This is a genomic window from Draconibacterium sp. IB214405, from assembly GCF_033963885.1.
Lineage (GTDB): Bacteria > Bacteroidota > Bacteroidia > Bacteroidales > Prolixibacteraceae > Draconibacterium.
In genome coordinates this window covers 403,701-634,386 of the sequence record NZ_JAXBMA010000003.1, presented here as the reverse complement: position 1 = coordinate 634,386, position 230,686 = coordinate 403,701, and the positions used below count along the sequence as shown (strand labels likewise).

The 230,686-nt window shown below is 40.1% G+C and carries 192 protein-coding genes (1 of these 192 running past the window's edge); 99 read left to right on the top strand and 93 right to left on the bottom strand.

What is annotated here, in order from left to right; all coding sequences use genetic code 11:
* The first annotated feature begins 734 nt into the window (after positions 1-734).
* The 9 genes from SLH46_RS12590 to ppgK all read left to right on the top strand — a co-directional run bounded on the left by SLH46_RS12590 (position 735) and on the right by ppgK (position 9,347).
* Entirely contained in the window at positions 735-2,024 is a 1,290-nt protein-coding gene (locus SLH46_RS12590) for a hypothetical protein (protein WP_320281547.1), read from the top strand.
* A gap of 3 nt (positions 2,025-2,027) precedes the next feature.
* Positions 2,028-3,347 carry a phenylacetate--CoA ligase family protein gene (locus SLH46_RS12585; protein WP_320281546.1) on the top strand — a complete coding sequence of 440 codons (1,320 nt, stop codon included), beginning with the start codon at positions 2,028-2,030 and terminating at the stop codon, positions 3,345-3,347.
* A 40-nt stretch (positions 3,348-3,387) separates the two neighbouring features.
* A complete protein-coding gene (locus SLH46_RS12580; RefSeq protein WP_320281545.1) occupies positions 3,388-3,822 on the top strand; it encodes a hypothetical protein in 435 nt (144 codons plus the stop codon).
* A 48-nt stretch (positions 3,823-3,870) separates the two neighbouring features.
* Complete coding sequence (locus SLH46_RS12575; protein WP_320281544.1) at positions 3,871-4,050, top strand: symporter small accessory protein; 180 nt, start codon at positions 3,871-3,873, stop codon at positions 4,048-4,050.
* A 10-nt stretch (positions 4,051-4,060) separates the two neighbouring features.
* A complete protein-coding gene (locus SLH46_RS12570) occupies positions 4,061-5,647 on the top strand; it encodes a sodium:solute symporter family protein (RefSeq protein WP_320281543.1) in 1,587 nt (528 codons plus the stop codon).
* A 107-nt stretch (positions 5,648-5,754) separates the two neighbouring features.
* On the top strand, positions 5,755-6,186 hold the full coding sequence (locus tag SLH46_RS12565; RefSeq protein WP_320281542.1) for a hypothetical protein: 432 nt from the start codon (positions 5,755-5,757) through the stop codon (positions 6,184-6,186).
* 62 nt (positions 6,187-6,248) lie between these two features.
* Positions 6,249-7,547 carry a phenylacetate--CoA ligase family protein gene (locus tag SLH46_RS12560; RefSeq protein ID WP_320281541.1) on the top strand — a complete coding sequence of 433 codons (1,299 nt, stop codon included), beginning with the start codon at positions 6,249-6,251 and terminating at the stop codon, positions 7,545-7,547.
* Between the two features lie 4 nt (positions 7,548-7,551).
* Positions 7,552-7,980, top strand: coding sequence for an ACT domain-containing protein (locus tag SLH46_RS12555; RefSeq protein WP_320281540.1), 429 nt, complete (start codon positions 7,552-7,554; stop codon positions 7,978-7,980).
* 632 nt (positions 7,981-8,612) lie between these two features.
* Entirely contained in the window at positions 8,613-9,347 is a 735-nt protein-coding gene (gene ppgK / locus SLH46_RS12550; RefSeq protein WP_320281539.1) for a polyphosphate--glucose phosphotransferase, read from the top strand.
* A 17-nt stretch (positions 9,348-9,364) separates the two neighbouring features.
* Here ppgK and SLH46_RS12545 read toward each other — a convergent pair whose 3' ends face one another.
* The 4 genes from SLH46_RS12545 to SLH46_RS12530 all read right to left on the bottom strand — a co-directional run bounded on the left by SLH46_RS12545 (position 9,365) and on the right by SLH46_RS12530 (position 12,931).
* Complete coding sequence (locus SLH46_RS12545) at positions 9,365-10,387, bottom strand: serine hydrolase domain-containing protein (RefSeq protein WP_320281538.1); 1,023 nt, start codon at positions 10,385-10,387, stop codon at positions 9,365-9,367.
* A gap of 115 nt (positions 10,388-10,502) precedes the next feature.
* Complete coding sequence (locus tag SLH46_RS12540) at positions 10,503-11,042, bottom strand: WD40 repeat domain-containing protein (RefSeq protein ID WP_320281537.1); 540 nt, start codon at positions 11,040-11,042, stop codon at positions 10,503-10,505.
* Entirely contained in the window at positions 11,039-12,130 is a 1,092-nt protein-coding gene (locus SLH46_RS12535) for an acyltransferase family protein (RefSeq protein WP_320281536.1), read from the bottom strand. The genes SLH46_RS12540 and SLH46_RS12535 overlap by 4 nt, the downstream gene beginning before the upstream one ends.
* Positions 12,131-12,331: 201 nt before the next feature.
* Positions 12,332-12,931 (bottom strand): ankyrin repeat domain-containing protein, encoded by a 600-nt coding sequence (locus tag SLH46_RS12530; RefSeq protein ID WP_320281535.1) that lies wholly within the window; start codon positions 12,929-12,931, stop codon positions 12,332-12,334.
* 212 nt (positions 12,932-13,143) lie between these two features.
* Here SLH46_RS12530 and SLH46_RS12525 point away from each other — a divergent pair, with 212 nt between their 5' ends.
* Both SLH46_RS12525 and SLH46_RS12520 read left to right on the top strand, forming a co-directional pair.
* Positions 13,144-15,198 (top strand): helix-turn-helix domain-containing protein, encoded by a 2,055-nt coding sequence (locus SLH46_RS12525; RefSeq protein WP_320281534.1) that lies wholly within the window; start codon positions 13,144-13,146, stop codon positions 15,196-15,198.
* Positions 15,199-15,242: 44 nt separating this feature from the next.
* On the top strand, positions 15,243-15,713 hold the full coding sequence (locus SLH46_RS12520) for a hypothetical protein (protein ID WP_320281533.1): 471 nt from the start codon (positions 15,243-15,245) through the stop codon (positions 15,711-15,713).
* Here the strand turns inward: SLH46_RS12520 and SLH46_RS12515 are convergent.
* From SLH46_RS12515 to SLH46_RS12495, 5 genes are all read right to left on the bottom strand, one after another.
* Positions 15,710-18,046: a glycoside hydrolase family 3 N-terminal domain-containing protein gene (locus tag SLH46_RS12515; protein WP_320281532.1), complete on the bottom strand. Its 2,337-nt coding sequence runs from the start codon at positions 18,044-18,046 to the stop codon at positions 15,710-15,712. The genes SLH46_RS12520 and SLH46_RS12515 overlap by 4 nt on opposite strands.
* A 123-nt stretch (positions 18,047-18,169) precedes the next feature.
* Positions 18,170-18,871 (bottom strand): 16S rRNA (uracil(1498)-N(3))-methyltransferase, encoded by a 702-nt coding sequence (locus tag SLH46_RS12510; RefSeq protein ID WP_320281531.1) that lies wholly within the window; start codon positions 18,869-18,871, stop codon positions 18,170-18,172.
* Between the two features lie 91 nt (positions 18,872-18,962).
* Complete coding sequence (locus SLH46_RS12505) at positions 18,963-19,967, bottom strand: cytochrome d ubiquinol oxidase subunit II (RefSeq protein ID WP_320281530.1); 1,005 nt, start codon at positions 19,965-19,967, stop codon at positions 18,963-18,965.
* The gene (locus tag SLH46_RS12500; RefSeq protein WP_320281529.1) at positions 19,960-21,270 is read right to left on the bottom strand and encodes a cytochrome ubiquinol oxidase subunit I; all 1,311 of its coding nucleotides are present in this window, start codon (positions 21,268-21,270) and stop codon (positions 19,960-19,962) included. Before SLH46_RS12500 ends, SLH46_RS12505 begins: the two co-directional genes overlap by 8 nt.
* A 244-nt stretch (positions 21,271-21,514) precedes the next feature.
* Complete coding sequence (locus SLH46_RS12495) at positions 21,515-22,009, bottom strand: SixA phosphatase family protein (RefSeq protein WP_320281528.1); 495 nt, start codon at positions 22,007-22,009, stop codon at positions 21,515-21,517.
* A gap of 197 nt (positions 22,010-22,206) precedes the next feature.
* On the opposite strand from SLH46_RS12495, the gene SLH46_RS12490 reads away from it, so the two are divergent.
* Positions 22,207-22,719, top strand: a complete 513-nt coding sequence (locus SLH46_RS12490) for a metallophosphoesterase family protein (protein WP_320281527.1) — start codon at positions 22,207-22,209, stop codon at positions 22,717-22,719.
* Positions 22,720-22,726: 7 nt separating this feature from the next.
* Here SLH46_RS12490 and SLH46_RS12485 read toward each other — a convergent pair whose 3' ends face one another.
* From SLH46_RS12485 to SLH46_RS12400, 18 genes are all read right to left on the bottom strand, one after another.
* Positions 22,727-23,401, bottom strand: coding sequence for a phospholipase D-like domain-containing protein (locus SLH46_RS12485; RefSeq protein ID WP_320281526.1), 675 nt, complete (start codon positions 23,399-23,401; stop codon positions 22,727-22,729).
* A 125-nt stretch (positions 23,402-23,526) separates the two neighbouring features.
* Positions 23,527-24,363: a 50S ribosomal protein L11 methyltransferase gene (prmA, locus tag SLH46_RS12480; RefSeq protein WP_320281525.1), complete on the bottom strand. Its 837-nt coding sequence runs from the start codon at positions 24,361-24,363 to the stop codon at positions 23,527-23,529.
* Between the two features lie 272 nt (positions 24,364-24,635).
* Positions 24,636-25,871 (bottom strand): DUF4857 domain-containing protein, encoded by a 1,236-nt coding sequence (locus SLH46_RS12475; RefSeq protein ID WP_320281524.1) that lies wholly within the window; start codon positions 25,869-25,871, stop codon positions 24,636-24,638.
* A 1-nt stretch (position 25,872) separates the two neighbouring features.
* Entirely contained in the window at positions 25,873-26,541 is a 669-nt protein-coding gene (locus SLH46_RS12470) for a hypothetical protein (RefSeq protein ID WP_320281523.1), read from the bottom strand.
* A 4-nt stretch (positions 26,542-26,545) separates the two neighbouring features.
* Positions 26,546-27,436 (bottom strand): ABC transporter ATP-binding protein, encoded by an 891-nt coding sequence (locus tag SLH46_RS12465; RefSeq protein ID WP_320281522.1) that lies wholly within the window; start codon positions 27,434-27,436, stop codon positions 26,546-26,548.
* A 3-nt stretch (positions 27,437-27,439) separates the two neighbouring features.
* Complete coding sequence (locus tag SLH46_RS12460) at positions 27,440-29,008, bottom strand: DUF6850 family outer membrane beta-barrel protein (RefSeq protein WP_320281521.1); 1,569 nt, start codon at positions 29,006-29,008, stop codon at positions 27,440-27,442.
* Positions 29,009-30,214, bottom strand: coding sequence for a DUF4876 domain-containing protein (locus SLH46_RS12455; RefSeq protein ID WP_320281520.1), 1,206 nt, complete (start codon positions 30,212-30,214; stop codon positions 29,009-29,011).
* Positions 30,215-31,417 carry a DUF4876 domain-containing protein gene (locus SLH46_RS12450; RefSeq protein WP_320281519.1) on the bottom strand — a complete coding sequence of 401 codons (1,203 nt, stop codon included), beginning with the start codon at positions 31,415-31,417 and terminating at the stop codon, positions 30,215-30,217. It lies immediately after the preceding gene.
* Positions 31,418-31,432: 15 nt separating this feature from the next.
* Positions 31,433-34,288, bottom strand: coding sequence for a TonB-dependent receptor (locus tag SLH46_RS12445; protein ID WP_320281518.1), 2,856 nt, complete (start codon positions 34,286-34,288; stop codon positions 31,433-31,435).
* 76 nt (positions 34,289-34,364) lie between these two features.
* The gene (locus tag SLH46_RS12440) at positions 34,365-36,707 is read right to left on the bottom strand and encodes a T9SS type A sorting domain-containing protein (protein ID WP_320281517.1); all 2,343 of its coding nucleotides are present in this window, start codon (positions 36,705-36,707) and stop codon (positions 34,365-34,367) included.
* Positions 36,708-36,732: 25 nt separating this feature from the next.
* Complete coding sequence (locus SLH46_RS12435; protein WP_320281516.1) at positions 36,733-38,670, bottom strand: 4Fe-4S binding protein; 1,938 nt, start codon at positions 38,668-38,670, stop codon at positions 36,733-36,735.
* A 74-nt stretch (positions 38,671-38,744) separates the two neighbouring features.
* Positions 38,745-39,083, bottom strand: a complete 339-nt coding sequence (locus tag SLH46_RS12430; RefSeq protein ID WP_320281515.1) for a hypothetical protein — start codon at positions 39,081-39,083, stop codon at positions 38,745-38,747.
* Between the two features lie 92 nt (positions 39,084-39,175).
* The gene (locus tag SLH46_RS12425; RefSeq protein WP_320281514.1) at positions 39,176-39,688 is read right to left on the bottom strand and encodes a hypothetical protein; all 513 of its coding nucleotides are present in this window, start codon (positions 39,686-39,688) and stop codon (positions 39,176-39,178) included.
* A 4-nt stretch (positions 39,689-39,692) separates the two neighbouring features.
* On the bottom strand, positions 39,693-40,259 hold the full coding sequence (locus SLH46_RS12420; RefSeq protein WP_320281513.1) for an RNA polymerase sigma factor: 567 nt from the start codon (positions 40,257-40,259) through the stop codon (positions 39,693-39,695).
* A 17-nt stretch (positions 40,260-40,276) separates the two neighbouring features.
* A complete protein-coding gene (locus tag SLH46_RS12415) occupies positions 40,277-40,726 on the bottom strand; it encodes a hypothetical protein (protein WP_320281512.1) in 450 nt (149 codons plus the stop codon).
* 214 nt (positions 40,727-40,940) lie between these two features.
* On the bottom strand, positions 40,941-41,699 hold the full coding sequence (gene tpiA, locus SLH46_RS12410) for a triose-phosphate isomerase (RefSeq protein WP_320281511.1): 759 nt from the start codon (positions 41,697-41,699) through the stop codon (positions 40,941-40,943).
* Between the two features lie 141 nt (positions 41,700-41,840).
* Positions 41,841-42,971, bottom strand: coding sequence for a BT_3928 family protein (locus SLH46_RS12405; protein WP_320281510.1), 1,131 nt, complete (start codon positions 42,969-42,971; stop codon positions 41,841-41,843).
* A gap of 8 nt (positions 42,972-42,979) precedes the next feature.
* Positions 42,980-43,525: a DUF1599 domain-containing protein gene (locus tag SLH46_RS12400; protein ID WP_320281509.1), complete on the bottom strand. Its 546-nt coding sequence runs from the start codon at positions 43,523-43,525 to the stop codon at positions 42,980-42,982.
* Between the two features lie 190 nt (positions 43,526-43,715).
* Between SLH46_RS12400 and folP the strand changes: the two genes are divergently transcribed.
* The 3 genes from folP (at position 43,716) to SLH46_RS12385 (ending at position 46,478) form a co-directional block, all read left to right on the top strand.
* Positions 43,716-44,594 carry a dihydropteroate synthase gene (folP, locus tag SLH46_RS12395; protein ID WP_320281508.1) on the top strand — a complete coding sequence of 293 codons (879 nt, stop codon included), beginning with the start codon at positions 43,716-43,718 and terminating at the stop codon, positions 44,592-44,594.
* Entirely contained in the window at positions 44,594-45,397 is an 804-nt protein-coding gene (cdaA, locus tag SLH46_RS12390) for a diadenylate cyclase CdaA (protein ID WP_320281507.1), read from the top strand. The genes folP and cdaA overlap by 1 nt, the downstream gene beginning before the upstream one ends.
* 130 nt (positions 45,398-45,527) lie before the next feature.
* Complete coding sequence (locus SLH46_RS12385; protein ID WP_320281506.1) at positions 45,528-46,478, top strand: NAD(P)H-dependent flavin oxidoreductase; 951 nt, start codon at positions 45,528-45,530, stop codon at positions 46,476-46,478.
* 17 nt (positions 46,479-46,495) lie between these two features.
* On the opposite strand, the gene SLH46_RS12380 is transcribed toward SLH46_RS12385, so the two are convergent.
* Positions 46,496-48,055 (bottom strand): sulfatase family protein, encoded by a 1,560-nt coding sequence (locus SLH46_RS12380; RefSeq protein ID WP_320281505.1) that lies wholly within the window; start codon positions 48,053-48,055, stop codon positions 46,496-46,498.
* Between the two features lie 437 nt (positions 48,056-48,492).
* On the opposite strand from SLH46_RS12380, the gene SLH46_RS12375 reads away from it, so the two are divergent.
* The 4 genes from SLH46_RS12375 to SLH46_RS12360 all read left to right on the top strand — a co-directional run bounded on the left by SLH46_RS12375 (position 48,493) and on the right by SLH46_RS12360 (position 51,933).
* Complete coding sequence (locus SLH46_RS12375) at positions 48,493-49,323, top strand: prephenate dehydratase (protein WP_320281504.1); 831 nt, start codon at positions 48,493-48,495, stop codon at positions 49,321-49,323.
* A gap of 17 nt (positions 49,324-49,340) precedes the next feature.
* Entirely contained in the window at positions 49,341-49,865 is a 525-nt protein-coding gene (locus SLH46_RS12370) for a flavodoxin (RefSeq protein ID WP_320281503.1), read from the top strand.
* 125 nt (positions 49,866-49,990) lie between these two features.
* Positions 49,991-51,304: a pyridoxal phosphate-dependent aminotransferase gene (locus tag SLH46_RS12365; RefSeq protein WP_320281502.1), complete on the top strand. Its 1,314-nt coding sequence runs from the start codon at positions 49,991-49,993 to the stop codon at positions 51,302-51,304.
* Between the two features lie 62 nt (positions 51,305-51,366).
* On the top strand, positions 51,367-51,933 hold the full coding sequence (locus tag SLH46_RS12360) for a Crp/Fnr family transcriptional regulator (RefSeq protein WP_320281501.1): 567 nt from the start codon (positions 51,367-51,369) through the stop codon (positions 51,931-51,933).
* Positions 51,934-51,935: 2 nt separating this feature from the next.
* Here the strand turns inward: SLH46_RS12360 and SLH46_RS12355 are convergent, their stop codons facing one another.
* The 4 genes from SLH46_RS12355 to SLH46_RS12340 form a co-directional block, all read right to left on the bottom strand.
* On the bottom strand, positions 51,936-52,775 hold the full coding sequence (locus tag SLH46_RS12355; protein ID WP_320281500.1) for a mechanosensitive ion channel family protein: 840 nt from the start codon (positions 52,773-52,775) through the stop codon (positions 51,936-51,938).
* The gene (locus SLH46_RS12350) at positions 52,775-53,545 is read right to left on the bottom strand and encodes a DUF432 domain-containing protein (RefSeq protein WP_320281499.1); all 771 of its coding nucleotides are present in this window, start codon (positions 53,543-53,545) and stop codon (positions 52,775-52,777) included. The genes SLH46_RS12355 and SLH46_RS12350 overlap by 1 nt, the downstream gene beginning before the upstream one ends.
* 172 nt (positions 53,546-53,717) lie before the next feature.
* Positions 53,718-54,086: a YccF domain-containing protein gene (locus SLH46_RS12345; RefSeq protein WP_320281498.1), complete on the bottom strand. Its 369-nt coding sequence runs from the start codon at positions 54,084-54,086 to the stop codon at positions 53,718-53,720.
* A gap of 12 nt (positions 54,087-54,098) precedes the next feature.
* Positions 54,099-54,518 (bottom strand): hypothetical protein, encoded by a 420-nt coding sequence (locus SLH46_RS12340; protein ID WP_320281497.1) that lies wholly within the window; start codon positions 54,516-54,518, stop codon positions 54,099-54,101.
* A 189-nt stretch (positions 54,519-54,707) separates the two neighbouring features.
* Here SLH46_RS12340 and SLH46_RS12335 point away from each other — a divergent pair, with 189 nt between their 5' ends.
* Positions 54,708-55,118: a secondary thiamine-phosphate synthase enzyme YjbQ gene (locus SLH46_RS12335; RefSeq protein WP_320281496.1), complete on the top strand. Its 411-nt coding sequence runs from the start codon at positions 54,708-54,710 to the stop codon at positions 55,116-55,118.
* Positions 55,119-55,170: 52 nt separating this feature from the next.
* On the opposite strand, the gene SLH46_RS12330 is transcribed toward SLH46_RS12335, so the two are convergent.
* The gene (locus tag SLH46_RS12330; RefSeq protein WP_320281495.1) at positions 55,171-56,076 is read right to left on the bottom strand and encodes a metallophosphoesterase family protein; all 906 of its coding nucleotides are present in this window, start codon (positions 56,074-56,076) and stop codon (positions 55,171-55,173) included.
* A gap of 277 nt (positions 56,077-56,353) precedes the next feature.
* On the opposite strand from SLH46_RS12330, the gene SLH46_RS12325 reads away from it, so the two are divergent.
* The gene (locus tag SLH46_RS12325) at positions 56,354-56,620 is read left to right on the top strand and encodes a cupin domain-containing protein (protein ID WP_320281494.1); all 267 of its coding nucleotides are present in this window, start codon (positions 56,354-56,356) and stop codon (positions 56,618-56,620) included.
* Positions 56,621-56,683: 63 nt separating this feature from the next.
* Positions 56,684-58,009: an alpha-L-fucosidase gene (locus SLH46_RS12320; RefSeq protein WP_320281493.1), complete on the top strand. Its 1,326-nt coding sequence runs from the start codon at positions 56,684-56,686 to the stop codon at positions 58,007-58,009.
* Positions 58,010-58,017: 8 nt separating this feature from the next.
* On the opposite strand, the gene SLH46_RS12315 is transcribed toward SLH46_RS12320, so the two are convergent.
* The 7 genes from SLH46_RS12315 to ligA form a co-directional block, all read right to left on the bottom strand.
* On the bottom strand, positions 58,018-58,440 hold the full coding sequence (locus SLH46_RS12315) for a QcrA and Rieske domain-containing protein (protein WP_320281492.1): 423 nt from the start codon (positions 58,438-58,440) through the stop codon (positions 58,018-58,020).
* An 86-nt stretch (positions 58,441-58,526) separates the two neighbouring features.
* Positions 58,527-61,775: a UvrD-helicase domain-containing protein gene (locus SLH46_RS12310; protein WP_320281491.1), complete on the bottom strand. Its 3,249-nt coding sequence runs from the start codon at positions 61,773-61,775 to the stop codon at positions 58,527-58,529.
* Between the two features lie 62 nt (positions 61,776-61,837).
* Positions 61,838-62,377, bottom strand: a complete 540-nt coding sequence (locus tag SLH46_RS12305) for a hypothetical protein (RefSeq protein ID WP_320281490.1) — start codon at positions 62,375-62,377, stop codon at positions 61,838-61,840.
* Between the two features lie 71 nt (positions 62,378-62,448).
* Complete coding sequence (dapA, locus tag SLH46_RS12300) at positions 62,449-63,330, bottom strand: 4-hydroxy-tetrahydrodipicolinate synthase (protein WP_320281489.1); 882 nt, start codon at positions 63,328-63,330, stop codon at positions 62,449-62,451.
* On the bottom strand, positions 63,330-63,845 hold the full coding sequence (locus tag SLH46_RS12295) for a DUF6913 domain-containing protein (RefSeq protein WP_320281488.1): 516 nt from the start codon (positions 63,843-63,845) through the stop codon (positions 63,330-63,332). The genes dapA and SLH46_RS12295 overlap by 1 nt, the downstream gene beginning before the upstream one ends.
* A gap of 11 nt (positions 63,846-63,856) precedes the next feature.
* Positions 63,857-64,432, bottom strand: coding sequence for a hypothetical protein (locus tag SLH46_RS12290; protein WP_320281487.1), 576 nt, complete (start codon positions 64,430-64,432; stop codon positions 63,857-63,859).
* Positions 64,433-64,489: 57 nt separating this feature from the next.
* Positions 64,490-66,535 carry an NAD-dependent DNA ligase LigA gene (gene ligA, locus SLH46_RS12285; RefSeq protein WP_320281486.1) on the bottom strand — a complete coding sequence of 682 codons (2,046 nt, stop codon included), beginning with the start codon at positions 66,533-66,535 and terminating at the stop codon, positions 64,490-64,492.
* A 120-nt stretch (positions 66,536-66,655) separates the two neighbouring features.
* Between ligA and SLH46_RS12280 the strand changes: the two genes are divergently transcribed.
* Together SLH46_RS12280 and SLH46_RS12275 are read left to right on the top strand one after the other, a co-directional pair.
* Positions 66,656-67,294, top strand: a complete 639-nt coding sequence (locus SLH46_RS12280; protein ID WP_320281485.1) for a thioredoxin family protein — start codon at positions 66,656-66,658, stop codon at positions 67,292-67,294.
* Between the two features lie 169 nt (positions 67,295-67,463).
* A complete protein-coding gene (locus SLH46_RS12275) occupies positions 67,464-69,776 on the top strand; it encodes a type IA DNA topoisomerase (protein ID WP_320281484.1) in 2,313 nt (770 codons plus the stop codon).
* A gap of 115 nt (positions 69,777-69,891) precedes the next feature.
* On the opposite strand, the gene SLH46_RS12270 is transcribed toward SLH46_RS12275, so the two are convergent.
* Positions 69,892-70,842, bottom strand: a complete 951-nt coding sequence (locus tag SLH46_RS12270) for a UDP-glucuronic acid decarboxylase family protein (protein ID WP_320281483.1) — start codon at positions 70,840-70,842, stop codon at positions 69,892-69,894.
* A gap of 5 nt (positions 70,843-70,847) precedes the next feature.
* Positions 70,848-72,170, bottom strand: coding sequence for a UDP-glucose dehydrogenase family protein (locus SLH46_RS12265; RefSeq protein WP_320281482.1), 1,323 nt, complete (start codon positions 72,168-72,170; stop codon positions 70,848-70,850).
* Between the two features lie 746 nt (positions 72,171-72,916).
* Between SLH46_RS12265 and SLH46_RS12260 the strand changes: the two genes are divergently transcribed.
* Both SLH46_RS12260 and SLH46_RS12255 read left to right on the top strand, forming a co-directional pair.
* Positions 72,917-75,187, top strand: a complete 2,271-nt coding sequence (locus SLH46_RS12260) for a TonB-dependent receptor domain-containing protein (protein WP_320281481.1) — start codon at positions 72,917-72,919, stop codon at positions 75,185-75,187.
* Positions 75,188-75,347: 160 nt separating this feature from the next.
* Positions 75,348-76,661 carry a M20 metallopeptidase family protein gene (locus tag SLH46_RS12255; protein ID WP_320281480.1) on the top strand — a complete coding sequence of 438 codons (1,314 nt, stop codon included), beginning with the start codon at positions 75,348-75,350 and terminating at the stop codon, positions 76,659-76,661.
* A 46-nt stretch (positions 76,662-76,707) separates the two neighbouring features.
* Here SLH46_RS12255 and SLH46_RS12250 read toward each other — a convergent pair whose 3' ends face one another.
* The 3 genes from SLH46_RS12250 to SLH46_RS12240 form a co-directional block, all read right to left on the bottom strand.
* Positions 76,708-77,478 carry a hypothetical protein gene (locus SLH46_RS12250; protein ID WP_320281479.1) on the bottom strand — a complete coding sequence of 257 codons (771 nt, stop codon included), beginning with the start codon at positions 77,476-77,478 and terminating at the stop codon, positions 76,708-76,710.
* A gap of 241 nt (positions 77,479-77,719) precedes the next feature.
* Positions 77,720-79,129 (bottom strand): bifunctional metallophosphatase/5'-nucleotidase, encoded by a 1,410-nt coding sequence (locus SLH46_RS12245; RefSeq protein WP_320281478.1) that lies wholly within the window; start codon positions 79,127-79,129, stop codon positions 77,720-77,722.
* Positions 79,130-79,210: 81 nt separating this feature from the next.
* Complete coding sequence (locus SLH46_RS12240; protein WP_320281477.1) at positions 79,211-80,236, bottom strand: S1C family serine protease; 1,026 nt, start codon at positions 80,234-80,236, stop codon at positions 79,211-79,213.
* Between the two features lie 300 nt (positions 80,237-80,536).
* Here SLH46_RS12240 and SLH46_RS12235 point away from each other — a divergent pair, with 300 nt between their 5' ends.
* The 7 genes from SLH46_RS12235 (at position 80,537) to SLH46_RS12205 (ending at position 88,070) form a co-directional block, all read left to right on the top strand.
* Positions 80,537-81,334, top strand: a complete 798-nt coding sequence (locus SLH46_RS12235) for a sulfite exporter TauE/SafE family protein (protein WP_320281476.1) — start codon at positions 80,537-80,539, stop codon at positions 81,332-81,334.
* A 1-nt stretch (position 81,335) separates the two neighbouring features.
* Complete coding sequence (locus SLH46_RS12230; RefSeq protein ID WP_320281475.1) at positions 81,336-82,061, top strand: phosphatidate cytidylyltransferase; 726 nt, start codon at positions 81,336-81,338, stop codon at positions 82,059-82,061.
* Between the two features lie 137 nt (positions 82,062-82,198).
* A complete protein-coding gene (locus tag SLH46_RS12225; protein ID WP_320281474.1) occupies positions 82,199-82,873 on the top strand; it encodes a diacylglycerol/polyprenol kinase family protein in 675 nt (224 codons plus the stop codon).
* 133 nt (positions 82,874-83,006) lie between these two features.
* Complete coding sequence (locus SLH46_RS12220) at positions 83,007-84,116, top strand: SDR family oxidoreductase (RefSeq protein ID WP_320281473.1); 1,110 nt, start codon at positions 83,007-83,009, stop codon at positions 84,114-84,116.
* A gap of 60 nt (positions 84,117-84,176) precedes the next feature.
* Complete coding sequence (locus tag SLH46_RS12215; protein WP_320281472.1) at positions 84,177-84,773, top strand: CDP-alcohol phosphatidyltransferase family protein; 597 nt, start codon at positions 84,177-84,179, stop codon at positions 84,771-84,773.
* A 103-nt stretch (positions 84,774-84,876) separates the two neighbouring features.
* Complete coding sequence (locus SLH46_RS12210; RefSeq protein WP_320281471.1) at positions 84,877-86,028, top strand: BamA/TamA family outer membrane protein; 1,152 nt, start codon at positions 84,877-84,879, stop codon at positions 86,026-86,028.
* Between the two features lie 89 nt (positions 86,029-86,117).
* The gene (locus tag SLH46_RS12205) at positions 86,118-88,070 is read left to right on the top strand and encodes a hypothetical protein (protein ID WP_320281470.1); all 1,953 of its coding nucleotides are present in this window, start codon (positions 86,118-86,120) and stop codon (positions 88,068-88,070) included.
* A 54-nt stretch (positions 88,071-88,124) separates the two neighbouring features.
* Here the strand turns inward: SLH46_RS12205 and SLH46_RS12200 are convergent, their stop codons facing one another.
* From SLH46_RS12200 to crcB, 9 genes are all read right to left on the bottom strand, one after another.
* A complete protein-coding gene (locus SLH46_RS12200; protein WP_320281469.1) occupies positions 88,125-88,319 on the bottom strand; it encodes a hypothetical protein in 195 nt (64 codons plus the stop codon).
* 155 nt (positions 88,320-88,474) lie between these two features.
* On the bottom strand, positions 88,475-90,718 hold the full coding sequence (locus tag SLH46_RS12195) for a carbohydrate-binding domain-containing protein (protein ID WP_320281468.1): 2,244 nt from the start codon (positions 90,716-90,718) through the stop codon (positions 88,475-88,477).
* On the bottom strand, positions 90,715-91,191 hold the full coding sequence (locus SLH46_RS12190) for a T9SS type A sorting domain-containing protein (protein ID WP_320281467.1): 477 nt from the start codon (positions 91,189-91,191) through the stop codon (positions 90,715-90,717). The genes SLH46_RS12195 and SLH46_RS12190 overlap by 4 nt, the downstream gene beginning before the upstream one ends.
* 219 nt (positions 91,192-91,410) lie before the next feature.
* Entirely contained in the window at positions 91,411-92,709 is a 1,299-nt protein-coding gene (eno, locus tag SLH46_RS12185) for a phosphopyruvate hydratase (RefSeq protein ID WP_320281466.1), read from the bottom strand.
* Positions 92,710-93,457: 748 nt separating this feature from the next.
* The gene (locus SLH46_RS12180; protein WP_320281465.1) at positions 93,458-93,919 is read right to left on the bottom strand and encodes a C-GCAxxG-C-C family protein; all 462 of its coding nucleotides are present in this window, start codon (positions 93,917-93,919) and stop codon (positions 93,458-93,460) included.
* Between the two features lie 106 nt (positions 93,920-94,025).
* Entirely contained in the window at positions 94,026-95,018 is a 993-nt protein-coding gene (locus tag SLH46_RS12175) for a GGGtGRT protein (RefSeq protein WP_320281464.1), read from the bottom strand.
* Between the two features lie 12 nt (positions 95,019-95,030).
* Complete coding sequence (locus tag SLH46_RS12170) at positions 95,031-95,723, bottom strand: iron-sulfur cluster assembly scaffold protein (protein WP_297099539.1); 693 nt, start codon at positions 95,721-95,723, stop codon at positions 95,031-95,033.
* A gap of 301 nt (positions 95,724-96,024) precedes the next feature.
* A complete protein-coding gene (locus tag SLH46_RS12165; RefSeq protein WP_320281463.1) occupies positions 96,025-96,393 on the bottom strand; it encodes a DUF190 domain-containing protein in 369 nt (122 codons plus the stop codon).
* Positions 96,394-96,498: 105 nt separating this feature from the next.
* On the bottom strand, positions 96,499-96,879 hold the full coding sequence (gene crcB / locus SLH46_RS12160; RefSeq protein WP_320281462.1) for a fluoride efflux transporter CrcB: 381 nt from the start codon (positions 96,877-96,879) through the stop codon (positions 96,499-96,501).
* Positions 96,880-96,986: 107 nt separating this feature from the next.
* Between crcB and dacB the strand changes: the two genes are divergently transcribed.
* From dacB to SLH46_RS12065, 19 genes are all read left to right on the top strand, one after another.
* Positions 96,987-98,414, top strand: a complete 1,428-nt coding sequence (dacB, locus tag SLH46_RS12155; protein WP_320281461.1) for a D-alanyl-D-alanine carboxypeptidase/D-alanyl-D-alanine endopeptidase — start codon at positions 96,987-96,989, stop codon at positions 98,412-98,414.
* Between the two features lie 280 nt (positions 98,415-98,694).
* Entirely contained in the window at positions 98,695-99,291 is a 597-nt protein-coding gene (locus tag SLH46_RS12150; protein WP_320281460.1) for a DUF4255 domain-containing protein, read from the top strand.
* Positions 99,288-100,163: a hypothetical protein gene (locus SLH46_RS12145; protein WP_320281459.1), complete on the top strand. Its 876-nt coding sequence runs from the start codon at positions 99,288-99,290 to the stop codon at positions 100,161-100,163. The genes SLH46_RS12150 and SLH46_RS12145 overlap by 4 nt, the downstream gene beginning before the upstream one ends.
* 17 nt (positions 100,164-100,180) lie before the next feature.
* Positions 100,181-101,596, top strand: coding sequence for a phage tail sheath family protein (locus tag SLH46_RS12140; protein ID WP_320281458.1), 1,416 nt, complete (start codon positions 100,181-100,183; stop codon positions 101,594-101,596).
* 22 nt (positions 101,597-101,618) lie between these two features.
* Positions 101,619-102,053: a phage tail protein gene (locus tag SLH46_RS12135; protein WP_320281457.1), complete on the top strand. Its 435-nt coding sequence runs from the start codon at positions 101,619-101,621 to the stop codon at positions 102,051-102,053.
* Positions 102,054-102,055: 2 nt separating this feature from the next.
* On the top strand, positions 102,056-102,487 hold the full coding sequence (locus SLH46_RS12130) for a phage tail protein (protein ID WP_320281456.1): 432 nt from the start codon (positions 102,056-102,058) through the stop codon (positions 102,485-102,487).
* Positions 102,488-102,490: 3 nt separating this feature from the next.
* Entirely contained in the window at positions 102,491-102,652 is a 162-nt protein-coding gene (locus SLH46_RS12125; RefSeq protein ID WP_320281455.1) for a DUF5908 family protein, read from the top strand.
* 22 nt (positions 102,653-102,674) lie between these two features.
* The gene (locus tag SLH46_RS12120; RefSeq protein WP_320281454.1) at positions 102,675-103,379 is read left to right on the top strand and encodes a CIS tube protein; all 705 of its coding nucleotides are present in this window, start codon (positions 102,675-102,677) and stop codon (positions 103,377-103,379) included.
* Positions 103,372-105,117, top strand: coding sequence for a type VI secretion system tip protein VgrG (gene vgrG / locus SLH46_RS12115; protein ID WP_320281453.1), 1,746 nt, complete (start codon positions 103,372-103,374; stop codon positions 105,115-105,117). Before SLH46_RS12120 ends, vgrG begins: the two co-directional genes overlap by 8 nt.
* 35 nt (positions 105,118-105,152) lie before the next feature.
* Entirely contained in the window at positions 105,153-109,235 is a 4,083-nt protein-coding gene (locus SLH46_RS12110; RefSeq protein WP_320281452.1) for a LamG-like jellyroll fold domain-containing protein, read from the top strand.
* 57 nt (positions 109,236-109,292) lie between these two features.
* Complete coding sequence (locus tag SLH46_RS12105; protein ID WP_320281451.1) at positions 109,293-109,583, top strand: PAAR domain-containing protein; 291 nt, start codon at positions 109,293-109,295, stop codon at positions 109,581-109,583.
* A gap of 1 nt (position 109,584) precedes the next feature.
* On the top strand, positions 109,585-109,995 hold the full coding sequence (locus SLH46_RS12100; RefSeq protein WP_320281450.1) for a GPW/gp25 family protein: 411 nt from the start codon (positions 109,585-109,587) through the stop codon (positions 109,993-109,995).
* Between the two features lie 11 nt (positions 109,996-110,006).
* The gene (locus SLH46_RS12095; protein WP_320281449.1) at positions 110,007-113,114 is read left to right on the top strand and encodes a baseplate J/gp47 family protein; all 3,108 of its coding nucleotides are present in this window, start codon (positions 110,007-110,009) and stop codon (positions 113,112-113,114) included.
* Entirely contained in the window at positions 113,102-115,864 is a 2,763-nt protein-coding gene (locus tag SLH46_RS12090; RefSeq protein ID WP_320281448.1) for a hypothetical protein, read from the top strand. The genes SLH46_RS12095 and SLH46_RS12090 overlap by 13 nt, the downstream gene beginning before the upstream one ends.
* Positions 115,865-115,874: 10 nt before the next feature.
* The gene (locus SLH46_RS12085; protein ID WP_320281447.1) at positions 115,875-118,481 is read left to right on the top strand and encodes a hypothetical protein; all 2,607 of its coding nucleotides are present in this window, start codon (positions 115,875-115,877) and stop codon (positions 118,479-118,481) included.
* A gap of 388 nt (positions 118,482-118,869) precedes the next feature.
* Entirely contained in the window at positions 118,870-120,396 is a 1,527-nt protein-coding gene (locus SLH46_RS12080) for a contractile injection system tape measure protein (RefSeq protein WP_320281446.1), read from the top strand.
* 4 nt (positions 120,397-120,400) lie between these two features.
* Positions 120,401-121,954, top strand: a complete 1,554-nt coding sequence (locus tag SLH46_RS12075) for an eCIS core domain-containing protein (RefSeq protein ID WP_320281445.1) — start codon at positions 120,401-120,403, stop codon at positions 121,952-121,954.
* A gap of 18 nt (positions 121,955-121,972) precedes the next feature.
* Positions 121,973-123,286: an ATP-binding protein gene (locus SLH46_RS12070; RefSeq protein WP_320281444.1), complete on the top strand. Its 1,314-nt coding sequence runs from the start codon at positions 121,973-121,975 to the stop codon at positions 123,284-123,286.
* A 114-nt stretch (positions 123,287-123,400) separates the two neighbouring features.
* Positions 123,401-124,666, top strand: a complete 1,266-nt coding sequence (locus tag SLH46_RS12065) for a glucuronyl esterase domain-containing protein (RefSeq protein WP_320281443.1) — start codon at positions 123,401-123,403, stop codon at positions 124,664-124,666.
* A 105-nt stretch (positions 124,667-124,771) separates the two neighbouring features.
* Here the strand turns inward: SLH46_RS12065 and SLH46_RS12060 are convergent, their stop codons facing one another.
* Entirely contained in the window at positions 124,772-126,034 is a 1,263-nt protein-coding gene (locus SLH46_RS12060) for an aminotransferase class I/II-fold pyridoxal phosphate-dependent enzyme (protein ID WP_320281442.1), read from the bottom strand.
* A 261-nt stretch (positions 126,035-126,295) separates the two neighbouring features.
* On the opposite strand from SLH46_RS12060, the gene SLH46_RS12055 reads away from it, so the two are divergent.
* From SLH46_RS12055 to SLH46_RS12030, 6 genes are all read left to right on the top strand, one after another.
* Complete coding sequence (locus tag SLH46_RS12055; RefSeq protein WP_320281441.1) at positions 126,296-127,117, top strand: outer membrane protein assembly factor BamD; 822 nt, start codon at positions 126,296-126,298, stop codon at positions 127,115-127,117.
* 3 nt (positions 127,118-127,120) lie between these two features.
* The gene (locus SLH46_RS12050; RefSeq protein WP_320281440.1) at positions 127,121-127,456 is read left to right on the top strand and encodes a DNA-directed RNA polymerase subunit omega; all 336 of its coding nucleotides are present in this window, start codon (positions 127,121-127,123) and stop codon (positions 127,454-127,456) included.
* 13 nt (positions 127,457-127,469) lie between these two features.
* Positions 127,470-128,672, top strand: a complete 1,203-nt coding sequence (coaBC, locus tag SLH46_RS12045) for a bifunctional phosphopantothenoylcysteine decarboxylase/phosphopantothenate--cysteine ligase CoaBC (protein WP_320281439.1) — start codon at positions 127,470-127,472, stop codon at positions 128,670-128,672.
* A gap of 5 nt (positions 128,673-128,677) precedes the next feature.
* Positions 128,678-129,589 carry a type IX secretion system protein PorD gene (gene porD, locus SLH46_RS12040; RefSeq protein ID WP_320281438.1) on the top strand — a complete coding sequence of 304 codons (912 nt, stop codon included), beginning with the start codon at positions 128,678-128,680 and terminating at the stop codon, positions 129,587-129,589.
* A gap of 103 nt (positions 129,590-129,692) precedes the next feature.
* On the top strand, positions 129,693-131,348 hold the full coding sequence (recN, locus tag SLH46_RS12035) for a DNA repair protein RecN (protein ID WP_320281437.1): 1,656 nt from the start codon (positions 129,693-129,695) through the stop codon (positions 131,346-131,348).
* A gap of 11 nt (positions 131,349-131,359) precedes the next feature.
* Positions 131,360-132,196, top strand: coding sequence for a CvfB family protein (locus tag SLH46_RS12030; RefSeq protein ID WP_320281436.1), 837 nt, complete (start codon positions 131,360-131,362; stop codon positions 132,194-132,196).
* Between the two features lie 142 nt (positions 132,197-132,338).
* On the opposite strand, the gene SLH46_RS12025 is transcribed toward SLH46_RS12030, so the two are convergent.
* The 4 genes from SLH46_RS12025 to SLH46_RS12010 are packed head-to-tail and all read right to left on the bottom strand — an operon-like array spanning position 132,339 to position 137,721.
* Positions 132,339-133,541 carry a DUF6340 family protein gene (locus SLH46_RS12025; protein WP_320281435.1) on the bottom strand — a complete coding sequence of 401 codons (1,203 nt, stop codon included), beginning with the start codon at positions 133,539-133,541 and terminating at the stop codon, positions 132,339-132,341.
* Entirely contained in the window at positions 133,542-134,564 is a 1,023-nt protein-coding gene (locus SLH46_RS12020) for a DUF6340 family protein (protein WP_320281434.1), read from the bottom strand. It abuts the gene before it with no gap.
* A 5-nt stretch (positions 134,565-134,569) separates the two neighbouring features.
* Positions 134,570-135,613, bottom strand: coding sequence for a DUF6340 family protein (locus SLH46_RS12015; RefSeq protein WP_320281433.1), 1,044 nt, complete (start codon positions 135,611-135,613; stop codon positions 134,570-134,572).
* Between the two features lie 20 nt (positions 135,614-135,633).
* Positions 135,634-137,721, bottom strand: coding sequence for a hypothetical protein (locus tag SLH46_RS12010; RefSeq protein WP_320281432.1), 2,088 nt, complete (start codon positions 137,719-137,721; stop codon positions 135,634-135,636).
* A gap of 165 nt (positions 137,722-137,886) precedes the next feature.
* Between SLH46_RS12010 and SLH46_RS12005 the strand changes: the two genes are divergently transcribed.
* Positions 137,887-139,653: a M20/M25/M40 family metallo-hydrolase gene (locus SLH46_RS12005; protein ID WP_320281431.1), complete on the top strand. Its 1,767-nt coding sequence runs from the start codon at positions 137,887-137,889 to the stop codon at positions 139,651-139,653.
* 2 nt (positions 139,654-139,655) lie between these two features.
* Here SLH46_RS12005 and SLH46_RS12000 read toward each other — a convergent pair whose 3' ends face one another.
* Positions 139,656-140,345, bottom strand: a complete 690-nt coding sequence (locus SLH46_RS12000; protein ID WP_320281430.1) for a YdcF family protein — start codon at positions 140,343-140,345, stop codon at positions 139,656-139,658.
* Between the two features lie 82 nt (positions 140,346-140,427).
* Between SLH46_RS12000 and SLH46_RS11995 the strand changes: the two genes are divergently transcribed.
* The 9 genes from SLH46_RS11995 (at position 140,428) to SLH46_RS11955 (ending at position 149,950) form a co-directional block, all read left to right on the top strand.
* Positions 140,428-141,861 carry a RapZ C-terminal domain-containing protein gene (locus SLH46_RS11995; RefSeq protein WP_320281429.1) on the top strand — a complete coding sequence of 478 codons (1,434 nt, stop codon included), beginning with the start codon at positions 140,428-140,430 and terminating at the stop codon, positions 141,859-141,861.
* A 281-nt stretch (positions 141,862-142,142) separates the two neighbouring features.
* Positions 142,143-142,853, top strand: a complete 711-nt coding sequence (locus tag SLH46_RS11990; RefSeq protein WP_320281428.1) for a YebC/PmpR family DNA-binding transcriptional regulator — start codon at positions 142,143-142,145, stop codon at positions 142,851-142,853.
* Positions 142,854-143,014: 161 nt separating this feature from the next.
* Positions 143,015-144,241 (top strand): class 1 isoprenoid biosynthesis enzyme, encoded by a 1,227-nt coding sequence (locus SLH46_RS11985; RefSeq protein WP_320281427.1) that lies wholly within the window; start codon positions 143,015-143,017, stop codon positions 144,239-144,241.
* 67 nt (positions 144,242-144,308) lie between these two features.
* Positions 144,309-145,313 (top strand): Gfo/Idh/MocA family protein, encoded by a 1,005-nt coding sequence (locus tag SLH46_RS11980; RefSeq protein ID WP_320281426.1) that lies wholly within the window; start codon positions 144,309-144,311, stop codon positions 145,311-145,313.
* A gap of 255 nt (positions 145,314-145,568) precedes the next feature.
* Positions 145,569-146,216 (top strand): redox-sensing transcriptional repressor Rex, encoded by a 648-nt coding sequence (locus SLH46_RS11975; protein WP_320281425.1) that lies wholly within the window; start codon positions 145,569-145,571, stop codon positions 146,214-146,216.
* Between the two features lie 15 nt (positions 146,217-146,231).
* On the top strand, positions 146,232-146,432 hold the full coding sequence (locus SLH46_RS11970; protein ID WP_320281424.1) for a hypothetical protein: 201 nt from the start codon (positions 146,232-146,234) through the stop codon (positions 146,430-146,432).
* A gap of 330 nt (positions 146,433-146,762) precedes the next feature.
* Positions 146,763-147,500 (top strand): hypothetical protein, encoded by a 738-nt coding sequence (locus tag SLH46_RS11965; protein ID WP_320281423.1) that lies wholly within the window; start codon positions 146,763-146,765, stop codon positions 147,498-147,500.
* 364 nt (positions 147,501-147,864) lie between these two features.
* Complete coding sequence (locus tag SLH46_RS11960) at positions 147,865-148,452, top strand: RNA polymerase sigma factor (protein WP_320281422.1); 588 nt, start codon at positions 147,865-147,867, stop codon at positions 148,450-148,452.
* A complete protein-coding gene (locus tag SLH46_RS11955) occupies positions 148,442-149,950 on the top strand; it encodes a tetratricopeptide repeat protein (protein WP_320281421.1) in 1,509 nt (502 codons plus the stop codon). The genes SLH46_RS11960 and SLH46_RS11955 overlap by 11 nt, the downstream gene beginning before the upstream one ends.
* A gap of 47 nt (positions 149,951-149,997) precedes the next feature.
* Here SLH46_RS11955 and SLH46_RS11950 read toward each other — a convergent pair whose 3' ends face one another.
* Complete coding sequence (locus SLH46_RS11950; protein WP_320281420.1) at positions 149,998-152,820, bottom strand: CHAT domain-containing protein; 2,823 nt, start codon at positions 152,818-152,820, stop codon at positions 149,998-150,000.
* A gap of 205 nt (positions 152,821-153,025) precedes the next feature.
* Here SLH46_RS11950 and SLH46_RS11945 point away from each other — a divergent pair, with 205 nt between their 5' ends.
* Genes SLH46_RS11945 through SLH46_RS11935 form a run of 3 tightly spaced genes read left to right on the top strand, consistent with a single transcriptional unit; the run spans position 153,026 to position 153,510 of the window.
* On the top strand, positions 153,026-153,175 hold the full coding sequence (locus tag SLH46_RS11945) for a hypothetical protein (RefSeq protein WP_320281419.1): 150 nt from the start codon (positions 153,026-153,028) through the stop codon (positions 153,173-153,175).
* A 31-nt stretch (positions 153,176-153,206) separates the two neighbouring features.
* Positions 153,207-153,347 (top strand): hypothetical protein, encoded by a 141-nt coding sequence (locus SLH46_RS11940; RefSeq protein WP_320281418.1) that lies wholly within the window; start codon positions 153,207-153,209, stop codon positions 153,345-153,347.
* Positions 153,348-153,363: 16 nt separating this feature from the next.
* A complete protein-coding gene (locus tag SLH46_RS11935) occupies positions 153,364-153,510 on the top strand; it encodes a hypothetical protein (protein WP_320281417.1) in 147 nt (48 codons plus the stop codon).
* Between the two features lie 74 nt (positions 153,511-153,584).
* On the opposite strand, the gene SLH46_RS11930 is transcribed toward SLH46_RS11935, so the two are convergent.
* The 5 genes from SLH46_RS11930 to guaA all read right to left on the bottom strand — a co-directional run bounded on the left by SLH46_RS11930 (position 153,585) and on the right by guaA (position 159,714).
* A complete protein-coding gene (locus SLH46_RS11930) occupies positions 153,585-154,721 on the bottom strand; it encodes a THUMP domain-containing class I SAM-dependent RNA methyltransferase (RefSeq protein WP_320281416.1) in 1,137 nt (378 codons plus the stop codon).
* 18 nt (positions 154,722-154,739) lie between these two features.
* Entirely contained in the window at positions 154,740-155,666 is a 927-nt protein-coding gene (epsC, locus tag SLH46_RS11925) for a serine O-acetyltransferase EpsC (RefSeq protein WP_320281415.1), read from the bottom strand.
* Positions 155,667-155,881: 215 nt separating this feature from the next.
* Positions 155,882-156,478, bottom strand: coding sequence for a nicotinamide riboside transporter PnuC (gene pnuC / locus SLH46_RS11920; protein WP_320281414.1), 597 nt, complete (start codon positions 156,476-156,478; stop codon positions 155,882-155,884).
* Between the two features lie 5 nt (positions 156,479-156,483).
* On the bottom strand, positions 156,484-158,100 hold the full coding sequence (locus SLH46_RS11915) for a S41 family peptidase (protein ID WP_320281413.1): 1,617 nt from the start codon (positions 158,098-158,100) through the stop codon (positions 156,484-156,486).
* A gap of 84 nt (positions 158,101-158,184) precedes the next feature.
* Positions 158,185-159,714, bottom strand: a complete 1,530-nt coding sequence (gene guaA, locus SLH46_RS11910) for a glutamine-hydrolyzing GMP synthase (protein WP_320281412.1) — start codon at positions 159,712-159,714, stop codon at positions 158,185-158,187.
* 205 nt (positions 159,715-159,919) lie between these two features.
* Between guaA and SLH46_RS11905 the strand changes: the two genes are divergently transcribed.
* From SLH46_RS11905 to SLH46_RS11885, 5 genes are all read left to right on the top strand, one after another.
* A complete protein-coding gene (locus SLH46_RS11905) occupies positions 159,920-162,340 on the top strand; it encodes a PBP1 and LysM peptidoglycan-binding domain-containing protein (RefSeq protein WP_320281411.1) in 2,421 nt (806 codons plus the stop codon).
* A gap of 72 nt (positions 162,341-162,412) precedes the next feature.
* Positions 162,413-162,946, top strand: a complete 534-nt coding sequence (locus SLH46_RS11900; protein ID WP_320281410.1) for a hypothetical protein — start codon at positions 162,413-162,415, stop codon at positions 162,944-162,946.
* A gap of 2 nt (positions 162,947-162,948) precedes the next feature.
* Complete coding sequence (locus tag SLH46_RS11895; RefSeq protein WP_320281409.1) at positions 162,949-163,851, top strand: alpha/beta hydrolase; 903 nt, start codon at positions 162,949-162,951, stop codon at positions 163,849-163,851.
* Positions 163,852-164,385: an NUDIX domain-containing protein gene (locus tag SLH46_RS11890; RefSeq protein WP_320281408.1), complete on the top strand. Its 534-nt coding sequence runs from the start codon at positions 163,852-163,854 to the stop codon at positions 164,383-164,385.
* Between the two features lie 3 nt (positions 164,386-164,388).
* Positions 164,389-166,170, top strand: coding sequence for an aminopeptidase P family N-terminal domain-containing protein (locus SLH46_RS11885; RefSeq protein WP_320281407.1), 1,782 nt, complete (start codon positions 164,389-164,391; stop codon positions 166,168-166,170).
* 78 nt (positions 166,171-166,248) lie between these two features.
* On the opposite strand, the gene SLH46_RS11880 is transcribed toward SLH46_RS11885, so the two are convergent.
* Entirely contained in the window at positions 166,249-167,592 is a 1,344-nt protein-coding gene (locus SLH46_RS11880; protein ID WP_320281406.1) for a sodium:solute symporter family protein, read from the bottom strand.
* A 172-nt stretch (positions 167,593-167,764) separates the two neighbouring features.
* Between SLH46_RS11880 and SLH46_RS11875 the strand changes: the two genes are divergently transcribed.
* From SLH46_RS11875 to SLH46_RS11835, 9 genes are all read left to right on the top strand, one after another.
* Positions 167,765-169,726 carry a GNAT family N-acetyltransferase gene (locus SLH46_RS11875; RefSeq protein ID WP_320281405.1) on the top strand — a complete coding sequence of 654 codons (1,962 nt, stop codon included), beginning with the start codon at positions 167,765-167,767 and terminating at the stop codon, positions 169,724-169,726.
* 126 nt (positions 169,727-169,852) lie between these two features.
* Positions 169,853-171,961, top strand: coding sequence for a S9 family peptidase (locus SLH46_RS11870; RefSeq protein WP_320281404.1), 2,109 nt, complete (start codon positions 169,853-169,855; stop codon positions 171,959-171,961).
* Positions 171,962-172,270: 309 nt separating this feature from the next.
* On the top strand, positions 172,271-173,110 hold the full coding sequence (locus tag SLH46_RS11865; protein ID WP_320281403.1) for a sugar phosphate isomerase/epimerase family protein: 840 nt from the start codon (positions 172,271-172,273) through the stop codon (positions 173,108-173,110).
* Positions 173,111-173,125: 15 nt separating this feature from the next.
* The gene (locus SLH46_RS11860; RefSeq protein WP_320281402.1) at positions 173,126-174,469 is read left to right on the top strand and encodes a Gfo/Idh/MocA family protein; all 1,344 of its coding nucleotides are present in this window, start codon (positions 173,126-173,128) and stop codon (positions 174,467-174,469) included.
* 169 nt (positions 174,470-174,638) lie between these two features.
* The gene (locus SLH46_RS11855) at positions 174,639-175,574 is read left to right on the top strand and encodes an FAD:protein FMN transferase (protein WP_320281401.1); all 936 of its coding nucleotides are present in this window, start codon (positions 174,639-174,641) and stop codon (positions 175,572-175,574) included.
* Positions 175,571-176,494, top strand: a complete 924-nt coding sequence (locus SLH46_RS11850) for a PmoA family protein (protein WP_320281400.1) — start codon at positions 175,571-175,573, stop codon at positions 176,492-176,494. The genes SLH46_RS11855 and SLH46_RS11850 overlap by 4 nt, the downstream gene beginning before the upstream one ends.
* Positions 176,495-176,532: 38 nt before the next feature.
* On the top strand, positions 176,533-177,843 hold the full coding sequence (locus SLH46_RS11845) for a Gfo/Idh/MocA family protein (protein WP_320281399.1): 1,311 nt from the start codon (positions 176,533-176,535) through the stop codon (positions 177,841-177,843).
* Between the two features lie 222 nt (positions 177,844-178,065).
* Positions 178,066-179,196 carry a glycerate kinase gene (locus tag SLH46_RS11840; RefSeq protein ID WP_320281398.1) on the top strand — a complete coding sequence of 377 codons (1,131 nt, stop codon included), beginning with the start codon at positions 178,066-178,068 and terminating at the stop codon, positions 179,194-179,196.
* Positions 179,197-179,230: 34 nt separating this feature from the next.
* Entirely contained in the window at positions 179,231-180,322 is a 1,092-nt protein-coding gene (locus tag SLH46_RS11835; RefSeq protein WP_320281397.1) for a serine hydrolase domain-containing protein, read from the top strand.
* Here SLH46_RS11835 and SLH46_RS11830 read toward each other — a convergent pair.
* Positions 180,302-182,098, bottom strand: a complete 1,797-nt coding sequence (locus SLH46_RS11830) for a histidine kinase N-terminal 7TM domain-containing protein (protein WP_320281396.1) — start codon at positions 182,096-182,098, stop codon at positions 180,302-180,304. The genes SLH46_RS11835 and SLH46_RS11830 overlap by 21 nt on opposite strands.
* Before the next feature lie 182 nt (positions 182,099-182,280).
* Here SLH46_RS11830 and SLH46_RS11825 point away from each other — a divergent pair, with 182 nt between their 5' ends.
* Both SLH46_RS11825 and SLH46_RS11820 read left to right on the top strand, forming a co-directional pair.
* Positions 182,281-184,428: a S46 family peptidase gene (locus SLH46_RS11825; RefSeq protein WP_320281395.1), complete on the top strand. Its 2,148-nt coding sequence runs from the start codon at positions 182,281-182,283 to the stop codon at positions 184,426-184,428.
* A gap of 272 nt (positions 184,429-184,700) precedes the next feature.
* Entirely contained in the window at positions 184,701-188,060 is a 3,360-nt protein-coding gene (locus SLH46_RS11820) for a ligand-binding sensor domain-containing protein (RefSeq protein ID WP_320281394.1), read from the top strand.
* Between the two features lie 12 nt (positions 188,061-188,072).
* On the opposite strand, the gene SLH46_RS11815 is transcribed toward SLH46_RS11820, so the two are convergent.
* Both SLH46_RS11815 and SLH46_RS11810 read right to left on the bottom strand, forming a co-directional pair.
* Positions 188,073-189,050, bottom strand: a complete 978-nt coding sequence (locus SLH46_RS11815) for a hypothetical protein (protein ID WP_320281393.1) — start codon at positions 189,048-189,050, stop codon at positions 188,073-188,075.
* Between the two features lie 139 nt (positions 189,051-189,189).
* The gene (locus tag SLH46_RS11810; RefSeq protein WP_320281392.1) at positions 189,190-190,002 is read right to left on the bottom strand and encodes a hypothetical protein; all 813 of its coding nucleotides are present in this window, start codon (positions 190,000-190,002) and stop codon (positions 189,190-189,192) included.
* Between the two features lie 113 nt (positions 190,003-190,115).
* On the opposite strand from SLH46_RS11810, the gene SLH46_RS11805 reads away from it, so the two are divergent.
* Positions 190,116-192,173 (top strand): acetate--CoA ligase family protein, encoded by a 2,058-nt coding sequence (locus tag SLH46_RS11805; protein WP_320281391.1) that lies wholly within the window; start codon positions 190,116-190,118, stop codon positions 192,171-192,173.
* Positions 192,174-192,277: 104 nt separating this feature from the next.
* Here SLH46_RS11805 and SLH46_RS11800 read toward each other — a convergent pair whose 3' ends face one another.
* The gene (locus SLH46_RS11800) at positions 192,278-192,874 is read right to left on the bottom strand and encodes a c-type cytochrome (protein ID WP_320281390.1); all 597 of its coding nucleotides are present in this window, start codon (positions 192,872-192,874) and stop codon (positions 192,278-192,280) included.
* A gap of 229 nt (positions 192,875-193,103) precedes the next feature.
* Between SLH46_RS11800 and SLH46_RS11795 the strand changes: the two genes are divergently transcribed.
* Positions 193,104-194,348, top strand: coding sequence for an ATP-binding cassette domain-containing protein (locus tag SLH46_RS11795; RefSeq protein WP_320281389.1), 1,245 nt, complete (start codon positions 193,104-193,106; stop codon positions 194,346-194,348).
* A 37-nt stretch (positions 194,349-194,385) separates the two neighbouring features.
* Here the strand turns inward: SLH46_RS11795 and SLH46_RS11790 are convergent, their stop codons facing one another.
* From SLH46_RS11790 to SLH46_RS11740, 11 genes are all read right to left on the bottom strand, one after another.
* Positions 194,386-194,757 carry a response regulator gene (locus SLH46_RS11790; RefSeq protein ID WP_320281388.1) on the bottom strand — a complete coding sequence of 124 codons (372 nt, stop codon included), beginning with the start codon at positions 194,755-194,757 and terminating at the stop codon, positions 194,386-194,388.
* A gap of 3 nt (positions 194,758-194,760) precedes the next feature.
* Positions 194,761-200,544 carry an AAA family ATPase gene (locus tag SLH46_RS11785; RefSeq protein ID WP_320281387.1) on the bottom strand — a complete coding sequence of 1,928 codons (5,784 nt, stop codon included), beginning with the start codon at positions 200,542-200,544 and terminating at the stop codon, positions 194,761-194,763.
* 198 nt (positions 200,545-200,742) lie between these two features.
* A complete protein-coding gene (locus SLH46_RS11780; protein ID WP_320281386.1) occupies positions 200,743-201,648 on the bottom strand; it encodes a ketopantoate reductase family protein in 906 nt (301 codons plus the stop codon).
* Between the two features lie 76 nt (positions 201,649-201,724).
* Entirely contained in the window at positions 201,725-202,150 is a 426-nt protein-coding gene (locus SLH46_RS11775) for a DoxX family protein (protein ID WP_320281385.1), read from the bottom strand.
* Positions 202,151-202,160: 10 nt separating this feature from the next.
* Entirely contained in the window at positions 202,161-202,754 is a 594-nt protein-coding gene (locus SLH46_RS11770; protein WP_320281384.1) for a YceI family protein, read from the bottom strand.
* A gap of 41 nt (positions 202,755-202,795) precedes the next feature.
* A complete protein-coding gene (locus SLH46_RS11765) occupies positions 202,796-203,350 on the bottom strand; it encodes an ester cyclase (protein WP_320281383.1) in 555 nt (184 codons plus the stop codon).
* A 339-nt stretch (positions 203,351-203,689) separates the two neighbouring features.
* A complete protein-coding gene (locus SLH46_RS11760) occupies positions 203,690-204,262 on the bottom strand; it encodes a hypothetical protein (protein ID WP_320281382.1) in 573 nt (190 codons plus the stop codon).
* Positions 204,263-204,438: 176 nt separating this feature from the next.
* Positions 204,439-205,149 (bottom strand): hypothetical protein, encoded by a 711-nt coding sequence (locus tag SLH46_RS11755; protein ID WP_320281381.1) that lies wholly within the window; start codon positions 205,147-205,149, stop codon positions 204,439-204,441.
* 170 nt (positions 205,150-205,319) lie between these two features.
* Positions 205,320-206,216, bottom strand: a complete 897-nt coding sequence (locus SLH46_RS11750; RefSeq protein WP_320281380.1) for a hypothetical protein — start codon at positions 206,214-206,216, stop codon at positions 205,320-205,322.
* A 15-nt stretch (positions 206,217-206,231) separates the two neighbouring features.
* Positions 206,232-206,504, bottom strand: a complete 273-nt coding sequence (locus SLH46_RS11745; protein ID WP_320281379.1) for a hypothetical protein — start codon at positions 206,502-206,504, stop codon at positions 206,232-206,234.
* A gap of 163 nt (positions 206,505-206,667) precedes the next feature.
* Complete coding sequence (locus tag SLH46_RS11740) at positions 206,668-207,621, bottom strand: DUF5677 domain-containing protein (protein WP_320281378.1); 954 nt, start codon at positions 207,619-207,621, stop codon at positions 206,668-206,670.
* Between the two features lie 295 nt (positions 207,622-207,916).
* Here SLH46_RS11740 and SLH46_RS11735 point away from each other — a divergent pair, with 295 nt between their 5' ends.
* Together SLH46_RS11735 and SLH46_RS11730 are read left to right on the top strand one after the other, a co-directional pair.
* Positions 207,917-208,051 (top strand): hypothetical protein, encoded by a 135-nt coding sequence (locus SLH46_RS11735; RefSeq protein ID WP_320281377.1) that lies wholly within the window; start codon positions 207,917-207,919, stop codon positions 208,049-208,051.
* Positions 208,052-208,415: 364 nt separating this feature from the next.
* Positions 208,416-208,847 (top strand): endonuclease domain-containing protein, encoded by a 432-nt coding sequence (locus tag SLH46_RS11730; RefSeq protein ID WP_320281376.1) that lies wholly within the window; start codon positions 208,416-208,418, stop codon positions 208,845-208,847.
* A 219-nt stretch (positions 208,848-209,066) separates the two neighbouring features.
* On the opposite strand, the gene SLH46_RS11725 is transcribed toward SLH46_RS11730, so the two are convergent.
* Positions 209,067-211,388 carry a M1 family metallopeptidase gene (locus SLH46_RS11725; RefSeq protein WP_320281375.1) on the bottom strand — a complete coding sequence of 774 codons (2,322 nt, stop codon included), beginning with the start codon at positions 211,386-211,388 and terminating at the stop codon, positions 209,067-209,069.
* A 145-nt stretch (positions 211,389-211,533) separates the two neighbouring features.
* Complete coding sequence (locus tag SLH46_RS11720) at positions 211,534-212,112, bottom strand: HupE/UreJ family protein (RefSeq protein WP_320281374.1); 579 nt, start codon at positions 212,110-212,112, stop codon at positions 211,534-211,536.
* Between the two features lie 34 nt (positions 212,113-212,146).
* Between SLH46_RS11720 and SLH46_RS11715 the strand changes: the two genes are divergently transcribed.
* The 3 genes from SLH46_RS11715 to SLH46_RS11705 all read left to right on the top strand — a co-directional run bounded on the left by SLH46_RS11715 (position 212,147) and on the right by SLH46_RS11705 (position 213,466).
* On the top strand, positions 212,147-212,659 hold the full coding sequence (locus tag SLH46_RS11715; RefSeq protein ID WP_320281373.1) for a DUF6702 family protein: 513 nt from the start codon (positions 212,147-212,149) through the stop codon (positions 212,657-212,659).
* An 80-nt stretch (positions 212,660-212,739) separates the two neighbouring features.
* Positions 212,740-213,120 (top strand): hypothetical protein, encoded by a 381-nt coding sequence (locus SLH46_RS11710; RefSeq protein ID WP_320281372.1) that lies wholly within the window; start codon positions 212,740-212,742, stop codon positions 213,118-213,120.
* Position 213,121: 1 nt separating this feature from the next.
* Positions 213,122-213,466, top strand: coding sequence for a translation initiation factor (locus tag SLH46_RS11705; protein WP_320281371.1), 345 nt, complete (start codon positions 213,122-213,124; stop codon positions 213,464-213,466).
* Positions 213,467-213,746: 280 nt separating this feature from the next.
* Here the strand turns inward: SLH46_RS11705 and SLH46_RS11700 are convergent, their stop codons facing one another.
* From SLH46_RS11700 to SLH46_RS11675, 6 genes are all read right to left on the bottom strand, one after another.
* The gene (locus SLH46_RS11700) at positions 213,747-217,013 is read right to left on the bottom strand and encodes a S41 family peptidase (RefSeq protein WP_320281370.1); all 3,267 of its coding nucleotides are present in this window, start codon (positions 217,011-217,013) and stop codon (positions 213,747-213,749) included.
* 267 nt (positions 217,014-217,280) lie between these two features.
* Positions 217,281-217,628, bottom strand: a complete 348-nt coding sequence (gene rplS, locus SLH46_RS11695; RefSeq protein ID WP_320281369.1) for a 50S ribosomal protein L19 — start codon at positions 217,626-217,628, stop codon at positions 217,281-217,283.
* 163 nt (positions 217,629-217,791) lie between these two features.
* Positions 217,792-219,480 carry a dipeptidase gene (locus SLH46_RS11690; RefSeq protein ID WP_320281368.1) on the bottom strand — a complete coding sequence of 563 codons (1,689 nt, stop codon included), beginning with the start codon at positions 219,478-219,480 and terminating at the stop codon, positions 217,792-217,794.
* 91 nt (positions 219,481-219,571) lie between these two features.
* The gene (locus SLH46_RS11685; protein WP_320281367.1) at positions 219,572-220,753 is read right to left on the bottom strand and encodes an aminotransferase class V-fold PLP-dependent enzyme; all 1,182 of its coding nucleotides are present in this window, start codon (positions 220,751-220,753) and stop codon (positions 219,572-219,574) included.
* A 116-nt stretch (positions 220,754-220,869) separates the two neighbouring features.
* Positions 220,870-221,931, bottom strand: coding sequence for an anhydro-N-acetylmuramic acid kinase (locus tag SLH46_RS11680; RefSeq protein ID WP_320281366.1), 1,062 nt, complete (start codon positions 221,929-221,931; stop codon positions 220,870-220,872).
* 41 nt (positions 221,932-221,972) lie between these two features.
* Positions 221,973-223,670, bottom strand: coding sequence for a M23 family metallopeptidase (locus tag SLH46_RS11675; RefSeq protein WP_320281365.1), 1,698 nt, complete (start codon positions 223,668-223,670; stop codon positions 221,973-221,975).
* Between the two features lie 221 nt (positions 223,671-223,891).
* Here SLH46_RS11675 and SLH46_RS11670 point away from each other — a divergent pair, with 221 nt between their 5' ends.
* The 3 genes from SLH46_RS11670 (at position 223,892) to rny (ending at position 226,140) form a co-directional block, all read left to right on the top strand.
* Positions 223,892-224,185, top strand: a complete 294-nt coding sequence (locus tag SLH46_RS11670) for a hypothetical protein (protein ID WP_320281364.1) — start codon at positions 223,892-223,894, stop codon at positions 224,183-224,185.
* A 4-nt stretch (positions 224,186-224,189) separates the two neighbouring features.
* The gene (locus SLH46_RS11665; protein WP_320281363.1) at positions 224,190-224,492 is read left to right on the top strand and encodes a cell division protein ZapA; all 303 of its coding nucleotides are present in this window, start codon (positions 224,190-224,192) and stop codon (positions 224,490-224,492) included.
* Between the two features lie 94 nt (positions 224,493-224,586).
* On the top strand, positions 224,587-226,140 hold the full coding sequence (gene rny, locus SLH46_RS11660; RefSeq protein ID WP_320281362.1) for a ribonuclease Y: 1,554 nt from the start codon (positions 224,587-224,589) through the stop codon (positions 226,138-226,140).
* 58 nt (positions 226,141-226,198) lie between these two features.
* Here the strand turns inward: rny and SLH46_RS11655 are convergent, their stop codons facing one another.
* On the bottom strand, positions 226,199-227,077 hold the full coding sequence (locus tag SLH46_RS11655; RefSeq protein WP_320281361.1) for a transglutaminase-like domain-containing protein: 879 nt from the start codon (positions 227,075-227,077) through the stop codon (positions 226,199-226,201).
* 3 nt (positions 227,078-227,080) lie between these two features.
* Complete coding sequence (locus SLH46_RS11650; protein WP_320281360.1) at positions 227,081-227,950, bottom strand: nucleoside phosphorylase; 870 nt, start codon at positions 227,948-227,950, stop codon at positions 227,081-227,083.
* 244 nt (positions 227,951-228,194) lie between these two features.
* On the opposite strand from SLH46_RS11650, the gene SLH46_RS11645 reads away from it, so the two are divergent.
* Positions 228,195-230,009, top strand: a complete 1,815-nt coding sequence (locus SLH46_RS11645; protein ID WP_320281359.1) for a hypothetical protein — start codon at positions 228,195-228,197, stop codon at positions 230,007-230,009.
* The gene (locus tag SLH46_RS11640) at positions 230,006-230,359 is read left to right on the top strand and encodes a hypothetical protein (RefSeq protein WP_320281358.1); all 354 of its coding nucleotides are present in this window, start codon (positions 230,006-230,008) and stop codon (positions 230,357-230,359) included. The genes SLH46_RS11645 and SLH46_RS11640 overlap by 4 nt, the downstream gene beginning before the upstream one ends.
* On the opposite strand, the gene SLH46_RS11635 is transcribed toward SLH46_RS11640, so the two are convergent.
* A protein-coding gene (locus SLH46_RS11635; RefSeq protein WP_320281357.1) for a patatin-like phospholipase family protein crosses the window boundary here: on the bottom strand, positions 230,360-230,686 show its 3' end. Its footprint extends 1,965 nt past the window's final position; the window shows 327 of its 2,292 coding nt (coding positions 1,966-2,292); the start codon falls outside the window, past its right edge; the stop codon is at positions 230,360-230,362.

Genomic DNA, 230,686 nt, shown 5'->3' with positions numbered 1-230,686 from the left:
TTTCTTAAAAAATTGATGTTTTGTCGCCAGCCCAGTCCGCCTTCAGGAAAATGCGTTAAGAAATTTTGGGAGCACCGCGTTAAAAAAGAAAAGCTGTTTGACACTGACCGGAAGAATGGAGGATCAGTGGAGTTCTTTTCTTTTAGCGGGGATTCCGAGATTTTAGCAATTTTCATGTCAGCGGCGGCATTTTTTGCTTCCTTTTTTTGGCTGTAGAAAAAAAGGAAGTCGCAGCGAAGCGAGAAGAAAGTTTTTACCCGGTTTTCTGAATGATAGTTGTATTTGAGATTGAAATTATTCTGAAGATTGAGGGCTAAAGCCCGGGTTATATTTGGCGATTTATCCCCGACATAAATGTCGGGGTTAGTCAAAATTACAGTTTATAAGGCTCATTGTCAATTGTTATAGATCATTGGCCAATTTTAAAATGGTTAAAACCATTAATTCTTACAAGAGTATTGCTCAAAGTGCTCATTAACCAGTCCTCTATTTGACAATTTACACCCCTCATTTTTATGTATAGTTTGAAATCAAAATAAATAAGCATGATTTGGAATCAAATTATAATTCCAAAGTTGAGCAGGCCTGTAAAATTGCTATTTTTGAACTTCGTGTTAAAGACAGCAACATATTATTTCTTATTAGATTACTTCTGTTTTTACCCGGAGAGCTGATACGCTGTCTTCGGGAAAACATTCATTTTTCAATCAACAAAAACAACTAATCATTTCGCAATGAAAAAATATTTATCACTAACAGCTATTCTGTGTCTTATTTCCATTTTTGTTATGGCACAGGACGACAACAAAGTTTCTGCAAAAAAATCATCAATCGAACTTTACGGTTTTATCCGAAGCGAGTATTACCACGATTCGTACAAAGGGATTAATGCTGCCCAGGACAACTTTTACCTTTTCCCGCTTTACAAAGGATTGGATGCAGAAGGTAACCATCTCAATGAGCAGGCAATAAGTGGGTATACAGCCATGGCAACACGTTTTGGTTTTAACATTACCGGACCGGAAATTCTGGGTGCAAAAACATCGGCCAACTTCGAAACCGATTTTGCCGGAATCGTTACCGAGTATCCGGAAGTTTTACGTTTACGCAAAGCATTTGTAAAATTCGATTGGGAAAGATCATCCTTATTAATCGGACAGACCTGGCACCCGTTATGGAACGGCAGCGGTTCGTTCTTTCCTCAGGTTGGAGGATTAAACACAGGTAGTCCGTACAACCCGTTTAACCGTTCGCCACAGGTTGATTTCGATTATAAACTGGGCGAAAAAACCACACTTTCGCTAACAGCGCTTTACGAGCAGCAGTATTGTTCATCGGGTTTTTACCAGGTAGATGATACCAACGACAAAAACCTGGCGAAACGTAATGCCGGAATTCCTGAATTGGTGGCCGGTTTATATTACAACGACAATGGAATGAGCCTTGGAATTGCCGGACAGTTTAACGCCATAAAACCCATCGATGTTACCGAAGGAACTGCCGGTAAATTTAAGAGCGATGAGCTGAATACCAGTTATGCGGTGATGAGTTACGCGGGTTACAAAAAAGATAAGTGGTTCTTTTTGTTGAAAGAAATGGTGGGGCAGAACCTGTCGAATATGTTGATGATCGGTGGTTACGGCGTAAAATCGTACGACGCGGCAACCGGAGGAATGACCTACTCGAACTATACCACTTCTTCTACTTTGGTGAATGTGGTTTACGGTACTAAACGCCAGCTTGGTTTTTTTGCCGGAATGTCAACCAATTTCGGAACAAAAGATGCGCTGTATAATTTTGATGGCGCTGCAAAAACAAAAGGTTTGATGCCAACGATGAAGCAGGCTTTCCGTATTGCTCCGTATTATGCCTACAACTATAAAAACCTTCGTTTTGTAGTGGAATACGAACTGGATTCAGCTGATTACGGAACAGGAGATTTTGATTTCTCCGACGGACTTTACGACGATACAGTAACTGCCACTAACCACAGATTTCTGTTAATGCTGACCTATAATTTTTAACGGATGACGCAGGAATTTTGGCAGGAGGAGTTTGAGACTCTGGGGAAGAAAGATCTGCAGAAAATGCAGGTTGAGCGATTGAATAAAACGATAGAAAATGCTTGCAGGTCGCCTTTTTACAGCGAATTGTACAGCAAAAAAAATATAAAACCGGGTACAATAAAGGCCGTTTCGCAGATAACGGAATTGCCTTTTACTACCAAACAGGATCTGCGCGATCATTTTCCGTATGGCTTTTTAAGTTTACCGAAAAAGGAGCTTGTTCGTTTGCACAGTTCGAGTGGTACCACCGGAAATCCAACAGTAATTTTTCATAACCGTCACGACCTAAACTCGTGGGCAAACCTGATGGCACGTTCACTGTTTTGTGCGGGGATTCGCGATACCGATGTTTTTCAGAATATCTGTGGTTACGGATTGTTTACAGGCGGACTGGGATTTCAGTACGGTATTGAAACTTTGGGTGCATTAAGTATTCCTGCCGGTGCGGGAAACAGCCTACGCCAGATTAAACTGATGCGCGATTACGGAACTACTGCCGCACATGCAATCCCAAGTTATCTGGGGCGCTTGTACGAAGTTTTCGAGGCTGAAGGTCTTGATCCGAAAAAGGATACGCAACTAAAAACCTTGGTAATCGGCGCCGAGCCACACACCGATGCGCAACGCAAACGGATTGAAGAAATGTACGGTGTGCGTGCGTTTAATTCTTTTGGACTTTCGGAAATGAACGGTCCGGGAGTGGCTTTTGAATGTACGTACCAAAACGGTCTGCACATTTGGGAAGACTCGTACGTGGTGGAAATTATCGATCCGGAAACACTGCAACCGGTTCCTGATGGTGAATATGGAGAGTTGGTAATGACAACACTAGATCGTGAAGCGATGCCGCTGATACGTTACCGTACCCGCGACATAACAAGGATTATTCCCGGAGAATGCGAATGCGGACGGACACACCGCCGTATCGACCGAATTACCGGTAGGTCAGACGATATGTTCATCATAAAAGGTTGTAACGTATTCCCGATGCAAATTGAGGGTGTGTTGATGAAAATTCCGGAAGTGGGATCGGATTATATGATAACGTTGGAAACCATGAACGGCGCCGACGAAATGGTGGTGGAAGTGGAAGTAAAATCCGACTGGTTCCGTGGAGATATCAAACGACTGAATAGTTTGAGCAGTACCATAACCCGGCAAATTCGTGATGAAGTGCTGGCAAAACCGATTGTAAAACTGGTGGAGGCCGGTTCCATTCCAAAATCGGAAGGAAAGGCAATCCGCGTTACGGACAACCGCAAAAACGGACTTTTAAATTAGTAAAACTTGAAGCTTGAAACTCAAAACTTGTAACTAAACTATGGCTTACGAAGTATCAATATTTCTCGAAAACAAGATCGGTCATTTTGAACGGATAACCAGTGTGCTAAAAGAAGCGCAGATCAATATCCGCTCGATGGCAATAAACGATACCGCAAACGGTTGGGGAATCCTGAACCTGATTGTCAACGATCCTATAAAAGCAAAAGATGCACTCTCAGAAAAAGGAGTATCGGTGGCATTGCGCAAAGTAATTGCTCTTGAAATGCGCGACGAAGCCGGCGGCCTCGACGATCTGTTGATGGAAGTGGCAAAAGCGGAAGTGAATTTCGATAATGCTGTTGGCCGCGTAATTACCGAGAAACAAAAAGCAATACTCATATTAAATGTTGATGATTACGAAAGCTCGATAGAAAAACTGCAACAACAGGGCTTAAAGATTATTGACGAAAACACGGTTTACGGAGTCAGTTAAAAATCAAATCAAACCATAAAAAAACTAAAAACTTAAACAAAAAACGCTATGCTTGGAATAAACGATCCCGGGGTGCTTCTCGGATACCTGCTATCCATTGCAGGATTAATTGCCTGTGTGGTTTACGGGGTATTAAACTGGAATAAAGGAATGGAAACCAGTACTGAAGAAATTCAGCGCGATCTGGACTGGGAAGAGAAAGATGAACACATAAAAGAAGACATTTAAAACAATTACTATGAACACATTTACACTGGGATTGGTAGTTGTTATCTACCTGTTGGTTATCGCTTACCTCGGCTACCGGGGCTACAGTCAAACAAAATCGGCCAAGGATTATTTGCTTGCCGGAAGAGAGATTCATCCGTTTGTGATGGCCATGTCGTATGGCGCCACTTTTATTTCAACCTCGGCTATTATTGGTTTTGGTGGTATTGCCGGAGTTTACGGGATGGGGCTGATCTGGCTGACTGCACTGAATATTATTGTTGGCGTTTTTATTGCCTTTATATTTTTTGGACGTGTCACCCGAAAAATGGGGCATAATCTCGATGCACATACTTTCCCTGAATTTTTGGGAAACCGTTTTCAATCGAAAAAGATACAGATCATTAGTGGTGCTGTAATTTTCATTTCCATGCCGCTTTATGCTGCAGTAGTATTGATTGGCGGCGCACGTTTTATCGAAAGTATTTTTGAGATCGATTTTTCACTGGCACTTACTTTTTTCTCCATTATCATCGCAGCCTACGTAATTGCAGGTGGTTTAAAAGGAGTGATGTACACCGACGCTTTGCAGGGAAGTATCATGTTCCTGAGTTTGTTTTTCCTGTTGATCGTTACTTACCAAAAGTTAGGAGGTGTTAGCGCCGCTCATCATGCGCTTACCAATATGGTTGACATGGTTCCAGATAACCTGAAAACCGCCGGTCACGAAGGCTGGACGGTCTTCCCGAAAATGAATTCAGCCTGGTGGTGGACACTTACAACCAATATAATTCTTGGTGTTGGAGTTGGCGTATTGGCGCAACCACAGCTTGTTGTGCGTTTTATGACCGTTAAAAGTAACCGCGAATTAAACCGTGCTGTTTTGATTGGCGGTATTTTCATATTTGTGGCAACCGGCTTCATTTTTACAGTTGGTGCACTTACCAATGTGTATTTTCACAACGAATCCGGACAGTTGGCCATTCAGTTTGCAAAAGGTAATGTCGACCTGATCATTCCCGAATACATTAACGCTGCCATGCCCGAGTGGTTTGTGTACCTGTTTATGCTGGCCCTGTTGTCGGCTGGTATGTCAACCTTAAGCTCGCAATTTCATGCTATGGGAACTTCGCTGGGACGCGACTTTATTGAGAATGTATTCCCACATAAGAAATTCAATTCCATGATGCTTTCGAAATTGTCGATCATTGTGGCAATCATTATCAGTATAATCATCGGTTACAAACTGCCGGGAAGTATTATTGCCCGCGGAACTGCCATATTTTTTGGTGTTTGTGCGGCAGCTTTCCTTCCTGTTTATTTTGCCGCCCTGTATTGGAAGAGGGTAACAAAAACAGCTGCAGTTTGGAGTATTTTATCAGGTGTGGTAGCCAGTGTTTTTGCGCTTGGTTTTATGCATGCAAAAGAATCGGAGCCGCTGGGAATTTGCCAGGCTTTGTTCGGAAAACCAACTTTGGCAACCGATTTCCCTTGGATGATCATCGACCCGATGGTAATTGCTATGCCGGTATCTATTGTTGTGCTGATCGCCGTTTCGTTGTTTACGCAAAAAACATCCGACGAGCATTTGGCAAAATGTTACCACGGAGTAAAATAGTAAAACAGGGTTTGATCGAATTGAAAATATGATTTCCGTTGTGAAATGTTTAAGCGATAAACTTTATTTTTACAGGAAACCTATTGAATGAATAAAAAACTACAATTATGGCATTTGAAATATCTGTTTTTCTCGAAAACAAAATCACGCATTTTGAAGCGGTTACTGCGCTGTTAAAAAAGGAGGGGATCAATATTCGTTCGCTTACTTTAAACAACATGGCGCATGGTTGGGGAGTGTTGAGTTTGTTAGTCGACCGGCCCGATGCAGCGTATAAAATTCTTTCCGATCACAAAAACTCGGTGGCCATGAAAGAGGTGATCGCGCTCGAAATGAAAGATGAAGCCGGTGGTTTGGATGAACTGCTGGTGAAGATCGCCCGTGCGGGAATTCATATCGAAAGTGCATACACAAGGCTTATCGCAGAAAATAACCTGGCAGTACTTTTACTCGAAGTACCGGATATTCTGGAAGCTGTTCGACGATTGGAGCTTCACCATGTTCGTATACTCGACGATAAAGTAGTTTACGGAAAATAGTGAATCGCAATCACCAATTGTAGTAAATAAAACATGTAAAACCAAAAATCAACTAAAACTTTATGATTTGGAATGAAAAGATAGAATGCGCTTCTCGCGATGAGATGGCAGCTATTCAAAGTGAACGGCTAAAACAGACTGTTCAACGCATATACCACAATATACCAAGCTACCGGGCCAAAATGCAGGAGATTGATATGTTGCCCGGAGACATTCGTTCGGTGGAAGACCTGAGCAAATTACCGTTTACCAACAAAACCGATTTGCGCGATAATTACCCGTTTGGAATGTTTACCGTTCCTATGAGCGAAATTGTGCGTGTTCATGCCAGCTCGGGAACTACCGGAAAACCAACGGTGGTTGGTTACACCCGAAACGATTTAAGTATGTGGTCGGAAGTGGTAACCCGCTCATTGTGTATGTCGGGCGTAACGCGTAACGACATTGTTCAGGTAGCTTATGGTTACGGACTGTTTACCGGTGGTTTGGGATTGCATTACGGAACCGAAAATCTCGGAGCAACGGTAATTCCTATTTCAGGCGGAAACACCAAAAAGCAAATTCAGTTGATGCAGGATTTTGGTTCAACGGTAGTTGCCTGTACGCCATCATACGCCCTGTTTTTGGCAGAAGTTATGGCAGAAATGGGTATTGATCCGGCAGAACTGAAATTACGTGTAGGAATCTTTGGTGCCGAGCCATGGAGCGAAAGCATGCGGAAGGAAATTGAAGCCAAATTAAAATTGAAAGCCATCGATATTTATGGTTTGAGTGAAGTGATCGGGCCGGGTGTATCGTGCGAATGCGAACACCAGGTGGGCATGCACGTTAACGAAGACCATTTTATTCCAGAAATTCTCGATACCGAAACGCTTCAGCCTGTTGCTCCGGGCGAAGTGGGAGAGTTGGTATTTTCTACCATTACGAAAGAGGGAATTCCTATTCTTCGTTATCGAACGCGCGATCTTACCCGTTTGATTTACGATAAATGTGAGTGCGGACGTACGCTGGTGCGCATGGAAAAATGTAAAGGCCGCTCGGATGATATGTTGATCATTCGTGGAGTGAATGTATTCCCGTCGCAGATTGAAAGTGTATTGCTCGAAATGAGCGAGACCGAACCACATTACCTGCTGATCGTAGAGCGCGAAGGAACACTTGATGTGCTGAAACTAATGGTGGAAGTGCAGGAGCAGTTCTTCTCTGATGAGGTTCGCGAACTTGAGAAACTGAAAAAGAAAATCACGCACAATATTCAAAGTACGCTTGGTATTTCGGTTGATGTAAAACTGGTGGAACCAAAAACCATTGAGCGTACAGCGGGAAAAGCAAAACGTGTAATCGATAACCGTAAAATCTAAAGCCATGATCATAAAACAAGTATCTGTTTTTTTAGAGAACAAGTCAGGACGATTAAACGAAGTGACAAAAATTTTGGCGGATGCCGAAGTAAATCTGTCGGCGTTTACCATTGCTGATACATCTGATTTTGGTATACTGAGGATGATCGTTTCCGATCCGGATAAGGCATGCACGGTGTTAAAAGAAAATGCATTTTCGGTAAAAACCACCGATGTTGTTTTGGCAAAAACACCAAATCAGCCGGGCAGTTTAAGTAAATTGCTTGATGTTTTACAAAAGGAAGAAGTGTTTATCGAATACATGTACGCCTTTTCAATGAACGATGAAGGGGCAGTAACCGTTATTCGTCCAACGCGTGTTGAACGTTGTGTGGAAATGCTGCAAAAACATAAAACCGAGCTATTGGGAAGCGATGAATTGTATCAGTTGTAGCAAACATTCGATAGATAATAGATAAGCGGATTTCCGGAAGGAGATCCGCTTTTTTTGTGAAAGTAACTTGAAAGCCAATAGTAAAATCGGGCTAAGAATTTATTGACTCACCCTGATTGTGCCTTCGACACAATCGTCCCTCTCTACAAGTAGAGAGGGAGTGAGGGAGAGTTAGCTGAAAGTTTGTTTTACTTTCATCCCTGTTGGTAATTCTCGTGAATCATGAATGTATTTTGTGAGTAGGTGTTTACTAATCCAAAAACACGAGGTTTTGTTCTTTCACGCTGATGACGCAGATTATCGCAGATTTTGAGGCCGTCAAAAAAGTAAAACAAATAATGATCAAACTTTCAGTTTATAACCAACTTTCATTTTGACCCTTCAAACCTCTCAGCCAGTTGGCGGAAGTCTTAAAGTCCCCTACAGGGGATTTAGGGGTGAAAAATCAAGTGGTTACTTACATACTGTATGTTTATACTATTGCAATATTATTTTTTTTCTGCGCACATCTGCGACATCTGCGTGACACATTATTTTCTTGCGGAAATAAGGTCTGATATAAGCTAAATTTAATTTCATTGCAACGTAACTAAATGATTATTGTAAATTAGAGGATCAAAAAACAATAAAACATGGAAGTACTTGGAATTGATTTTGGCGGATCGGGGATTAAAGGAGCAATTGTGGATACAAAAACCGGTGAGTTAGTTACAGAACGTCACCGTATTGAAACGCCGCAACCTGCAACTCCTGATGCTGTGGCGGAAGTGATGGCACAGCTTACTGAGCATTTTAACTGGAAAGGCAAAGTTGGCGTTGGTGTTCCTGCCGTGGTAAAAAACGGTGTAATGCTGACCGCAGCGAACATTGATAAAAGTTGGATCGGACAGGAAGTCAATAAAAAATTATCAGAGAAAACAGGCTGCGAAGTAGAGTGTGTTAACGATGCTGATGCCGCCGGAATTGCCGAGATCCATTTTGGTGCCGGAGCCAAAGAAAAAGGAATGGTGTTTTTACTTACAATTGGTACCGGAGTTGGGACTGTTATCTTTATCGATAAACACCTGGTTCCTAATCTCGAACTGGGCCACCTTGAATTTAAAGGAAAAACCATAGAACGCTATTCGGCCGATTCGGTTCGCAAAAGAAAAGACCTGTCGTGGGAAGAATGGGGGAAACGTTTTAACAAAGCATTGGATTATTACGATAAGATGTTTAATCCGAACCTGTTTATTATTGGTGGTGGTGTCAGCAAAAAAATGGATAGGTTTGAGGAATACATAAACCTGGATACGCCTGTTGTTCCTGCCGAAATGGAAAACAACGCCGGCATTATCGGCGCTGCTTTAAATATGGTTTACAAATAAACTGAGTTGGTGAATGTTCATTGTAAGCTAACGTGATGTTTCTTCACGATTCTTACTACACGCCGGTATACAATTTCCATTATACTCCATTCGTAACCTTTAAAATTGGTGGTATTTACAAATTGAATAACAACCGTGTCGGTGTTTTTGTGGTATTTTGCGATGCTCATATAACCCGGCATTAATCCTGTGTGTTCGTATACGTAAATGGAGGAATATATTTCCTGTTCGCCTTCGTTAAAAACTGAACCATCGTTTAATGCCCGAAGAAAAATGCCGACATCTTCAGCGCTGGCAACCATTGAAGTCAGCTTTGTTCCGTAATCACCGGCTTTAATATCTTCTTCAATCCCAACGTAATAACCACTCATTACATCGTCGATGTTTTCCTCGGTTACCCCACCAAAAGTGTTTTTCAGACCAAGAGGTTCCAGAATTTCTTTTTTAATCGTTTGAAAGGTATCTTCTCCTGTCACTTTTTCAATCAGCATGGAAATCAACAAGTAGTTGGTGTTCGAGTATTTGTACTTTTTGTCGGGGGCAAAATCGGCCGGTAAATCAAGCACGCGTTCAAGCGCTTCCTGGCTACTTGATGGTGGTTCTGCCCAAAAGTTTGGTGTATCGGTTAAATTCGGAATTCCGCTGCGGTGCTGCACCATCATTCTCAGAGTAATTTTGTCGGCATTTTCAATCCTTCCCAGCAATTCAGGGAAATAGTCTGCCAGCGTTCTATCCAGCGACAAACGTCCGTCGCTAACCAGTTTGGTAATGGCAACTGCATCGTAGAGTTTACTTATACTGGCAATTTTAAATAATGAATGCGGATCGGCCGGTATTTTGTTTTCCCGGTTTTTGTATCCGGCAGCATAAAAAGCAGGTTCTTTTCCGGCTTCGTCAACATAAACAATTATTCCATCGAGACCGTATTTTATGCTTTTATCGAGTTGCACCTGAACGGTATTCGGTAGTGGCGTAATCATGATTCTGAGTAATATCCATGGCACAAAAAACAGGGATATGGCGGTTCCTGTTAATAACATTATTCTAATAATTAGTATTGTGTGTTTCTTTTTCATCGTATGTATGGATAGTGAATTTTAATAATTTACATAACGTTTTTGCAATGTAATGGTTCGGTGTTGATTTACAAGCACTTTATTCGACTTCCCATAAATCCAGCGATCCGGAACTTTCAGCAATGAATCTTTTTCCATCAGGAAGTATGGCAATGGCTTTATGACTGCCAGATTTCGTATAAGTTCGGATTTTCTCTCCCGATTCAATATCCCATAAATCCAGCGATCCTGAACTTTCCGCAATAAACCTTTTTCCGTCAGGTAAAATGGCAATAGCATTGTGACTGCCAGATTTCGTATAAGTTCGGATCTTTTCTCCTGATTCAATTTCCCACAAATCCAGCGATCCCGAGCTTTCTGCAATAAATCTTTCACCATCCGGCAAAACGGCAATGGCATCGTGATTTCCTGACGTTGTATAGGTTCGAATCTTCTTCCCGGAATCAATGTCCCAAAGATCTAATGAACCTGAACTCTCAGCAATAAACTTTTTCCCGTCAGGCAGAATGGCAATAGCATCATGATCTCCTGAAGTTGTAAATGTCTTTACCTTGTAATCTTCCTGGGCGAAAGAAAACAGGTTCATTGTGATGAAAAAAATTAAAATAATTCTGCTCATAGTTTTTCGTTTTGAAGTTGCAAGACACCAACTTTTTTGAAATTGGTTTTTAATCCAAACAGCGGTCTCATAAAACCAATTCTTCTGATCAAAAATTCATAAGTGATAAAACAAGAGGCAAATGTAAATGCTGTAATTGCTACAAATTTCGTCATCGCGGGTATATCCAGCGGTAAAATAATCAATGATCCTGCGTATAAAGCAAACATGTGGATTATATATACAGGATAGGCGGCCTGGCTCAAGTAGCTAAGTGCGGCACTTGGTTTGTTCAGGTATTGGTAACCCAGACCGAAGATGCCAAATATCCAACAATTTGATTCGATCGCCATAAGATAGTTCGGAGACGTGGTTTTGTAAACCAGCAATCTAACAATGTATAAAACAAGTGCTAAACCAATATACAACCATTTCCATTTCGATATGGTTTGCCAAAATACCTGTCCGCTGTACACAAACAGAAAACCAAAGAAGAAAGCAAGCAGACCAAGAAAAAAGCCATGCCAGGTTTCAGCGTAAACGGAAAATATTTGAGGTTTTATGATTACTGCCTCCAGAATAAAAAAGACGGAGAGCGACAAAGGACCAATCGGATTTTTCATCAACAACGACAATCCTTTTTTGAATTTGCTTTCTTCTTTTTTAGTCAGATAAATAAAAAGTGGTGTCAGCACCAGCACGTAGATAAATATGTTTCCGAGAAACCACAAATGTCCCATGTGCGGGTAATAACTAATGGGCAAATTGTAAAATTTCTGAAAAATTACAAAGTGAAGCGGCGCAATGGCCAATACTCCAAAAATCAGCGGGATCAGAATTCGACGTGTACGTTCGCCAAGCAATTGCAAATAGTTGCGTTTTCGCATGGCAAAATACAAACCCATTCCCGATACGTAGAACAAGAGCGGAATCCTCCAAACGTTTAACAACGTCATCGGTTTCCATAAATTTTCAAGAGGTATGTTGCTTCTGACGAAACCAACAAACATGGCCCACGGTTGAAAAACGATGGCAACGTGGTAGATCAAAAGTAAACCAATAGCCAGCACGCGCAACCAGTCGATATCGTGTCTTCTTTCTGTTTTCATTTTCTTTTTGTTTTAATTTTTCACTTTACCCCTCTGTCTTTCGACATCTCCCCTCGCGAGGGGAGAACATCTAAAGCGAATATTTCAAGCGTTATTATTCTGCTTAATGCCGGTTTTAAACTACTTTCCCTTTGTAAGGGGAAGTGCCGACAGGCGAAGGGGTAATGTCTTGAACACTTAAGGATCATCACGTTATTCTGTCTATTGCAACATCATAGCAATTACGGGGCGGGTCTTTTCTATCTCGGTTAAGTCGAACGAAATACCAAGTGGCTCCAGTTGTTGTTGCATCATCTGATAGATCGGTTTCATATCCGTAAACGGGGCTAAAACCGATTCGCGGGCGGTTGCGCCAAAATTGTTTTTTAAGGTTTTGTCGGCTTTGGCATCAAGTAGCATTTGCACAATTTCAATATTACAAAAGAATGCTGCTGCGTGCAGGGCAGTCGAACCGTCGTTGTTTTTAAGGTTCAGATCAGCACCGGCATCAATCAGTGTTTTGGCAATTGTAGTTTTATTAAACGATACAGCTGCAATTAGCGGAGTTGATCCACTCATCTGTTCTTTCTTATTAATATCTGTTCCTGCTTCAATGTGTTGTTTTACGGCTTCGAGGTTACCCGACATTATTGCGGTGTGCAAGTCAACTTTTGGTTTTTCAACGCTCGATTTTACTTTGGCATCATTTTCTGACTGAACGTTATTATTAGTACCAGAATTTGAACATGCTGATAATAATACCAGGAGAATAAGTGAAAAATTTACTACTGATTTAAACGAATTTCTTTTTAATGTTTTCATCTTCTAAAATTTTAATGTTTTTGTTTTTGAAAATTGTTTGTACAAAGATGAAGGTTTCGCAAACGCCTGATTTAAACCATATGCAGCGATAAGTGTTAAGTTTGAATCGGGTATGAAAATTATGATGCAATAATGCCACATTTGAAGCAGGAGAGCTTTTTTAAGGCAGCATTTTCATAAATTTTCCTACTTTCGTTTTATTAAGAATTAGCATGTCAGACACATCAATTTTTGGAGCAGATTTTATAGAAAAAGCGGAAGCGATCATTTTGGAGAATATCGCGAATGAGCAATTTGGCGTTTCCGAGTTGGCCGATCTTATGAATATGAGCCGTTCCAGTTTGCTCCGAAAAATAAAAACACATACACAGCTTTCGGCAAGTCAGTTTATTCGTCAGGTTCGTGTTACAAAAGGCATGGAAATGTTGAAGCAAACCTCGCTAACGGTTGCCGAGATTTCTTACCAGGTGGGTTTTGGAAACACCTCGTATTTCATTAAATGTTTTCGCGAGGAATATGGGTATTCTCCGGGTGAGGTGCGCAAAGGAGTAATGCCGGAAGAGAACGAAGATATCCAGGAAAGTGGTTTCAAAAAATACAAATGGTATGGGATTGGTGCGATGGCTCTCGTCGTAATTGTGCTGTCCGTTTTGCTTCTCGGTAAAAAAAGTGACACTCCGGTTCAGTTGGAGAAATCAATAGCCGTACTGCCTTTTGTAAACGAAAGCAGCGATTCGCTAAACCTCTATTTTGTAAACGGACTCATGGAATCGACTTTGAACAACCTGCAGAAAATTGGTGATCTGCATGTTGTTAGCCGAACTTCGGTGGCAAAATATCGGGATACGGAGAAAAGTATTCCTGAAATTGCTGAAGAATTAAATGTAAGCTACCTGGTTGAGGGAAGTGGCCAACGGTACGGAAACAAGGTATTGCTTAATATTCAGTTGATTGAAGCAGCAAGCGACCGACCAATTTGGGGCGAACAATACAGTCGTGAAGTGGACGATGTATTTGCGCTTCAGAATGAAGTAGCCCGGAAAATCGCTGACGCCATCAAGGTTGTGGTAACACCCGCGGAATTAAAACAGATTGAGAAAATACCAACAGAAAATTTGGAGGCTTACGACTATTATTTGCAGGCGCTTAATTTGTATTATAACCGAACGCAGGAGAATTTGGAGAAAGCGATTTCATTGTTTGAGAAAGCAATAGAAGAGGACGATCAGTTCGCGCTGGCTTACGCCAATGTGGCTATCGCGTATTACTTCCTCGATGTCAACCAAAAAGAAAAACTGTACACCGAACAAATCAATAATTTTGCTGATAAGGCGTTGCTTTACGACTCGCGTTCAGCCGAAAGCCTGATTGCCAAAGCGCTTTATTACATACAAATGGAGGAGTATAACCTGGCTTTGCCACATTTGGAGAAGGCACTGGAATACAATCCAAACTCGTCGGCAGTGGTGCAGATGCTGGCCGATTTATACGCCCGCGTAATTCCGAACACTGCGAAATATCTGGAGTATGCGTTAAAAGGTATTCAACTCGATATTGCAGCGAACGATTCTATCGGCAAAAGTTTCATCTATTTGCACCTGAGTAATGCGCTCATTCAAAATGGTTTTATTGATGAGGCGGCTACTTATATTGATAAATCGCTGGATTTCAATCCTGAGAATTATTATTCGCCGATGGTGAAAACTTATATTTTGTACGCTAAAAATGGCGATGCAGAACAGATAAAAAAATTAATGCTTAAGGAGTGGCGCAAGGATACTACCCGCCTGGATCTTTTGCAGGATGTGGCAAAAGTTTATTATTTCCAGGAAGATTATGACAGTGCCTTCTACTATTTCCAAAAATTTATTGAAGCCCGCGATAAATACGGACTGGATATTTACCCACAGGAGGATATAAAAATTGCCTGGGTATATCAAAAAATGGGTTTACAGGAACAGGCCGCTAAGTTTTTCGATAGTTATAAGGCGTATTGCAATAACGACCAATCGATTTATAAAACTGCGAGTATGGCTGTAATGTATGCTTATGAAGGGAAATACGATGAAGCCATCGAGCAGCTGAAAATTTTTGCTACTCAGGATAATTACCAGTACTGGATATTAGTTTTTCAGGGTATCGATCCGATTTTGAAACCCTTGGAAAACAATCCGGAATACCGGGAAACGCAACAAAAGATTAAAGATCGGTTTTGGCGACAACATGATGTTTTGAAAAAGCTTTTGGAGGAAAAAGGATTGATTTAGCGCGCCCGTTAAAACCAAATGAAAACAAGCAAGATAAAACAAAGATGATTCACTTAACAATTACCGGAAATACTACCCATTTAAAATCTGCTGAAAAGAAACAGCCCGAAGCAATTTTAAGGCTGGGTGACGAGCTTCTTGCCGAAAAGTTTTTCAGCGAATTTCCGCCAACAAGCGATGAAATCGACAGCGCCATAAACTATACTGAAGAGATGCTTGCTCCTGTTGAGGATAGGTTTGTTGTCGATACTGATTTGTATACCGACGACTCAATGGCTTTGCAGATTGCCGGACTGGCTTTTAATACTTCTAATGAAGGTAAGCGTATTGGCGTTCCTGTAATCGAATTGGAAAATGTTTTCTTCCGATTATCCGAAATTGTAAACGGACTTCCTGCAAGTCAGGATGTTCTTCCTCAATCAAAACAATTCGCCGCCTATTTGCTTATTCTCCGTGAAGTTATGCACCACCTGGGATTTGAGCGTTTAGAGGTGGAAGTCTCAACTAATATCTAATCAATTGTAATTGTTTCCTGCAATCGGATATCATCCGAAGCCGCACCGATCATCAACTTAAAATCGCCAGCCTCAACCACGCGCTCGTAATTGGCGTCTATCATGCTCAACTGCTCTTCGCCAACTGTGAAAGCAATACGTTTCGTTTCGCCTTTTTTCAGAACGACCTGTTTAAAATCTATCAATTGTTTTATTGGGCGTACTGTCGATGCATATTCGTCGCGTAGGTACAATTGAACCACTTCAGTTCCGTCGTAATCACCCGTATTTTTTAGGTCGAACGAAACAGTGTAGCTGTATTTATCCTTTCTTTCTGTGGTCATATTTTGATAACTGAACGAGGTGTAGCTTTTTCCAGCTCCAAACGCGTAAAGTGGAGCGGAACTTCCTTCCACATAGTTATGCGCTTTTGGATTTTTTTTGTTGTAATAATTCGGCAGCTGACCAACACTGGCAGCTATCGATACAGGTAAACGTCCACTCGGATTGTAATCGCCAAACAGAACATCGGCAATTCCGTTTCCACCTTGCTCTCCCGGATACCAGGCAGTTAACAATGCATCAGCATTTTCGGCTGCCCAGTTCATATTGAGTGGGCGTCCTTCAATGTAGATAACTACCATCGGTTTGCCCGTTTTTTTTATGGCTTCCAACAATTTCATCTGGTCTCCCATTAACATAAGTGTCGAGCGGTCGTTGCCTTCGCCGCTTTCCATATCGCTAAGTACTTCGCTGTTGGCAATAGCAGCACCTGTTTCCTGGTAGTCGGTACTGAAATCGCGGGCGCTTGATCCTCCAACAACTACCACAACCACATCAGCATTCTCGGCAGCTTTCACAGCTGCAGGAATATTCGATTGTGTGGTGTCGCGAATGGCGCATCCTTTTTCATAGATTACATTTTTAGCGCCTAGTTTATTAACCAATCCTTCGTAAACCGTAACAACCGATTCAGCCGGTTGTGGTGCGGTGTAGTCGCCCAGCTGGTTATATATCATATCTGCATTCGGACCAACAACGGCCACTTTTATATCTTTTTTAGGAAGGGGTAAAGTAGCTCCTTTATTCTCAAGTAAAACGGTTGATTGCTGTGCCATTTTTCGAGCCAGTTCAATATGGGCATCATTGTGCACTATCTTCTCAGCTTTACCCGGATCAACAAACGGAGAATCAAAAAGCCCCATTTCGAATTTTAGGCGAATAACATTAGAAACAGCTGAATCTATTATACTTTCATCCAGAAGACCTTGCTGAACCGCATTTTTAAGTCTTGCGTAAGCCTGTCCACCCAGGTCAACGTTTGTGCCGGCCACGATGGATTTTAAGGCAGCTTCTTCAGCTGTTTTTACAATGCGATGTGATCCGGCAATTCCTTCTATGCTAAAAAGGTCGGAAACCGTAAATCCACTGAAATGCCAGTCTTCACGCAAAATATCAGTCAGGTATTCCTTGTTCATCGTCGATGGAAGACCATCGATTGAATTGTAGGAAGTCATTACCGACAAAGCTCCGGCATCGATGGCGGCTTTAAAAGGCGGGAAATAATTTTCCAGCAAATCACGCCTGCTAACAATCGATGCGTTTCCGTTAATGCCCGATTCTGGTACACCATAAGCTACAAAGTGTTTTAATGTTGAAATTACACTGTTAGCCTGCTTCAGATCGCCACCTCCAAGTCCTTTTACCATGGCGCTTCCCATTTGGGCGATGAGTATCGGGTCTTCGCCAAAAGTTTCCTCAACGCGCGACCAGCGCGGATCGCGTGCGAGGTCGAGAATAGGACCGTAGGCGATGTGTGCGCCTTGTGCACTTATTTCTGCAGCAATGGCTTGCCCCATTTCTTCCATCAACGCAGTGTTGAACGTGGCAGCCTGACCCAAACTGGTTGGAAAAACGGTTGTCCCGATTGCCATATGCCCGTGGGCAGCTTCTTCAGCTAAAAATATTGGGATTCCCAGGCGGGAATTATCAATCATGTATTGTTGCAGTGCATTTGCTGCCTCTGCAGCTTGTTCTGGTGAAAGTCCGGTTTTTAGTGTTTTCTGCGTCCAAGGATCGGCGCGGAAAGTTGCCCAATACATTCCCGGCTGCTTTTCCTTTTGCATGTTTTTAAAGGTTTCAGAAACAGTAACTTCAGAACTGTTCTTTTCATACATTTCCCAGCCCATTGGGCATAGCAACTGACCCAGCTTTTCATCCAAAGTCATGCGGTTCAACAAATCCTGTGTACGTTCTTCAACTGAATATTTAGCATCCTGATAAACAGGATTCGTTGGTTGTGCACTTACAATACTACTAATCAAGAGTAAACAAAAAAGAATTCTGAACCACATAGCTTAACTTTCTTTATCGGATAAAATTTATGGCTCAAAAATATGGATTTCCGCTAAATTCTGCCCAACATCAGCCAGACAGTTTTTGAGATAAGTCAGTAAAGAAATTCAAGGAGCGGAGTATCAATCGTTTGCCAGATTTACAATGTGGCAAGCAACCACGCCGGCAGTTTCTGTTCTTAGTCGTGCATCTCCCAGGGAAATCGCTTCGAAACCATTTGCCAGCGCCAGTTCAACTTCTTCCGGGCTGAAATCACCTTCGGGGCCAATTAAAATAAGCACGTTGTCGCCGGGATTTACAACATTCTTGAGATGAGGTTTTTCGCCCTCATTACAATGCGCAATAAATTTTTTTGTTTCAGTGGCTTGAGTCAGCAAATCCGATAGTTTGGTCAACTCATTTAATTTTGGAAGGTATGCTTTTACCGATTGTTTCATGGCCGAAACCAGGATCTTTTCCAAACGTTCAGGTTTTATCACTTTTCTTTCCGAATGTTCCGAAAGGAGAGGGGTGATCTCATCGATACCAATTTCGGTGCATTTTTCCAGGAACCATTCCGTGCGGTCGATGTTTTTTGTTGGGGCAATGGCAATGTGCAAATGAAAGTTCTTTTTCCCGAATTCATTTTGCGAATTAATAATGCCGAGTTTACATTTTTTGGGATTGGCATCAGTAATCCGGGCTTTGTAGAATCCACCTTTGCCGTCAACCAGTTCAATTTCGTCGTCTTCTTTTAAGCGAAGCACACGAATGGCATGTTTCGATTCGGTTTCATCTAAAAGAACTTCGGCACCTGAAATTGTTGGAACATAAAATAACTGCATGGATTCAAAACTTTTTCAAGTGCCAAAGTTAGTAAAAATGTTATTCTGATTTTTTCGAAATTTCGAAGTTCGGAACAAACAGAAACGTAAATTAAGATTCAGGTTCTTCGCTGAACTTAAATGTTTTATACAGGTAGCCCATTGCCGGGAAAATGATCAACACTCCAACAATTAACGCAATCAACAAAAATAATTGTACTTGTTGAGGAGCCTTCGCTGCCTGAATGGTAATATCGTGACCACTGTTTGTTTTTACCAGCACCGGCATCTGAATGGTTAACCATCCGGTAACGATGAGCGTTGTTTGAAGCCCCGCCGTTAACCGCAACCAGTTACCTTTATTTTTATTCAGAAAATACCAGAATGCAGGCAGTGCAAGTGTGGCGATAACAATACATGTTACACTGACAGGAGAGTTGATAAAGTCTTTTAACAGCGGATGACCGGCAACTTTGGCTGTTGCGAAAACAACCGCTCCCATAACAACCAGCGAGATTAACAGGCGTTTGGTCATGCGTGTAAAATAAATGATATAGTCCTCATCATCAATTTCACTTACCGTAAAAATACCTGCCAAAAAGGCAAATAATAATACCGTGAACAAGCCCATGCTTACCGAAAACCAGTTCAGCCACGGATGGATGTAAACGGTATAAAAACCAAGTTGGTAATCCATCGATATTTCACCAAGAATAAGTCCGCCAACCGTTACGCCTAAAAAGAATGTGGTAAAAACGCTGGAGTAACGAAATATGGCCGAGTAAATGGCTTTAGGACGTTCTTCTTCGATATCATAATGCCTGAATGTAAACGCTGATCCGCGTGCGATGATACCAAGCAAAACCAGCAATACAGGAATGTGCAGTGCGGTTAGAATCGTGGAATATACCGATGGAAATCCCACAAAGAGAATTACCACAACCAGGATAAGCCACACGTGGTTAGCTTCCCAAACCGGGGCAATGGCGCGTGACACAATCTTTGATGCTTTTCCTCTTGATAAAAGTTCGAGGATACCACCACCAAAATCGGCTCCACCTAGCAGCACGTAGAGTAATAAACAAATAACCAGTATGATCAGATTAGCTTCAGCCATTTTTGAGATATTTTGATTGTAATACTTGAATTTGACGGCTCAACAGCCAGGTAACCACAAAAGTTAGAATGGCATAAACCGCGGTAATCGTGTAAAAAGTATACTGGATGCCCGGCATTGGAGTTAACGAATCTTCCGTTTTCATAATGCCGTAAATAATCCAGGGCTGGCGACCAACTTCGGTAACTATCCAACCCGCCTCAACAGCAATAAAGCCCAACGGAGTGGCGATGGCCAACATGCGCAACCACCATTTTTTTACCAGCCAGTGTTTCCATTTGTAGGTTCCGGCAAAAAACAACGCAGCAATCAGCATCAGAAACATTCCGATACCAACCATTAACTGGAATGAATAGTGGGTAATCGGTACTGGTGGCCATTCTTCTTCGGGGAATTCTTCCAGCCCTTTTACTTCGGCGTTAAAATCGCCATGTGCCAGGAAACTCAAAAATCCCGGCAGTTTTATTGCGTATTTTACTTCGCGGTTTTCTACATCAGGAATTCCACCAATGATAAGTGCTGCTTTTTCTTCAGTTTTAAAATGCGACTCGAAAGCAGCCAGTTTTGCAGGTTGTAATTTTGCAACATTTTTAGCAGCCAAATCGCCACTTATAGGTTGCAGAATTGCTGCTACCGAAGCAAATGCCAGGGCAATTGTTATTGCTTTAGCGTGTATTTCCAGTTTGTTTTTCATGAACAGAATAGCATGAACACCCGCTACAGCAAAACCTGTTGCCGAAAAAGCCGCGATGGTCATGTGGTGGGCCTGCGAAAACCAGGCTTTGTTAAACATCGCCTTTACCGGGTTGATATTAAAAGCTTGTCCGTCAATCCAGTCGAAACCCGATGGAGCATTCATCCACGCATTGGCCGAAACCACAAAAATTCCGGATAGAACACCCGCAATTCCTACTACCATTCCGGTATAGAGGTGAACCCATTTGTTCAGGCGTTTCCAACCGTAAAGAAACAATCCGAGGGCGATCGCTTCCACGAAGAAAGCTGTTCCTTCCCACGAAAAAGGCATCCCGAAAATTGGCCCGGCATGTTTCATAAATGTGGGCCATAACATTCCTAACTCAAATGATAATACGGTACCCGAAACGGCACCAACGGCAAAAAATATTGCAACACCTTTTGCCCATGCTTTTGCCAGATCGAGGTATACCGGATTTTTTGTGCGAAGCCATTTTAATTCGGCAACAAACATAAACCAGGGCATTACCATACCAATACACGCAAAAACAATATGAAATCCTAACGAAACGGCCATTTGCATTCTGGCAGCCATAAATTCATCCATGTTTTCCTATTTATCTGTTTTCATTGTCCGGTTATTTCAACAACAATTATCTCATGTAGTTTGAGCTTTTTTAAAGATTTCTGCATTCTATATAAGCAATTTGGTTCAAAATGCTGATTGCTTGGAATATAGAATTAATTTTTGTTGTTATTGTTCTGCTAATTTAGAAAATAAAAACAAGCATTAACAGGATGTTGGGGTGTTTTTAATAAACTAAAGTTTAAAAAGTGTCTGTTGCAAGAAGCTATTTGAACATTCGGGGAACTAGGTGAAAAGCCAGCTTGCCATTTCGTGCTTCCACCTCTTCCCAGCTCTTTACATCGAAGTTTATTCCAACCGTAGATGTAGTCGGCATATCGCTGTAAAATTCTTCCAGCAAATTACACACGTAGTAGTAAAATCCGGGATTGTGTCCAAAGAAGAATACCTTGTTGACATCGGATGGCTGCGCTTTTATTAATTCCAGGAAATCATTGGTAGTAAGTCCATCGTAAATATCCTCAACGGTAATGATATCTTGTTCGCTGTAATCAAGATTTTCAGCAAATATCATCGCCGTTTTAAAGGCCCGTTTGGCAGGACTTGATATGATTTTGTCCGGAATAATCCCACGTTTTTTTAGCTCCTCGCTAACCAGTTTGGCATCGCTTTTACCACGTTCACGCAGGTCGCGCGTAAAATCATCTTCGTATCCGTAAGGAACGGCTTTACCATGTCGAACAATTACTACTTGTTTCATCTTCTTAAAATTGGTTATAAACTTTCATATCGAGTTCACGGTTGAATGTCGTGAATGATTTTGCTTTTCTCCCTGTGCTGTTAACAAATTTAGATTAATTTATGGTCAATAGCATTACCGGGAATCCTGTTGTATAACAAATGACGCGAATGTTTTTACATTTTTGCTGGCGGAATTCTCTTATTTTTGAAGCATCAATGAAACGAATAGGTTTACTTTCGGATACCCATGGATTTGTCCATCCGCGCTTGTTTGCATTTTTCGACAAGGTAGATGAAATATGGCATGCCGGCGATTTTGGGAATATAGAAACGGCGGATACTCTGGCTGATTTTAAACCGTTACGTGGCGTGTATGGTAACATCGACGGGCAGGATGTTCGAGTGGATCATCCGATGCACCAGCGGTTTAAATGCGAGGATGTGGATGTATGGATGACACATATTGGTGGTTATCCGGGACGTTATGAGCGCTATGTAAAACCAGACATTTATTCCAATTCTCCCGATCTATTTATCAGTGGGCATTCGCACATTTTAAAAGTGATCTTCGATAAAAAACTCAATTTTTTACACATGAATCCCGGAGCTGCGGGCTACAAAGGTTTTCATAAAGTTTGCACGGCACTGCGTTTTGTGATTGACGGGGCGACCATTCGTGATCTTGAAATCTGGGAAATGCCGCGCCACGAAGCAGTACCGCGAGTCTAGAAAATTGTTATGCCGGCTCTTCCAATTTAAATAATTGCCCCCAAAGTCGGTTAAATTCTTCGTTGTATTGTTTTACGATCTCAAACTTTGTCGTAGCCACCAAATTTTCCTGGTTGTGTTTGGTTGCAGTGTAAGTCCAGTTAAAACTGCCGGTAATTGCAATCTGACCATCGATAATACCAAACTTGTTGTGCATGTGGTAATGCGAATGATCGGTTTTAACAGGGATTCCGGCTTTAGCGAGTTGAGTGATTTCAGAACCATTGTCTTCCACTTTTTCGTCGTCGGTAATGATCCTGACGTTTACGCCCCGTTTGTGGCAAGATTTAATCTTTTTTGCCAATTCGTAATCGGTAATGGTAAAAATGCACAGATCGACGGATTCTGTAGCGTGATCGAGGAGTTGTTTAATTTCGTTTTTAATCTGGTTGCCGGGACTGAAAAATACCCGGTTAAAGTGAAATGCATTTTCGTTAATCAATGTAATACAGATTTCCAACCACGAAATTAGGTGTCTATGACCGGATGCTTCCAATTGTTTGCCCTTTTCAATCAACAACGTTTTTAGTTCCTCCCTGTCAGGTCGATTCAGCTTTTTTAATCTGCCGGTGATGGATGTTGGTACCTCATTCTCGTCCAGCGAATCAGAGCGTTTAACAAAGTAATTAAAAAGGTCTTGCATGGATATTTAAGTTAAAAGTAGAAAGTAGAAAGTAAAAAGGCAAAAGTAGAAAAGTTGGGAGTGCGAAAAACAATCTTCCTCAATCTTTCATGTAATAAATCTCGTGACTCGTATCTCGCAACTCGTTACTTTTTAAATGAATGTGCTACCCAGTTATTTTTCTCCACAAAACCTGCATCAGTCATTCCCAGACTTTCTGCTTTGGTTTTAATATCGGGGATGTCTTCTGTATAAAAACCACTCATGATTAATGTACCGCCGTTATTCAATACTTTATGGTATGATTCCATGTCATTCAGCAATACATTTTTGTGGATATTGGCAAAAATCAAATCGTAAGTTTCATTTCCCAGATGGCTGGCATCACCCAGCTTTGCATCGATATTCGTAATGTTATTTAGCGATGCATTTTCCAGTGTCCCTTCGTACGACCATTTATCGATGTCGATAGCGGTAATTTGTTTTGCTCCTTTCATCGAAGCCAAAATACTAAGAATTCCGGTTCCGCAACCCATGTCAAGAATCGTTTTTCCGGTGAGATCATTTTGCAGAATCGACTCAATAATGGTAGCGGTTGTTTCGTGGTTGCCGGTGCCAAATGCCATGTTTGGCTGAATTATAATCTCATATTTTGCTTCGGGAAATTCGGTGTGAAACGGTGCCCTGATCATACATTCGCCACCAATTACCAAAGGTTTGAAATAGTTTTTTTCCCACTCCTCATTCCAGTTTTGATCGGCAATAAATTCAGATTCCACATCGAAAGAAAAATCCCCGGAAAATTCTTCGAGTACCGTGTTTAAACTTTCTTCCGAATAAGCTGTAGCGGGAATAAAAGCATCAAATCCGGTTTCTGTTTCTACAAAACTGTCGAAGCCAATTTCTGCCAGCTGGGCATTTAATATGTCGCGTAACCACTCCTGAAACGGTGTGATTTGTATCGTAATTTTTTGGTAATCCATTCTATTTATCTTCTAATCTTCTTGTTATAAACTTTGAAAGAATGTTTAACACCGTCCTTTAGGGCGGTGAAACGCAAAAGTAAACATCTCGCTTGATTTTGTAATATTTTGTAAATTATTAAAATACAAAATATTACAAAATCTATTAAAAAGGTAAGTCTTCATCACCGCCCTAAAGGACGGTGTTAGTAAAATAACTATAAATAGTTGGATAATGGGATAAAAAAACGGCCACTCATAAATGAATGGCCGTTACACTGTCCCTTTTCCGTTCACATAAAAAATTTGTTCGGAAAAAAGTTTACGGCTATAAAGCCAAAAATTCCTGTTATAGCAATAATTGCAAGGTCTGCAATCTGGTTTTTGACGTTTTCTTTTCGCTTTTTTATGATAATAAAATGAAGTACCATTAAGCACAAACTAACTATTAGCCATAAGAATGATGAATGGAAAGCACTGAAAAAGCGGATGTACGAAGATTTGTTGTCGGTAAGCTTTAGCTCGAATGGAAAGAGCAAATGCGCGATTTTTCCTTCAAGACGTTCATCTTTTGTTAACCAGGATTCTTTGTAGGTATCAACGAACTTGAAATCTTTATCCAAAACTGTAGTTGAAATAAATCCATTACCAAGACTAGTTATTGTGTAATTGAACAGATCGCCAAGAATCCGTACTTCGTTTAATTCCGGATGTGTTTCTGCGACATCAAGCTTTTGAAGCATATAATCGTATTGCGTCAAAACATATACTTCGTGGTTGGTGGAAAACAAATACGCGTAATAGAGTTTGTCGCTAAAATCAACGCAGGCAATATGTTTGAATTTAAGTCCTTCGGGTAAATCAACTTTTCGAACAAATGGTTTGCCTTTTATCATTTTTATATGAAAAAGCTGATTGGCACCGTCAATAACGAGGTATCCTTCGTCGCACGATTTTCGGGTAGTTGGCAACCCGTTTATAGATGTAGCCGGGAATTTAAAGCCACGGTTATACAGAACGGCCGAAAACATCCGGCTCTTTTCTTCAAGTATCTTGTTTGTTTTTGAATCAAGAAATTCCATGCGCCAGGTAATGCGGAAAAAATCATCAGGCATTTCAAGATTTGCCCTTCCTGATTGCGATTCAAAAAGTGGGTACAACGATGGAAGTGGTGTGTCGATATCTTTAGGGCGTACTCGGAAAAATGACCGGTTACGACTTATTTCGTGCAGATCCATTTCAACACCGTTTATCGAGTCGGGCATTGTTCTGTTTAATGTAAGCTGGCGACTGTAATTCAGTGGGAGCTTTAATTCAAATTCATCACGCGTAAATTCATCACCATTTGAATTGGTGAGAATTCCTCCATCAGCCGGCCGGATCATAAAGAAGTCATTATCAACACAACTGTAAAAAACACTGGGTGCTTTTATGGGTTTCTCAAACGAAATCCAATACAAACGGGGTAAGGCAATAGCCAGACTAAAGATGGCTATAACTACTAATATATATCTGCTAAATTTTACCATTTTACATTTCTCCTTTTCTGAATCGGTAACCTGAAAACAACAATGAAAAACTACTTAACAATACCAAAACTGCCATGAATGGATTTACCGGAGAAAACCCATCTGTTAAAGCACTTTGCAATAATAAGGGGACAAATAGTACGGCAACGATCAGGTAGAAAATGCGATATTTCCAAACCGGTTCCAGAACAATTAAGGCGGTGAGGTTATAACACGCAAATCCTGCCAGGAACCAGGGCAAAATCGATGAGATTGCCGGTACGAATATGTCGCCGGGGAAATAAATTAAGCTTAGTCCCGTAAATAGTAAAAATTGCAGCAGATAACTGATAAAGAGTGTGCCTGCTCCGAAAAGCCACATTGTAAGTAAAGCTTTGTTTTCGTTAAGCGGCAAGTGAAAAGTAAGCTTTATTCGTTTGCTAACGGTTTCGGGGAAATATTGTGCGATGGCGATTGCAAGAGCTCCGATACCCGGCAAAAACTTTAGCAAACTAAAATATTGACCGCCCATAAAAAGCAGGAAATACCAGTATCCGTTGGGTGAACTAAAGGTGATGTCGTGTTGTACACGAATAAAACAATAGACTACCGATAGTATGCCTATTCCTGCGTATATGAGTAAAAACCATCTGATTTTCAGCCATTCTTTATATATCATTCCTTTCCACATAAGCTTAATATTTTCCGGTTAAACCAATAAACGCATCTTCCAGTCCCATCTCAATTTTTTCAAAATTTTTGTATGAAATACCATTGCTTTTCAAAAAGTTCTGAACCATTTCTTCCGACTCGTAAGTGTAAATCTCAATTTTGTTATTCACCTTTTCAAAATTGGCCACAAAATCTTCTTTCGACAGGTCGATTGACGGATTCTCCACTTCGAGGTAGAACTGTTTAAATTCGCGCATAAACTCATTAACATCGCGCTGTGCCAACACACGATTGTAATCCATAATCAGTACATCATCGATCAGTCGCTCCATGTCCTGAATAATGTGTGAAGTGGTGAAAATGGTTTTGTTTTTTGCTTTGGCATATTCGCGCAGGTAATCAATAAACAGCCTGCGGTAACCGGGATCGAGTCCCATCGAAAAATCGTCGAGAATAAGCAGATCAGGATCTTGAGCCAGAATTAAACCTAATGCAACCTGAGAACGCTGACCACACGACATAGTAGAGATTTTTTGTGTAGGAGTAACTTTTAACTTCGACATCAATTGCCAATATGGTTCGTTATCCCATTTATCGTAGAATTTCGAGTAAAATTTCTCTATCTGATGAATGTTCATAAAAGCATACTGGACATGTCCTTCGATCAGAAATCCTATCCTGGCTTTGTTTTCCGGTGTCAGGTGTTGGGTGTTTTCTCCATAAATCAAACACTCTCCGCTGCGGGGTTGCAGAAAACCATTTAATATATTTATGGTGGTCGTTTTTCCTGCACCATTTTTCCCCAAAAGTCCCAGAATACTGCCTTCCCGAACCTTGATGTTCAGGTTTTCGTAAACCAGTTTTTTCCCATAATAGTGGGTGAGGTTGTTACATTCGATTGCGTATTCGCTCATAGTTTAAAAGTTAATTCCGAATTGTAGATTAATATATGTTCGGTCGGGATTATTGATCATTTTCGAATATTGTTTGGTGTAATTTGCATTTAGGTACATCTGCATCCACTCACGATACATTTTTATTCTTTTTCCGATGCCAATTTTTGCACCAATCTCCGACATTGCCGCGTTATAATACTCGAAGTCATTTTCAACAAAATCGGTGTTTGTAAGTTTCAAAAGTGTTTCTTCATCAACCAGTTTATAATAACTGTCGAATCCTTTTTGGTATTTTCCATTGATCTCAAAAATCAGATCGGCAAAAGATGTAAGCATTTCCTTTTTTACGGCTGCATTTGCAGAAAAGTATTTGAGTTGCTGTTCATTCTTTTCAGGCACAAAATAGTAGGACGATTCACTGGTATATAGTTCTCCTCCAACCGTCATTCCCCAGTTATAATGATTATTGTTTACAAGTTTATAATAATCGTAGTTTGCGCTAACAGTATTTTCCTGGTGCCAGTATAACACATATTTGGCAGCGGTTGACCACTGGTAGTTTTCCTGAACCTGCTTAGGCTCAACAACCGGTTCGTGTCCGTAAATATGTTTGTCGTTAAAACTTAGTTTTAACCTTTTTACTGTTTGTTCGGGTTGGCCAAAAAGAAACACCGAATTTACATCGGTTTGAAAATTCTCGAGCAGTACTACCTGTAACGGAACGCTCACTCCGCGTTTAATATCTGTTTCTTTCTGAAAGAATGATATTTCAGTCATGTTTTGAAAGGCTGAACCGTTATATCCGAACTGAAGAGCTCCACCAAAAGTTGTGGCTTCCTGCGTTCTTAAATCACGCTCGTAGGAAGACGTGAAAACTCCAAGTCCTTTAAAATGGTAGAAGGTATAAGTAGAATCTGCTACCAGTTCCACTTCAATATCTTCTTTAGCCGTTTCAATTTTTAAGTTTAGTCCAACATTGAATTTGTTGATGCTGTACACGATTCCTGGTTTAAATCGAAAATCGGTGGCTTTGTTTACCGGTCTGGGGTCTTTTCTTCGTGTTCCGACCCCGGTTTGATAATTCACTTCAAATCCAACATTCAACTGTTCGTTTGCATGCCAGGCAGCTTTGGCATTCATATCGAAGTATTCTTTAATGTATTTGCCACCAATGTCATCACCTAATGTGTAAGGATTATCGTTATAGGATTCCATTACATCAGTCCATCGAGATTCTTTTTCAACCTGACTGTAATAACTAAAATCTCCATAGAAATTCCAGTTTTTTAAATGTGTGTAGCCATTGGTATAAAAACCGTATTGAAGATCCTCCCGGCCTTGCTGGAACAGGTGATAATCACCTTTGCTGTCGTTATAAAAAACCGACACCCGGCCTATACGATGAGGAAGCTCAAGGAATTGTAATCCCGCAGCGTTATCCGAAACCGACCAGGGACTTTTTAGCAGTAATATTGATTCGGTTGACAGTGAAGCGCGCAATGAATCAGGATCGCTGGAATTCGCCCGACAAACATTAAACAGTGCCACTAAAACGATGAGAAAAAATGTTATATGTTTTATCCTATTCATTTATTCACTTTCAATTATTCCCGGAGTTGGCTCCTGGTTGGTTAAAAAATCGTTGCTTGAATTGTTGGTGTCCATTAAAATGACTCTGCCATCGACAACCTTCTGTACTTTTCGTTTAATTGAAACTTTCTCACCTTTCCCTCTATGTTGAATATATCCTGAGTCTATATTATTAGGCAAACGCTTGTATACTGTTGGATTTAACTCAGGGTTTTCTATCCCATCAATAATCCAACTGTCAGGCACTAATACGCATCGGTCGGTGCTACCGGTCGCTATGATGTAGTTTTCTGCATTGCCGAAAAAAGCTTGAAAGTTGTTGTCCGGTATCCTGAAAATAATGGACGATTGACCATGTACATTAAAGACCATAACATTCGCAAAAGGACGTTCATGTACCTGAATCATGTTAGCATTTGCAACCCCCGGATTATCTACATATCTCCCGTCCTCTATAAATAATTCAAAATCAGATCCTGACAGGTCAATTGAATTAGGATTCCCATTTGGATCGTCGCGATGGTTTATTGCCGATTGAGCGATAACAAACGACTCTCCAGGATCTATTGGGTAATCAGTACCGCTTCCAGGAATGACGGCAATATAACTCCAACATGCTATATCCGAAGGGAAACTTCCATCTGGATTTAATAAAGGATTTGGCGTGTAGGTATTTTTATACCAGACATTGCCAAAACATAGTCCATCAGCAAATAGTGTGATATCTGAATTGTTATATATTTCGATGAATTGGTCTCTGGAATACGATTCCCCTTCAGGAGTTCGACTGCCAGAGTTGTAGAATTCGCTTATTACAAATCCTGAATTTAAAATAGTTAGAGTTGTTTGCAGGGTTAGCTGCGTTGCTGCAAGTATTTTCCTGTCAAATACAGTCTCGTGAAATAATATATCCTTGTATGTAGGTTTACCATCTATTTCAAAGAGATAATTTTGCTTGGAAGAAACACTAATATCATATAAACCTCCTCTCACTTCAAAATGAACATTTCCATTTTCATCAGAGAATTGCGAATATTTTCTCCCCGTTTGTTTGTTTACAATTTCAATTGTTGCATTAGGTAAAGGAGCGGCATTGAATAAACTATCCGGATAGTATACGCTTATATCAAAATCATAGGTCTGCGGAATATCATACTTTTCGCAGGCAAACAAAAACAAAAGTCCTATGTAAATTATATATTTCACTTATTCAGTGGCGATTATACCCGGAGTCGGCTCCTGGTTGGTTAAAAAGTCGTTGGTTGAATTGTTAGTATCCTGGTAAATCGTTCTTCCGTTAATTACTTCTTTTACTTTTCGTCTTATTGAAACTCCTTCGTAGCTTCCGCGGTGTTGTATATAACCCACATCAATACTGTTTGGGAGGCGTTTAAATACTCCACGGTCATCTAATCGCAGGTTATCCACACCATCAATTACCCAGGCGCGTGGTACCATAAAGCAGTTAAAAGAACCTCCCGGTTCGATCATAAAATTATCAGGATCGGTAAAAACAGCTTCCAGATCATCCGACGGTAAACGGAAAATAATAACCGGTTGACCACGAACATCTATAGTCATAGCTGAGCCTATAGTAAGCCGTTGCATTAAAATATTTGGAACGCTTGGAACATCAACGTATTTGCCAGCTTCAACTACCATCTCCCAGGCAGCAATAGACAAATCGAATGAATTGGGGTTACCATTAGGATCGTCTCTGTGATTTAACCCCGATAATGCAATTATAAATGATTCGCCGGGTTGAATCGGGTAATCTTCTCCGGAACCCGGAACTATGGCTACAAAGCTCCACAAAGGTATACGTGGCAATAGATCGCCATTTTCATCTACCCATGGAGTAGGCTCGTAACTAACTGTATGGCGTATTACTCCAAAACACAATCCATCAGAATACAACACTTCGTCGGTATTATTATAAATCTCGATGAATTTGTCTGCTCCGTACGATTTATCTTCGGGTGTCCGGCTGCCAGACGAATAAAACTCTTTGATTACAAAACCTTCATTTTCGATTGAGTATTCGGTGTTAAGTGTTAAGACGATATCATCGTCAAGAATTAATTCTCCGTTTAAACTACCGTTAAACATGAGTGTTTTTTCTGTTGGATAACCATCGACTTCGATAGTATGTTTTTCCTGAAATGAAATAAGAATATCATAGTTTCCACCTCTTACATTAAAGGTCGCTATTCCTTTACTATTGGTTCGCGCTGTATACTCTCTGCTGGTTTGCACATTTCGTACAATAATTTCCTGATCACCGATGACACCTCCATTATTAATGTTATCAGGATAGACGGCTTTCACTGAAAAATTATAAGTAGTAGGTTCATCGTAGCTTTCGCATGCAACTAGTAAAACAAGTATCAGGTACAAAAACTTTTTCATGACGTTGCTTAATTTTTAAAACTGCATTTTAATATCTGCTCCAAAATACGGAGCATTGTTTCTACGTATATACGTTCCTTCCCGTTCATTTAACTCCCATGGGCGTATATTCAGGAAGTTATTGGCATAGAAGGATAGCTTAAAGCGTTGAGCAATATCTTTCGATATTTTTATATTGCAAAGTATTAGTGGGGATAGCGTTAACGGATCAAAGCGATAACGTCTTTCTGTGTCAATGGCCAGTTGATGAATCGATTCCTGAAAGTCGTCGATTGCATATTCATGTTCAATGCCGTCGTATGTGCTGTAGCTGGTTGGCAAATAATAATAGTAGTAATCTTCATCATGCGAGCTAAACAGTTCTGGCTGTTCAAGATAGTCGCGCAATTCCGCTAATGTATAAAACTTATAGTCATCGTAGGTTTTTCGCCAGTCTTTTTCGTACCAAACAACTTGTGTGGTCAAGGTTACCAGCATTTTAATTTCGGGGATGTGGGTAATAATGTTCAGGTTTGAGTTCAAGCGTTCTTTTACAGTTCCGTAGCCCATTTGATTTGGGAATTTTGTGATAAATGAGACCTGTTTACTTGAATTACCCTCGTAGGTGGTATATTGAACAGTTTCCCAATAAGGAGCATCAGTAGTATATGTTTCGGTTTGGAGCCAGGCCCCGTTAAGATTAAAGGAGGTGCGTAATGCCTTAATTTTACCAAAGTCAATATTATATTCTACTCCTCTTTTTATTCGGGTTCGGGCATTTCGGTAGGTGCTATAGCTTTTCCATTTTTCGTCCATTTCGTAAGGAACGGCAACGGTTTCACCAGTTTCGGGATCATCGTAAAAAACACCTTCTCCTTGAATTAAATACGGACTTAAACCGGCATCAGGTTGTTCGTAACGTTTATAGTTCATAAGGAAGTAGCTTCTATCGGTAATAAATCCGCCTTCGTGTTTTTCGTAAAAGCCGGTAATCCGCGATTTAATTCCTCCCAGTTGAAAATCTATTCCTGCTTCATATTTTTTACTGTGCGAAGCTTTAAGATCATAATTCCGGGTGTCTTCCATAACTTTTGTTGTGGCTACAACCAGCTCGGGATAATAATCGAAGTTCTTTACATCGTTGTAATCTTTGTCGGGGTAAAGATGGGTAAGGGTAGGAGATTTCGTGGTTTTTCCGTAGCCCATTCTTAAAGTCAGGTTTCTGAGCAAATAGTTCCTGCCCCGATCAATAATGCTGTAACTGATATTCAGACGCGGATCAAAACTCAGACTTCCATCGGTTGCAAAAATACCGTTCGGCTGAATATTATCCATCCGTACGCCTGCCATTACATTCAGGTTCGTCGATCCAAGGGCCACATCTATTTTGTCTTCAGCAAAAAACGATAATTGGTTTAACGAAGGAATATCGGTAAAAGGTCGTGGGCGAGTGCTTTCCCCAGCCGGAGGATTGGTTACATCGAAAGTGCGCCCTTCGCCGTTGTTTCCTGTTGTTCGCCACTCTGTCCCTAATAAAATACTATTGGTGGTTTTCTCTGTTTTATGATAAAGTCTTGTTTTAAGTTTGGCATACAGATTAAAAGGTCTGCCGTCGTAAGTAACTTCAGAATAATAAGAAGATGGCCCGTATTGCGCTTCATATTCTCCATCAACTTTAGATGAAATTATGATATTTGCACCGGAGCTATTGGACTCGAGTGTTTTTTCAAAACCTTCTTGCCAGGTTTTTGTGTAACCAGCATCCAACGATACACTCTTTAAAAATGATTTATTCAGTGACCAAAGCGCTGATAATTTTGATTGTAATTTTCTGTCTTTTGCATGATATTCTTCTTCCGCTTTCATATCAGGGTCCCATTTTTGGCCGTCAAGCGATTCAAAATAATCGGCTTTAAACTCAATATTCAATGGATTGCGGTTGCGAAAAAAAGTATTGGTGTATTTTGTTGAGGCATTAACTCGTTTGAATTCATCGGTGTTTTTAAAAATATATTGATAAGAATCGGTATATCCGGCATCAACGTTTATTACACCACGATCGTTATTCAATAAATAGCCTTTCTCGAAAGCCAATTGTTTTGTATGCGGATCGGCCTGAAGTTTCACACTGTATGGCGAACCACCGGTTTTGGTTTTAATATGAACAGCTCCTGAGGTGAGGTTGCCATGTTCGGCTGATGGAATACCTACGTCAACAGTTATAGATTCGATATTATCAACCGAAATTTGCCTGAGGTCCACCCCGGTACCGGCTACCGAAGCGAATCCGCCTTGAATACTTTGTTGCATATTTCCGTCGTTCGACATGGGGATGCCGTCGATTACAATTGCAGTTCCCAAGGCACTGTTCACATCGGTACCAACTTCACGAATACTAACTTTTTCAGGAGTAGCAAGATTTGGATTTTGTGAAAGGTTACCAGGAATTAACTGCATAACTTCTTTTAAACTTGACGCCTGAACATGATCGATAGCATCGCGTTTAATTTTTGAAGCAGTAGCTCCTGAAGATGAGTTTTCTGCTGTTACTATAACTTCGTCTAATCCCAGAGATTGTAATTTTAGTCGAATGTTGAGATTAACGTCTTTTCTTAGTACCATGTCGAGCGTATACTCTTGATAACCAATATAGGTGACGGAGAGTTTGTGCGGTCCGGAAGGTACATTGTTGATAGTGAACTCACCTTTTTCGTTTGATGAGGTACCAATACCCAAATCAGGAAAGGCAATATTTGCATAAATGATAGCTTCCTGTGTTGCTGCATCGCGGATAATTCCACTTACTGAAACTTTATCCTGGGCATTAACAGAAAATATAGCCGCAACAACAAGGATAATGGTTAAGATTAAATGATACCGTTTTCCAGACATTATTACTTGAGAAATAGATTGATAGTAAGAGCGTCGTTCCGGTTTTTTTGGAACGACGCCCTAAGGAATAGGATTTTTATCTAAACGCAATTTTATTTACATAGCGTTTGCCCTCAATGAAAGAATTTACAATATAAATTCCGCTTTTGAATTCATTGTTATTCAGTCGGAAAACACTGTTGTTTGGCTCAGCTTGTAATACCAGTTTACCACTAATGCTGTACATCGAACAACGTTCTATTTCTCCATCAGTAGAAATCAGATCGATGCTTGTTGGAGTGTATGCAACGTTTAATTCGGTTTTGGTGTAAAGTGTTGGAATAGCAGTTTTCAGATCAAGCGCTTCAACACTGGTTGCATAAATGGAACCTCTTGCAAGTCCATAAATATACCCATTAAGCACTCCGCCTATAGTAAAGCAGGTAGCCCCTGGGTGACAATCAATCCAGGTGGTGGTATCGTTTGTAAATTTAGATTTTCCGCTACCGCCAAGAATCATATACGAATTTTTATCGAACTGGTAAATATCGTTACCTCCTTTTGAATCACTAAATGTTGAGAAGGTCATTCCGCCATCGTTAGATCGATAACAACTATCTACGGACGTAACTACAAAAAGTTCATCACCGTCTACCAAAACTGCATTAATAAACATGGCATCATCTTCGCCTTCATCCAGAATAGGGTAGAGATTGGTAAAATCAAGCGGGGCGGTTGCTGTTGCTACGTCTGTTCCGGTTGATTTTAAGAATAAGCTACTTCCGGCAATGTATAAGGTGTCACCGTTAAGCTTAATGTCCTGTACATATTTTTTTCCGAGATCTCCGGTTATTGCCAACCAGTTTTTCCCTCCATCTGTAGTTTTGAAAACTCTTGCATGATCTGTTTTTACATCAACATAATCATACCATTTAACATAGGCTAAAATGATATCATTGTCAAAAGTGAAAATTTGTGGATTAACTCCATTGCAATTGGCATGGTTGGGATTAATGCTAACATCATCCGTATTTTCTGCACCAATTTTTGCCATATCCAGATTCTTCCAGGTTTGCCAGTTGTCTTCGGTATAGAAAACTCCTCCTGAAAAGTAGATGTCGTCTTTGGCATCATAGTCAACATATTTAATCCGGTTAAAACTGATATATCCTTCAGCTCCGTTCATTGCCAGTCCGTCAAAATCTACCTCTTCCATAAATGCATTAACAGCAGGCATTTCCGGCAACGGTAAAGCATCCCAGGTAGTTCCACCATCTGATGATGACAAGAAATTATTGTCACTTCCAACAATGATTACGTAATCGCCGCTTGCGAAAGACTTTTGCAAGTTAGCGTTGCCAACTTCCTGAGTGATAAATTCAAAAGTGCCAGCCAGTAAATCGCTAATTGAAGCTTTGTAGATTTTTGCTTTAGCCAGTAACATGATGGTGTCGTTAGCAATTGAGCCTATTTCCCAAATTGATTCGCTGATACCAAGTGGATTCCAACTTTGTCCGTTATTAGTCGATAAAAAAGAATTGTCTTTACCGGCAGTTACAATAATCGTTGAGTCGTTAATTCGTTGAATATCGTTTGCACCTTTTAAGTTTCCCAATGTTGAAAAAGATTCTCCGCCATCGTTTGAAATAAACATACTGTCGGAAGTGGTCGTAAGCAATATTTCTGTTTCACTAACATAGTCGATATCATAAATATAAGCCGATCCGTCGCCTGGAAGATCTGCAAAAACATCAACAATTGAATCTAATGAAGCATCAGCTGAATAGAGCTTTTTACTACCACCCATTAATCCTTTTTCACCATAAAAATCCATAGAATAGACCGGAGTACTAATGTCGCCACTTACATTCACCCAATTCTGACCGCCGTCTACCGTTTTAAAAATCCCGGCATGACTATCAGTTCCGTCTAAAAGATACTCGTACCATTGGGCTGAGCAATAAGCAACCGAATCGTTAACAACAGAAACAGTGGTAAAATCCATTCCGAAACTTAATGTATCAGTTGGATTTATTGCTGGTCCTTCATCGGTCCCAAAAGCCGGATATGCAATAGAAGTCCAGGTCAAGCCTCCATCGATGGTTTTGTATATTGCACCATCTAAATAAACGTCAGGTGAAGCGTCGTAGAGTTTTTCTTTGCTGGTAACAATATAACCTACAGAGCCGATAATACTGATATCGTATAAATTGAAATAAGGCTTAAGAATGTCAAGCGGAAACCAGCTCTCTCCGCCATCAGTAGTTTTAAACAAGGAATTACCGTATCCGGCAATTACCGCATTGTTACCATCAATGGCCATCGCTTTCATGTTGTGGCCTGCGCTAAGTTCAGTAGCCTGCCAGTCGAAGACGGGATTTTGAGCACTTGCCACAATCGTCATGAGGCATATTAAAAGTGTTAGAGTAAAGTTTTTCATACGCACATTTTTTTGAGTTTATATTTTATTTGTTTATTGACTGATCACTTATTTCTTCCGAAAAATCGAACATATTCTTTACTTTCCCGGTTTTGCCGCTCGAGTATGTTATTGTGAGCGAATCTGATAAAAGGGCACCGTTAATATCGGGAATATTTGTTATTGTATCAACATACGAAATCTCGATTACTTCTTTATCGTTTTCATCAAGTTTTGTCTGAAACGCTACAATTCCGTTATCGTTTGATAAGTGGCTAACGAGGTAGGAAAGTCTGTTTCGCACTTTGCCGTTATCACCCATTGGTAAGGTGTAATCTGCTATTACATCATCAGTGTATTCATTTCTGTAGTTAAACGTACGGGCAAAAGGCGTAAACATCAGTTTGGCATAATCCGACTTCGTGGTGGTAAAGTATTCAGGATCAACAGCTGCTTCATAGCCCATTTCAATTTCCTGAAGACCAGCTGTTGTTTCCATTACATAGCTTTCGCTTTCTATTAAGCTGATTAACTTAGTTTTATCCTGAATTTCTTCGGGGAAGAATATTTTTACAACCACCGGACACGCAAATTCAGAAATCATTCCAACAGCATCTGTTTTTTCCCGAATTACATAACTCAGGTAGTTAAAATCGTAGCTGTCGAAGAAGTTTTCGAGTTGCAACGAAATGGCGTAAATTTGATGGACATCGGCCGGGAGCGTTTTTAATACAACCTTTTGCGGTGTAAATAATTCTTCCTGAAGTTTTTCTTCATCAAGAACAGTGTCATCATAATAAATTTTAACGCGGTGATGTTTTACGAAAGTGGCTACACCATAAACGCCATCAACACGTTTCATCTGGTTGGCAAAGGCCATTGAACTTCCGTAGCATTTTATATTTTTTAGCCCCGACATTGTAAATACCGAAGCTTCCTCAATTACTTCATGGTCAGCCCACTTTAAATCGATAGTAGGAACTTCCCAAACATTACCCAGTAATACGCCACCTAGTACAAGTATAACGGTTGCGATAACAGGAAGCCTTTTTAATTTGGGTTGTTTATTAATGGTTAATGTACCTTTTACCGGACAAACCAGTAAGCAATCGCCACACAGGTTACAGTCAACATGTTTAACCGTTTTTAAGCTTGCTACATCAATTGCCTGCGGGCATTTTTTTGTGCACAACTGGCAGCTCGTACATGTACTTTCGTTACGTGTAATTTTTGCCAATGGAGTAAATTTGCTTTTCAATGAGCGGAGTTCAAGTCCATAACCGCCAACACATGCAATTGTCAAAGGCCAAACATAACTAATTGTAATACCAAGGTTGAGTAGGATTATGTAGACCAATAATAGGACTACAAAAAATAGTGAGAACTTAAATATATTGGAAATTGCTCCTAGCGGGCAAATGTATTTACACCAAAACAAGCGGATGAAAATAGAACCAACAACAACCAATAGTATTGATACAATGGCAAATTGAACAACCACATCGGTGTTAAAACCTGAAGCCAGTGCAAAATAAGGATCGAATTTTTTACAGAATAACTCGTTGGATTGCAGCGTAAAATACAGGGTTATAAAAAGAAGAATATATTTTAACGATCGAAGCAGTTTATCTGCCAGGCCTTTTATCGTAAACCTTATTTTAAGTTTATCGCCCAGGCTGCCAAGCCATTCGCTAACGGTACCGACAGGGCAGATGTATGAGCAGAAAAGTTTACTGAACAGCAATACTCCGACGAACAAAAGAATTCCCATAACGATCTGGGCACTAGTCATGGTGCAAGACAATGCCTCACTTAAAAGGTAACTTCCAAGTGCCTGCATTCCTCCAAACGGACAGTAAGCTTCAAAATCGGGGGTGTTGATTTTTGTCAGGTCGGGCAAAAATGCCAGAATAAGAATAAATGCTACAACTCCCCATTGGGCGATCAATCGCGGCCAATTAGTGTTCTTGGTTTTTAATTTCATAATAAATTCGCACTCTTCGTGCAGGTTGATTAAACAAAAGTATCGTCTAAACCGGGTTTTCTGTTCCGGTTAATTCAGAATAAACCAAACGAATTTTTTTCTGAAAGATGGTGAATTTCGCGCAGTTCCATTAATGCCTTTTTATCGGTGTTTTGTTTCTTTTGGGCAAATACATTATTTGCATTTTTACCCATTACCACACCAATAAGTATGGCAGCAACAAAAACCACAGCAATTTGAAAGTACTTTGAATAATCGATGCTCTTATCGGGAGCACGATCAACCTCCTTTGTTTTTTGCATTACTTTTTCCACTAACACATCTGGCACCGGATTCATTAAATCCAGTACTTCGAGCAAATTGTCAGCTTCTGTTGTTGCTTTAAAATCGTGGTTGTTACTTTCAGTTTTCACAATAAACTTTCGGTTTTGCTTTCGGTTTTTAATTTATTCCTGATTATTAAGACGAAAATGAAAATAAAATCCGGCGTCTTAATCTTAAAAATTTAATTTTCTTCAATCATTTTCCTTCGCGAACAATCTTCTTTGTTACAATACTGGCATTGGTCGCCCGCTTCCATCATTTCAATTAGCAGGTTGTTAAGTAGTTCAATTTGAGGTGGTTCGCAAATGCTCTTAACGTTCTGAAAGTGTTTAACAGTTTGCCGTTTGATAGCAGTATGATAGGTGCCAAGTTTTTCTGTTAATTCTTTCATTTTCTCTTCAGAAGGCTCGGGAGATGAAAGTTCTTTTATTAAGTTAAAGTTGGTTTCACACTGAAGATCTATCAGTAGTTGGTAGCTTCTGAATACTTTTTGGTCCATTTCAATGATCTCTTCAAACTGCTTATCATCAAGGTTCAGTCGTTGTTTAAGGTATTCGTCCGACTTGTAAACATCATTTACAACAGCTTCCGTTTCACTGTCCTGGTTCATCACCAAAAAGGTTGTAAATGCTGATAAGTTTATCAGTAGGAAAAAAATATTGAGCCACTTTAATGATTTTTGTTTCTTTTCCATCTTGTCAGGAATTAAGTTTAAAATACGCGATAAGTTTAAGCTTCAGATTTTTTCGGGCACGGTAAATCAGCGATTCTACCGAATGCTCCGACATGCCAAGTTGCTCACAAATTTCTTTTTGCGAGAGGCCTTCAAATTTATGTAGAAGTAATATTTTCTTTTGATTTTCAGGGAGTTGGTCGATAAGTTGGTAAAGGGTGCTAATGTTTTCTTTTTGTTCAAGTTGTTTGGCCGGGTTATTCTTTTCTATCAAGTTATCATTGAGTTGGTTGTCGGCAATATCGTCATCGTTTTTCGAAACTTTTGCCGGATTTTTACGACGTAAAAAACTGATGGATTTGTTATAAGCGATTTTGTATATCCACATAGTAAGGTCTTCTTCAAACCTTACTGCATCGCACGATTTGTAGATCTCGAGAAAAACATCCTGAAAAATATCTTCGGCATCTTCTGAATTTCGCACTAAACGAAACGCAGTATTGTATACAAGATTTTTGTATTTATTAATAAGTGCCCTGAATGCAAGATCATTGTTTTCCCGAATTTGTTCTATGAGTTGACTGTCGGTCATCTCGGTTTTTAGCGTTGTTAGTCTACTGTAACTTTATCGCCGCTGGCGTATATTTTCATTTCCTTAAGTGCTGCAATGGCTTCGTCCAGCGACAAGTATAAATCACCTTCATCTTCATCCCATGTTTCGCCTTTGGTTATACCCATTTTTGAACAACCCTGCACTTCAACAAGGCTTACAGTCTCCAGTGCTTTCATCTTTACCGAATTTTCACCAATCAAAACAACTTTCGCTTTAATCGGCTTTCCTTTTACGGGTTTCTGATCTTCGGTTACCTGCACAACAATTCCGTAACAAATCTTTCCTTCCTCCACCCAGTCCGGAATTTTAGCTTTTAGTTCATCGCTCATTTCCACCTTTTTTTCTTCGTAGGTGTACGACGCTACTTCTTTTGATTTATCGGACGAATTACAACTAATAAAACAGAGGGTGGTTAACAAAATTGAAAAGAATGCCAGTTTTTTCATGAACATAAAATTTATGAATTCAAAAATTGATCGCTTCAGCATGGGCGATGTGAAATGTTGCATGCCGGCCTAAATATAGGTTTACTGATTACAGATCAGGCATAAAAGTAGCAAATATCGGTAGAATTTGGTGTCGGGGTGAACATTTGTTAACAAAAAAGCCATTTCCGAAACTTATTCGAAAATGGCTTTTAGAAAGTTTATTTTGTCTTTATTAGAATCCGTTGATGATTCCGATAAAGTCTTCAGCTTTTAATGAAGCACCACCAATCAAACCACCGTCAACATCTTTGTTGGCGAACAGTTCGTTTGCGTTGCTTGCTTTACAGCTACCACCGTAAAGGATTGAAGTTCCTTCAGCAACTTCTTCACCAAATTTAGCAGTAATTGCAGCACGGATGTTAGCGTGCATATCTTGTGCCTGGTCAGAACTGGCAGTAACTCCAGTACCGATTGCCCAGATTGGTTCGTAAGCAATAACGATTTTTTTGAAATCGTCGGCTGACAGTTGGAATACAGTTTCTTCCAATTGATTTACAACATATTCGTTGTGTGTACCTGCTTCACGAATATCTAAAGCTTCACCACAGCAGTAGATCGGAGTTAATCCGTTTTCCAAAGCAAGGGCAACTTTTTTGTTCAGGATCTCGCTGGTTTCACCGTAGTATTCACGACGCTCAGAGTGACCTAAAATTACGTATTCAGCACCTGTTGATTTTACCATTTCGGCAGAAACTTCACCGGTGTAAGCACCTTTGGCTTCGGCAGCACAGTTTTGTGCAGCAACACCAATACGCTCAGTATTAACAGTATCAACTACTTTTGTAATGTGTGTGAATGGTGTTCCCAATACAACAACTACATCGTCAGCACCTTCGCTTGCTACAATCGCGTCAACAGCTTTTGCCAACTCAACACCTTCTTGCAAGTTGGTGTTACATTTCCAGTTTCCTGCAACTATCTTTTGTCTCATATTATTGAATTTTAGTTTTTTAGATTTTCAAAAATCGATCACAAATTTAACCGAAATAATTGATTCGTGGGTCATTGAAAATATTGCCGAAATACAATTAACTATTTGTTTACGGATATTTTCTGCTTTTTTCCACCAGATCTACTCATTGATAAATTCGGCCTCAAATTCCAACGGATTTGGAATATCGTTATAATGCCATTTTCCTAAAATAGTACCATCTTTAATTACCATTAGCCCCGGATTTGAGCGAATCATTGTTTTCAACGTAATTTCATCGCAATTAAAGAACTCGTATGGTGCCTGGTGTTCTTCGGCAAACATTAATGCTTCTTCCTGCAAGGTTGAGGTGAGGCAAACAAACGAATAACCGTGATCCATTGCCCAATGGGCGAGTGCATTTATCTCATTCTGCGATTTTGTGCTGGTTTCAAACAGATCGTAGGCTACCAACATAAAAACATAATTCTGGTCGTAAATAAAAAAGTCTTTTATATCATCTCCTTCGGGCGATTCAATGGTAAAATCATGAATTGGTGGTTCGTAGCCTTCCTGTACCAGCTTCGATTCCATGTCGTGATATTCCCAGTTTGTGGTGTCTTGCCACGGGTAATTATCCTCGGCGAATTCTTCCACCTCTCCGGTATTTTTATTCTTGTAATAGAAAGTATTTTCGTAAACTTCTTGTGGCGCATCAGCCGGAACAGTCATTGCCTCCGGGATATTTGTTCCAACTTTGTATGGCCTGAAATCGAAAATCGGAAGGTGGTTATACGAGTGGTAAACAATACCAAAATAAACGATAAATACACCGATGCTCAACAATGCCGGAATCTTACTTTTTACCTTGTCGGCAAACCATTTTCGGTTAACCACTGCAATAATCGCAAACGTAATAAATACCAGGTTTTTATAAAATGTTTCCCAGTTCGAAATAACCAGTGCATCGCCAAAACAGCCGCAATCGGTAACCGGATTTTTTACTGCGATCCAAAGCGTTAAAGGGGTAAAAAAGGCCATAAACAATAAACCCAGCCACGAAAATAAACGCATGGCCCAGTTAAACAAAAAGGCTACACCAATAGCAAATTCGGCAAAAGCCAGTAATACGCCCAGCGGAAATGCTGCCCACAGCATCCAGTCTAAGCCCATAGCGTTGAAGTAGTCGGTAAATTTGTAGGCCGATCCCCAGGGATCGATTCCTTTTACAAAACCGGAAAAAATAAAAACAAGTCCAAAAAGAATTCGTGAGAGTTGTTTAACAATATTCATAGGGTGATTTATTCAGCGTTTTCAAATTCAATTTTAATCATGGCAAAAACCGAGTAGTTAATCATATCCATGTAGTTGGCATCAATACCTTCGGAAATGAGTGTTTTGCCCTGGTTGTCTTCTATCTGTTTGGTGCGTTGTATTTTCATTAAAATCAGATCGGTGTACGAACTGATGCGCATATTGCGCCAGGCCCCGCCGTAATCGTGGTTTTTATCCATCATCAGTTTTTTGGCCTGCTCGAAATATTTGTCGTAAAGCTCCTGAACTTTTTCGTTTGGTATTTCCTGATCAGACGGGCCCAACTCCAGTTGAATCAATCCCATGATACAATAGTTGATAATACCAATAAATTCGGGTTTTACACCTTCGTCAACTTTTGTAACTCCCTTTTCTTCAATGCTTCTGATTCGTTGTGCTTTAATGTAAATCTGGTCGGTGAGGGAGGTCGGACGCAATATTCGCCATGCGGTGCCGTAATCGGTCATTTTCTTCGAAAATATATTACGGCAAATCGAAATTACCTGGTCGTATTGCATATTTGTTTTGTCCATTCTTCAGTATCTTTTTTCTTTGTGTTGAGCTAATTGTAATCAATTCGCTCTATTCAGTATAATTTGTATGCTAAAATTGCCCGATAAAAGTATTAAAAAATGGCAAATTTGGCCTGTTTTATTCTACATTTGTAGTTAACGACAATTAATGGTTCGTTAATGATTTGTTAAACATAAAAGCTCATTTCTAATGTTGATTACGCAGTCAGCGGGTAAGTTTTTAAAACGAAACAGTACACTACATCTTGGCGAAAAAGAAGTTGACCTTTCCATTCCGGTAGTTGCCGGAATTGTGAATATTACACCCGATTCGTTTTACGACGGTGGTAAAATGGAAGACGAAACTACCATGTTAAAGGCCGTTGAAAAGATGATTGTTGATGGCGCAACGATTATTGATGTTGGTGCAGTCTCCACACGACCGGGATCAGGTTCGGTATCGACAAAAGAAGAACTCACGCGTCTTTTGCCGGCGGTACAGGCCATTCGAAAAGAATTTCCTGATGTGGCGCTTTCAATCGACACTTTTCGCTCGTGGGTGGCAGTGCGTATTATCGACGAAGTGGGGCCAATAATCATTAATGATATTTCAGGAGGAACGCTCGATTCGAAAATGTTTGAAACCGTTGGTAAACTCCAGATGCCTTACATTTTGTCGCATATTAAAGGAACGCCTCAGAATATGCAGGACAATCCGGAGTATGAAGATTTGATTCGTGAGGTGTCGCAGTACTTTGCCGAAAAAGTGAAAAAACTAAACAAATTTGGAGTAAAAGAAGTGATCCTCGATCCGGGATTTGGTTTTGGAAAAACGGTAGATCATAACTTCGAGTTGTTGAACAAGCTCGATGCTTTTAAGGTTTATCAATTGCCGGTGATGGTGGGATTAAGCCGCAAATCGATGATTTGGAAAGCACTCGACACCACTCCCGAATCGGCATTAAACGGAACAAGTGTTGCCAATACTTTAGCACTTATGGGAGGAGCTGATATATTGCGTGTTCACGATGTGAAGGAGGCCGTTGAAGCAGTAAAAATCTTTTGTGAAATAAAAGCTACAATTATTTAATGCTCGCATTTATTACCATACGATTTCTTGATATTCTCGATATTCTGCTGGTGGCATTTTTGCTTTACCAGCTTTACCGCCTTATAAAAGGAACGGTAGCCTTTAATATTGTTATCGGCTTGTTCTCGCTTTACCTTGTTTGGTTGATTGTTCGGGCGTTGAATATGGAGCTGCTGGGATCGATAATGGGCCAGTTTATTGGTGTTGGTGTACTGGCACTTATTATTGTTTTTCACCCCGAAATCCGGAAATTCCTTGTGTTTATCGGAACCAATTATAATCTGAATAAAATATTGATGCTCGATAAACTGTTTTCGCAGGGAAAAACAAAAACGATCGATGAGGTACAAATCGAGAATATTGTTGATGCCTGTGTCGCAATGGGAAAGACGAAAACAGGTGCGCTGATCGTAATTGCACGGGAGTCCGATTTGAATGATCAGGTACATACCGGCGAAAAAATAAATGCAAAAATATCATCGGCACTTATTCGCACTATTTTCTTTAAAAACTCGCCCTTGCACGATGGGGCTATTATTATAAAAGGAAACCGCATTGTGGCAGCGGGTTGTATTTTGCCCTTAACACAGAAAGAACTGGATAAAGCGCTGGGACTTCGACATCGGGCTGCTGTTGGAATGACCGAAAATTCGGACGCACTTTGTATAACTGTATCAGAGGAAAGAGGAACGATTTCGGTGGCACAAAAAGGAGAAATTAGACGCCGGGTATCAAAAGAAACACTTGTACAAATACTGGAAGAAAATATTGTTGATATAGATCATACCGTTGATCATCAGTAGTAGTTTCAGGTAACAGTCCAATAATTCCATAATTTTTTTGTTATTATTTCTTTGAACATGATCGGCTGAATAAGCGTTCAGCTAGGTGTTTATTTGTAATTTCACTTAGTAATTTTTTGAAGGGAAAAGTATGAACCGTATATGTGAGTTATTCAATATAAAATACCCTGTTGTGCAAGGCGGAATGGTTTGGTGTTCGGGATGGAAACTTGCTTCGGCTGTGAGTAACAGCGGTGGTTTGGGACTTTTAGGAGCCGGATCGATGCACCCTGAAACACTGGAAGAACACATAAAAAAAATGAAAGCCGCAACCGATAAACCTTTTGGGGTAAATGTGCCGTTGATGTATCCCGAAGTAGAACGAATAATGGATATTATTGCAGCGAATGAAGTACCAGTTGTTTTTACATCGGCAGGTAGTCCAAAGAAGTGGACAGGCTGGTTAAAAGACAAGGGAATTACTATTGCTCATGTGGTGTCGAGTTCATTTTTTGCAGGAAAATGTGAGGCAGCCGGTGTTGATGCCATTGTTGCCGAAGGTTTTGAAGCAGGCGGCCACAACGGACGCGAAGAAACCACTACAATGACACTGATTCCAACAGTACGACAAGCCACAAAATTGCCTTTGTTGGCAGCAGGTGGAATTGGTTCGGGCGAAGCGATGTTGGCGGCAATGGTTTTGGGTGCCGACGGTGTTCAGATCGGATCGGCATTTGCAGTTTCAGAGGAATCATCAGCACACCCTGATTTTAAACGTTTGGTAACTGAGTTGGGTGAAGGAGGAACAAAACTGGCACTCAAAAAACTGGCTCCGACACGTTTAGTAAAAAACAGCTTTTTTAATCGGGTTGACGAAGCCGAAAAAGCCGGGCAATCTCCCGAAGCGATGAATGAACTGCTGGGGCGTGGCCGTGCAAAAAAGGGAATGTTCGAAGGCGACCTCGACGAAGGAGAACTGGAAATTGGGCAGGTTTCCGCTCAATTGGATAAAATAAGACCTGTAGCCGAAATTATGCGAAATATTATTTCAGCATACGAAACTGCAAAAAAGCAAGCAGGCGAGGGGAGGTTCCAATTTTAAAAGTCTGATCTTATTGTTTAATCGTTTATAAAACCGATTTGCTTCCATTCCGCATCAACCGGATCGTTTTGTTGTTGTGCTCCGGGAGTGCTACGTCCTTCTGTAATATATTTAACCAGTAGCGTTTTTAGTTCATCAGTCTTTTCCGGATTTGCGGAGTAAAGATTCTTGGTTTCGCCCGGATCTGTTTCTAGATTATACAACTGATATTTTGGTAGCGTGTCAATAACTTCCTTGTTTCCCGGTTTTGGAAAACTCCATCCTCCCGAGCCGGGACACATTATCAATTTCCACGCTCCTTTTCGGATGGCAAAACTTCCGTTGATTGAATGATGTACAGTTGCCTCTCGAATTGGCTGGTTTGTTGCTTCAAACAAGGGGAGCATACTAAAGCTGTCTTCTCCTTCATTATCTGCCAAAGGTGTGTTTATAATATCGGCACAGGTAGCCATTAGGTCGGTAGTACAAATGGTTTGACCGGAAATTAAACCGGGAGCAATTCCAGCCGGCCATTTTACCATAAACGGAACACGGTGGCCACCTTCGAAAATGTCAGCTTTGTGTCCCCTGTAAATGTAACTGGGGTAGTGTCCTTTTGCCGTAAGTTCATCGATTTTTGCAGCAGGAGAACAACCGTTGTCGCTGGTAAATATTACGATGGTATTTTCTTCAATTCCGGCATCTGTTATAACTTTTTGCAGTTGCCCCATATAATTATCAATTTCCATTACAAAATCTCCGTATGGATTTAAACCACTTTTTCCCTGCCATTCTTCAGTTGGTAAAATTGGTGTGTGTGGTGAAGGCAGTGCCAGGTAAAGAAAAAATGGTTTTTCCTGTTTCGAAATTTCAGAGATATATTTAAATGATTTTCTGAAAAAATTTGGTGTAACATCCTCGTGAATAAAGTCGGCCGAAGTGGGGCCTTTGCGCCACCACGAGTATTTCCCTGTATTCACAGTAAATGTATCGGGAACTTGAGTGGGCATTCCGTTTTCGACATAAACATACGGGGCCATATCTAAAGAGCCGCTGTGTCCGTACGAATAATCAAATCCTAATTCTTTCGGTCCATTTTTAATTGGTTTCGAAAAATCGATATTGTCAAAATCAGTAGGAGTCCAGCCTTCTCCTCCGTTATCTTCGTCGTTTTTTAAGGCCCAATCCCAGCCTAAGTGCCATTTTCCGATAAATGCGGTTGTGTAGTTATTTTCCTGCAACAATTTTGCTACTGTTTTTCTGTCCGATGGGATAAGTGCTTTGGATTTGCCGGTTAGTACGCCCGATTTTAAAGTGCTGCGCCAATTGTATCGGCCGGTAAGAATTCCGTAGCGTGTAGGTGTACAAACTGCCGATGAAGTGTGCGCGTCGGTAAATTGTATTCCTTCAGCAGCCAGCTTGTCGATGTTTGGTGTGTTAATTTTGCCTTGCTCATTCAGCGCGGAAATGTCGCCATAACCAAGATCGTCTGCCAAAATATATATGATGTTTGGATGTTGTTGAACGTCGGTTTTTGTCGAACACGCATTAATAAAAAGGAATACAATCAAACAAAGTGGCAGGAATAACTTCTTCATTGGTTTAAGTTTAATTTTAGCTGTTATATTTTGGTGTAAAGGTAAAAGCTTCAGGAAAAAAAATTGGGAAAGTTCCATTTTTCGACGTTTTTTTAAAAAGTATTGGAAAAGCGTAAAACCAATATTTGAAAATCAAGGGTTGAAAATTATCGTAAAATCACAATTTTCTCTCTTTTTTACCTCGGTCCTGAAGGAAGAAAGCGAGAAAATTCTTGATCATCCTTTAGGATTCGAGGTAATATCAAGAATTTTTTGACAAATGTAGTTCAACGCTTGATTCAAACTCCCCATAAAATGCCTAATCTCCGATTCTCAAGGTGTTGTAAAAATAGTTGGGAATATTATGACTATTGTTCTTTAAATTTTATTGGCATTCTTTTCCGAAACCCTTTCACTTAGAGCATAATTCGTATATTTGGTCTGCTTAAAAGAAATTAATGAAACGGATAGCAATACAAGGAATAGCCGGCTCTTTTCATGAGGATGCGGCCCGACGATATTTTAGTGAAGATATTGAGGTGGTTGAGTGTAAGTCATTTACAACCGTTTGCGATATGATTGATAGCGATAAGGTGGATTATGCTGTAATGGCTATTGAAAACTCAATTGCAGGTAGTTTGCTGAATAATTACCAGTTGATTCGCGATTATCATTTACGCATTATTGGTGAGATTTACATTCATATCCAAATGAATTTACTCGTGAACGATGGCGTAAAAGCAGAAGATATTAAAGATATTCACTCGCATCCCATCGCTTTGCGTCAATGTATGGAATACATCGAGCATAACTATCCAAATGCGCAGTTGCACGAAAAACTCGATACTGCAGCGTCGTCGAAACTGGTTGCGGATAAAAATCTAAAAGATGCTGCATCGATCGCTAATCTTCGATCGGCGGAATTGTATGGATTAAATGTTTTGGATACCGGCATTGAAACCAACAAGAAGAACTACACCCGCTTTTGGATTCTCTCGAAACATGGTAATCCAACCGAGGGAAGCAATAAAGCATCGGTTTGTTTTGAAGTGGGCCACTTTTACGGAGCCCTTGCTGCGGTTCTGAATACGTTTGCCGAAAACGAGATTAACCTGACGAAGATTCAGTCGGTGCCAAAAATCGGCAAACCAAACGAGTATACATTCCATGTTGATATTGAATGGGAAAAACCTGAAAATTACGACCGCGCTATTCATCAGGTGCTGAAATGTGCATCGAGTCTGTCTATTTTAGGCGAATATCAAAAAGGAAACTTACATAACGAATAAAACTAAAACTATAAGATATGAGTAAAATAGCAATTTTTTACGGTCCTGAAGGTGGATCAGTAAACCGCGTGGCAGACAAAATAAAAGAACTGATTGGCGAAGATAAAGTGGAGATGGTTGCAGTAAAAAATGCTTCGGCTGCCGACCTCGAAAAATACGATAAAATAATTTTTGGTCTTTCAACAGTTGGCAAGGATACCTGGGATTCGGAGTATTCAACCAACGACTGGGGAAAATTCTTACCCGAAATTTCGAAAGTGGATTACAGCGAAAAAACAGTTGCTGTTTTTGGTTTGGGCGATCATGTTACCTACTCGCACGCTTTTGTTGACCACATTGGTTTATTGGGCAAGGAGTTGATGAAAAACGATGCTATTTTGGTTGGACCGGTTGACACCGAAGGTTACGATTTTGAAGAATCGGATGCAGTGGTTGATGGAAAATTCATCGGTTTGCCGCTTGACGAGGATTTTGAACCGGAGATGACCGACGAACGTGTGGCGGCCTGGGTTGAGCAAATCAAACCCGACTTCGGATTTTAATAATTACATTTTATAAGGTCATTTCGAAAATCTTCTGAAGCAGTACTGTTTCATGGAGATTCTCTAGAATGACAACTGGTTTAGTGTTGGATAAATACTGAACTTAAAACTCGAAAGATTTGAGTATGAACAATTCACCTCTCGACAAAAAACTTGTTGAAGAAAAGATAGCGCAATTGCGCATTCCCGATATTGGCAAAGCTTCTATTCGCGAAGTTGTGGCTTTGGTAAACCTGGTTGAAGAAGCCAGCGATTTTAAATACGTTCGTATGGAAATGGGTGTGCCCGGTTTGCCTCCGGCTAAGGTTGGTGTGGAAGCCGAAAAAGATGCCCTCGATCGTGGTGTATCGGCCATTTATCCAATGGTAGACGGAATAAAACCATTGAAGGAGGAATCATCGAAATTCATTAAAAACTTTATGAATGTTGATGTGGCGCCTGCAGGTTGTATTCCAACAACAGGATCGATGCAGGGAACCTACGCAGCTTTTATGGCTGCCGGTAACTGCGACAAAAAGAAAGATACCGTGTTGTTTATCGATCCGGGATTTCCGGTGCAGAAACAGCAGATGATGGTGCTGGGGCAGAAGTTTGAAACCTTTGATGTATTTAATTACCGAGGCGACAAGCTAAAGGAAAAACTGGAATCGTTTCTTGCAAAAGGAAACATTAATTCTATTGTTTATTCGAACCCTAATAACCCGGCGTGGATTTGTTTCAACGACGAGGAATTAAAGATAATCGGTGAGCTGGCCAATAAATACGATGTTATTGTAATGGAAGACCTGGCATATTTAGGTATGGATTTCCGAACCGACTTTTCGAAACCGGGCGAAGCACCTTATCCGCCAACAGTTGCCAATTACACCGATAATTACGTGCTGTTTATCAGCAGTTCGAAGATATTTTCTTACGCAGGTCAGCGCATTGGTATAATGGCTATTTCGGATAAATTGTTTAGCCGCGATTATCCCGATTTGCAGGAACGTTTTAAAGGAACAACCTTTGGTGCAACTATTACTTTGCGCTTGTTGTATTCGCTTTCGTCGGGAACGAGTCATTCGGCACAATGGGCACTGGCAGCCATGTTTAAAGCTGCCAATGATGGCGAGTTCAATTTCGTGGAGGGCGTAAAAGCTTACGGCGAGCGTGCCAAAGAAATGAAACGCCTTTTCCTAGAAAACGGATTTAAGGTGGTTTACGAAAATGATTTGGGCGTCCCAATTGCCGACGGTTTTTATTTTACAATCGGTTATCCGGGAATGACAGGAAACGAATTGGTTGCCAACTTGTTATTCTACGGAATTAGTGCCATCGCACTTGATAATACCGGAAGTGATGAAGAAGGTATCCGTGCTTGTGTTTCGTTTGTGTTGCCGCATCAGTTTGGCGACCTTGAGGAACGCCTGAAATTGTTTAATGAGAATTTTGGTCAATAAAATAAATTCACCGGATGACTTTAAATAAATTGGAGGGGCATCCGGTGAATAATATTCGAGGAATGGATAGAAAAAAAATAATCTCGCGATTTGAGCATACCCTGAGCCTGATTGAGTCTTTCGACTTGAAGAATGAACCGGTTGTGCTGAAGAAGGGCGAATTATTTATCGATTATGGCGAAAAGAACAAAAAACTGGGAATCCTACTCGATGGACTGCTTTATGCTTCATATCTGTCAGACAGTGGTACCGAGTGGGTATCGCGTTTTTTCTTTCCTCCCAACAACTTTATCGTAAGCAATCATCGCGGATTTGTTTTGGGTAAAGATTCAACGGAAGCCATTCGCGCCTACGAAGACTCAAGATTGATTTTTATTGAAAAGGACGAGTTTAAGAATTTGCTTGATAACAACCACAAATTTGAGCGTACCGTGCGTATTCTTGCCGAAGAAAGTTACATTCAGGCAATGGATCGTATTCACTCGTTTCAATCGCTGAATGCCGAACAACGTATCCGTAAGTTTTTTGTGGAATATCCGGAGTTGGCCCAGAAATTACAACGTCAGCACATCGCATCGTACCTCGGTATTCACCGAAACATTTTAACCCGTATACTTTATAAATTGTAGGTTTATTTTTTGCCTGATGTAGTATTTACAACCGGAAAAGGTTTGGTTGCCTCGCCGGTATACAAGGTAACATGCGGGAATGGAATTTCAATTCCTTCAGCATCAAAACGGGCCTTAATTTCCTGGAAAATTGAGTTTTTCACTTTCAGGTAGTTCGGCTTTTCAAACCAAACACCAAGCAGAATATCGATGCCACTGGCACCAAAATCTTTAAAAACGATGAGTGGTTCCGGCTCGTCTAAACTCAATGGATTTGCTTTTGCCACTTCTTCCAACAGTGTTTTTACTCGTCCCAGATCTTCTTTGTAGGCAACGCTAACATTAAAATCAAGGCGTCGGATAGGGAAGCGCGTAACATTGATCAGTTCGGTAGAAATAATGGTCTGATTTGGAATTCGCAAAAGCTGGTTATCGAAAGTTCGTATTTTGATCGACAGCAGATCTATGCTAAAAACAACTCCTGCTTTATCTCCAACTTTTATCACATCGCCAATCTCGAACGACTTTTCTCCAACCAGGAAAAAACCGCTTACAATGTTTCCGATGCTGGTTTGCGAGGCCACACCAACCACCAGCCCAATAACACCCGCAGCACCAAAGAAAGGAGCCAGACTAATATTTAATTGGGCAAGAATAATAAAGGCCAGTAACAAAAAGCCGGAATAATAGATAAGGCGCTGAACGATCATTTTTCGTTGCTGCGAAAGCGACTTCGGCAGTAGCTTTTTTACAACAAATGCCAAAAAGTAGATTAGTGCAATTCCTACTACCAGGATGAGCACTACCCACATTAATTTTTCAAAGTTGGCGACATTAAAATATTTCGAAAAGTCAAATTCCATTATTCCGAACGATAAATGTTTTTAATAAAATGAAAGTTAATTTTCAGCAGGCTTTTGCCTTCCGGGTTTCTTGGTTTGGCAACAATATCATGGTTTTCGCCATGTAAAGCTTTAGAAAAACCATAGTTTACCGCACTAACATGATCTTTCCCTTTATACTCCAACTTCACCATGCTGGTGATCAGGTATTCTTTAAATCGAAGAAGATGCAGCTGGTCAACCCTTAAAATCAGACGTTCAATAGCAAGAGGCGAACTGTCGTTATTAAAAATGTTTACCGGGCAAACCGCAAAATTCTCATCCGGAACTATCTCATTAATCTCGAGGTATTCTTCTGACTCCAATGCATAAGCAGGCTCTCCGTTTACCGTTTCTCCAAACCACGTGTCGGAAATTTGTTGAAACGGAAATTCAGTGAGCAGATTCTCTTCCTGTTTTTTTGCCGAATAAAGCTGCAGCATAAGCGGAACTTTGACAAAAAAAGTGAGACGCTGATGCGGAGAGATTACCAGACGACTTCCTTTTAGTACCATCGGTTTGGCCGGAAGGGCAGGAGTAAGGTAAAGACTATTCGATTTTCCTGTGTGATAATAAGTTCCTGTTGCTATCTCATCGATACTCGGTTTTTCTTCAACAGTGTTTTTATCAAAGGTCTTTATAAACCAACCTTCAGTATGACGTTTAATACCAAGCGTAAAACTCTCGAAATCGATCAGATTTGAATTGCCCGGTTCTAATTGCTTTTTCCCGTATATGGTTACTTTCTCCATGTTTAGAATATGATAACTAAAATTACCATTTTTTCATTTGTGATGATACTTTACCTCAAAAAAAATCCGGGAACAACCGGATTCTTTATCATTCATTCATATTGTTATAATAAAACTCAATACATCAACTATTGTTTAACTTATGAGCTTTAAAATAATGATTTGTTTGTTTTTAAACGATTTTTCTGCCAAATGGAGTTAAGGCAAGCGATGCCATTTTAAAATGTTGACGAGCCCATGGGATACCAATGATTGTAATACCCAAAAGTAAGCCGAAAAATACGTGGGTTAGCATAATCCAGATTCCCCCGATGAATAACCAAATAATATTCATGATGGTTGATAAACAGCCCGGTGCATAATCCATGTATTCAATTTTTTGCCCAAAAGGCCAGAGTGCAAGAATGCCCAATTTAAACGATTGAATACCAAACGGGATTCCAACGATGGTTACACAAAGTGCGATACCCGCAATCATATACTCTAAAAAGATGGCAAATCCGCCAAATACTAACCAAATTAAGTTTCCTAAAATCTTCATTGTTTATAGTTGTTAATTCATTTTTGTGAAGAAATACAAAGCCAGTAACAGAAACACAAATAGCGCCATCAAGAGCACTATAATCTTTGGCATTGCCGTTTGCTCCGATATGGTCTGTCTCTTTATTTTCTGATTCGTTTTTGCCAATTCTTTCTTTTTAAAACTCTCGCCAAGTGCCACTCCAATCGATATTCCGATTCCTGCCCCCAGCGCAATTCCAAGCCCGATATTGTCGAGCGCAACACCAAAAGCGATTCCCGGCCCCATTCCAATAGCATAACCAATGGCAATTCCTCGTCCCATGGCTTTCGATGCCAGTTCGTTATTGCCTTTGTTTACTCCCGCTTTGTTTTGTTTAATAAGAACAAGAACGAGTACAGATAAAAGTAGAATCCCGACGGCCAGGCCTGCAAAGAGTAATGTTGAATTCATCGTTTTCTTTTATTTGTGTTTCAAAACAAAACTAAATTACTTAATCCATCGGTTTTTCGTCCTTGTTAAAAAGGTAAAACGCCGATAATTGGAGACAAGCGTTAAAAATTGGGGATTGAACAGGTGATATGGTTGCTGCAGTTGGTAAATACTTTTTACTTTTAAGCTTTTGAAATTGAATAAAGAATTATGATCGAGCAGAAAGAAATAACACTTCCCGCATTTCGGCGAGGATACCATTTAGTTACGCGTTTAATTGAAGAACAATTGCCGGAATTACCTGAGAAAGGATTATTGCACATTTTGGTAAAACATACATCGGCAGGTATTACTTTGAATGAAAATGCCGACCCGACCGTGCGTACCGATTTCGAGAATTTTATAAATAAAATGATTCCTGAAAATGACCCCGTTTATGTGCATACTTACGAGGGAGCTGATGATATGCCTGCACACCTGAAGTCGTCGGTAATTGGGGCCGAAGTTACGATTCCGATTACACGGCACCGTTTAAATTTGGGAACATGGCAGGGAATTTATTTTTGCGAATTTCGGGATTATGGAGGTTCGCGTCGATTGGTATTAACAGTATACAGCTAAAATAGAAAAACCGGGTTTTACCCGGTTTTTGCATTATTTTATGTGGTATAAATTAACTCGCTTCTTTTACCTCCCATCCAAAATCGACGTATTTCCAGCTAAAGTCTTCTCCTTTTACATCAATTTTCAGGAACCCTTCTTCCATTCCAAAACGTTGGCCTTGCCACCATTGCGAAGAAACTGCTCCACCTGTTATATAATGAATTCCGTTGTATTCAATATCTTCAAGAAAGTGCAAATGTCCCTGTAAAACCAGTTTTGTATTGTGTTGCTCAAGAATTTCACGAACCTCATTGGCATTGGTAACAATTGAACCTGCATCCATTCCCTGGGTTGGGCTTTGCATAATCTGCGATCCGATGCTTAACAGCGGAATATGAATACTTACGGCAATTGGTTTGTCGCCTGCAGCTTCTAAATCCTTTTTCAGCCACACCAATTGCTCTTCGTCAACATGCCCGTAATAATGTCTGTCTTCAGTAAATCCAATCCCATCGAGCACCACAAAATGCCAGTCTTTATAATCAAATGAGTAGTAGCGTTTGGCCAGTCTGTTTTCGTAAAGTTTTTTACCGTATTCTTCATGCGACGGAGAAACGCCACTTCTTTCGTACAGGCCAAAAACTTCATGATTCCCCATGGTTGTATAAACCGGTGCGTTTACTTGTTTTATCGTATTTTCGTATAGATTGTATGCGCTGTCGCTAGCCTCATACGATACTGCAAGCGCATCCATTATATTGTCGCCTCCTGTTAATACAAAGTCAGGATTTAAACTGTTTATCGTATCAATTGCCTGGCTAAAACCTTCTGTTGCCTGACGTTCTTCCGTAATATGTATATCGGTCATAAATACAAACGAAAAGTCCTCTGTTTCCGATTCCTGTTGCGGTTTGGAACTTTGAGTACAACTAAAAAGCAGAAAAATGCTTACTGATAAATAGATAAGATGTTTCATTTTGTTGTTTTAAATTATGTTGTGAATTTAACAGAAATAGATAAATGTAGTGTTTATTATAACTTAAATAATCTTTAACAGCTAGTTGATTCGTGGGATGAATGCTGTTTAAATTTCGCGTCTGCATCAAAAAAAATAATATGGATTTGTGGTGTTTTTTAAAGAATTACATTTCTACTTTCAATTGGCCTAAAGTGTATGAGGTTTTTTATCGAAAAATATCGAAGATTTTTATCATTTTTGTTTGTAATTTGTAAGTAACTAAATTTGATGACTGATGAAAATTTCCGTTGACAACTATTCCGAGGAAGAATTACAGGAAGAGGGAGTTTTTGACTGGCCTGTTCGTAAACTCGATGAAGAAAAAATAGACTGGTATTACGAGCAAACTGAGCTGTGTTATATTGCTGAAGGAGAGGCCGTGATAACAACAGAGTTTGAACCGATAACAGTGCGGGCCGGAGATTTTGTTACTTTCCCGAAAGGACTGGAATGTGTTTGGGACGTGGAGTCTGAAATAATAATGCACTATTCCTGCGAATAATCATATTTGCTTTTTAAATTTTTTACAAAGTTTGCGGTCAAACTATATATTCATTTAAAACCTATGCAAAAGATTTTATTATTGGTAGTGGCTGCAGTGCTGTCTCTCAGTGCTTTTTCTCAGGAACTTAGTAAGGAATATCAAAAACGAATGCAATGGTTTGGCGATGCCAAGCTGGGTATTTTTATTCACTGGGGAATTTATTCCGTTAATGGAATCGACGAGAGTTGGTCGTTTTTTAACGACTACATTTCGTACGACGATTATATGAAGCAGCTTGGCGGATTTACTGCCGAAAAATACGATGCAAAGGAATGGGCCGAATTGATTGCCGGAAGTGGTGCTAAATATGCTGTTTTAACTACTAAACATCATGATGGAGTTGCACTTTGGGATACTAAATGTAACGATTTAAATGTGGTTGATAAAACACCTGCAGGAAAAGATCTTGTTGCTCCATTTGTTAAAGAACTCCGGAAAGAGGATGTAAAAGTTGGCTTGTATTATTCGTTACTCGACTGGTCGCACCCCGATTATCCAAATAAAACACGAAACACAAAACGTTACAAAAACGATTCTGTTCGTTGGGATAATTTTGTTGATTTTAATTTCTGTCAACTCGAGGAATTGTCGAAACAGTTTAAACCCGACCTGTATTGGTTTGATGGTGACTGGGAGCAATCGGCAGAAAAATGGAAAGCACGCGAATTAAGCGAAAAGTTAAGAGAGTGGAATCCTGATGTAATTCTGAACAGTAGAATTAAAGGCTATGGCGATTACGCCACTCCTGAGCAGGGACTTCCTGTTACACGTCCTGATAAACCGTATTGGGAATTGTGTATGACGATGAACGACAGTTGGGGATACCAGCACAACGATCATAATTATAAAACACCAAATCAGGTTATCCGTATTTTGGTTGATTGTATAAATAAAGGAGGAAATCTGTTGTTAGATATCGGTCCGAAAGCTGACGGTTCAATTCCCGAAGAACAAGTGGATATTTTAAAAGAATTAGGCCGCTGGACCAACAAACATGCCGAAGCAATTTATGAGACACAGGCAGGAATTCCATACGAACATTATTACGGACCTACTGCGCTGAATAAAAAAGGAGATATTCTATACTTATTCGTGCCTCACAAACCAAATGGTTCGCTGGTGCTAAAAGGTATTAAAAATAAAATCAACCGGATGTGGGTAGTTGGTAACGGCACCAAGTTGAACTGGGATGTAAAAATGAAACAATACTGGAGCGCAGTTCCGGGTATTGTTTACATCGATGTTCCCGAAAAAGTATTGGATGAACAGGTTACTGTAATTGCCGTTCTACTCGACGGAAAAGTTGATCTTTACCGCGAACAGGGGCAAGTTATTGAGAGTAACTAATGTAGTTCCTAACTTATGGTGAGGATATCACCGTTTTTCTGCACCGAATATTTTTTCAAGCTGCTTGTTGCGGGTCCGTTTATTACCGCTCCGGCAGTTGTAAAACGAGACGAATGACATGGACATAGAATGTTACCATTGGAATGGTCGTAAGCAACAGTACAACTTTGGTGTGTACAAATCTTCGACAGAGCCAAGTAGGCACTATCACCCGTTCTGAAAATCAATATGTCGCCTTCGTAAACATAACCTCCAATTGATCCAAGATCTTCGTAGGTGCTACTTGAAAGATCGATGGTTAAATTGTTGGGAATATTGGGTTCGGGTACAAATTCGTCGTCGTCGCCGGAACAAGCACTTAAAATCAGGGGTGCGGTAAGCAAGATACTTCCGCCGTAGGCAAACTTTTTAATAAAATCAGCTCTTTTCATAGTTGTTGGATTAATATGTTTGGGATATAAACACCGATTGGTGTTTTATTGTTCGTTATGCAGGTTAGATTTGCCTCGAACAGCCGTTACACCTGTTCTATTTCCCCGGTGTTGAGGTACCACAAATAACCGCTTACATTTTTAATACCTGATTGAGTCAACACTTTTGCATACTCTTTAACCTGGTAAATGTATTTCTGGTGTTTTTCACCAGTTTTGTAGTCAACCACAATTGCCTCGTCGCCGGAAAACATAATGCGGTCGGGGCGTAAAAGTTTGTCAGAGGAGAGCAGGTCTCTTTCGTTTAGTACCTGATAACTGCCATCGAACCAGCTTTTCACTTCGGGTAGTTCAAGGTTTTGCTGCAGGCTTTCGCTAATTTCATTGAATTCTTCTTTCGACAACTTTCCATCGTGCAAAGCCTGTAAACATGCAGCTTCCGCATCGTCGGCAACAACAATTTTTGCCAGAATATCGTGAATGATCTTTCCTGTATTCTTTTCCGAATGATGTTCTTTATTTTCGATCAGAAAATCATCACTGTTCAAGCGCAGACTTATCTTATCCGAAATATCATTAAAACAGTATTTCTCGAGAAAAACAGAACTCTCTTCGTCTTTGTCGGATGCATCAATTGTGATGTTTCCAAATTCAAATTGGTTTTGCTCCTCATTCATACAATCGCTGAAATTGTCCTGATAACACTGATTGATCAATGCTTTGTGCAAGAGGTAATGAATTGGTTTGCCCGAACCGGAATTGTTTCGACTCTCTTTTGGTTCGGGGCAGTTGGCCATCAACACCGACTCGGCACGTGTGAATGCCACGTAAATCAGGTTCAGTGTATCGATGTAATAATTCATCTTTTCCTGGTAATAAACAGGAGCAAATTCGGATAATTCCATTTGTTTTCCGGCCTGGATAGGCAGCAGCGGAAATTTGTTGAAAGGTTCGGAAAGCGGTTTACACCATAACAATGGCGAGGTATTTCCACTCCAGCTTGTTTTCCAGTCGAGATAGGGGAGCAGCACTGCTTTAAATTCCAATCCTTTCGATTTATGCACTGTCATTAAACGGATGGAGTTGAGCTCTTCGTTAACATTAACCGAAGTGTTGCTGCCTTTTTCGTTCCACCAGTAAATCAGATTCGACAAATCGTTCGACAAAGAGCTTTTTAACTCGCCGGCTTTATCGATAAGTGTTTGCAGAAACGGAAGCTCCGATTTGAAATTGAACAGACCAAAAAGTGAACAAATATGTGTGATCGTTTCATCAAGCGATGTGAGCAGCACTTTATGTTTTACCTGCTCCAGTTTCTCGTGTAACTCAGCGTGAAACTCTTCATCAAAACCGGGTTGAAGGTTCCAGTCGGAGTAATCGTTAAAATCGAGCAGACTTTGTCCGTTATTCGATTGAACAGAGATGCCCATCGTTTTTAACCCTGGTTTTAGCCAGCTTTGCCACAAGTTTAATAAGGTGGCTTGTGTTATCTTATTCTCCGGATCGATCAGCAGTTCGATGGTGTTAATCACAAACAACACTGCTTTTGATGCGAAAAGAAAAAGCGATTCGTTTGATAGAACTGACAGGTTGTATTTCTTATTTTCGGGAAGTTTGGCCGCTGCCAAAAAGGCTTCAATGATGGGGCCGCCTTCTTTGTTTTTACGAATTAATATTGCAATATCTTTTGCTTTTATTCCTTCGTCCTGTAAATGTTTTACCTGTTCAACCAAGCGCTCAGTTGAAGTTTCTTCAAAGTCATCTTCGGGTAGAAAATTTACCTGAACAAACCCACTCGGTTCTTTCGAAGTTTTTCCCGGATCTTGTTTATACGACGAATAAATGTGATCGAATTTCTGAATATAAGCTTCGTTATCTGTGAGGTTGCCAATCAGGTAATTTTCAAAAGCTGATTTTAATTCGCCAAATATTGCATTGTTAAAGGCAATGATATTTTCGTCGCTTCGCCAGTTTTTCTCCAAGGTAAAATCCTGTTTTTGTGCGGGAGAAAACTCAGCATCCAGCTGCTCGGCCAAAATACTCCAGTCGCTGTTTCGCCAACGGTAAATCGATTGTTTTACATCTCCAACAATTAGGTTGGCGTTGCCTTCAGCCAGTGAGTTGTCAAGCAATGGTTTGAAGTTTCTCCATTGTAATCCCGATGTATCCTGAAACTCATCGAGCATAAAATGTTTGTAGTAGTTGCCGATTTTCTCGTATACAAAGGGCGAATCGCTTTGCCCGATAATTTTGCTTAGCAAGAGATTGGAATCCGAAAGCTGAAGTGCCCCTTTTTCCTGCTGAATGGCTGCAATTTCCTCTTTCAGGTCGCTGAGAATACCCAGCATGCGTAATTGGCGGAGTACTGCTTGCGCCGTATTGTATTGTGTTGAATTCGATTCGTAAAAATCAATGAGCGCTGACAGGGCTGGTCGTAATTTGTTTTCCACCAGATTGTATAATTCGGCAGCTTGTTTGTGTTTGGCTGCGTACCATTTTTCGGTGTTTTCGCTTGCTGTTAAAACCCGCGCACCGGGTTCTTTTATTTCTCCGTTGGCCACTGCCTGAATATAACCGGCCACACCCGATTTTTTGTATGAGAAATCATCAACAGAAAAACCATTTACGGCAATGTCGGTAAAAATGGCTTGTGCTTTTTCTTTTAAGCCTTTTTCGTAGCTCCTGATTATTTGGCGCAGCTCTTTTCCAAAATCATTCAGGTTTTGACGGTTGTAAACCGATTCTCCTTCATCAGGAAAAAACACTTGAAACGATTCTTTAAAAAGCTCTTTTCCAAGGTTTTTTATATCGTCGTCGATACGTTGACTGCGGTTGGCTTCAATCTTTTCTTTACTGAAATCGCGCAGCCACTGTAGCAGGTTTTTGTCTTCATTAATACGGGCAAGTAGCCTGTCGGCAGCTTCCTGTAACAGAATATCGTTGTCGAGTTCAACCGTAAAATTTGGCGAAATTCCGAGTTCACGGTTAAAAGCTTTTATCACTTTCTGGGTAAACGAATCGATGGTATTTATTGAGAAACGGTTATAATCGTGCAGAATATTTTTCAGCACTTCTTTGGCGCGCTGACGGATAAACTGTTCGGTGTATTTGTTGCCTTCTTGTAATGGTTTAATGTAGGCAGAATCTTTTTCGGTAGCCAGCAGGTGAAGCTGCTCCAAAATCCTGCTTTTCATTTCGTTTGTAGCTTTATTCGTAAAAGTTACCGCCAGAATGTGTTTGTAGTTGTAGGGATTGTTCAGGATAATTTTCAGGTATTCAACAACCAGCTGAAAGGTTTTTCCCGATCCGGCAGAAGCTTTGTAAACTGTAAGCATGAAAGTGATCTGAGTTTAAAGTTCAGTTTTTAAAGATAAGCTTTTGTGTGGAGGTGGCAAGATTAAAATCCCATCGGATTATGCCCGTTTTGCTGAATGTTGATGCTGGTTTCGATTTTGAATTTTTTCGAAACCTTGTACTGGAAAAACATGGTTGATCCATAAGCATCAAAATAACTGGAATTCTGGTTGGGAAGCGGTGCCGAAAGTGCCGAGTTCGCTCCATAACTGAAACCTCCAACCACAAATTTATCACCCAGTTTATAGGCTGCTGAACTTAACATTTCAGCATTATAAAAAGGAGTGGTAATCATTCCATCTCCGTTAAATGAAAATCCGGAAGTAAGTATATTATTCGGGTTCAAAGAAAGATGCAAAGTATATCGGTTGCGATAGGCCTCATAGAAATCCAAATCGGGTAATTCCAGGTCACTCAAAAGTAAGTCATTAGCAACTCCTCCGTTTATAAAATTATAATACTCGAGCTGACGTTGTTGTATTACTTCGGTGGAATCAACTTCACCAAAATCCATTTGAAGTCCTTGCTGCGCAATGGATTGAACAGCAAAGAGCAACAGGAATATGATGAAAAATGATCGCATAAATACATTTTAATTGCAATACAAAATTACCACATTTTGCAGGGGGATCAAAAAAGTTGGGTTAAAAAGCGTTAACCGTAAATCAGTTGGTGACGTTCTTTAATATCCTTGTAAAGATCGTCGCTGATTTTATAAAGTGGCGAACGCAATATGTTTTCTATTGTACCCTGAATGTTCATTAACGCTTTAATTCCACCCGGATTACCTTCGCGGAATAAGAGCTGGAACATTTCAATCAGTTCGAAATGTATTTCACGGGCACTGTGGAAATCGTTGGCCATTGCCAGGTGCATTAACTTACTAATTTTTTCAGGATAAGCGTTTGCAGCAACCGATATCACTCCTTGCCCGCCAATAGCAGCAATGGTAATTGCTAACAAGTCGTCGCCCGAAATAACTGTAAAATCATCAGAGGTGTATTTCCCGATTTTTGTCATTTGCGAGTGTTCACCCGACGCTTCTTTAATGGCAACAATTTTATCTGAAGCTTCAGCCAAACGTCCAACTGTAGTTGCATCAAGGTTTACACCAGTACGAGATGGAACATTGTAAAGAATAACCGGTACAGGGCTTGCTTTTGCAATTTCAAGGTAGTGGCGGTACATACCTTCCTGCGATGGTTTATTGTAGTATGGAGTCACGACTAAAATTCCGTCGATACCTTCAAAATTGAAATTATCGATCTGGTTGCACATGGTACGGGTATCGTTACCTCCCATTCCAACAACAACAGGTAAACCATTGGCTTTCTCCTTTACCAGTTCAACCACATGTGCCTTTTCATCGGTGGTTAATGTAGCTGTTTCTGCTGTTGTACCCAGGGCCACAAGATAGTCCATACCACCTTTAACCTGGTTTTCGATAATGGTTTCAAGTGCTTTGTAATCAACCTGATCGTTTGTTGTAAACGGAGTTATTAAGGCTACTCCCGCGCCTGTAAAATATCGACTCATTAATCCGTACTGTTGTTTAGCTGCGCAAGATAGAAAATTTGTTGCTTGGCTAGAAACATTGCATCCTTATTTTGGTCAATCTTAATATTCAGATCGAAGTAGGATTGATCAGATTCAGAGCTGCCAATTTTAAATTTGGCCTTCGATAAAGCGGTGATATAGTCAACTGCATAGTTTTTTTCGGCTGCCAGACAAATTAAAAGATCAAGTTGCATATCAATAAAATCACCAACTTTTTCGGGCTTAGGAATTCCCCACCAATTCAGGTCGTTAACGGTTAAAGAATTGGCTTCGGCAGCCGGATTTGAATCGCTGTCGAAAATACAGTAGTCGCGAAAAATAGCCCCGTGTTGGTTAAAATATTCACGCAAATATTGTGTGGCAGGTTTTTCCGATGGTTGCCAGATGACCCCAACTTTCGAATGTAAAGCAAGGTTTGGAATAACCGGTGTGCGTTGCTGTGCTGCTACCAGTTTTTGGAGTTTGCGAGCGGCATATTTTTCTTTAAATCCCATGCTTTACTTTCTTATTTATTCTTGTTCTTTTTGGGTTTACAAGTCTTGCAAAAATCGCCAAGTCGTTCCAGTTCTTCCAACGACCAGTCCATCCACTTGTCGATTTCCGAATCGAGTGTGCCGTTAAAAGTCTCATTTTCCACTTGCGATAGAAGCTTGGCATGTTCGGCATATGCTTGCTGGTGCAATTTCGAAGGCCCTTTTGTTAGCAGAGTTTTACGCTCCTCAAAAAACTTTTTTCTGATATTTCGTGCCTGAATTTCGTACAGGTTAAAAACCAGGTTCTGGTATTTAAGCAGTCGTGCAGTTCCTTCTTCGGTTCCTTCGTCGAGGTACGAAGCATCTTTTTGAAAATAACACGATACGTTTTCGTTCAGGTTTCGTGTCATTACCAAATTCAGACCGCCCATTTCATATTCCACATAATAACTTCCCGAGGCCGTTTGCATTTGTCCGCTGTTGGGCGCCTCCGCCTGAAAATCGTCTTTTGTAAGTTTGTAATCAGCCGACCACTCAATTATATTTTGAGCACTGGCAACAACTGATAAAAGGAATGATATTGTTAAAAGAAAAATTGTTTTTGTCATCGTAAAACCGGCGTATTTAGCTTCAAATGTAATTTTTTGATTGATAAAAAAGGATAACTACTCGATCATTTTTAGGAAATCGTCTTCGGTTATCATCGGAATACCAAGCTTTTCAACTTTCTGAAGTTTGCTCGGACCAACATTGCTTCCGGCGAGCATATAACTGGTTTTTTTCGAAATCGATCCCACATTTTTACCTCCATTTTGTTCAATCAGTTTTTTCAGTTCATCGCGCGAATGCTGCTCGAAAGTACCGGAAATAACGATGCTCAAACCTTCCAGTTTATTGGTTTGCCCTTCCAGTTGATCTTCGCTAATGGCAAACTGAAGTCCGTATTCTTTCAAGTGCTGAATAAACTGCAGATGTTCATCTTTCGAAAACCATTCCACTACACTTTCTGCAATACGGTCGCCAATCTCATCAATTTCAACCAGCTGTTCTTTTGTCTGTGCCTGAATATTTTCGATGGTGTGTAACTTTTTTACCAGCGTTTTGGCTACTGTTTCACCCACAAAACGAATTCCCAGCGAAAAAAGTACCCGCTCGAACGGAACTTGTTTTGATGCTTCCAATCCATCAAGAATTCGCTGCGCAGATTTATCCGCCATTCGTTCCAGGTTCAGTAGCTGATCCTTTGTTAACTCGTAGAGTTGCGTAACGTTTTTTGCAAGCCCTTCATTATAAAGTAATTCAATCGTTTCCTGCCCAATACCATCAATGTCCATTGCTTTACGGCCTACAAAATGCTCCATTTTGCCTTTTATTTGTGGCGGACAAGCATCTTCATTCGGACAATAATGGGCAGCTTCACCTTCTTTTCTGATTAGTGTTGTTCCACACTCCGGGCACGATTCAATAAACTCAACGCGCTGAAACATCGGATGTCGTTTGGCCGAATCAACACCGGTAATTTTAGGAATGATCTCGCCACCTTTTTCCACAAAAACTGTGTCATCGATGTGCAAATCCAGGTTGCTGATAATATCTGCATTATGCAGCGAGGCGCGTTTAACAATGGTTCCGGCAATAAGAACGGGCTCGAGATTGGCAACCGGAGTAACGGCTCCTGTTCGGCCAACCTGGTACGAAACCGATTTTAAAATGGTCGCAACACTTTCGGCTTTGAATTTATAAGCAATGGCCCAGCGTGGCGATTTGGCTGTAAAACCAAGGTTGTTCTGCAGTTTGCGTGAGTTTACTTTTATCACAATTCCGTCGGTGGCTACCGGCAGGTTAAAACGTTCGGTATCCCATTTCTCGATGAATGAGAAAACTTCATCAATGTTCTTGCACAGTTGTGTATGCTCCGAAATTTTAAAGCCCCATTCACGCGCTTTTTGCAGACTTTCGTAATGACCGTCTTCCGGTAAGTTTTCGCCAAGAACGTAATACAAGTACGCGTCTAGTTTTCGAGAGGCAACTATCGAAGAATTTTTCATTTTTAAAGTTCCTGCAGCTGTATTTCGTGGATTGGCCAATAATGGTTCACCGGCTTTTTCCAACTCTGCATTTAGTTTGTTGAATACCTCAAATGGCATTAAAATCTCACCGCGAATCTCAAAACTCTCCGGATAATCGTTTCCGCGCAATTTTAAAGGTACCGATTGAATGGTGCGTACGTTGGCTGTTACATCGTCGCCTTTCACACCATCGCCACGTGTAACTGCTCGCACCAGTTCGCCATTTTCGTAGGTCAGGCTAATTGATGAGCCATCAAATTTCAACTCACATACATACTCAAAATCATCGGTACCAATAATTTTCTGAATACGGCTGTCGAAATCCTCAAGCTCTTCTTTAGAGTAAGCATTCGACAAGGAAAGCATATTGTACTTATGTGTAACCTGCTGGAAATCCGAACTTAAATCGCTGCCTACACGTTGCGTGGGAGAGTTCGGATCGTTAATGTCGTATTGTTTTTCAAGGCGCTCCAACTCTTTCAATTTCATATCAAAATCAAAATCGCTGATAGATGGTTGCGCCAGTACGTAGTATTTATAGTTGTGTTCGGCCAGTTCGGCCTGCAAATCCTTAATCCGTTGTAAATCCTGTTCGCTGCTCATTTGTGCACTAATTCTTAATATTTCAAGATGATTTTTCAAAGATAATTTGTTGGGCGAAAAGAGCATAAATTTTCAGCTACCATTTTCAATTACCCCCTAAATCCCCTAAAAGGGACTTGGTAGTACCCCCCTTTAGGGGGTGGGGGTAAAACAAAGGTGATGATTAAACAATTTCAGGGGTATATTCTTTATGTAGTAAAAAGAGATAGAATTATGGCATTTACACTCGAAGTAGGAAAACAGGCAATTGATTTTGATCTTCCGGCTACTGACGGGAACACGTATTCATTAGAAAGTTTTAAGGACTCGAAATACCTGGTGGTCTTTTTTACCTGTAACCACTGCCCCTATGTGATCAATAGCGACGAAGTAACCCGAAAAACTGCTGAAAGGTTTAAGCCGCTTGGTGTTGAGTTTGTCGGAATAAACTCAAACAGCAAACATACTTATGAAGAGGATGATTTCGATCACATGGTGGAACGAATGAAGGAACACCAGTTTCCATGGAAATATTTGTACGATGAGTCGCAGGAAATTGCTTTGGCTTACGGAGCACTCAGAACACCACATTTTTACGTATTTAACGAAACTCGCGAGCTTGTTTACACCGGAAGGGGAGTTGACAGTCCGCGAGACGCCTCAAAAATAACGGTGAACGATTTGGCTAATGCTCTTGAAGAATTGAAAAGCGGAAAAGCCATTTCAGTCCCGGTTACCAACCCGATTGGCTGCAACGTAAAATGGGAAGGCAAGCACAAACACTGGATGCCAGCCGATGCCTGTGATTTGGTATGGTAAGCTGAGTAGCGAGCTTCGAGACGCGAGTTACAAGTTTTCAGTCACGGTTCTCACAGTCTCAGTGCTCAATCTAATTCAATCTAAAAATCAATCTACATCAATCTTTCTTTTCCCTTGTTAATAACTCCCTTTTTCTTCGCGAGTCATTCCTTGTATATTTGCAGCACTTATGATTGTTTGTATTGCAGAGAAACCAAGTGTTGCCAAAGAAATTGCCAGTGTAATTGGGGCAGGTTCGCGTAAAGATGGTTACTACGAAGGCAATGGTTACCAGGTAACCTGGACCTTTGGCCATTTTTGTACGCTGTGGCCGCCCGAGGATTATAACGCCCAATGGAAACGCTGGGATCTGCAAACGCTTCCCATGTTACCCGAACGTTTTGAAACCAAGGTAATGACAGGCGACGGTGGAGTAACCAAACAATTCAATACCATTAAAAACTTACTCGATAAAGCGGAACAGGTTATTAACTGCGGTGATGCCGGCCAGGAAGGAGAGCTCATTCAGCGATGGGTAATGAAAGAGGCTGGTTACAAAGGAGAGGTAAAACGTTTGTGGATTTCGTCGCTGACGAATGAGGCTATTAAAAACGGTTTTCAAAAGTTACAACCCGCCACCGATTTTGATCATTTGTATTACGCCGGAAGTTCGCGCGCCATTGGCGACTGGCTGTTGGGAATGAACGCCACGCGTTTGTACACGCTGAAATATGGTGGTTACAAACAGGTTTTGTCTATCGGGCGGGTGCAAACACCAACGCTGGCAATGCTGGTAACCCGTCATTACGAAATCACGAATTTTAAACCGCAACCATACTGGGAATTACAAACTGTGTATCGTGATACGGTTTTTAGCAATACCGAAGGAAAGTTTTTCAGAAAGGAAGACGGGGAGAAGTTGTTGAATCAGGTTTTGGGGAAGGACCTGTACATTACTGAAGTTGAAAAGAAAGATGGACAGGAATATGCGCCTAAACTTTTCGACCTGACCAGTTTACAGGTTTATTGTAATACCCGTTTTGGATTAACCGCCGACGAAACCTTAAAAACCGTGCAGCGTCTGTACGAAATGAAGGTGGTTACCTATCCGCGTGTTGATACCACTTTTTTGCCCAACGATCAGTATCCTAAAATTCCAGGAATTTTAAAGGGCCTAAAAACTTATAGCGATCTTGCTCAGCCTTTGCTGGTAAAGAAAATCCGTAAATCGACAAAAGTTTTTAACGATAAAAAGGTTACCGATCACCATGCCATTATTCCTACTGGCGAAGAGAAGTTGCTGGGCGGTAACGAGAAAAAAGTTTACGATGCCATTGCACGACGTTTTTTAGCTGTTTTTTATCCTGATTGTAAAGTAGCTAAAACGCAGGTAAAAGCGGAAGTGGATACTGTACAATTTGTGGCTACAGGAAAACAAATTTTGCAGCCGGGGTGGCGTGTTGTTTTTCAGGATGAGAATTCGAAAAGCGGTGATGGCGAGAGTATTCTGCCTGCATTCGAAAAAGGAGAGCACGGTCCCCACGAGCCATCGTTTACGGAGAAGGAAACAAAACCGCCACGTTATTACACCGAAGCTTCGTTGTTACGAGCGATGGAAACAGCGGGCAAAAATGTGGATGATGATGAACTGCGCGACCTGATGAAAGCTAACGGTATTGGGCGTCCATCTACACGTGCAGCGATCATTGAAACATTGTTCCGACGTAAATATATCGAGCGGCAGAAAAAGCAGATTCATCCAACAAAAATGGGAATTCAGTTGATTGATACCATTCAAAACGAATTGCTGAAGTCGGCTGAACTAACCGGGCAATGGGAAAAACGACTGCGCGAAATTGAGCAGGGAGAATACAGCGCCTCGAAGTTTATATACGAAATGAAACGTATGGTTTACGATCTGGTAGTCGAAGTGATGCGCGATCGTAGCTCAGTAAAACTGGCCGCTCCGGAACCGGTAAAAAAGGGAAAAGGCAAAAGTAAAAAGGCAAAAGGGCAGAATGCTGATGTTACCGGTAATGCTGAAATGACCTGCCCAAAATGCTCAGAAGGAAAAGTGCTGAAAGGCAAAAATGCTTATGGTTGTAACCGTTGGAAGGAAGGTTGCGATTTTAGGCTGCCATTTGTGTTTATGGAGAAAAAGCTCACCGATAAACAAGTTGAGCGTTTGCTGAAAAAAGGAGCCACTACAAAACTCAAAGGTTTTAAAATGGGGGACAAGAAGGTAGAAGGTATTTTACAGCTTACTTCGGATTGTAATGTGGAGTTTGTGGATAAATCTCCGGCTGAAAAGAAAGCTGCCGATACAACGCCCAAATGCCCAAGATGTGGCGGAACAATTATAAAAGGTAAAACCGCTTACGGTTGCAGTAATTGGAAACAGGGCTGTAAATTTAAATTCACTTTCGATGCCATTCGCGAGAAAGCTGCCGGAAGGGAATTAACCAAAGAATTGGTATTGGAAATTTTGCAAGAAGGAGCGTAGCATGAATATTTTTGAATGTCAGTCTGAGCGAAGTCGAAGACTGCTTTTGTTGCACTTCGACTTCGCTTAGCGTGACCCCCGATCATTAAAAATAAAGCTATAAGCTAAATTTATTTTAAAGATCGCCTTCTTTTAAGAGGTGGTCGAAGTAATTGATTGTTTTAGTCAATCCTTCGCGCAATGGAACTTTAGGCTCCCAACCGTTAAGTTTTTCTTTTGCCAGAGAAATATCCGGTTGACGTTGAGTCGGGTCGTCTTTTGGCAATGGAAGGTGAATAATCTTCGATTTCGATCCGGTAATGTCAATAATCTCACTGGCAAGTTCAAGCATGGTAAATTCGCCCGGATTCCCAATGTTTACAGGGCCAATAAACTCGTCTTCGGTATTCATCATCCTGACCATTCCTTCCAGCAGGTCGCTCACATACTGAAAACTTCTTGTTTGTTGTCCGTCGCCAAAAATAGTAATGTCTTTTCCCTGCAGTGCCTGCACAATAAAGTTCGAAACAACACGCCCGTCGTCAGGCTCCATTTTGGGGCCATAAGTATTAAAAATACGAATGATCTTTATCAAAACGTCGTTCTGTACATGATAATTCACAAACAGCGATTCGGCACAACGTTTTCCTTCATCGTAACAGGAACGCACTCCGATGGGATTGACGTTTCCCCAGTACTCTTCGTTTTGCGGATGAATATCGGGTACACCATAAACTTCGCTGGTTGAGGCCTGCAGGATTTTGGCCTTAATACGTTTGGCCAAACCAAGCATATTTACGGCACCCATCACCGAAGTTTTTATGGTTTTTATGGGATTGTATTGATATTGAATTGGTGACGCCGGACAAGCCAGGTTGTAGATTTCGTCCACCTCGATGTAAAAAGGCTGTGTAATATCGTGCCTTACCAGCTCGAAGTAAGGATTGTCAAGCAAATGAATAATCTTTTGCTTCTTGCCGGTAAAATAATTGTCGAGGCAAATTACTTCGTTGCCATCGTTTAACAGCCTTTCACAAAGGTGAGATCCAACAAATCCTGCTCCTCCGGTTACCAAAATTCGTTTCATACAGTTTATTTTGTTTTTCTACCGATGGCAAAATATTCAAAATCCAGTTCTGCCAGTTCTTCCGGGTCGTAAATGTTTCGTCCGTCGAAAATGATTTTGTTCTTCAACAATTTCTCCATCACACGGAAATTCGGCAGCCTGAATTCAGACCACTCAGTAACAAGAATCAACGCATCTGCATCAATTAATGCATCGTATTCATCTTTGGCATACGAGATTTTATCGTCCAAAATACGTTCGGCTTCGTGCATTGCAACCGGGTCGTAACCAACAACAGTCGCGCCGGCTTCCAGTAATTTTTCGATGATAACCAAAGCAGGAGCTTCGCGCATATCGTCGGTTTTTGGTTTGAAAGCCAGTCCCCACATTGCGAATTTTTTGCCTTTCAGGTCGCCATCGAAACGTTTGTATAACTTGTTGAATAATACCTCTTTTTGACGATAATTAACCTTCTCAACGGCTTTTAAAACATCAAGCGAATAGTTAAACTCATCGGCTGTGCGAATTAAAGCCTGCACGTCTTTTGGAAAACATGAGCCTCCGTAACCTGTTCCCGGGTAAATAAATTTGTTACCAATACGCGGATCGGAACCAATTCCGCGACGAACGTTGTCAACATCGGCACCAACAAGTTCGCAGAGGTTGGCAATGTCGTTTATAAAACTAATTTTTGTAGCCAGCATCGAGTTGGCTGCATATTTTGTCATTTCCGACGAAGTGATATCCATAAATAAAATCGGATGTCCGTTCAGTACGAAAGGCTTGTACAAACGCTGCATCACTTTTTGTGCGCGTTTCGATTCGGTTCCGATTACAATACGGTCGGGTTTCAGGAAATCGTTTACCGCACTTCCTTCTTTCAGGAATTCAGGATTTGAAGCCACATCAAAAGGAATATCCGCACCTCGTTTTTCCAGCTCCTCTAAAATCGCCTGTTTAACTTTTACAGATGTACCTACCGGAACCGTACTTTTTGTAACCACAACCAGGTAGTGATCCATATTTTTACCAATCTCACGAGCTACGCCCAAAACGTATTTCAGGTCGGCACTGCCGTCTTCATCAGGTGGTGTGCCAACGGCAATAAACACTGCCTCTGCCTCTTTTATACTGGAACCAAGATCGGTTGTAAACTCCAAACGACCTTTTTCAACATTCTTCTTGTAAATGTCTTCCAGTCCAGGTTCGTAAATTGGGATGATCCCGTTATTTAGTTTTTCAATTTTCTTTTCATCAATGTCAACACAGGCAACATTAACACCGGTTTCTGCAATACATGTTCCTGAAACCAATCCTACATAACCTGTTCCTACTACCGAAATCTTCATAGCTGATTTATTTTTTTGAAATAGATTTATTTAAGCGTGTCAATAAAAATAATGAGTTCGTCATTATCGGGCATAATTTTATGCGTTACAACTGTTTTTTGCAAAACGGGAATAAAGATAATTGAATTCCTCAGAAACAATCAATGATAATAATTAGATCTTCCTGTCAATCTGTTTTTTCTATTTTTAAAATATTGCTGAATAACGATGGTGTGAACAGCGATAAATAATTGTAGATGAATAAAAACCAGAAGTCAATAAAATATTGAACTTTTGATAACAATTGACGTTACTTTAGTAAATTTGATAAAAATCAACTGGCTACATTGAAATACCTAATTTCTATCATATTAGTCTGTTCCATCTTTACTTTTCAGTTTTCAGAACTGCTGGTTTTGGCATCGTTCAAAATCAATCAGGATTTTTTTGCAAAAAACCTTTGTGTTGAAAAGGATGTGGAGGGCTCAACTTGTAAAGGTTGTTGCCAGTTGAAAAAGAGAATGAATGAGCAGGAGGAGCAGAAAAAGGATTTGCCACCACCACAGAATGAAAAACAGAACATTGATCTGTGTGTTCAGCAGTCAGAGTTTTGTTGTGTGCTCTATCCGAAAATAGATGACATTAACACTAATTTTCCAGACAAATATTCTTATCTAACCGCTTTAAAAGTCTTTCATCCACCAACTTTAGTTGTTTGATTTTTATTCCCCAAACCTCGTATTTAATTAACAGCTAATCATTTTGGAATGAGAAAGATCTTTTACAATTCCGGAATTCGAATAATGTTTTTGCTGGTGTTCATTTTGCTGGTTCACTATTCTTATTCACAGGAAAAAACAATAAAAATTATAGATGAAAAGACCGAGTTAGGAATTCCTGATGTTCATTATCACTACGGAGAGGCGAGTGGCTTCTCTGATAATAACGGGAATATTCTATTGCAACTCACTGATGATACAGAGTTATTTTTGTCGCATCTGCAGTACGGAAAAATTGCTTTTAGTTCAGATGAGGTGAAGAACCTTGCTAACGAAGGTGTTATCACCCTTGCTCAATCGTCGACATATTTACCGGCCGCACTGGTTTTAGTGCATCCAGCTGCCGGGAATAATAAAACAATGGAGTTTTCGGTGCAACATAAACTGGCGCACGATGCCGGAAATCTGTTGGAATCAGTTCCGTCAATTTCCACTATTCGCAAGAGTGGAGCTTATGGTTTCGACCCGGTACTCCGAGGTTTTAAATACGATCAGATCAACCTTGTTTTGGATGGAAGTCAGACTGCTTCGGCGGCGTGTCCAAACCGAATGGATCCGGCAGCAAGTCAGATTCCGATTAACATGATTGCCGAGGCAGAAGTGCTAAAAGGACCACACAGTTTGCGCTACGGAAATGCTTTTGGCGGCACGATTAATTTTAAAAGTTCGACTCCCGATTTTAAAGAAAAAACAAAAGTAGTTGGTCGTTTGGGAACAAGTTATGAGAGCAACGGTAATATTTTCAGAACGGAAGGTGTTGCCGGAGTGGCCGGCCCAAAAGTTGATTTTCGTCTGTTCGGAGCCTATTCAACAGGAGACGATTATACTGATGGAGAAGGAGTGGAAATTGCAGCACGTTTTAATCGTTTGAACTGGGGCGGAAAACTGGGAGTAAAACTCAGCCAAACACAAAATATGGGTGTTCTGGTTTCAAATAACATTGCCAAGGATGTTGATTTTCCGGCATTGCCCATGGATTTACGTGAAGACAATACCTGGTTGGTAAATGCCAGTCATTCGGCGGTATTTTACGATAAAGTGCTTACATCATGGAATACAAGTTTATACGGAACTATGGTAGATCACCTGATGGATAATTACGACAAAGTACTTGATCCGCGAATGGTGGATGCAATTACAGATGCCGAAACCAGAAATTATGGCGGCAGAACAGAATTACGTTTCGATTTTGATAAAAGTTACTTGTATGCCGGTGCCGATTATCGCTTTGAGTCGGCCGACGGATATCGCGAGCGCACAATGTTAATGGGGCCTATGAACGGGAAAGTATTTACTGACAATGTGTGGCAGGATGCGGAAATAAACCGTACCGGAATTTTTGGAGAGTGGCATATTGCGCATCCCGGTTTTCAGTTTGTAATCTCCGGACGTTTGGATATAAATTCTTCCAAAGCAAAAAATCCTGATCCCACATTTGAAGAAATTTATTCCGATTTGGAATCGTCGCAGGTACATCCGTCGGTTAGTGTTGGCGGAACACGGTTATTCAATGAGAATTTTTCACTTGGCTTGTGGATGGGGATGGCCACCCGGAGTCCAGGGATTGCTGAGCGCTACATAAATCAGTTTCCGATAGGACTTGATCCTTATGAGATGTTGGGAAATCCCGATCTGGATCCGGAAAAAAACAATCAGCTCGATTTGGTTTTCCGCTATCAAACGGCAAAAACGCATATCAACGTAAATGTATTTACCTCGGTTTTGCGCGATTATATTTCGTCCGAAATTCGGGAAGATCTGCAACCGGCCATGAGTACTTCGCCGGGCGTGCGTCAGTTTGTGAATATTAAAAAAGCACTGATGACAGGTTTTGAAGCCGGCTGGACACAGCAACTCAGTTCGTTCCTGAGCCATGATTTAAGTGTTGTTTACACCTATGGTAAAAACCAGAAGTTGGATGAGCCGTTACCTGAAATACCGCCCTTGGAAATTAAGTATCGTTTGATGGGCAACTTTACGGGAAGTAAGGTGAAACCCGAAATCTTGTTCCGACATGCCATGAAACAGAATCGAATTGCGGAATCGTACGGCGAAACAAAAACGCCGGCATTTAGTGTAGTTGATGCGAAACTATCGTGGTTAATTAATTCTGTTTTTACCATGACCGGCGGTGTTCAGAATTTATTTGATGAAGCTTATTATGAACATCTTTCCCGGTCGGTGCGAGGTGCGGAGAGCAGACCGATTTATTCGCCCGGAAGAAGTTTTTATGCGACATTGACCATTAGCTTTTTGTAACAGGTTCACTGATTCTCAAATAAAACGAAAGTGGTTGTCTTTTTTTAGGTAACCACTTTTTATATGATGTTAAATCTGGTTGAAGATTTAAAAGTAGAATGTAATTGACCAAAAACTTTGTTTATTTTTCCTGTGTTTAAATTCAAAAATCTCTGTACCAATGATACGATCTATTTTCATTCTTTTTGTTTTAACTTGTTCCACAGGTGTATTCGCTCAAGTAAATAAGCAGATAAAAGAAGAGGCTAAAAAGCAAACTACCTATGCACTGGAACTTTGTAAATATTTGCATGAAAATCCGGAGCTATCTTTTCAGGAATTTGAAACATCGGCACGGATGGCCAAAGAATTAAAAGAAATTGGTTTTGAAGTGACAGAGAAGTTTGCCGGAAACAGCGTAGTTGGCATTTATAAAAATGGCGACGGACCAACTGTATTTTTGCGTACCGATATGGATGCTCTGCCGGTGGAAGAAAATACAGACTTCCCGTTTGCCAGTAAAAAAATGGCTGATTTAGATGGGAATCAGGTTTCGGTAATGCATGCTTGTGGGCACGATATCCACATGTCGACATGGACGGGAACTTTAAGAACACTGGTAGCCTTAAAAAATGAATGGAAAGGAACATTAGTGGTTATTGCGCAACAGGCTGAAGAATACAGTGGTGGCGCCGGAGAAGCAATTAATGCCGGACTGTTTTCGAAATTCCCAACACCCGATTATGCACTGGCTTATCATATTAATCCTGAACTGGAGACAGGTACTATCGGTTTGCGCGGTGGCCCTGTTTTTGCCGGTGTAAAAACTGTTGAGATTACCGTTTATGGAAAAGGCGGTCATGGTGCTTATCCGCAAAAATGTATAGATCCGATTGTAATTTCATCGCGGATTGTAAACGATCTGCAAACCATTGTAAGCCGCGAATTAAGTCCTACCGAACCGGCGGTGGTTACTGTTGGTTCAATCCATGGAGGAACACGCCCGAATATTATTCCTGACGAGGTGAAAATGCAACTTACGCTCCGATATTTTTCCGATGAAACCATTCAAAAGGTTATTGCCTCCATAAAACGTATTTCTGAAAATGCAGCCCGTGTAGCGGGCGTTCCGGAAGATAAATTGCCATTTGTGGATGTTTTTGATGTGGAAACGCCTCCGGTTTTAAATGATGACGCTTTGAGTGCAGAAGTAAGTGGGTTTGCAGCAGACATTATTGGAAGGGAAAATATTATTGAAACACAACCCGAAATGGTAGGTGAAGACTTTGGCAAATATGGCCGCACCGAAGAAGACATCCCGATTTGTTTGATCTGGTTGGGAAGCACAAGTCCTGAAGAAATGCAGCGATTAAAAGCTGAAGGAAAAGCGCCATATCCCTTGCATTCGCCACAGTTAAATCCTGATTATGAAAATACCATTAAAACCGGTATCGAAGTGATGACCGGAAATGTAATTGGTTTGATGGAAAAATAAAAAGCCCTTTCGGGGAGAAAGAGCTTTTATCGCTGTTTAACTATAACTAATTATTTGGGACATAACTGACGTCGTAGTCGACTGCCCCCAAGTGAGTTACTATTTTTTCAATCAACGGCATTACATCGTTCCAAAGTTTTTCGCCTTCTGCTCCAAACATTTGCCATTGTTTGTCGTTTTCGCTGAAATGTTCTGCTGCGCCACTGCCCGTTTCATCAATAAAATATACCACATTCATTGCCGGTGCAAACACAGGGTACAAGGTGTAAAAACCATTTTCAATTCCGTGCTTTTTACGAAGCGAGATATACTGTTTTACTAATTCCTCAAATTCTTTTTCCTTGCCGTATTTAATATGGAACTGTTCGAAAAAGCGAAATTTCTGACCGGTACGTATACTCGTTTGTTCGGGAATAATTGACAATTCTGGCTGTAATTCCAAAATCAATCCCGCAATCGAGGTGAATGATTCTTCGAAAAGAGCTTGCAGTTCTTTTGACTTTTCGCCGTTTTCTTTCCATAACTTCTGAGAAGTTGCTTCAATTTTATCGATATCGGCATAGTTTGTAAATGGAACTGAGTACCACAAATACCCATCGTTGGTGTATTGCGTGAGATTGGCAAACGGATAGTTTTGTTCAGCCAAAAAGGCATTCTGGCTTTTAAGTGCCTGTTGCATTTTTTGCAACTGTATCGGATTCACCTGTACTTCCCAAACCATATATTTGGGTTTTTGGGGAGTTTCCTGGGCGTGAAGAGTTGCGAAATTAAGGGAAACAAAAGCTAGGATTAGCAATCCTGTAAACAGTTTTTTCATGTTGTGAAGTTTTAGTTATTTACTTTAATTCGGTTAAATATTAGAATAAGTTACTGATTATTAATGTAAAATACAAATAGGTGTTTTATTCGGCAGGGACCATATTTCGTGAATTTTAAGTTGGTGTTAGATCAAAACAAGAATGTTTCGTCACTTCCATGAGAGAGCGCCCTTGGTAAATGACAACTTACTTATAATTAAGCAGGATAGAGAAAGGAGGACTACAAGGACGACAATTTCATCAATAATGAAAATACCGCGAACAACCGGAATAATTAATCTCGCCTGTGGTATTTTCGAGGTATTTGATGATTGTTTCAGCAGCTGTTAACTCCTGCACTTCGCCGTTTTCAGGAAAATATGGCGAATGAACCACCGGTATATAATCATTAATTCCCACACGAAGTATTTTATCGTTGTCCAGGTATTTACCCGATTCATCAAAAAGAACTACATCTTGGTCAATTTCATCAATCAGAATTCCTGAATAATAAAAACCGGCACCCGATTCGGCCAGAAACTTCTTAATATCTGCAACACTCATTTCGTAGATAACAGTGCCATTATTAAAAGGGGAAATCTCGTAAATTTCGCGTTTTGTAATCGGGCCTTCATAGAGCACCGAACGCACTCCACCGGTATTTTGAAACGAAACATCGGCATTGAGATATGTTTTTATCGCGTCGGTATAAAAACAACCGGTAGCCAATTTTGAGTGGTTTGCCGATGAATAACCAATTTCCTTATATAATTCGGGCCAATCGTTGTATTCATCAATCAATGCTTGAATCTGTTCATCCTTCTCTTCGAATTCATCCAGATCGATAAGCGTAAAACCGGAGTTTTGTAGTTCCCTGTCTTTTATTGTGAGCTCAATTTTTCCAAGGAAATGGAGGTAGGAGCCGGCCTGATAAACAGGAATACCATTACTTACAGTGTTGAGCATCGAATGAGAGTGCCCGCCGATAATCACGTCGAAAAAAGGATTATTAGCAGCAAGAAGATTATCCAATGTAGCACCCAAATGAGTTAAAGCAATAAGTAAATCAGCATCTTCCTGTTCTTTTAAATTGGAATAGTTACCTGCAATATTCAACGCTACATCAAAATCATAGTTTTGTACCCTCCACGGATGCGACGACGGAATAGTTTCATGTGCGGAACCAAAAGTCTCCAGTAATCCTAAAAAGGTAATTTTCAGGTTGTCAATTGCAATGGTTTTATAATCAAGAGGTTGAGCATGTTCTCCGCTTTTTGCTGTAGCATTGGCGCAAATCCATGTAAAATCCGATTGCTCAATTCTGTCTTTTAGTATTTCAGGACCATAATCAAAGTCGTGGTTTCCGAGCGCCATTACATCAAAACCAACTTCGTTCATCAGGTTTATCATTGGCCATCCTTTTGGCTCGGCATTATCCACCACCGGATTGCCCGAAAACATGTCGCCCGAACTCACCACAATTACGCTGTTGTTTTGTTTCTCCTGGTCGATAATATATTTCACCTTCGAAAAATTATCGATTTGTCCATGCGAGTCGTTTACAAAAAATATGGTTAGGTTTTCTACCTGGCTTTCAGGAGTGGGCTCACTTTTACTGCAACCAATAAAAATCAGTAGCAGGAATAGAAGTATTGTATGAACCGTTTTCATACATCAAAGTTAGCCCAAATTCTGCTCTTTTGGAGTACAACGGGATTGAATATTTTCTTAGCTAAATTTACAAGAATGCTTTTATTGCATGCGCCAGCTGAGGTTTTTGATTTCGCCGCCCCGAAGTATTTTTACCTTGTAAGTTTGGCCACTTTTCATGGTATTCAGGTAGTCATAAAATTTAAGGATATTCTCTGAAGAATTCATTTGAATATCGTCAAACTGAAGAATGATATCGCCTCCGGCCAATATTTCCGTATCTCCAATCTTCATTTTTAAGTAGCCCCCTTTTAATCCCATAAAATATGCCGGTGAGTTTTCAACCACAGCTTGTACCATCAAGGCTCCTTCCTGAGGAATATTAAAGATTTTACAGAAGTCCGCTGTCATTGCCAAAATGCGGGTTCCAAACCAAATGCGGCCGTGCTGTTTCAAAATCTCTTCAGCAATCGATGAGGTTGCAGCAAACCCAAGTCCTTCAAAACCACCTGAAAAGGATAAAATTGAACTTACAATTCCAACAACTTCACCATTCATATTAAACATCGGACCACCGCTATTGCCTTTATTTATGGAGGCATCGGTTTGAAAGAACTCCTGGAGTTTTTCGTTGTTTGCCGGACTTTTCTCAACATGTTTTCCACTAATAATTCCTCTTGAAACAGAATGGGCAAGGCCCAGCGGATTACCTATAATAAAGATATCGTCGCCAATACGCATTTCATTTGAGTTGCCAATTGGTGCAGATGGAAAATCGGAGGCCACCAGGTTTAATTGCAACAAAGCAACATCCGATGTTTGATCGATGCGCCTGATCGTTGCTCCCGTTTGGCTGCCGTCGTAAAATACAACCTGAATTTGCGATGCATTGGCTACCACATGAGCGGCCGTAAGAATGTATATTTTTTTTTCTCCAATTAGCACTCCCGATCCCATTCCTTCTCCGGCTGTAAATCCATTGGGATTTCCCTCTCCTGCATTTTCTTTTTGTAATACCTGAATGGTAACAACACTTTTATTTACTTTTTCAACTAAATCGGCAAAAGTTTGGGCTTTCGTACTTAGGGCAAATAGAAGTATAAATGCCAATGAATATAGTTTGAGCATGTTTCTGTTTTTAGAATTTTTCTTTCAATATACGGCATTTCAGTTTAACAATAATCATCCGAATTAGATTTATTTGGCAAAATTGGATGTTTTCTGAACGAAGACATTTTTTGAAGATTTAAACATTACAATCTGGAAAATTGTTAACAGATGTTAAAATAAGAGTGCCTTTTCAACATTGTGTTGCGTATCACTTAACCATAAATTTATATGCTTTAACTTTGATTTTTGAATTAAACTGGCTACGGAGCTACAATTAAGTTGAAGTTAAATCTTCACTATTGATAGTTAAAATAAATTATGATTTTCTACTCTTCGTTTGAAAATATCTACCTGATTTTACCCATAATCGGCTTTGTAATAGGGCTTTTTGGAACCATGCTTGGAGGAGGTGGCGGCTTTTTCTTTTTGCCCGTGCTTACCTTACTGTTAGGCGTTCCGGCACACACGGCTGTTGCTACATCGCTGGCAGCTACTTTGCCAATTGGTTTGGTTGGCTCTTGGGGGCATCATAAAAAAGGGAATATCGATGTTAAAACCGGATCGTTGTTTTGCGTTGCCGGAATTGTTGGAGCTTTACTGGGGGCGCGTTTAACAAACTTTATCTCCGGATCGCAACTAAAGTTGTTATTTGGTATTTACTCCATTTTAATTGCCATTAATATGTTGGCGAACGGTGCCCGCAAAAATCAGCAGAAATTAGGCAAAAGCGATAAAGCAGAGAATAAATTAATACGCATTACAAAAGGTTCGTTTTTTGGATTATCGGCGGGTGCAATAGCCGGAACGTTTGGAACCAGTGGAACAGCACCTGTTATTGCCGGTTTATTCTCGATGCGACTACCCGTAAAACTGGTTGTTGGAACTTCGTTACTGGTTGTACTTGTAAATACGGTTTTTGCATTTGGCGCGCACTTTTTGGTTGGAACTATCGATATTACACTTATTGCTTTTTTAACTGCAGGTTCGGTTATCGGTGCCTTTCTTGGGCCGCGACTGTTCGCGAAAGCAAAGATTGGAAAATCGGAAAAGAAGGTTCAATACATTTATGCAGCAGTGGTTGCAACTATTGGTATTTTAATGATTGTAAACAGATAATATGATTCTAACCATATACATATTTATTCTTTCCTATTTTCTGCTTGGGGCAATAGGTTTTTACCTGATAAACAGAAAAAAGGAAAAGGCAGTTGCACGTAAAAGCTGGACGAAGTTTATTACCTATTTCGTAATTATTCACGTTCTGTTTTTTAGTATTGTAATTAATCCTCGTCTGTTTCAGGTCTTGGTCGGGTTAATTCTGCTTTTTGGTGCATTTGAACTGCTAAGGCTTTATATAAAACACGGTTACAGGAACTCAGGCTTCGTTTTACTTTCACTGGTAATTTATGCGATTTTAGGAACAGGCCTGTGGCTATTTAGTGCGAAGGATAGTAACCTGGTTCTTTTTGCATTTTTGATTTTATCGATTTTTGATGCGTTTAGCCAGATTTCAGGGCAGTTGTGGGGGAAAACGAAAATAGCTCCCAAAATAAGTCCTAACAAAACGATTGGCGGAACTGTTGGTGGTGGATTGTTTGCACTGGCAAGTGGTTTTTTTCTAAGTGGATTATACAACAATACATGGTATATAATAGCAGGATTATCATTGGGGATAATCGTGTTTGCATTTTTGGGAGATATTGCAGCATCGTTATATAAAAGAAAGTTTGGCGTTAAAGATTATAGTAATCTTATACCAGGCCACGGTGGTTTTCTCGATCGCTTTGACAGTTTAATCGCCGGTGGTGCATGGGTAACACTCTTTTTTCTGATGATTGGGTAAAAACTGTGCATTTGGAGAGATGATTTCGGCAGTTCAATCATTAAGAAAAAACAGAAAGCCTGGCTGAAGATAATTTTGCTGACAGAAAAAGGAGAGATAACAAAGCGGGATAATTATCCGCTGACAAAAACATTTTTATGGGGAATACAATAACACTATCAGTAGTCTATTTTATTGCTATTATTTTGTTGCTGGCTTTTAATGAGCTGAATTACAGGCGGCTTAAAGTTAAGGGCGAGTTTACACGAAAATTTGCGCATTTTACTGCCACCATAGCGGTAGTGCCCTTTCCATACATTTTTTCAAGTCACTGGTATGTATTTGTTCTGGCGCTGATATTTTTTGCGGCCCTGTTTATAACGCAATACAGTAAACAGCTGAATTCCATTCACGATATCGACCGGAAATCGATCGGAAGCTACTTGTTGCCGGCTTCAATTTATCTTACGTTCTTAATGTCGGATTTGCTCGACAGTAAATTTATTTTCATCCTGCCAATGTTGATTTTAGGAATCAGCGATCCGATGGCCGCTATTGTTGGAATTAGCTTTAAAACAAATAATCACAAAATTAAAATATTGGGTATCGATACCGGGAAATCGATCTTCGGATCGGGAGCATTTTTAATAACAAGTTTTGTTATCAGTCTGATAGCCTTATATTTTAATAGGGGTGTTTTCGATTTAAAAACCTTTTATATCGGTTTGACTGTTGCGGTAGTAAGTACGCTGGCAGAATTATTTAGCTGGCGGGGATCCGACAACCTAACCATTCCACTTGGTGCTGCCTTTACACTTTTACTTTTAATGTAACTATGTAAAATATAGCGCAAAGCTGGTATTTCTGATAAAAAAGGAGTAATTTGTATATAGTAAAGCAAGGAGAGAGGAAAACTGAGATAGCCAAGTGAGGACTTCAGAAAGTCTTCGAATCAAATTTTACGTCATGAAAAAAATCGTCATTAACGGAGCAAACGGTTATGTTGCTTCAAATTTTATCAACGAATTATTGTTACAGAACTTCAAGGTAGTAGCGCTCGCACGCAGCAATAAAAAATACACTGCCGAAGAGCGCGTAAAAGCAGCCTTAAAAGAAATGAAAGAGGGGGAGGATGTTGATTTTACCAATCTGGAAGTTCACGATTATTCATTGTTCGAAGCGGATTTTGCTTTGCAGGAAAGTGAGTTAAATGAAATATTTAGCGGAAATATCGACTATTTCCATTTTGCAGCCAGTTTAAAATTCGATATAAAATCAAAAGAAGAAATATTTGGAACAAACCTTCAGGGAGTAACCAATTCGATTAATACTTTTCAGAAATATTCAGCAAAAGAATCACGTTTTTACTTTGTTAGTACGGCCTATTCTTGTGGTCGTATCGAGGGAGCTTTTAAAGAGAAATTCTATGAGAATGCTGAAATTGATGCCTTCCGGAATTACTACGAACAATCGAAACGATACGCTGAAAACGTAATTAAAGATTACATCGATAACAAAGGTTTAAATGCTTGTATTTTGCGTTTGTCGCAGGTGGTTGGAAATAACAAAACGGGCGTAACCAAAACCGATTACGGAATTTTCGATTTCTCGAAACGCGTACAAAATCTCGCAAAAAAATATCCCGGAAGTGTAATTCGCTTAAAAGTAGATCCGGAGTCAACTCAAAATCTTATTCCAATCGATACTGCAGTAACTTACCTGATGAGTGCGGTAAAAGCCGAACAGGTTCCGGTTATTCTGAATTTGATTGCAAAAAGCTCAGTAAAAAATGAAGATATTCTAGGCAGCATCAGCAGTTTAATGCCAATAAATCTCGTTCCTGATATGACTTTGGAAAAGGAGCAAATGAACTCGCTCGAGCGAATTATGGCCATCGGCATGTCGTTTACAGGAGCATATATCGACACAAATATTGCTTTCGATACAACCAATCTCGATTCGATTGTAGAAGAAGAAGTGAGCGAGGTAACTGCCGAGTCGGTGCATCGTATGCTTACCTATTTTCTGAATGGCGAAACAGGCCAGCAGACAAACGATATAAAAGCTGCTGTATAAATCATTGTTATTTCACCAACTAAATTTTAGGTTTACACCAATTAAGTTTAAACGAGTATTATGAAGAAAATCTTTGTACGTGGCGAGAATATTGTCAATTTACCAAATGCGATTAGTTTATACCGTCTTTTAGCGTTCCCAGTAATTTTTTATGCAGCACTTGTTGGCGACGAGCCCTTATTTGTTGTGCTACTCTGCGTGAGTTTGGTTAGCGATGTTTTGGATGGAAACCTGGCGCGTTATCTCAAGCAGCAAACACATTTTGGAGCAGCACTCGACAACCTGGCCGACATATGTACTTACGCGATGGCCATTTTAGGTTTGTTTGTATTTAAGTGGGCCGATATTGAACCGCACAGTTGGTTTTTGTTTCTGTTCCTGGGATTGTTTGTTGTTAGTTATTTTGTGTCTTTTGCACGTTTCGGAAAAATTCCCGGACTGCACTTGTATTCAGCAGTTTCGGCCGGATATGTACAAAGTATATTCTTTTTTGTATTATTTGTTTTTGGTTTCTACACCTGGTTTTTCTACCTCGCAGTAGGATGGGGGATTGTAGCCTACACCGAAAAAATACTTGTTCTTTTTAAACTCGACGATATTAAGATCGGGGTGAAAGGACTTTACTGGTTAATAAAAGCTCAAAAAGAAGCTAAATAATTACAAGCCACATTCTTCGGATGTGGCTTTTTTGTACACTAAAGTATTTGATTTTAACAGCAGTAAAGTCGTATATTTGATTAAATCAAAATACGCCCGACTTTTGAAATCAGCACCAATTATACTTCTTTTTCTCCTGCTCCTCAGCTGCGGTACTTCAAATGCCCAAGGCAAATTCAAGGAAGTTTGGAACGAGCGCAACGCACGTAAAGAAGCCGTTATAAAAGCAGGAGAACCCTGGTTGTCGCCGATGTTTGCACCTGCCTACACAGCCGATGCCGGCCTGCTCATTTCGGGAGGAATGTTATACTCGTTCCGGGCAAACAAAAATGATAGTATTTCGCAACGATCATCGCTTCCTGCTACCATCTTTTACAGTACCAAAGGAAATTTTGGGATTCAGGCGCATTTAAAAACTTTCTGGATGGAGGACAAGTTTCGTTTTGATGCCAGTCTCGTAATCCGCGACAAAGACAACAATTACTATGGAAAGGGATTTGATCAGATTGAAGCTACCCACCAATCGGATACAACAACATTGTATCACGAAACCAATTCATCGCTTGATATCGATCTCATTTACAAGATAAAACCGTCAGTATTTATTGGAGTTAGCTTTAAACCGGCATACGTTGTTACGAAAAGTTTTGCAAAACCGGTTGAAGATGATCCGTATCGATCACAGTTTGCCGACACCTATTTTCTGAACGGAATTGGGGGGCAGTTTGCTTACGATACACGCGATATTGTTGTAAATGCCTGGCGCGGTGTTTATGTCAATTTAGCAGCAATGTTTTACGATAATTTATGGGGAAGTAAGTACGATTACCAGGAATATACTTTAGACGCACGTTTTTATAAAACTTTAACGCGTCCGGGAAATGTGCTGGCGTTTCGCTGGTTTACCCGAAGTACTTATGGAGATGTGCCAATAACCGAGTTGTCAGATTTCTCAGGAGGGAAAAACCTGCGTGGTTATTTGTTAGGGCATTACCGCGATAATACTACTGCTTTTCTGCTTGGCGAATGGCGCTACACTTTTCAAAAAAACAATGGCCGTTTAAGTAAAAGTGGTATGGTAATATGGCTTGGTGCCGGAAGTATTGCTCCTGATGTGGTTGGATTAACGAAATGGGTGCCAAACGGAGGAGTGGGATACCGGCTGGAATTGCAACCTCGGATGAACGTATGTGTTGATTTTGGCGTAGGCCGCGATTCAAAGGGTGTTTATTTCAATTTTGTTGAGGCTTTTTAAATCATTTTGGTATTTTCTTCTTGGCTGCGTCGTCCTTAAATTCTTATCTTTAGGTAGATTTATTTACCAAGTTGTACAGCACTTTTTTAATGCCAAAACGCTTTCGATACATTTTATTTCTTGTGGGAATGGTTGGCTGGGCTTTCGTTTCAAATGCCCAAAAAAACGATACCATTTCTATTCGTTTCGATCAGTTGTTGATGCTGAAAGACACGATTTACTATGGCGTTGACGACTCAGTGGTGATTCTCAACGAGGGAACGGAGTACGATATTATCAAAAATTTTCTGGTTCGAAAGCCGTCGTACTACGAAAAACATCCTGATAAAATAGAATCGGTGAAACGCCTGAACAGTCGCTATGGAAGCCTGTTGATGGGATCGATAAGAAGTAAAGACGAACAACTTCCCAAAGATTTTAATCCGTCCGATCAGTATTTTGCTTTTTATAAAAATCGGATCATAAAAGAAATTACCATCGAGCGGGTGCCGGTACTCGACGGCAATCTTTTTGATACAACTAACGTTAACATCTCCGGATTTGGCCGTTTTCTGAATAAAACTTACAGCCCGACGCGCGAACGGGTGATTCGTAAGAATCTTCATTTTAAGGAGAACGACAAAGTAAATGCCCGTATTTTTTCGGATAACGAGCGTCTTTTCCGTGAACTCTCGTATATAGAGGATGCGTTTATAAAAATTACACCACTTGAAAATTCATCCGATTCGGTAAATGTTACGGTAATGGTGAAAGACCGCTACCCGATTGGAGTTGGTGGCGACGTGAATGATTACAATGCTTTTGAAGTGGAACCTTATTCGCGAAATTTTGGAGGTCTGGGGCATAGTATTGGTATTATTGGCGAGTTTGACGGCGACACCGAAGAGAAGTTCGGTTATGGAGCTTACTATGCTATAAATAATATGTGGGGCACCTTTTTCGATAGCGAAATTCGTTATCAGGATGGTGTTGACAGGGAGAATTTTATGATTCAGTTTGAGAAACCGTTTTTAACCACACACACCAAAAACGGGGGTGAAGTCATTTACCAGCGACTACGCGAAAAAGTATCTGAACACCCGTTTTCGACCGATTCGCTGCAAAATGATAACAGCCGGTATCATTTAACTTATTTTGATTTGTGGCTGGGACACTCTTTCTTTTTTCATTCGGATATTACCCGGTCGTTTCTGAATTTTGCTATGCGCTACGCTTCATTTCAGTATAAAAATCAACCGCTTATTGATGAATCGACAAACTACCAGTTTCATAACCGGGAGCTTTATCTTGCCGGTCTTTCGTTGCAACGCGTTTCGTATATAAAAACCAGTCGGCTGTTACAATATGGCACGGTTGAAGATGTGCCGATCGGGTACAATTTAAACACAACAGCAGGATGGGAAGAAACAAGTTATTACGATCGTTTATACGCCGGGTTACGCGCCAATTATTCGTTGTATTTTAACAATGCGGGTATTTTTTCGGCATACACCGAAGCCGGTGGATATTTAAATGACTCGAAGCTGGAAGATGGCCTGGCAGGTTTGCGTTTCGATTATTTAAGTCCGCTGGGGAAACTGGGCGATTACGAAATCCGAAATATCTTCGAACTGAAGTTAAGTACTGTGCGCAATCCTCGATATTTTATTCCTTACTATTCAACCCGCACATTTGCAAACGAATACTTAACCGGGTATAAAAACTATTCGAACTTGTCGTTGTATTACCGGCCGGTTTTTTATTCCAGTTATCAGATTTGGGGATTTCGGTTTTCGTTTAATCCATATTTCAATATAGGATGGTTAGGAAAGTCAAATGCAGCAAAAAAAGAAATTGACCGATATTCGCAAATTGGTATCTGGGCCAGCACAAAAAACGAGAGTCTTATTTTCCCTGCTATGCACCTGCAACTGGGTTATTTCCCAAACCGGTTGGAACAGGAACCACGTTTTGTTTTTACGATTGTTTTCAAGGACATTAAAGTGTTTAAAGATTTTACCTCGCTTAAACCCGAAGCTGTTAATCCTGCCCGCATGTTTTAAATGTATTTTGGGTGGTTTATAAAGAACTAAACCGGAAGTTTGTTGCAGTTAAAATTACTTTCTCCTGTTGCGTCTTCTGATAATGTATAGGATTATAATTAAAACCGGAATTACGATAAAGAAAATGATGTTGGGCAGCGTCAATTCCAGTGGATCAGGTTTTCCACTGGGAAGTCCGCTTGGTACCTGTGCTGTAGCCACAATTGATACGTAAAGGAGAAAATTGAATATGACCGATTTCTTTATCATAGATAGTATGTTTAATTCCTTTATATAAAGCAAGTAGGCTCGGCGGTTTGTTCAATTAATCGTGAAATTTTACACTAAGATTTTAAGCATAAAAAACCGCTCCATCATTCGATGAAACGGTTTACAAATATTGTTACCTTTTAATTTCTTATTAATCAGAAATTTAGTGTTGTTGATTTTTGCGAAATGGTAAATGTCTTTTTCAGCGTACCGGCTGAATAAGTTCCGTCGGTATATAAACCGTTTTCCAAAGTTCCGGAATATGAACCTCCGGTGTACAATTTGTATGTTGATCCCGAGGCCAGGTCGGAAGATGAGAAAATCAGGAACGAATAACTTCTCGATGGTTTGAATGTAAATAATTCGGTACCGTCGTTTTTTTCCAGGTGGATTATAGTGCCGGAACTGATTGTTTGTTGCGAAGTTACGGTCAGGAAGTTTTGTGAAGAGCTGGAGCTAAAGCTTTCAGCCATATTCGAATTCATTCCGGAAATCACTACAAAACCACCGTTTACCAATGCTGTTCCATTTACGTCTAATCCCACTTCAACATTCGATTGCGGCCCTTGAATTACCACAGTCCCTCCGCTAATCGTAATATTTCCGTTACTATCTAAAGGATCACCACCGGTAGAACTCAGGAAAGTGTAACCGCCGCTAATGGTTAACATACTTCCGTCGTTGCTTTCTCCTCCGTTGCCATAGGTTGCGTTTATACAATCGTCGGAAGAAATGGTTTCCAACGATCCGCCTTTAATTTTAATATTAGGTGCTTCAAGGCCCTCATATGATTTTGTAATTGAAATCGTACCGTCGTTAATGGTAATTGTTCCTTCCGCTTTTATACCGTCGTCGGCTGATGAAATAGTAAGTTCTCCGCTGTTAATCGTAATCGACTGATCGGCTTTCATGGTTTTCGACTCAACCGCATCAGTGCTGCTGTTGGGGCCCCAGCCACTCGTAGAAATACTTATCTCGCTGCCCGTAGTGGTTAAACTGGCTACTGGCACAGTTGTTCCGTCGCCGATAATGATATTCCCATCGCATGAAATTCCTTTTCCTCCGCTTCCTGAATTGGATAGAGTAATGGTTCCGCTGATAAAAGTTAAGTCTCCATCAACCTTAAAACAGACACCGTGGTAGGCATCTTTTTCGCCGATGGAGTTGGTGTAAGTACTCCCGCTTCCGCTCGAAACGATCGTAACCGTACCACTGTTAATCGTCATATCTCCGTCGCAGGAAATTCCACGAGATGCTTTTCCGGTAGTTGTAAAATCGAGATTAGCTCCATCAATATCAAGGTTTTCGTCGCATTTAATCATTGTACAATACGACGGATCGTATCCTGAACCTTCCGCTTCAAGCACCACATCGCCGGCAGCTGTTCCGCTAATCGTTCCTCCGTTCAAATAAATATCCTGTTTGCTTTTTAATCCTTTCGATTGATCGCCCGAAATATTCAAAGTAATATTTCCTCCGTTAATGGTCATGGTGCTGTCGCAGGCAATTCCTTTAACATCTGCTGATTCGCTGTTGATTACGATCGTTCCACCGTTTATTTCAATATTGTATTCATCTCCGTCAATGCCGTCTCCATCCGAAGTGATGTTAACAGTTCCTCCATTCATAATAAATCCTTCAGAAGCATGAATGCCGTCTTTTACAGCACTGGCAATTGTGATAACGCCTTCTTCCACTTCAATTCCTTCATCCGACCGAATGGCATGCTGATCGTCGCCATAGCTATTTATGGTGAGATTTCCGCCGCCAATAAAAACAAGCTGGCCTTCGCTGAATAAAGTCGCTTTCTGGTCTTCTTCTTCACCGTTTACAACGGGCGCTTCGTCGTAGGTTGTTCCGTCAGTCAGCCAATTATCAGTACCGCTAACCATATGGATTGTTGCTTTCTTTTCTGATTGAATATTGATGGCCGGGCCAACCGGATTAGTAATTTCAAGTCCGTTTAACAGGAGGTTGAAACGTTTTTCGGAATATATTTTCAGACTTCCGTTGGTGGTATTTCCCGAGCAGATATAATTGATATCTTTTGTATCGGCTTCCGTGGTAATGGTAACATTTGCACCATCGGTTTCAACTGTAACACCGTTTGATGAGAGTGGATTTGTGACAGTGACATTGGATTCAGAATAGTCGATGTACACATTTTTAGAAGCGTCGGTCGTATACGTAATACTATCGATGGATGAAACATTATATTCCAGAACCGTTCCGTAATTTGAGAAATAAAGAATTGAATAGGAAGCATCGAAAAAGATGCTGTCCGATTCGTAGATTTGGTAAGTATCGGTCGATCCATCAACATGGAAGTTGATGTATTGCTGGGCAAAAAGGGAAGGGGCAGTTAGTATAATCAGTAGGATTATATAAATCTTTCTCATTGTTTGATGAATTTAAGGATTTCACTGTCAATTGAAATGAAATATATTCCGGGTGTCAGTTCGCTCACATCCACTAAATTTTCTTGTTCGTACAACTGAATTTGTTTTTTTACAGTTCCCGTGATCGTGTATATAAGTGCTATCTCACTTTCGGAAGTTTCAGGTCGGGAAATGGTTAATGTTGAAGATGTCGGGTTCGGATAAACAGAAAATTCTGTTTGATATTCAATCGTCGAAACGGAAGTAACGGTCTGATCGAAATACATCTTCTTGGTTAAGAAAATACTGTAATAATTGTCTGTTCCGTCGCCGTTCTCAAATACAATATTGTCTCTGCTGAAGACAATTTTATTTATGGATTCGAAATTGTAATTCTGTCCATCTGTGGTCAATAAATTGATGGACTGTGAGAAGGAGCCAAAAGAAATCAGGCATAAAAATCCCACAATTAATAGATGTTTAAGTTTTGTCATCTGAGTAATTATTTAAAGTTTTCACTTATCTCAGAAATAATACATTTAAGAAGGATATTTCCCTAATTTTTTACAGGTGTTTTACTGGAAGATGTTGGGAAAGAATTTTCCGGAATGGCATAAAAAAACCGTCTCTCAAACGAAAGACGGTTTCATATCTTTTGGGTTCGGAGGTTTGTAACCTCCGGTTCTTATGCGGTTAAAAACCGCAAATCCCATTTACTTCTTGTAGATTTTTTTGTATCCGTAAATAGCGCTTGCACCCAATTCTTCTTCGATACGAAGTAGTTGGTTGTATTTTGCCATACGGTCTGAACGGCTCATAGAACCTGTTTTAATCTGACCAGAGTTGGTAGCAACTGCAATGTCGGCAATTGTTGAATCTTCAGTTTCACCCGAACGGTGAGAAGTTACTGAAGTATAACCTGCACGGTGTGCCATTTCAATTGCGTCTAATGTTTCAGTTAAGGTACCAATTTGGTTTACTTTGATAAGGATTGAGTTAGCAGCACCCAATTCGATACCTTTTTGCAGGTACTCAACGTTTGTTACGAAAAGGTCGTCGCCAACCAATTGACATTTGTCGCCAATTGCAGCGTTCAGTTTTACCCATCCGTCCCAGTCGCCTTCGTCCATACCGTCTTCAATTGAATCGATAGGATATTTTGCAATCAATTCTGCCAGGTATGCAGCTTGCTCTTCCGAAGTACGTTTTACACCGTTTGGCTCAAAAATACTGTAATCGTAAACACCATCTTTGTAGAACTCTGATGAAGCACAGTCCATAGCGATAGAAACATCACCACCTTCTTCTGCACGACCCGGTTTGTAACCGGCGTTTTTAATTGCAGTAAGAATCGATTCGATAGCTTCTTCAGTACCACCTAACATTGGAGCAAAACCACCTTCGTCGCCAACTGCAGTTGAAAGGTTTTTAGCAGCCAATACTTTTTTCAAAGCGTGGAAAACTTCAGCACCCATACGCAAACCTTCACGGAAAGTAGGAGCACCAATAGGGCGGATCATAAATTCCTGGAAAGCGATAGTTGCATCAGAGTGCGAACCACCGTTAATGATGTTCATCATCGGAACAGGCAATGTTTTTGCGTTAGTTCCTCCGATGTATTTGTATAATGGAAGCTCAGAGTACTCGGCAGCTGCTTTTGCAACAGCCAACGAAACACCTAACATAGCGTTTGCACCTAAGTTAGATTTTGTTTTTGTACCGTCAAGTTCCAGTAGTTTGCTATCGATAGCCACCTGGTCGGTAGCATCCATACCAATAATTTCTTTTGCAATAACGTCGTTAACGTTTGCTACGGCTTTTAAACAACCTTTTCCTAAGTAACGGCTTTTGTCGCCATCACGTAATTCAAGTGCTTCGTTTTCGCCGGTTGATGCTCCAGATGGAACAGCTGCACGGCCAAATGCACCACTTTCGAGTGTTACATCAACTTCAACAGTTGGGTTACCACGAGAATCGATAATCTCTCTTGCTTTTACGTCGCTAATTAACATTGTAAGTAGTTTTTATTATTTAACTTTTCTAGATTGCTAGTGCAATTTCTGCAAGGTAAACGTCGGGACGCTTAAATTGTTTCACGAAATTACGAAGATTAATGCATAGTTAACTCCTTTTTATATGAATTTAAGATCATTAATTTGGTTTACAATAAAATACGTTAGTGTAAATCGTGACTTTGGTTCAGTTTAAGAACTTGGAGGGCTCGACGAATTATCGTAAAAATCGTTTGAGTAAATATTATTGAATAAAATTCTATTGCAATTATTTCCTGCCGGAGGCCGTCATTTTTGCCTTGATGCAAAAACGAAGCAAAAAGATCAAGGCTGCTTTTGAGCTTCATCCTCCGTCTTCATAAACCCAAGTTCGGACGGGTGATCTCCTCGCTCACTCGGAGCTTCCCGCTCTCTCTAAGGTTTTATTTCGACTCCGGGCAAAGCTCAAAAGAGGCAGTTCACTGATGTAACGTAAGCTAGATCAAAGTTTGGCCTCGTCCGGTGAGCCGAAAACAAGAGGTGACGGCGTTAAAAAATTACTGATGTTTGAGGAGGTACGACGAGTTTCAGGAATTTTAACTGGCAGCGCGTATCTTTTCCGTGGGAAGCGGGCGCAGCCTTGGGTTTTCTGTCTACTCTTTGGGCTAAGCCAAAGAGTAAAATCTGAAAAGTTAGTTTCTTATACTTATGTGCTTGAATTCATCTGCAAAACACACACAGTATGACCTAAAAAAGGAGGAATTAGGTGCTATATTTCGTTGTTTTCTTTCAGAATATCATAAACCAGTGCAGTGGCATCTCCAACAACTTTCCGGCAAATAATTTTGTGGTGTTTGCGGTCTTGTACCTCCGCTTCGGTAGCATGTTTAATTAAAAGCTGGCGGCAGTTTGTAGTTCCGTGAATATCTTCAACCAATGTATTTAATTTCCGAACTTTTTTGTAGCTGTTCAGCTTCGTTTCCATGTCTTTCGGTTCTTCGTTACCGAATGCCAGTCCCATAACCATAAAACCACCGGTAACCGCTCCACAAGTTTCGCGTAAACGTCCCATGCCACCTCCAAAAGTAGCTGAAATGCGCTTGGCCATGGTTTTGTCTAATTTAAAATGATCTGCAAATGCAAGCAATACCGACTGCGAGCAGGCATAACCTTCATCGAAATGTTTTAGTGCTTCTTCAATGATAAATTCTTTTGTAATATTTGTTGTCATTTGCACATATGATTAAAAAGAAAGGCACAAAGCTATGGATTTCTCCTCAACTTTGTGCCTTTAACTATATCTTTTTCACAACAAATTGTTGCGAATTGTATCTGAATTAAGCTTGCGAAACTGCTACTGCAACAGCAACAGAAGCACCAACCATTGGGTTGTTACCCATTCCGATCAATCCCATCATCTCAACGTGAGCAGGAACTGAAGAAGAACCGGCAAACTGAGCGTCAGAGTGCATACGTCCCATCGTGTCAGTCATACCGTAAGAAGCAGGACCGGCAGCCATGTTATCTGGGTGAAGCGTACGACCAGTACCACCACCAGAAGCAACAGAGAAGTATTTTTTACCTTGCTCTAAACACTCTTTCTTGTACGTACCTGCAACAGGGTGCTGGAAACGAGTTGGGTTAGTTGAGTTACCTGTAATCGATACATCAACACCTTCTTTATGAAGGATAGCAACACCTTCGCGTACATCGTCGGCACCGTAGCAGTTTACATCACCACGAGTTCCTTCAGAGTATTTCTTACGGCTAACTTCAACAACTTCGCCTGTAGCGTAATCGAATTTAGTTTGAACGTAAGTAAAACCATTGATACGTGAGATAATTTTTGCAGCGTCTTTTCCTAATCCGTTAAGGATTACACGTAAAGGCTCTTTACGAACGCGGTTAGCGAAGTTGGCAATTTTAATTGCACCTTCAGCAGCAGCGAATGATTCGTGACCTGCTAACAACGCGAAACATTTAGTTTCTTCGCGTAACAACATCGCAGCCAGGTTACCGTGACCGATACCTACTTTTCTGTCGTCAGCAACCGATCCCGGAATACAGAAAGCCTGTAAACCTTCGCCTAAAGTTGCAGCAATTTCAGAAGCTTCAGTCTGGCCTTTTTTAATGGCAATTGCAGCACCTACAATGTAAGCCCACATTGCATTTTCGAATGCGATAGGCTGCGTATCTTTTACAACGTTATATACGTCAACACCTTTATCGTCGCAAATTTGTTTTGCTTCCTCTACCGAAGCAATTCCGTATGAATTTAAAACAGCTTCAATCTGTTTAATCCTTCTATCGTAACTTTCAAATAATGGCATAATTCTTTCCTCCTATTCTTTACGTGGGTCAATGGTTTTTACTGCATCGGCGAAACGTCCGTAAGTTCCGGTAGCTTCTTTCAATGCTTCGTTAGCATCTTTACCCGACTTAATCATGTCCATCATTCTTCCAAGCTGAACAAACTCGTAACCGATAATTTCGTTATCGGCATCTAAACCGATTTTAGAAACATAACCTTCGGCAACTTCAAGGTAACGAGGTCCTTTTGCCGATGTTCCGTACAATGTACCGGTAACACCACGCAAACCTTTACCTAAATCTTCAAGACCTGCACCAATTGGCAGACCACCTTCAGAGAAAGCAGTTTGCGAACGACCGTAAACGATCTGAAGGAATAACTCGCGCATTGCAGTGTTAATAGCATCACAAACAAGGTCGGTATTCAATGCTTCAAGGATTGTTTTTCCGGGAAGAATTTCTGAAGCCATTGCTGCTGAGTGAGTCATACCGGTACAACCGATAGTTTCAATCAACGCTTCTTCAATAATTCCTTCTTTAACATTCAATGTTAATTTACATGCACCTTGCTGTGGCGCACACCAACCAACACCGTGGGTTAAACCCGAAATGTCTGTAACTTCTTTGGCTTTAGTCCAACTTCCTTCCTGTGGAATTGGAGCCGGGCCATGATTTGCTCCTTTAGCAACGCAAACCATACCTTCAACTTCGTGTGTAAAACTCATATTTATATATTTTCGGTTTTTTGCTGAAACAGTTAAAAAGACTCTTTTTTTCGAGCTTTTTGGTCTGTTTTAACTGCCGCGTGAAAATATTAAATTATTGTTCTACCGTACCCACTGAAAATGTATATAGGAGGCTACATTTTGTTTATTAACGTTTAGTTAAAGTATTGATAGTAAAGGATTAAAAGGTCTTGAATTGCTAATTAATTGTTTGAGTTTCTTTGGATTAGCAACAATGAATTTTATGGTAGAAACTGTTGCTGTTGATGAGAAAAATGATGAAGGGGGAGAGCATCACAAATTAATGATATTCTTCGCGGTATTTTAAGCCTTTTTCGTAGCGAACAACATCCAGTTCCTGGAAAGTGACTATACCACCTCTTTGGCTTTCGTCCAAAATTTTATTTAGCTTTTCTACAAATTGATCGAGCTTGTCGATGTTGTCGATAATTTCAATTGTTACCGGCAAATCACTCGACAAGGCAAATATTTTCATGGTGTGTATACTGTGGCTGGCGCCAAACGACATTACTCCTTTGTAAACTGTGGCTCCGGCCAAACCGGCATTTCGTGCTTCAAATACAATTTCTTCAAACAACACCCGCCCATTTATTTTATCCGATTCTCCGATGTAGATTTTCAGGATCCCTGTTTTTTCTGAAGTTTTCATAGCGCTGTCAATTTTAGGTTTTACACTACAGGGTTTTACAGAAAAATGGGGGAATTGGTTTCAAGTAACGGCTTGAAACTAAATGGGAAAATTGGTTGGATAATCTTACCAAATAAGGCGAACGAGAATCATTCCGAGGTAAACAGCCAATAATCCGAAGAATAAACTACCTCCGACATTTAATATAAATTGTCCGTAGGCTTGTTCCTTTAACATGGTGAGGTTGTTGTAGGCAAACGACGAAAAGGTTGTAAAACCTCCACAAAAACCTACGGCTAAAAACATACGCCACTCAGCATTTAGCAGGTTACCTTTTTGCGCAAGGGCGAACACCATACCAATAATAAAACTTCCGGCCATGTTGGCTACAAAAGTTCCCCACGGAAAAGTGGTGCTCATTCCTTTTTCCACAAATAGCTGAACCAGGTAGCGCAAAACACTTCCGATAAAACCTCCGGTGCCAACTATTAATATTGTTCGCAGCATTTTATTGTTTTTGATATTAATTGTTCGAATTTGTCATACAAATTAAATTCATTTTGTTTAGTCAACTCAAACAATCTGTTATTTTTAGGCTTTCAAAATTAATAAAAATGCAGGTACGATACTTTTCTCTACTTTTCCTTTTGGTTTTTTGTGGGCAAATTCTTGCTCAAAACAGTTTTAAATCGGCAGTTGAAAAACTGCTTCAGCAGGAAAATTACAAAAATGCTTTGGTTGGAATAAATGTACTCGAGCTAAATTCCGGCGAACCTGTTTTTAGTCTGAATCCTGAAAAACTATTGGCTCCGGCTTCTACCATGAAAATGATCACTTCCGGAACTGCATTGCAAATGCTGGGTGCTGATTACCGCTTTAAAACGCAAATTTCATACACCGGAAAGATTGATAAAAATGGTGTTTTAAATGGTGATTTGGTTTTGATAGCCGGAGCAGATCCGGCTTTGGGATCAGAATATTTTCAGGATCATTATTTTGAGTTTTTGAAAAACTGGGCAAAACAGGTAAAAGCATCGGGTATAATAAAAGTAAAAGGTAACCTGATTCTTGATGCCGGCATTTACGATACTGAACGAATTCCGGATAGTTGGGTGTGGGGCGATATTGGAAATTACTATGGCGCCGGACCCGATGCGTTTACGGTTTTCGACAACATGTATCGCATAACATTTTCGTCGCCTAAAAAGGAAGGAAAGCTAACAAAGGTGATTCAAACCTACCCAAAAATCGATGGATTACAGATTGAAAACGAAGTACTTTCTGCTGATAGCAACAGCGACAATGCATATGTTTTTGGCGGTCCTTTTGACAAGCACAGAGTTATTCGTGGTACTATTCCACGAAACCGCAAAGCTTTCACCATAAAAGCATCTATTCCAAATCCTGATGAAGTTTTGGCTCAGGCTTTTCTGCAAAATCTCTCGGACGAAGGCGTTTTTGTTGAAGGTGAAACACGCTATGAAAAAAATGTAAGCAAAAAGACAGAGTTGATTTATACACAAGATTCGCCAACATTAGCTGAAATTGCAGAAGTGCTGAATCATGAAAGTGTAAACCTTTTTGCCGAGCATTTTCTGAAACAGATTGCCGTTGAAAAAAACGGACTTGGAAACCGAAATGATGCGATTGATTTGGTAAAAGAATATTGGGAAGAGCAGGGATTAAGTATGGAAAACATTTTTATGGAAGACGGTAGCGGACTGTCGCATTTTAATGCGGTATCTCCGGCATTCTTTACCCGTTATTTAACACGAATGGCATCAAACGATGCATTTGTTGAATCGTTACCTGTTGCAGGTGAGGGAACTTTTAAGCGTTTTAATACAGAAAATCTGCCCGGAACAACCTTACAGGCAAAAAGCGGTTCGATGACGCGGGTGCGCTGTTATTCAGGATATCTTTCCACAGACAAAGGAAATAAATTGGTGTTCTCGTTTATGTTTAACAATTTTGGCGGTTCGCATAGCGCTTTGATTAAAGAAGTTGAGCAACTTTTTGTGCAGCTAAAAACTGAATATTAGTCATTTATTCTTAATAAGCATCCGTAAAATAAATATCGAATTGGTGTAAGTGTCATAATAATAGGTGCTTACCGTCTGTTTTGTTATTTAGATTTAGATTATGTATTGACTTGTAAACCATATTGTCGTAACTTGCATTCACCATTAAACGAATGAAGTTCCTAAAAGCTTCATCAAATACAGAAGATAATAACCATAGCCCTTTTTATGTATAGGATTCCTTCTTAAAGGACGCAAAATACTATGTTTTCTAACGAGTGTAGAAACTGAAAAGGTGATTATGATTTACGAAGCTCTTCAAATTCTTAAAGAACAACTTGATATATACCTGGACGAAGCCGGACTGGGAAAAATTGTTGTTTTGGAAAACATGGCTTTAATAGATTCAGGAAACGACAAAGCTGATAACCTGGAAGGGAAGGTAATACTCTCTTTACTCAACCTTCAGGAGGAATCATCGCTGAAAAATGCACCGGCAAGTAAAGTCGTCAACAATAAAACGGAGTATTACCACCCGGCAGTAAATGTTAACCTGTTTTTTATGGTGAGTGCCAATTGCGACTCTTACACCAATTCCTTAATAAGTATCTCAAAAACAGTCGAATATTTCCAGGGGAAAAAGGTGTTTACTGCAAAAAATACCGTTTTCAACCGATCGAATTTATCGATGCAGGAAATCGATGATTTTAAGTTTATCGTCGATTTGTACACACCGGGTTTCGAGGTGTGGAATCACATTTGGGGAACACACGGTGGCCGACAGCTTCCCGCGGTAATTTATAAAGTACAGTTGTTGCAGGTTGACCGACGCAAAAAACAGGCTTCAACAGAAGTAATCACACAAATTAACGGAACCCTCAACAACATAAATTCATGAGCTTTTCAACAACATATAAACCTTTGGTAACAGTAAATATTTTCCATAAATATTACCTGAACAAAGGAACGAACGACTATTTCAGCATGGACGATGCTGAAAAGGAAAAACAATTGGCCGGTTACCAGCTTTCCGATCTCTTTTCTATCGTACCTTCGGCAATAACTACCCTCAAAATTCAAGGGCATAAACTTCATCTTATACTGTCAGGCAAAAGTTTAATGCTTTGGGTAAAAGTTTCAGAGAATGATACAAATATTCCCTCGATTCCATTAGCAGATACTCTGGAACTCACCTTTTTGCTGAAATCAACAAACAACACATTCTTTCAAATTACACAGCTTGGAATGCTGAATGCCGGTCAATTGTTTTTCTTTTCGAATAAACGTTTAGCAACCGAAGATCCTGGATTTCCTTTAATAAAAAAGGACAATAATACTTCGGAAGTTAGCGAATCGTTCCTCTTAAATCCAAGCAGTACCGCCAACGAACTCGAGCAGCTTTCTGCCGTTGAAAAAAAGAATCTGGCAGGTATTTTACGCCTGTGTATTAAGGGCGAGAACGGTGGTTATCACCTGCTTAAATCCAACGGAAACCTACGCGATGAATCCCGAACTTTTAATATTGTTTTTCCCAATCGAAAAACAACCTGGCGCTATTTTTTCGAATCCGACCAGGTAGTAACAGGTGCCGACAACGTGAAAAAGGAACAGGGAAATGCCCGCCAGCTTATTACGCGAACCGAAAAGCCGCTAACTGCAAAAGGCTTCGTATCAGTAAAACTGGACGGAAAAGAATTACCAAATCCCGATACACTTCAGATGAAACCTGATGAAACTCTAACTAAAATATATACAGAAATATACATGTAAAATTTAAATCCAAAATTATGGCAACGTACAAAACACCAGGCGTTTATGTCGAGGAAATTTCGGTTTTCCCGCCATCGGTGGCTCAGGTTGAGACCGCCATTCCTGCCTTTATTGGCTACACCGAAAAAGCAAAGAGGTTGGTCGACGACGATTTGCTTAATGTGCCTACACGCATTACATCGCTGTTGGAATACAAACAGTTATTTGGTGGTGCAAATCCTGAAGAAAATATTGCCGTAAATATCAGCGATGTTTACGACACTGCAGGAAATTTGAGCAGAACTATTCAAGTCCCCGATCCCACAACAAAATCGCCCTTCCTAATGTATTACTCCATGCAACTTTACTTTGCCAATGGTGGTGGCCCTTGCTACATTGTATCCGTTGGCGACTATTCGGGATCGGTTAGTAAGGCCACACTTGGCTCAAACGGAGGTTTAGCTCTTGTTGCAAAAGAGGACGAACCAACATTGATCGTTTTTCCTGATGCTACAAATGTTTCAACTGTTACCAATTTCTACGATTTGTACGAAGAAGCGATGACCCAATGTCACGACTTGCAGGATCGGTTTACGATTATCGATTCCTTTAACCAGGCTGCTTCGTTTGCAGATACATTGCGTACGAACATCAGTTTGGGTACCGATTACCTGAAATATGGTGCAGCTTATTATCCGTGGTTAAAAACCACTCTTCCGTATGCTTTTGATGAAGCCGATGTAACAATTGCGCATACCGAGTCTGGCGCACCCGGCGGAACAGTGAGTTACGATACGCTGGCTGTTAACGATTCAACGGTAACAGCCAATACCGAGTTGTACAATCTGATTAAACTCGAGCTGGCAAAACTAACTGTTACGCTGCCTCCTTCGAGTGCAATGGCTGGAATTTATGCCCGTGTTGATAGTAACCGTGGTGTTTGGAAAGCTCCGGCAAATGTTGGAGTAATGAGTATCGTCGGTCCGGATAAAAAAGTTACCAACCTGGAGCAGGACGGTTTGAACATGGATACCTCAGGTAAATCGATAAATGCAATCAGAACCTTTGCCGGAAAAGGCACATTGGTTTGGGGGGCACGCACACTTGCTGGCAACGATAACGAGTGGAAATATATTCCTGTTCGCCGCTTTTTCAACATGGTTGAGGAATCGGTAAAAAAAGCTACATCCCAATTTGTATTCGAACCAAACGATGCGAATACCTGGGTAAAAGTTCGAGCGATGATCGAAAACTTTTTAACCCTGCAATGGCGCGATGGTGCATTGGCCGGAGCAAAAGCCGAAGATGCATTTTTTGTAAAAGTTGGACTTGGACAGACCATGACCGCCCAGGATATTCTGGAGGGTAGAATGAATGTTGAAATTGGAATGGCAGCCGTTCGTCCGGCAGAATTTATCATCCTGAAGTTTTCGCACAAAATGCAGGAATCGTAATTAACAACTAAAAAGAAAAATCATGGCAACAGAATATCCAATGGTTAAGTTCCATTTTCTGGTTGAATGGGGTGGAACAAAAATAGGATTCACCGAAGTTTCAGGATTAGATGTTGAAACCGAAGTGGTAGAATACCGTCACGGCGCAAGTCCGGAGTATTTCAAAACAAAAATGCCCGGTATGCAAAAGTACAGCAATATTACATTGAAACGCGGAACATTTGCTTCAGACAACGAATATTTCGCTTGGTGGAATACCGTAAAACTCAATAAAATTGAGCGCAGAGACATCACCATAAGTTTGTTGAATGAAGAACACGCTCCGGTAGTGGTTTGGAAAGTTAAAAACGCATGGCCTACCAAAGTTCAATCGACCGATTTAAAGGCCGAAGGCAACGAAGTGGCTATCGAAACAATGGAGTTAGCACACGAAGGATTAACCGTTCAAAATGAATAAATATGGCTGATTATTATCCACCACTCGGTTTTCATTTTAAAGTGGAATTCAACGAATATCCCGGAGAATTTCAGTTCCAGTCGGTTTCGGGCCTCACGGTTGATGTGGAAACCGAGCAGATTGCTGAGGGTGGAGAAAATCGCTTCAAACACAAAGTTCCGGTTCGTACAAAATATCCGAATTTGGTGTTAAAACGTGGATTGGCGGTTGATTCAGAGTTGATTAATTGGTTTCGAAATGCGGTGGAAAACTTCGAATTTAAACCAACCAACCTGATTGTGAAACTGCTGAACGAAGAGCATGAACCTTTATTGAGCTGGAATGTGGTTCATGCATATCCGGTAAAATGGAGTGTCAGCAATTTTGATGCAGAGCAAAACACACTGGTTATTGAAACACTGGAATTGAACTACAATTATTTTAATGTAATGTAGCCTATGCCTATCGAAATTAAAGAATTGCACATAAAAATTGCAGTTGGCGAAAACGAATCTCAGATTTCGGATCAAAGTACTGATGTGAGCGAAAGCAGAGATGAAATAATCGAAGCCTGTGTGGAGCAGGTACTGGAAATTTTATCAAATAAGGAGGAGCGTTGATATGCCTGGCGAGTTAATAAAATTGCATATAAAAGCATATTCCGACGAAACTTTCCGGACGGAAGTAGCAAATGGTGAGTTCAGGTCGTTGCTCAATCCCGAGAAGTACAACTTAAAGTACAAGGTGGTGCAAAACCAACGTCAGGGATCGGGTACCAGTTCTTCGGCACCTCGTTACAATAAAACGCCGCCTGAGGATCTTCAGCTCGAGTTTATTTTCGATCGTAGCGGAGTGCTTATCAATTATGGTGCACCGGGTAATTCGGATGATAAGCTGAATGTGGATGAGGGAGTAGGAATCGATGACGACCTAAAGCTTTTTAAGCGTGTGGTTTTCGATTACAACGGCGATGAACACCGCCCGAATTACTTGGTGATTTCGTGGGGAACGCTGCTGTTTAAAGGCGTTTTAACCGAGCTGGATATTACCTACAAGATGTTTAAAGCCGACGGTACACCCTTGCGCGCCAGTGCCACTGCAAAATTTAAAGGCTTAATCGAAGATAATTTACGCGTTGCACAGGAGAATAATTCATCACCCGACTTAACGCACGTACGAATCGTAAACGAAGGAGACACCTTGCCGTTGATGACGCACCGGATTTATGGCGATTCAAAATATTATCTCGAAGTAGCGAAAGCGAACAACATCACCAATTTCCGAAAATTAGAAACCGGACAGAAAATTTTCTTTCCACCCATAAAACAAGTAACAAACAATGCCTGAAAGAAGAGTCATACCTACAACCCGATCAACCGATTTGGTGACATTCAAAATATTGGTGGATGGCGAAGAGTTGTCTTCGGTTTACCAGGTGTTGAGTATTGCCGTTGAAAAGGAAATCAACCGAATTCCGTGGGCTAAAATTGTATTGCTCGATGGCGATCCGGCATCACAGGATTTTCAACTGAGTAATGAAGATCTTTTTATTCCGGGTAAGGAGATTGAAATAAAAGCCGGTTATCATTCGCAAAACGAAACCATTTTTAAAGGCATTGTTATTCGTCACAACTTAAAAATTCGAACGAGCGGAGCGGTTCTCATTGTTGAATGTCGGGATCTGGCAGTAAAACTTACGGTTGGCAGAAAATCAAAATATTTTTACGAAAGCACGGACTGTGAAATCCTTGAGCAGATAATTGATGTGTACGGGCTCGACAAAGAAGTTGAAGATTCGAATGTTGCACATCCGGAAATGGTACAATACAATGTTAGCGATTGGGATTTTTGTGTTACACGTGCCCAGGCCAACGGAAAAATTTGTGTAATCGACGATGGAAAAATATCGGTTGTAAGTCCTGATCACAGCCAAACGGAAAAACTTACGCTGGTTTACGGGGCAACCATTCTTGATTTTGATGCAGAAATTGACGCCAGAAATCAGTTTGATTCTGTAAACTCATATGCATGGAATTCCGGCGATCAGGAACTACTGGAAATAGAATCAAATACTCCTGAAATAAACTCAAGCGGAAATATTTCCCCTGCAGATCTGGCATCGGTAATTGGTTTAAGCAAATTAGAGTTAAGAGAAGGTAGTGGGATTACTGATGCCGGTTTGCAGGATTGGGCTGATGCAAAAAGTTTGTTTAATCAGCTTTCAAAAATACGTGGTAGAGTAAAATTTCAGGGTGTTCACGATGTGAAACCCAATACCACCATTGAATTGGCCGGCGTTGGCAATCGTTTTAACGGGAAAGTTTATGTCTCTGCAGTTCGCCATCAAATTGCCGAAGGAAACTGGACTTGCGATGCGCAGTTCGGGATAAATCCAAAATGGTTTTCCGAGACTGTAGATATAAATCCGCTCCCGGCTTCCGGTTTGTTGGCTGCGGTAAACGGACTACAAATTGCTAAGGTAACCCAGCTTCAGAGCGACCCGAATGGCGAAGATCGAATTATGGTGCGAATGCCGCTGATTAATAACCAGGAACAAGGTGTGTGGGCAAGAATTGCCACACTGGATGCCGGTGAGCAACGGGGCTCTTTTTTCCGCCCTGAAATTGACGACGAAGTGATTGTTGGTTTCCTGAATGGCAGCCCCAATGATCCTATTGTTCTTGGAATGCTGAATAGCAGCGCAAAACCCGCTCCAATTGTGGCTTCCGATGATAATCACGAAAAAGGTTTTGTTACCCGAAGTGGAATGAAATTCATTTTCGATGACGATATGAAATCAGTGACATTGGAAACACCGGCCGGGAAAATTATAAAGGTGGATGAGGACGAAGGGACTATTAAACTGGAAGATGAGAATTCAAATTCGATAAAACTCGATAGCGACGGAATTACGATGGAAAGCCAGGGTGATATTTTGATAAACGCTGAGGGTGATGTAAAAATCGATGGAAATAACGTCGGACTGCAAGCAAATATGCAACTTAAAGTTGAAGGTGTGTCAGGAGCAGAGATATCTTCGAGTGCCAATACAGTAGTTAAAGGCTCAATGGTTCAAATAAATTAACGAGTAATATATAACAAACATTAACCAACAACATGATGAAAAATATTAGAACTTTATTTTACCTGTCAACCGATAAAAATGATGTTTTTGATGCGTCATTGAGTGGGCAAAAGATACAGACGAATTCAAAAATAAAAATCGTTGATAACCGAATCCAGTTAAATAAAGGTGGATTCATAAATTTAAATAGAAGTAAAGAACTCGATAATTTAGAAGAATTTACTCTTGAAGCAACTGTTCAACCTAAAAAGCTGGGTGAAAGAATGAATATTCTTGAAGCTCAAAAGCCCTCGGTAGCTCTTTTTATCGATGCGGACGGAAAACTTGTTGGATCAATACACACCCAAAAAGGCTGGGAAAGTGTGAATAGTGGGAGAACTAAAATTAATGTTCTTCGCGAGCAAATGGTAAGGTTAATAAGAGGAAAAGTAACGCTGGCCATTGAAATAAACGGGCGTATCGTAGGTAAAGCTAATTTCCCCGATAAAATAATAAATGTTGGACATAGTGGATTTATAATTGGTGCCGGAATTGGTGGAGGTCATTTTAAATTTTCTGGTAAGATTAATGATGTTAGAATCCGAAGCGGAGCCATAACGCAAACAAATATTGTGGCTGATAGAAGAAGAGAAACCAGTATTGCCAGACGGTTTAAAACAAAGTTTAATATCAAAAATGTACGGGTAACCCTTCAAACAGATGAAAGTCATATGAGACTGCAGTCGGTTAAAAATATTTTGAATGCCTCTGGAATTGAAAATATTTCGGATCTGTCAACTTTACAGCTAAGAACTAGAACAGTAATGACCCCAGGTAAGATTATGGTTGCTCCCGAAAAAAGAAAACTAGTTGTAAATGTAGATTGGGCATCGCTGGCCAAGAGTGCTGCTAAATTATCTGCAAAAGACAAGCAGTTGTTAATGGCAAAACATCTTATTAACCGTAATAGTGGAAAGGTTTTAGACAAGGCATTGACAACTTCGTCATCAGTTAGTACATCATCTACAACAAGCAGGACAAATATTCGGCCGTTACTTCATAATTTCTCACCAACGATTTTAACCAGCCGAACGATTCCTCTCAACACAGCCAGATTACTTGCGGGAGTGCGACAACCTGCCGAGACGAGGGTAATAACGGAAGTGATAGACATGAATTCAGTAAAACTTTCAATTAAAGATAAAAATGTAATAAAAAAACTGGATACTAAAGATCCCTCTGATTGGCCAACAATTTCAGGTGCGAAAATGAAGGTGATGTCTATGACCGTTTTACCAGTTGATACCGCAGTGATCGTAGCGGGTACTTTTGATCTAACCAATACGGAATTGGTCATTGAGCCCGAGGTTAAAACACTATATATTATTGCTGAAAAAATTGTTTGCGGACCGAATGCAAAAATAACATGGCATAAACCTGGAGGTTCAACACCTTCCAGAGCAGGGAATCCTGACCTGAATGGAAGAAGTTATTCTGGAGAACAACTCAAACCGGGTTCGCATGACGGTTTGGATGGGGAAGATGGCAACGATGGTGTTAACGGTATTAATGGAGCTAAAGGATTAAATGCACCCAATATTGAATTGTGGGTAAAGGATATGAACTCAATGCCAGATTTTGATCTTAACGGAGAGGATGGTATTAAAGGAGGAACAGGTCAACGAGGTGGACGAGGAGGAAACGGTGCAAATGGAAGAAATGAGCGGTATCGATACGTCATTAAACGCGAATGGGGATGGTGTGACGAGAATCCTGGCGATGGTGGCGACGGTGGTGATGGCGGCGATGGCGGAAATGGTGGCCGTGGTGGCCGTGGTGGTAAAGGTGGTAACATCTTTATTGGTGTGCTTCAAGATACACTTGAAAGCACAGTAACTGCTAAAGCATTTAAAATTAAAAATCAGGGCGGACAAAAAGGCCGAGGAGGCAATGGTGGAGAAGGTGGCCAGGGAGGTCGTGGAGGAAACAGAGGAGGAAACCGGCATTGTAATGCTGCAAATAATGGTCATACCGGAGCCAGAGGTCAAAGGGGTAGAGTTGGGGCTGACGGATCAAGTCTTGGAACCGACGGATTACTAACATTTTATGAATTTACGGAAGAAGCATGGGATGATTTAATTACAAGGCCCTGGATCACAGATATTGAACCTGATTATGTATTTCCCGGTGGAAGCTTAAGAATTAAAGGATCCAGATTCACGCAGAACGACAGGGTATTTATTGGCACCAGACAAATAGTACCTTTAATAAATGCCGACGAAAGTCTGTCAGTTAGTGTTCCTTCTAATATTGAAGGAGGAGAACATACGGTATATATAAGAAGACAAGATGGCGATGAAAGTAATCGGCTGAATATCTGGGTAAAACCACAACTTGATAACTTCACTTCTATTTTAAATCCCGGGGCTACTATTTCGTTAAAAGGAAACGCTTTTTTACCGGGAGCTTCAGTAATTGTTGATGGTGAGGCTATTCCTGCTGTTGTAGAAAACTCAGGTAGCCTTTCATTTGTAATGCCCGGCACCGGGGGGAGTGGAAGTATAGCACACGATAAGACCATACAGGTTAGAAATCCAGATGGAATGATTAGTAATTCTCAAACTGGTTTTATTCCGAACATACTTGAAATACCATTTAAATTTGGTATACACGATCTGTCATTTGATAATTTCAAATCAGGTGCTCCTTCCTGGGGAACTTATAAGGACACCTTTGGGGCGCTCGAAGTATGGCATGAGCAATTGGATCCATTATTTGGTCACCCGGTTTTAACGGCTGCTTTTTATGGATTCTATCACTATTTTTTGAAAGGTGAAGATCGAGGTGGATTAGCTACGGGCTTTTGCACGTCTATGTCGGCTATAGTGTTGGACGAGTTCTGGACTGGAAGTACCAATACACATTCGAAATATACTTTGAATGCTGCAACACGCGAAATGTTAACAGCTATTCATGGAAAGCTGCTAAGTCGCGAAAGCCTTATTCATTTCCATGATCAGGGGCGTCAGGGGAATGTCCGGGTACTTCAAACGTACCGTGAAATAGAACATACATTTTTTAATGGGTGTGACAGGCATAATGCTCCTATGGTATTCTTTATCCCTTCGGGAGCGATTTGGGATTCTGGATATATCGATAAACTGGGGAGTACACACTGCATTGTCCCAGTCAGATTCGTCTACCCACAAGGGCATAGTGGTCCAAAAGCCGACGGATCAACTGATCCGGATGGTGTTACTTTATTTTGTTGGGATTGTAATCATCCAACGGAAGAAGACACAGCAGGAAGTATAAAATCAGAAAACTGTAGGTTAGTATTTAGACGTACGGATGGGGAGATTCGTTTTGATTATTATGATGGAACCGATTCCCGAAAGTTTTGCAGCGAAGAGGGTATAACGCTTGGAATGATGACAAACGGAGATTATCATTTGGCTGACCACGATTTACCTTTCAGTGGTCCATTGGGACTTACAAGCTTCATTATTGACTTTTTGTTGTCGCCTGCCGACCTGCAAATTACTGATTCTAATGGACTGCGAACAGGACTATTTGGTAGTCAGATTATTTCTGAGATTGAAGATAGCAGGCCTTGCTACTTGATGAAAGGTACGTATATGATGCCATCAGATAATGCATATACACGTAAAATAACCGGTAGTGGAACGGGTAAATATACATTTAACTCAATCACACCTGATGGAACTTCTTTGGTTATTGAGAATATGGATACCTCTCCTGGGCAGGAAGATCTGCTTGCAATTAATGCCGACGGAACACAAATTCGTTTTACTCCAGGGGCCAATAAAGACTTTACTTTAACTCTTGCTCGCCAGATAGAGAACGAAGTAAGAGCAATTAGTATTGATGGAATTGGTGGTGGACCTGCTGCCGATGTTGATATTACCCTTTCTCCTGAATTATCGCTATGCAGAATAGGCAATAAGAGTAACTTAAAAAATATCAATGTCCGTGCATTTGGTATAAATGGTACAACATTAGCACACTCTAAAATCGACAGAAGTGGAATCAGCCTTCCTCCCAATCATGATTTGGTTATGGCGGTAACAGACTGGCAAAGTCTTGATTTAGCTGTTGATGCTATTCCATTTGATTAATGTTGGTTTTAGTTAAAACTAGATCATTTGAAAGTTGATTTTAAAATTAATGAACATATGGGAGTACCAGCAGCTAGAATAAATGACATGCATGTCTGTCCTATGGTAACCGGAACAGTTCCACACGTTGGCGGGCCAATTTTACCACCGGGAGAACCAACTGTAATGATTGGAGGAATGCCGGCCGCCAGAGTTGGTGATATGGCCACTTGCTCTGGTCCTCCTGATACAATTGCGGTGGGTTCGGCAACGGTTATGATAGGTGGAATGCCGGCTGCACGGATGGGTGATTTAACATCGCATGGAGGCAATATTGTAATAGGATGTCCAACAGTAAATATTGGTTGAAATGACAACATACAATTCATTTTTAGGAACAGGATGGAGTTTTCCACCCGAATTTCAAAAAGAAACGAAGGGGGTGAAAATGCTTCAGGACGAGGAGGACATTAAAAGCAGTCTGGAGATCCTTCTTTCCACTCGTTTGGGAGAGCGCATTATGGTTCCCGATTATGGTTGTAATCTCGATGAATTGTTGTTTAAACCGCTGAATATTACGGTTAAGACATACGTGATTGATTTAATAAAGACAGCAATTCTATACCATGAACCGCGTATTGATGCCCGAAAGATCACCATCGATCAAAGCAATGAATTGAATGGAGAATTGCTGATCAATATCGAATACATTATCCGAGCTACGAACTCGAGAAAAAATATGGTATTCCCATTTTATAAGGGGGAAGGAACCGAACTTTAAAAAGCTGATACATGGCAAAATGTGGTAAAGACATATTGTTATCGCGAGAAGGAACCGAACAAGAGGGAAGGTTAATTGCAGCCTTGAATCCGGATGCACTGAAATTAAATGATTTTGGTGTGGAGCAGTGGATGGACTTTGCATACACATTTGCTTCTCATGTTAATTATTTTGATGTTAACGATTCTTCCACTCCAAACGGTAATTGGCAGGACTTTTTTAAAGCAAAACCCGAACTCGAAGATTTTATCTCCGGGCTTGAAAAAGAAAGTGCTGTTACCCCGCATCTGGCGTTATTTATAACTTTTGTAAAACTGCTCGAGTACACAAAACAACGCTTTAATAAACTTACAAAACGACACCTCGATTTTTATTTCAAACAAATATTACAAATTGAAAAGCAGGCGCCAACGCCGGATAAAGTTCATGTGATATTTGAGCTGGCAAAAAATGCTGTTGCTGAAAAAATTGCAACAGAAACAGCACTCGACGGAGGAAAAGATGCTGATGGTAAAAAGCTGATTTATAAAACTTCGGGGGAGCTGGTTGCCAACCAAACGAAAGTTGCCAGTCTGAAAAGCGTATACAACGACCACGATAATTCAAAACTTAAAGCTGCCGCTGTGGCCAACTCGTTTGATGGGATTGGCGAAGAATTTCCCGATAAGGAAATAAAATGGTGGCCTTTTGGCTATTACGAAGTAGAAGGCAAACCTGATACCCGCGAATATCCTGAACTTCCCGATGCAAAAATCGGATTTGCTGTGGCCGGCGAAATTCTTGAACTACAGGAAGGCGAACGAACGGTTCAGTTATGCTTAAGTTTTTCGAAGGCTTTACCAAAAAGTATTTCTTTTAACGATTTAAAAGAAAACATTGCCATCTACTGCACCGGCGAAAAAGATTGGCTGGGACCTTTCGACATTATTTCTACGAAAAAATATTTGTCAGGAACAGAAAGTAATAGGAAGTATTTAAATATTAGCTTTCGGATTTCTAAGGAGGAAGAAGCAGTAGTAAATTATCTCCAAAAAGTACACGGAGAAAGTTTTAATACTGCTAGTCCCGTTTGTCGTATTCTGATAAAAACAGAAAACAAAAAAGGACATCAAATCTATCGGAATCTCCTGACACAAAGCCTGCAGAAAATTGAGATAAAAGTGGCTGTGCAGGGTATTAGATCACTAAGTTTGCAAAACGATTTAGGAGTACTCAATGCTGAAAAACCATTTTACCCTTTTAGTAATTCGCCGGTGGAGAAATCTAAATTCCACATCGATTATGCAGAACTTTTTAAAAAGAATTGGAACAATTTAAAGGTCCACATAAAATGGAAAAATGCACCCGATAATTTTAAAACGTGGTATGAAGCCTATCAGCACTCCTTTCGGTTTGAGCTATCGCATTTAATACTGGCCACATATCAATGGACAAAAAAAGATAAAAATGTAATTGTTACCGGCGATGGTTATTTTACCTCCGAAATTGAAATAAACGATCAGAACGATTGGGAACCGTTGGATACGCCGCAAAATATTCAATTATTTAACAGGGGAACTGATGAATGTTATGCCGAATTTACTGTGCCGAATACAAACGATAGTAGCGGTTTGGGACCGATTCGTCTGTCGCTCAATCAAGACTTTTTGCACGATATGTTTCCGAGGCTTTATTCCTTGTCAATAACCAACGAAAACGCCCTTATTCCGAACGAACCTTACACGCCGTTTGTTGAGCAGATAAGTTTGGATTACAATGCCTCTGGAACTTTTGAACCCGGCGGAAATAAGTCCAGGAAGGATTTTCAACTTTTCCACGAGCACCCGTTTGGGCAAAGCGAAGAATGTTTACTTCTGAACGCCGAAGATTCGGAGCTATTTGTTGTCCCCGAATATTGTAAAGGCGGAAACTTATTCATCGGACTTGAAAATGCTGTACCGCAACAAACGGTTTCGCTTTTAATCCAGGTTTTGGAAGGGAGTGAAAATCCGGAGGCAGAGTCGTTTGTCGGCAAACAACATGTTGGGTGGGATGTGCTTTGTAACAATAACTGGATGTCATTGGATTCAACAACGATTATTTCGAACAACACCGAAAACTTATTGAAATCTGGGATTCTGAAATTCAGTTTACCGAAAGAAGCAAACACCGATAATACTTTGTTACCGCCAGGTCTTACTTGGCTGCGTGCACGGATTCACAAAAAATACAACGCTGTATCAAAAGCTATTGGAATTCACGCACAAGTTATTCAGGCACAGTTGGGTAATAGTGATAACGATCTGCAGCATTTGATGAACGGATTGCCTGCGGAAACCATATCAAAAATGGTGAATCGTATTCCAAAAGTAAAAGGACTTGCTCAGCCTTACAATTCGTTTGGCGGGAAAGCGGAAGAAAGTGATGAGGCTTATTACCGCAGAATCAGCGAACGACTGCGGCATAAAAACCGCGCTATCACCATTTGGGATTACGAGAACCTGGTTCTACAAAACTTTCCCGAAATCCATAAGGCAAAGTGTTTATCGCACTCCTGTACCAAAATTGTAGATACCAAACGGCAAACAAAATACCTGGCACCGGGAAGTGTTGTTGTGGTCGTTATTCCCGATATCGTCAACAAAAATGTATTCGATATTTATAAACCACGTGTAAGCAAGGCCACGTTGGAAAAAATTCAACAGTATCTTTCAAAATTGAATTCCAAGTTGATACAAACACTGGTTATAAACCCGGAGTACGAAGAATTACGGGTTGATTTAAAAGTGAAATTCCACAAAGGCTACGACGAAATATATTATAAAAAGGTATTACAAGACGACCTCACACGGTTGTTGTCGCCCTGGGCTTTCGACCGCACTGCGCCCATTCGTTTTGGTTTGTCGTTGCACAAAAGTGTTCTTATAAATTATACCGAACAGTTGGATTATGTCGATTTTATTACTGATGTAAGGCTGTTTCAAAAAAATGCAGCAAACGGTATTGAATCGGAAGTTACGATTGCAACCCCATCGAGCCCCGAAGCAATTTTGGTATCGTCAAAAGAGCACAGCATAAGAGATGCAGTAAAGAATTGTATAGAAACAGCTATTGAACCGGCAGAAACATGTCAGAAGTAAACAAACATATTACCATACCGAAAGAGGTGAACTCCGGCAACGATCTGGATTATCAGTTCCTGAGAGAAAAAGGGCAGGAGTATATCGAGAAGCTGGCGAGTAGCATATGGACCGATTACAATTCGCATGATCCTGGAATAACAATCCTTGAAATGTTGTGCTATGCCATAACCGATCTGGGCGCGCGCATTTCGTTACCCATCGAGGATTTGCTGGTACCGCTCGATAGTTCAAAATCCACCGAAGATCAGTTTTTTGATGCGTTACAGATTTTGCCGTCGAAACCGGTTACGGAGAATGACTATCGCAAATTGTTTATCGATATTAAAGGTGTTAAAAATTGCTGGCTTCAGAAGTTTGAGAAAACCGTTTATGTAGACTGTAAGAACGATTTGCTTTCGTACGATCCCGACGATTTTAATGCGATAGATGACGATCTGAGAAGGAATTTTCAGTTGAATGGTTTGTATAAACTCACAGTGGATTTTGATGAACTCGACGATAAAGAATTTCCACATAAAGCTGATAAGGATGCAGAAATAGAACGTATAACAAACCTGATCATTTCCTGCTATCACGAAAACCGGAACCTTTGCGAAGACCTCATAAAAGTTTCGGAAGTGGAAACACATGGAATACAAGTGTGTGCCAGCATTGAGGTTGAACCGGAAGCTGACGAGGAATTGGTTCATGCAAAAGTATTGCGTGCCATCGACAATTATTTCTCTCCCGATTTGTGGTTTTATTCACTTCAACATATGTTGGATAAAGGTTATACGCCCGATCAGATTTTTGATGGTCCGACACTAACAAATGGTTTTATTGATCCTGAAGAACTGGAAAATGCACGGTTGAGAACCGAAGTACGCCTGTCGGATTTGATGCAACTGATCATGAAAATTGATGGTGTAAAAGTCATTAAAGACATTTCCATAAATGATTGCGACGATACCGAAAATGAAAACGATGCCTGGTTGATTTGTGTTCATCCCGGAATGAAACCCAAACGTTGCGAGAGCAGTGCGTTTAGTTATTATAAAGATGTACTTCCGCTGAATGTAAACAGCAAAAAAGTAAAAGAATATATTCAGAAACTGGAAGTTGAAGAGCAGGAAAAACAAGCTCTTGCTAAAGTGGGGATGGAGCTTAAAGTGCCAAAAGGAAGTTTCAAGAATATTGGAGAGACTACCACCATTCAGAATGATTTTCCGGAAACTTACGGAATCGGTACAGTGGGTTTGTCGTCGCGAGCTACGGAAGAGCGTAAAGCACAAGCCAAACAACTTAAAGGCTACCTCTTGTTTTTCGACCAGATTTTTGCCACTTATTTTGCACACCTTGATAAGGTGAAAGACCTGCTTACGGTGGATAACACGCTGGCGAAAACATATTTCACTCAGGCCGTACAAGACCTGGATGGTTTTGCGGATCTTGTAAATAACTACCCGCTGGCTGACGATGAAACATTAACCAAAAATCTGCTGGCAGAATTAGACGATAATATTACCCGCAAGAATCAATTGCTTGATCATTTAATCGCCCGTTTTGCTGAGAAATTCAGCAGGTATTCCTTCTTAATGAAAGAGATTTATGGTTCGTATGCCGATCAGGCGATCATAAATGCCAAGGAAAAATTTCTTTCAGAATATGGTGAAATAAAAAATACCGACGGAAGCATAAAGAATAAAGGAATCAGCAACTGGCGGGGAAGCGCTTTTAATTACTTCCAACGACCGCCGGAGGAGATTTGGGATACTGAAAATGTGGCAGGAGCACAGAAACGTATCGCACGGTTGAGTGGCATCAAAGAGTTTAAGCGACGTAATCTCTCGCCTTCCTATATTGAAACCTATAAACTTACGAACTCCGACGGCGAAGAAGTATTCCGCTGGCACATTAAAAACAACGATGGCGTTTACTTCCTTTCGGCCACAGAAGAATATTATACACGGGGTGCGGCCGAAGATGAACTTTACCAAACTATTGTAAAAATTGTAGAAACCCGCCCTGAAATCGTTGAGGAAATTTTTGCTCAAGGTGTGGAAGACGAAAAAGAAGTGGGAAACTTTGAAATTCAGGTGTCGCCAACCGGCAAATATTCGTTCGACGTAATAAATACCAATGCCGACCCGAACAGCACTGACCGAATTATTGCACGGCAATTCTTGTATTACGATACAGCAGAAGAAGTGAAAGCGGCAATTCTGGAAATGATCGAATTCTTCACAACAGATTTTATCGAAGAAGGGATGTTTATTGTTGAGCACATATTGTTACGCCCCGATGTAACAAGCGCTAATGGATTGCAAGCACAATTTATACCTGTTTGTACCAATCAGTGCACCAGTTGCGAACCCGTTGATCCGTATTCGTACCGGGTAACTGTTGTTTTGCCCGGATGGACGCACCGTTTTCGGAATATGGATTTCAGAAAATTTATGGAAGAACTGATACGCAAAGAACTTCCGGCTCATGTATTGGCCCGAATTTGCTGGATTGGCGAGCGTGCACAACTTGTTCCGGATGGGGAGAATGAAATGATACTTTTTGAAGAAGCTTATCACGAATTTTTACTGGCAAAAACAGATTCAGGCCAGGAGCAGGACGAACCAAAATTGAAAAAACTGATAGAGATACTTGCTGAACTGAACACGATATATCCAACCGGAAGACTTATCGATTGCGACGATGAAGCAGATTTGCTGGGAGGAAAGATTGTTTTAGGCCGCACAAATATTGGAAACCTTTAATTGAAAAGCGATGGACTCGAAATTAGCGAAAATAACAAGTGGCTACCACACTTTTGTCGAAAACCAGGTACTGACAGCAGAGCAGCTGAACGAGTTTGTAACTTATCTGGATGATCAGAGCAGGCTTTCAAAGGTGTTTTTGCACGGCGTTGGAATTGTCTGCGGTTTTTCCGTTCAATTGACGGAAGAAAACGATTCGCTGGATAGCAACGACAGTTCGATAGAAATCGGGCAGGGCGTTGGGGTAACCACCGATGGCGACCTGTTGCAATTAAAGGACAAATCGCAGTTAATTGAGGGTGTTGTTCCTTACACACACTATAAAAAATTCACCGACGAACCCGGAGAATATGATCCATTTAGAAAAGATGGTGAAGTAATTGATATGTGGGAACTTTTCACCGAAAGTGGCGATAACAGAGTAAAGTTAAGTAACCTGAAACTGGAAGATAAAATCGTTTTGCTTTACCTCGAATCATACGAAGATAAAGGGAATTTGTGTACCAGTATCGATTGCGATAACCAGGGACATAAGCAGGTTCAGAAATTGAAAGTTTTACTGGTTAATGAAAAAGGCGCCGAACACATTGTTAAGTCCGATCCGGTATTTATTTGGCACAACGTTGCCGAATTGTATACGCAACTACCCGAGGTAAAACTTCCACGGATCAGCTTATTAAGTGTAAACAGTCAGTCGGCATTTCGTCAACGATTTTTGGAGGCCTTTTCGCAAACGGTCATTACTAATTTAAAAGAAGCTTACGATGCCATTTTTGAGCTGTTTGGATTGGATTCTGTTTCATCGAAAATCGATGATTTATTAAAACTCAACCTCAGCATTATCAATTCACTTGTTGATTTTCAATACCGTTATGATTTGCTGGCCGATTTAATTGATACGTACAACGAAATAAAAAAATTGCTGCTGCACATAAATGTGGAGTGCTCGCCGGCAATCGATTCATTTCCAAAACATTTGATGCTCGGTAGACTTCAGGAAACAGAGGCTTACAAAACTTTTCGTCACCGGATTTACAAATCGCCATTGTCGGCTACCGAACAGTTTAACCGGAATAAAATCAAGAGCCTGGTTTTAAGAACTCAACAGTTGCTCATTCGGTACCAGCTGGATTTAACCGAAAGTGTTCAGGCAATTCGGATTACCCCTTCGCAGTTGAATGGAGAACTAGGCTGCAGAGCCATTCCGTATTATTACGATTTGAATGCCGGATTTCTGGAATCATGGAGTTTTGAAAAGACAACTAACCTGAAACAAAATTATAATCTCAGCTATACCATTGATAAGCTGGAGAATGTTCCGGAAGTTCAGAGTCCTTTAAAATTTAGTACCGATGAATTTGACTTCTTCCGTATTGAAGGACATTTGGGGCTGGATGCCGAGGAATCCGAAAATCAGATTTACAGTTTAATTCAAGCCAATGGATTAGATTTTACATGCCGGGTACTTCCGCTGGATGATTCCGATAATCCATTTGCTCAGTTCGTGAAAAAACACCCGCAAGTAGAACACCGGGGCGGGGTAGTAAAAGGTGGTACTTTTCTTTTGGTGGCAGAGGAAAACAAGGTAGTGGCTGATTTATTCCTTCCGTACCGGGTAATTGAAGATGCGGTACAACGTGATTGTTGTTCGCTTATGGAGTGTACTTATCCGTGGATTAGTTCGCTTAAATATCTGAATAACCTGGCCCGCAGTACAAAAGGTACACAAAGCCGAAACAAGGTGATGCCCAAAGAGTATGTGTTGCAGGTGGTAGAATACCGAATTAACGGACAGAACCTAATTAGTGGTACTACCACAATTCGTATTCCATTGCAGCAAATATTTTTCAGGCGAATACATGCCATAACCGAGGCCTTGAATACCCGCTTTGATAAAGGTGTGGTTTTCAATTTTAACGAGAGCCAAAAACGCTTTGTTATTACCCGTGCAAAAGAGGATTCGTTTGTAATCCGTTTGCGAGATATAACACTGAGTTACCGGAATCCGATTTACACTTACAGCAATAAAGGAATGTTCCGTAACAACCTTGTGTTTAGGGCCGATGCCATGCGCTGTCGCGATTTGAAAAAGTATAATCCGGAATTTTACGAGGCGCTGCAGGATAAAATTGCTCCGGTGAATAAAGATGACGATTACGGAAAATTCAACGATAAATGGGCAAAATGGAATTTGCTTAAAGAACGTATTGTTACGCATCCGGAAATTCAACGATTAAAACTCACGCGAATGATAACCCGCGCCAGTCAGTTACCTGCAGAGATACAGCGCGTGTTAAGAACACTGAAAGCTGATTTCCAGGGAGTGACAGAAACGCAGTTGCAATTTAAATTGGATGGCGATTGGGTAACCGGCGATTGGGTAAGTTCGGCGATGTTAGATTACTACAAGGCAAACAAAAAGAATACACACGATGATCTGGTTTTGTTTGTGCAGTTAAGGAAATTCCTGCATAGCGAAACCGGAGTTACGAAGCTTTCAATTTATCTGACCAACGAACAATATACAGATGATTATGATGAGGTAATTGTGCGCTACACGGCTTTTGCTGATATTTATTTTGGTACACCTTCGGGAGAAAATACGATTGACCTTTAATGATGATAAAGGTAAAACATAGCGGCAAAATGAGAATCCTGGTGACTTATGAGAAAAGCACAAATTCAAGGCTTGCGAAGGATGAAAATTCTGAGTTTACTTACGTAATCGAGAAATTTTCGGACGAGCGTAATGCAGAAGTTGGGCTTTGCTCGGAGGCACACAATAAAAAAGGATATCAGTCGCAAAAATGTATACGTCGAATGATATCCCGATGGGCAAAAAACACTTTGAAAACTGTACTAAACTTAACAGACAAAAATAAGACCGCTAATGCTTTGCACTATCATCGCTATGTCAATAAACCCAGTAATTCATCTCTGAATCCTACATTACCAAAATTAGGCTATTTGGAGGTAAAATGCAAGTGATAAGGATTTAAATTAGAATGTATTCCGAAAAAAAACATATCATCGAAAAAGTTTTTCTCGAGGTAAACATGCCAAATGAAAAGGAGGCCTTACGCATTCAGAATAATGTGGGTGTATATGCGCAGGAAAAGCTGATTCCGATTTTGGAAGAACTTTTTGATGAATATGATAAAGGAACTGATATTATACGTTTTGATCGGCTGGATATTGATTTTTCGGTGCAGGATTGGGAAGACGAAGTTTCATTAAAATTCTATCTGACAGAAAAATTAAAAGCACAATTGGGGAGGGGTGTAAATGGTAATTTTCAGAAACCGGAAACAAAGGAGAAGAACGATTCGGATGATGAGGAAAAACAAATTGTTGATCAGCAACAAAATCACCATGCTACCTTCTTATTTTTTATCGAAAAAGGCTACTTGCCCTGGTTTGGAAAACAAGAATATATTTCGGAATTAACCGCTGAAAATAACTGGAAAGAAAATCTTGCGAATGCTAATTTTTTAACCGAACTAAAAAAACTTGCACAAAACAGGACGAGTGCCATTAAGCGCCTGGTACTGCAGTTTTCGGATGAGGTTATTGTAGACTTTTTAGCCGCTCTGAATGAGGTGAAAATTAAAGAAAAATCGAAGCTTTTGAATTTTCTGCTCAGCTCTGAAACCGAATTCCGAAATACATTCTTAGAAGGACTTATTATGTTGTCGGTTAAAGTTTGTAGTGAGAAAGAGTTTATAGTTAAAATTCTTGAGCTACTTTATATTAGGAGAAATCAACAAACAATTAATAGATCGGCAATTACTGATAAGATAAAGAGTATGAACGATAGCTTGCGAACTTGTTTTTTACAAGATTCAGTGTTCCGATATTTTGACGAAGAAGAGGTAGAGGCAGCAGTTGCTGAATTAATTGAAAATAAAATTGAAATTAAATCGGGAAAAGGGCCCAATAAGTTGGCAAATTCGATTCAGGATCAGAAACCAACCATAGAAAATGATGAATTTGTTAGCAAAGAAAAACAGTCTCCGTTTTTTGATAAGGGCAATCAGAATATTCTGGTTAAAAACGCGGGACTGGTGATTTTGGGTCCTTTTTTACCTGCTTTTTTAAATCAGTTTAATTGGATTAGCGAGAATGGCAAAATAAAGAACAACGCCAAAATTGAAGTGGTTCAGGCGATTCATTATTGTGCCACCGGCAACGAACAGTTTTTTGAAGGCGATTTGGTGCTGGAGAAATTTCTAAGTGGAGTGCCGCTGCAAACGACACTTCCGGTCGCGAGTCTGCTAAATGACAACATTAAAAAGGAGGCCAACAACATGTTAAGCGAGGTCATTAAAAACTGGCCGGCATTAAAGAATACTGGTGCTGATGGTTTACGACAGCTATTTCTTGATCGCAACGGTAAACTGACTAAAACAGAACATGGATTTAAACTGATTGTTGAACGCAAAGCTCAAGATATATTATTGGATAAAATACCATGGAATATTTCGCTGTTGAAATTACCGTGGCGAGAAGAATTGTTATTTATTGAATGGTAATCATATGAAAACAATAGTAAGTAAATCAGAAAATACCGGTAAAAGCAGCCGGTCATTTTTTACAGATAGAACGGCATCCGGCTTTTTTACAAAGCAGGCAAAATTGAACGTTGGGCAGCCCAACGACAAATACGAACAGGAGGCCGATCGGGTGGCTGATCAGGTTGTAAGTAGTAAAAGCGAATCATCACCATTTTTTGCACCATCACAGTCTTCTGCGGTGCAGACAAAACTTGCCGATTCTATAACTCCATTGGTTCAAAAACAGGATGAAGAAGAAGAAGAGGAGGCCCAAACGAAATTTGATACACATAGGATTCAGAGGGATAAGGAAGAGGAAGAACCGCAAGCCAAGCTGGAGGTTCAACGACAGGCGGAAGAAGAAGAGGCGCAAACCAAGTCAGAGATTCAGCGCCAGCCCGAAGAGGAGGAAGAAGCATTACAGGCTAAACCGGAGAATAATTCGATACAGCGACAAAATTCAACTGAAACGCTTTTAAGTGGAAGCCGGGGAAATGGCAGCCCGTTAAACTCGTCTGTTCAGGCAGAAATGGAGAACGGATTTGGAGCCGATTTTAGTGGCGTGAAAATACACACCGACAGTCGTGCTGTTCAAATGAACCAGGATTTGGGAGCCAGAGCTTTTACTTCGGGGAACGACATTTATTTTAATTCCGGTAATTATCAACCTCAATCACGTGAAGGCAAAAAGTTACTGGCTCATGAACTTACGCATACTATTCAACAAGGAGCAAGTCGGGGACAAACCCAAAATATTTCGAAATCGGCCAAGAATGTTCAAATGACTGCACAATATGATGTTACAAACTGGTCGCCTGTAAAGCTGGGGCCACCGGTTCCACGAAACGGAGCAGATCCACGAACAATAGCGATTCCTCCGACAGGTCAGATTCGTGTAAATGCTGATGTTACTGTAAACGGGCAGCCTGGCGATCAGTGTAATTTGCACGAAATTGGAACTACCCAAACAGCATGGGGAAACTGGATTATTGCCGATTACAGAGGCGCAACTCCGGCAGACGGAAGTATGACCGTAAGTCATCGTGCTCCAATGCCAATGCGGGATCCGGCTCCCGGTGGAAGTGTTTGGTATGATCCGAATAATGTACGAATGCCATCAGGTTGTGGCTCTTCTGTTCGTGTGTCGCATTTCGATTCACCATGGCATGGTATACCTAAAGCACGAAATAATCCGGTAGTTGCAGGTAATCCGCTAAATTATTTGCATCGCTACAGACGTGCATTGTTTTTGGTGACTTATTTAACAGCGAATGATAACAACGGAAACTTTTTGCGCCGACCTTTACGTTTTGTTTACTGGAATTCAATTCAAGACTTCCGGTTTACTCCTCAAACGGCAACTCCTGCTGCCGCATTTGGTATGTGGCCATTTACCGGTCAGATAACAGTAAATATTGGTTCAAAAGGAAGAGGAGCAACCACCGATGCACCGTATTATCGAACGGGAGGTGTGCTTTACAACAATCACTTTGCAAACTTTGGAAACTGGCGCGTGGTTTCAAGAAGACGATATTAACAAACATTTCTACTAAATATGGTGTCGACACTTGTTTTAACTTTACGAACGGTTGTAGAGCAGCGGCTTAAACAAGAATTTAAAGGGGGTAAATTCGATGATATTGTAATACCTCCTGTTGAACACGATGACTCTGAGATTTCAAAATTTAAACAGGATAATAAGCTGTCGCCATCAGAAATACTTACGCTTTTAATAGCGCTGGTTCCACATGTCTCGCCCGAATTCTTTTCTAATATTATTGCCGAGTACTTACCCAATGGAGGCGATTTTCCTGCTTTTGGCGGCGTAAAAGGCAAAAATCATCGTGGCATTTTACCCACCGGCGAAACCGTTTTGTACATTCTGGCCGGAAACGACATCGGGAAACGTGTGGAAGTAGCCAAATTGTTTGATGAGGAACATTTGTTTGCACAAAAAAGTGTGTTGTATATTGAGGCTGTTCCGGCCGGAGAGCCCAAAATGAGCGGCCGCTTAATTATGGATGAAGAATATGTGGATCTTTTCTTATCTGGAAAATTATCGAGGCCAAAACTGAGTAGCGATTTTCCAGCTCAGCGTATTTCAACCAATCTCGAGTGGAGTGATCTGGTATTAAGACAAAAGACACTGGAAGAAATTAGAGAACTTGAAACCTGGTTAAATTATAACGACCGGTTATTGGACGAGTGGGGCATGCACGACAAAATCAAACCCGGATTTCGGGTGTTGTTTTATGGTCCGTCGGGAACAGGAAAAACAATGACTACCTGTTTGCTGGGAAAATATACCAGGCGTGATGTTTACCGTGTAGATTTGTCGATGGTAATATCGAAATATATTGGCGAAACGGAGAAAAACCTTTCCGGTCTGTTTAACAAGGCGGAGCACAAAGATTGGATCCTGTTTTTTGACGAAGCCGATTCGTTGTTTGGTAAGCGCACCAATGTGCGCGATGCTCATGATAAGTATGCCAATCAGGAAGTTTCGTATTTGTTGCAACGTATTGAGGCACATCGTGGTCTTGTTATTCTGGCCTCAAACATGAAAGGGAATATCGATAGTGCTTTTACCCGACGTTTTAATGCATTTGTTGAGTTTGTACCTCCTGAAATTAATGAACGTGAAAAATTGTGGCAGGTATACATGCCTCCAAAAAGCAAAATACACAACGATATACAACTGGACCAACTCGCAAAAAATTACGAATTAACAGGTGCAAACATTGTCAATATTATTCAATACGCAGGTTTGTTAACGGTTAAGCAGGGAAATGTAATACTTAAAAAAGATGCTTTGTTGGCCGGAATCAAAAAAGAGTACAAAAAAGAAGGGAAAATACTGCAGCAATAGATTTCGAAGAAATTGAGAAATGAACAGAATTTCATCTATTCATTTGCGATAACCCGTACATTTTGCCAATTTTAAGGTAATTTGATGAAATAATCAGTTTCCTAAAAAATGACCATGAACAAACTTATCCTATTTCTTTTCTTTTTCTCCCTCATATCAGGTGTTTCTGCACAGTTTCAACCTATCGAAAAAGAGAGTGAAGTTCCGGAATATAAATTACCCGATGCGTTAAAAACTTTCAACGGAAAAAAGATCAAGAATACAAAAAAATGGGAAAGTAAAAGGCGCCCCGAGCTACTTAACTTTTTCACGCAAAATATGTATGGCGAGGTGCCGGGAACACTCGATATCTCATCAGTGGAGCTGGTAGAAAAAAGCACCACAACCTTAAACGGGAAAGCTGAAAGAAAGCAGGTAGATCTATCTTTTAAAAATAACGGGAAATCACTGCATTTTACTATTCTTATTTATTTGCCGTTTACTGAAGGGAAAAAACCGGTATTTCTAGGCTATAATTTTTCCGGGAATCATACCATTACAGACGATGTAAATGTAATTATTTCAGAAGCTTGGGCGCCTGATTATCCGGCTCTTGGTATTATAAATAATCAGTTGACCGAGCAGTCTCGCGGTGCCAGAGCCGATTCGTGGCCTGTTGAAAAAATGATCGATGCAGGATTTGGGCTGGCCACAATTTATTATGGTGAAATAGATCCCGATACTGATGACTTTTCAGACGGAGTTCATCCGCTTTTATATGTAGATGACCAGCAGCAACCAGCCGAAAATGAATGGGGAGCAATTTCTGCCTGGGCCTGGGGATTAAGTCGTGCAATGGATTATTTTGAAACTGATGATAATATTGATGAAACGAAAGTTATTGTTTTTGGTCATTCGCGATTGGGTAAAACAGCTTTGTGGGCTGGTGCCAGCGATCAACGTTTTGCCGCAGTAATTTCGAATAATTCGGGGTGCGGAGGAGCAGCATTGTCGAAACGAAGATTTGGTGAAACCATTTGGCGCATTAACCGCTCATTTCCTTACTGGTTTTGTAAGAACTTTAAAAATTACAGTAAAAACGAAGAGAAATTGCCGGTTGATCAGCACGAGCTGATTGCGTTAATAGCGCCACGTCCGGTGTATGTTGCCAGTGCCGAGGAAGACCTTTGGGCCGATCCGAAAGGCGAGTTTCTTTCAGCATATTTCGCTACTCCGGTATATAAACTTTATGGGAAAGATGGAATCGACCAGGATGAAATGCCCGAAGTTAATCACCCCATTCAGAATACGGTAGCCTATCATATTCGCACGGGAGGGCATGCAATAACCACATACGACTGGGAACAGTACATTAAATGGGCTACAACGTTTGTAAAATAGTTTAGCACAAAAATCCTAAGAATTTACAGGAGACAAAATTTAAGCAATAAAAAAGGCTGTATCGCGATTGATACAGCCTTTCTGTTTTATATCTGATTATTTGGATTACATATCCACATCAACTTTTGCAATTTCACCGGTACGGTATTCGCCGGCTACCAGTTTTTTGCGTGTTTCTTTAAAGGCTTCCAGTGTAATTTCAACATCCTCTAAAGTATGCATTGCAGTTGGTATTAAACGCAGAAGGATTTCGCCTTTTGGAATTACCGGGTAAACTACCATTGAGCAGAAAATTCCGTAATTCTCACGAAGGTCGTAAATCATTTGTGTTGCTTCTTCTTCGCCACCTTTCATGTAAACCGGAGTAACCTGTGTATTGGTTTTTCCTAAATCGAAACCGGCTTCATTTAAACCACTTTGCAGAGCGTTAACCACAGTCCAAAGTTTCTCACGCAATTCCGGCATTGTACGAATCATATCCAAACGTTTCAATGCTCCAATTGTCATAGGCATTGGCAACGATTTTGCGAAAGTTTGCGAACGCATGTTGTAACGTAAGATGTAGCAAATGTCGGTTTCGCAAGCAATAAAACCACCAATTCCGGCCATTGCTTTTGCAAATGTTCCGAAATAAAGGTCGATTCCATCTTGTACACCAAAATGTTCGCCCGATCCTGCACCTGTTGGACCCATTGTTCCAAAACCGTGTGCATCGTCAACAAACAAACGGAAATTAAATTCTTTTTTCAGTGCAACAATTTCATCAAGTTTTCCAACCTGACCTGTCATACCGAAAACACCTTCAGTAATTAACAAAATACCACCGCCTGTTTCGGCAGCGCGTTTTGTAGCGAAGCCTAACATTTTGCGACATTTGTCGATGTCGTTATGCTGGTACACAAAACTTTTTCCACCTTTTGCTTTATGAAGGAAAACACCGTCCATAATACAAGCGTGTGATTCAGAATCGTAAACGATAACATCGTTACGGCCTGCAAGCACTTCAATTGCAGAAACCATTCCCTGGTAACCGTAGTTTAATAAGAATGCATCTGGCTTGCTCACAAAAGCTGCCAATTCGCGCTCCAACTGCTCGTGTTTTACCGTTTGACCTGACATCATACGTGCTCCCATTGGGTATGCCATTCCGTATTGAGCTGCAGCCTCGGCATCAGCTTTTCTTACTTCCGGGTGGTTAGCCAATCCCAGGTAGTTGTTCAAACTCCATGTTAATACTTCTTTACCACGAAAGTTCATTCTGGCAGCGATTTCACCCTCCAGTTTTGGGAAAGCAAAATACCCGTGAATTTGATCCATCCACTTGCCAATATCTCCTTTGTTGTTCCTGAATTTTGAAAAAATATCCACGTTGATTCAATTTAAGTTTCTTATTAACAAGGGGGCAAATGTAATCTTTTTTAAAATCTAAGCAAATGTGTTAAATAATACTAACATTTCTGCTTAACAATTAAAATTAGCTTTACTTTCACGAGCCGAAAATGTTGGTAAATAGGCTATGGTTCTATCAATGAGAGAAATACGTTGTAGATTATATAGTTCGATTTACTTAAAATTTGAGGAATAATTCGTTTCAGTTAATTAAAAAAAGTATATTTTTGCGCCATGTTTATGAAAATGAGATTTTTGGGAATTGGATTACTAGCTATTTTGTTTATTGCAACCTCCTGCGGAGATTATAATAAGATCGTAAAAAGTACAGATTACGATTTCAAATACAAAAAAGCAGTTGAGTATTACGAGGACGGCGAATACGTTCGTTCTGCAACATTGTTCAGAGAATTGGTAAATATTTACCGCGGAACATCTCGTGCAGACAAAATCTACTATTATTATGCAAAGAGTATGATCGGTCAGAAAGATTATTTGATGGCCAGTCATTATTTTAAATCTTTGGTAAAAGAATTCCCAACCAGCGAGTATGTTGAAGAGTCGCAGTTTATGATCGGATACTGTTCGTATTTAATATCGCCAAAACCAAGGCTCGATCAGCAGGTTACACAAGAGGCGATTGATGCGCTGCAGTTGTACATCAACCTTTATCCATACAACGACCGCGTGGAAGAAGCAAATCGTTTAATCGACGAATTGGTTGATAAATTAGTATATAAGTCGTATTTAAGTGCTAAATTGTACTACGATTTTGAACAATATAAAGCTGCGGTAATTGCACTCGGCAATAGTCTGGAGGCTTACCCGGATAGCAGATACCGCGAAGAATTGAAATATATGTTGCTAAAATCCAAATATTTGCTGGCAACAAACAGTGTTTCTGATAAACAAGACGAACGATACACAAGTGCTCTCGACGAATATTTTTCATTTGTTGATGAATATCCGGAGAGTAAATACAAAAAAGAGGTAGACAAATTTTACGAAAGAGCCTCTGAAGTTTTAAATTACCAGGAAGAAGAAGATTTAAACATTAATTAGGATATGGATTACAAGAAGACAAAAGCAGCTCCGTCAACTATTTCACGTGACTTGGATGTTTTAACCCACGAAACAGGGAATATTTACGAGACCGTAATGATTTTGGCCAAAAGGGCAAATCAGATCTCGTCGGAGTTAAAAGAAGAGCTTAACCAGAAATTACAGGAATTCGCTTCGTACACAGATAATCTGGAAGAGATTTTTGAAAACAGAGAACAAATCGAAATCTCTAAATTCTACGAGCGTTTACCAAAGCCAACTCTTATTGCGTTTGAAGAATTAAAAGAAGGTGAAATTTATCACCGCAACCCAACGCGCGAGAACAAAAAACGCATCTAATTTCATGCCTGTTATGAGGCTGAAAGGAAAGAATATTATACTCGGAATAACAGGAAGTATTGCAGCTTATAAGGCAGCAATGCTTCTTCGGCTTTTTATAAAGGAGGGTGCCGAAGTGCAGGTGGTAATAACACCGGCCGGAAAAGAATTTATCACACCCGTAACTTTATCAGCATTGTCGAATAAACCTGTTATTAGCGAGTTTTTTGGTGCAAACGATGGTAGCTGGAACAGCCACGTTGACCTTGGTTTGTGGGCCGATGTAATGGTAATTGCACCGGCAACAGCGTCTACATTGGGGAAAATGGCCAACGGAATTGCAGATAATATGTTGATTACAACTTACCTGTCGGCAAAATGTCCGGTTATGGTTGCTCCTGCAATGGACCTCGACATGTTTGCACATCCTTCAACTCAACGTAATATTTCTATCATAAAAGAATACGGAAATATTATTGTTGAACCCGGTGAAGGAGAACTGGCAAGTGGTTTGGAAGGTAAAGGCAGGATGGAAGAACCGGAGAAAATTCTTGAAGCGGTTGTCCACCAGTTGGAAGTAAAAAAAAAACTTCTGAATAAAAGCTACCTCGTAACTGCCGGTCCCACTTTCGAAAAAATTGATCCAGTACGTTTTATTGGTAATTACTCTTCAGGCAAAATGGGCTATGCAATTGCCGAAGAATTGGCTGAACAGGGGGCAGAAGTGACTCTTGTATCCGGACCTGTTTCGGTTTCAACTACAAAACCTGGAATTAAAGTTGTAAAAGTTGAATCGGCTGAAGAGATGTACACGGCATCTGTTGACTGTTTTTCTGAGTCCGACGGTGCAATTATGTGCGCTGCTGTTGCCGATTTTACTCCCGCAAAAAAAGAAGAGCAGAAGACCAAACGCGGAAAAGAAAACTGGGAAATTGAGTTGACGCCAACAAAAGATATTGCAGCCGAACTGGGTAAGCTAAAAGCAGAGGCTCAGTTGTTGGTGGGTTTTGCGCTTGAAACCAACGATGAAATAACGAACGCACAAAATAAACTTCAGAAAAAGAACCTGGATTTTATTGTGCTAAATTCGTTGCAGGACGAGGGCGCCGGTTTTGGTGTAGATACCAATAAAATAACTATCCTTGAAAAGGGCAATAAATCAACCGAATTTGAGTTAAAAAGTAAGGTTGATGTGGCAAAAGATATTGTTGCAAAAATTATAGAATTGAACAATTAGTACATATGATAAAGCAAATAGTAATCGCGCTTTTATTTCTGGTAATTTTCGTTGGACAAGGTGTGTCGCAGGAACTTCGTTGTAATGTAACTGTTTCAGCACGAGGTATTCAGGGGGCAAACCAAAACCTGTTCAGAACCATGCAGTCTGATCTGTATGATTTTATGAACAACCGAAAATGGACCGATCATGTGTACAGTTACGATGAAAAAATACGTTGCAATATTTTAATCCGGCTTGATGAACAGATTTCGGCCGACGAATTTAAAGGATCGATTCAGGTGCAGTTAACCCGTCCGATTTTTAATTCGAGTTACACCTCAACAGTTCTGAACATTAAAGACAACGATTTCCACTGTAATTATGTAGAGTTTCAGGCACTGGAATTTAACGAAACAAGTAACCGTGATAACCTCACAAATATTATGGCGTTTTATGCCTATGTAATTTTAGGTTTCGATTACGATACGTTTTCAGAAGAAGGTGGAACCGAATTCTTTCAGAAAGCACAAGCGATTGTGAATAATTCGCAAAATGCGCGTGAACGTGGATGGAAAGCGTTTGAAAGTGAAAGAAACCGTTACTGGCTGATTGAGAATGTAATGAATAAATCCTATTCATCGTTCCGCACCTGTATGTACAACTATCACCGCAACGGATTGGATATGATGTCGGACCGGATTGAAGAAGGCCGTGCAAATATTGCTGAGTCTTTGCGCGATATTCAAAAAGTATTTCGCCGTCGTCCGTCAACCTATATTCTTCAGATGTTTTTTGATGCAAAAGCCGATGAACTGGTAAATGTTTTCTCGAAATCGTTTCCCGATGAGCGAAATCGTGTGGTGGCCATTCTAAACGAAGTGGATCCTTCCAACGGCAGCAAATACGAAAAAATCGCCGAAAACGAGGGCTTTTAAGCTTACTCTCAAAAAGTTTTCATCAATATCAACAGAAAGTACCGACGTGTTTTCATTTTGGCTATTTTAGCTGAAAAGAAAATTATAGAAGAGCTATTTAATTATGCTATCCAGATTATCCATTTCGAATTACGCACTTATTAGCAAATTACAGGTTAATTTTCATGCCAACCTTAACACCTTGACCGGTGAGACAGGAGCAGGAAAGTCTATAATATTGGGCGCTTTGGGATTAATAATGGGTAACAGAGCCGACCTCTCTGTGTTAAAAGACAAAGACACCAAGTGTATTGTTGAAGGCCAGTTTGAGGTGAGTAATTATCCTCTAAAATGGTTTTTTGAGGAGAATGATCTTGACTATGATACTTCAACTATTTTACGCCGCGAAATTACGCCATCCGGAAAGTCAAGAGCATTTATAAACGATACACCCGTGAATCTGAAAGTACTGCGGGCGATGGGATTACAATTGATTGATATTCATTCGCAGCATCAGAATCTGGAATTGAGCAACCAGAAATTTCAATTGCATTTGGTTGATTCGGTAGCTCGGTCTGAAAAGTTACTTGCAGCATATAAATCGTCATTTTCGCTGTACAAAAAAGCACAGAAAGAGCTGATCGATTTGGAAGAGAAAGCTGAGAAGTCAAAAGCCGATTTGGATTATTTTCAGTTTCAGTTTACCCAATTGGAAGAAGCTCAATTAAACGAAACTGAGCAGGAAGACCTGGAATCGGAGTTGGAGCAGCTAACACATGCTGAAGATATTAAAATGGCGCTTACTGAAACTTCTTCACTACTGGATAATGAAACATTCTCGGTATTACAAAATGTAAAGGACAGTCACCGCACCTTGGGCAAAATTGCCGGTTATTTAAAAGAAACAGAAAGTTTTGTTGGGCGATTGGAGAGTGCAGCTATCGAGTTAAGCGATATTCATCAGGAACTCGACCAGTTGTCGGAGCGTGTGGAGTTTAATCCGGGCAGGATAGAAGAGGTGAACGACCGTTTGAACTTGTTGTATTCGTTACAGCAAAAACACCATGTGGCAACGGTAAAAGAGCTGATTCAGCTGCGCGACGAATTCGACATGAAAATTAATGAGGCAGTTGGATTCGACGATGAGATATTAGCGAAAAAAGCTGAATTGGAGAAACAAAGAGAAAACCTGGAAGCGTTGGCTCAAAAATTGAGCATGGCTCGAAAAAAGGTTTTTAAACAAATTGAGGATTCAGTAATTAGTGATTTGCAGCAATTAGGAATGACAAAGGCAAAACTGCATGTCGTTCATAATTATACAGACGAATTTCAGGTAGACGGAAAAGATGAAATTTCATTCCTGTTTAGTGCAAACCACGACTCAGCTCCTGATGAAATTTCAAAAATTGCATCGGGTGGTGAAATGTCGCGACTGATGCTGGCCATTAAAAACCTGCTACGTAATTCAAAGGCTTTACCAACTATTGTATTCGACGAAATTGATACCGGCGTGTCGGGTGAAATTGCCCTGAAAATGGGAACTATCATCAAGTCGTTTTCGGTAAATACTCAAATAATAAATATTACCCACCTGCCACAAATTGCTGCTAAAGGAGACGCACATTTCAGAGTTTATAAGCTCGAAGAAAACGGTAAAACTTTCACTTCGATTAAAGCTTTAAATGAAGAGGAACGAATTGAAGAGCTGGCAAAAATGGTTGGTGGCGATAAATTAACAGAAACTACAATTAGAGCCGCAGAAGAACTTTTGCGCATCTGAAAAAATAAGTAATGACAAAAATTGGTAATTACAACACGCTTGATGTTATTCGGGAAACTGATAACGGCGTTTACCTCGATGGTGGCGAGCACGGTGAGATTTTAATGCCCAAAAAATATGTGGATGCAGGAACAAAAGAGCGGGGAACTGCTGAGGTTTTTGTATACACTGACTCGGAAGACCGGTTGGTTGCGACCACCGAAAAACCTTTTGCAACGGTTGGCGAGTTTGCACATTTACAGGTAAAAGCTACAGGAAAATTCGGAGCTTTTCTTGATTGGGGTTTAACAAAAGATTTGCTCGTGCCATACAGCGAACAGCGGAGTAAAATGGTTGAAGGCAATCGTTATTGGGTATTCATTTACCTCGATCTGTTAACAAACCGCGTTGTTGCATCAGCCAAACTGAATAAGTTTCTGGATAATACTCCGCCGGAATACACAAAAGGGCAACAGGTTGATCTGATTGTTTTGGAAGAGACAGACTTGGGATATAAGACGATCGTCAATCAGGAGCATACCGGTATTTTGTATAAAAACCAAGTGTTCAGGCCGCTTGAAATAGGAAGTAAAACAACCGGTTATATTGCGAAAATCAGAGAGGACGAAAAGATAGATTTACTATTGGAAGAGCCTGGATACGAAAAGGTTGATGCTATCTCGGAAAAGATTTTATCAGAATTGGAAGCGAATGGTGGTTTTATGGCTGTTTCAGACAAGTCGTCGCCTGAAATGATTAAGGCGATGTTTGGAATCAGCAAAAAGAATTTTAAAAAAGCAATTGGCGGATTGTATAAAAAACGACTGATTTCTTTTGAGTCGGATGGCATAAAAATGTTAAAAAGCTAAAATGCTTTTTTATAACATAGGTTTGAATTTGGAACTATGTAACAAAAAGTTCTAAATTTAAAACAACAATATTTTCATGTTGTGATTTTTGGTTAAATATGGAGGGAAACGGTGGTTTCCCTCTTTTCTTTTATACCACTTTTTATTCATTCAAATTCTGCAAATCGAGCTGTTTGTCGAGAAGTTTTAAATCGCTTTTGCGTAAACCAAGAATTCTGATGTAATTCATACAATTGGCGGCATGCATTTCGTTTTTATTTTCAAATACATAAAACGACTCAATAACCCATTCCATAGCGGCTTCCAGGTCATCCTGCATTTCGCATGCTAGTGCCAGGTTAAACATACACTTGGCAGCAATCATTTTGTTTTTATTTGTTGTGTTGGCCTTCCAGATTTTAGCCGCTTCTAGCCACTGTCCGTTTGCTACCAATTCGTCGGTTTGTTTTAATTCAATGTGCCCCGATGAATAATACATGCGCTGAACATTTGACCAATGTGGAACAAGACTCGCTGCAAATTTTTCTGCCGAAATCTCAGCTGCATTATAAAGGGCATCGGTGTGAGAAGGAAGTTGTTTTTTTGCGTCTTTGAAAGTTGGCGAATACGCCTCCCAGCTTACGGTGTCGTTTTTTGTAGTAGCCAGTAAATAAGCATTCTTCTTTAAATCATAAAAGCTCCATTGCACCCAGTTAACCACTTCTGTTTTCCCCAATTCCATTCGGTCTACATATTCTCTGTAATCAGCAGAACCAAAAAAATCCAATGAAAGAAGCAAGTCGGCTGCGGTTGAATCATAAATAGTATGAAGCTGCTCCGATGTGTATAAACCTAATCTTGGGTGAAGGAAAAGCGAATCTTTTTTAGGCTGTTTTGCCGAGGTATAACGTTTAAAATAAAAGCTTGAGTTGAGTACATTTAACTGGTCGGATGATATCTTTTCAAATTCAGTTGAATCCTCATTTAAATATGCCGAAAAATCGATGGTGTCAACAACCTTTAAATTACTGTAATCCCGATCAGGTAAAACCATAACCGAATCGAAATACCCATGTTTTTTTAACTCCGAAATAATGGTTTTATAATAGATCAGGGAGGCAATACTATCGGTGTTTGACTCGTCTACTGTTAATTGCCCATAATTATTATACTGGCTGAAGTAATTACTGGGCGCTACATTTATATTGTTGTACTGTACTGCAAGTTTTCGATACTCTTTCGATATGTTTATGGTAGAGGGTGAAAAGATTTCAATATCAATAGTTTTGGTATTGTAAAGGGTGTTACAGGAGCTCAAAAGCAATAATGTTATAATACTCAGAAGAATAGAGGCGAGTAGTTTCATTTATTGTTGGTTTAGTCGTGCAACATCTCTTTTCCTTTTTTTCAGCAGTTGCTGGTACTGTATAATCATTTTTAAATCTTCTTTGCTTTTGTAATCAGTTGCAATTAACTGAGCCGAGTTTAACCAGCGTTCGGCCGATTCAAAATCATCCTTCATTTCGTATCCAAGCGCAAGGTTATATCGGGCGTTAATGGCCATTTTCCCATTGCTGTCGTCGGCATAACGTCTCCACAACAGTATCGCATCGTCCCACTTGCCTTTTTGCACAAACTCGTCGGCAGCTGCAAAGTCGGGGAGTGGCGGTACCGAGTACATCCGTTTTACATTTTGCCACGATGCAAAAAAGCGTTTGGAATAATTTTCTCCAACCATTTGCGATGCAATTTTCAGCGCTGTCAGGCGTGGAGGTAATTTTGAATTACGCTGGTAATTCCCTTCGGCATCGTATCCGTTCCAGAAAATGGTATCGATCATCGTTTTTCGTTCAATCAGTTTTTGTTCAGCCGGATTGTAAACCGCCCAAACTGCAGCCGTAATCACTTCGTTCGATTTTGTTGGCATTTCAGCAGTTGACGAGTATTCTGAATAAAATGAAGAATAAGTTTCAAGCGAAATAACCAGGTCGGTTTGTGTTGAAGTGGCCACCTGTTGAACAAGTTCCATATTTAATGGCGGTAGTTTGTTTCCTGAGTGTGGCTCGAAAAGTTCCGGGAAAATTCGGATTTCGCTAAAGCTTCCCTGTTCTTTTAAGTTTTTAGCCAGCTCGCTCATGCAGATATTTACAAGAATACTGTCGAGTTCAGCAGGATCTTGTTTGGCTTTCCGAAGCCTGAAATCGTCTTTGTAATAGTGTTGCAGCGTATCGCCACTGTATTTAAAATTCCGGTATACAATGGCCACATTTTCGGTTTCAGGTGAGTAAGCAATCTCGCCCGGGCGGTAAATTTCAATCGGGTATTCTTTATAAACCGTACATGAAGTAATGGCCAAAAAAAGTATAGTAATCAGGGTAAGTCGGTTCATAGTTTCTAGTTTTTCTGTTTTTTTCGCTTTTTCTCGAGTAGCTCGAGGTACTGATAAGTAACCTGGTGGAAAGCCATGTTGTAGGAGTCGAGAGCATATTCTATCGCACCGTTTAAATCGCCCTGAATTTCGTGGGCAACAGCTAAATTAAACAAGGCCTTGCTCTTTTCTGATTTAGAACCCGCACCTTTGGCAATGGCTTCCCATGCTTCAATTGCCGGAGTCCAGTCTGTTTCATCAGTTAATAGAGCTATTTCTTTTAGTTCGGCACTTCCTTTTGAGAAGATGACTCTGTATTCACTTTCCCAACTGGTGCTTATTTTTTCCGAGTAATCAAGTGCCAGGGCAATTCCGGCTTCAGTAAGGGCTTGTTTTACCGGCGTGAATTCCGCAAAGAGATCTCTCACATCAAATGCCATATTTTCCCAAAGCAAAGTGTCTTTAAATACCTCTCTGGCCAAAATCTGCTCTTGTTGTGGATCGTATATTCGGAATAAAGCTTCGTAAACAACTACCATTTGGGCGCCAACAGCCGATATAAAAACGCCTTGCATCGGATCGAAAACTGAACCGTCTTCCAAATCGGTAGCCACATGGGTTTGAAACATGTCGACTGCCAAAACAGCATCAGTTTGGTACTGGTAACAAAGTCTTCGTACGTCCTGCCAGTTCATAGTGTTGGCAAAGAATGCATTTTTTGAAGCCGGTAAAAACCGGTCTTCAGGAATCACATAATCAAACCTGCCCGACTCGAAAAGTAATTCGCCAAGTACTTTAAGTGTTGTGTCGGCAGCAGTAATGTCGTTTATGGTTGTATCTAATTGAAAATCCTTTTTATAAAACAAAAGTTGCAGCGAGTCGGTAGTTAAATCAGTGTAAGAATTATCCACCGCACGGTTTACGAGGAGTAGACTTTGTATTTCTTCGGACAGTTCGTTTTCAGGTTTCTGAGGAAACTCAACCAAAATGCGCTTTGTTGGACTACAGGCATACGCTAATAGAACAATGCTAACAAGTAGTATTAAATTTGTTTGTTTACGAATGCTCATAGATAGCTAATGACGTTGATTTAATAAATTCCCCAGTACTTTCTCAAAAACCATTCCGTACTTAAAAGTACCACTAAAACAAGGAAAATCCATCGAAGGTTTATTATCTCATTAACCATTTCCTGAAAATAGGAGGTGGCTTTTAGTTTATTGGTTTGTTTTAATTCGCTTACCAGTTCTTCGGTTTGGTTGGGCAAATAAAACTTACCACCACTTACCGATGCGAGTTGGTATAAAAGTGTATGATTTGCCTGCGTAACTACATTCTCGATGTTTACCGGAACTACAGTAAAACTACCGGTTTCGTTAAAGGTTTCGTTGCCAATTGTAACTTCAGCCTCAAACGTATAATCGCCCAACGGCAAATGGCCCGCATTCAGATAATAGTTTTTATCGCGAACATCGAAAGTAAGATTGTATTCTTCGTCGTTGTCGTTTTTTATTTTGATATTCACTTCCTCTGAACCGATCTGCTCAAAAGCGTCGTTGTACACTTCGGCCGTTAAAATCACGTCATCAACTTCGGTGTAAACAGGATTAAATTCTACGATAAAATTATCCTCATTTTCGCGAAGAGCGAGGTATTGGATGAGCTGATTGATCAGTTCGTTAAAATGCTCGTGACTTTGGTTTTGGTAATAATCGAATAGTCGCCAGCGCCAAATACCTTCTCCAAAAATAAATCCGCGTTTCTGACCTTCAAGTTTACCAGTTGCAATCAGTGGTTTTGACGTTGAAATTCCTTTTAATTTCTGAGTTAGCAAGGATGAAAATTCAGGATTTAATTCGTAATTGGCAAATGGAACTTGGATCGGTGGAAGTTGCGGAATTATCTCAAGTAACTCTTTCGAAAGATTAAAAGTTGCATAGTTTGCATTAAAAACCGGCTGCGCTTCTTCTCCGCTACCGGCAAGCGATTCAATGCGTGCTCCCTGATTTATGGTGTTTAACTGTGGCAGAAAAGTTTGATTTCCGATAATAAACAGAATCGGTAACCGTGTGTTCTTTGCCTTTTCAAGAACTTCAGCCATCGATTTTCCTGAACTTGGTAGTTGATTTAACACCAAAAGGTTGTATTCACTCAGATCGGCTGGATACGGTTCGTCAGTGAAAATAGATACATCATATGTTTTCTGCTGATCGAGCGTGTTTTTTATGGCTCCAATATCGGGGTGAGAGCCATTGGAGATTATCAGTATTTTTTGTTTGTTCTCGAGTACATTTATCACAAATCGGGCGCTGTTGTTTTTGGTGTTTCGCTCGTTTGTTGCCGTTTGTATTTGTACCGAATAATGTTTTAATCCCGCCGAGCCTGCTTCGAGGATAAACTCTTTAGTTTCAAAAAAGTTATCGTTTGCCGGAGTTATCATTACACTTTGTAATTCTTCTCCGGCGTTCAGCAAACTAAGCTTAAGTGGTGTATTCTTTAGTTTCGAAAACAGTAGGTCCACCTCAACCGGGAATTTATTTCCTGAAAATGCAGTACGGTTAACGCGAATACTTTGTACTCGTGCATCGGCAACAACGGTTGTGTCACCAAAACCAATGGTGTAAATCGGGAAATTAACCTGGTCGAGCATATTCAACGGGTTTTTTCCCTGGTTGTAAATTCCGTCGCCGGCAAGTACCAAGGCACCAATATTCTGGTTAAAATGATTATTGGCAATGGTGCTAATTAAATCGCTGTAGTTCGACCCTTTATCCGTAAACAACATGGTTTCATTTGTTTCGGCTTGCTCACCAAACGTGTAATTGACCATATCAAATTCAGCACCGAGTTCCTGTTCCAGAGAAGCTTTTTTTTCAGAAAGGTAATTCGCGAGTTGAAGTGAATCGGAATAGGCGATCACCGATCCCGAATTGTCCCAGGCAGTAATGATCACCGGATTTTGAATAATCTTTTTCAGGCTCCGGATAAAGGGGGACAACAATAAAAATGCAATAAGGAAAAAAGACAAAAAACGCAACGAAAAAAGCAGGTTGCGCTGCATTTTAGAGAGCTCTTTGTTTGCCTTGTTTTTATAGTAAAGTAATAATGAAATTCCAACCGCAACCAAAACGATGGCAATCAGCAGAACGAACCAGTATTTAATTCCGAATGAGATCAAAATGTTTGTTTTTTACGAAGTGGTAAATATACACATCTACTTTTTTTATATCGCGTTTTATGGTTATTATTGCTTTGTATTTGTCGATTCTTTAGACGACGGTATAAAACATAAAACCAAAAATATTCCTCGATGTTTTCGAAACATAAAACAAATTCTGCTACAATGAAAAATTTCGTATTTGCTGCGCTCGTGATTTTACTGACATCCTGTGGTGTCAAATTCGATAAAGAGATTACTCTTGATGATATAAAAGAGAACATAAATTACCTGGCTTCTGATTCATTAAAAGGACGGAAATCAGGAGATGAAGGCGATTTGCTGGCGGCACAATTTATTGCTGCAAAATTCGAAGCAGCAGGTTTGCAATTATTGTACGATAACGGATTTCAGGAATTTAACCTGGTTACTTCTGCGGAAGTAAAACCGGGAAATGAATTGTTTGTTGAAAACACTTCCTATGCCGTTGAAACAGATTTTCTTCCTTATGCGTTTTCTGCAAATACTGAAGTTGAAGCCGGAGTTGTTTTGGCCGGTTATGGTCTTGATGTAGATCGCGATTCACTGCAATGGGATGATTTTGAAAACGTTGACGTTAGCGGAAAATGGATTTTGGTGTTACAGGGCGATCCTGACCTGGACAATCCAAACAGTCCGTATCTGGAGTTTTCTTCAGAGCGGGCGAAAGCACTTACCGCGTCGGATAAAAATGCTGCGGGGATAATATTTGTTGCAGGGCCAAAATTTAGCGAAGAGGATGAACTGTCACCTTTGTTCTTTGATAAGAATAGCAGCCGATTTACTATTCCTGTTATTCAGGTAACACGTGCGGTTGCGAATAAATTACTGGAATCGGAAGGAAAAACGATTTCAGGCTTGGAGACAGAGATGCTTGAACAAAATAGCGGATTAAATATTGAACTCGCCACTACGGTAAAAGCAAAAGTAAATATTGGTCTTAAAGAAACCTCCACTCGAAATGTTGCAGCTTTATTGCCGGGTACCGACGAGAACTTAAAAGATGAATACGTTGTTTTGGGAGCTCATTTTGACCATTTGGGGATGGGTGGCCCGGGCTCAGGATCACGGGCGATTGATACAATCGCCATTCATAACGGAGCTGATGATAATGCTTCGGGTGTTTCAGCTGTAATTCAGCTGGCAGAGAAGTTGGCCGGAGAAAAGATGAATAAAAGAAGTGTGTTGTTTGTTGCTTTTGCAGCCGAAGAAATGGGATTGATCGGATCGAAAGAATTTACGGCAAAACCACCGGTTGAAACCGATAAAATGGTGGGCATGTTCAATTTCGATATGGTAGGTCGTTTAGATGATGAGAGCAAAACATTAAGCATTGGCGGAACACAAACTTCAAAAGAAACTGAGCAATTGCTGAATGACTTAAATCCCGGATTCGAGCTCGCACTGTCAGGCGAAGGAATTGGACCATCGGATCATGCATCGTTTTACTTACAAAACATTCCGGTTTTCTTTATTTCAACAGGTGCACATCCCGATTATCATACTCCGCAGGATGATGCCGAGTTGATAAATTATGAAGGCGCCCAAAAGGTGATGGAATACTCTGCTGCTTTAGTTGACGATGTAGTAAATCGTGCAGAGAAACTAACTTTCCAGGAAGCCGGAAGCAAATTTCAACGCAGCAGGGGAGGACGTTTTAAAGTTACTTTGGGTGTGATGCCCGATTTTGCGGGTGTTGAAAAACGTGGTATGCGTGTTGACGCCGTTTCGAAAGACAAACCGGCCTACAAAGGCGGAATGAAAAACGGCGATATTATTATTGCTATCGACGGGAAAAAAGTTGGTAATATTTATGAATATATGGAACGCCTGAACAATATGGAAGCAGGCCAGACCATTTCAGTTGATGTGTTGCGCGATGATAAAAAAGTGGTTTTAATCGTACAATTGTAAGTTTAAATCCAGCCCCTCAGTTTGTAGTAGCTGAGGGCAAACATTTCGCGCGCAATAAGAATTTCATATTTCAGGTGGTTCCACACCTGGTAACGCATGTTTATGTTGTTGCCAACATCCGGCACCAGTGTTTTATTTCCACCAAGTTCGTCATCGGTAAATGAAAAATCGGCTTCAGCCGCATTTTCAAAAGCGGGCAGGGCATTTACTTTTTCGAAACCGGCTTTTTTAAAACACAAAACCGCACGTCGCATATGTTCCGGAGAGGTAACCAATAAAATCGGGTCCTGCATTTTTATTAAACCCTGGCATTCCAATGCTTGCGATCGTGTGTTGGTGCCCTTCGATTCAAAACTTATGCTTTCGGCTGAAATTCCTCTCAAAACCAACTCTGCTTTCATACGTTGCGGAGTGCTTAAACTATCCGAAATTAAACCGGGCATAGCCACAATTACTTTTGCCTGAGGAAACGACTTAGCAGCTTTTTCGGTGTACCAGCTTCGCATCAGGTTACTTTGGCTGGGCATTCCACCACCGCCCAATAATATTATATGCTTAGGTTCCCATTTTAATTCCGATTTGCTTGTTCCCAGCCAGTGATAGCCCCAATACGGCTGCTCAGTGAATGAAAAAACAAGGCAGATGAAAAAGAAAATTCCAATCAGTGTGAAGAAATTTCTTAGTAATCTCAAAAAATAAATACTTTTGATTTTTGTTTTAAACATAGTCAGCGTTTAGAACCATAAATGTAAGTTTAATTTAAAAAACAGATCATTGAATACTTCAGAAAAAAACGAAATAATCCAACTCTTTGAGAGTCATTTTAATGAAAAAGTTGAACGTTTTGAGCTACTTCCTCCATCGGGTTCGTATCGCGAATATTGTCGTTTAGGAAGCGAGAACAGAACTGTAATTGGTGCGTTTAACACCGATGTGAAAGAAAATACAGCGTTTTTATCGTTCAGCAATCATTTTTACAACAAGGGAATTAAGGTACCCAAAGTTTATTCGGTTAGTTCCGATTTAAAAAAGTATCTGCTTGAAGATTTGGGAAACACCACACTTTTCGAGTTTCTGACAAAAACACGCGAAGAGGAAGGTTTTTCGGAAAACATTGTTTCGGTTTATAAAAAGGTTTTGCAGGCGTTGCCGAAAATCCAAATTATTGCCGGCAAAGAAATTGATTATTCGGTTTGTTATCCCCGTGAGGCTTTCGACAAACAATCGATGATGTGGGATTTAAATTACTTTAAATACTACTTTCTGAAACTGGCAAAAATACATTTCGATGAGCAGGCGCTTGAAGACGATTTTCAGTTATTCAGTAACTACCTTTTGAGTGCCAGCTCCAACTATTTCCTGTATCGCGATTTTCAGTCGCGCAACGTAATGTTGAAAGATGACGAGGTACATTTTATCGATTATCAGGGTGGGCGTTTAGGAGCACTTCAATACGATCTGGCTTCGTTGCTTTACGATGGAAAAGCTGATATTCCTGAAAGTATTCGCACCCAGTTATACGATTATTATATCTCGGAGCTGAAGAAATACATGAAAGTTGATGAAGAGAAATTTTCAGCATATTTTAAAGGTTTCGTGCTGATTCGTATTATGCAGGCGATGGGAGCCTACGGATTTAGGGGCTTTTACGAGAAGAAGGAACATTTCCTGAAAAGTATTCCTTACGCACTAAAAAACCTGGAAGTATTACTGGCCGATCTGAATTTACCCGTTGATTTGCCCGAGTTGAAAAGTGTTCTGAATCAACTAACGCATTCTGAGGTATTAAAAGAAATTGGTCGCGAGAAATCAAATCTCACAGTTCGTATTACAAGTTTCTCGTTTAAGAAAGGTTATCCTGAAGATCCTTCGGGAAATGGCGGCGGCCATGTTTTCGATTGCAGGGCAATTAATAATCCGGGACGCTACGAAGAGTATAAAAAATTGAGCGGAAAAGATTTGGCCGTTCAGGAGTTTTTGGAACAAAAGTCGGAGATCGGACTTTTTGTTGATGCCGTGAAAGTGTTTGTCGATCAGTCTGTAAAAGTGTATCTCGAGCGTGGATTTACTCATTTATCCCTCGGTTTTGGTTGTACCGGCGGACAACACAGATCGGTATATTCTGCTGAAAAAATTAGTGAATATTTGCAAAACAATTACCCTGTAAATGTTGTTGTGGTACATCGGGAACAGGAAAATTGGAGATGAGTAAAAAAGCATGTAAAAAGAAGGACTTTCAAGATCAGGAAGAACCAAAGTATAGCTGCAAAAAGTGTGGCGCCAAAGTAAAAAAAGAAGAAAAGGTTTGTAAACCCAAAAAGCTAGCGACTAAAATTGATAACAGCTCGCTGTTATAATTTGGTGAAAGTCAAAATTATCAACGAAAATTACGACATAAATCAATTTCAGGTTAAAAACTGTATGACTGCTTTTGGTTATTAAGTTTTCAGTCTTTATTTTCGCACCAAATTTCAAAACAGACTTATTTCATGGGAAGAGCATTTGAATACCGGAGGGCAGCGAAAGAAAAACGCTGGGATAAAATGTCGAGAGTTTTTCCAAAACTGTCGAAAAAGATTACAATTGCAGCTAAAGAAGGTGGCCCTGAAGCGGATTTAAATCCTGCATTACGTACTGCCATAATGAATGCCAAGGCGCAAAATATGCCAAAGGCAAACATTGATGCGGCTATTAAACGTGCTTCTGGTAAGGATGCAGCATCTTTTATCGAAACAACCTACGAAGGGAAAGGACCTCATGGCGTTTTGGTATTTGTAGAAGCGGCAACTGATAACACCACAAGAACGGTTGCTAACGTAAAAAGTTACTTTAATAAAGCAGGTGGTGGTCAGGTTCCAAATGGCTCATTGGAATTTATGTTTTCGCGCAAAGCAGTGTTCGAGTTCCAAATGCCTGAAGGAATGGAGTTGGAAGAGATTGAACTGGAACTGATCGATTCAGGTCTGGATGAGATCGAAGAAAATGAAGGTACTTATTATGCTTATGGCGAATACACCAGCTTCAGCGATATGGCTCACAAGTTTGAAGAGTTGAATATCGAAGTGAGTAAGGCAGATTTGAAACGCTTTCCAACTACTCCTGTAGAATTTACAGAAGAGCAATTAGAAGATATTGAAAAAATGTTGGATAAAATGGAAGAGGACGAAGACGTTCAGGCCGTTTACACCAATATTGCATAAGAAATAGTAAAGATCATTCCATTTGTTTTATTAATCTGAAACAAATGGAATGATCTTTTTTACAGCTTCAAAATCGCTTTTAATCCCCAAAATCCATTCGGTTATCTAATAAATTTACGGTTTCTCCCTATTATCTCCTATTTTCGGGAAAAACTAAATTTATGCTACCTGTTCAGGAATACATCGATTATTTTAAGGAAATCTGGAATAACAGTTCCGAAGCTTTGCCCCGTTTTAACAAAGCCTATTCCAGAGAAGAAAAGTTGAAACACGAAAGCAATTTCGACAGTTTCCAGAATAAGTTGAAAGAATTGCAAAATGTGCGTAAAGCACAACAGATGCGCAAAGATCCTGCAAAATCTTTTTTCCCAATGTTCCATTCATTTCTGAAAACTGTTTTTGATTTTGACTCAGCCCATCTGGAGATTATTCTTTCCGATGAATTTAAAGATGTATCGAAAGACTTTTTTTATCAGGCAAGAGCTTTTGCACCGGAGTTAAGCGCTGAAGACATTTACCAGGGAATGCGTAATGTTTGGATTATGAACGGGCTTCAGCTAATGGCGCACAAACCTGTGAAAATCACCCCGTCGGTATTTGCTTACTCCATGATTTATCCATATAGTGACAACCTGCTCGACGACCCGGATATTAGTAGCAAACAAAAAGTTGAATTCTCGGAGCGGTTTGATTTGCGGCTTCGTGGTAATTCAATTAAACCACAAAATTTTACTGAGGAGCAATTGTATAAACTGATTTCGATGTTTGAGGAAGAGTTTCCAAGAAATGAGTTCCAGAACGTTTACGAGAGTTTATATGCCATTCAGCGAGGCCAAACCAACAGTTTGAAACTATCGCCTCAAAATGGTTTGTCGGATGATGAGATTTCTACGATTTGTTTCGAGAAAGGAGGAGCATCGGTTTTAGCCGACGGCTACCTGGTGGCAGGTAAGTTGACGATGGAGCAGGAGCGTGCTCTTTTTGGGTACGGTATTTATTTGCAATTGCTCGACGATATTCAGGATGTAAAAGAGGATTCGCTGGCTTTTACCAAAACCATGTTTTCGTGTTTGGAAGAAAAAGATTTGGGAAAATTTGTAAATAAAACAATCCATTTCGGACGCGAAGTTTTAGAAGAAATGAGCTGCTTTGAAGGAACACAAACAGATGCATTTATCGGGCTAATGAACAGAAGCATTGAAACGATGATTATTGAATCAGTCGGCCTTAATCATTCGTGGTACGATAAATCATATTTAAAGCAAATTGAGCAATTTTCGCCTTTGCACTATTCATATCTTCGAAAAAAGAGGGCACAAGGAAAATCGCAACGTTTTGCGTTATTGCAAAAATATTTTGATTCGTCTGAATTTAAGCTGGCAGTGTAATCAATCCTGCTATTTTTTGATGTATATATAGTTTGTACATTTACCCTTCAAACAAAAAACGATCAGCATGAATAAAATATACAATTGGGCAGTTTTGGGATGTGGTAAAATTGCCAAAAAGTTTGTAAACGATCTCAAATTATTGCCAAACGCAAAATTATATGCTGCCGCTTCACGGGATTTAAGCCGTGCACAGGATTTTGCGAATGAATTAGGATTTGAAAAAGCATACGGGAATTATACAGAAATGGCCGAAGACCCGAATGTAGATGTGGTTTATATAGCCACTCCGCACTCGCATCATTATGAACATACAATGTTGTGTCTGAAAAATAAGAAGGCAGTGCTATGCGAAAAAGCCTTTGCCATGAATGCCGGCGAAGTCAAACAAATGATTTCATGCGCAAAAGAAAACAACACCTTTCTGATGGAAGCCTTTTGGACTATGTTTCAACCAAGCTTCAATAAAGCACTGGAAATTGTTAATTCCGGAGAATTGGGTAAACTTAAAATGGTACGCTCTGATTTTGCTTTTAACGCCGAATTTAACGAAGATAAACGCCTCTACAATGTAAAACTTGGAGGCGGATCACTTCTTGATATTGGTATTTATCCTGTATTTGCTGCGTTATCGGCATTGGGAGTACCAGATCTGATTAAAACTTCAGCCGATTTTAGTCCAACAGGAAGTGAGGAAAGTATCAATGTCATCTTTAAATACAATGGAGGAGAAATGGCAAGCCTTTCCTCAAGTTTTGCTGTTCATTCACCCATTCAAACCGAATATTGTTGCGAAAAGGGGTATGTAGTGCTGCATCCGCGCTGGTTTACACCAACCGATATTACCATTTGGAAAGAAGGAGGAGACCAACAAATTATTCCAAATATGACCAAAGAAGGGGCGGGCTATCAGTTTGAAGCTATGCACGTTATGGAATGTTTGGATGCCGGATTAAAGGAAAGTCCGAAAATGACTTTTGAAATGAGTTTAAATCTGATAGAGACGCTCGACAGAATCCGTATCGATGCCGGAATTTTCTTCCCGGATCACGATAAAAAATTATTCTTTTAATTTCGGAAATAATTAGAGCTTGGTGTGATTGACGATTTATGTATATCGTAATTCTCACTTTTCATGCATTTAATAATTGTGTATTGTGTATTTTGCAATTAAAAATAAAATTGCAACCTGCTCTTTGCATTTGAAAATCAGGGAGATTTGTATGTTAACTTTCGGTGAAAAAATGTAAAAATGCAATAAAGAAATAATTCTCTAATGTTATTATTGTTTAGCTTTATGGTGAATAGAAATAAGACGACTACAAAAATGAACGTAACAAGAAAAAATAAAAAGCAAGTACCGGAACCAACTTTACGTAGGTTACCAGGTTATTTGTTCTTTCTTGAAAAAGTTCGTGAACAAGGTGTGATGAACATTTCTGCACCTACTATTGGAAAAGAGCTAAAATGCGATCCTACACAAGTTGTCAAAGATTTGGCAGTAACTGGAGTGAAAGGTAAACCCAGGGTAGGGTACAACACTTACGAATTGTGCCACTCTCTTGAAGAATTTCTGGGATTTAATCACTTAAACGAAGCTTTTCTTGTTGGAGCAGGAAATTTGGGGACGGCGTTAATGGCGTACCAGGAACAACAAACCTTAGGCATAAAGATAATCGCAGCATTTGATGTTGATGAAAGTAAGATTGGAAAGCATATTGGTAATACACCGGTTCTTGAATACAATAAATTATTTCATTTGTCGAACCGGCTTGATGTGGAAATTGCCATTTTAACAACACCAAATAACGTTGCGCAGGAGGTTGCAGAAGATTTGGTGAATTGTGGTGTTAAGGCAATCTGGAATTTTACCTTATCGATACTCGATTTACCTGAAAATATAATCGTACAAAATACATCGATGAGTTCGTTTGCAGCTGTTTTATTGCAGCGTTTAAACGACTCGAAAAAATAACATAAAAAGAATGATATGAAAAAGATTAATTTATTTCTTAGCTGTGCGTTCAATCAAATAAAGAAAAAATTCTTTAAAAGCGAAAAAACTGACATTAATCATGCGTGCGAACAGCTGAAAAATAACATGGAAGAAATCAACATTTTGGTGGATGAAAAGCACAAAGAAGAATATGCACAAAACTACAATCTGACTACGCGCTGGCAGACAATTTAACGTTCGTTGCTTTCAAGATTATTAGTTTCGTTACTTGTCGGTGATATTTTCTTTTCAACAAGGTAACATTTAATGCCCGAATACTTGTTGTAACTTTCTGAGCCCAGAACATGCACCTTCTTTTTGCCAACTCCGTTTTTGTGTAGTTGCACCAATAAAAATTAATCCAACTTTTCAGCTTTTAGTTTTGTTTCTGATTAATTGATTGGTAAAGCTTTATGGAAACCACTTCAAAAGGACCAGGTTTTTAAACGAAATAAATAGTATAAGCGAAGCTTTCTTCATAAAATTAGAAACCAAAACGCAGCTAATTTTATATTTTTGCCTCCAATGAAACTAGGAGAGGTATACAGGAGAAATATTTATGGCGTAATTGGTACGTTGGTATTCCATATCCTTTTGTTTTCTGCTTTTTTATTAGCCGATGTCGATATAAAAGGGAATGTAAAAGAGGAGGAAATCCTCATTGAGTTTCCTGCTGAACTATTGGAGCCGGAGTTAAATGAACCGGAACCGGTGGAAGAAAATCAGCAGCAATCACCTCCTGAGCAAACTTCCAATACAAGAACAAACATTGCTTCCAATCAATCGGCAACAGAAAATACTACAACTTCAACCGATGATTTTTTTGACGATGACTATTTGAAAGAAGTAGAAGCTGCTAAAAATCTTGTTTCGAGTGTTAACAAAAACCTGGCAAAAGAAGTAACAGATTTAAGCGATATAAAAATGCCCGTTGAAACAACGGAAGGTATGGATCGCGATTCGATAAAGAATATTATTTATGCCGGAGAAAGTAATATCGTTTATTACCTCGAAAATCGCTATCACGTTAGTCTGCCGGTTCCTGTGTATTTAACGCAGGGAGGTGGTACTGTGGTGGTTGATATCGTTGTAAACAGGCAAGGTAAAGTTGTAGAGGCTACTGCCCGGCAGAACAAATCAATACGAGACAAACAAATATTCGCGTATGCTACTGAAGCGGCTAGTCGTACGGTTTTTAACAGCGACAATTCAGCGCCTGAACCACAAAAAGGAACGATTCAATATACATTTGTTGCACAGTAAAGTAAATGTTAATTGTAATTACCTTTAACACCATTTAACATCTTTTCTTTGTCGATTTTACAATATGCCCTTATATTTGTCATACGTTTATTTTCATAAGTTTAGGTTTAGTTAGGTTAGTTAGTTTAATGAGAAAAGGATGGGTTGTTGAACCCGTCCTTTTTGTTTTTATAGCCTCAATCAAACAATAAATCCAAAAGTTTTCTTCTTTTTTTAATTAAATTTCTATCTTTATCAAGATATGTAAAGTCTTGTTAATAAGCCCAATTAGGTCTTCCAAACAATGACTATTGTTAATATGTGAATAGAATAATTTTAAATAAAGGGTTACCTTTTGACCAATAATCGAATAATATATTAGAAGATGATAAATTATACGGATGCGCAAATCCTGAAAGGAATCTTAAGGCACGATAATTTAATTTTACAGTACATCTATAAACAGTACTACTATAAAGTAAATTATTTCATTAAGAAAAACCAAGGTAATGAGGACGATGCCAGTGACATATTTCAGGAAGCTATTATCGTAATTTACAGGAAATTAAAAGAAAACGATTTAATTTTCGAAAAGAGTTCTTTTCAAGGTTATTTATTTTCTGTTTGTCGGTTTTTATGGTTGAAACAACTTGAAAAGCGTCGGATAGAAAAGGAAAAGCTGAACGATTCATTACCGTTTCAGGAGGACGTTTACGATGACAACCTGGTTGAAATTGTAGACAAGAATGAAAAATACGGATTGTATCAGAAGCATTTTAAAACCTTGAGTACAGATTGTCAGAAGCTATTGCAGATGTTTTTTGAAAAGGTCCCGTTGCGAGAAATTGCAAAAATTATGGGCTATAAAACGGAAAAATACGCTAAAACAAGAAAGTATAAATGTAAAGAACTGTTGATAAAGCGCATTAAGCAAGATACAGAATTTAAAAAGATACTTGAAGATGACACCTAAAGCAGAATTATTTGGACGCATTGAAGATTACTGTTTAGATTTATTAAACAATCAAGAGAGAGAAGAATTTGAAAATGAATTAGAGTTTAACCAGGAGCTACGAGAAGAAGTAGAACTTCACAAAAACATTCAGTCAGCAGTGCTGGAGATGGATGTTCTCGATCTCAAAGGGAAACTCGAAGAAATTCAGATCAACAGTACAAAAAATGGTAAAGTTAACGGCTCATTCGAGTTGTTGGAAGACTTAAGCGAGTTTGAAGAATTTACCGCAGAGTTAAGCCCCGAAGAACTTATTGAAAGTTTCGAATCACTCCCAAAAGTTCATGTATATCAGCATGAACGTGCAAGCAACGAAAATATTCACCACTATTACAAGGAACAAAACGGTTCTGAACAAATCATTGTGGAAGAAGATGATTTGAACGGTTTTGACATGACCGGTCTCGAAGGTCTGGAAGAGGCTATTCTTGAAACAGATATTCTGAATCTGCGCGATACCTTGCAGCAGGTTGCCAAGTCAGTTGAACCTCAATACTCAGCCGAGGATATTGATAATTACCTCACAGGAGAGATGGGCGACGATATTTTGGCCGAATTCGAAGATGAAGTGGCTCAAAACGAATATCTGCAGTCAGAAGTTAATCTGCATAAGGATGTTGAGTTTGCAGTGGCAGAATCCGATGTAATGGACCTTAGAAGTGAATTAAGAAATATAATGGAGTCGGAGACCTCATGGAATGTGAGTGAGCATACAATTGAAGACTTTATTGATGGTGTTCTGGAAGACGAAGCATTACTAGCAGAATTCAGTGCTGAGTTGAAAGAAAATACCGATTTAATGGCTGAAGTTAATCTGCGCGAGAATATTAATGGTGCAGTTGCTGAATTAGATATTATGGCTTTACGTCAGAAATTGACGGATGCCCGATCAGAATCAGAAAAGAAAGAAGTCAAGTCGATAGTTATGCCTCGTTTCGAGATTGGCTCTACAAAATTTTGGAGAAGCAGTGTAGCGGTTGTTCTTGTTTTGGTTGGATTGCTTGGTGCAATGAAGATGAATACCAATACGCTTGACAACACGTATAACAAATACTTTGAATCAACTTCATGGGCATCCGAACGTTCGGTAACAAAAACGGTTGATTTGATACAACAAGCAAAAATACATTTCCAGAAGAACGAATTCCAGGAAGCCATTAACTTGTTAAATGTTGCAACTGTTAGTCCGGATGAGAAATTTGTCACACAGTTTTATACCGGGTTAAGCTATCAGAACATTAATAAATATCCACAGGCAGTAACAGCTTATTCAGAAGTTATCGATCATGGAAATAACATGTTCATTGAAGAAGCAGAATGGTACAAAGCATTGTGTTACCTGAAAATGGATAAAAAAGCAGAAGCTAAAAAAGAATTACTTGCAGTAATCGATCGCAAAGGCCACTTTGAAAAAGACGCAAAAGCGGTCTTGCGAAAGCTCAGGTACTCTTTTAAATAATCGAAGAATCGTCCAATAGATTAATTCGAAAACATATACACATTCAATTAAGCCTGTCGGTTACGACGGGCTTTTTTTATGCGAATTCCCTGGTCGATAGAAAAAGCGATTATTAGAAAAATAAGAATTGCAAAAAAGTAAAGATCATAACTGGTGTAAACCGGTGAATTATCACCAATACTTTTAAAACTCATCCAGTAATGAGGGTGGGCAAGTCGTGAGTTGGAGTTTTCCAGGTAATGAAGTTTTGCTAAACGAAGCGCTTCATCTTTTGTTTTACCGCCTTTCAGATACTTATAAAAAGAAGTCATTATTTGAGTTCCGGCTTCATCTTCAACCTCCCAAAGTGACATTACAACAGAAGGACATCCGGCATAAAGAAAACCTCTGGCCAGACTCATTAAACCTTCTCCTTTCTGCAGTTTTCCGATCCCCGTGTTACAGGCACTCAAAACCGTCATCTTAGCATTTAGTTTAAGGTTGTAAATATCAGCCGTATTTAGCCAACCATCGTTATCTAATGCGGTTGAATCAATGTTTTGACTAAAGGCTAAGCGTGAATATGCTGGTAGCGAATCGTTTATGTAGGCGTGCATAGCCAGGTGAAGAATATCAAAACGACCACTTTCTTCTCTAAAATTCTGTTCGGTAGCATTATCACTTTTGAAAACAGTTGTATTTACTGATTTTGAAATCGCATTTACTTCTTTTTCAACACCCGGTAATGGAGCCAGACTGTAATGGCTGCCTGTCATTACGAAATCTTCAGAATTATATTTGGGCGCAAATGCCAGCGTATGATTTTGCAATTTAGGTTTTGAGGCTTTGTTTTTCAGGAATATATTAACCGAATTGGCGTAGTTTATATTTATATTTTTAATCAGATAATCCAATTCATTAAAACGGATAGTTTCACTCGTATCAGGCAACGATCGGAGCAGTCCATCGAATGAGAGGTAATTAAGTTTACCATCAGGAATAATAGTTAGGTGCTTATCGGTGAGGTATTTTTCGTATGGTTCGATAAGAAGCTTATAAAGTTTATGAGCAGATAGGCAATATTGTTTTGCATCTTCGTTGTGCGTGAAAATATAATCAGGAGAGGACATAAAACGAAATGTAGTTTCAAGTGCTTGTATTTCATCGTTTTGAAGTCGAGTTTTGTTAAAGTGAACTTCCTTGTCCGTGATAAAAAAGGTGAATAACGACGCTAAGGTGTCTAAATTGGTTTCGTTCGTCGGATCCTGTTTGTCCGGTTCGATCAAAACATATTCTATTAAGGCTTCCTTCTTATCAGTTTGTTTTTGTATATCTGTTAAATCAAGAAAAGAGTTGGAATATTTTAAGTCGTAATAATCGGGGTAATTTTCTTCCATATACCGATTTAACTCATCGCGCTGACGTGAAGCATTAAAAATTTTACTGTTGTATTCATCAAGCAAACTACTATCAGGTTCTTCGTAACTTAATTCCTCGTATTGTAATTCTGAATAGTTCGAAATGGTATTGTTTAATTTTCGCTCCAATTCAATAATGCTGTCAGGGATTAAACTATTTTCCTGTGCCAGTTCATTCGAAATTTTATCAAAAAGTGCACTGCTTTTAAGTTGTTCTGAACTATGAAAAGCAAGATTCAGATAATCCTGATTACCCGAGTGATCGTAGGCAAGATACGATGATTCGATAATTTTGCTAATTGTTTGATATTGTAGATTGGTAAGTTGAATTTTACTTTCATCATTCGATATTTCTTTCCTTGCCTGTAGAATAAGCTCTCCGGTATTATTGTAACAACTCAGCGCATAATCAAGATTGGTACTAAACTCCGAGCCTCTGTTCTCATTATCCAATAGTGCAATATCTAAATATACATCACCGATTGCCTTAATAAGACTGATACAATCCATCAGCGACCGAGTTTGGTTCATATGTAGTTCAGAAGTTTCAGGATCAGTTTGTTCCATTTCTAAAGCAGCCAATCCATTTTTATAAGATTCAATCGCTATCAGAAGATTGCGTTTTTTTTCTGTTTTGAAACTGGTAATTGCTTGTGTATTTATTGTTCTGTCTCTGTATATGTCACCTTCATATTGGTAATAGGTTGCAAGTTCTGTTCCGGTTTCATTTTGTAATGTTTTCAAAAGTTCATAGGCAGAAGACAAATTTTCAATAGCCTGATCAAAATGATTCGTTTGAGCAAGAAATTGAGCGTAATCCATGAATGCATTGGCCAATTCTAAACTTGTGCCATAATACTGATTTGATAAAGAAATGGCATGTATGTAATAATTATTTGCTTTTTCATTGTCCCCCAGTGATAAATAACTTCCAGCTAATATGTTATCAAATGAAATTTGATATGCTGTATCCGCATAAGAATAGCACTTATTAGATATTTCGATCACTTCTCTATAATTATTTGTAATATATTTTATCTCACTAATAGCATAATAAGATTTTGCGACATTCTCATAATTTATTGGTATTATCGACATATAAGAATTAAGTGCTTGATTAAAATAATTTAAAGAATTAATGTAATCAAGTTTAGCTCTGTAAACATTGCCAATATTTAAATAGAGTACTCCAAGTAGGCCATTATTTAAAGGTCTGCGCAAAAAGATATTCTTCTCAGCCAACAGGTAATTTTCTAACGCTTTTTCATTTTCTCCCAAGTTTTTATAACTAATTCCAATGGAATAATAGGCTGTTCCGAGATAATAATTTTCATTTCCGTAAATTTTTTTTCGATAGTCCAAGTATTCCTTAAAAACTTCCAGAGCTTCGTCGTGCTTCCCATCACCACTTAGATTGGCTCCTGTTCTACGTAACTCGTTGGATTTCTGTAATAAGGCTATGGAATCTTGCACTTGGGAAAGCAAGATGTTCGGGAGAAATATTATCAGAAATACGAAGCTGAATTTCTTGAAAATTGTCATTTGATGTTGCGATTTATAGTACCAAAATAGAATTTTTTTCAATTTTTTTCAAAAAAGAGGGGTTACCTTTTTCTACTTATCAGAATATACTAGTGAATGTGTGTTTAAAAGTTTAACGAATTAATTTATTTATACGATGAAAAGGGTACAATTTCAATCAACAGAAAATACTTTCGAAGTTTGCGGTTTTGAAGTGATGAATGCAGAAGCTATGAACAATGTTCGTGGTGGAGTTGAACCTCCAAAATCAAGAGACAAAGATGTTTTTGATTTTGAAGAAGAATAGTTACAAGTATTTACTGTTAAGATTCTAAGATATGAAAGTTATAGCTGATTTTTTTGCAGAGAGCATAAGCGGAATTGAAGTTTTGTCAGAAGACGTAATGAATAATATCCGTGGTGGAGTAGTACCTCCCAAATCAAGAGACAAGGATGTTTTTGATTTTGAAGAAGAATAATCAAAATTATAGAATCATGAAAGCTATAACATTACAAGACAATAATAAGAAATTAAATAATTTTGGTTTCGAAATTCTTTCACGGAATGAGTTAAACGAAGTACGTGGAGGAGGAAAACCCAAATCAAGAGATAAAGATGTTTTCGATTTTGAAGAAGAATAGCCTATATACAGAACCAATTGAGTTGTTAGTACAGGGGTTAAAACAAGGACGGTTTTAACCCTTTTTTTATGCCTCTATTTTTCTTTTCCCTCAAATAACCTGTAATTATTAAACTTACATTTTAAAGCTCCGTTAAATAAGTCGACTTTTTGAGACGGTTTTAATCCCACAAATTTCAGGCTATCAAAAGCAGAACTGAGAATCCAGGCACTATTACCTGCATATTGGTGTTTAAAACGCTCTCCAATCATAGAATAAAGACCATCGAGATCATTTTCTCTTAGTCTTTCACCATAAGGTGGATTTGTCAGAATTGTTGCATTATTTAAGTCGATTTCCAAATCTTTAAAATCGGTACATTTAAACTCAATTTTGTTAAACACCAGAGCACGCCGCGCATTGGTTTGAGCATTTAATAAATTACTTCCCGATATATCAGAAGCATATATTTTATACCTGAAATCTCTTTTTTCAACCGGCTCGGTAACTTTCTCCCAAAGAAGCGGATCAAAATCGTTCCACAATTGAAATGCAAATTCTTTTCTGAATTTTGCCGCAGGTATATTTTGGGCAATCATTGCTGCTTCAATAGGCAAAGTTCCTGAACCACACATTGGATCCATAAAATCGGAGTTTCCCATCCATCCGGTGAGATAAATCATTCCGGCAGCAAGAACTTCGTTTAATGGTGCATCTCCTTGTTTTACACGGTAGCCTCTTTTGTGTAACGATTCTCCGGAGCTGTCGATAGATAAAGTGCAGGTGTCCTGAAAAATGTGAACATTGATTATTATATCAGGATTATCTGTGTCAACGTTTGGTCGCTTGCCATAATTCTCACGAAAATAATCGGCAATGGCATCTTTTACTTTTAAGGAAGCAAACATCGAGTTCCTGAAATCGCGTGAGTTTACAACAACGCTGTTTATCACAAAATTCTGATCGACATTAAAATAGTTTTGCCATTTAATCCTTTTACATTTCAGATAGAATTGATCGACATTTTTGAAATTGAAATGTTCGATTTCTTTTAAAATACGTAAGGCTGCCCGAAGGTTATAGTTCGACTTATATATTAACTCAAGATCGCCTTCATAAAATACGGCACGTTTTCCGCGTCGTACATTTTTACCGCCAATACGTTTAACTTCTTTTGCCAAAACATCTTCCAACCCGGAAAAGGTTTTTGCGATTAACTTATACTCTTTCAATGATTTGATTTTTTGTTTTTAAATACCTGCCCCGTCCATAAAAGGAATATCTCTTGGGCGTTTTTGCACTACGCGCGAATTGGCCGGAAGATCATTGGTTACCCAAACATTTCCTCCAATTACCGAATTTTCGCCAATGGTAATACGGCCAAGGATGGTTGCTCCTGCATAAATAACAACATTATTCTCCAGAATTGGGTGACGAGGAACTCCTTTTATTGGATTTCCATCATCATCAAGTGGGAAACTTTTTGCTCCTAAGGTAACTCCCTGATATATCTTTACATTATCTCCAATTATACATGTTGATCCAATAACTACACCGGTGCCATGATCGATGGTGAAACTCTCACCAATCTGAGCTTTTGGATGAATATCAATCCCGGTTTCGCTATGTGCCATTTCAGTAATAAAACGCGGAATAAGTGGAACATCGAGCTCTAAGAGTTTATTAGCCACCCGATAGTTGGTTATGGCTCTGATGCCCGGATAACTAAAAATAACCTCGCCAAAGTTTTTGGCTGCAGGGTCATTCAGAAAAGTCGCTTCAACATCTGCAACCAACCTTCGTCTTATTTCGGGTAGAAATTCGATAAAAGCAACCGCCTTTTCCTGCGCAGTTCCTTTATGTTTTTCAATCCTTTTTTCCGAAGGATCGGTACATTCAAAACACAATCCGGCCAAAATTTCACCAGTAAGCATTTCTAGCAGTTCATCAACATAAACTCCCATGTAGTGAGGAGTTATGGTTGTTTTTAAAGTTGTACTCCCGAAATAGCCCGGAAAAAGGATTTCGCGAACCAGGTTAATTATTCGTTTCAGCCGTTTGTTTGATGGCAATGGTTCTCCCATCATGTGCTTGTGACAAACCAACTTGTACGATTCCGGATTACTCAACTTGGTAATTGTATCAAATATTTTTTGGTCCACTTTGTTATTTGTCATGCTGTTGAAGTATTATACAAAACTAATTACAATCATCGAAGAATTGTAACTAATAACATATAAAACGTGGTTCTTGTTGAGGATTTTAATCTAAACTTGAAATGATTAGGATTGCATCTTCTGATCGCTCTTCATAATTCCCATAAATCATATGATGGAGGAAACTCTAAATCTCCGGTTGACGCAGCTCCGGTAATGGCAATTATTTTTGATTGTTATTCAATTTCCTTCAGATCTTTTTTCCATTCAATATAGCCTAATACAGCCATAACTGTGTAAACGATAAATAATATAACAGTTGCCCAAAGTCCTTTGTATACGTACAATCCCGCAGAAAAAGCATCAACAAAAACCCAAATCAGCCAATGTTCCAGGTATTTTCTGGCAAGCATCCATGTTGCAACAATACTCAATGCCGTTGTCATTGAATCCATGTGAGGAACATCGGAATTGGTATAATTCTGCAAAATGTAGAGGAGTAGGGCGTAAAGAGCAATCGAAATAACAGCCAGTTTTAACCACAATATTTTTCGGGTGGTTTTTACAGAAACTTTTTTTTCGTTTTGTTTTTTCCCTGTGAGCCAAAAATACCAGCCATAAATACTAATTACTACATAATATGCCTGAAGACCCATGTCGGCATATAACCTGGCATTAAAAAATACAAGCACATAAAGCGCGGAGGTTAGCAAACCTGTCGGCCACGTTAAAATGTGTTGTTTGATCGAAAAAAGGATGTAGGCTAAACCAAGAATGGCTCCCAGTATTTCAATGTAATTACCCAAGAGCCATTCCCAAACTATATCAGTCATAAAATTTAATCAGTTGTCACCAATAGGTTTTTGTATTCCTCCTGATTCTCAATAACGTCGAGTGCTTTTAAAATCGCGTCATCTTTTTCGTATAAAATTTTATACATATCGTTTCTGGAGTATACATCGCGAGCTATAAGTGCTTTTAGTTCTCTTTTCAAATCGTCTTTCATAAAAGCCAGACTTTCTTCGTCTTTTTCAATGCCTTCATCAATTCCTTTGGCAACTACCTGATCAATATTTTCATCGGTTACCTCGAACTTTTTGTTGAATTCATCAAACGTAGGATATTTCTCTTCCAGCTCGTTTCTATGAGAATCAACATAGTCCAACACAAAATTATAAGTGATCTGATTTCTACGAAGTTTATTTACATAGGCATAATGCGCTGATGTATCCATTGGTACAAAAATGTCCGGCATTACACCGCCACCTCCATAAACATCGCGGCCATTAACCAGGGTTTTGTGTTTTAATTCGTTATCAAAATGAATACTGTCGGCATTAAACATTTCTCCGTTGCTAATTCGGTTAGCGTAATCTTTTCTGTACTCGCTAACACCATCTTCATAAGGTTTCTGAATACATCTGCCACTTGGAGTATAATAGTGAGCAGTTGTTAAACGTACCATCGAACCGTCATTCAGGAAAAATGGTTTTTGTACCAGGCCTTTTCCAAACGAGCGACGGCCAATTATTACTCCTCGATCCCAATCCTGTACCGCTCCCGAAACAATTTCACTAGCAGATGCTGAACCTTCGTTAATCAATACAACTAATTTCCCCTCCTCAAATGTTCCTTTTGCAGAAGCTTTATATTCACGTTTAGGATCGTTATTACCATCAGTATAAACAATGAGTTGCTGATTGTTTAAAAACTGATCAGCTAATTCGATGGCTGATTTCAAATAACCACCACCGTTATTACGAAGATCGAGAACAAGATTCTGAATTCCTTCTTGTTTTAAATCGCTCATCGCCTCCAAAAACTCATTGGTGGTAGTGGCTGCAAATTTATTCAGCTTAATGTAACCGGTCGACTCATCAAGCATATATGATGCATCCAGACTGAAAATTGGAATTTTATCTCTAATAATCGTAAAATCGAGCGCTTCCGGTGTACCTCTTCTGGCTATTGTAAGGTCAACTCTTGTTCCTTTTTCTCCGCGTAACAAATCGTATACATCCGAATTCTTCAGGCCAATTCCGGCAATATCTTTTCCGTCAACTTCAACAATACGATCGCCGGCACGTAAGCCAACTTTCTCCGATGGGCCATCGGCAATCACCGTCGTTACCATCAACGTATCTTTATAAATATTGAAAGAGATACCAATACCTTCGAAATTTCCTTTTAAAGGTTCGTTCATTTTATCCACCTCTTCCTTCGAAATATAAGTTGAGTGTGGATCAAGCTCCTCCAACAGGTGAACAATGGCTTTTTCTGTTAAATCTTCAACATCCGCCGAGTCTACATAATAGCCATCAACTAAACGTAACAAACGGGCAAATTTAACCTGACTTTCCTGTACATCTTGTGCTTTTACAGTAGATGGTAATACAATGAAAAGAGCCAGAATTAAATTTATTCCTATAGATTTAATATGCTTTAATTTTGTCATGGTCATAATTTTACGCGTTAATATTATAACGAACAATTTTCGCAATAAGTCTGCCAAAATATAGTTTGTTATAATTTGCAACAACTATTCCCACTCAATTGTTGCAGGTGGTTTCGATGAGATATCATAAACAACGCGGTTAATTCCACGTACTTTATTTATAATTTCGTTCGACATTTTTGCCATAAAATCATAAGGTAAATGTACCCAGTCAGCAGTCATACCATCAGTTGAAGTTACAGCACGCAAAGCAACGGTGTTTTCATAGGTGCGTTCGTCGCCCATAACACCTACCGATTGAACGGGCAGCAACATTACACCGGCTTGCCAAACTTCGTCGTACAGTCCCCAACTTTTTAAACCATTAATAAAAATGGCATCGGCTTCCTGCAGCATGCGTACTTTTTCCGGAGTTACATCGCCAAGAATACGAATTCCTAATCCCGGCCCCGGGAAAGGGTGACGGCCTAAAAGTTCTTTTTTAATATTGAGAGCTGCACCAACGCGACGCACTTCATCTTTGAACAATAACTTCAGCGGCTCAACAACCTTCAGTTTCATTTTCTCTGGCAGACCACCAACATTGTGGTGCGACTTGATAGTTGCCGAAGGTCCGTTTACCGAAACCGATTCAATAACATCAGGATAAATCGTTCCCTGAGCCAGCCATTTTACATCTTGTATTTTGTGCGCTTCTTCATCAAACACCTCGATAAAGTTGCGTCCAATAATCTTTCTTTTCTGTTCCGGATCAGTTACACCGGCCAAATCATCCCAGAATTTTTGTCGGGCATCAACACCAATTACATTCAGTCCCATATCCTCGTACGAATGCAATACATCTTCAAATTCGTTTTTACGAAGCAGACCGTTATCTACAAAAATACAGGTGAGGTTTTTGCCAATGGCTTTGTGCAGTAGAACTCCGGCTACAGATGAGTCAACACCGCCTGAAAGTCCCAGAACTACTTTGTCGTTGCCCAGTTGATCTTTTAATTCTTGTACAGTTGTCTCAACAAACGAATCCGGAGTCCAGTTTTGTTCGCATCCGCAAATGGTGGTCACAAAGTTTTGCAGCAATTGTTTTCCCTCTGTTGTATGATATACTTCAGGGTGGAACTGAATCGCCCATGTTTTTTCGTCATCAACTTTGTAAGCTGCGTAATTCACATCCTCGGTTGAGGCAATAACTTTATAGTTTTTCGGAAGTTTTACAATTGTATCGCCGTGCGACATCCAAACCTGAGAGTGCAGGCTTATATTTTGAAACAGTACACTGTCGTGATCGATAAATCCGAGGTTTGCCCGGCCATATTCACGGGTATTCGACGGAGCAACTTCACCACCATAAAAATGAGCCATGTACTGAGCTCCGTAACAAACGCCAAGAACCGGCATTTTTCCTTTGATTTTCGACAAATCAGGACGCGGTGCATCTTCGTCGCGAACCGAGTAGGGACTACCCGAAAGGATCACTCCTTTAACACTTTCATCGATTTCCGGGAAGTGGTTAAACGGGTGAATTTCACAATAAACATTTAGTTCGCGGACCTTACGTCCAATCAATTGTGTGTATTGAGAACCAAAATCAAGGATTAAAATCTTTTCCTGCATGAATAACAACTTTTGTTAATGAAAGGACAAAAGTAAGAATATCGCATCAAAATCTTTTCAAATGTGAATGAAAATGAGGCTGGTGTTAATAAGAGGTCGGTGTTTAGCCGTAAAATATGTAAAATTAATTCGGAAACTGTACGTTAAGATTTAAGTGTTGTTACAGAATTACTAAATTTGAGCGAATTTTTAAATCCAGGTTTTGATGAGAAGTCTTTTGCTGCTTTGTATTGCGTTTTTATGGTTATTGCCCAACGAAACGATTTTTGCCCAGAACATTGCTGAAAACGAAATCGTTGTTATACAAGGCGAAAAATTTGTTATGCACCATGTTCGCACCGGCGAAACTATTTATTCTTTGACGAAAAAGTATGGAATTACCAGTGCCGAATTAGAACAGCTAAATCCATCAATTAGCCAGGGACTTACCATTGGTCAGGTTTTGAAACTTCCTTATTCGGAAGGACTTGATCTTCAGAATTCGCCTTCTGCACAAAAAGGAGATCCGTCGGGTTTTATTAAGCATAAAATAGAGTCGAAAAGTGAAACCGCCTATTCCATCGCCAAAAAATATGGAATAACGGTTGAGGAACTCCACGCGTACAATCCAACTGTTCGAAAATTTAAGAAACGCACCGAATTGAATATTCCGTTTTGGGAAGAAGTTGAAGAAGTGGGTGACGATACAAAACCAGAAACGGTAGGGGCTGGTGAGTTTATCACACATCAGGTTGTTTCGGGCGAGACTTTGTATTCGCTTGCCAAAAAATACGGAACAACGGAGCAGGAAATTATTGCCTTAAATCCCGGAGCAGAGCAGCTGAAAACGGGAATGATCTTGAAAATTAAAAGTGGTGGATTCGAAGAAAGTTTAGATCTGCCTCAACCGATTGAAAATAGCGGTAAAAGAAATTACACCGAACATATTATTGAATCGGGCGAAACTATGTGGGGAACAACCCGCAAATACAACGTTTCGGAAGAAGAGTTAAAAGCATTGAACCCGATTTTGAATACAGGATTTCCGGCTGGAGCAGTCATTAAAATTCCGATTGCTGAGGCCGCTGGTTCATTGGCAAAACCGGTAAACGAAGAAGCTTTTGATAAACATCTTGTGGAAAAAGGGGAGACTTTATATGGTTTGTCGAAACAATACAATCTTAGTATTCCCGATATTATAAAATACAATCCAATACTCGACCGAAGAAATCTGGGTTATGGAGAAACCATATTAATTCCTAAAAAGCCGGAGGAAATTTTTGCCAAGCCCGAAAGCGATAATGTTGTAATTGCAGATGTTGATTCAGCAAAATTGTTGGAAGAATTTTATGCGGTAGAATTACCGGTTGAAATACCTGAGTCGTGTGTCCCCGATTTGTCGACATTGACTTCTGGAAAAACCTACAATGTTGCCTTATTTTTACCATTCTTTTACGAAGCAAACGACACACTGAATCGCGAAGATTTAGTAATAGATTCAATGGCACTTTTCACAACCGAGGAGACAGAAATTGCCCAGGATACAACTATTGAACTGGAGGAACGAAAAGAATTGTTTAAACAGTTTTATGGCGGAAGCGAAAACTTTGTACAGTTTTACGAAGGTGTACTTTTATCCATCGATTCAATACAGAAGCTTGGTTTTAATGTACAATTGAATGTTTTTGATACGCAACGAAATAAAGACTCGATTCGTCAGTATTTTCAGAATGAAGATTTTTTCATGACTGATTTAATTATTGGGCCAATCTTTCCAAATGTTCAACAGGAAATTGCAGCCTACGCCGCAAAAAATCAGATTCCGATTATTTCGCCACTGGCTTCGCAAACAACTATTTCGCAATCAAATCCGAAGTACTTCCAGGTAAATCCGTCGCGCGATTACCTGATTCGCCAAACCGCAGAAATGGTAGCCGAAGAGCATTATAACAGTAATTTTATCATTGTAAAGACATCTGATTATTCAGGAACTACAGAAGGTCAATTGGTAGAACTTTTGCGCGAAAAGTTTTTTAACTCCGGTTTGTTAAGTAGCAACGAGGGCGTAAACTTTACGATTTACGATTTTCAAAACGAAGGCGCTTTTGGCTTGCGACGAATTATGTCGAAAACCAAAGAAAATGTGGTTTACATTCCATCTGAAAACGAAGGCGAGTTAAGCGTTGCTATATCAAATATCAACAATTTGTCGGATGAATTTTCGATTACGCTGATTGGCACCAATCGCTATCCAAGCTATGCCAGTATTCAGTTGGAGCAGTTTCATAACCTGAAACTAAAATACATTGCACCGTACTACACCGATTATACGAATCAGCAAACCATTAATTTTGTTGAGAAATACAAAAACAACTTCGGTACAGAACCTGATAATTTTGGATTCCAGGGCTACGATGTAACATTGTATTTCTTAACAGCATTAATTACTTATGGTAGCGATTTTGCCGGATGTTTGCCATACATGCATACTTCTCAGGTGCAGGGAAATTATCATTTCGAGCAACTTAGGCAGTTTGGTGGGTATATGAACGAAGGAGTTTCGGTCATTTCATACACTCGCGATTTCGAGGTAAAACGCAAGCGTGTTAAGGGGCAACCTCGTTTGATTATGGCTTCCGACAATTAAAAGTTGGTAGCATTTCTCATAAACTGATACCCGAAAATATTTTATCTTAACCGATCAATAAATTAAACTGAAATGGAAAATTTAACTGTTGGAACAAGGGTTGAACATCCGCGTTACGGACAAGGAATTATAAGTAAAGACAATCTTACTGCTTACGAAATATTTTTTGAGCGAGGCGGTAAAATGGAAATTACAAAACGAAATACCGACCTTACTGTTTTAGAAGTAAATGAAGCTGCTCCAAAATCCGGTCTTTCAATCGGCGAAATAGAAAAAGTATTAAGTTACGTGCTCGATAAACACGGAGCATTAAACGAGATTGTTCCGCTTGGTGAAAAATGGGAAGGTGGAACCATGTTGCTTCAACCGGCCAATCCTGACCTAAAACCAAAAGAAATTCCGGTTGAAACATTCTTTCACAAAATTGTAATGTTGCGCGACAGACTGCGTGTTTTGGAGCAAAACATTAACAGCAGCAAATCGCTGACCGACGAGGAAAAAGTGAATATTCAGCAATACATAACACGTGCTTACGGTTCGCTAACAACTTTTAATGTGTTGTTTGCCGACAAGGAGCATTATTTTGTTGGAGCAAAAACTAAATAGTTATGAAAAAAATCAACCTAATCCTACTATTCTCATTGATAACCGGAATTGCTATCGCACAAAATAAAACACTAAAAGTGTGGCCTAACGGTGCACCAAACGATAACGGGATGACCGATCCTGAGGAAAAATACGACGGTGTGCGTGTTCGAAATGTGTCGGAAGCCGAAATGTATGTTTTCTCGCCTGAAGCCGAAATTAATACCGGCGCGGCCGTGGTAATCTGTCCCGGCGGTGGTTATTGGATAGAAGCGATGGACCACGAAGGATACGACATTGCACGTTTTCTTCAATCAAAAGGAATTACCGGAATTGTATTAAAATACCGCTTGCCTTACGGAAACCACGAAGTTCCGTCGAGCGATGCACGACAAGCGATTCGTATCGTACGTGCAAATGCCGAAGAGTGGGGAATCAATCCTGAAAAGATTGGAATTGCCGGTTCTTCAGCCGGTGGACATTTAGCGTCAACAGCGGGAACTGTTTTTGATTATGGGAATAAAGAGAGTCCAGATGAAACAGAACAGCAAAGTTGCCGGCCTGATTTTATGTTGTTATTGTACCCGGTAATTACGATGGACGAAACATTTACACATTTGGGATCACGTGAAAACCTGATCGGCAAAGGCCACGATAAAGAATTAATCAGGAAATATTCGAACGAGTTAAATGTGAGTGCTGAAACGCCACCCTCTTTTCTGGTTTTGGCCGACGACGATACAGCTGTTTTACCAAAAAATTCAATCAATTTCTACTTAAGATTGAAAGAATTTGACGTGCCAGCTGAGTTGCATATTTTTGCAAAAGGTGGTCACGGTTTTGGTATCCGTAAAAACGGAATCGCGGCTGACAACTGGCCTGAAATGTTTTATACCTGGTTGAAGGTTCTAAAAATTGTAGAATAAATGAATCGGACTCACCCGCTAAAAGTTCTGAAATATTGTCCGAAGTGTGGTTCTGCGGAGTTTAATACATCCGGCGACCGATCATTAAAATGCGCTTCCTGCGGGTTTCATTTTTTTATTAACTCAGCAGCGGCAGTTGCGGCTTTGGTTACTATCGACTCCGGAAAACTGATGCTGGTAACACGTGGCGTTGAACCCAACTATGGCAAACTGGATCTGCCCGGCGGATTTATCGATCCTTTAGAATCGGCAGAAGAGGCCGTAAAACGTGAACTTAAAGAAGAGTTGGGACTAGAGGTAAAAACCTTAAAATATCTGGGATCCGCACCAAACGAATATGTCTTTTCTGAATATACGGTGTTTACTTTGGATATGGCATTTCAGGTTTCAGCAGAATCGGTGGAAGGCCTGAAACCGATGGACGATATCCTCGATTATAAATTTTACTCTGAAGAAGAACTGGATTACGATGATATTCCGGCGCCTTCGATAAAAAACTTTGTGAAAGACTATTTTCAAAGCATAAAAGCATAAACGATGAAGACAGAAATAAAACAACGGTTAGCGGCTTTACGCGCCGAAATGAAAAAGCTCGATATTGATGCGTGGTACATTTCAGGTACCGATCCGCACTCGAGCGAATATTTACCCAAACGCTGGGAAACACGCGAATATATTGCCGGATTTACGGGTTCGTACGGTTTGGTTGCGGTAACACTGGACAAAGCAGCTTTATGGACCGATTCGCGGTATTTTTTGCAGGCTGCCGAAGAGCTGGAAGGTACCGGAATTGAAATGCAGAAGTTACGCGTTACGGATGCCGTTTCGCCAGATACATGGCTAAGCCAAAATTTGCCTGCCGGCAGCAAAGTAGGGCTCGATGCACAATCACTGACTGTTGACGCTTTCAGAGGTTTGCAAAAAGGCTTTTTAAAAAAAGACATTGAACTGGTGGAAACGCCGGATTTGTTGGAAGCCATTTGGGAAGATCGCCCGGCTGTTCCAGACGATAAGGTTTTTGAACTTGACGTAAAATATGCCGGAGTTGGACGTCCTGAAAAACAACAAAAGATTGCCGGTGAGTTGGCTTCAGCTGGTGCTGATATTCATGTGGTTTCTATGTTAGACGAATTGGCGTGGTTGTATAACTTGCGTGGTTCAGATGTGCCATATAATCCAGTTTTTACTGGTTTTGCGGTAATTGGCGAAAAAGAAAGTGTTCTTTTTGTCGATTCAGGCAAGATTGATTCGGATTTAAAATCGAAAATTGAAGCCGATGGCGTTAAGGTGAAAAATTATACCACCTTTTACAACTATCTGGCAGAAATTGAGGGGAAAACCGTATTTGTAGATCCGTCAACTTTAAATTTTGCTGCTTATAGTGCCCTTGCCGCCAGTAACGAAATCGTTGAAGGAACTTCTTTGGTGGCCATTCAAAAAGCATTAAAGAACGAAACCGAATTGGAAGGTTTTAAAAGTGCGATGAAAAAGGATGGGGTGGCATTGGTTGAATCAATATTCTGGTTGAAGGCCATAATTGGAAAACAAACTGTAACTGATTATGAGTTTGGGCAAAAACTAGCGGAATTCAGGGCAAAACAGGACGGTTTTAAAGGCGAAAGCTTTACTCCGATTGTTGGCTACAAAAGCCGCGGTGCGCTTGTTCACCTTCACATTGGTGCCGATGATGCACTTCCGCTGGATGCAGATGGAGTAGTGTTGTTTGATTCAGGTGGTCAGTACATCGATGGTACTACCGATGTTACACGCACGATTGCGCTGGGAGCGGTTTCTGATCAATTCAAAACCGATTTTACGCTCACCCTGAAAGGAATGATCGGTCTAACTCAAGCGAAATTTCCTTATGGTGTAAAAGGTTGTCACCTCGATATTCTTGCACGTCAGGCACTGTGGGATAATGGTATGAACTACGGACATGGTACCGGTCATGGTGTTGGGCATTTCCTGAATGTACACGAAGGCCCGATGGCGATCCGACTGGAATACAACGAAAACCTGATGCAGCCTGGACAAGTGCTTTCGAACGAACCTGCGTTTTATCGCGAAGGACAATACGGACTTCGTACTGAAAATATGATGGTTTGTGTAGAGCGTGAAACTACCGAGTTTGGTCGTTTCCTTGGTTTTGATACCCTTACACTTTGTCCGATCGACACAACCTTGATAAAAGTTGAATTACTGAGCGAGAAAGAGCGTAAATGGTTAAACGATTATCACCGTTGGGTGAACGAGGAGTTGAAGCCACTACTGGAAGAAAAATATCATAACTTTTTGGATGAGATAACACAGGAAATCTGATTAGAGGATTTATAATTCAATTGCAGATTTTTTGCAACCGGAGAGCAGTGTTTTTATTGGAAATGCTGCTCTTCTTTTTTATTGAATTTGTTGATGAGCGCTTTTCTCAGTAGAACGACCCAAAAACAGGAATAATCCGTTTACAAAATAACTTGAGATAATTACTGCATTTCCCCAGTCTGGGTAATTATTCATGGTCATTAATTTGCCGATTAATGCAGTAATTCCACCCAGCAACATTCCCCAGATTACATTTTTTCGGTTCACCTGAATGGCAAGTAAACCACAAAGCATCGGCACAACAAAAGCGCCCGAGAAAAAACTCAACGCCAACAGCAAAGCCTGAATTACCGAAGTTATATACAATGAGATCAGTAAACTCAAAATCCCGATTACAACCACCAGCCAGCGCGTTAGTGGCAGCGATTGTTTTTTCTCGAGGCTGCCGCTGAAAAGTTCACTTAAAATCATCGACGAGGTAAGCAAAGTGGTGTCCGCCGACGACATTACTGCCGATAGTAGTGCCGCAATAAAAAGTCCGTAAGCCCAGTCGGGGAGAAGATGCCCGGCAAATGTCATAATGCCTTCATTTTCTTTTCCGGAATAAACACCCAAATAAGTTAGAGCAAACGAAACCGGGATTAAAATAGTAGCTACGATGAAAATACTTCTTCGTGCAGTTTTTTCACTGCCTGCACAGAAAAGTCGGGAGTAAATATCAGGTCCCACAATAAATGTTACCGAATAGGTCATTAACAGAACTACGAGATCGACAAATGAAAAGGAGGCGTTAAACAACGCGTTTATTTTTAGTGGCTCAACCTGCGTGTGCGCCGGCGACTTGAATGCGAAAAAAAGCAAGGCTGCCAGCCCGGTAACTATTAGGACTGATTGTAAGGTATCAGTCTTTAGAATGCTCAATTGCCCGCCCAACAAGGTGTAAACGATAAAAATAACACCCGATAAAATTGCTGCATTCTGGTACGAAATAAAACCAAGTCCCTGCAGAATTTGAGCAGCTGCAATTATTTGAGCTGCCACAATTCCTAACCAGGCCAATGGAATTATAATTGTAGAAAATCGTTCTGCTTTTCTTCCGAAAAATTTACCTAAAAGTTCGGGTAAAGTGTAATTCCCGTAACGACTTACATATTTCGAAATCGGTGCCAGAATATACAATCCGATTGCTGCAGAAAACAAAAACCACAAGGCTGCCCAGCCTCTGCTTTGGCTTAGTTCAATGGTTCCCATAACTGCCGAGCCACCCAAAATGGTTGCCAGCAAACTTCCTGAAACCTGCCAAATTCCGGCTTTTTTATCGGCAACATAATAATCCGATGGTTTTTTGATCCGAAATGCCGAATAAACGCCGATCCCGACAATAAAAACAAAATAAATAAGTATGGTAATTTCCGTTTGCATAATTAGTTAACAAATATGGGAATTAATGCGTCAATATTGTATTTTTGCTTGTCAATAAAATAGGAAAACGTATTCATTTTATTGATCCTGTAACAGGCGATAATTGCCGAAAGTGTTTACGGGGTTGAAGTGTTAAATAGGTTTCAATTAATTTTGATTTATAACGCATTAAATGGATTTGAATATTAGAAAATCACAACCCGGTGATTTTTATTTCCTTGAAAAGCTGGAAAACGAATCTTTCCCGCAGTTTCAACAGAGTTCCCGCCAAAGTATCAAACACAGCCTGGATAGTACGTTTCAGGAAGTTTTAATTGTAGAATCGAAAGAAGGTAAAAAGGTAACTTCAGCAGGGGCACTAACTTTGTTTAAATATAAATATGCACTGCGAATTTATTCAATTGCTGTTGTGGCAGAATACAGAAATGCCGGTCTGGGCACTTTCATGCTGAACTACGTGAAAAACCAGGCGATCGAAAATCATTATCAGAAAATATTGATTGAGGTTCAGTCGAAAAATACCGAGTTGATCGAGTGGTATAAAAAGTATGGATTTATGGTTTCGCGTACCATTTCCGATTATTATACAAGTGGGGAAGATGCAGTTAAAATGGAATTCAGCCTGGAGTCGGAAGAAGTTCGGAAAAAGACCACGAATATTATTGTGATCAACCAACCGCATAAGTGGACTTTTTCCGATGTAAATGCTAAAGTGATCTCAGTTAAAGAGTACATTAGTAACCCGGTTTACCAGAACAGCAGCGATATGCGTGTTTTTAACCTCTGTAGTTCGTACAAATACCAGAGCTACGGTTATTACGTGTCGTTGCTGGCTGCAGCCCGCGGCCATCGTGTAATTCCAAGTTCGGTTACCTTACGCGACTTTAAAATGCTGAATGTTATCCATTCCACATCGTACGATATTGATGAGTTGATAAACAAAGCATTACAAAAAGTAAAAGACGATAAATTTCAGCTGAAGATTTATTTCGGACAGACCGCCACAAAAGGTTTTAACTCAATTGCGAACCGGCTTTACCTTTTATTTGAAACGCCGCTTTTCGAGATTGAGTTTGTAAAACAGGAGAAGTGGATAATTAAGGGAATAAAAGTACTTACCCTAAACAAATTGCCCGAAAGCGAAATTGAAGTTATTTACGATTTTGCACGTAAATATTTTAGCAAGCGACGTTTTAATAAAACCACGCTTATTAATTATAAATACGATATTGCCATTCTTATCGATCCGGAAGAGGAAACTCCACCATCGTGCAAACGTGCGCTTCAAAAGTTTAAAGCGGCGGCTAATAGAAAAGGATTGTATGCCGAGTTTATCACTAAAAACGATTTTGATAAAATCAACGAATTTGATGCGCTGTTTATCCGCGAAACCACGAACGTAAACGATCATACTTATGAATTTTCGCGAATGGCGTATGCCGAAGGTTTGGTTGTTATTGATGATCCGTGGTCGATATTGCGGTGTTCCAATAAAATATTTCAGAACGAGATTTTCAGAAAACACAAAATTCTAACGCCGCAAACGGTTGTTTTTACCAAAAACATTTTTGAAAAGAAGGACCTTGATGATATGAATTTCCCGCTGGTGTTAAAACAACCTGATAGTGCATTTTCGTTGGGAATAACTAAGGTTGAAAATAAGGACGAGGCTTTTGACGCCATAAATCAGCTGTTTAAAAAATCGGATATGATTGTTTGCCAGGAATTTCTTTATTCTGAATTCGACTGGAGAATCGGAGTGCTTGACAACCGGCCACTTTTTGCCTGCAAGTATTATATGTCGAAAGGGCATTGGCAAATTTACAACTGGACCGGTGAAGCAGAGGAGTATTCCGGCGATTCGGAAACAGTGAATATCGAAGAAGTGCCGGAAGAAGTCGTAAAAACAGCGTTAAAGGCAGCGACATTGATTGGCGACGGTTTGTACGGTGTTGACCTGAAGCTGGTAAACGATAAAGTGTACGTGGTTGAAGTGAACGATAATCCCAACATTGATGTGGATATTGAGGATTACATTTTAAAGGACAAATTGTACGATCAGGTTATTGAATCGATTTACAACCGGATTGAAATTTCGAAAAATATTCAGAAGATAAATTTCCGAAATAAGTAAAAACATTTCCTGGGTTTTGAAATTGATCATAATAGAATGAACTTTCATTTTGAAAGTTGGTTGTTTAGATGTAATTTCAGAACTTCCTGAAAAAAATATTAAGAATATCACCTAATTACCAAAAGCATGAAAAAGTTAATTTATTTGAGTTTTATTTGGGGACTATTTTTAGTGGCATGTACTTCGAACGAGAAGATTGAGCAGCCCGTAGCAAAAAAGATAATGAAAGAACTTACGATACATGGTCATACGCGCGTTGACAATTATTACTGGATGAATGAGCGCGAAAACCCTGAAGTGATCGCACATTTGGAGGCTGAGAATGCATACAAAGATGCTGCGATGAAACACACCGAACCGCTTCAGGAAAAATTGTTTGAAGAAATAAAGTCGAAAATTAAACCCGAAAATGAGTCGGTACCCTATAAAAAGAATGGTTACTACTATTACTACAAACAATTACCGGGAAAAGAATACGATGTAAACTGCCGGAAAAAGGGGAGTCTCGATGCCGAAGAGGAAGTTATACTTGATGAAAACGTGCTGGCTGAAGGACAGGAGTTTTTTATGCTCGGTGGGTTATCGGTGAGTCCTGATAATAAACTTATTGCGTACGGTGTTGATACCGTTAGCCGCAGAAAATATACCATTTACTTTAAGAACCTGGAAACGGGCGAAACCCTTGAAGATGCAATCCCTTTAACCACCGGAAGTGCAGTTTGGGCCAACGATAATAAAACGGTTTATTATACTTTAAAAGACGATGTTACGCTGCGTTCGGAGAAAATTATGAAGCACGTTGTAGGAACTCCGGTTGAAGATGATGTTGAGGTGTTTTACGAAGACGATGAAACATTCTCTGTGTTCATCTATAAAACCAAGTCACAAAAGTACCTGATTATTGGTAGCGAAAGTACGTTGACCTCGGAATATCGTTATTTGGATGCCAACAACCCGGCCGGTGAATTCAAGGTTATCCAACCACGTACGCGCGGATTGGAGTATTCAGTAGATCATTTTGGTAACGACTTTTATATTCGCACCAACTTGGAAGCTTTGAACTTCCGTTTGATGAAAACGCCGGTTGCTGCAACCGAAAAAGAGAACTGGACAGAAGTGATCCCTCACCGCAGCGACGTTTATTTTAGTGGATTCGATATTTTAAAAGATTACCTGGTTGTTACCGAACGCATTGAGGGAATTAATCAGCTTCGTGTAATGTCGTGGAAAGGTGGTGAATACTACATCGATTTTGACGAGGACGTTTACACGGTTAGTCCAAATGTAAACCTCGATTTCGATACCGACGTTTTTCGTTTTAGCTACACCTCGTTAACAACACCGAATTCGATTTACGATTACAACCTGAAAAGCAAAGAACGTACTTTGTTGAAGCAGGATGAAGTGCTGGGTGGATTTAACAAAGACGACTACGAAACCAAACGTATTTATGCCACTGCCGGCGACGGAACAAAAATCCCGATGTCGATCGTGTACAAAAAAGGACTGGAGAAGAATGGCGATAACCCTACATTATTGTATGGATATGGCTCATATGGAATTACAAACAATCCTCGCTTTTCGTTGGCTCGTTTACCGTTGCTCGATCGTGGTTTTGTATACGCAATCGCACATATTCGTGGCAGCCAGATTAATGGCCGCCAGTGGTACGAAGACGGTAAATTGCTGAAAAAGATGAACACCTTTACCGATTTTAACGACTGTGCACAATTCTTAATCGACGACGGATACACCAACTCTGAAAAGTTATTCGCCATGGGTGGAAGTGCTGGTGGACTGTTAATGGGCGCCTGTATAAATCTTCGCCCCGAGTTATACAAAGGTGTAATTGCAGCGGTTCCGTTTGTTGACGTGGTAACAACAATGCTCGACGAAAGTATTCCGCTTACCACAAGCGAATTCGACGAATGGGGAAATCCTAAAATCGAAAAATACTATCATTACATGCTTTCGTATTCACCATACGATAATGTTGAAGCAAAGGATTATCCGGCATTGCTGGTTACAACCGGTTTGCACGATTCGCAGGTTCAGTATTGGGAACCCGCAAAATGGGTAGCCAAATTACGCGAATTAAAAACCGACGATAATCCGTTGCTATTCCATATTAATATGGATTACGGACATGGAGGGGCATCGGGCCGTTTTGAGTGGATAAAAGAAACAGCATTGGAATATGCATTTATTTTCGACCAGATAGGAATCACAGAATAGAAGATTTAAAGGCTACTTTTTAAGTAGCCTTTTTTGTTATCAGTGGTCCAATAAAAATTTCCTCTATTTCTAAGAACAGATTGGCAAGCTACAAATAATGGTTATATTTGCTGTGGCGTGTTCGTTCACGGCAAGTTTAAACCAACGAAAAATCTGATAAATGCGACAAATGGGCATCTTCGTACATATTCATTTGTTTCTTCTGGTAATAATCAGTGCAATTTGTTAGATAATAGTTATTTACAGGCAGGCTTGTCTTGATTTGAAACCATGATTTATAGTAAAAAGACATTTTGAATACTACTACTTATGACTAACAGAAGAAATTTTTTAAAAGCAGCGGGAATAGGAGTTGCAGCATCTGCAATCCCAATGTTTTCGCAGGCCGCAGTGTTACCTTCAACCGGTGGAAAATCAAAATTTGATTTCGACTTTGGAGTTGCATCTTACACACTGCGCGAGTTTGATACAGCAACAGCACTCGACATGGTAAAACGTTGTGGCGTTAACCGTGTAACTTTTAAAAGCATGCATTTACCGCTCGATTCGGATAAAGCAACAATCGAAGAAACAGTGGCCCTATGCAACGAAAAGGGTGTAGCACTTTATGGCGGTGGTGTAATTTATATGCGCTCAAAAGAAGATGTTGATCAGGCGTTTGAATATGCAAAAATGGCGCAAATGGATATGATCGTTGGTGTGCCTAATCACGAGTTGCTCGAGTATGTTGAAGGAAAAGTGAAAGAATACGATATTAAGCTGGCTATTCATAACCACGGCCCCGGCGATAAATTGTATCCGAGTGCCGAGAGTGCGTACGTGAGAATTAAGGACATGGACAAACGTATGGGCTTATGTATCGATATTGGCCATACAAAACGTATTGGTCGCGATCCTGAACAGGATGTAAAGGACTTCTTCGATCGTGTTTTCGATATTCACATTAAAGATGTAACCAAAGCAGAGCACGACGGTACAACTTGTACAATTGGACACGGTGTGATTGATTTTGTTTCTTTCCTGATAGCGGTAATTAAGTTGGATTATAACGGAACTTTGGCACTTGAGTACGAAGCAGAAGGAAAAGATCCGCTACCTGCAATGATGGAGAGTTTTGGTTACGTAAGAGGAGTTTTAGCAACCTTGTAAACTAATAAAAACCATATGACTAACAGAAGAGATTTTTTGAAGAAAGTGTCGGCAGGTGCTGCCGGTGTTGCTGTTGGTGGAACAGCAATGGGCATGTCGGCGAAAAGCTACAGCAAAATAATTGGAGCAAACGATAAACTGAATGTTGCCATTATGGGTCTTGGACGCAGACTGGGTGCTTATACTGAGCCGATTTCAGCAAAAGAAAGCAATGTTGAGCTAAAATACTTGTGCGATGTAATGCAACATCAACGCGAACATGCCGCTGAAGTTTTTGCAAAACACATCGATTACAAACCAAAACTGGAAAACGATTTCCGGAAAATTCTTGCAGATAAGGATGTGGATTGTATTATCAACGCCACACCCGACCACTGGCATACCCCGGGTTCGGTAATGGCAATGCAAGCCGGAAAACATGTTTATGTTGAAAAGCCTTGTAGCCATAATATGTACGAAAATGAGATGATCGTAAAAGCGGCTGAAAAATACAACAAGGTCGTTCAAATGGGTAACCAGCAGCGTTCGTCAGGTCATACCATCGAGATCATTAACGAAATTCATAACGGAATAATTGGAGTTCCGTATCGTGCAGTGGCTTTTTACCTTAATACAAGGGGCGAAGTTCCGGTACAGAAAAAAGCAGCTGTTCCAAAAGGATTGGATTGGGAAATCTGGCAGGGACCTGCAATTCACCGCGAATACACCGAGGAAACCTGGGATTACAACTGGCACTGGTACGGATGGAATTACGGAACAGGCGAAACCGGAAATAATGCCACACACGAGCTGGATGTAGCTCGTTGGGCTTTACAAGTTGGATTACCAAATAACGTCCATGTTGAAGCCGGTAAACGTCACTTCTTCAACGATGGTTGGGAAATGTACGATACCATGGATGCGACTTTCCTTTTTGGCGGCGACAAGGTTATTAAATGGGATGGACGAAGCCGTTCAGGTCATGATACTTACGGTATGGGTGGCCGCGGTACAATTATCTATGGTAGTGAAGGAACTGTTTTTGTCGATCGTGGAAAGTACATTCTGTACGACCGCAGTGGCAAAATTGTAAAAGACAGCGTATCTGCCTCGCAGGAAGCAGGAACAGCACTTGGCGGCGGCGGCGATACGTCAACCAAACACGTACAAAACTGGTTTAACGGAATTCGTGGTATTGGTGAGCTGAATTCGCACATTATGGAAGGTGCAATCAGCCAGACTATGGTGCATTATTCAAACGTAGCTTATCGTATCGGACACGGTTTTGATATTGACGATAAAACAGGAATTATGTACGACCGCGATGCCATGAAATTATGGGGCCGCGAGTACGATCCAAATTGGGAACCAAAACTTTAATGTTTACAATAATAGAAAAGGCAGGAAATTCCCTGCCTTTTTTTGTACCTGCTCAATTACAAAGAAGGAATATAAATTAAAACTGGTGTTGCTTTTGTTGGTGTTATGCTCCAAAAATTTCGCTTACTTTTTTAATTTAGTGCTCTACTGAAACTTTAAAACTATGAGAATGACGGAACCTACGATATTTAGTGATACTTTTCTTGCCTTTGGTAGTCATTGCGATGTAGTGCTCCCAAACCTTGAGGCCAATGCCGCAAAAAATATATTTCAACAAATAAAAGCCGATATCGAACAACTGGAGAGTACGATTAGTCGCTTCAGTTTATTGTCTGATATCCATGAGCTTAATCACGCCGAGAAGGCTATTTGGATGGATGTACCCGGCGAGCTGTGGGAAATTCTGACCATTGCAAACGATTTTAACCAGATGAGCCAGGGCGCTTTCGATGTTACCATGTTTCCGGTGCAATCGCTTTGGGTAGAAAAGGAGGATGTTGAGGAAGACGAATTGGAAGCAGCCCGTCAGAAATGTGGTTTTGATAAAATTGAACTCGACCACGATAATAAACGACTTCGTTTTAAAGAAGACGGGGTAGAATTGGATTTTGGTGCAATAGAAAAAGGATTTGCACTCGACCTGGTAAAACCTCTGTTAATCGATCTCGGTGTTAAAGATGCCATTATAAGTTTTGAGGAAGATGCAGTTTTGGCAATGGGAAATCATCCTGCCGGAACGGCTTGGCCGCTGGGAATCAGAAACCAGAAGCAGCCTAATGAATTTGCACATGTTTTCGAAGTATCGGGTCAAAGTGTTTATACCACCGGTACCGTTTATATTCGCGACGATGGTCAGGGAATGAAGGAGCGAAAGGTTATCAGTCCGGCCACCGGTCTTCCTGTTGAAGGAAAGCAAACCGTTTCGGTAAAAGCCGATTCTGCAACCATGGGTGCATTTATTGCCAACATTTGGCTCATTCTCCCTGAAAATGATAAGGCAATTATCGCCAACCAATTAAGTAATGTTGAAATTCTGGAAGTTGAATATACCGACGATGATGTAAAAACAAAGACAACATTAATTGATAAGGAGGATCTGTTATGAAAAGATCTCTTCTGATAACAGTACTTCTGGTTTCGGTTGCGAATGGTTTGGTTTGGGGACAACTTACGATGAAAAAACAACAGGATGGCATCAAAATAGTTGATGGTACGTCCGATGTATTATTTTACCGCATGCACCCGCTTAACATTGATGGAGAGTACGAACGATGCAATTATATTCACCCGCTTTGGGGATTAAACGGCAATGTGCTTACCGAAGATTTTCCTGCCGATCATCTGCATCACCGTGGCGTTTTTTGGGCCTGGCACCAGGTATGGATTGGCGACGAACGAATTGGCGATCCATGGGAAATTAAAGATTTTAACCAGGAAATTACTGAAATAGAATTTATCAAAGAACCGAATAAAACCGTTTGGCTGAAAAGCGAGGTGCTTTGGTTGTCCGACAAATGGAAAAAGAATGGCAAACAAAAGCCATATATCCGCGAGAATGTTTCTATTCATGTACACCAAAGCACATTAAAATACCGAAGAATCGATTTTGAAATCAGGCTTTTGGCGCTGGAAGAGAATCTGCGAATTGGAGGCTCGGAAGATGAAAAAGGATACGGTGGTTTTTCCGTTCGAATGGTTTTACCCGATGATGTCGAGTTTTCAAATGAAAGCGGTAACATAAAACCTCAGGATAACGCTATCAAATCGGAAGGATTTGTCAATATTTCAGGTTCTATGGGGAAAGGAAATTCAGCGGCCGGTATTGCAATAATCGATAACAAGGAGAATCCCGGTTATCCGCAGAATTTGATACTTCGCCAAAAAAACAGTATGCAAAATATTGCCTGGCCGGGTGCCGAACCTGTTGCCTTGTCGACCACTGAACCACTGGTTTTAAAGTATTCGCTTCTTGTCTATTCAGGAAAAATGAAAGCAAAGAAAATCTCAAAATTACTTGACGAATAATACGATTGTTACAACAGGAAACATAAGATATTAGAACAATGACAGACAGAAGAAAATTTATAAAACAATCGGCTATTGCCACAGCTGCCGTTGGTGTAGCTCCGACAATTTTAAATGCCTGTGCTTCGCCGGCCGAGCAGGTTAATGTGGCACTTATCGGTTGTCGTTCGATGGGATTTAACAACCTCAAAAGTTTTTTACGCGAGGATAATAATGTAGCCTGCGTGGCGCTCTGCGATGTTGACAGTAATGTGTTGGAGAAAAGAGCTGCCGAAGTTGAAAAAATGACGGGAAATCGACCACTTACTTACGCAGATTATAGAGACGTACTCGATAATCAAGATGTGCAGGCGGTTATCATCGGAGCTCCCGATCATTGGCACGCCATTATGATGATGATGGCATTGGATGCGGGAAAACACGTATATGTTGAAAAGCCTATGGGACATAGCATTGAAGAGTGTAATGCGATGGTTGCAGCACAGGCAAAACATCCTGAATTGTATTGCCAGGTGGGTATGTGGCAACGCAGCTCAAAACATTGGTTCGAAGCCTCTGAAATTGTTAAGTCCGGATTGTTGGGCGACGTTCATTTGGTAAAAGCCTGGATTTATAAAGGATATGATAATCCGTATCCGGTAATGGAAGATTCGGTAGCACCTGATTATGTCGATTATGATATGTGGTTAGGACCGGCGCCAAAGCGTCCGTTTAATATGAACCGTTTTCATTATAATTTCCGCTGGTGGTGGGATTATGCAGGCGGCGCAATGACCGATTGGGGCGTTCACCTGCTCGATTTTGCCTTGTATGCGATGGATGCCGATATGCCTCAGTCGATTTCTCCGGGCGGCGGTATTTATTACCATAAGCCGGGTGCCATTGAAACGCCCGATATTCAGCAGGCCATTTATCAATACCCAAAACATACAATGATTTGGGAATGTGGTTTAAATCCGGGAATTGGCCCGTATCAAAAAGCCCATGGAGTCGCGTTTGTTGGTCAGAAAGGAACTTTGGTAGTAACGCGAAGTGGTTACGAAATTTTACCCGATCATAGCAATGATTTAAAAGGTCCGTTCTTTGAAGCCAAAGCACAGAAAGAATATGGAGATGGTCTGGATGAGCACGTGCAAAACCTGTTATCTTGTATTCGAAAAGGCGGAACATTAAATGCGCCGGTTGAAATTGGGGCAAAAACAGCTATTGTTTCTGAGATGGGAAATATGGCGTACCGCGTTGGACAACGAATTAACTGGAATGATTCATCAAAGTCGTTTAACGAGGCAGCAGCAAACGACCTCATAAAACTGAACTACAACCAAAACTGGCAATTGCCAAAAGTGTAGTCAGGAAAAAAATATTGATATGGAAACGGGAGGTTAATTATGGCCTCCCGTTTTTTGTGAACGACAAACTCCTGATAAATATTCTTATACCGATGATGAGAAACATTGAGTCACTGGTTCGCTGACTCCCAATGCCAGTGTTTTTCTATATTGGCATTATACCAATCTGAAAATAGTTAGAAATAGCCTAAACATTTTCAGAATTGGTATTATTTTAGGGAAATGAAGAAGATCGTAATCGCACCCGATAAATTTAAAGGATCGCTCACCGGAATTGAATTTTGCGATGCCGTTGAACGTGGTATAAAAAAGCACATCAAAAATGTGGACATTGTAAAGTTGCCGCTAGCCGACGGTGGAGACGGAACAGTTGATGCCCTTAAATTTTATACCGGCGGAGAGTTAGTTTCTGTTGAGGTACACGATCCCTTACTTCGCCCCATAAAAGCCAATTATTTATTTGCAGAAAAGGAAAAGCTGGCTTTTATCGAAATGGCGGAAGCATCAGGTATTCGCTTGTTAAAAGGTGAAGAATTAAATCCACTGGAGACCTCAACTTTCGGAACGGGCGAACTGATACTGGATGCCATAAAAAGTGGTGCCAAACATATCCTTTTGGGAATTGGCGGAAGCTCTACCAACGACGCCGGAATGGGGATGGCAAGTGCCCTTGGATTTCGTTTTTTTGATGCAGAAAACAACTTGCTGGACGGGCGGGGAAAAGATTTAAACCGATTGGCAAGTATCGATACTTCTTCAGTAAATAAAGAACTCGGTAATATTAAATTTGAGGTGGCCTGCGATGTTGATAATCCCTTATTCGGGACAAATGGAGCCGCACATATTTACGCACCTCAAAAAGGAGCATCGGAGCAGGTAGTGAAACAATTGGATGCAGGATTGAGAAATTTTAACGAAAAGGTTAAAACACAGTTCGGAAAGAACCTGCAAAATATTGCGGGTGCCGGTGCAGCCGGAGGACTTGGAGTAGGTTGTGTGTTGTTTTTAAATGCTGAATTAAAATCGGGAACACAGCTAATAAAATCAATTGCTGATTTTGACAATGAAGTTAAAGATGCCGACTGGATTATTACCGGAGAAGGGAAATTCGATGAGCAGACGTTTTCCGGCAAAGTAATCAAAGGAGTACTTGATTCAAGAAGCGACCAAAAATTAGCCGTTTTTTGTGGCCTTAGTGAGTTACGTGAACCGCAAATAAATGCCCATAAAATCGACTTTCTGGCTGAAATGATGGAGCAGGCGACAGGTGTTGACGATTCCATAAAAAATGCGGATAAATACCTTGAACTAGCCGCCGAACAGTTTGCAATCAGCATTAAATCAGCTAAATAATTTTCCGTATATTGGTGAGAGCAAATCAATTGTTATGCACCGATTTTTAGTATTCATCTCCTTGTTGTTGGTATTCGGATGTTCCGATGATTCTGTTACTGACAATCCAAATGATACCGATATATATTTCCCGCCAACTAACTCTGAAGTATGGGAAAACAGTTCCATTTCGGAATTGGGGTGGGACGATGGAGTATTACCCGAACTTTACGATTTCTTGGAGACCAACAACACACGAGCTTTTCTGATCTTAAAAGACGGACGCATTGTTGTGGAGCAATATTGGGGAAAAGATATTCTGAACATCGCAGCGTTCGATAAAAATTCGAACTGGTACTGGGCATCGGCCGGCAAATCATTAACTGCACTTTTGGTGGGAATCGCCCAGCAAGAAGGATTTCTTTCCATCACCGATAAAACGTCGGATTACCTTGGCGAAGGTTGGACGAGCATGGAAACAGAAAAGGAAAATCTGATTACCATAAAACATCAGCTTACCATGACCACCGGACTCAATCATCTGGTTGATGATATTTATTGTACTTTGCCTGAATGTTTAACTTACGAAGTTGATGCCGGTGAACAGTGGTACTATCATAATGCGCCATACACTTTGATTGAGGAAGTGGTTGCAGCAGCAGCAAACATGACTTACAGCCGGTTTACGAGCGATTATGTGGGCGAAACAACCGGGATAGACGGCACCTGGATTAAAGGCGAATACAACAATATTTACTGGAGTACACCGCGCGATGCTGCACGTTTTGGACTACTTATTCAGAATGAGGGGAAATGGGATGATGTGGAGGTTTTAAGTGATAAGAATTATTATAACGAGATGGTGAATACCTCTCAAAACTTAAATCCTTCGTATGGATATTTGTGGTGGTTAAACGGTAAAGGTTCGGTTGTTTTGCCGGGGTTAACTACAACTATTCCCCGGGATATGTGCCCCAATGCCCCCGATGAATTATTTTCTGCCATGGGGAAAGACGGTCAGTTTATTGAAATTTTACCCAGCAAAGGAATTGTAGTAGTTCGAATGGGAGAGGCTCCCGATAACTCATTGCTGCCGGTACTTTTTCACGATGATATGTGGGAAATTTTAACGGACCTCTTTGAGTGATTCAACTTTAACAACCGGCAGGTTAAAATAGAACAATGCGCCATCACCTTTTTCTCCGGTGCTTTCAACTCCAACTTTACCACCAAGCTTTTCGATAATACGTTTTACAATTGATAACCCGAGGCCGTAACCGCTTGCCTTGTTAGGTTGCAAACGTGTATGTTTTTTGAATAATTTTTGCTGTTGGTCTTTTGGAATACCATCGCCATTGTCTTTCACCCAGTATTTTATCTTTCCACGCCCGGTAGTCTCGCATCCAATTTTTATTACCGGTGTCTCTCCTCCGTATTTCATCGCATTCGACAGCAGATTTATCCAAACTTCTTCAATCCACGGAGCATAAGCCTGCGCATCAATCCATTTTCCTTCTACTTCGAGTATTGCATTGTACCGTTCAATACTGTCCGAAATCTGATCAACAGCCGATTGATAAACTTTGTCCATTTCAACAGGTTCGGTTTCAACATCTTCGTGTCCGGCAGTTGCCATTTTTAATAGCTCGTTGGTTACGCTTATGGTTTTCATTGAAGATTCTTTTATCACTTTCGAAAACTCTTCAATAATATCCAAATTACCATCCTTAAGCGCCTCCAAAATAATATCACTCGACGAATAGATCACGCTTAAGGGATTTTTAAGGTCGTGAGCAAGCGTGTGAGCATAAGCATCCAGATCGTCGATTAACTTTTCGTTTCGTCCGTTTTGTTCCTGTAATTGTTTGTTCTTTTCTTTTAGCTGTATTTTGGTCAAACGGATTGAAGTAACGTCGCTTATAACCAGTAGTTTGCCGCTTAGTTTGCCCAGTTGGTCGCGTAATGCTTTAACCCTTACTTGATAATAATAAGTCTGGTCATTCTTCGGCAATTCAAAGTCTGTATATTGATCTTCTGTTGCTTGAATAAGATTTACGATCTCGGGAAAACGTTCAAATGTGGTCTTAAAACTGGTATAAATAATCGTCTTTTTGTCGAGGTCAAATGTTTTTAATAAGGCCGGATTTACCTCTTCAATTATTCCGTTTGCATTTATCACTAAAACCCCTTCATTCATGGTATCCAGCAGTTTCTCTCGGGCAAGCGGAATCAATTCAAAAATTTTATAGCGAAAAATACCGAATGCAATTATCAGTCCGGTTAACACAAACGAAACGGTTGTCCAGTCGAAACCCGGAACCGGATTGATATCAAAAATGTACATCAGGTTTGCAATTACCGGAATCAACGAGGCAATGATTAGTAAGCGAATCTGCTTTTTATAAAAACTCGTGAATGTTGAAATCGAACTAATCAGGTTAAAAATTCCCCACGCCACCAGCGTGAATGTGTAGATGTCAAAAATCCAAAACCAAATTCCGTGTTGGTAGTGCAGAATATTTGTACTGCTGTTTAAGGTGTAATTTTTCCAGATCAGGTGGTGTTGGTCGTTGGTAAATACAAGGATGAGTGTAATAAGCGGAATAATGAGTGTGAGAATAATATTACGTCGGTTTACCAGGTTAAATTTTTGACTAAAAGCCGTGGTGAAAAAGAAAAACGAAACCGGAATAAATGCGATACCCAGATAAGAGAGTTGCGAGTAAAAAACCTTTTCTTCCAACAAAGGAGTGCCAAACTCCAGCGCGTAACTAAAAGCCCAAATGGCAACAAATATTTCCAGCAAAATAAGAAAACGCACCTCAATGGCTTGTTTATATTTCCATAAAAGAATACATGTTCCTATGGCGGTAAAAGCGGTTATTAGCTGTATAATGCTGATACTCGGTATAAAATCAATCATTGGCAATCCCTGTAGTTTGTCTCAAAAAAATTAAAAATTGCAGTGATGCTTTAATGGCATTTTGGTTTTTGTATGGAAACAGAACAGTGCTGGAAAAGTTCACAAAAACCAATGGTGTAAATGTAATTAATCATTGTTTATTTTCTTCTGTTTTATTCTCTTTGCCTCTAAAATTTTATAGAATGATGAAAAAGAGTGTTTTGCTTTTATTGCTTGGTTTGAGTTTATTCCAGCTTTCTGCCAAAGAAGGAATGTGGATTCCGATATTACTGGAAAAATACAACCTGGCAGAAATGCAGGAAATGGGTTTTAAACTCACTGCGGAAGATATTTATGATGTAAACCATTCGAGCATGAAAGATGCTGTGGTAATTTTTGGTGGCGGATGTACCGGAGAATTGATTTCGGACGAAGGACTGCTGATAACTAACCACCATTGTGGCTATAGTCAGATTCAGTCGCACAGTACGGTGGAACACGATTATCTGACTAACGGTTTTTGGGCCATGAGCCGTGACGAAGAACTGCCGAACGAACGTTTGACTGTAAGTTTTCTGGAATACATGGAAGATGTTACCGACAAAGTTTTGGCCGAGACGGCAAATCTGGATGGCGAAGCCAAAGACACAAAAATTAAAGAAAACACCGACCGTATTATAAAAGATGCCAGAAAAGAAGGGAAGTTCACCGCTTCGATAAAACCGCTTTTTTACGGCAATCAGTACTTTTTATATGTATATAAAGTGTATAAAGATGTTCGTTTGGTTGGTGCACCACCATCGGCCATTGGAAAATTTGGCGGCGATACCGATAACTGGATGTGGCCGCGTCATACCGGCGATTTTTCGCTGTTCAGGATTTATGCTGATGAGAATAACGAACCGGCCGAATATTCGCCCGATAATGTACCGTTTAAACCCAAGAAATCGTTTCCGGTTTCGATGAAAGGAATTCAGCCCGGCGATTTTACCATGGTTTTTGGTAATCCCGGTTCTACTATGCAATACTGGCCGCATCAGGCGGTTGATGTAACCATGAACCAGCGCGATCCGGACCGTATTATGCTTCGCGATAAGAAACTGGAAATTATTGGAAGCGATATGGAATCGGATCCGAAAATTAGAATTCAGTACGCGGCTAAATATCAATCGATAAGTAATTCGTGGAAAAAATGGCAGGGCGAAATTAAAGGATTAAAACGATTGGATGCCATTAATAAGAAGCTGGCCTACGAAGAAGAGTTTAAGAAATGGGCGCAACAAAACAACACCTGGGATAACAAATACGAAGACGTTTTTGTGGCTTTTGATGAGCTGTATTCCAACTATTCGCATTACATAAAAGCATACGATTATTACAGCGAAGTTGTGATGCGCGGCGTAGAAGTGTTTGGGCAGGCAAGAACCATTAATTCCATTATTAATAATATTGAGAACAAGCAAAATGAAAAAGCAGAAGACCTGCGTTCGGCTATGCTAAAAAGGCTTCCCGGATTTTACAAAAATTTTAATCAGCCTACTGACGAAGCTTTGTTTGTGGCACTAATGCCCGAGTTGGTTAATGGCCTTGATAAACAGTTTTTACCTGCCGAAGTTGTAGAAACGATCAATAATCTTGATGCGAAAAAACTCATCCAAAAAGTATATCGTAAATCGATTCTTACTGATCGCGAAAAACTGGAAGACCTGCTTAAAAACGGATCGGAAAAACAGTTATTAAAATTGCGCAAAGATCCTGTTGTGGCCATGTTTAATCAACTGAATTTTATCTATGAAAAGGATATTGTACCGGAGGTTCAAAAGATCAGCAAATCGATTAACGAGAACATGAAAGTATACATGGCCGGGTTAATGGAGATGAAAGAGGGACAGGCTTTTTATCCGGATGCCAACCTGACTTTGCGTGTGGCTTACGGTCAAGTTGAAGGTTACGAACCAAAAGACGGCGTAAAATATAAGTATTATACAACCCTTACCGGTATAATGGATAAAGACAATCCGGAAATTTACGATTACGACGTGCCGGATCGTTTAAAAGAATTGTATAACACTAAAGACTTTGGCCAGTACGAAGTAAACGGCGATGTGCCGGTTTGTTTTACCGCATCGAATCATACAACAGGTGGTAATTCAGGCAGCCCGGTTGTAAACGGCAATGGTGAATTGATCGGGGTGAATTTCGATCGCTGCTGGGAAGGAACTATGAGCGACATCATGTTCGATCCGGAGCGTTGTCGTAATATTTCGCTCGATATTCGTTATGCCTTGTTTATTATCGACAAGTTTGCGGGAGCCGGCTATTTGCTCGACGAAATGGACATTGTGGAATAGTAAAAAGTTCTGAGACTTTTGTTTCGGAACTCGACATCAGTAAAAATACAGGGCCATTTTAATTAAATTTTAAATGGCCCTTTCAACTTTTTTGGAAATCATTATTCAGCTTTTTAAAAACATGATTCTCAAAAAAATAAGATACATTTGTGTGTTGGGCATTCAGTTTTACATAAGTTGAACTTCTTTTTCACGAAATAACGTGATAAAATACCTCATGTAGAAATGCTCGCACGCAACTTTGTACTTATTTTTTAAGAAGTGGAATTTATATGATTACATTAATAAAAAGAAAGTATTGGACTATACTTGTATTGCTGTTCCTTACAACCTTTTTATGTATTGTTTCATATGCTGAAGTTGGTGATTTGATCTATTCGGATCCGCTGCCGGATAAAGAATTTAAAAGTAAAAACAGTACGAGCCTGGTTCAGGACCAAAACGGATTTATCTGGATCGGCACAAACGATGGCCTTTATTGCTTTAAAGGCAACAACTTATCCCGTTATTTTTCCGGCGGAACCGACAGCACAAGTCTATACGATAACCGTATCGAAAAATTATTTATCGACGATTCGGGTATGCTTTGGATCGTTTCGGTAGGAGGTGTATGTACGTATAATCCGTGTTTGGATAACTTTAATCGTATCCTAAATGGATTTGAGGTGGAGGAGGGAGCATTCCGTCAAATTTCGGGTATAAACCAGGATAAGAACGGTAAGATTTATTTCTCTGCCGAGAATTCGATTTACAGCCTGAATGCCGAGCAACAAATACATGAGCTGGTTTTTAACAACCCTTCGATGTGGATTAGCGACTTTCTTTTCGACGATAAAAATAATATGTGGATTTCGTCGAACAACGGAGGGCTGGCTTATTTTAATACCATCGAAAAAACAACAAAAAGCTTTCTTAACGATAAAAACGATAGCAACAGCTTGAGCAACAATAGTGTTTTTGATATTTCGTTGGAAGAAAACTCGAAAATATGGATTGCAACATATGGTGGCGGTATAAACGTACTGGATACTAAAACTCAAAAAATTAAACGATTCGCCACCAATGGTTCGTATTCCGACTATGTGATTTATACTTACCTCGATCATCAAAAAAATATTTGGGTGTGCGATTTAAGCGGAGTGCGCAGGTACGATAAAAAATCAGATTCGTTTATTGCAGTACCGGGTTTTGATAGTGCCGGAGAACTTATTGAAGAACATCCTTCCCAGATTTTTCAGGACCGGCAGGGGAATTACTGGACGGTTAATAGTCCCGGTGGTGTTGGATTAAGATATAATTCAAAAGGAATTACCATTTACGACGAAAATCCTTCGAAGTTCTGGCACACCATCAATAACAATATTTCTGCAATTGCATTTGATAAAAACGGAGCATGTTGGATTGGTAGTGGTAATGATGGTATCGATATGTTTGATTTTAAAAACTCGCGTCACCGGATATATCAATCCGACCCAGATAATGCCACCAGTGTAGGGCAGGGAGCGGTTTGTTGTTTGTACAGCGACAGCCAAAACAGGATGTGGGTGGGAACCAACCTTGGAGGTTTGCAATGTTACGATCCTGTAAACGATAATTTTATCACCTATTTAAACGATCCGCAGGATTCGTTCTCGATTTCGAATAACGATATTCGCGGAATTCAGGAAGATACTGATGGAAATTTCTGGATTGTTACACACGGAAAAGGGATTGATTATTTCAATTACAAGGAACAGAAGTTCTACAATTACGATCTTTTGAAAAACGGATTGTCGAATAACTGGCCCTTTCAGATTTTGCTCGATTCGGATGAAAACCTGTGGGTAGGAACTCCAAGTGGAGTAAATGTCTTGAAAAAAGGAGAAACGAAGTTTACCACTTATTATCATGTTGCGACGAATCCGAATACTACTCCGAGCGATTATATCAATTGTATTTTCGAAGACTCACAGAAACGAATCTGGATTGGTACGTTCTCAGGACTGTGCAGATATAATCCTGAAAGCAATGATTTTATACGGGTTGATCCCGGTTTTCCGGGGCAGAATATCTGTTCTGTGGAAGAAGACCAAAATGGAAATTTATGGGTGTGTTCGGTTGCTGGAATTACCGGATTTAATCCTGAAAATGAGCAGATAATAACAATACTTGATGAGGCCGACGGATTACCTGCTGGAATGTTTAAACCCGGAAGCAGTGCAATTAATACCGATAATGTTCTGTTTTTTGGCGGCGATGAAGGGATAACCAGTTTTAATCCTGAAGAACTGGTGATGAATGATGATGTCCCTGATGTTTATATATGTGGTATTTACGTGCAGAATAAAAAAGTTGAAAGGTTTGGTGAAAACCAGATCATGGTTCAAAGTCCGCTCTGTACGGATAAAATTGAGCTTAATCACAAGATGAATTCAATTGATTTTGAATTTACTTCGCCCAATTTTATTAATCCCACAAAAAATAAATTTAAGTACAAACTCGAAGGTCTTGACTCCGAATGGATAGAAACAGAACATTCGCATGTAACCTATAATTATCTGCCAGATGGAAAATATGTGTTCAGGGTAACGGCTGCAAACAACGACGGTGTGTGGAATAACGATGGCGCATCGATTACAGTAGTGGTAAATCCACCGTGGTGGTTCACCTGGTGGTTTCTTACCATTTTAGGCTTATTACTGGTTCTTTTGGTAGTCATCATTCTTCGTTATCGGTTAGCAAAACTTAAAGCTGAAAAATATAAGTTGGAGGGCTTAATACTCGATCGAACAAAAGTACTTAACGATAAGAACCGAATTCTGGAGAAACAAAAGGAGAAACTTCACGAAAAAAATGATTTGCTGAAACAACAAAAGCGGCACATCGAAAAACAATCGGCAAAAATTGCAGAAGTGGCCGAAAACCTTTCGCAAATAAATACTGAGCTTACAACGGCAAACGCAACAAAAGACAAACTTTTCTCGATTATTGCACATGATCTGATAAGTCCGTTTAATGCCATTTTAGGTTTTTCGGAAGTGTTAACCGAAGAGTACAAAACTATGGATGACAAAAACAGGATGGAATTAATTCATCACGTCCATAATTCATCGCGCAATGCTTTTGATTTGTTACACAACCTACTGCATTGGGCAAGAAGTCAGGATAAAAAAATTGAATTTGAACCCGAAAATATAAACGTTGCCGACATTATTTCGAATGCAACTACAGAAGTAGCGTCGCTGGCATTGAATAAGAAAATAAGTATTGAAAGCCAACTTAAGAATAACGATCTTTTGATATTCTTCGACAAGAATATGATCAAACTTATTTTACGAAATCTGTTGATGAACGCCATAAAATTCAGCAATCCCGATAGTCGAATTTATATTAATGCGGAGCACACTTCGGCTGATATGGTGCTGTTCTCGGTTCAAGACTTTGGAATAGGAATGGATGCTGAAACCGCAGTAGCAATTTTTGGAGAAGAGGGGAATTTAAACCTGGCAAAAGGAACCTCAGGTGAAAAAGGTGTTGGCCTCGGACTTTCGTTATGCAAAGAGTTTGTTACCAGTCATGGCGGCGAAATTTGGGTTGAAAGCAAACTCGGCGAAGGAAGTACCTTCTTTTTTACTATTCAGGGAAAACAGTAAATACCTGTTTATTTATTGCCCAAATATATAAATAATAGAAAGTTGCTGCTGTTGGTCAATCGTTTCCCAATCTACAATGTGCATCGATAAGTTGAATTTTCCTTTTATTTGTTCGTGGTTGATAAAATACCAAATAAGATCGGTACGCGAGTAGTTTTTGGTACGGTAGTACGGATCGCCATAAGCGAATTTATGACCCGCGCCTAAACTCATCACGGATTTAATTCCAAGGTTTTTGTAACGCATATTAGCTTCGGCAAAAAAACTGGTTGAAACTTCGTACCCGTCAGTAACACTACGTTCGCGATAAGTGGAATTTAGAACACCCATTTTAAGTTCGCCCTGAACTGTTATATTTTCCGGTGTACGTATCCCTCCTTGCAAAGCAAAGCCCATGTAGTCTTTAATATGTAATGGTGGATTGTTATACAGTGTGTGTGCATTATGAAACATCAGCAGGTAATTCTGAAAAAAGAAGTTTTTATAGAAGATCTCGCCCGAAAATCCTGCCATAAACTGTTCGCGTTGCGTATCGGTTTGACGGCCAACCCAATCAACAAATCCATTCTGGTGCCCCCAGTCCCAACGAAATTCTCCAAACATTCCTTCAATATTTGGGCGGTAGTAGAGTAGGGTGTCGGTTAACATGGCCAGCGGGAAATTAATTTTATCACGACGTGGAAACGCTCCAAATGCAAATTCCTTGTCTTCATCCTGAAACTGGTAATACAAAGTCAATTTCGGTTTTTGCGCATCCAGGTCGCTACCAAACTCCAACAGCTGACTTAATCCGCCACGCAACTGGTGGTTGTCAATATCTACACCTACTTCAAAAGCACCGCGGCTTCCCATAATGGTTTGAGGATAAGCATATTCATGCGTAAACTCGCGGTTGTCGCCAATGCCTTCAAAAAGCAGCTGGTATTTAAATTCCTGTGCCTGACTACTCAATGCGCCAAAAAAGAATAGAAGAAGTAATGCTTTTTTCATATAAGAATTCAGAATTTCATTGCGAATGTAGTAAAACCTTTAGCAAATGGTAAATGGAGAAACGTAAAATTGTTAAACTGTTAAATTGTAAAATTGCGAAACTGTTAACCGTAACTATTCACTGTAAACTAGATTAACCTTAGTCGCATAAAATATAATTGTCCTTTCGCGGATTGATTACCATAACCGGAAGTTTTCCGGCCCGGTTTATGATCTTTCTTTCGGGCAAACCAATCAGGTAATCCAGTGGCGTAATACTCGAACTTCCCAAAATCACCAACAAATTACAATCAGACGCCAATGCCAGTTCCAATGCTTCAAAAACATTGCGTAAACTAGATTTTCCTCCTTTATAAAGTTTGTGAGCGATGTCGAATTTTCGGTACAACTTTCTGGTCAACTCAGCATTTTTGTTCACATTGTTTTTGGCTTCTGTTGTTTTATCGTTGGCGGCTACAGAAACTATTTCGGCAGCGTTAAAACGCCCAAAATAAGAGCACCACAGCGAGCTGTCGCTAATTTCTTTCCGCAGGTCGATGGGCTGAACCAGGTGGTTGTAATGCGTTATTTTCGATTCAGGATGTACAAACAAAAACGGAACGGAAGTTTCAGTCAATAGGGTTGAATACTGTTTAAAATTCAGGGCGTTTAATACAATTATTATCGCTTCATAATCTTCGGCAAGTAAATCGGGCAGCCTGGTCTGGCTCTCCGACATCAACAATGTCGATACTTTTTGCTCCGGAATTTCCTGTTTTATGATGGCCGCATAATTCTGGAGTTTTTCTTTCAGTTCATCGCGCTGTTTCTTCTGTTTGGGCTGGTAGTTGTAGAGTAAACAAAGCTCTTTTTTGAAGATAGCTGCCAGTTTCAAACCATGAAGAATCAGGTTTTGATCCGAATCTTTAAGCTCGGTGTAAACAACTATTTTCTGCTCTTTGCTATCGGTCATCTTTATTTTTCACGTAAAAATAATTATTTAAGCTATGCTTTTTTTTGTTGTTGAAAAAAATCAGGAAAGGTTAACATGGATTTACCTACTTTTATGCTGCTAAAGCGCTAACTATGATTAACGAAAAATTGCTAAAACCCAACAGTATTGTTGTTGTTGGAGCATCAAATAATATATCAAAACCCGGTGGAAAGATCATTAAAAACCTTTTAGATCATAACTTCCCGGGAGATCTTTTTGCAATAAATCCCAACGAATCAAAAATTCAGGGGATACCGGCATTTCCCGATGTGGCGGAATTACCGGAGATCGATTTGGCGATTTTGGCTATTCCCGCAAAGTACTGTTTACAAACCATAACCGATCTTGCGGAACATAACAACACCAAAGCATTTATAATTATTTCGGCCGGATTTGGCGAAACCAGCGAACCCGGAAAAGAACTCGAGCGCCAAATTGTAAAGGTTGTAGAGGAACACGATGCTTGTTTAATCGGCCCAAACTGTATTGGAGTGATGACGCCGTGGCATGCCAGCGTTTTTACCACACCTATTCCGGAGTTGACTTCCGAAGGTTGCGATTTTATATCGGGTTCCGGGGCAACTGCCGTTTTTATTATGGAGTCGGGTATTCCGAAAGGTTTGCGTTTTGCCAATGTTTTTTCTGTTGGTAACAGTGCCCACGTTGGTGTGGAAGACGTTTTAGCTTATCTCGATGAACATTACATTGATGGTGAAAGTCCACGCGTAAAGTTGCTTTATATCGAAAATATTAACAACCCGGATAAGTTGTTGTTTCATGCCTCGTCATTAATTCGAAAAGGCTGTAAAATTGCTGCGATTAAGGCCGGAAGTTCATCGGCCGGAAGTCGCGCCGCATCGTCGCATACAGGGGCACTAACCAGCTCTGATGCTGCAGTTGAAGCGCTTTTTCGAAAAGCAGGAATTGTACGTTGTTACGGGCGCGAGGAGTTAACAACCGTTGCCAGCGTATTTATGTGCAAAGAATTGCAGGGCGAAAATCTGGCAATTATTACGCATGCCGGAGGGCCTGGCGTAATGCTTACCGATGCCTTGGAAGATGGTGGATTAAAAATACCTGAAATAGCAGATTCGGAAGCAAAGACGGCACTTTTAAATAAGTTATTTCCGGGATCATCTGTTGAAAATCCCATCGATTTTTTGGCCACTGGAACAGCCGAACAGCTGGGACATATTATCGACGCCTGCGAAAAGGATTTTGATGTTGACGGAATGGCGGTCATTTTTGGGAGTCCGGGTTTGTTCCCAATTGGCGATGTGTACGATGTACTGTCGGAAAAAATGAAGGTTTGCAAAAAGCCTATTTATCCGATTTTGCCGTCGTTGATAAACGTTAAAGATGACGTTGCCCACTTTTTATCGCGGGGAAATGTAAACTTCCCCGATGAAGTCCTGTTGGGACGTGCACTTACCAAAGTTATAAATACGCCAAAGCCTGTTGCTGATACAGAAACGGCCGGTGCGATTGATCCGATGGCCGTTAAAGCAGTTATTGCCGAAACAAAAGATGGTTATCAGCCACCGGAAGTTATTCATCAATTGTTTGATCTGGCTGGTATACCGCGGGTAAAAGAAATGGTTGCCAAATCAGAATCGGAAGCCGTGTTGGCAGCTATGAACATCGGATTCCCGGTAGTGATGAAAGTGGTTGGGCCGGTTCATAAAACCGAAGTGGGTGGCGTAATTCTGAATGTGAGAAACGTAACCCAGGTGCGCAAAGAGTTTCATCACCTGTTTCAGATTGAAGGAACCGAGGGAGTGCTGATTGCCCAAATGGCAGCCGGTAATGAGTTGTTTTTGGGCGCTACCTACGAAGAAACGTTCGGGCACGTTGTATTGTGCGGAATGGGTGGCATTTATGTAGAAGTGATGAAGGATGTAGCATCGGGTCTGGCGCCGTTAACTCACAGTGAAGCACGGTCGATGGTTACCAGTCTGAAATCGTACAAAATACTTAAAGGATTTCGGAAGCAAGAGGGAGTTAATATTGATAAGTACGTGGATATTATTGTACGCCTGTCGTGGTTGTTGCGGTATGCCACCGAAATTAAAGAGATTGATATTAATCCGTTGTTGGGGAACGAACAGGAAATTCTGGCGGTTGATGCCCGCATTCGAATAGAACATTAAAACATTTATAAAATAAAAAATGCGCTTAGTGGTTCAAAACCGCTAAACGCATTTTGCGCAAAGTTTAGTAAGATTTTCTAAATCTTTATAATCGACTTTAAAGTTTACATCTCACCCGGAGGAATGGCAGCCGGAACTACATTTTTAACCGGCGTTAAGCTTTTCAGATAAGCAAAAATTGCCGACACATCTTCATCTTTTATATCCTTAAAATTTTCGGAAGGCATTGGTGGTAAGAGCGGACGTGTTCCATCCAAACCTTTGAATTTTCCTTCTTTCATGGCTTTTTTAAACTGTTCTTCACTCCAGGTGCCAATACCCGTTGCATCGGGTGTTAGGTTGGCCGCAAACGACATTCCCCACGGACCGGCACTACCGGTTAAATCGGGATAAAAGGTCGCAAAACCCTGTTGTGTCATTTCTGTCGCTAGATCGAGTATTGGACGATCTCCCGGGTAGCCCGATAAAAGTAACTCGGGGATAAGCTCCGGTCCGTTGGCACCCACTCGTTTGGGTGAGTGGCAATCGTTACAGCCCATTATTGTTACCAGATACTCGCCACGCGCCACCAGCTCTTCGCCAGATAATTCAGTAGGTTCAGCTTCAGCAACCGTTGACTTTGATCCGTTGGTGCATGAAAAATTTACCAGGGCTAAACAAAAGGCTCCAAAAATCAGCAAAACAAATTTGTTCTTTCTCATCGCTTTTTCTTTAAGTTATACATATCATAAATAGTTTCACTTTCAACTAAAAGCAGGCTGATTTTGGATGTTTTTTGGCTAAAAAGTATGCCGGACGGCAATTGAATTCAATTTACATTTTATTAAGATTAATTCAAAATAAAATGTAAAAAGGAATTTTTAGAATGTGGAGACTTCAGCCATGTAATTGAGCAGATATTTATAATTTGGCGTAACGAAAAATTGGAATATGCTTAAACATGTGGCGTTAAACGGCCTTGATCTTGCGATGGATTCTGCCTTTATCAAAAGGCTATTGAAAGGGGAGAGTTCGGATTATTTCCCTGAACTGGCAGGGAAAAGGGGAGTGTTGTTTTCGAATACGACATTAGCACAATTTATTGAAGATGAGTTCAGACACGATAATTTTGAGCTGACAAAAAACTATGGTCGCAGCATTCGTACATTATCGAGTGGAGAGCAAAAAAAGGCGTTGCTTGAATTTCTGTTGGCAAAAAAGCCTGACTTTATTCTTCTCGATAATCCTTTTGACGCGTTGGATGTGGCTTCGGTAAAGCAGTTAAAAGCACGATTGGAAACCATTGCCAACGAAATGACCGTGATACAGGTGTTTAAACGAAAGTCGGACTTGCTGCCATTTATAGATCATGCCATGCGTGTTGATAATGGGAGAGTGGTTTATAACGGAGGAGTAGAAGAATACCTGGATAAATATGAACCGGAAGCCAATGTAATTTTTTCGCTTGAAATTCCGGGACCCATACACGAGCAAACTGAAGTACATGAAGAATTAATAAAACTGAGTGATGTTTCGGTTCATTATCAGGAAAGGCAAATTTTAAATGCAGTTAACTGGACCATAAACGCCGGAGAATTCTGGCAACTGAAAGGCCCTAACGGATCGGGGAAGACCACCATTTTAACCATGATAAACGGCGATAATCCAAAAGCTTTTGGTCAGAACATAGAACTTTTTGGCCGACAGAAAGGAACCGGCGAAAGCGTTTGGGAAATCAAAAAGAAGATCGGGTATTTTACACCGTCGATGATGGAGCTGTTTAAACGTCGCCACACGGCCGAACAAATGGTGATTTCAGGTTTTCACGATTCAATTGGTTTGTACCACCGCCCGAGCGAAATACAAACACATGTGGCCAACGAGTGGCTAAAAGTATTAGGAATTGAGGCAAAAAGTAAACTGGCTTTTGTCGATCTTTCGCAGGTGCACCGCCGAATGGTGCTGATTGCCCGTGCTATGATAAAACATCCGCCTTTACTCATTCTCGATGAACCGTCAACCGGACTCGATGATAAAAGTGCGGCGCTGCTTTCGGCACTCATTAATAAAATTGCCGACGAAAGTAAAACGGCAATTCTTTATGTGTCGCACCGAACTGAGCCGGATTTAAAACCGCAGTTAGTATACGAACTAAAACCCGGAGAAAATGGTTCGGTAGGAGCAGTGAAAACCTAAGAAATCGAATAGCTGTAAAACAATTCTTTTTACTGTTTCAGTTTACTAATGCATCAGCAATAATCGAATGCATCCTCTTTACGTCGAATGGTTTGCTGAAATATTCCAGGATTAATCCCGAATCAAGCGCTGCCCTAATTTCATCAGTAATCTCGAAACCGGTAAGTATAAAGAATTTCTTGTTTGGAAATTTTTCCTTGGCTTTTGTTATAAATTCAATGCCGTTCATACCCGGCATCTTCATATCGCTGATAATTACCATAATATCGGGATGTTCATCGAGTACTTTCAGACCTTCTGATCCATCGGGCGCTGTTAATACTTCATATATTTTTTTGAAATTACTTTCAAAGAGTAACAGGTTAATCGGCTCGTCGTCCACATAAAATATTTTTTGCTTCTCACTCATCGTTTATGATTTTAAGGGTAAGGTAATTTTAACTTTTGTTCCTTTATTTATTTCCGATTCAAAATCGATCGTTCCATTGTGGTCCTGAATTATTGAATAAGTGATTGAAAGTCCAAGGCCGGTTCCTTGTCCCGGATCTTTGGTCGTAAAGAACGGGTCGGTTATTTTCTGCAGGTTTTCTTTGCTGATGCCTGAGCCAGTGTCGGTTAACTCGATAGTAACCTGCTCTTTACTACAACATGTTTTTATAAAAATTTGGCCTTTATTTTCAATCGCCTGAATACCATTCATTAAAATATTGGTAAAAACCTGGTGTAATTTACCAACATTTCCCCGAACTGAATTTACTTCCGGGCAATATTCTTTCACAATTTCTACTTTGTTCTTGTACTGATTGTATAATACGGTTAAACAGTTGTCAAGAATAGAGTGTACTTCACAGTCTTCGTTAAAGTTGCTGTTATCGCGGCTAAACTGGTTCAGCCCTTTCACGATGTCGGAAATGCGATGAATGGCTGTTTCGGTGCTGGAGAGTAGAAGGTTGGTTGTATTTTCATCCTGTGTACCGTGTTCTTCAAAATAATTTACAAATCCGTAATAGATACCGGAAAGGTAATTTAGCGGATTATTAATTTCGTGCGACACGCCCGCTGTTAAAGTACCCAACGAGGCCATCTTTTCTGCCTGTACAAGCTGTGCTTGAGTTTCTTGCAATCTTGAAAGCGTATTTTTCAACTCTTCCCGTTGTTCTCTAATTTGTTCATTACTACTTAGTAACCCTTCATTCGATTCACGCAATTCCTCATTTATTTGCTCAATGGTTTCCGTGCGTATTTTAACCAATTGCTCGAGGTTGTTTTTATGGTTATTTAGGTCGTCTTGTAGTTTTTTACGTTCGGTAATATCAACAAACATCGAAACCATGACATCGTCCATTACCTGAAAGTTATAATTTTCGAAGACAATCGAAACTCCCTTAAGAACAACTTCTTCGTTGTGTAAATATCCGCCGTTGCGTGCTATTTCGAAATACTGTCGGGGGATTTCCGTGTTTTTTAAGTTGGGGTGTGCATCTGATATTTCTTTGCCAATCAGCTTTTTATTGTCCTTTTTAAGAATATCATCGGCAACCTTATTGGTATCGGTAAGAATTAGCTTTTCATCAATAATAGTAAACATTTGGAAGCCCAAAGGAAGCGATGTAACAATACTTTTAAATTTGCGCTCGCTTTCCGTCAACTTGTTCATCGAATGCTGAAGTTCTGCGTTGATTTGATTCAATTGCTCGTTCAGTGCTTCGTACTCTTCATTCTGAGCCGCAATTTCTTCATTTTTTTGTTGCATTTCCTTCTCTGCCAGCACACTGTTTCCATAAAGTATTGCGTTCTCTATTGAGATAGCAGCCTGTCCCGCCAGCAACGATAGAAACTGTACATGCTCTTTCCTGAAAGCATTTGTAACCAGGTTGTTTTCGAGGTATAATATGCCTTTTAATTGATTTTTATGCATCAATGGCGTACAGAGTATCGATTTCAGTTGCTTGTTGACAATGTATTTGTCGGTCACAAAAATTCCATCTTTTGCCGCATCATTCAGCACAATGTTTTCTTTTGTTCGTGCAACATAACGTATGATGTTTGCCGGAAGCCTGTCGTTCCCTTTAAAAGGAATTGAGTGAAGTACTTCTAATTCATCTTTTGGAATGTTCTTTTCGCCCTCGATGTACCATTCGTCGTCTTTGGGTAAAAGTAGTACAGCTCTTTCTGCACCGGCATTTTCAAGAACAATATTCATGATTTTCTCCAAAAGCAAATTCAGCTTAATCTCTCCGGATATGGTTTGCGACACCGTGATCACGCTGTCTAAATCGAGCATAATGACTTCAGTATTTGTTCTTTCCGTCATTATTCCCTGGAACTTTTCGTACTGGGTATCGATTTTAGCAGTTGCCCCGGACGCTTTGTAAATGTCTTTTGCAATGGACAAGTGATTGGCTGCATAGTTTTCGTTTCCTCTTTCGAGCCACATTTTTGCAAGCAGTTCGTGCCCCAATGCTTCATTGTTCGGGTATCTATACTTATGAGCCGACTGTATGGCCGCTTCGTACAATGGCAGGGTCACAGAAATATTTTCGCCTTTTGCCCTTAAACGTTCGGCTTCAATCAGTAGATATTTGTGCTCGTAATTCTGCGGGGAGTTTTCGGCCCAAATTTTTAGCTGAGCATGATATTTTTCGAACAACTGGTAATAATCTTCTTTTTGGGCAGTGTTTTTAATGTGCTCATCGGCAGCAATCAACATCAGGCAGCTGTAGAAATAGGCTTCAGGAACTTTCACCTGTCCCGGTACTCCTTTGGCTACAGTGTCGGTTTCGCCAATTAATTCAGCGCCTTCTTCAAACAAACCGTACCAATATAAACTACGCATTTTTACCACATAAAACCAGCCCAATACAATTACCTGGTCGTAGTATTTTGTAAGGTGTTCGGCTTCGCTGAAAACTTCACAATCGAAGGTGCTTTTATCCTTGGTTTTGCCCATTAAGTTCAACAAGGCACAAAAAGCACCCGGAATAAAAAAGCTGCTGAGCGCTTCTGCTGATTTATTTTGAAGGTAATCCAGGTAATGCTTTGCCTCGCGGTATATCTCTTCTGTTGGATTTCCGTCGATGAGCAGGTTCGAGATAATGTTGGCAGCACCATAGCCGGCATAAGTCCAGTCGCCCGCTTCCACACTGTATTTATAAGCTTTGCGGAAAGCATAGGTAGAGTAACGAACGTGCTTTTGCCAGTGACTGATTACCAGCCCAAACATAAAATACACCTTCCCGCGGATGTCGAGATTTTCGTATCTGTCGGAAAGTACCAAAGCTACTTCACCGAATTTGTAGCCTGTTTTAAAATCCTGCAGTCTGTTTATACACACAAAACCATACTGAATGTAAGCAAACGAAGCCAGATCGCTGTTGCCGTGCTGCAAACACAGGTTGGTCATTTTTACCGACGACCATTGCACAATTGTATCGCGCGAAAGCAGGTAAGCCGTCATCCACATACCAACCAGTATTTTTAGTTGCGCGGTAAACTGTTCCGAATCCATTTCAGGAGAATCAGTAAGTTCCTCTATTTCCCTTCCTTTAAGGTTGACTGAGATTTGAGTCAGTTCATATTTTATTTGCTCTTCGAGTTCATCGTCGTTACCTACCTTAACACCCAAAAGTTCCAGTGCTGCCTTTTGCATGTTCAGGGCACTTTCGTAGTCGCCCTGCAGGTGAAGGTCGTCCATTTGTATGGCAAATACCTCCACTTCATCCTGCACCGATTTGGTATTTTCGTGCAATACCGGATAGAGCTTAGCAGCTTTTTCGAAATCGTTGTTGATATAATAACTTCTGGCCAATTCTTTACAAACTTCAAATGCCAGTTTAAAGCTATTATCGAAAGCGTTTTCGGGAAGCAGAGCATAGGCCGTTTCGAGGTATTTTTCTGCAGCTGAATAGGCCATCGATTTGCCGGCTTTAACGCCTGCCTGAAGGTTAAGCCTGGCTACCTGAAGTTTCTCTTTATCGTTTTCAACCAGTGCTTGCCCTTGGTTAAAATGGTTAACCAGATCGAAAAGTTTGTCTTCAAATTCTTCATGACCATTGTAATTGTCGAACATTAATCGACCTATTTTCAGATGGATGCGCGGTTTCTCGTTGTCAGCTATTAATGAATATGCAGCTTGCTGCACTCTGTCGTGTAGAAATTTAAAGGCTACCAATTCTGTATCTACATCCGAAATTCCAACAGCTTTGTATTTGTCGTTTAGTGGTAAAATCAGCCCTTCGCGGATAGCATTCAGCAAAAGTTGCTGGTTTTCAGAACAGTTTGGGGCATCGCCGTGAGAAACGATGGTCAGCGTTTTTAGGTTAAAAGTGTTTCCGATAGCCGAAGCTAACTGCAACAGATTGGATATTTCCGGTGGCAGATCTTTTATTTTATCCGCCATCATTTCCACCACGTTATCCGTGATGTTCTGTGCTGCAATTTGCGCAGTATCCCATTGCCAACAAAAGCAGTCGAAATTAAATTTCAGCAGCTTTTTGTCGTAAAGGTTGTGAACGAACTGGTGCGTGAAAAAAGCATTACCCCTGGTTTTTTCGTAGACAAGATTGGTTAAGGGTTGTACTTTTTTCTTATCGCCTGCAAAGCTTTCTTTTAGCAGCTCGCTTATATCTTCTTTGTGAAGATTTTTTAATTCAATACGATTTAGTATGGCCTTTTTTTGCTGTAGTTCGTGTAAGGTTATTATCAGCGAATGTTTGCTGTCCACTTCATTGTCACGATAGGCTCCGATTATAAGCAGGTGCCGAATTTCGTCATCCAGCATTATACTTTTTAGCAGATTTAGCGATGCGGTATCGGCCCATTGCAAATCGTCGATAAAAAGAATAAAAGGATGCTGTTCGTCGGAGAGCACTTTAATAAAGTTCAGGAAAATCACGTTAAAACGATTCTGCTCTTCGGTCGCACCAACTTCAGCCACCGGCGGCTGTTTGCCGATAATAAATTCCAGATCGGGGATTACATCAATTATTATCTGACCATTTTTCCCAACTGCGGCAAGTATTTTTTTGCGCCAAATCTCCAGCTGTTCAGCACTCTCCATTAACAAGTACCTGCAAAATTCATTAAACGCCAACGTGATCGCATAGTAGGGGATATTTTTCTGAAACTGGTCGAATTTTCCGGCAGCGAAATGCCCGTTTTTTTCGGTCATCGGTTTGTGCACTTCGTGTACCAGCGCTGTTTTACCAACGCCCGAGTACCCGGCAACGAGCATCATTTCAGCTTTTCCCGTGCTAACGCGGTCGAATGTTTGTAACAAAGTATGCAGCTCCGTTTCCCGCCCGTATAGTTTTTCAGGGATGTATAATTGCCCGGTGAAATCTTTTTGAGAAAGTTCGAAAGATTCAATTTTGCCTTTTTCATCCAATTGCTGTTTGCACTCCAGCAAATCGGCAAGCAAGCCACTGGCCGACTGGTATCTTTCGTTCGGATTTTTGTCGAGCAGTTTCATTATAATCGCTGAAACAACTTCCGGCACTCCTTCTTTTATATCGATTACCGGCCGGGGCTTTTTTGCAATGTGCGAGAAAATAAGTTCGGCCTTATCGGTGGTAGTAAATGGCAACACTCCGCTTATCATTTTATAAAGCGTAACTCCCAGCGAATAGAGGTCGCTGCGCAAATCAACAGTTTTATTGATACGCCCGGTCTGCTCGGGCGAGATGTAGGCCAGCGTTCCCGGAAGTACCGTCGGGGGAATGATGCCAACCTGTTCCTGATTAATTTTTACCGCCAATCCAAAATCAATCAATTTTACGGTATCCAGCTTCGGGTTTACAATAATATTTGAAGGGTTTATGTCTTTAATAATTACTCCCTGACTGTGCACGTCTTCAACCGCTTTTGTAATGGCAATTGCAAGAGTCAGAAAGCGGGATAGTTCAAAACCGTTTTTTGGAATGTAGCGCTGCAGGGCTGTCATCTTATCGTCTTCCATAACCAAAAGCGAACTTCTGGAACCGTGTTTGATTTCCAGATATTTTACAATGGAAGAACCCTTAATCGATTTTCCGATTTCAAATTCGTAGGCTAAACCGTTTATCAGTTTTACAGAAGCAGTTTCTAATCGTACTTTTAATAGAACCGGTTTGTTATCGGCCTTTCGCTCTGCTCTGAACACCTCGGTATCAGCGCCTTTGTGTATGTTCTCCTTTATTGTAAATTCTTTGAATATCATATCTGGTATGAAATAACTAAATTTACATAAAAATTACTGTTTACGAAAGGTGTTGTTTGTATATTATATTAAATAATGACGGTTGTTTTTTAGTGAAAGGAGTTATTTTAATAGTCGCTAAGTTGTGAGAAGGATGTTGTAAACCGGTCAGTTTGGACTATTCATCTTCGCTATTTTGGTATTAAATGATTTTATAACTCAGGAGAAATATTTCAGAAATTGTTCATTCAAAGGAACGGATACCGCGTGCTTTTTTGCCCGTTTTACAACGGTGCCAGCAAATAACGCAACTTCTGTTGAACGGCCGGCAAGTACGTCCTGCGCCATTGACGGACGCTCGTTTGGGGCGAGCGTATCGATGATCTTCAGCCAATAGTCTATATCATCCTGAGATAAGTTAACGCCTTCTTTATTTGCAACTGCAATTGCTTCTTTCATCGTGTCAATCATCATGTTGCGTGCTTCTCCCGATTTTTGTACAAGATCGTTTGTAGCATTAAAATACGCAACGGTTTGGTTGATGCCTACATTCAGCATCCATTTGCTCCAAAGCTTATGCTTCATCCGGTTGTTGATTTCATACGGTAATTCAACCTTGTCGAAAAAGGCTTTTACTCGTTCAACTTTCTCTGAGTTAGCCACTGCATCCAGCTCACCAAAGCTCAGAATTCCTTTTGTGCGGTAGCTCATTTTATTGCCCACCTTCGATGCAGTCATTCCCTGTGCAACTGTGTATAACAAATGCTCGTCTCCATACACTTCTCCAATTTCTGCTTCGCTGACCACACCGTTTAAAACCGAAAGAATAATGGTATCGGGGCCAACGTGACCTTTTATCATGCGAATTGCGTCAGCTAGAGCGTTGTATTTGACAGCAACAATAAGAAGATCGGCCGGATCAACCGGCGCATCAGGACTTACATAATCAAACTCACAAACCTGTTCGTTGCAATAAATGCCATCCTTCTTATACTTGTCAATCCGCTTGGGATCTGCAATAATTCGAAGATTCCCGCCAGGCATCCGGCGTAAAAAGTGTTCGCCATATAAAATTCCCAGGGCGCCTAATCCGATAATGGATACTTTACTGATTGTTTTACTCATTATTATCTGCTCGTATTTTAGGTCCTGTAAAATTAATCAGCCTGGCGGAATCCCAAAGTCCGCCGGTTAAAACGTTTTATTTCAGACCAAAAATGATATAATCAAGAGAGAATTTACCGCTTCCGCCCAAAAGTAATGCGATGTATATCAGCAAAAACAAAATGGGCACTTCTTTTTTATCGAAGGGAAAAGCTTTCAGCGTATGAAAAGCGGCAATTACCATTGTTAGCAGCAAAGGAATAGCTGCAAGTCGTGTTCCCAGTCCTACGATCAATAAAAATGAAAAAAAGACTTCGACGAACGCTGCCGCGATTAACGAGTTCTTTTCACTTAAACCAAAGGTGCTAAAGAACTGTATCGGCTCTGATGATAATAACTTTTTGACTTTAGGAATACCATGATTCAGCATCAGTATTCCAATTGTAATTCGTAAAACCAGGAGTGCCACATCAATAGTTGCAGCACTCTGGTTAATTCCTGATATATTTTTTAAAAGATCCATAATTTCTTAATTATTGTTGATCTGCTTGCACAAACTCTCCGTTTGCAACAATTTTTACTTCGTCGCTAACAATCGCTTCCGGAAATTTGCCGCCAACTTCAAAATCCGAACGTTTAATGCTTCCGTCAATTTGAAACGAAGTAGTTAATTTCGAAGACATCGGGTTGGTGGTTTGCCCGCGGTACCACAAATCAACCGTAATTGTTTTTGTAACGCCGTGGATGGTAAGATCGCCGGTAAGTTTGTATTTGTTTTCGCCTGCCGGTTTAATACCTGTGCTTGTAAACGTCAGTTCCGGGTATTTTTCCACATCAAAAAAGTCGGCACTTTTCAGGTGGTTGTTACGGGCTTCAACGCGGGTGTTAATCGAACTGGTTTTAGCGGTAAGGTTAAAAACGGCGTCGCTAAAATCTGCTTTTGATGATTCAACGCTAACTGTAAAGTCGTCGAATGTTCCGCTTACGTCGTTAATGCCTAAGTGCGTTACTGTAAAGAACAGTTGAGAGTGAGGTGCGTCGTTTGTCCAAACCGACGAAGTTCCGGCTGTGAATGCTGATAAAGTTATTACAGCCACTATTGATAATAATAAACTTAATTTTTTCATGGTATTATTTTTAAATGTTGAATAATTCTTACTGTTTCTACTTAGTTTGCCAATCCGATTTGTTGCATAAAGGCCATGTTATCCCAGAACAGGTGCTCTTCGTACATGGTGCCGTCTTTCCACAGGCCAATGGTTACCATAGGTAATTTGAATGATTTTCCGGTTGGATCGATAAATTTTCCGTCGCCGATTGGCATAGGTTCTGAAAATGTTCCTTCAATATAACCGGTAACTGCGGTGTATTGTCCGGTGCCAAAACGAATGGGGTGAACGTTAATCTTGGTGTTCGGTGCAAAAACAAACATCGGTTCCAGTGCTGCAATGTGGTCTTCCAAACCAACAGTTGTGCTTCCATCGGGATAGTAAACAAGAATGTTTTCAGCATGACTTTCGTGTAATCTTTCCCATTCCTGGTTACTGTAAACTACAAAATCCAGTGTGTCGAATTTTTGCAGGTACTCTTCAGTTAGCTTTTGACCGGCTAAAATTTCATTGAGTTGTTTTTTTGCTTCAGCGATTTCTTTTTTCGACTGTGCATTTGCAGTTAATGTACTTACCAGTACCACTGCCATCAGAATTAGATTTAATTTTTTCATGACTATTTGTTTTAAAATTTATGATACAAAGTTACCGTGTAGTCCTACCTTGTACACTTGACCTAGGATAAGAAATGCGCTTGATGTAGGTTAAGTAGGCGGAGTGAGATATACGTTGTAGCCGTTGGAAATGAATGGTATATAGCGTGCGTATGGTTGAGGGAGTGGGAGAGTGAGGGCTTTTGAGTTGGGGAATGGGAGTTGTTTTATGGTGCTAACGGTCACTTGTATGTGGTCGGGCGGTCCCGATGCAATCGGGAGTGTCAGACCCGCAGGAAAGTGGGCGCAAGGTCTGACTTGTCAGACCGCTAAAACCCCCGCCTGCCATATTACAATTTGTTATGCACTGTATTTTTTTAATATTACATCTAATATTTCTAATGTTTTGTTTGTATCAAGAAGATTGTCGTATTCAATTTTTAAAACTTCATCTTTAAATGCTATTGTTCTAATTTCTATCTCGTTTTTCAGATATTCAAACAACTCAGGAGGCATTATCCATCTTTCATTTAATTGAGCAGATGATGAGATTGAGTAGTGCTTGTCATACGATAACGTTTTAGCAGTCTGAAACAACCTTCTGATCAAATCAAATTTATCCTTTTTCTTAATTTCCCATTTTTCATATTGGCTCTTGATTTTATGAACTTCAATCTTCGATGATGTATTAATTGCAAAATGTTTGTCTAACGGACTACTGTAATGACTGTCGAATTGTCTTTTCCCTATTATTACAATTTCCTTATTACCTCTTTGAAAGTTGAGCTTAAACTCTAGTATGTGTCGGTTAACAATGCCAGATATTTTGCCATTTAAATCAACTGAGAATTTCTCCCATGAATGTGCTAATTCCTCATGCAATAAGTAATGTCTATGATCTTGTTCTCCTGTTACTATAATTCTTTCAATCATATATCTGAGGTCGTGATTTCAATATTGCACCTAACGGTAAATTGTATGAGTAGTGGCAGATTGCGTGGAAGTTTCCTGTCAAACCGCTATGCAGTTTGAGCGGGCTACAAACCTTGATATTTAGCACATCGCCTGCCATTACTTATACAAAATGTTAGCGGTTTGTTGTTTTAATTCTATTTTATATCATCTATGATTTGTCGTACACTGTCCAGGTTATCACCAATATTTTTTAAGGATTCATTCAGTTTTGTCATTGGATCCCATCTAAGAGCATATATTGAATCAAGATTAGAACTAAAACCATTAAAATCGTTAATGCTGTATTCTTTTTTATAGTAGAATTCCGATTTCAAATTTTTCAAGTTACCGATTGCCTTATCAAGTTTTTTTATGTCATTCTTATTATCTTCAATTTCTTTTAACTCTAATATTAATGAAATTAGATTTCTATCTTTAAATTCAGGATAGTAGTAATTGTTTTTTTCAGGAGCATCAATTACCCTTTTACATGGATTAAATGGCATTTTAGAAGCACTATCACCTTTTATCTTATTTTCTTTCTCATACATAATCCATTCGATTGTCCAATTAAAAGTGTTATCAAGTCTTAAATAGATTTCATTATCTAATTTATTTACACGTTGTTTTTTTTGGTATTCTTGTTCAATTAGGATTTTTTCTTTTTCAAGGTTTTCTTGTGATTTATTATATAAGAAGGTAATAAATGTCAATACGCAACTAGACATAAACCAAATGAAAAAAGGCTTATTAAGAAATGATAAGCGATTATTTTTTGTTTTTGAAGATAAGTTTTGTCGTATTTCATTTCGCAAGATTTCTTCTTCTTTTATTTTATCTATTTCGATTTGAGATAAATGTTTCATATTATGCATGTTGTTGATTTCACAATAACCGCTAACGGTCACCTGTAAGTTGTCGTTGCGGATTTCGGAGAGCGTTCATGTCCGACAGGACTGAACTGCGATGCGAGAATCCAGCGTACGACACACCACGAACCCCGCAATGCAATTTACAGTTTGTTAGGGCACGTTTTTTATTCATTTTTATTCATCGTGAAAGTTAGACTCGTTTTTAATCCAATATTTTCAGTTTCTATGTCTTTATACATTTCATGTTCGTAAAAGTATATGTGCAAAGGGTCTTCTTCATTTGTCCTGTTTATAAATTTATCACGGAGTTTAATGATATTCCAAATCATACTTGAGGCTATTAGAGTATATTCAAAGTCTCTTTTAGCATTAAATTTTTTGGTAACTATTTTGATGCCTTGCTTTGTTTCAAGGATAAATTGTTGAGCATTTTTGAAATCCAAATTCAGTATTTGTTTTTCATTGTCTGCACTTGATACTTTAAGAAAAGATGAATGTGGAAAAACCCTTAGAGCATGTTTTAATGAATTATATTCACTTTTATCTGCCAGGTCTTTTGCAAAGATTGATAATAGCTCTTTGATTGGTTCTAAACTATTTTCTATTTCTTCCAGACAATTTTCACAATCAGAATTATCACGGTTGACCTGATAATAGAAAATGTATTGTAGTAGAGTCGTGGTGTTTTTTCCAAAATGAATTTCTTGGTTGAGTTCCTCTATAATATTAGGTGTCTTCTTAGCCAACCCATCTATTTTAGGTTTATTAAATTTGTCGTTAGATTTTGAAATAATCAATGGAAGATTTTTGTCATCGATAATACCATCTCTTGGATATAGACCAAAAATCAATTCAAAAAGAGTATCAATACAATGCAAATAGGTTATTCTAATATGTGATTTGATAATTTGGATTATTTCATTTTTATTGTTACTTCTGCTTTCGTCGTCAAATTCGTTAACCCAGTAATCAATGTTTTCTAATGCATTATTATTAATAATTTGCTGATACTTGAAAAAGTTGGTTTGATAGTATTTAAAAAATTCTTGTATTCCAAACATAACGAATCATTGATGTTACAACCTAAATGGCCAGAATATATATAAAAGAGAACCCGCAATTATCAAAATAAGTAACAAGTGTTTTGCTGGGATTCGAGTCTTTTTAATAATTATATCTCTTAGTTTTTCTATTCTCAAAAATCTAACTATCTGTTCTTCTATAATTACATTTGAAATTGCTCGAAAATTATAATGATTGTCAATAATTATTTTTTCAGCTTTTTCTTGTCCAAATAATTCAACCATTTCTTTATAAGTTGATTCTGGTATTTTTTCTTTATCAATCATTATTATGAAGTCATTTCAAAATGTGCCCTAACGGTCACTTGTAAGTTGTCGTTGCGGATTTCGGAGCTCGTTCCTGTCCGCGAGGACGGAACGATGTTGCGAGAATCCAGCGAACGACACACCACGAACCCCGCAATGCAATTTACAATTTGTTAGCGGGTCGTTATTCTAAATTTTTCCATGCATCATTGATTGAATAAGCATCGTCTCTGAGCATTTTATTATGTGCATTAAGAGCAATTTGTTTATTAATTTCAAGTTTCTCAAAAGTAGCCTTTACTTGAGGGAAAAGATTAATATAATCAGCTACGAAAACGCTCATTAGAGAAAAACAATATTTCAAAATTGTTGTAGTCAACTGCTTAAATTCTTCATTCTCTTTGCTAAACATTGATTCGAATTGAAAGACTGCTACTTCTGAAGGATGGGCGTAAAGTGAAAAATAGGTGTATATATTTTCAAATAAATCTTTGTTTAGCCCCATTACATCACTCATGTCTTGCCAAGAAAGAAAAATGACTTCCGTTCCGTCAAATCTAATTTTGAAATCCTTTTGTTTTAGCTTGTCATCAATTTTTTTCTGATTTTTTGCATCAAGAGATTTATATAATGCAGTGTTTTTTATTTCTGTTTCAAGTTGGTCAATTTGCTTTTGTTCATCTGCAACTTTCTTGATATTCTCAGGCGTAGTCGCAGCAGATTGAAAGCGTTGTCTGTATTTTAATCCTGAACTGACCCATAAATCATATATAATGGTTTTCTCGTCTTCGCTTTTTGTATTTCTGTAAATAAGATTGAAAACAGAAACGGTTTCATATATATTTCTTGTCAATGATGCAGCTATTGTTGGGTCTACAATTTTGTTTAAACGGTCTCCATTTTTTGCTGTGTAACCAACTCCCTCTGCAATCTTTTTTAAATGTGTCAGTTTGGTAAACATCATCTGGTTTAACATTTTAGCATCTTTGTTTGCATAGGTGTAAACTTTGTCCTCATGATGAACCTGAATAACATTCCACAAATGTTCCAAGAAGATGTCAAATAAATCCAGACAATCTTCAATTGTCGCAAGTTTGTTTAATCTCATGTATTCAGCTCTTAACATTTCTTTTTCCATTCTTTTATTTTTTTGAATTCTTATCAATCTTATGATGAAGTAAATTGCTATCGCAATGCCGAGTATTATTATTGGAATCTTCATTTCTGGTTTTTTATTATGCCCGCTAACGTATGTGTATGTTGCAATGCAACATACATATTATTAGCGCGCACCGCCGCAACACGCTGATATTGTTCTCTTTCGAATCGGAAAATAAGCAATTTCCGGTATTTATATTTGCAAGAGATTGATTCAATGTATTCGGCAATTTTGGTTTTTAGTTGTTTAAAAGTAAAAAAAATAATGTAAAACAATGGTTGTTTCACAACAGCAGTATCAGCCGGTTTTGGGTCAACGTTACCATAACATTCGCTCACCTATTGCCTGGGGAAGCAATGTTACCATAACATTCGTCCGGTTATTGATGGGTGGAGCAACGTTACCATAACATTTGTTCGGCAAGAGCCGGGTGGAGCAACGTTACCATAACATTCGTTCAGTAAGCGTTTGGTTGAGCAATGTTACCGTAACATTGCTTAACCGAATCAAAAGCGGAGTATTGTTATCATGACGATTTTTGAAAATGGATTGGATTGCCTGGCGGTGGACGGGAGGGCCGAAACGGCTGCGTCCTCCTTTTTTAAAAGGAGGTGTCCCGATTTCATAGGGACGGAGGATTAGATTTTTACTGATTTAGTTTACTTTACCCTTTTGTCTGTCGACATTTTCCCTTATTAAGGGAAAAAAGCTCTGATGAAAATCCTGAATGCCTCAAACTTCAGGCTCCCCTTTTTAGGGGAGCTCCCGACAGGGTGAGGGGTAGAGTATCAAAAGAAAATACTCACTTTAACTACATATTGAGACCCAAAACAATACCCATACTCTACGAACATATTAAACAAACAACCCGAAATTTAAGATGGAATGCAACACCTGCAGAAAAGAAATTATGGAGATACTTACGCAGAAAACAATTGAAAGGAAGAAAGTTTTTGCGTCAACACGCAATCATCTATGAATCGATTAATGATGAGCATTTCTTTTATGTACCGGACTTTTACTGTTTTAAAGAAAATATGGCAATTGAATTAGATGGTGAAATACACAAGTATCGAAAAAAGCGAGATGAACTGCGTGATGTGATACTAAAGAATATGGGAATAAAGATATTGCGCTTTAAAAATGAAGATTTAGAGGACATAGAATCTATTTTACAAAAGATTGCGCATGAATTTAAGGATTGATCGCTTTACCCTTTTGTCTGTCGACATTTTCCCTTATTAAGGGAAAACTGCTCTGATGTAAGGATAGAATTGAGTTTGTAACCGGCTCCCCTTCTAAGGGGAGCTCCCGATAGGGTGAGGGATAGAGTATTGCCCGGAACAGTACAAAACACCACAAAAAAAGGAAGCAAACCCGAAATCGAGTGCTTCCTTTCTGACTTATATAATGTCGCGGTTAGGCTATTTTTTCGCTGCCTTTTGCATGGGGTTTTCACCGGCTCCGGGGAAGCGGCCACCACCAAATCTCGATTTATACAACTCGAAACGGGTTGGCTGTTTTTTCTCCGGCCAGTAGTTGTTGTCAAGATCAGTGTCGGCAGTTTCGTGGTACGGATCGAGTGTAATCTGCGTCACTTCTTTGTTAAACATGAACACTTTCGAAATTTCTTCGTTGTTTTTTCTCCAGATTTCAGCCGGAATATACTGAACGTCTTCGGTTCCGTCGGTGAATTCGAATTTTAAGATTACCGGCATAACTAGTCCGCCAATATTTTTAAAATCGATTTGGTAGAAATTCAGGTCGGCACCAAGCAATTCTTTTTCTTCGTCGCTCAGGCTTTTCAGAAACTTGTCGTATTCTTCCTTATCTTCTTTAGTAACTTTATACTGGTCGTAAGTCGTGTAGAAATCTTCTGCTTCCGGATTTTTTACACGGTAAGTTTCGTCGGCAAATTCAACATTACGCATTTTTGTAATGGCTACACCGGCTTCTTCGTCAGCTGCTTTCTTTAATGGTTTTTCTACCTCAGGATCTTTTGTGTTGGCCTGGTACCATTTTACGTTTTCCATCGAAATATCGCAATGGTCGGTAGTAAAGAACCAGCCACGCCAGAACCAATCCAAATCAACTCCCGATGCATCTTCCATCGTGCGGAAGAAATCGGCAGGGGTAGGGTGTTTAAACATCCAGCGCTGGGCATACTCCTTAAACGCATAGTCGAACAATTCGCGGCCCATCACGGTTTCGCGCAAAATATTCAGTGCAGTACTTGGTTTTGCGTAGGCATTGCTACCCAGGCTCCAAACCGACTCGGAGTTGGTCATTACCGGCGAAATGAACTTTTTGTCGCCTCTCATGTAAGGAACAATGTTGGTCGGGTATCCGCGCGACGATGGGTAGTTTGGTTCCCATTCCTGCTCGGTTAAGAACTGTACAAATGTATTTAAACCTTCGTCCATCCAGGTCCACTGGCGTTCGTCGGAGTTTACAATCATCGGGAAGAAGTTATGACCCACTTCGTGAATAATTACACCGATCATACCATATTTTGTGCGTTTGCTGTAAGTACCGTCGCTTTCCGGCCGACCACCGTTAAAGCAAATCATCGGGTATTCCATCCCAATACGGTCGGTGTGTACCGAAATCGCAATCGGGTAAGGATAATCGAAGGTGAATTTCGAATATGTTTTTACAGTGTGAGCAACAACACGTGTTGAGTACTGTTCCCACAGCGGATTACCTTCTTTTGGGTAATACGACATGGCCATAACCGTACGGTCGCCAAATTTAACAGCCATAGCATCCCAGATAAATTTACGTGAGCTGGCAAAAGCAAAGTCGCGTACATTTTCGGCTTTAAATACCCATGTTTTTTCTTCTTTTACTTTTCCTTTTTCAGCTTTCTCGGCATCTTCCTGTGTTACAATAAATACAGGATCTTCAGTATCGGCTTTAGCTTTCTCGAAACGATCGATCTGCTCTTTTGTTAAAACTTCTTTGGTATTCTGAAGAACACCTGTTGCACCAACAACATGGTCGGCAGGAACAGTAAGTTTTACTTCGAAATCGCCAAACGGAAGGGTGAATTCACCGGTTCCGAGGAATTGTTTGTGTTGCCAGCCTTCCACTTCGTTATAAACGGCCATACGTGGGTAAAACTGTGCAATGGTATAAATGTAGTTGTCTTCGTCTTTAAAATATTCGTAACCCGAACGGCCACCATCCGTTAGGCGGTCGTTAATGTTGTACCACCATTTTACTTTAAAGGTGAACGATTCGCCCGGCTTTAAAACCTTTGGCAAATCAACACGCATCATTGTTTTATTAATGGTTGCAGGTAAATCCTTGCCGTTTGCATCTTGTACATAATCCAGTTTAAAACCACCATCAAAATCGTACATCATTCGTTTCAACTGACCAAAAGAAACGCGATCGTTTAATCCCGATGTCATGGTTTTGTAAGTGTCAGAATCTTTAGCCCGCATGTTCTGGTCGAGCTGCAGCCATAAATATTTCAGCACATCAGGCGACTGGTTGTGGTAAGTAATTACTTCCTCACCGTAAATCCGCTGGGTTTCATCATCCAGCCTGATGTCCATTTTATAATCGGCTTTTTGCTGCCAGTACTCATGACCCGGTGCTCCGGATGCAGTACGGTAAACATTTGGCGTGGCCAATTCTGGTTTTAACTGCCTGAACTTATTCAGGTTAATGTTTTCCTGTGCCCATGAAACTGCACAAGTTGATACAAAAAAGGTAATAAAAAGTGCTAATTTTTTCATTATGATTTGAAATGTCTAATATTGATGCCAAAATGATAGGGAAGCAAAAGTAACAATACTTTTAACTTATTGTAATTTTAACCATTAAAATAATGGTTTGTTTACAAAAGATTGCAATTGGCATCAAATCGTAACATCTCAAATTTTAAAACAGAGCAGGACCTTTGTCGATCATAAGAATCACCGAAATCCCGAATGCCATTCCCGATACAAAAATGCGCCAGAAATCGTTTCGTATCTTAAACAGTTGAACCGTAATAAATAAGAGTGAAAAATAAATGGCAAGAATAAGAATCTGCCCCAACTCGAGCCCAACGTTAAAAGCCAGCAGTGGCGTTAAAATATTCGATTCGCGACCCAGTAATTGTTTCAGGTAATTTGAAAATCCCAAACCATGAATCAGCCCGAAAAACAAAGTGAGCACATACACCACCCGGTTACTTTTTGCTTTAAAAGGTAAAATATTTGCAATTGCGGTAATACAAATTGTTGCGGGTATCAGAAACTCGATCAGGTCGGACGAAACCGATAAAATCTTTAAGGTTGAAAGGGCCAGAGTTATCGAATGTCCAATGGTAAAGGCGGTTATAAGAATCAGTACTTTTTTAAACTGATTTAAATTGTATCCCGCGCATAATACCAATACAAAAACAATGTGATCGAAACCGTGAATGTCAATAATGTGTTTGAACCCTAATTTAAGGTACATCTCGAATAAACTCATAAATTTTTTACTTTTGCCCCATAATTTGAAGGGCATGAAAATAGATAAAAAATTAATTATTCCGATTCTGTTTCTTTTTTTAGGGGTATTTTCTTCGCAGGCACATCCTTTTTATGTGAGTCTTTGCCAGGTTGACTATAACGAACAAAATCATTCGCTGGAAATTGCTGTTAAAATATTTGCCGACGATTTGCTGGTGGTATTAGCCGACGAAGGCCATGATAAATTGTACCTGGGAGAGGAAAAGGAGAATGCACACACTGATGAATATATTTTTGCTTACCTGCAGGAAAAACTGCGGTTTAAGGTGAACAGTCAGGCTGTTCAAACCAATTTTGTGGGCAAAGAAATGGAAAAAGATGTGGTTTGGATCTATCTAGAGGTGGAAGACGTTGCGGAACTAAATACGATGGACGTAAGTTGTAATCTTCTTACCGATGCTTTTAGCGACCAAAGCAACATTGTGCAGGTAACAAAAAACGGGGAGATAAAGAATTTGTTACTGAGTAAAAGAACAACCCAGGGCACATTGAATTTTGCTGACTAGTGAACACTGACGGCAGTTCGATGTTCAATTAGTTAAGATTGAAATTATTCGTTTATTTTACAACCTATTAACCGGTAACAATGAATCCGTTAGCAATTATTGGAGCCTTTGTAATAACCCTCTCACTGCTTGCTTATGGTATCGGTAGCATTTCACTTGTACGTTTTAGAATTATTGGAAGAATAGTACTCCTTTTTTTAACATTGGGCGTATTGCTCGACCTGATTGCCATAACGTTAATGACGCTGGGATCGAAGGGAAGTCCGTTTACTTTGCACGGACTTTTGGGAGCTATTGCTTTTATAGTGATGCTGGTAAATGCGGTTTGGTGCTGGAATGTGTTGCTGGGAAAAGGGATTGACACCAAAGCACATAAGAACCATATTTTATATACAAAAGGAGCTTACCTGTTTTGGGTAATTGCATACTTTACAGGAAGTTTAATAGTAATTTGGAGATAATATGTCGAACGACTGGAAAGAAAGGTTAGGAGTGGTTTTTTCTACCAATCCTGATTTTAACTACGAAAACGAAGAAGAGGAAAAAGAGGATACTTTGCCTGCCAATCAACAGGATCTGAGAGTTTTGCTGGATAAAAAGAAACGCAAAGGAAAAGCGGTTACGCTGGTAACCGGATTTGTTGGTGCTGAAGACGATCTGAAAGAATTGGGTAAAAAACTCAAATCGAAATGTGGGGTAGGTGGCACGGTAAAAGACGGTGAAATCCTTATACAAGGCGATTTTTGTGCGCGTGTTATCGAAATCTTAAAAGCCGATGGCTACAAAGTAAAACGATCGGGCGGTTAGTCAATTCATATAAAGAAGCGGCAATTAACTTCCGGAAACTTTACCCTCACTCTTATCTCTCCCTTCTTTGAAGGGAAAGACGATCAGCCTCCACAAGGAAATACGATTTTAATAAATTGATGCCTTTGATGTGAATAACCACTGGCCAATCGTCCCTGCCTACCGGAGGTAGGCTTCCATGCTTGCAGGGAAGGATAAGAGGAAGGGTATTTTAGTTGAAAAGAAAAGCCCTGTTCTTGTTTTGCCAGGAACGGGGCTTTTTTATTGAATTTCATTGTTATCATTTTACCTTAAATCCATCCGGGCGTTTCCAGCGCACCGGAGCAGCAGGTTCCGGTTTTAAATCAAACTCATTTCCTTTTAGTTTCTCCAATGCCACTTCCACGGCTTTTTCCAGCTGCGGATCGCGTCCCTGAAGAATAAGTTTTGGTTCCTGTATTACTTCAACGTCAGGGGGGATGCCTTCTCCTTCCACGGCCCATTCTCCATCCACATCAAAGAAACCACCGCGTGGAGCTACAATACGTCCGCCATCAATAAGTGGTGGTGTATCCCAGGTGCCAACCAAACCACCCCAGGTTCTTGTTCCGATAAGCGGTCCCAAATCTTTTTCTTTAAACATGTATGGAAGCAAATCGCCACCCGAGCCGGCGCGTTCGTTAATGATCATCACTTTTGGTCCCCAAATACCAGCCATTGGTGTTGTCCACGGACGGTTATCGTTCGCCTTACTGTTGAAGTAACCCAATAAAGTACGGCTCATTACATCGATCATGTAATCGGCAGCCGAACCTCCACCGTTATTTCGTTCGTCGAGTATCACCCCTTTTTTATCCTGTTGCGCAAAATAATAGCGGTTAAACGAAGCAAAACCACCGCCTCCGGTATTCGGCAGGTAAACATAGGCGAGTTTGCCTCCTGAAAGTTCGTCTACTTTTCTTCGGTTGCCTTCAATCCAATCAATCGAACGAAGGTTTCTTTCGCTTGAAACCGGCTCAATAGTAATTTCTGTTGCGTCTTCTAACAGCGTTGTCGAACCCACTTTGAGTATGGTTTGGCGACCTGAAGTTTGCTCGAACAGGCTATACGGATTTGTTGGTGCTTTTAATTCAATGCCATTTACGGCCAGCAGGTAATCACCTTCTTTAACTGCGATTCCGGGAGCAGCCAAAGGTGCTTTAAACGATGGGTTCCAGCTTTCGCCGTTGTAGATCTTTGCAATTTTGTAGTAGCCGTTCTCTTCGACAATGTCGCAGCCAAGCAACCCGATTGGTACCCTGTCGATATCGGGCATATCGCCACCGCGAACATACGAGTGACCAATCGCTACTTCACCGCTGATCATGTCAATTATATAGTTCATATCAGTTCGGTGACGGGCATGTTTTACCATTGGCGAATACCATTCGTAAATTTTATTCCAGGGGGCACCATGCACATTATTTACATAAAGAAAGTCGCGCATAAAGCGCCACGAATCATCAAATAGCTGCTCGTATTCTTCCGATGGTACGATTTTGATTTTCATATTCGTTTTCAGGTTGCCGTCGCCGTTTTTCGGTTTGCTGCCGGTTCCTGCAATTGCCCACGAATTACCTTTTCGGTAAAGCATGTTCTTTCCGTCGGCAGAAGTTACAATGTTGCTGACTCCGGTCAAAAATTCTTCGGCCTTATCTTCTTTTGCTTCGTATTTGTGAATGGTTGCTCCACTTTGATTCGGCACCGACTCGGCAACAAAAACCGTTTTCTCCGAGCCTTTAACCAGTGCCATATAATTTCTTGCGGGCATATTTAATGCAACAATCCGTTCAGAGATTCCATCCATGTCTATTGTTACACTAACATCATCGTCCTTTTTGTCCTTTTCTTTTTCGTCTGATTTTTCTTCATCGCCGTTTTCTTCGATATCCTTTTTAACCTCCTCGTCGTCGCTTGTTGGCAGAATAGGAGAGGCATCGTCTTTTGAAAGTACAATGCAGTATAAACTTCTGGTGACGTCCGGATCGTAAGAACTCATGTCTAACCAACCGGTTGCCAAACCATAATTTGTACTGGCCAGAATGTACATGTATTTTCCACCTGCATCCCAGGCGGGAGTTAATACATCAGCCATCCCATCGGTTAACTGAAAGGTTTGTCCGCTTTCGACATTGTACACAAAAATGGCCTTAAAACTACTGTTTAGCTGGCGTGCATAGGCAATCCATTTACTGTCGGGCGACCACACCGGTTGCATTTCGCGGTCAGGGTGGGCAAACAGATCGGTTCCAACCTTCGTTATTTTTCCTGATTCCAGTTCAATTACCCAAATGTTATAATCGGTATCGGTATAAGTAATTCGTTTGCCATCGGGCGACCATTCGGGGCGGAAATAGAAAGTAGGATTTTCAAGGGCGTATGTTTTTTTATCTTGTCCAAACTGATCGGCAACCACCAGTTTATATTCTTTGCTTTCGTCGTTAAACCATGCAATTTTATCGCCTTCGGGCGACCAAGCTGGGTAGCGGTCGGCAATTCCTGAGGTGTTGGTAATGTTTCGCCAGGTTCCCTTTTCTTTTGGAACAGTAAAAATTTCACCACGGTATTCAAACACTGCGCGTTTACCGTTGGGAGAAATATTGGCATTGCTAAGATTTCTGGCCGTAACTGATTCCCAGCGTTCGCGTGCAAAATTCATGTCGCCGGCAACATTTATAACCAATTTTTTGTCTTCACCGGTTTCAGGATTCAAGAAGTGCAGGTATCCACCGCATTCGTATACAATTCCATCTTTGCAGGCATCAAGGCTTTTGATATCAAATTGTGCCTGTTTTGTATGTTGTTGTTCTTTTTTTGTTTTCGGATCGAATGACCAGATGTTGCTGGCATAGTCGCGTTCTGACAAGTAAAACACTTTGTTGTTGTACCACACCGGGTCAAGATGACGTTCTTTTGTAGGTTGCGGCGTGCGGATCAATTCCTTGGTACTCATATTTACAATCCATACGGGCATTGCCTGGCCACCGCGATAGTTGCGCCATTCCGGATCCCAGAAAGTAATCGGAATGTAAGCAATTTGTTTGCCGTCGGGAGAAATTTCACCAAAAGCAGCACGAGGAATATCAAGCGCTTTGGGCAATCCTCCTTCGGTTGATACGGTAAAAAACTTGCTGGTTTGTGTAGGTCGGGCTTCCCTTCCTGAACGGAACATTACTTTGCCATCGGATGTCCAGCCTTGAACGATATCGGCGTCGGGATGCCAGGTAAGTCGTTTAGGTGATCCGCCTTTGGCCGGAATAACATAAACATCGGTGTTTCCATCGTATTCGGCAGAAAATGCGATCCATTTTTCATCGTTCGAGAAATGTGGATTTGATTCTTCGCCTTCGTTAGTTGTTAATCGAATGGCATCGCCTCCGCTTCGGTCAACTTTCCAGAGGTCGTTGGCATAAACGAAAACAATACTTTCTGATGAAATTGTTGGCTGACGAAGTAATTGCGTACCCTGTGCTTTGGCAAAGGACGTAACAATAAACATCAGCATAAATAGTGAAGTAATAAATTTCATAGACTTATTATTTGAATGTTAATGTGATTCATGTCGTTTGATGTGAAAGTCATTAAAAAGGTATATTGTTCAATGGCTTTAGGTATTTGACTATAATTATATGATATGATTACAATTTGAAGGTATAAATTTTAAATCACACTTAAAATCGTGTGGAAAGAAAGTTGGCGTTCAGTAAATTAATAGGAGAAAGCGGAGGTGATAGTTGCGTAGGGAGCAAAAAAAAGGCCTCCTAATGGAGACCTTTTGACTATTGCGATGCAATTTTTAGAATCTTTTTTCTTTGATACGGGCTTTTTTACCTGTTAAGCTGCGTAAGTAGAAAATACGTTTACGACGTACACTACCTCTTTTGTTTACTTCGATACTATCGATAAAAGGAGAGCTAATTGGGAAAATTCTTTCAACACCAATGTTTCCTGACATTTTACGGATAGTGAAAGTTTTTGTATTACCACTTCCACGAAGTTGGATAACAACACCACGGAATTTCTGAATCCTTTCTTTGTTACCCTCTTTAATTTTATAGCTAACAGTGATAGTATCACCGGCACCGAATTTTGGGTGATTTACTTCAACCTCAAATTCTTTTTCTACTAATTTAACTAAGTCCATTTTCTTAATTTTTAATAAGTTGGCAATGTATCCTAATGTTTTTTAGGACAGAGATTGCATTAAATCGGCTGCAAAAATAGTGTTTTTTTCAATTCGGCAAACTGTTTTGCCACTTATTTTGCAATTATTTGGTTGGTTTTCAGCTCAAAAAGAAAATTCCATCTTAGTGGCTGTTTCCTATTACCTTAAAATGATCGCCTGTTGCATTTACAACTGCTTTGTACCACCATTCCGGATATCCTGCAAATATTGGTGATGCGGGCATTCCGGTTTCTGTACGTTCAAACTCTCCGTTGCTTTCGCGCTTAATGTTTCCATCGGTGTATTTTACGATCAGGTAGTGGTAAAGTTCCTTCCATCGTTTGGTCATGTTTTCTGCTTCGTTAGCCGAAAATTCAGTGATAAATTTTCGTGCCTGCGCATCGCTTACAGTATTGTACAGCGTTTCGGCGGCTTTATCAACTACCGGTACAAAAGCCACAAATTTATCTTCAAGTTCGCGTTGAACAAGTTTGATATCAATGATCATATCGCTGTAGCGTAAATAGGCATAATTGGCTACCTGGCTAAAGGTCCAGAATGCTGCTGTTTCGCTGTAAGTTAACAGGTCGCCGTTGCCGACTGCAAAACATTCGGGAATTTCGGTAATCCCGCAATACATCGGTACGTAGCAGCTCGAGTAAGCATCGTCAACACCAAACCAAAGAATACCGCCAATTGGATCGGGAAGCCAGCTGCGGCACTGAGCCACAAACGAAAAGCCCGTTTGCTGAGTTGAAATTGCACGTTCGTTGCAGTATTCAACCGAATCAACTTCCCAGGTAAGCCCTCGCCAACGGTATGGCAAGCCGTAAGGTCCGGCCCCTAAATCCTGAGTCATGTCCAGGTCTGTTCCTTCAAAATGATCACGCATCATATCCATTACATCCTGTACGTCGAGTTGTTTGTCCGGTTTTACCCAGAGTGGTAGCCGATTGGATGGGAAGTTATTTTCGCCAGCTGTTTCTACATTTCCTTTTGCATAATCGGTGTATTGTGCCATTCCGCCGGCAACTTTGTTAAAACCTGCCCAAACACGAGCATCGCAAAAACGGGCAGCCCCAAAATCTACCGGAGCATAAACATCTGAAAAACTAAAATCTTTATTTGTTCCGGTGTACCAGCCTTTTTCGCGGGCAAACGAAATCACATCTTTTGAGTAGAGACAATTTTTTGAATCGTTAAGCGGGAAAGTTGTGATACGCGCCTGGTTGGCGTGTCCGCTGATAAAACCATCGGGAATACGCATGGCCACCCAAACGGCTCCTTTTTCGCCCTGTCCTTTACCGATCATTTCCAGTATCCAGACTTCTTCAGGATCGGCAATGGAAAACGATTCGCCTGAACTGTAATAGCCGAATTCTTCAACCAATCCGGTCATTACTTCGATGGCTTCGCGGGCAGTTTTGGCACGTTGCAAGGTAACATAAATCAAACTTCCGTAATCCATTATCGCACCGTTCTGTTCCGATAATTCGCTGCGGCCGCCAAATGTGGTTTCGGCAATGGCCAGCTGAAATTCGTTCATGTTGCCAATAACACTGTAAGTGTGTGCCGGTTGCGGAATCTCACCAAGTAAAATTCCGGTGTCCCATTCGTAAATCTTTCGCATGGCGCCTTCGGGATGATCAGCAGCCGGCTGAAAATACAATTCACCATAAAGTGTGTGAGAATCGGCAGCATAAGTGATCATTGTTGACCCGTCAATTGAAGCGCCTTTTGAAATTAAAAAGTTGGTACACCCGTTTGAAACCTGCTGGTTAAATAGCATCAATGCTATAACCAGTAACCCTACAACCCTAATCTTCCTCATTTTTAAGTCTGTTTTTATATCCTACAAAATGACAAAGATATATAAATGCTAAAAATTACGAATGACATTTACTACTTCCGGTTAAGCAGTGTTACAGACAGCTTTTTATACGATCGAAAATTTCTTTAATATCGTTGTCTAAACCAACCGAAAAACGTACAAGTCCATCCGATAAACCCATTTCTTTTTGCACCTCAACGGGTATCTCGGAAGAAGTGCTGTGCCCTGAGCAACTGAACAATGTACGGAAATAGCCAAGTGAAACAGCGAGATAACCAACGTTGGCTTGTTGCATTTTAAACATCACTTCGTTGGCCCGCTTTTCGGTTTCAAGATCGATGGAAAGCATTCCGCCGTAACCAAAATCTGTATTCATAAGTTGCGTGTGAAGCTCGTGTTGTGGGTGGCTTTTTAATCCGGTGTATTTTACAGAAACGCCCAAAGCTTCCAGTTTTGTGGCCACATACATCGCATTTTTGCTGTGTTGTTTCATTCGCAAGTGTAAAGTGTGCAGGTTTTTCAAAATGCTCGACGAACGCAGCGGATCGAGCACCGGGCCTAGCAACATGGCAGTTCCGTCGTTTACATTCGAAAGTTGACTGATAAACTCATTCGATCCGCAAATGGCTCCCGCAACACAATCGTTTTTACCGTTGATAAACTTGGTCATGCTGTACACCACAAAGTCGGCACCCAGCTCGGCAGGCGAAAAAATCATTGGGGTGAAAGTATTATCGACCATTAGTTTTGCATCGTGTTCGTGTGCAATTTTAGCCAGTTCCGGAATATCTGAAACCTGAAGCAGTGGATTTGTAACGGTTTCGGTATAAATAACTTTGGTATTTGCCCGCATGGCAGCTTTTACCTGCTCAAGGTTGGTGATATCAACAAACGATACTTCGATGTTGTATTTTGGCAGCCAGTTTTTCAGAAAAGCGTAAGTGCCGCCGTAAGTGGTCACGCTGGTAATTATATGATCGCCCGAATGGCAAAGTTGCAAAATGGAACAGGTAATGGCAGCCATTCCCGAAGATGTTATCCATGCCGATTCGGTTTTTTCCATAGCCGCCAGTGCGTCGGCCAAATATTTATTGCTCGGATTCCAGTGGCGTGAGTACAAAAAACAACCTTCCATGTGCCCCAGGAAAGTTTCCTCCATGGTTTCGCCTTCAAGGAAAGTATAGGTTGAAGAATCGGTGATTGATGGATTTACGCCGCCAAATTCGCCAAATTGCTGAATGTCGAAGATTCTTTTTGCAGGATCTGAGTTCATGTTCAAAGTTTTAAGTTCGAGAACAAGTTAGATCGAATGAAAATACGAGAGAATGATTTTTGTCTTCTAATGTATTTCCCTGCTGTAGAATATACGCGGAATGTGTTTAAGCCGGTTTATGGTAAAAAGATAACACCACCGCAACTGTCTTTTCGAGCTCCGGTAACCGACGACAGACAGTTATTCTGTTCTTTTAAACGAAGTACCCCCATAAAAGCAAAAACAATAGCTTCCTTAAAATCGATCAGTTCTGCATCAGGCAAAACAATTTTAGTTGAAGTTAAAGCCTGCATTCGTTCGATTAGAAAAGAATTAAACGCACCGCCACCGGTAACCAGCATTTTTCCTTTGCCCGACAAGTCTTTTGTAATTTGGATGGCGATGTGTTCATATACAGTACGCATTTTATCTGTAGTGTCTATGTCAAATTCATTAAGAATTGGAAGAAATTCGGATTCGATCCATTCGCGACCCAAGGATTTTGGCGGCTGTTTTTGGTAGTAGGAGAGTGCATTCAGTTTTTCCAAAAGAGGTGCGTTCACTTTTCCTTGCCGGCCCAATTCTCCGTTTTTATCGTAGGATTTGTCAAATTTTTCAGCCAAAGGATTTAGAACGATATTTACCGGGCAATTGTCAAAAGCCAATCTGGTATTATTCTTTTCGAATGAAATATTGGCAAATCCTCCCAAATTAAGACAGTAATCAAATTCCGAAAAAAGCAAACGGTCACCAATGGGTACAAGCGGTGCTCCCTGTCCTCCTAAAGCAACATCGCCGGTTCTGAAATCGCAAATGGTCGTACATTTAGTCCGTGCCGCAAGGTGTGCTCCACTTCCCGTTTGTAGGGTAAATCCGTTTTCGGGCTGATGAAAAACAGTGTGACCATGCGAAGCAATAATATCCGTTGCGAATTTTGTTTTTTCAATAAAAGCTGCAGCTTGTTCGCCGAGGTAAATCCCGTATTCCGTGTTTAGTGCGGTAAGTTCAATTCCCGAAAGCAGATGTGCCGTTTCAAGTCGTTTTTTCCATTCATTATTGTATGGAATAGTAACGGCTTCATGCAAATTGTAAGACCATTTATTGTTGTGCTCCGAAAATTCAACGGCAGCAATATCCAGCCCGTCAAGCGACGTTCCCGACATCATACCAATGGCTTTTATTGTGTTTTTACTTTCCATAAAACCGGTCATTTACATTTCTTCTTTAAACGGTGATTCTCCTACTTCCAAAAGCTGGCTTCGTATACGGTATTGTTATTTCGATAGTCGGTAATTGTTAATTTGAAGGTGTGGTTTTTACCCATTTCAAAACGTTCCTTGTCGAAATAATGTGTAATGGTAGCTATTCTTGGATCGTATTCAAACAATGCCCATTTACCGTCGAGTAAACCTTCAATGGTTTTTATTCCTGCCAGTTCGTCTTTTATTTTAAATCGGATTCGGTTTGATTCTGTGAGTTTGTTGTCGGCAATACTCAGCGGCGTAATTTCGGGCGGAATGGTGTCAACGGTTACAGCGTACACGCCAAAATCGCGCATTTCTGTCGATACCCAGCCGTCTTTGTACGTGCCTCCTGCAGCGCTGTATTGGCCGGTTACCGGATGAACATAGGCCATTATAACTTTCGATTGTAATTGCTCCGGCAAACTATCAACGCGCAATTCAAAACGCGCATTTTTATGCAGCGGCACCGTGTTGTTGTGAAAAAAATGATAGTCGGTAAAAAACTCATCCGATGCCGGTTCTGTGCGGTATTCGAAATTAAAACCGCTGTATAAAGCTCCATTAGGAATACTTAAACGAGCAGAATCATTTTCAAAGTTGTTGGTTCTATTGTAAACAAAAGGTATTACCAATGTTGAATCAATTATCGGTTCTTGTTTCTTCCCGACAATTGAAAAACTCAGTAACGATGTATTTTTATAACTATCCTGAAGTTCTATTTCAATTTTATCTGTCTGGTTTTCCTCAATAAGAATGCGTCCTTCTGTACCGTTGTGCGTGTAAATTGGCAGTTTATTTCCGGGCTCGAGCCAGGTTTTAACGTAACGGTGTTTTGCTGTTTTCAACTGCCCATAATCAATGTGACTGTTTAAATAACGGGTGTCGCTAAATGAAAAACGGTTAAGTGTAAATGCGAACTGTTCTTCCTCATTCACACTCATGCGAAGCAGGTTAATGCCGCATTTGTTGTATGAGCCATCGAAATAATCGTTGCTTTGTATGGCAATGCCAATCTCTCCCCAAACGGGTATTGTTGGATTGTTTTTTAGATGGTATTTCCCGTCGTAAAACACTGCCGGGTAACTTTTTGCTGAAGAGGAATTTTCAACACCGGAGTTTTTATTGAGCGGAACAACAAGAACCGAAAACACTTTTGGCGGAATATTATCCGTAACCGGAAATCCAAAAAGTAAAGGATTAAGCGGTTCTTCTGTTGGTGTATCTCTAATTTCGAAATGCAGGTGCGGACCACCGGAACTTCCTGTGTTGCCACTTTTTGCAATTTCCTCATCCTGCTTAACCGGAAAGAGGAACGACGGGATTTGCAAATCAACCCGAAACGATTCCTTTTCGTACTGTTTATCTTTTACATACTTTTCTACCGCCGGACTAAATTGGCTTAAATGCCCGTAAACACTGGTTGTTCCGTTCGGGTGGATGATGTAAAGTGCTTTCCCGTAGCCGCCCGGTGAAACCGCAATACGCGAAATATATCCATCGGCCACGGCATAAACCGGCAAACCTGTAACTCCTTGCGTTTTTATATCAATTCCCGAGTGAAAATGATTGCTCCTTAACTCGGCAAAACTGCCGCTTAACAGCAGCGGAATCTTCATCGGATTGGTATAATAGCGGGTCTGGGCCGTACTAAAAATTGAAAATAGCAGAAGGATATATAGTAAAGTTGTCTTCATTGTTGTTTAATTGGAGGCACCAAATTTAATTAAATAATAAGTTTCCCAATCGTTTCGGTTGAATACCTGAATACAAATGTTCAAAAGTTGATATCTTGACGATTAGATATTCCGGCCCTGTTGATTAACATTGGTTTGTTAGCATAAAATTGGAGCAATCGATTTTATTTGCTTTTACAATAAGGAAAAAAAGTTAACTTTGTTCGCGAAATGCAGCTAAAATGACCGAAGAGGATCACTTGCTACTTAATGATTTAAAGCGTAATACTCAGCGTCTGTTCGAGAAATATAACAAGGTTGAACAGGAGAAAAAAATGCTGCTGAATGAGGTTGAAAACCTGAAAGCGCAAATTGAGTTGTTGGAGCAGGAAAAAATCGATTTAGGTCGTACAAATGAGCAACTGAAAATAGCCAGCCATATTTTATCCGGAAAAGATGAAAATGACGAAGCTAAACAGAAAATAAATTTTTTGATACGGGAAATTGATAGATGTATCGCATTACTAAATAAGTAATGTTTTGAAAGATAAAGACTTTAGAATACATATTAAGATTGATGGGAGGGTTTACCCGTTAAACATCAATCGAGATGACGAAGAGAGATACCGAAAAGCTGCAAAGATTGTTGAAGAAACAATTTCAGGTTTTAGAAAGATGTTTCAGAATAACGACAATCAGGATATTATGGCGATGACCGCGTTTCAGGTTGCCCTACGATATACCGAAGAACAGCAATGTCGCGATTACTCTCAGTTCATCGATGAGATAAAGGATATAACGGACGATATTTCTGATTTTATAAAAGAAAAAGACCAGAAATAGTGTCCAGACAAGATACCAATCAAAGCCCGTATTAGGCCTGTTCAAACGAGAACAAGGTTTATTACGGGTTTTTTAGTAACTAATAATTTGAAATATGGAATTAATAATAGGAATAGCCGCCGGGTTTATTGTAGGAGGTGCGTTAGCATATCTGGTGTGGGATAAAGCCCTGAAGGCGAAGAAAAGTCGGATAATCGGCGAAGGTAAGTCCGAAGCCGAAGTGATTAAAAAGGATAAAATACTACAGGCAAAAGAAAAGTTCCTGCAGTTAAAATCGGAACACGAAAAGTACATTAACGAAAAAAATTCGCATCTGGCGAAAGAAGAAAACAGGTACAAACAACGCGAAACAACATTAAATCAGCGTCGCGACGAGTTAAACCGCAAAACAAAAGAATTTGAAAATACCCGCAGAGAAGTTGACGCCATTCGTGAGAATCTGAGTACACAACTTCAGCGCGTTGAGCACAAAAGCGAGGAGCTTGACAAATTACACAGACAACACCTCGAAAAATTGGAGCAGATTTCAGGATTATCGGCTGATGATGCAAAAGAACAGTTGGTAGAATCGTTACAGGAAGAAGCCAAAACTGAAGCTGTTGCTTACATCAACGAGATAATGGAAGAAGCCAAACAAACAGCCAATAAAGAGGCCAAAAAGATTGTGGTAAAATCCATTCAACGTGTGGCTACTGAAACAGCTATCGAAAATGCGGTAACCATTTTCCACATCGAAAGCGACGAAATTAAAGGTCGTATTATCGGTCGAGAAGGACGAAACATTCGTGCGTTGGAAGCTGCAACCGGTGTTGAGATCGTTGTTGACGATACTCCGGAAGCAATCGTACTTTCTGCATTTGATCCGGTACGTCGCGAGATTGCACGTTTAGCACTGCACCAGCTGGTAACCGACGGTCGTATTCACCCGGCCCGTATTGAAGAGGTGGTTCAGAAAGTTAAAAAGCAAATAGAAGAAGAAGTAATTGAAACCGGTAAACGTACTGCCATTGATTTGGGTATTCACGGATTACATCCTGAATTGATACGTTTGGTTGGTAAAATGAAATACCGTTCGTCGTACGGACAAAACTTATTACAGCACTCGCGCGAAGTTGCGAACCTTTGTGCTACAATGGCATCAGAACTTGGATTGAATCCGAAAAAAGCAAAACGTGCCGGACTGTTACACGATATTGGTAAAGTGCCTGATGATGAGCCGGAATTGCCACACGCAGTGCTCGGTATGAAACTGGCCGAAAAATACAAGGAGAAACCGGATATTTGCAACGCCATTGGAGCGCACCACGACGAAGTGGAAATGCAAACATTAATGGCGCCTATCGTTCAGGTATGTGACGCTATTTCAGGTGCTCGTCCTGGAGCTCGCCGCGAAGTAGTAGAATCGTACATTAAACGATTGAAAGACCTTGAAGATTTGGCACTTTCTTATCCTGGAGTAATGAAAACTTACGCTATTCAGGCAGGTAGAGAGTTACGTGTGATTGTTGGTTCGGATAAGATGAATGATCAGGAAACTGAACAGTTGTCTTACGATATCTCAAAACGTATCCAGGATGAAATGACTTATCCGGGACAGATTAAGATTACTGTTATTCGCGAAACGCGTGCAGTAAGCTATGCAAAGTAAAAACTGAGAAATAATAGATAAAAAAAAACTTCGGCCAAACGGTCGAAGTTTTTTTATTTTATGCCCTGAACAAATCAAGTAGGTCTTGAATTTTTTTCTCTTTTTCGGTGTACGCTGCAGCGTTATATGCCTCCTGCATCGATTCCAGCAAACGTTTTATAAACAACGCATCGGGTTTCGGTTCCCTGTAATCATCAAACGGCGTATAATCGTTTCTTTTCAAATGGTAATCAATTTCTTTTCGGCTTGTTATCGCTCCTTTATTCGACGGATTAATGTAGAACAGTACTTCCGTATCGCGGGTTGAGCCGTGTACTTTCTGAGCCAGTTCTGCATCAACAATAGCCACCAGCGGATTTTTAGGAAAATCAACCAGGTAAGCAGGCAACTCAATCGCCCGTGCAAGTATAGTATAAAACAGGCTCATTGAAATTGGATTACCACGTTTGGTTTCCAGTACTTGATTTAAAAAACAATTTTGTGGCGAATTCGGATTGCTCAGATTAATAGAGTAACCATTCAGATTGAATATAAAGTGATTCAAAATGGTGGTTTTTTCCAGCAATGTAAGCGAGTTATTTAATTCAAGCCAAATCGACTTTCTTAAGTTCTCAATTTTTAAAGTAAGGTTCATCGGATTCAAATCCGGGTATTGAAACTTATCAATTGCACAAAATCCCTCCATTAAATCCTGGGTGCCTTGTTTCTGCAAAATCCAGTTTCTTAAACCTGCGTATGTTTTTTTGAATTGAAGGCTTTGAATGATGTTTTCAATGCGGTTCTGGCTGTTTTCATCAAAACTTTGTTCCCATTTTTTCTCCAAAACCGGAATGATCTGCTCATCTTCTTTAAGCAGTTCTTGTTCAACCATCTCAAATACGTTGTTGTCGGGGTCGTCGAGGAGGTTGATCAGGGCATCAAGTCTTCTTTGTTCCATAGATTAAGCGCTTAAATTATCGAGTACTTCTTTTATGAGTTTTTTCATTTCGTCGCGGTAGTTTTCGTTCGCGGTAAGGGTAACACGGTTGGCAATAATTAAACATACCGTTAAAGCATTATGGCCAAGCATTCTTGAAAGGCCGTAAATGGCCGAACTTTCCATCTCAAAATTGGTAATCCGTAAACTGTTATATGAAAAGCTTTCAACCAGCTCATTTAATTCCGGAAAGGCGAGGGGTAACCTCAATTCGCGGCCTTGAGGAGCATAAAATCCCGGTGCCGAAATGGTTACACCTTTTTTAAACATGTCGTCCGAAAACTTCTCCAAAAGGCTTTGTCCGGCATCAACCGTGTAAGGAGCAGCCAGCGAATTACTCCAGTTGGTATGTTTACGGAATGCCATTTCAAAATCCATATCGCAAAACTGTTCGCGGTTGGCATAATAATTCAGTAATCCATCGAAACCAATCGACTTTTCCGAAACAACAAACGAATTAACAGGCAGGTCAGTTTGTAATCCTCCTGAAGTGCCAATACGAACAATATCGAGTGATTCCGTCTCTTTTTTTACTGTTCTGGTTTCCAAATCAATATTTACAAGCGCATCCAGCTCATTCAGAACAATGTCGATGTTGTCGGTACCAATACCGGTTGAAATCACCGAGAATTTTTTACCCTTGTAAAATCCGGTAACTGTTTTAAATTCACGATTTTGAGTAGTGAATACAACTTCATCAAAATAGCCCGCTATTGTATCAACGCGTGCCGGATCGCCAACTAAAATAATCTGCCTTCCAATATTTTCGGGCTTCAGGTGGAGATGAAAAATACTTCCATCGTTGTTTAATATAAGTTCCGAATGTTTGATCATAAGTTGTATTTATACAGCGATCAAATCTATTTAAATTTAGATGGAACACCAATAATGACGGGCAAAACATATAAACATCTAAGGTCAAAGCTTTTGAACTAAACACGTAATTTTGTTAAAAACATTACATATGTTAAATAGAAATGCTAAAATTGTAGTTATCTCTTTTAATTCTACAAATTGATATTAAAAAACGCTTTAAATTTTTATTTTTGGTAGAAATACGAATCTAATAGCAAACCAGATGTCATTTAAAATTTTTTCACTTCAGCTTACCGGCAAGATCAAATCTGTTGATACTATAGAAAAAAAGAGAAAGCAGTTGGACGATGATTACGCCACTTTTCTGAAAACAGAAAGTTCGGACGAACTGAAAGCGTTTTTAGAACTGGAAGAATATGTAAATTCTGCCGATTTTAAAGCTAAAAAGAAAGAGACTGAAAATCTTAGTTTTAAAGGAAGTGAAGAAGAAAACCAGGAAAAGGAATTACAACGATTACAAAAATCAGCACGCATACGGAACTACTTTAAAGTAGAAGGCTCGTCGGATTTAGTGCGTTACCAAAAAGATAAGGAATCGCAGAAACTGAGCGATTTTTATGCTCTTGAGGATTACGTAAAAGAAGGTGATTTTGAGAAAGATAAAAAGGAAGTGAAAAGCCAGGTTTTTAAAGGATCGTCGGAAGAAAAGCATTTGGCAGAGTTTAAAAAACTGGAAAAATCAGCTGGTATAAAAGCTTTTAATGAGTATGACGGATCGGAAAAATTGAAAAACCATAAAGCATTTGAAGCATCGGATAAGTTTAAACGATACAACGAGCTAAAGACTGCAGCTGAAGGCGATAAGGAAAAACAGAAAGAGTTTAAATCGCTGAGTAAAGATCAGGCGGTAAAAAACTATTTCAAGTTCGAGAAATCAAAAAAGTTAAAACTCTATCATGAAATTGCGGGCAGTCATAACTTAACACGTTACAAAGAGTTGAAAGAGCTTGTAAACTCCGAAGATTTTAAAAAGAAAGTGGCTTACTTAAAAGACAAAAAGAAGTTTGAAAAAAGTGAAGCTTTCAAAAAATACAGCGAATACAAAAAACTTTTATCCGACTCTGTAGTAACTTTTGTTTTGAAATACGAAAAATCGAAGTTGTATAAAAACTACCTCGATGTTAAAGAATCGTTTGATTTGAAACGCCACAACGAGCTTAAAGAAATAATCGATTCGGAAGAATACAAAAAACAAAAGGCCTGGCTGGAAGACAAAAAACGCTGGGAAAAAACAGAGGATTGTAAAAAGTATAAACAATACGAAAGCGACAAAAAGAATCCGGAGATTGTAAAGTATTTCAAATATAAAGACTCGACTGACTTCGATTTCTATAAAAACTGGGAGCTTGTTTTTGAAGATTCATTTGCAGAAGCGAAACTTGATGCTGGAAAATGGACGACATCGGGAATGGCTGCGGCTAGTGCAATCGGTCAGAATTATGCAATGCCAGGCGACCTGAGTATTTTTACCAATGGAAGCAACATTGAAACAGGTAATAAACTGAGCATTAAAGTTAAAAAGGAGAACAAAAAGGGAATGGTTTGGCAAATGCCTGCCGGTTTTGTTCCTGCTGAATTTGATTATACATCGGGATTGATCTGTTCGGGAGAAAACTTTCAGGTTGAAGATGGAATTGTAGAAGCAAAAATTAAATTTAACCCGGTAAAACAGGTGGCCAGCTCGTTTTATCTATCGGCTGCAAATAATGTTCCGCGTGTTAACCTGGTGGAAATGGGAGCTAAAAATATTCTCGGAGTTTACACTTTGAATGGCGGAGGAAAAATTGCGTCGGAAGGTTTGGAGATCGATAACCTGAAAAAAGGAGATTATATTTTCTCACTCGAGAAATCGGGAGCTAATTTTACCTGGAAGATTAACGAGACGGAAGTTTTGCAATTGTCGAACAGCGAGTTGAATAAACCGTTGGTGTTAAATGTTTCGAGCCTTGTTGTGGATCAATTATCTGGTTCTGCAAACTTTGATGTGGAATGGGTAAAATGTTATAAGAAGAAATGATTTTGAGTGGATTGGATGTAAACTGGATGGATGAATTCAGTGGGGCGATAACAGTTTGCGACAGGGAAGGAATTATTGTATATATGAATGACTTCTCGATAAAGCAGTTTCAGAAATACGGAGGCGACAAATTATTGGGAACAAATCTCCTGGATTGTCATCCCGAACCTTCGAAAACCAAGCTCAGGGAAATGTTGGCAACTCCGGTTGAAAATACATACACCACTGAAAAGAATGGCGTTAAAAAGGTAATTACCCAACGACCATGGCTACAAAACGGAGAGTTTTGCGGGATAATTGAATTATCGTTTGAACTTCCTTCAGATATCGTTAATCATCATCGTAGCTAATTACAATCCTCGTTTGTTGAACAGAATATATCCGAAATTAAGTGTTACATAAAGATTGGTATTGCTCTTTTCGTAGTAATTGAACGAAAGACTTACCGGGCCAATTCCGGTTTGATAAACCAAAGCTGCAAGTCCCTGGATATAATAATTATCAATAAAATTATCGCTCTCAACTGCCGACAGGTCGGGCTGTTCCAACTCTTCATAAATGGGGCAAAAACCATAACCTTCAACACGCAAATGCAGGTCGGGCGAAAGCGCGAAAATAGCCTTTAGTCCTCCGGCTAAATAATTATTGGCGTGAAACTCATTAATAAACAACGATTT

Bases quoted from the DNA above. Each gene is read 5' to 3' on its own strand.
- SLH46_RS12235 (WP_320281476.1), top strand. From the start codon at position 80,537: ATGATTTTCTACTCTTCGTTTGAAAATATCTACCTGATTTTACCCATA.
- SLH46_RS11865 (WP_320281403.1), top strand. From the start codon at position 172,271: ATGACTAACAGAAGAAATTTTTTAAAAGCAGCGGGAATAGGAGTTGCA.
- SLH46_RS11780 (WP_320281386.1), bottom strand. From the start codon at position 201,648: ATGAGTAAAACAATCAGTAAAGTATCCATTATCGGATTAGGCGCCCTG.
- SLH46_RS11955 (WP_320281421.1), top strand. From the start codon at position 148,442: ATGACACCTAAAGCAGAATTATTTGGACGCATTGAAGATTACTGTTTA.
- SLH46_RS11900 (WP_320281410.1), top strand. From the start codon at position 162,413: ATGGAAAATTTAACTGTTGGAACAAGGGTTGAACATCCGCGTTACGGA.
- SLH46_RS11705 (WP_320281371.1), top strand. From the start codon at position 213,122: ATGTCGAACGACTGGAAAGAAAGGTTAGGAGTGGTTTTTTCTACCAAT.
- SLH46_RS12565 (WP_320281542.1), top strand. From the start codon at position 5,755: ATGGCATTTGAAATATCTGTTTTTCTCGAAAACAAAATCACGCATTTT.
- SLH46_RS11755 (WP_320281381.1), bottom strand. From the start codon at position 205,149: ATGAAACATTTATCTCAAATCGAAATAGATAAAATAAAAGAAGAAGAA.
- SLH46_RS11885 (WP_320281407.1), top strand. From the start codon at position 164,389: ATGAAGACAGAAATAAAACAACGGTTAGCGGCTTTACGCGCCGAAATG.
- SLH46_RS12320 (WP_320281493.1), top strand. From the start codon at position 56,684: ATGCAAAAGATTTTATTATTGGTAGTGGCTGCAGTGCTGTCTCTCAGT.
- SLH46_RS12125 (WP_320281455.1), top strand. From the start codon at position 102,491: ATGCCTATCGAAATTAAAGAATTGCACATAAAAATTGCAGTTGGCGAA.
- SLH46_RS12175 (WP_320281464.1), bottom strand. From the start codon at position 95,018: ATGCCATTATTTGAAAGTTACGATAGAAGGATTAAACAGATTGAAGCT.
- SLH46_RS12460 (WP_320281521.1), bottom strand. From the start codon at position 29,008: ATGAATAGGATAAAACATATAACATTTTTTCTCATCGTTTTAGTGGCA.
- SLH46_RS12200 (WP_320281469.1), bottom strand. From the start codon at position 88,319: ATGATAAAGAAATCGGTCATATTCAATTTTCTCCTTTACGTATCAATT.
- SLH46_RS11740 (WP_320281378.1), bottom strand. From the start codon at position 207,621: ATGGAAAAAGAAATGTTAAGAGCTGAATACATGAGATTAAACAAACTT.
- dacB (WP_320281461.1), top strand. From the start codon at position 96,987: ATGCAGGTACGATACTTTTCTCTACTTTTCCTTTTGGTTTTTTGTGGG.
- SLH46_RS12545 (WP_320281538.1), bottom strand. From the start codon at position 10,387: ATGTTATTAACAGGAACCGCCATATCCCTGTTTTTTGTGCCATGGATA.
- porD (WP_320281438.1), top strand. From the start codon at position 128,678: ATGATAAAGCAAATAGTAATCGCGCTTTTATTTCTGGTAATTTTCGTT.
- SLH46_RS12450 (WP_320281519.1), bottom strand. From the start codon at position 31,417: ATGAAAAAGTTTTTGTACCTGATACTTGTTTTACTAGTTGCATGCGAA.
- SLH46_RS12065 (WP_320281443.1), top strand. From the start codon at position 123,401: ATGAACAAACTTATCCTATTTCTTTTCTTTTTCTCCCTCATATCAGGT.
- SLH46_RS12055 (WP_320281441.1), top strand. From the start codon at position 126,296: ATGAAAATGAGATTTTTGGGAATTGGATTACTAGCTATTTTGTTTATT.
- SLH46_RS11700 (WP_320281370.1), bottom strand. From the start codon at position 217,013: ATGAAATTTATTACTTCACTATTTATGCTGATGTTTATTGTTACGTCC.
- SLH46_RS11970 (WP_320281424.1), top strand. From the start codon at position 146,232: ATGAAAAAGATTAATTTATTTCTTAGCTGTGCGTTCAATCAAATAAAG.
- SLH46_RS12400 (WP_320281509.1), bottom strand. From the start codon at position 43,525: ATGGACAAAACAAATATGCAATACGACCAGGTAATTTCGATTTGCCGT.
- SLH46_RS11815 (WP_320281393.1), bottom strand. From the start codon at position 189,050: ATGAAAAAAGCATTACTTCTTCTATTCTTTTTTGGCGCATTGAGTAGT.
- SLH46_RS12335 (WP_320281496.1), top strand. From the start codon at position 54,708: ATGATCGAGCAGAAAGAAATAACACTTCCCGCATTTCGGCGAGGATAC.
- SLH46_RS12140 (WP_320281458.1), top strand. From the start codon at position 100,181: ATGGCAACGTACAAAACACCAGGCGTTTATGTCGAGGAAATTTCGGTT.
- SLH46_RS12310 (WP_320281491.1), bottom strand. From the start codon at position 61,775: ATGCTTACAGTTTACAAAGCTTCTGCCGGATCGGGAAAAACCTTTCAG.
- SLH46_RS12425 (WP_320281514.1), bottom strand. From the start codon at position 39,688: ATGGAAAAGAAACAAAAATCATTAAAGTGGCTCAATATTTTTTTCCTA.
- SLH46_RS11720 (WP_320281374.1), bottom strand. From the start codon at position 212,112: ATGAGTTTATTCGAGATGTACCTTAAATTAGGGTTCAAACACATTATT.
- SLH46_RS11820 (WP_320281394.1), top strand. From the start codon at position 184,701: ATGATTACATTAATAAAAAGAAAGTATTGGACTATACTTGTATTGCTG.
- SLH46_RS12270 (WP_320281483.1), bottom strand. From the start codon at position 70,842: ATGAAACGAATTTTGGTAACCGGAGGAGCAGGATTTGTTGGATCTCAC.
- SLH46_RS12070 (WP_320281444.1), top strand. From the start codon at position 121,973: ATGGTGTCGACACTTGTTTTAACTTTACGAACGGTTGTAGAGCAGCGG.
- SLH46_RS12165 (WP_320281463.1), bottom strand. From the start codon at position 96,393: ATGAAAACTTCAGAAAAAACAGGGATCCTGAAAATCTACATCGGAGAA.
- SLH46_RS12145 (WP_320281459.1), top strand. From the start codon at position 99,288: ATGAGCTTTTCAACAACATATAAACCTTTGGTAACAGTAAATATTTTC.
- SLH46_RS12590 (WP_320281547.1), top strand. From the start codon at position 735: ATGAAAAAATATTTATCACTAACAGCTATTCTGTGTCTTATTTCCATT.
- SLH46_RS11905 (WP_320281411.1), top strand. From the start codon at position 159,920: ATGAGAAGTCTTTTGCTGCTTTGTATTGCGTTTTTATGGTTATTGCCC.
- SLH46_RS12465 (WP_320281522.1), bottom strand. From the start codon at position 27,436: ATGAGCGAATACGCAATCGAATGTAACAACCTCACCCACTATTATGGG.
- SLH46_RS11990 (WP_320281428.1), top strand. From the start codon at position 142,143: ATGGGAAGAGCATTTGAATACCGGAGGGCAGCGAAAGAAAAACGCTGG.
- SLH46_RS12470 (WP_320281523.1), bottom strand. From the start codon at position 26,541: ATGTGGAAAGGAATGATATATAAAGAATGGCTGAAAATCAGATGGTTT.
- crcB (WP_320281462.1), bottom strand. From the start codon at position 96,879: ATGCTGCGAACAATATTAATAGTTGGCACCGGAGGTTTTATCGGAAGT.
- SLH46_RS12440 (WP_320281517.1), bottom strand. From the start codon at position 36,707: ATGAAAAACTTTACTCTAACACTTTTAATATGCCTCATGACGATTGTG.
- SLH46_RS11875 (WP_320281405.1), top strand. From the start codon at position 167,765: ATGGATTTGAATATTAGAAAATCACAACCCGGTGATTTTTATTTCCTT.
- SLH46_RS12505 (WP_320281530.1), bottom strand. From the start codon at position 19,967: ATGGCTGAAGCTAATCTGATCATACTGGTTATTTGTTTATTACTCTAC.
- SLH46_RS12570 (WP_320281543.1), top strand. From the start codon at position 4,061: ATGAACACATTTACACTGGGATTGGTAGTTGTTATCTACCTGTTGGTT.
- SLH46_RS12250 (WP_320281479.1), bottom strand. From the start codon at position 77,478: ATGAAAAAACTGTTTACAGGATTGCTAATCCTAGCTTTTGTTTCCCTT.
- rny (WP_320281362.1), top strand. From the start codon at position 224,587: ATGGAATTAATAATAGGAATAGCCGCCGGGTTTATTGTAGGAGGTGCG.
- SLH46_RS11640 (WP_320281358.1), top strand. From the start codon at position 230,006: ATGATTTTGAGTGGATTGGATGTAAACTGGATGGATGAATTCAGTGGG.
- SLH46_RS11805 (WP_320281391.1), top strand. From the start codon at position 190,116: ATGATTAACGAAAAATTGCTAAAACCCAACAGTATTGTTGTTGTTGGA.
- SLH46_RS11745 (WP_320281379.1), bottom strand. From the start codon at position 206,504: ATGATTGATAAAGAAAAAATACCAGAATCAACTTATAAAGAAATGGTT.
- SLH46_RS12260 (WP_320281481.1), top strand. From the start codon at position 72,917: ATGAGAAAGATCTTTTACAATTCCGGAATTCGAATAATGTTTTTGCTG.
- SLH46_RS11855 (WP_320281401.1), top strand. From the start codon at position 174,639: ATGACGGAACCTACGATATTTAGTGATACTTTTCTTGCCTTTGGTAGT.
- SLH46_RS12520 (WP_320281533.1), top strand. From the start codon at position 15,243: ATGATTCACTTAACAATTACCGGAAATACTACCCATTTAAAATCTGCT.
- SLH46_RS11650 (WP_320281360.1), bottom strand. From the start codon at position 227,950: ATGATCAAACATTCGGAACTTATATTAAACAACGATGGAAGTATTTTT.
- SLH46_RS12385 (WP_320281506.1), top strand. From the start codon at position 45,528: ATGAACCGTATATGTGAGTTATTCAATATAAAATACCCTGTTGTGCAA.
- SLH46_RS12515 (WP_320281532.1), bottom strand. From the start codon at position 18,046: ATGTGGTTCAGAATTCTTTTTTGTTTACTCTTGATTAGTAGTATTGTA.
- SLH46_RS11770 (WP_320281384.1), bottom strand. From the start codon at position 202,754: ATGAAAAAATTAAGTTTATTATTATCAATAGTGGCTGTAATAACTTTA.
- SLH46_RS12355 (WP_320281500.1), bottom strand. From the start codon at position 52,775: ATGGAATTTGACTTTTCGAAATATTTTAATGTCGCCAACTTTGAAAAA.
- SLH46_RS12225 (WP_320281474.1), top strand. From the start codon at position 82,199: ATGGGGAATACAATAACACTATCAGTAGTCTATTTTATTGCTATTATT.
- SLH46_RS12205 (WP_320281470.1), top strand. From the start codon at position 86,118: ATGCCAAAACGCTTTCGATACATTTTATTTCTTGTGGGAATGGTTGGC.
- SLH46_RS12275 (WP_320281484.1), top strand. From the start codon at position 67,464: ATGATTGTTTGTATTGCAGAGAAACCAAGTGTTGCCAAAGAAATTGCC.
- pnuC (WP_320281414.1), bottom strand. From the start codon at position 156,478: ATGACTGATATAGTTTGGGAATGGCTCTTGGGTAATTACATTGAAATA.
- recN (WP_320281437.1), top strand. From the start codon at position 129,693: ATGCTATCCAGATTATCCATTTCGAATTACGCACTTATTAGCAAATTA.
- SLH46_RS11800 (WP_320281390.1), bottom strand. From the start codon at position 192,874: ATGAGAAAGAACAAATTTGTTTTGCTGATTTTTGGAGCCTTTTGTTTA.
- SLH46_RS11685 (WP_320281367.1), bottom strand. From the start codon at position 220,753: ATGAACTCAGATCCTGCAAAAAGAATCTTCGACATTCAGCAATTTGGC.
- SLH46_RS11870 (WP_320281404.1), top strand. From the start codon at position 169,853: ATGAAAAAGTTAATTTATTTGAGTTTTATTTGGGGACTATTTTTAGTG.
- SLH46_RS11675 (WP_320281365.1), bottom strand. From the start codon at position 223,670: ATGAAGACAACTTTACTATATATCCTTCTGCTATTTTCAATTTTTAGT.
- SLH46_RS12240 (WP_320281477.1), bottom strand. From the start codon at position 80,236: ATGCTCAAACTATATTCATTGGCATTTATACTTCTATTTGCCCTAAGT.
- SLH46_RS12585 (WP_320281546.1), top strand. From the start codon at position 2,028: ATGACGCAGGAATTTTGGCAGGAGGAGTTTGAGACTCTGGGGAAGAAA.
- SLH46_RS12230 (WP_320281475.1), top strand. From the start codon at position 81,336: ATGATTCTAACCATATACATATTTATTCTTTCCTATTTTCTGCTTGGG.
- SLH46_RS12295 (WP_320281488.1), bottom strand. From the start codon at position 63,845: ATGGGATTTAAAGAAAAATATGCCGCTCGCAAACTCCAAAAACTGGTA.
- SLH46_RS12405 (WP_320281510.1), bottom strand. From the start codon at position 42,971: ATGAATATTGTTAAACAACTCTCACGAATTCTTTTTGGACTTGTTTTT.
- SLH46_RS12330 (WP_320281495.1), bottom strand. From the start codon at position 56,076: ATGAAACATCTTATCTATTTATCAGTAAGCATTTTTCTGCTTTTTAGT.
- SLH46_RS12135 (WP_320281457.1), top strand. From the start codon at position 101,619: ATGGCAACAGAATATCCAATGGTTAAGTTCCATTTTCTGGTTGAATGG.
- SLH46_RS11830 (WP_320281396.1), bottom strand. From the start codon at position 182,098: ATGATTGATTTTATACCGAGTATCAGCATTATACAGCTAATAACCGCT.
- SLH46_RS12170 (WP_297099539.1), bottom strand. From the start codon at position 95,723: ATGAGTTTTACACACGAAGTTGAAGGTATGGTTTGCGTTGCTAAAGGA.
- SLH46_RS11980 (WP_320281426.1), top strand. From the start codon at position 144,309: ATGAATAAAATATACAATTGGGCAGTTTTGGGATGTGGTAAAATTGCC.
- SLH46_RS12245 (WP_320281478.1), bottom strand. From the start codon at position 79,129: ATGAAAACGGTTCATACAATACTTCTATTCCTGCTACTGATTTTTATT.
- SLH46_RS11785 (WP_320281387.1), bottom strand. From the start codon at position 200,544: ATGATATTCAAAGAATTTACAATAAAGGAGAACATACACAAAGGCGCT.
- SLH46_RS12005 (WP_320281431.1), top strand. From the start codon at position 137,887: ATGAAAAATTTCGTATTTGCTGCGCTCGTGATTTTACTGACATCCTGT.
- SLH46_RS12415 (WP_320281512.1), bottom strand. From the start codon at position 40,726: ATGAAAAAACTGGCATTCTTTTCAATTTTGTTAACCACCCTCTGTTTT.
- SLH46_RS12535 (WP_320281536.1), bottom strand. From the start codon at position 12,130: ATGAAAACAGAAAGAAGACACGATATCGACTGGTTGCGCGTGCTGGCT.
- SLH46_RS11825 (WP_320281395.1), top strand. From the start codon at position 182,281: ATGATGAAAAAGAGTGTTTTGCTTTTATTGCTTGGTTTGAGTTTATTC.
- SLH46_RS11710 (WP_320281372.1), top strand. From the start codon at position 212,740: ATGAATCCGTTAGCAATTATTGGAGCCTTTGTAATAACCCTCTCACTG.
- SLH46_RS11940 (WP_320281418.1), top strand. From the start codon at position 153,207: ATGAAAGTTATAGCTGATTTTTTTGCAGAGAGCATAAGCGGAATTGAA.
- SLH46_RS12195 (WP_320281468.1), bottom strand. From the start codon at position 90,718: ATGAGAAAGATTTATATAATCCTACTGATTATACTAACTGCCCCTTCC.
- SLH46_RS12380 (WP_320281505.1), bottom strand. From the start codon at position 48,055: ATGAAGAAGTTATTCCTGCCACTTTGTTTGATTGTATTCCTTTTTATT.
- SLH46_RS11835 (WP_320281397.1), top strand. From the start codon at position 179,231: ATGCACCGATTTTTAGTATTCATCTCCTTGTTGTTGGTATTCGGATGT.
- SLH46_RS12110 (WP_320281452.1), top strand. From the start codon at position 105,153: ATGAAAAATATTAGAACTTTATTTTACCTGTCAACCGATAAAAATGAT.
- SLH46_RS11750 (WP_320281380.1), bottom strand. From the start codon at position 206,216: ATGTTTGGAATACAAGAATTTTTTAAATACTATCAAACCAACTTTTTC.
- SLH46_RS11895 (WP_320281409.1), top strand. From the start codon at position 162,949: ATGAAAAAAATCAACCTAATCCTACTATTCTCATTGATAACCGGAATT.
- SLH46_RS11890 (WP_320281408.1), top strand. From the start codon at position 163,852: ATGAATCGGACTCACCCGCTAAAAGTTCTGAAATATTGTCCGAAGTGT.
- SLH46_RS11645 (WP_320281359.1), top strand. From the start codon at position 228,195: ATGTCATTTAAAATTTTTTCACTTCAGCTTACCGGCAAGATCAAATCT.
- SLH46_RS11880 (WP_320281406.1), bottom strand. From the start codon at position 167,592: ATGCAAACGGAAATTACCATACTTATTTATTTTGTTTTTATTGTCGGG.
- SLH46_RS11765 (WP_320281383.1), bottom strand. From the start codon at position 203,350: ATGAAAAAATTAAATCTAATTCTGATGGCAGTGGTACTGGTAAGTACA.
- SLH46_RS11915 (WP_320281413.1), bottom strand. From the start codon at position 158,100: ATGACAAAATTAAAGCATATTAAATCTATAGGAATAAATTTAATTCTG.
- SLH46_RS11945 (WP_320281419.1), top strand. From the start codon at position 153,026: ATGAAAAGGGTACAATTTCAATCAACAGAAAATACTTTCGAAGTTTGC.
- SLH46_RS12560 (WP_320281541.1), top strand. From the start codon at position 6,249: ATGATTTGGAATGAAAAGATAGAATGCGCTTCTCGCGATGAGATGGCA.
- SLH46_RS12350 (WP_320281499.1), bottom strand. From the start codon at position 53,545: ATGGAGAAAGTAACCATATACGGGAAAAAGCAATTAGAACCGGGCAAT.
- ppgK (WP_320281539.1), top strand. From the start codon at position 8,613: ATGGAAGTACTTGGAATTGATTTTGGCGGATCGGGGATTAAAGGAGCA.
- SLH46_RS12090 (WP_320281448.1), top strand. From the start codon at position 113,102: ATGTCAGAAGTAAACAAACATATTACCATACCGAAAGAGGTGAACTCC.
- SLH46_RS12475 (WP_320281524.1), bottom strand. From the start codon at position 25,871: ATGGTAAAATTTAGCAGATATATATTAGTAGTTATAGCCATCTTTAGT.
- SLH46_RS12325 (WP_320281494.1), top strand. From the start codon at position 56,354: ATGAAAATTTCCGTTGACAACTATTCCGAGGAAGAATTACAGGAAGAG.
- SLH46_RS11670 (WP_320281364.1), top strand. From the start codon at position 223,892: ATGACCGAAGAGGATCACTTGCTACTTAATGATTTAAAGCGTAATACT.
- SLH46_RS12105 (WP_320281451.1), top strand. From the start codon at position 109,293: ATGGGAGTACCAGCAGCTAGAATAAATGACATGCATGTCTGTCCTATG.
- SLH46_RS12365 (WP_320281502.1), top strand. From the start codon at position 49,991: ATGAACAATTCACCTCTCGACAAAAAACTTGTTGAAGAAAAGATAGCG.
- SLH46_RS12095 (WP_320281449.1), top strand. From the start codon at position 110,007: ATGGCAAAATGTGGTAAAGACATATTGTTATCGCGAGAAGGAACCGAA.
- SLH46_RS12075 (WP_320281445.1), top strand. From the start codon at position 120,401: ATGAAAACAATAGTAAGTAAATCAGAAAATACCGGTAAAAGCAGCCGG.
- SLH46_RS12265 (WP_320281482.1), bottom strand. From the start codon at position 72,170: ATGAAGATTTCGGTAGTAGGAACAGGTTATGTAGGATTGGTTTCAGGA.
- SLH46_RS11715 (WP_320281373.1), top strand. From the start codon at position 212,147: ATGAAAATAGATAAAAAATTAATTATTCCGATTCTGTTTCTTTTTTTA.
- eno (WP_320281466.1), bottom strand. From the start codon at position 92,709: ATGTTAATTAGCGACGTAAAAGCAAGAGAGATTATCGATTCTCGTGGT.
- dapA (WP_320281489.1), bottom strand. From the start codon at position 63,330: ATGAGTCGATATTTTACAGGCGCGGGAGTAGCCTTAATAACTCCGTTT.
- SLH46_RS11960 (WP_320281422.1), top strand. From the start codon at position 147,865: ATGATAAATTATACGGATGCGCAAATCCTGAAAGGAATCTTAAGGCAC.
- SLH46_RS12080 (WP_320281446.1), top strand. From the start codon at position 118,870: ATGTATTCCGAAAAAAAACATATCATCGAAAAAGTTTTTCTCGAGGTA.
- SLH46_RS11760 (WP_320281382.1), bottom strand. From the start codon at position 204,262: ATGATTGAAAGAATTATAGTAACAGGAGAACAAGATCATAGACATTAC.
- SLH46_RS11840 (WP_320281398.1), top strand. From the start codon at position 178,066: ATGAAGAAGATCGTAATCGCACCCGATAAATTTAAAGGATCGCTCACC.
- SLH46_RS12580 (WP_320281545.1), top strand. From the start codon at position 3,388: ATGGCTTACGAAGTATCAATATTTCTCGAAAACAAGATCGGTCATTTT.
- SLH46_RS12575 (WP_320281544.1), top strand. From the start codon at position 3,871: ATGCTTGGAATAAACGATCCCGGGGTGCTTCTCGGATACCTGCTATCC.
- SLH46_RS12220 (WP_320281473.1), top strand. From the start codon at position 83,007: ATGAAAAAAATCGTCATTAACGGAGCAAACGGTTATGTTGCTTCAAAT.
- rplS (WP_320281369.1), bottom strand. From the start codon at position 217,628: ATGGACTTAGTTAAATTAGTAGAAAAAGAATTTGAGGTTGAAGTAAAT.
- SLH46_RS12370 (WP_320281503.1), top strand. From the start codon at position 49,341: ATGAGTAAAATAGCAATTTTTTACGGTCCTGAAGGTGGATCAGTAAAC.
- SLH46_RS12085 (WP_320281447.1), top strand. From the start codon at position 115,875: ATGGACTCGAAATTAGCGAAAATAACAAGTGGCTACCACACTTTTGTC.
- SLH46_RS11985 (WP_320281427.1), top strand. From the start codon at position 143,015: ATGCTACCTGTTCAGGAATACATCGATTATTTTAAGGAAATCTGGAAT.
- SLH46_RS12030 (WP_320281436.1), top strand. From the start codon at position 131,360: ATGACAAAAATTGGTAATTACAACACGCTTGATGTTATTCGGGAAACT.
- SLH46_RS11795 (WP_320281389.1), top strand. From the start codon at position 193,104: ATGCTTAAACATGTGGCGTTAAACGGCCTTGATCTTGCGATGGATTCT.
- SLH46_RS11790 (WP_320281388.1), bottom strand. From the start codon at position 194,757: ATGAGTGAGAAGCAAAAAATATTTTATGTGGACGACGAGCCGATTAAC.
- coaBC (WP_320281439.1), top strand. From the start codon at position 127,470: ATGAGGCTGAAAGGAAAGAATATTATACTCGGAATAACAGGAAGTATT.
- SLH46_RS11735 (WP_320281377.1), top strand. From the start codon at position 207,917: ATGGTTGTTTCACAACAGCAGTATCAGCCGGTTTTGGGTCAACGTTAC.
- SLH46_RS11975 (WP_320281425.1), top strand. From the start codon at position 145,569: ATGAACGTAACAAGAAAAAATAAAAAGCAAGTACCGGAACCAACTTTA.
- SLH46_RS12100 (WP_320281450.1), top strand. From the start codon at position 109,585: ATGACAACATACAATTCATTTTTAGGAACAGGATGGAGTTTTCCACCC.
- SLH46_RS11725 (WP_320281375.1), bottom strand. From the start codon at position 211,388: ATGAAAAAATTAGCACTTTTTATTACCTTTTTTGTATCAACTTGTGCA.
- SLH46_RS12050 (WP_320281440.1), top strand. From the start codon at position 127,121: ATGGATTACAAGAAGACAAAAGCAGCTCCGTCAACTATTTCACGTGAC.
- SLH46_RS11850 (WP_320281400.1), top strand. From the start codon at position 175,571: ATGAAAAGATCTCTTCTGATAACAGTACTTCTGGTTTCGGTTGCGAAT.
- SLH46_RS12305 (WP_320281490.1), bottom strand. From the start codon at position 62,377: ATGCGATCATTTTTCATCATATTCCTGTTGCTCTTTGCTGTTCAATCC.
- cdaA (WP_320281507.1), top strand. From the start codon at position 44,594: ATGCTCGCATTTATTACCATACGATTTCTTGATATTCTCGATATTCTG.
- SLH46_RS12255 (WP_320281480.1), top strand. From the start codon at position 75,348: ATGATACGATCTATTTTCATTCTTTTTGTTTTAACTTGTTCCACAGGT.
- SLH46_RS11680 (WP_320281366.1), bottom strand. From the start codon at position 221,931: ATGGAAAGTAAAAACACAATAAAAGCCATTGGTATGATGTCGGGAACG.
- prmA (WP_320281525.1), bottom strand. From the start codon at position 24,363: ATGGATTACCAAAAAATTACGATACAAATCACACCGTTTCAGGAGTGG.
- folP (WP_320281508.1), top strand. From the start codon at position 43,716: ATGTTGATTACGCAGTCAGCGGGTAAGTTTTTAAAACGAAACAGTACA.
- SLH46_RS11655 (WP_320281361.1), bottom strand. From the start codon at position 227,077: ATGGAACAAAGAAGACTTGATGCCCTGATCAACCTCCTCGACGACCCC.
- guaA (WP_320281412.1), bottom strand. From the start codon at position 159,714: ATGCAGGAAAAGATTTTAATCCTTGATTTTGGTTCTCAATACACACAA.
- SLH46_RS11775 (WP_320281385.1), bottom strand. From the start codon at position 202,150: ATGGATCTTTTAAAAAATATATCAGGAATTAACCAGAGTGCTGCAACT.
- SLH46_RS12215 (WP_320281472.1), top strand. From the start codon at position 84,177: ATGAAGAAAATCTTTGTACGTGGCGAGAATATTGTCAATTTACCAAAT.
- SLH46_RS12360 (WP_320281501.1), top strand. From the start codon at position 51,367: ATGGATAGAAAAAAAATAATCTCGCGATTTGAGCATACCCTGAGCCTG.
- SLH46_RS12340 (WP_320281497.1), bottom strand. From the start codon at position 54,518: ATGAATTCAACATTACTCTTTGCAGGCCTGGCCGTCGGGATTCTACTT.
- SLH46_RS12315 (WP_320281492.1), bottom strand. From the start codon at position 58,440: ATGAAAAGAGCTGATTTTATTAAAAAGTTTGCCTACGGCGGAAGTATC.
- epsC (WP_320281415.1), bottom strand. From the start codon at position 155,666: ATGACAAATAACAAAGTGGACCAAAAAATATTTGATACAATTACCAAG.
- SLH46_RS11965 (WP_320281423.1), top strand. From the start codon at position 146,763: ATGAAACTAGGAGAGGTATACAGGAGAAATATTTATGGCGTAATTGGT.
- SLH46_RS11845 (WP_320281399.1), top strand. From the start codon at position 176,533: ATGACAGACAGAAGAAAATTTATAAAACAATCGGCTATTGCCACAGCT.
- SLH46_RS12130 (WP_320281456.1), top strand. From the start codon at position 102,056: ATGGCTGATTATTATCCACCACTCGGTTTTCATTTTAAAGTGGAATTC.
- SLH46_RS12015 (WP_320281433.1), bottom strand. From the start codon at position 135,613: ATGAGCATTCGTAAACAAACAAATTTAATACTACTTGTTAGCATTGTT.
- SLH46_RS12025 (WP_320281435.1), bottom strand. From the start codon at position 133,541: ATGAAACTACTCGCCTCTATTCTTCTGAGTATTATAACATTATTGCTT.
- SLH46_RS12150 (WP_320281460.1), top strand. From the start codon at position 98,695: ATGATTTACGAAGCTCTTCAAATTCTTAAAGAACAACTTGATATATAC.
- SLH46_RS12445 (WP_320281518.1), bottom strand. From the start codon at position 34,288: ATGTCTGGAAAACGGTATCATTTAATCTTAACCATTATCCTTGTTGTT.
- SLH46_RS12435 (WP_320281516.1), bottom strand. From the start codon at position 38,670: ATGAAATTAAAAACCAAGAACACTAATTGGCCGCGATTGATCGCCCAA.
- SLH46_RS12540 (WP_320281537.1), bottom strand. From the start codon at position 11,042: ATGAGCAGAATTATTTTAATTTTTTTCATCACAATGAACCTGTTTTCT.
- SLH46_RS12555 (WP_320281540.1), top strand. From the start codon at position 7,552: ATGATCATAAAACAAGTATCTGTTTTTTTAGAGAACAAGTCAGGACGA.
- SLH46_RS11810 (WP_320281392.1), bottom strand. From the start codon at position 190,002: ATGACCGATAGCAAAGAGCAGAAAATAGTTGTTTACACCGAGCTTAAA.
- SLH46_RS12345 (WP_320281498.1), bottom strand. From the start codon at position 54,086: ATGAAGATTTTAGGAAACTTAATTTGGTTAGTATTTGGCGGATTTGCC.
- SLH46_RS12290 (WP_320281487.1), bottom strand. From the start codon at position 64,432: ATGACAAAAACAATTTTTCTTTTAACAATATCATTCCTTTTATCAGTT.
- SLH46_RS12490 (WP_320281527.1), top strand. From the start codon at position 22,207: ATGAAACGAATAGGTTTACTTTCGGATACCCATGGATTTGTCCATCCG.
- SLH46_RS12485 (WP_320281526.1), bottom strand. From the start codon at position 23,401: ATGCAAGACCTTTTTAATTACTTTGTTAAACGCTCTGATTCGCTGGAC.
- SLH46_RS12510 (WP_320281531.1), bottom strand. From the start codon at position 18,871: ATGCAGTTATTTTATGTTCCAACAATTTCAGGTGCCGAAGTTCTTTTA.
- tpiA (WP_320281511.1), bottom strand. From the start codon at position 41,699: ATGAGACAAAAGATAGTTGCAGGAAACTGGAAATGTAACACCAACTTG.
- SLH46_RS12020 (WP_320281434.1), bottom strand. From the start codon at position 134,564: ATGAACCGACTTACCCTGATTACTATACTTTTTTTGGCCATTACTTCA.
- SLH46_RS12525 (WP_320281534.1), top strand. From the start codon at position 13,144: ATGTCAGACACATCAATTTTTGGAGCAGATTTTATAGAAAAAGCGGAA.
- SLH46_RS11690 (WP_320281368.1), bottom strand. From the start codon at position 219,480: ATGAGGAAGATTAGGGTTGTAGGGTTACTGGTTATAGCATTGATGCTA.
- SLH46_RS11935 (WP_320281417.1), top strand. From the start codon at position 153,364: ATGAAAGCTATAACATTACAAGACAATAATAAGAAATTAAATAATTTT.
- SLH46_RS11860 (WP_320281402.1), top strand. From the start codon at position 173,126: ATGACTAACAGAAGAGATTTTTTGAAGAAAGTGTCGGCAGGTGCTGCC.
- SLH46_RS12190 (WP_320281467.1), bottom strand. From the start codon at position 91,191: ATGACAAAACTTAAACATCTATTAATTGTGGGATTTTTATGCCTGATT.
- SLH46_RS12495 (WP_320281528.1), bottom strand. From the start codon at position 22,009: ATGAAACAAGTAGTAATTGTTCGACATGGTAAAGCCGTTCCTTACGGA.
- SLH46_RS12500 (WP_320281529.1), bottom strand. From the start codon at position 21,270: ATGGATGAATTTATGGCTGCCAGAATGCAAATGGCCGTTTCGTTAGGA.
- SLH46_RS12280 (WP_320281485.1), top strand. From the start codon at position 66,656: ATGATTAAACAATTTCAGGGGTATATTCTTTATGTAGTAAAAAGAGAT.
- SLH46_RS12530 (WP_320281535.1), bottom strand. From the start codon at position 12,931: ATGAAAACATTAAAAAGAAATTCGTTTAAATCAGTAGTAAATTTTTCA.
- SLH46_RS12420 (WP_320281513.1), bottom strand. From the start codon at position 40,259: ATGACCGACAGTCAACTCATAGAACAAATTCGGGAAAACAATGATCTT.
- vgrG (WP_320281453.1), top strand. From the start codon at position 103,372: ATGCCTGAAAGAAGAGTCATACCTACAACCCGATCAACCGATTTGGTG.
- SLH46_RS12180 (WP_320281465.1), bottom strand. From the start codon at position 93,919: ATGACAACAAATATTACAAAAGAATTTATCATTGAAGAAGCACTAAAA.
- SLH46_RS12375 (WP_320281504.1), top strand. From the start codon at position 48,493: ATGAAACGGATAGCAATACAAGGAATAGCCGGCTCTTTTCATGAGGAT.